Source organism: Amycolatopsis methanolica 239 (genome assembly GCF_000739085.1).
GTDB lineage: Bacteria > Actinomycetota > Actinomycetes > Mycobacteriales > Pseudonocardiaceae > Amycolatopsis_E > Amycolatopsis_E methanolica.
This window is the reverse complement of sequence record NZ_CP009110.1, coordinates 2308290-2531532: the sequence shown is the minus strand read 5'-3', so window position 1 is coordinate 2531532 and position 223243 is coordinate 2308290. Positions and strand designations below refer to the sequence as shown.

Below are 223243 nucleotides of genomic sequence, written 5' to 3'. Positions count from 1 at the left end.
CCGAGGGGTTGCTGCCCGCCACCGACAGCCGCTGGCTCGACATCGGGGTCAGCTACGGGTTCTTCGCCACCGCCGGCGCGCTCGTGCCGGTGCTGGCGCGCCGGTTCCGGCTGTGGACCGTCCCCGCGATCGAGGCCGGGATCGTCGTGATCTACCTCATAAACGGGCCCGGGACGCTGGGCGGGATCGTGACGTTCGCCGGGCACCTGATCGCCTTGCACATCGGGATGCTGGGCTGGTGGCGGTGGTTGCTGCGGCGCGGGGTCACCGGCACGCTCCCGGCGCCGGCCGGACCCGGCGACCGCGCGCGGCCCTTGGCGGGATCGGCGGCGCGGTGAACCATGGGGTCATGCACTGGCTCGAACTGGAGGGGGCGGTCAACGCCCGCGACGTCGGCGGCCTGCCCACCGAGGACGGCGGCGCGGTCGCGGAGCGGCGGCTGCTGCGGTCGGACAACCTGCAGGGGCTCACGCCACGCGACATCAAGGTCCTGGTCGACGACTTCGGCCTGACGACGGTGGTCGACCTGCGCGGCACCCCCGAGGTGACCAAGGAGGGCCCGGGGCCGCTGACCAGCGTCGAGTCGGTGCGGCACCACCACTACTCGGTCCTGCCGGAGAGCGGCGGCACCACCGACGCGACGGCCGACGACATCAGTGACGCCCTCTACCTGAAGCGGCGGCAGCGAACGATCGAGCGGTTCCCCGACGACGTGATGACCGCGCTGTACCTGGGTTACCTGGAGGACCGGCCGGAGAGCATCGTCGGCGCCCTGCGCACGATCGCCGGCGCGCCGGGCGCGGCGCTGGTGCACTGCGCGGCGGGCAAGGACCGGACCGGCGTGGTGACCGCGTTCGCGCTCACGGTCGCCGGGGTGCGGCGGGACGCGGTGATCGCCGACTACGCCGCCAGCGGCGAGCGGATCCACGAGATCCTGGACCGGCTGCGCGCCTCCCCCACCTACGCGCCGGACCTGGACAAGCGCCCGGACGACGACGACCACCGCCCCAAGCCGGAGACGATGTCGCTGTTCCTCGGAGAGGTCGGCCGGCGCTACGGGGGCGTCGTGACGTGGCTGGACGCGCACGGCTTCGACGCGGCCGACGTGGCCGAGCTGCGCGGCAAGCTGCTCGGCTGACGCCTAGGGCGTGTTTGACAAAGATCGCGGTTGGGGGCTGGGATGCTGCTGGTCGTGTCGCGGTTTCAGATGCTCTCGGATGAGCAGTGGGTGTTGATCAAGGATTTGTTGCCGGCGCGGGACGGGTAGGCCGGGGCGTCCGTTTTCGGATGCGCGGGCGATGGTGGAGGGGATCATCTACCGCTACCGCTGCGGGCTCGCGTGGCGGGATGTGCCGGCGGTGTTCGGGCCGTGGCAGACGATCTGGACCTGGCACCGCCGGCTGGCCCGGGAGGGCACCTGGGATGTGGTGCTGCAGCGACTCCAGGCCGCCGCGGACGCGACCGGGCTGATCGACTGGTCGGTGTCGGCCGACTCCACCATCGCGCGGGCGCATCAGCACGCCACGACCATCACCCGCCACACAGGGGGCTGGATCGAACTACACGAAACCCGGCATCGAGCCGCCTGATCACGCTATCGGCCGCTCGCGTGGCGGCTGGACCACCAAGATCCACCGTGTCGTCGACGGGAACGCACGCGCACTGGCCACCCTGCTGACACCGGGGCAGGCCGGGGACTCACCGATGTTCGAACCGCTGATGGCCCGCCTGCAGGTGCCCCGACAGGGCGGCGGGCGAGCACGGACCCGCCCCGACCGGGTGCGCGCAGACAAGGCCTACTCCTCCCGAGCCATCCGCACACACCTACGCAGGCGGGGGATCCGGGCGGTGATCCCCGAACCGGCCGACCAAGCAGAACACCGGAAACGCCGCGGTTCCCGCGGTGGACGACCACCTGCCTTCCACGCCCAGGACTACCGCGGCCGCAACGTCATCGAACGCAGCTTCAACCAGCTCAAACAATGGCGCGGCATCGCCACCCGATTCGACAAACTCGCCACCCTCTACCGCGCCGCCATCCTCATCCACGACGCCATCACCTGAACAAAGGCATTGTCAGACACGCCCTAGGTGGCCAGGCGCCGCCAGGACAGCAGGAACACCAGCGCCGCGACGATCGACCCGGCGGAGGCGAACGATCCGGCGCCCAGGTAGATCACCCACTCGTCCGCCCCGGCCAGGCCCTCGCGCGCCAGCGGGACACCCCACAGGATGGCGCCGAGGGTCAGGCCGGCCAGGGCGGCGAGCCCCGCGAAGGCGCCGATGACCACCCGGCCGATCCGGCGGTTTCCCTCGTACGGGTGCACCGCGCCGCGCCGCGCGAGCCACCACGACGCCAGCCCCGCCAGCGCGAGGGCGATCGCGTCGGCGGCGAGGGTGTCGGACAGGCGGTGCCACTTCGCGGTGAGCGTGTACTGGCCGATGCCCACCGCCCACGGCAGCACGACCAGCATCACCACGCCGCGCCAGCGGTACGGCGCGACGATCACGGCCGCGAACAAGACGGTCATGGCGATCGTGGTGTGGCCACTGGGCAGGCTGTTGTGGCCGAAGTCGCCCGTCACCGGCACCAGCGCGGGCCGGACCAGCACGAACCGCTTCAGCACCTGCACGACCACCTGGCCGAGCACGATCACCCCGACCGCCGCGACCGCGAGGTCCCAGCGGCGGCGGAGCGCGCCCGTCAGCGCGATGAGCAGCGTCGCCCCGGCCAGCGAGTAGACCGTGATCTCGTCGAGCGCCTGCCACGCCTGCCCCGACTCCGCCGCGTCCGCCTGGTCGGCGCCCCGCAGCGCGGCGTTCTCCAGCGCCTGTCCACTCGCCGTCCACACGGCCAGCAGGTAGACCGCCACCGTCAGCGCGGCCGCCACGGCGGCGATCACCAGCCACCGCCGCGATGAAACACCGGCGGTCCGCCGGACCACCTCGTCGTCCACCACCACCCCCCCAGGATGGATCAAGCCGGTCCTCCGCGCCTGTCGTGCGATGCTGGCCGGGTGACGGGCCTGTACCTGACCGGCGTGCGCCCATGGGGCGGCGAACTGTCCGATGTGGAGATCCGCGACGGCCGGATCGCGGCGGTGACCGCGGCCGGCGGCCCCGCACCGGAGGGCGTGCCGCTGCTGGCGGGCGAGGGGCGGTTGCTCGTCCCCTCGTTCTCCGACGTGCACGTCCACCTGGACTCCACGCGGCTGGGCCTGCCATGGCGGCCCAACGACTCCCCCGGCGGGGTGTGGGCGAACATGCTGCACGACCGCGCCCACTGGCGGGACGGCGGGCCGCCGATGGCCGAGCGGTCCACGCACATGCTCGGCCTGCTCATCGCGCACGGCGTCACCCGCGTCCGCGGCTACGCCCAGGTCGACGCGGACTGCGAGCTGGAACGCCTGGAAGCCGTCGTCGCCGCGCGGGAGGCGCACGCCGGCCGGGCCGACGTCGAGATCATCGCCTTCCCGCAGGCCGGGCTGCTGCGCGAACCCGGCGTGCCTTCGCTGATGGAAGCCGCGCTGCGGGCAGGCGCCGGCGTGATGGGCGGCATCGACCCGTGCGGCGTCGACGGCGACCCGGTGCGGCACCTCGACATCGTGTTCGACCTCGCCGACCGGTACGGGGTGCCGGTGGACGTCCACCTGCACGAGCCCGGCGAGCTGGGCCTGTTCAGCCTCGGGCTGATCATCGAGCGGACGCGGGCGCTGGACTTGCGCGGCCGGGTCACCATCTCGCATGCCTTCACCCTCGCCCACACCCCGCCGCCGCGGCTGGACGAGGTGCTCGCCGAGATGGCCGAGCTGGACATCTCGGTCGCGACCGTCGCGCCGCCCGGCCGCAACACGCTACCGCTCACCCGGCTGACCGAGGCCGGCCTGCGCGTCGGCCTCGGCGACGACGGGCAGCGCGACTACTGGTCCCCCTACGGCAACGCGGACCTGCTCGACCGCACCTGGCAACTGGCGTTCACCAACGGGTTCCGCAACGACCACCTCGTCGAGCACGCGCTGGCCGTGGGCACCTGGGGCGGCGCGACGGTGCTCGACCCGTCACTGCCGCGGCTGCGGGGCGTGGACGACCGCCCCGGGCTCGCGGTCGGCGACCCGGCGGAGCTGGTGCTGCTCGACGGCGAGGCGCCCGCGGCCGCCGTGCAGGACCGGTTGCCGCACCGCACGGTGGTCCACGCCGGCCGGGTGGTCGCTCACGACCTGGCGCTGGTGTGAAGGAGCGCGCCGACGGCGAGTTCGTAGATCCCGCGCAACCGCTCGAACAGCGCGGGGTCGCTGTCCGGGGTGATCTGCGCGGTGGCGCTGACGGCGACGGCCCGGCGGCCGTCCAGGGTGGCCGCGGCGAACTGCGTGTAGCCCGGGGTGTTGCCGGTGTGCCCGTAGACGCGGCCGTACCGCGTGTCGTAGCGGAAGATGCCGAGGCCGGCCGCGTTGACGCCCGGCCCGGGCGGTTCCGAACCGCCCGGCCGGAACGTGAGCTGCGCGGCGCGCACCGCCGGGTGCAGGAGGGCCCTATAACCGCCGATGAAGCGCGCCAGATCGGCCGGTGTGGACACCACTCCGCCGGAGGCCCAGCTCCAGCCCGCGGCGACGAGCGTGGTCACGTCCTCAGCGCCGTCGTAGCCGTGCAGGTGCGGTTCGGGCAGCGCGGAGCCGCGCGGCAGGCTGATGCGGCCGAGCCCCAGCGGCTGCGTGACGTGCTGCCGCAGCAGGTCTTCGTAGCGCGCACCGGTCGCGGCCTCGCACACCAGCGCGACGAGGATGTTGTCCGAGTTGGAGTAGGCGTACCTGGTGCCAGGCGCGAACAGCGGGCCGGGGTCGTCGAGGTAGCCGAGCAGGTCGCGCGGGGGCGGCGGGTCCTGCAGGGACGCCAGCAGCGCGTCGCGGAACCGCTGCGACCGGCTGAAGTCCGGGATCCCGCTGGTGTGGCCGAGCAACTGGCGGAGGGTCACCCCCGACCACTGCCGGGGGAAACCGTCCAGCCGCAGCCCGACCGTGTCATCGAGCCCCAGCCGGCGGCGGCTCACCAGGGACAGCGCGGTCGCGGCGCTGAACGCCTTCGCCACGCTCGCCACACGCATGTGGTCGTCGGGCCGCGGTTTCCGGCCGGTCGCCACATCGGACACGCCGACGCTGTGGAAGGCCGTGCCCTGGCTCCGTCTGAACGCGACGGTGATGGCGGGCGGACCGCCTGGCGCGCCTTGCAGTTCGCGCATCGCCTCCCGCAGGGCGCGCTCGACGGGTGGTGATTCACCGGCCACCGCGCGGCCCGTGAGGACCGTGCACCCGGCCGTGCCGAGTGCCCCCAGCTTCAGGACCGTCCTGCGCGACAGTGCCATCGAGCGAGGGTAACACCGCGACCGGTCACAGCTGAAGCACCGATTTCTCTTGCCGCAGAAGCGATTCGATCTTGCCGGGGTGCTCGTCGGCGACCACCACGGCGCCGCGGACCAGGTCGCGCGCCCCGTCGAGCAGCTCCGCGGCGAGCGCCAGCCCGACCTCGGCCTCCCGCTTCCCGGCAGCCTCCAGTTCGGACAGTGCCCGCGGCGGGATCGTCACGTCCGGGACCTCGTAGGCCAGGTACTCGGCTTCGGCGAAGCCGGACAGCGGCGCGATCGCCACCAGCACTGGGATGTCCACACCGGACAGTTCGGTGACCATGCGGGACAGGCCCTCCAGCTCGTACACCGGCCGCGTGATGAGGAACTGCGCGCCCGCGGCGATCTTCGCCTTGGTGCGGGACAGTTCGGCGTCCGGGTCCTCCGCGCCGGGGTTGACGCGCGCGCCGATGTGGAAGGCGGTGCGGGTGGCCAGGGTGAGGCCGGCGTGGTCGCGGCCGGAGTTGAGGCCCGCGAGCAGCCCGATCAGGCCGACCGAGTCGACCTCCCAGATGCCGTCGGCGCCCGGGTAGTCGCCCAGCGGGACCGGGGTTCCGGTTTCGCACACGACCGTGCGCAGGCCGAAGGCGTGGGCGCCGAGCAGGTCCGCCTGCAGCGCCGCCAGCGACCGGTCCCAGGCGGTGACCGTGGTGATCGTGTCGACGCCCGCCTCGCGTTCCAGGCGGAGCGCTTCGCCGAAGTTGCCGCGGACCAGCGCCAGGCCGGCGCCGCGGACCCGCTCCACGTCCTCCGGTTCGCCGTGCGGGGTGACCTGCGTGGCGAGCACGAAGCCGGGCCGGGCGAGGCGGCGGGCGAGCGGGCTCTGCGGCGGCGCCGGGCGCGGCTTGGGCACGGCCGTGACGGGGTTGGCCTGGCGGGGCCGCAGGTCGGACAGGCGCGCGACGACCTCGCGGATGTGACCGGGTGTGGTGCCGCAGCAGCCGCCGATCATGGCGGCGCCGTGCTCGGCGAAGCGCCGCGCGTACCGCCCGAAGTGCGCGCGGGCGGCCGGATAGGTGAAGCGCCGCCCGGTGCGCCGCGGCATGCCCGCGTTGGGGTGCACGCCCACCGGCAGGTCGCCGGCGTCGCGGAGTCCGTCGAGGATCGCGAGCATGCGCTGGGGGCCGACGGTGCAGTTGGCGCCGACCGCGGTGACCGGGAGGCCGGTGAGGGCCTTGACGACCTCGCGCGGTGTCTCGCCGGCCGGGGTGAGGCCATCGCTGGTGAAGGTGGCCTGGGCGACGATCGGCAGGTCGGTGACCTCCGCGGCGACCGTGATGGCTTCGACCAGCTCGTCGAGGTGGCCGAAGGTCTCCAGGACCAGCAGGTCGACGCCGCCGTCGACCAGGGCCTGGACCTGCTCGCGCACGACCTCGGCGCGCTCGTCGGCGCGGACGCCTGCCCGCGCGGACGAGGACACCGCCGGGGAGACTGATCCGGCGACGAAGATGGTCCGGTGCACCCCGCGGCGCGCCTGCCGGGCGAGCCGCACCGCGGCGAGGTTGATGTCGCGGGCGCTGACGGAGCACCCGTGCTCGGCCAGCCGCAGCCGGTTCGCGCCGAAGGTGTTGGTGAGGAGCACGTCCGCGCCCGCGGCCACGTAACTCTCGTGGATGGTGCTGACCAGCTCCGGATTCGAGAGGGTGAGTTCCGGCAACGCCCGGTCCAGCGAATTGCCCGCCACGTGCAGGACGGTGCCCATCGCCCCGTCGAACACCAGAACCCGCTCGGACAGCTGCTCCGCGAACCGACCTCTCACGTACCCTCCCGGCGCCGTTACCTCCGGGCGTGCACGTGCACGAGGATCCGGCCGGCGCCGCACCCCCACCAGAGCACCGCGCCGCCCGCCATGACACCCATCCTAGGCGCTGAGGCGGGCCGATCGACCGGTTCGACACCGCAGGTGCACCACCACTGGGCCGTCCGGGTGACCCGCCCACCACACCGGCGTCCGGTCGGCGTGCGATATGTTGTCGTTCACCCTTCGATGGGTGCGGGTGCTGCTGCGTGCGCCCGCCTGGGGCCGGTAGCTCAGCTGGTTAGAGCAGGGGACTCATAATCCCTTGGCCGCGGGTTCGAGCCCCGCCCGGCCCACCGGTTCTGACCAGCGAAAAGAACTTCAGTCGGATCAACGATGTTGATCATTGGCTGCGGCGGCCCTAGATGCGAGTCACCTAGGGTGATGGCTCGAACGGGCCTTGAAGCCCGCCGGCGTGACCACATCGAGCAGCGCGGCGCCTGCCGCCAAGCGGCAACGAGCCCGCAGAACCGTACCTTGCCCTCGACGACACCCACCTCGCCTGATGGCGCGGTCACGCTCTCGCGCAGGTGGGGGGAACCCGAAGCAATCCAGGTGCTCACCTCAGCGCTCGACAGACTGGACCCAACGTTCACCCGAGCCAAAATCGGCCTGCGCGTCGACCTCGGCATCGCTCTGCTGAAGCACGATGAACACGAAGAGGCCGCCAAGCACCTCGGAAAGGCCGCTTCCATGGCGGCGAGCATCGGCTCACAACGCCAAGTCGGCAGGATCCGGAAGACTCAGCTGGCCCCTTGACCCCAACTGGTCGACGAAACGAGCCGACCTGGGAAAACAGAAAACCCCCTGTACCGGTGGGCGCGGTTCGAGCGCATTGAGGGCTGTTCAAGGCAACACCGGAATGCACCCCGCTCCGGATTCGCTCCCGCTTTGCCTGTACCTCCGCTCGCACTCGAGCGGGGCCGCGACCACGACAGCCTGGTTTCTGCGGCGACGTCCGCCACCGACGGATGGACGTACGGGAATTCCTGCGTTCAGCGAGCTTTGACGGCAGGTCTCCAAATGTGCCAGGCGCGTACCACCTGCACAATCTCCAGAGAACAGGCGCCCTCCCCAACCCCTGGTCAGTTGTTCACGTCGACGACGATCCGGCCTCTGATCCGGCCGTCAAGCAGCTTCGATGCTGCCGGGATCACCTCGCTCAACCCGATCTCCTGGCTGATGTCCTCCAAGTGCGCCAGGTGAAGCTCGCGGCTCAGCCTCTCCCACGCGGTCTTGCGGCGGATGTAGGGCTGAGTGACGCTGTTGACGCCCAGCAGGCGCACTCCCCGCAGGATGAAGGGCGCGACCGACGCGGGAAAATCCAAACCCTGCGCCATTCCGCAAGCCGCCACGAGGCCCTCCGAGCGGGTCGCGGCACAGACGTTGGCGAGGGTGTGGCTGCCCACCGAATCGATCGCCGCGGCCCATCGCTCCTTGGCGAGCGGACGTCCGGGCTCGGACAGCTCGGCCCGGTCGATGATCGCGCCGGCTCCCAACCGCTGCAGGTAACCCGCCTCGGATGGCCGTCCGGTCGCAGCGATCACCGAATAGCCGCGTCGAGCCAGCAATGAAACCGCGAAGCTACCGACTCCGCCGCTGGACCCAGTGACGAGAACCTCGCCATCTTCCGGAGTCAGGCCATTACTCTCCAGCACCATGAGGCACAACATCGCCGTGTATCCCGCGGTCCCGACGGCCATGGCTTGCCTGTCGTCGAGTCCAGCAGGCAGCGGGATGAGCCACTCTCCTCGAACCCGGGCGCGCTGAGCGAGCCCACCCCAATGGGTCTCTCCGATGCCCCAGCCGTTCAGCAGGACTTGGTCACCTGGCGCATAGGCCGGGTCGCCGCTGGACTCGACGACGCCGACCAGATCGATGCCAGGCACCATCGGAAAGCTGCGGACGACGGGCCCCTTACCGGTGATGGCAAGTGCGTCCTTGTAGTTGAGGCTGCTGCGGACGATCCGCACGGTCACATCGCCGTCGGGCAACTCCTCTTCCCTGAGGTTCCGCACCTCGGCCTGGTAGTCGGTGTTGCTTCGGTCGATGAGGATCGCTTTGAACATGATGCTCCTCCGGTGACGATCGCTTCCAGATCGATCAGAGCAGGCTGCTCCCCGCGTCGATGGCGAGCGCCGCGCCAGTGATGTACCGGGCCTCGTCACTTGCCAGGAAGAGGAGTGCGTTGGAAATGTCGACCGGCTCCACCCACGGGACAGGCAACATCTGCAGCCGGCTCGACGCCGCCGCGAACTCCGCCTTCGTGGCCCCCTGCTTACCCGCGAACAGGTCGTAGATGGGCTGGTTGTGGATCATGTCCGTGTTCACTTGCGTCGGATGCAGGCTGTTGACCCTGATACTGTCGGCTGCCAATTCCATCGCGAGTGTCCTGGTCAACCCGACAACCGCGTGTTTGGCCGACACGTAGTGCGCCATGTTGGCGTATCCACGGAGGCCTGCGACCGAACTGGTAAGGATGATCGAGCCCCCGCGACCAGCGTTCTTGAGGCTGGGGATCGCTGCCTTCACGGTGTGCCACACGCCGGTCAGGTTGATGTCGATCATCGTGCGCCACTCGTCTTCGGGGAGCGACTCCGTGGTGGTCGGGGTGCCGACGACCCCAGCGTTCGCGCTGACGATGTCCAACCGCCCGAGATTACTGACGCCTTCCTCCACCGCGGCCTTCACGGCGTCGAAGTCGCGCACATCCGCCTGCTTCGCGACGATGCGCCGGCCCAGACCTTTCACCTGCCGCTCCGTCTCGGCAAGGTCCTCTTCGGTCGCCGCGGCGCTCACCTCGTACGGCACTCGCCGGCAGACGTCGATCGCAATGATGTCGGCGCCCTCCTGCGCCAATCGCAGCGCGTGTGACCGGCCCTGTCCACGCGCGGCGCCGGTGATGAAGGCGACTTTGCCGTCAACCCTTCCAGCCATAATGTCCTCCTACAGTTACATCGCTATTGGTGAACTCGACTTCGATTGCGTTCGTGGCAGCAGTCACCCTCTGCCGGAGCCGGCCAGCGGGTCCAACCGGTGGAAGGAAGAGGCGTGGAACACCAGGGGGTCGACGTCGCTCGCCATCGCCATTCGCTGTACACGGAGCAGCACGACATCGTGGTCTCCGCCCCGCAGCTCGGCCTCCACGGTGCAGTCGATCCAGGCGGCCGCGTCCGGCAGGAACAGTGCTCCGTCCTCGCTGCTCGCGACCTCCAGATCCGCGAAGCGGTCTCCATTCCGCGACGAGAGCCTGCGCGCCGTCTCCGCCTGCGAAACCCCGAGCACGCTCACCCCGAGTCGGGGAGCTCTGCGCAGCGATGGCCACGTTCGAGAGCTGTGGGCAGGGCAGATCGAAACCAGTGGCGGGTCGAGGGAGACCGAGGTGAAGGAGCTGAACGCCATCCCGACAGCGTTCCCGTCGACCAGCGCGCACACTGAGACGACGCCGCTGGGAAAGACTCCGTAGACACGACGGAGGTCGTCTGTTTCGGCGGGCAGGGTCAGCTCCGTCTGCATTGGAGTGCTCACGGCTTCCCCCACCTGGTAGCCAGCCAAGCGGCGGCATTGGCTACCGTGGCGTCCGCCTCAGGCGCACGTCCGACCATGAGAACGTACACGTGCTGCATGCCGGGCGAGAGTTCGGCGGTGACGTCGACACCGGCTGCCCGGGCACGTTCTACGAACCGCTCGCTGTCGCTCTGCAACGTTTCCTGGTCGCCGTAGGCCACGTAGATCGGCGGCAGTCCCCGGAGGTCGGCATAAATCGGGCTCGCCAAGGGGTCCGTCGGTGAGGTCCAGTTCAGGTACATGGTGGCCATGTTCTCCGCGACCGGCCGCTGCACGAACGCGTCGCTCGCCGCATTGGTCTCGAACGTCGCGCCCGTGCACCTGAGGTCGAGCCACGGTGAGAAGGCCACGATGGCAGGCGGAAGCGGCAGGCCCTGGTCACGAAGCCGGACCGCGAGGGCTGTGACCAGGTTGCCGCCTGCCGAGTCGCCGGCGAATGCGATGTCCTCCGGAGCGAATCCCTGGCCGACGAGCCACTCCACGGCAGCGGCCGCATCGTCGAGCGCCGCCGGGAAGGGAGCCTCGGGCGCCAGCCGGTAGTCAAGGACAAGAACCGGCGCACCGAGGAGGCGGGCCAGGTGTCCGCCCAGCTTCCGGTGCGTGTGCATCGAGCTGCCGACGAACCCACCACCATGCAGGTACAGCACGGCACCCCTGGCCGTGTGTTTCGTGGGTGTGCACACGATGCCGGCGCACTCGCCGACGTTCACCTCCGCGTAGGTGACATCCGTCGGCTCGGCGCTGCGAGCGTGCAGTTCCTCGAGCATTGCCCGGATGGTCGCGAGATCCGCGTCAGGGTTGGCGGCGAGACGCTCGGTGAAGGAATTGAAGTGGACGCGCAACGCGTCGGACTCGACACTGGGCATGTTTGTCCTCAAGAGTTGATCGGTGGTCCGCTGCGGCCTCACCGGCGCTCTGGGTGGCAGCGGCTTCGTGCGGCGCTGGGGCCGGTCGTCGAGGACTGAATCCGCGCGACCGGCCACGAGCCGCAGAACTGGTCAGAGATCCTTCAACACCGGGATGACCTTCTCAGCGAACAACCGCATGCTCGCCTCGGCCTTGTCGTGCGGCAGACCGGCGTAGGTGAACGCGCAGTTGAGGTGGTAGTCGCCGATCACGGCACGTCGCGCCTTCACCTTCTCGATGATCTGCTCGGGCGTACCCCACGTCTGCGCGTCGACATAGGCGGCGGCGGAGGCTTCCTGGCCGGCCTCGCGGATGACCTCGGCCACCGCGTTGTAGGACTCGTAGCCCGCCGTGCCGGCGAAGTGCGTACCGCCGAACTCGTAGTGGCGCATGACCTGGATGAAGTAGCGCGAGATGTACTCCGTCGCGGTCTGCTTGGCCTCCTCGGGGTCCTCCGCGCAGTAGACGAACTCGGTCAGCGTCGGGGCGGGTGCCTCACGGCCCTGCTTCTTGCGGAAGGATTCCCGGTAGGACTCGATCAGAGGGGCGTGCTTCTCGATCGGGAACTGGACGAAGGTCGCCATGGCGGCACCGAGATTCGCCGCGACATCCAAGGAGTCGGGCGACATGGCGATGCACACGGCCCGGTCGCGGAACCCCCTCGGCGGGGCGGGCGCGATCGGGGCTGACGGCTGTGGGAACAGCGGCCCGTCGCCCGAGATCACACCTGTCTCGAGGGCTCGGAGGACCATCTCGGCGCACTCGTCGAACCGCTCGCGCGCCTCGTTCATGTCCAACCCGAGCGAGGCATACTCCGCCCGCGAGAGTCCTCGCCCCAGCCCCAGGCGCACGCGTCCCTCGGCGAGGATGTCAAGCATCGCGATCTTCTCCGCGACCCGGAGGGGCTGGGTCCACCATGGCAGGATCACCGCCGCCGGGACGAGCTCGATCGAGTTCGTCTTCGCAGCCAAGTAGGACAGCAGCTGCATGTTGTCGGGACACATCGAGTACTGCGCATCAAAGTGGTGCTCGACGCACCAGATGGCTGAGAAGCCGAGCGGCTCAGCCAGCTCAGCCAGGTAGAGGTCTTTGCGGTAGAGCTCCGCATCGGACTGGTTCGGGTCCGAATTCTGAAAAAGAAGCTGGAAACTGGGGATCATGATTCGGCGTCCTCCTGGTGCGACGGGGAAATTTCCTTCCACGTTCTTGCCGCTGAGATGGATCGACGTATCCATCGGGTGTCGCGCTACTTTCGACGCCGTTAACTCTGTCACCGAAGACGCGGTTCAATGTGTCGCATTCTGCGACGATGTGACGCCCGGACCGCACCTGTGTCGAATTGCGACAACCAGGAGGCCGCCTCTGACTGTCTCGTTATGGGACACTGTGCGAGGCGTGACTGAGGTAACATCGACGACAAGGTGGGCGCCAGGCCGCAGCGTGACGGCCCCAAGCTCCTCGCAGCGCACGGGAGGAGGACCAGACGAGATGACAGCCTCGGATAGCCCTCGGCGGCCGGATGCGCTGGTAGCACCACCGGGCAACGATGCTCTCGTCAAGGACCCAAGAGATGAACGACTGGCTTCGAACAGCCGCCAAGGCACGGGACGACATCTTTTCGAGCTCGCTTGACGTATCGACCCATTCATCCTCGGTCGTTCGTCCCACCGTTTACGAGTCGTGGCGGCGCTCCCGCTTGCAAGGCCTGGCCCCCGAGGCCGTCTCGCCCGTGGAGTTTTCCGAGATCGAGCTCGACAACTACCTGTCCCGAACGGTGACATCAATTGTCGAGAAGCGAGCGGCAGCACTCGACCAGAGCGCATGCGCACTGGTACTGACTGACCGTGACGGGAACCTGCTGCGCCGATGGGTGCGCGACCACGAAATGGCCGCGGACCTTGACACGAAGGGCGTCGCCGCCGGTTTCACGATGGATGAGTCAACGGTCGGCACCACAGGGCTCGTCACCTTGCTGACCGGAAGGCCCGAGCTGATCCGGGGCCCCGAGCACTTCTCCGAGAAGTTCAAGCAGTACAGCTGCGCGAGCGCGCCGGTCGTCCACCCGGTCAGGCGAACGCTGCTCGGAAGCGTCTCGTTGATCTGCCGGGTGGCAGACACGACTCCGTTGATGCTGTCCTGGGTGACCGACCTGATCACGGCGGTCGAGGAGGCGCTGCGCGCCCGCGCCTGCCAGCGCGAACAACGCCTGTTCGAGGCCTACACGACCTACAATCGGGACGTACGTCACCCCATCGTGGCGCTCGACATGACGACCATCATCACCAACGCGGCCGCCGCTCGCCTGCTGGGCGGCGTGGATCAAACGCTACTGTGGGAACACGCGCGGCGCAGCCTCCGTGAGCGCAGGAGCGGGCCGACCAGCCTGACACTGCCGAACGGCGAGGTGCTCAGCGTCGACTGCTGTCCCCTGTCCGGGCAGGACACGGACGCCGGCGCGATCCTCTTCCTTCGAAAAGGATCCGCTCCCCGGCGAAAGACCGAAGCCGGCGTCCTTCCCAAGCCTTCGGTGTTGCTGCCTGGCCTCGTAGGCAGATCCGAGAAGTGGCGCTCACTGTGCTGCCAGGCGCACCGCTTACGGAACGGAACCAGCCCGGTGCTGGTCGTGGGCGAGCCAGGTTCGGGGCGGCTCGCGGTGGCGGAGGCGCTGCAGGACGCGCAGGCTATCCGCGTCGTGGATGCGATCGACGCGGCGGCACTGGGGGACGGCCGCTGGGTCCAGCACCTCCACGTGCAACTCGAGGAACCCACTTGTGTCCTGGTCATACGGCACGTTGACTCGTTGGAGCCGTCAACCGCTGTCGCCACACTAGCCGCGCTGCGCCGCACGCCGCCCGCACGGCTACTGGCCACCGCACAGCGCAGATCCGGCGAGCCTGCCGCGCACAACGCCCTGCTCGACCACTTCGAGTCGGTCCTCGAAGTTCCCCCGCTACGCGAGCGCCTCGACGACTTCCCCGACCTGCTCGCGCGGTTCTCCGAACAGGTGTCGGGAGCGAAGAACTCAATCGAGTGGACCCCGGAGGTCGTCCAGGCCCTGACTCGACTCGAGTGGCCGGGCAACCTCAACTCGCTCAAGACCTTGGTGCGCCGCACCGTCACTGGCAGCTGCGCTACGAAGATCGGTACCGACGACCTTCCGCCCGAGTACGTAGCCCGCGCCGCGCGGCGCCAGCTCGCCACCTTGGAACAGATCGAAGCGCAGACCATCCTCCAGGCCTTACGCGAGGCAGGAGGCAACAAACACCAAGCAGCGCTCGCCCTGGGCATCGCGAGATCGACCCTGTACCGAAAAATCAGAGCACTCGGCCTCGATCTCTCCGCCAGCATTTACTGACCGAAAGGAGGCCGGGCCACCCAAACGGCCCGCAGCTTGCGGTTGCCGGTCCGGGCTGGATGGTCGCTTTTGATGCTGGCGCCGGAGCTGCGGGTGACGCGGCCAAGTGGCCGGAGCTGGTGAAGTTCGAGGCAGCGCCGATCTCGAGCGAGATGCGGGCTGCGCTCCTGGCGCCGATGCCGGCATCGAGGTCAGGACCGGGGCAGCCCGGTGTCCGCGGTGGCAGTGCCGGGGGCCGTGACGGTCCGTTCGGCAGTGCGGCCGGTGCGGCCATGATCGCCTCGACCAGGTTTCGCCCATCCGGGGCATGTGGAGGTTCGCGACGCGGCGAGCAGCTGGTCCTCGTCCGTTCGAGGGTCGGATGGACGCCGGTCCGCAGACGTCGACCGGCCGTATCGTACGCGGCAGCGAGCGGGCGGCGTCGGCGATGACGAACGCATCCCGGGCACCGGCCTTGTCCTGGCCCCGGTAGACAACCCGGCTGCACGGGCAACCGCGACCGGCAGCGCACCGATCGTGGCTGGCTGGTCGACCACCACGAGCAGTGGCCCATCTGGTTGAGCTCGTGGAACAAGGCCCGAAGCTTATGGATCGCCGGCACCCACGCCTGCGACGAGACGTACCAAGCGGTGGCTGTGTCCCTATCAGCGGTCCTCGATGCCCTCAGGCCCGCCCTCCCGCGGATCATGACGTCGACCGGGGCATCGGTCATACCGAACCGGCGGCCACAGCTCCTTGATCAGCAACCACGAAAAAGCTAACGGGGGACTACCGAACATTGAACTGTCGCAAGTTGCGACAACTCACTTCAGCCCAATCCTGCGACAATCGGCTTGAGTCCGGCATCACCGTTCGCAGACCCCAGACGCAGCCGAACGTGGCCGGGCCGTCAGACCGCGGCCCGCACCTGCGAAACACGGTCCACAATCGCACCGGCTCACACAGCTGGGCAATCAGCGCAATGAGAGGACACGGTAAACGATGAGCGCGCTGACCACCATTATCTCTGGAATGTCATTTCTGGAATGCCCTCGCTGGCATGAAGGTCGCATATGGGTCTCCGACTTCTACACCAATCGCGTTTTTTCCGCGGACGCGGACGGTACCGGCCTCCGGACCGAACTCGAGGTCCCGAACCAACCAGGTGGTCTTGGTTGGCTTCCCGACGGCCGGTTGCTCGTGGTTTCCGCACGGGACTTCACGTTGCTGCGTCGAGAGCATGATGGCCGGGTCGTCGTCCATGCGGACCTGAGTGGACATGTCAACGGAAATCTCAACGACATGGTCGTCGATCGCCTCGGACACGCCTACGTCGGGAACTTCGGCTTCGACATCGGCGCTGGGTCTGATCCCATCCCGACGAACTTGGTCAGCGTGGACCCCGACGGAACTGTCGCCGAAGCCGCGGATGGCCTGCATTTTCCGAACGGGAGCGTCATCACCGACGACAACGTGCTGGTGGTCGGTGAGACCTTCGCGAACCGGATGACCGCATTCGATATCGAAGACAGCGGACAGCTCACGAATCAGCGGATTTGGGCGAAGTTCGGGGAGGTACCGGCCGGGGATTTCGCCACGGTCCTGAGTCAGGTGAAGGTCGCCCCCGACGGTTGCTGTCTCGACGCCGAGGGGGCGTTATGGGTAGCGGATGCCTTGAACGGCAGGGTGATCCGCGTGCAGGAGGGCGGGGACATCGTCGATGAAATACAGGTCGGTAGCGGTGTCTACGCATGCATGCTAGGTGGGGACGACGGTCGGACGCTGTTCCTGTGCACAGCTCCGGACTTCGACCCCGCTGCGCGGGCCAGTACACACGAGTCCGATCTGCTGACCGTTCGCGTCTCGGTACCGCACGGCGGCCGCCCGTAGCCCGGCTTCAGCCGCGGCGTACAGGTCAACTGAGCGCCGGGAGAACCGCCACAGCCAGGGCCGAGCACGTTTTTTTGATCGTCGCGAGGAGACACAGCAGATGTCCAAAAGTTCACAGAGCGCAATCGACAAGCGCGTTCGCTCCGCCCTGAGCGCGATTGCCGCCGGGCGACCGGTGGTAGTCGTCGACGATCAAAACCGTGAGAATGAGGGAGATCTCATCTTCGCGGCAGAACTCGCGACCCCGACACTGGTCTCCTTCACCGTCAGGCACACTTCCGGTTTCCTCTGTGTCGCCCTTGCCGGCGAAATGTGCGACCGGCTCAACCTGATCCCCATGACCCACGCCAACCAAGATCGATACCAAACCGCCTACCAGGTGACCGTCGACTTGGTCGGCACCTGTACGGGAATCTCCGCAAAGTCCCGTGCGGCCACAATCGCCGCCTTGGGATCCGACGACGCGAACCCGGAAGATTTTTCACGTCCGGGCCACGTCGTACCGTTGCGTGCACGCGCGGGCGGAGTTCTCGAACGGCCCGGTCACACCGAAGCAGCAGTCGATCTAGCCCGGCTCGCGGGCCGCACACCCGCCGGAGCGCTCTGCGAGATCGTGTCCGTGGACCGGCCTAACGAAATGGCCAAAGGTGAAGAACTAGCGCGTTTCGCTCTCGAGCACGGACTCGTGCACTTGTCTGTTGCTGACATCATCGATTACAGGCTCCGCCACGAAACCCAGTTCACGCGCGTCACTGAGGCGGCACTGCCCACGTCGTTCGGACAGTTTCTCGCTCTGGGCTACAGCGAGTACCTGTCCGGCAACGAGTACCTGGCCTTGGTCGCGGGAACGGGCGATGGCCGTGTTCCTGTCTACGTTCACGCCGAATGTCTTTGCGGCGACGTCTTCGGAGCCGTTTCGTGCACGTGCCGAGGAAACCTTGATCGCGCACTCACGGAGTTCGGCAGAACAGGTCGCGGGGTCGTGATCTACCTACGGCCGGACGGCAGAGCAAGGGCCTGCGGACTGCTGCAGGCGGACACGCCTCCTCAACCGGGCCCAGAGATCGTCGTACCCAACATTCTTGCCGATCTCGGTCTCGACGCCGTGTACGAGTTCGAGCAGCACCCCAGACCCGCGGGCGGGGTGACTACGGCCACACAGCCCCCGGGCTCGAACCGAGCCTGGGCTGTGTGGCCGTCACCAGGTGACATCGAGCCGTTCCAGGCCGCGGAAGAAGCTCGCGACGTAGGACGGCTCGTAACCGGGTGCCAGGGGAAGGTCCGGTAGCCGGTCGAGCAGGGTCTCGATGGCCGTGCGCACTTCGGTGCGCGCCAGCTGCGCGCCCGGGCACTGGTGAATGCCGGTGCCGAACGCCAGGTGCTCGTGGATGTTCGCCCGCGAGAGCCGGACTTCGTCCGGCGCGGCGAAACGGGTCTCGTCCCGGTTCGCCGAACCGAAAAGCAGCGGCAACGACGTCCCCGCCGGCAACGGCGTCCCACCGATCTCCACGTCCCGGGTGGTCACGCGCATGAGCCCGCGGTGCGGCGCGTCCCGCCGGAGCGTCTCCTCGATGACCTGCTGCAACGCCGGGTGGTCGGCGCGGACCATCTCCCACAACTGGCGGTCGTTGTCGAGCAGCAGCAGGAGCGCGCTGGTCATGAGATCGCGTGTGGTGTCGTGCCCGGCGAAGCGCAGGCCGCGGAACATGTAGTGCAGGTCGTCCCTGCTCACCGCGGGAACCATGTCGGTGCCGTGCTTCGTCCAGCCCTGCACCCGGTCGTTGTCCTCGGCGGGGATGCCGAAGACGTCGCTGACGATCAACTGCACGTAGGGGTCGGCATAGGCGCTGACGAGGTCCGCCCGGTGTGCCCCCGCGAACTGGTCGACGAGTTCGGCTGAACGTGTCCTCATGAGCGACATCCGCCGGCGGATGCGGCGGTCGGAGAACGCGCAATCGAGCACCTTGCGCAAGGGTGCGTGCTGTGGTTTGTCGGTGTTCACGACGGTGGCCGCCTCCGGGATGATCCCCTGGAGCGCTTCGACGACGGGTTCCGGATTCTGCCACAGGACCGGAATGGCGTTGCTGGACGAATAGGTGTCCGGGTCGTCGACGATCGACTTGATCTCGTCGTAGCGCGTCACGACGTACGCGTTGAGCGTCGGTGAAAAGCAAATCGGCGTGCGTGCGCGACCACTTGTTGAACAGATGCGGATTCTCCCGATGCGGCGATTCCACCGGGGTTGAAGTCCGTGAACGCCGCCTGCTGCGTCATCATTGACCTCCAGTCACCGTTGGCGCGATGAGGCGATTTTGTGCGGTTGGGCAATCGGCCGACAACCGCGAGTCCCACCGGTCGGGATCGGCCTTTCCCGCGCAGTGGGACTCCTGAGGCGGCTCTTCCGGTGTCGCCCGAGGCTCCTGCATGGGGTCACAGTCGTGCATCACCCAGCACCGGAGCCGGGAGGAGGCGTCATGACACGTGAGCTGGTCGTGACCTCGAAAGAAGAGGCCGCCGAGGACGTGATGGTCATTCACCTGACCGACCCCGGCGGGGACCCGCTGCCGGAATGGACACCGGGGGCGCAGGTGGGAGTCGACGGCGACGGCGACGTCCGTCAGTATTCGCTCTGCGGGCCGACGTCCGAGCGGTTCACGTGGCGGATCGGGGTCCGGCGGGAATCGAACGGAGTCGTCTCGAACAAGTTGCACGATTCCGTTTCCGTCGGCCGGCGGCTGCACGTTTCGGATCCCCAAAATCTGTTTCCGCTGGTTCCCGCGGAACGGTATGTCCTCATCGCGGGCGGTATCGGCATCACGCCTTTGCTTCCAATGGTGGAAGAGGTCAAGCGCGCGGGCCGCGAATGGAGCCTCTACTACCGCGGCCGGTCACGTGGGCACATGGCGTTCCGATCCGAAGTAGACGGTCCGGGTGTCACGCTGTGGCCGGAGGACGAGCATGGGCTGCTTCCGGTGAATTCGCTCCTCGGCGAGCCGCGGCCAGGCACAGCCGTGTATTGCTGCGGTCCGGCCCCGCTGATCGACGCCGTCACGGAGGCCTGCGCGGCCTGGCCGGCGGGCACGCTGCATGTCGAACGGTTCACCCCCGACCGGCCGGGCGACTCCGCCCGCCCGTTCGTCGCCGAACTGCGGCGGTCCAAACGCACGATCGACGTGCCCACCGATAAAAGCCTGCTCGAAGCCATCGAGGCCGCCGGCATCTCGGTGCTCTCGTCGTGCCGGACCGGGACGTGCGGCACGTGCGAGGCGACCGTGCTCGACGGCGAGCCGGAGCACCACGACGAAGTACTGACCGACGAGGAACGGCAAGAAGGAAAGCTGATCATGCTGTGTGTGTCGCGCTTCCGGTCCTCGGACTCGATCTTTGACACCCGGAACACAACGAAGGAGACGCCATGACGACGAAGCACTCAACGGCCGGTGACACCCAGGAATGGCTGGCCACCGTCACGGTCGAGCAGTTGGAGAACGACCCGTACCCGATCTTCGAGCGGCTGCGCCGCGAGGCCCCGGTGGCGTGGATTCCGGCCGCGCACGCCTGGGTCGCCTCGACCTGGGAAGCGTGCCGCACGATCGCCGACGACGCGACGAACTTTCGTGGCGGCACCAGCCCGATGCACGAGCGAGTCCTCGGCACCGACCATCTTCGGTACTCCTGACTCGGCACGGTCGGTGTGCCGAGCGCCCATCGTGAGCCTCGCGGCCGGGGAAGCCACCCCCGAGCAGGGTGCGCGCCACCGCGGCGCCGATACCGCCCGATCCGCCACCGGTGAATGCGATGTCGTGATCTTCGACAGGTGTCCCGACGTGGGCGGCGTGTGAAGTCGTACCCGCCGTTACCCCGGAGTGACGACGCAGAGTCCGGCGGCCCAGTACGCGTTCTCCGATTTCCCGATACCGAAGGGACGCCGGAATGGCCGACGGGACGCCAAGTGCAGGAATACCTCGCATCCTACGCGCGCAATTTCGGCATCGATTCCCTGCTGCGGCTGGAGACCAAAGTCGAGTCCGTTGTCCCGGACGCCGGGGGTTGGCTCGTCACCACCAAGGGCGACGGCGTTCCCGAAACCGAGCGGTTCGACCGTGTCGTCGTGGCAACTGGGGTGTTCTGCGAGCCCGCGGTGCCGAAGTTTCCTGGCGTGGACGAGTTCCGCGCCGCCGGCGGCGTGCTGATGGCTGGGACCGAGTTCCTGGACCTCGATGACGCGCGGGACCGGCACGCCGTGGTGGCCGGCTACGGGAAGTCGGCGTGTGATGTCACCGTGGCGATCGCGTCGGTCGCCACGAGCACCGACATCGTGGCGCGCCAGCTGCTGTGGAAGATCCCGCGGAAAGTCGCCGGGTTCTGAATTTCAAGGTGCTGCTGATGACCCGCCTCGGCGAGGCGCTGTTCCGCTACCGCATGCTGCGCGGGTTCGAGAAGTTCCTGCACGGTCCCGGCGACAAGATCCGGCGCTCGCTGATCAACTCGATCGGCTCCGTCTCGGTCAAGCAGTTCGGTCTGGACAAGCTCGGCCTGATCCCGCGGGGAACGATGGAAGGCATCGTCCGGGGCGCGATCGGCCTGGCCACCGAAGGATTCTTCGAAGGCGTCGAGGCCGGGACGATCCGGGTACGACGCGACCGGACGATCGCCCGGCTGTATGCCGACGGGAAACAGCGGTACGCCGAACTCGACGATGGAACCGTGATCCCGGCGGACATCATCGTCTGTGCGACCGGTTTTCAGCAGTCCGTTCCGTTCCTCGACGCGAACGTGCAGGCCAAACTGCACGACGACCGCGGAAACTTCGCACTTTACGGCAGATCCAGCCGCCGGACGTCCCCGGTCTCTATTTCAACGGCTACAACTCGTCGTTCTTCAGCCCGCTCAACGCGGAATTCGCGGCATTGCGGATCGCCGCGGGCATCGAGGGAGAACTCGAGCTCCCCAGCCTCGACGCCCGGCGCGAGCAGGTCACCGGGCAGCTTGAATTCATGGACGACGCGCTCGGTTCGCACCATTGCCGAGACGCGAAGATCATCCCGTTCTCGCTGCACCACGCCGACGAGGTGCTCACCGATCTCGATCTTCAGATCGGCATTCTGACCAGGGCGTTCCAGTGGCTCGCCCCCGTTGACCCGGCGACCTATCGCAAGGTGACACCGGCACTTGCTCGACCGGATCGCCGCTGCACGGGCGGCCCAGCCGAAGGCCGAACCCCTCTTGCCGGAGACGTCCGCGAACAAGTCCTAGATCACGTTGACGGAGAGGATTGAAAATGACCACCGAATCCACGGCGCCGAGCCGGGTGTTCCGGACCGAGGGCGGAACGAATCACGGCGCGATCGGGCTGGGCATCGACCCAAGGCTGACCGGCGCGGAAACAAAAGGTACCTATTCGCTCTTCGAATACGTCGTCCCGCCAGGACTCGGCGGCCCGCCCACCCACATCCACTCGCGGGAGGACGAACTCTTCACCTGTGTCGAGGGGCGGGTGACGGTCGAACTCGACGGTGTGGAGCACGTGCTCGCGCCGGGCGACTCCCCGCTCATGCCACGCGGCGTCCCACACGTCTTCTACAACTCGTTCGACGTCCAAACACGGGTGATCGCCGTCGTTTCCCCGCCGGGCCTGGAGAACTACTACCGGGAACTGAGCGAACTGGCACCGGGGCGCGACATGAAACTCGTCGCCGAGGTCATGACCCGCTACGGGCTGGCACTCCGGTGAGCGGCGACGTGACCGGCCGCGCGCAGATGGTGCGCTCGATGTGCGCGGCCGTCGATCGCGGCGACGCCGAGGACTTCGCGAAGGGGTTCCGCGACCATGCCACCTACACGTTCGGCAATGGCGAGACGATTTCGGGCCGTACGGCCATCGCCGCGGCCACGGCCGGCGCCGTGGCCGCGCTCCCCTGGGTACGGCACACGATCCGGGAGATAACCGACACCGGCGACCGCCTCTTCTGCCACTTCACCATCGAAACGGCCGCACCCGACGGGAAACACCTGGCGTTGCCGTGCATGACAGTCATAAGCCTGTTCGGGACGCAGGTCGCCGACTACACCGTCTACATGGACTTCTCTCCGGCGATGGCCGGAGACGGGTGAGCATTCCTGACATCAGGGGTGCCCGTTCCAGGGGCGATTCGGCGACGACCAGGTTGGGAAGCGCCTACCAGTCGGTAGGGCTTAGCCTCGATCTTGCATGGGGTTGTGGGGTTCGGTGGAAGTTCCTGTTGTGGTCGAGTTTTGACTGGAAGTCGTTGTGTGGGCAGGGTTGTGGGCCGGCTGTCGCGGCGGCGGGCGGGTTCCGAGGGTCCTTGGTCGAAGGGGCAGGGGGCCGGGTTTAGCCGGGCCAGGGGTCTGCGCGGAGCCGGGTGAAGGCGGTGGCGAGGTGCTGGGCCCAGGGCCAGTCCTGGTCCAGGTGCAGGGTGGTGGCCCGCGCGGTGCGGGTGAGTTTCCCGGCGATGGCGCAGATGCGGTAGCGGAAGGTGGCGGGTTCGGCGCGGGCGAGGTCGCCGGTGAAACACAGCGCTTGGGCCCAGGTGAGCAGGTCTGCGGCGGCGAGGGCGAGTTCGAGCCAGGCTTTGTTCTCCGGGTAGCCGCGGCAGGGGAAGTTGCGCAGCCCGGTGGTTTTGCCGCAGCGGATCCGGTCTTCAACCGGGGCGTGGGAGCGGTGCCGGGTTTCGAGGTCGGCGAGCTGCCCACCTTCGGTGTCGGTGATGAACGCGGTGAACCGGTGCCCGTCGGCGTCGGTGAACCGCAGCTGCGCACCGGGATGGGGGCGTTCCCGGCGGACGAACACCCGCGAACCTCCCGGCCACTTCGTCAGGTCGAGCATGCCGGTGATCTCCGCGACCCACGCTCCATCCCGGGCCCGCCGTCGATGTCGTAGGCCGGGACCCACGCGTTATCGGGAATGGCCAGGACCGCGGCCTGGACCTCGGTGCTGATCGGGAACCCCATCGAGAACCCGCATCCTGCGGCACGGACCGCCGCGGCGAAGGCGTGGGTCGCGCCGGCGGCGTCGGTCCGGATCATCACCCGTGGCGCGTCGGGATCATCGGGGTCGGGCCGTGCGCGGGCGGGGAGCGCGGCCAGCGCCATCGCCAGGACCTCGGCATGGTCGGCGGCGGTGTTGGGCCCGGCTTTGCCCGGTCGCAGAATCCCGGCCAGTGCTTCCCCGCCGGAGACGTCGGGCCGGTCGAGGTAGGCCGGCAGCGGATGAAACCCGAAGGTCTTTTTCCACGTTTTTCGCCGAGTTCTCCTTCTCGCTGTGCGCGATGCTGATCGTCGATGTCGATCGTCAACCCGGCCGTCAGGTCCGGCCCCGCTCCGGCGGCCCAGGCTCGTTCCCGGGCTGCCGCTCGGACCGTCCGCAGGCGGGTGAGGTGCTCGTCATCGACCCGGCCCAGCACCCGCCACGCGGTGGCGTCACTGGCCACCGCGCCGAAGAGCTTGTCCTGATCCCGCAGCGTCGCCAGATGCGCCAGCGCGTTACCACCGTCGGCGATCATCACCGCCAGATCAGCCAGAACCCGCCCCGGCAGGTGGACCGGCGTCCCGTCATAGGCGTCGAGAAGTTCCTGTGACCAGCCGGTTCCTAGGCCGGTGCTGATCGTCAGCTCCCGCAGCAACGCAACCCCCGCCCGCGACACCAGCCCCTCACCGTCCGCGCTGACCCGTACCGATGACGCCTTGCTACCCTGCACCAAGGAAGTGCCTTCCCGTGAAGTGAATCTTGGACCGTCGCAAGCCCAAGTTTCCCTTACAGAACAGGCACTTCCCCCATTTCCAGGCTCTGATCTACATCACATCTCGTGAAAGACGCAGGCTAGAACGCCGCGACAACCCACACCGGCAACGGCTTTTGTATCGATTTCTCCGCGGCGGCGATGGACCGGGGTTGCGAAGCGCGGGCTGAATGTCGGTGGGCTCGGCGGGTTTTTCCAGGGACTCACCGGTGGGCAGACGTGGCCGAAGTGGCTGGCCGGCTGGCGGGAGGCGTGTGTCCGCAACGGACGGCAGCCCAACTACGCGAAGGTCCACACGTTCGGGACCTGTTACATCACCGATGACCCTCCATCAGTAACGAGCTTTACGGGTGCACATCTCCCCGGCGGTAGTGGACGTACCGCCGACCAAACCCGAGGACATCCCGAACTGGGAGCGGATATTTCCAGACACCGGACCAGGCCATCACGGAGCTCCGCACCACATACGAGGAGGGCAGGCCTGACGAACTTCGTCTGATGGCCACCCGGCACGGGATGACCTGGGAGGAATCTGCCGGTTACCTCGCAACTTCGCCGAGAAGGTCCTTCCCGCCGTACCGGACTTGTGAGGCGGCTCGCGGATCGCTCGGGGCTGCGTACCCATGCGCAGACCCGAGCGTTCGCTACGACACGCCGCAGCTTGTGATCGTTATCCAGGTCCGTTCTCGAACCACGACGGTCGCGAAACGACAAATTCGAGTCCTCGGTTCCCGCGCCGCAGCGTGTGTGACGGTGGCTCCCCGTACCGCTCCTGATACGCGGCGCCGAACCGGCCGAGATGGCCGAAACCCCAGCGGAGCGCCACCGCGGACACGGTGAGGTCCTCAGGGTCCCCGTTGATCAGGTCATTCCGTGCCCGGGCGAGCCTGACCTGCCGAAGGTACGCCATCGGCGGTATGCCGAACTCCCGGACGAACGCCTTTTCGAGCGCGCGCAGGCTGACACAGGCGATCCTCGCGATGTCGGCCGCACTGCCGACCCGCATGGGGTCGTCTTCGATCACGTCGACGACCCTCTGTATGGCGGCGGGAAGGCGCGAGCCCCGGTCTTCGTCGAGCTTGTCCGAGTAGTTGTGCGGTTGCGACATGAGCAGCGCCGACCGCACCAGCTGTCCCAGGTGCGATGCCATGACCGGATGCTGCTGGGCAAGCTGGCTCGGCTGTCCCACGTCGTCTTGCAGGAGTCGCAGCACACGGGCGAAGTCGGCGCCTCGTCCCCTGGTGAGGTCCAGCTTGTCGCCGAACTCGATCGGCTCGACAACCCTTCTGCCGAGGATGGCGGACAGATCGTCCTCCAGATCGGCGCGGTCGATCCGCATCGCCATCAACGTACTGTCGTCGGTCCAGCGCTCGAACCGCCACGGCGCGCTGGGCGACAGGACAGCCGCGGTAGTACGGGAAACAGATGCGGACCGGCGGCCCGAAACGACGTCGACGGATCCCGATGGCGCGTAGCAGAACACGTAGAACGACGGCGGCGGAACGTCCAGCCGGACGTCGGACCTGAAGTTGCTGTATCCGATCCTGAGCCGCTCGGCGTTCAGCACCCGCATGCAGAATCCGAATCGGCCTCGTTCGACCGCCGTGATGTGGTGGGGTGCGTACACGCTGGTGAGGAAACCGCGGGCCTCATCGAGGTCGTCGGTGCGCAGGAGGCCTCGCGAAGTGGCTCGTTGCCCCTTCGCAATCTGTTTTGCGAGCGCGTAGCCCTCGGACGCGTGCCTCGACGTCATCGTCGAGTACCTCCCACTCGGCTTCGGGTGGCACAGCCAGGATGGCCGGTGATCAGCCTTCGGCAACATGGTAGTGCTCTGCGCTCCGGTCGACAGTCCGGAAATCGAACCGCATCAGCCGAAGTTCGACCAGGCCAGGCTCGCGGCTCGATTCTGCACCGCGAGGACGGTGAGGCCGGGCCGGGCAAGCTGCGGCGCCGCCGCCGGCCCGGTGAGCAGCCGGACGGATCGGAACCCGAGGTCGGCGACGATCGCGCCGGCAGCGCCGTCGTCGGCAGTCGTCCAAATGTGCCCGTCGAGCACCCGCGCTCCCGGCCTGCGCAGGTAGACCAGCACACCACCCGCATGGGCGATGATGGCCGCCGATTCAGCGAAACGGCGAGCGCAATCACAGATCGTAGTCTTGAAGGTGTCGCCGGTGATGCACTCGGCGTGCACCGCCACGAGCGGCACACCCGTCCACGGACGCCCGACCAGCGCGACGTGCTCGGCGCCGGTGACCTCGTCGCGGTATCCGACAGCGTCGAGCGGGCCGTGCTCGGTCGGCAGCCGAGCGTTGGTGACGCGGGTGACGCGTCCTCGCTCCCCATCGCCGAAGCGCAACCGGTGCTCGACGAGCTCCGGTATGTGCAGGACAGGGAGGTCGTGCCGAGCCGCAAGCAGGGCCGCGTCCTCGTCACCGGCCATCCCCACGCCGTCGCCGACCAGCCGGGCAGTCAACGCCACCGGCGGAAGCCCGGCGAGGCGGCACAGGTCCACCCCCGCCTCGGCGTGCCCGGGCCGCACGACGACACCGTTGGCACAAACCCTCAGCGGCAGCAGGTGACCGGGCCGGACGAGGTCGGCGGGGCCGCTGGCCGGATCGGCGAGCACCCGTGCGGTGCGCGCGCGGTCCGTCGCGCTGATACCGGTGGTGATGCCGTCTGCCGCGTCAACCGAGACGGTGAAAACAGGACTTCGTGGATCCTGGTTGTCCTGGACCATGGGAGGCAGGCCGAGCGCACCGGCGCGCTCGGCCGGAAGGGGCGCGCAGAGTATCCCCGACGTGTGGCGGACCATCCATGCGGTCCACCGCGGCTCAGCCAGTGCCGCGGGGAGGACGACCTCATACTTGCTCTCCCGGTCGGTGCCGCCGACGAGAACCGGGCGCGCCGCGCGCAATGCGGCCACCGCGTGGGCGACTCGGTCGTCAGCGAACATCAGGACGCCAACGCGGACAGCGCGTGCAGCCGGCTGCCGTGAAAGACCAACGGGGCGACCTCTTCGTGTGGCCGCATAGCCGCCACGCGAAGCAGCACCAGGTCGTGGTCCCCCGCACTGACGACCGTGTCGATCGAACAGTCCAGCCAGGCGGCCGCGCCGTGCAGGAGTACCGCACCCTCGCCGGTCGCGGTGTAGCCGATGCCAGCGAACCGGTCCCCCGTCTTCGACGCGATCTGCCGGCAGGCCCGGTCATGCGTCGTCCCGAGCACCGACAGCCCGACCCGGGGACAGTCAGCCAGAAACGGCCAGGTTGTGGAGGTGTGTTGCACGCAGACGGATACCAGCGGCGGGTTCATCGAGACCGCGACGAACGAACTCGCGACGATGCCGACCGGAGCGGCGTCGCGCAGCGCGCACACGGCTACCACCCCACTGGGAAAGGTGCCGTAGACCTGCCGCAGCGGGCCGGTCTCGTCTGGATCGGGAACGATCAACGCGGGCCTCCTGTCACGGCCGCGGGGTTTGGTCTCAAGGCTCGCGGCACGGCACGGTGCACCGACGGTCTCGACCGGTGCCATTGTTTCCTCCTCGTCAGTGGTTCAGCAGGTTCGGCGTTCCCCGGCCTACGCCGCTGCCAGGAACTCGCGGATCAGGGCACCGAGCCGGTCCGGCACCTCGAACTGGAGCAAGTGCCCGCAATCCGCGAACAGGTGCAGGTCCGCGTGCGGAAGGTGCTCGGCAAGGAAGAGCCCCGCGGCAGGTGAGATCGTGCCGTCGTCCTTCCCGTGAACCGCGAGGACCGGGTGCGGTATGCCGGCGAGCACCGGCTCGTCGTAGACCGGCGCGGGGTCGCCGGGCGCCATGGCGGCCTGGAACGACCGTCGCACCTCCGGCCGGACCGCGATCGCGAAACGCTCCTTCACGTAATCGTCGATGCCAGGAACATCGCCTCGAGACAGCTGGGCGCTCACGAGCGCGTGCATCGCCTCCTCACTCGGGCTCTCGTAGAACGCGGTGAGCGTCCCCAGCCTGGCCTTGACCGGTGTCCCGCCCGCGCCCATCAGGACGATCCGCCCGAGCCGCTCGGGTGCGTGCACGGCCAGTTCGAGCGCCACGCGCGCACCGTAGGAGTGCCCTGCCACGTGAACCCGGTCCAGTCCGAGGTCGTCCAGGAGCCGGAGTACCGCGTCGACGCGCCGCCTGAACCACGGTCCCGGGCCCGGGGGCAGGGTTTCCGGATGACTGCTGTGCCCGAATCCCACCAGATCGGGCATGATGCACCGGTATGTCGCAACGCCGGGCAGGAGCGGCCGGAAGCTCAGCGCTCCCGTCGCACCCGGTCCGGTCCCGTGCAGGAGCAACAGCGGTTCGCCACCGGGGTCTCCCGCCGTCGCGACGTGCGTCGTGTCCGCGCCGGTGGCCCGGTCCTCCGTCTGCACGGGAGCAAGCTTCGCAGATCGCATGATCGGCGCTACCTCTTCCCCAGGGTTCGGTGGAACAACTCGAGCGTGCGGTCCCACGAAACGGACGCCGCGTACTGCTGATAGGCCGGCAGCTGCGGGAACATGAAGCCATGATCGGCGCCGTCGAAGATCTCGACAGTCGCTTTCACCGAGGGCCCGCCCAGCTCGTCCCGCAGCGGCTTGTTCAGCTCGAGCGGGGAGAGCTTGTCGGCCGCGCCGAGTCCGACGAACAGCTCGGCGGAGATCTTCCCGACGCTCCGATGGGGCGAATCCGGGTCATCCGTGACGCAGTTCGACGGATGCAGAGCCGAGCCTGCCGCGAACCCCGCGGGGTCGGCGGCGAGCAACCGCAGGGTGAAGCGCGCGCCCATGCAGAACCCCATGGCGGCCTTGGCGTTCATGTCGGCGGCGGCGTCCTTCGCGGTGACCTCCAGCATCGCGGCCGTGTCGGCCAGCACCATGTCATCACCGAGCGAGGTGACCGCCGCCATCAGCCGATCGAATTCCGGTGATCCCGGCCCTTGACCGATACCGGCCAGGTCGAAGGAAATCTGATGACCGAGCCGGTGGTAGAGATCCGGCAGGACAGCGTAATAGCCGGCACGCGCCAATTTGCGGCTGACGTCGTGGATGTCCGCACGCAGCCCCGGTCCGTCGTGGTAAACGATGACCACGGGAAACGGGCCACCGCCGTCGGGATGGCGAACCGTGACGGTCATCGGTCCGTCGTCGGTCGGTACGACTTCTTCTTTCTCAACCATTTTGTCACCTGGTCGCTTCTCGTGGTCGCGCCGTGGTCACCGCGAAACCGATGATCCACTCGGGGACCGGTTGGTAGAACGAAGACTCGGTCCGGTAGGGCCCTGCGGTTTGCAGCGCGGCATGGGCCGCGATCCACGAACGCACTTCGTGGATCGAGCTGCCGCCCTGTTTGCCGAGCCACTCGACGCTGATCGGGTCGAACCAGGCCAGGTCGCCCTTCTCGAACTGCCGAAGGATCTGCTCGTCGAGATCAGGGTTCAGTGGCAGCAGCGAAGACTCACCGCGCGCGAAGGCTTGGCCGGCCTGGAACACCGCCTCCTCGCGCGCCGTCTGCTCCTCGGGCGTTCGGCGCTTGTCCACAATGTAGGCGACAGCTTCCGGTGGAGACTGCCGCAGCCGCGGGACCGGCACATCGTGTGACAAGCCGCCCGAGCCGACGAGCAGAACCTTCTGATCCAAGTCCCGGACGAACTCGCCCACCGCCGCGCCGAGGCGCCTGATCCGGCGCAGAGGTCCGAGCGGCTCGGCGACCGAGTTGATGAAGACAGGGATCACGGGTTTGGCCGCGCTCGAGCCGAACAGGTTTTCCAGCGGCTGGGCGATGCCGTGATCGACGACCATCTTCTCCGACATGGCCACGTCGAGATCCGCCGCCAGCAGATGGGCGACGAGATCATCGGCGAGTGCCTGTGGCACGTCGAGCTCACCGGGACTGGTGTTGTAGTCGCCGATGGCTGTAGCCGACAACCCGACGCAGAACGGTGGCATGAGCTCATACCGGAAGCCCTGGTAGTGGTCAGGGCCGAAGATGACGACGAGGTCCGGGTCGAAAGCTTCCACGAACCGCCTGGCGTCGCGGAGAGCGCCGTCGACCCGCTGCACGACCGACTCGCCCGGGTCGCCCGACCCCAGCAACGGCGTGTGCGACATGCAGCACAAGGCCAGCTCGGACGTCACGACTACACCTTCAGGGAGCGCAGAGCCGGCACCACGTGCTCGCCGAACAGCTGGTAGGAGCGCATCGTCTGCTCCTTGGTGAGGGTGCCGAACGACCCCCAGTTGAGGAAGTTCCCGCAGCCGATCTGCTCCATCTGGCTCACGATCTGGTCGCGGACGGTCTCCGGCCTCCCCACGCAGATCGCCCCGATGTCGATGAGAGCGTCGAACGACACGTCCTCTCCGGCGAACGGGCGGAAGAAGGACTGATAGTGCTCGTAGCCGGCGGGCACGTTCTCGAGATCGTGGAACACAGCGGCCTCCTTGAACGCCGCGAACAGCGCGTCGAAGGCAGGCTCGGCAAGATCGCGCGCCTCCTGTTCGGAGTCCGCGATGAACACGTTGCGGCACACACCCATGTCGGTGGGTTCAGCTTCACGACCGGCTTCCGCGGCCGCCTTCTTGTACTGCTCGAAAATCGTCCGCATGTTCTCGGTCGGCGAGAAGACCGAAGTGAACCGGAAACCCTGCCGGGCCGCCCAGCTCACCGTCTGCGGGCTCAGCGCCGTAACCCAGATCGGCAGCTCTGACCGCAAGGGCCGAGGCCAGAGACTCACGTTGTCGTATTTGTAGAACTCGCCCTTGAAGGTGAAGGTGGGTTCCGTCCAGGCAGACTGGATGAGCGCGACGGACTCCTCGAACCGGGCGCGCGTCTCCTCCATTTTGACGCCTTCGCGAATGAACTCGGGCTCGTCCACGCCACGTCCCAAGCCGACCTCGAGCCGGCCACCGGTGAGGTAGTCGAGCATCGCGCCCTCTTCAGCGAGCCGGCGCGGGTTGTGGAACGCGGTGATGTTCGCCATCACCCCGATGTTCATCCGGCTGGTCCGCTGGGCCAGGGTCGCCACGAGCAGGTTGGGCGAGGGGCTGATGCTGTACGGCGTGAAGTGGTGCTCGGAAAAGAAGACCCCGTCGAATCCCAGGTCCTCGGCAGCGACCCACGATTCCAGCTTCCAGTCGTAGAGATCCTTGCACAGCTGCGGGTCGAACTTCGCAGGGTCGGGATCGTACGGGTAGCTGAAAATCTCAAAGAGCCAAGACTTGACCACGTGATTCTCCGTCCACTTTGACATTCGGCCTGCATCCGCGTTCCGGCTCACGACCGGATCCGGTGCCGATCACGTTAGGGCGGAGCGCCACGGTCCGACGAGCCGTTCTTCGCTCAAGTCTGTCCACTTTTCGCACCGGTCGCGGACAGAATCGGTGTCCGGCCCAGGCCGCGGCAAACGGGGATCACACGATCGACCGGGGGCCGGCAATCCCGGCATTACCGAAGTCTGACGAGTGCGCCGCGGCTGATGGGTGGTGTGTAGGGCGCCCATAGGGTGGCCGCCATGCGGGTTCTACTCACCGGGGGCGCTGGGTTCATCGGCTCGTGCGTTGCTGATCTGCTGGCCGCCGACGGGCATGACGTTCTGGTACTCGATGATCTCCTTCCCCAGGCGCACGACAGCGACGCGGTGCCGGCGTACCTCGCGGGGCATCGGTTCGTTCGGGGCACTCTCACGGACGCCGGGCTGGTGCGTGATCTGCTCGACGGGGTGGACGCGGTGTGTCATCAAGCTGCCGTCGTGGGGCATGGGCTCGATCCGGCGGACGCTCCGCTCTACGCGTGGCACAACGACTACGGCACCGCGGTGCTGCTGGCCCAGATGTACTCAGCCGGGGTCGGGCGGCTGGTGCTGGCCTCCTCGATGGTCGTCTACGGGGAGGGGCGTTACCAGTGCCCGGCTCACGGCCTGGTCGAACCCACCGCTCGCACACCGGCAGCGCTGGACGCCGGCCGATTCGAGCCGCCTTGTCCGCGCTGCGGCGCCGACCTCGAACCGCTTCTCGTGCCGGAAGACGCGCCGCTGCGGCCGCGCAGCACCTACGCGGCCACGAAGCTCGCGCAGGAACACCTGGCCGCCGCCTGGACGCGACAGACCGGTGGCAGCGTGTGGGCGTTGCGCTACCACAACGTGTACGGGCCCCGGATGCCGCGCGACACCCCGTACGCGGGCGTCGCGGCGCTGTTCCGCTCTGCCCTGGAACGCGGTGAGGCTCCCACCGTCCTCGAGGACGGGCGGCAGCGCCGGGACTTCGTGCACGTCGAGGACGTCGCCGAAGCGAACCTCCGGGCGCTGACCACTCCGGGCGCGCCGGGCGAGTTGACTCCGGTCAACGTCTGCTCCGGGACCCCGCACACCGTCGGCGACCTGGCCACCGAACTGGCCCTGGCCTTCGGCGGCCCGGCCCCGGTGGTGGCCGGGGGTGCGCGGCCCGCCGATGTCCGGCACGTCGTGGCCGATCCGGCCCGCGCCCGGGAACTGCTGGGGTTCACCGCGAAAATCCCGTTCACCGAGGGGATCGCGGCGTTCGCCGCCGCGCCGCTACGCGCCTGAGCATCAGTGCGCGGCGAGCGGGAGGCGGACCTCGAACCGGCAGCCCGCGCCGTGGTTGCGCACCCCGATCCGGCCGTGGTGCGCCTCCACGAGTCCCTTCGTGATCGCCAGCCCCAGCCCCGCGCCTGCCGCGCCGGAGGGGTCCGGGGTGCGCGCTGCCGTGCCGCGGAAGGCGACGTCGAACACCTGGGCCAGCTCGTCGTCCGGGATGCCACCGCACCCGTCGTCCACGGCGAGCAGCGCGTCGCCGCCCTCGACGGCCACCCGCACGGACACCGTGCCGTCCGGTGGCGTGTGCCGGATCGCGTTGGAGACCAGGTTCTGCACGATCCGCGCCAGTTCCGGGTCGCTGCCGAACACGACCGGCCACGAATCGGACTCGGCACGCACGCAGACCTGCTTCCGCCGCGCGATCGGCGCCTGCGTGGCGACCGCGTCGCTCACGACGTCCCGCAGCGGCACCGCGGACATCGACAGCCGCAGCGCGCCCGCCGTGATGCGGGACAGCTCGAACAGGTCGGTCACCATGCCGGAGAGCCGTTCGCTCTCGCCGCTGATGCGCTGCGCGTAGCCGGCGATCTCGCGCTGGTCGGAGACGATGCCGTCGGCGAGTGCCTCGGCCATCGCCCGGATCCCGGCCAGCGGGCTGCGCAGGTCGTGGCTGATCCACGCGACCAGGTCGCGCCGCGCGGCCTCGGCCATCCGTTCACGTTCGTGCGCCTCGCGTTCCCACACCGTGCGCCGCGCGATGGTGCGGCCCAGCACGATCGCGGCCGGCACGGTGACCAGCCCGACGAGCAGGCACACCAGCACCATCGTGGTCATCGCCGGGGTGAACATGAAACCGCTGACGCCGAGCACGCCGGTCAGCGTCGACAGCACGGGGATCAGTACGAGCACCGTCAGCGTGGTCGCGAGCGAGCGGCGCCGCAGGACGTACAGGACCAGCCCGCCGGCGACCGCGACGGGCAGGGCGAACAGCAGCGCCACCGGCAGGATGTGCCAGGCGTGCAGGAGCATGTCCCGCCACGGTTCGCTCGGTTCGATCATGGCCGCACCGGTTCGTAGCGGTAGCCGACACCCCACACCGTCGCGATCCGCGTGGGCCTGGCCGGGTCGTCCTCGATCTTCTCGCGCAACCGGCGCACGTGGACGGTCACCGTGGACTGGTCGCCGAAGTTCCAGCCCCACACCTTCTCCAGCAGTTCCTCGCGGGAGAACGCGGTGCCGGGCTGGGCGAGGAAGAACGCGAGCAGGTCGAACTCGCGGGTGGTCAGGGACAGCGGCCGCCCGTCGAGGGTCGCCTGGTGCGCGCTCAGCCGCAGCCGCAGCCCGCCGTCGGTGAGCACGTCGGGCGCCGGTGCGCGCGCGGGCAGCCGCGCCCGCCGCAGCACCGACATCACCCGCAGCGCGAGTTCGCGCGGGCTGAACGGTTTGGTCACGTAGTCGTCGGCGCCCAGGCGCAGGCCGGCGATGCGGTCCTCCTCCTCGCCGAGCGCGGTGAGTAGGACGACCGGCACCGCGGTGCGTTCCCGCATGCGCCGGCACACCTCCAGGCCGCTCATCCCGGGCATCATCACGTCGAGCACGACGAGGTCGGGTTCGCGCCCGGCGAAGCGGCGCAGCGCCTCGTCGCCGTTCCCGGCGAGTTCGACGGTGAAGCCGCCCGCTTCGAGGTAGCGCCGCACGACGTCGCGCACCGTCTCGTCGTCGTCCACGACGAGAATGTGGCCTGTTCCAGTCACGTCCGCCCTACCAGTACGTCAGCACGAGGTGGTTCACCGCGAGCGCCGTGACGGCCTGGCCGGCCAGCCAGACCCGGCGCCGGCCCGGCAGCAGCGACACCGCGGGCACCAGCCACACCAGGAATGGTAGCCAGATCCGCTCCGTCTCGGCCTTGGACAACCCGGACAGGTCGGCCAGCGCGACGGCCAGCGCGGCCCCGGCGACCAGCAGCAGCACCGGATCACGCCACCGCCGGACGAGCACCGAGCGCCGCACCCCGGCAATGACGGCGGGCCCAGTCGCGATCACCAGGCACGCCAGGTTCGCCCACACCCAGTAGGTGCACGGCCGCTCGGCGGCGATGCCCTGGTAGTACCGCTCGACGACGAGGTGGTAGCCGTCGAGCCACCAGAACCCGGCGAGCGCGAACACCCCGGTGACGGCGAGGGCGCCGGCCACCGCCAGCGGCAGTGTGCGGGTGAGGCTCCGCCCGGCTATCGCCACCGCGAGCGCGACCGTCCCGAGCAGGACGAGCCCGTAGGACAGGAAGATCCCGAACCCCAGCACCGCGCCGCCGGACAGCGCCGCCGGGACCGCCGAGCGCCGGCCGGTCCGGAAGGCCAGCGCCGCGTGCGCGAGCAGGGCGATGCCCGCGGCGGTGACCCCGGCGAACAGCCCGTCCGCGGAGGCGCCGATCCACACCGCGCCCGGGAAGAGCACCAGGAACGGCAGGGTCGCGCGCGCCGCGGCTGCCCGGCCCAGCGCGGACAGCGTCACCGCGACCGCGGGCACCGCCAGGCACCCGGCGAGCACGCACACCACGGCGGCCCATCCCCCGCCGGACAGGCCGAGGCGGTCGAGCCACACGAACACCAGGGTCGCGCCCGGCGGGTGCCCGGACACGTGGGTGGTCCACGAATCCGGCCGGAAGTCGAGGATCCGGGCGGTGAACCCGCGCAGCATGGCCGGGATGTCGTGGATGCCGGGCACCTCGCGCAGGTACTCGTTGGGGTTGCTCAGGCGCCGGGCGAGGCCTCGTTGCCAGCCGTCGACGAGCGCGAGCGCGAACGTCCAGGCCAGCGCCGCGAGGTAGGACCCCGCCAGCAGCGGCCACCACGCCATCGTCCGCGCGAGCGACGGCCCCCAGCCAACCACCGCGAACGCCACCATGACGGCGACCGCCGTGCCCGGGCCGGCGTGCGGCAGCCAGACCCCGAACAGCGGCGCGGCCGGTGCGAGGAGGGTGACCCCGGAACCGGGCCGGTTGAGGTAGGCGCCGACCGCGACGGCCACCGCGACCAGCGCGCCCGCGCACACCACGGTCACCAGGTCCGCCCGGCGGCCGCTGCGCTCCGGCGCCCGCACCGCGTCCACCCGCACTCGTGTCCCCTTCCGCGCCGGCTTCGCCGCACCGTAACCCGCCGGCCGTGCCGACGGCGGCGCTCGCGCCGATCCGTCAGGAGTCGGTAAGGATTGTCAAGGCGTCATGAGTCGGTAAGGGCCGCAACGGTTCTCAACTCTCCACCGTGGACATACCGTCCGTGGTCGTGGATGTGATCCTGCCCTGTCTCGACGAGTCCGGTTCCCTGCCCGTCGTGTTGTCGGCGCTGCCGCCCGGCTGCCGGGCGATCGTGGTCGACAACGGGTCGACCGACGGTTCGGCCGAGGTCGCCGCTGCCGCGGGCGCCAAGGTGGTCAGCGAACCGCGCCGCGGTTACGGCGCGGCCGTGCACACCGGTCTGGCGCACGCGACCAGCGACCTCGTCGCCGTCCTGGACGCCGACGGCTCGCTCGACCCCGCCGCGCTGACCGTGCTCGCCGGGGTGGTCGAGCGCGGCGAGGCGGACCTGGCGGCCGGGCGGCGGCGGCCGGTTCCCGGCGCCTGGCCGTGGCACGCCCGCGCGGCCAACGCCGTGTTGTCGGCGCTGCTGCGGCTGCAGGGCGTGCCGGTGCACGACATCGCGCCGGTCCGCGTGGCCCGCCGGGAGGCCCTGCTCGGGCTCGGTGTGGCCGACCGCGCGTCCGGATATCCGCTGGAACTGCTGATCCGGGCGGGACGCGCCGGGTGGGTGGTGCGCGAGTGCGACGTGGTCTACCGGCCGCGGTCCGCGGGCCGGTCGAAGGTGTCGGGTTCGGTGCGCGGGACCGTGGGCGCGGTCCGCGACATGGCGCGGGTGCTGCTCGGATGACCGCCCGGTTCTGCCTGCTGGTGGTAGCCAAGGCGCCGGTGCCCGGGTTCGCGAAGACCCGGCTGTGCCCGCCCGCGTCGCCGGACCAGGCCGCCGAGATCGCCGCCGCCGCGTTGCTGGACACGCTCGATGCTGTCGCCGTGACGCCCGGGGCGGTGCCCGTGGTCGCGGTGACCGGGGATTTCGCCGCGGCAGCGCGGTCGGCGGAGATCCGGCGGGCGCTGACGCGGACGACGGTCCTGGGTCAGCGCGGCGTGCCCTTCGGGGAACGACTGGCGAACGTGCACGCCGACACCGCCGCCCGGCACCCGGGCCTGCCCGTGCTGCAGATCGGCATGGACACCCCGCAGGTCCGTCCGGAGCTGCTCGCGGCGGCGGCCGCGGACCTCGCCGCGCACCAGGCGGTGCTGGGCCGCGCGGCCGACGGCGGCTGGTGGGCCCTGGGCCTGCGGGACCCGGCGACGGCCCGCGTGCTCGAACACGTGCCCATGTCACGATCGGACACCGGCGACCGCACGCACGCGGCCCTGTCCCGGCGTGGCGTGGTGCCGCGCGACCTCGCCGAGTTGTCCGATGTGGACACGATGGCGGACGCGCGCGCGGTGGCTTCGGTGTGCCGCGGGCGGTTTCCAGCCGCGGTGGCGGCGGTGACGCGGTGAGCGGGCATTTCGACGGCGCTCTCCTGGGCGGGAACTGCCGCCTGGAACTGGCCGACGGCAGCCGGATCGAGCTGCCCGCCCGGCGCTGGATGCGCGATCCCGGTACCGCCGATGAACTGCTGCTCGGCCGCTGCTGGGGTCCGACTCTGGACATCGGGTGCGGTCCGGGTCGTCTGACGGCGGCGCTCGCGCGGCGGGGTGTCCCGTCACTGGGCATCGACGTGTCCGGCACCGCGGTCCGCCTGACCCGCCGCCGGGGCGGGGTGGCTTTGCGGCGGGACGTGTTCGGCCGCGTTCCCGGGGCCGGCCGGTGGCGGCACGCTCTCCTGGCGGACGGCAACATCGGCATCGGCGGCGACCCGGTGTCGTTGCTGCGGCGCGTGTTCGAGCTGCTCGGGCCTGGCGGCCGGGCGCTCGTCGAACTGGACCCGCCCGGCGCGGCGGCCCGGCGAGAACGCGTGCGGGTCGACGGGAGCCCGTGGTTCGCGTGGGCCTGGCTGGGCGCCGACGCGCTGGCCGGCGTCGCCGCGGCCGCCGCACTGGCGATGTCCTGGACGGCGGCGCACGGCGGGCGGCACTTCGCCGAACTCAGGCGCGGCGTCTGACGATCAGGCGCATCCCGTAGACGAGTCCGGAGACCGCGAACATCGCCAGGACCAGCCACAGCCAGCGGCCGAGGTAGGGCTGCTGGTCCAGCCCGGTGGCGGCGAGGTGGGTGGCCTCGCCCTGGCGGATGATGCCGGGCAGGAACAGCAGGAAGGTCAGCCCGGCGCCGAGCAGGGGAAGGCGGACGTGGTTGACGATCCGGACGGGCAGCCGCGCCAGTGCCCGTCCGGACAGTGCCCATCCGACGAGTGCACAGAGCGGGAACAGCACGAGGTCGTGCACGACGGCGGCGCCGGCGAACCAGGCCAGCATCGTCGGCAGATCCGGCTCGCCCAGCAGGAAGGATCCGGCGTAGGCGGCGAGTGCCAGGCCCGCGAGCAGGGCGATGAGCCGCTTCACCGGGCGCTCCCGAAGGCGATCGAGTGCACCCATTTCGTGCAGTGCACGCCGGGCAGGGCGGGGACGATGACGCGGGCCGGGAAGCCGTGGTCGGGGCTGAGGTCCTCGCCGTTGACCCGCAGCGCGAGCAGCGCGTCGGGATCGGTCACCTGACCGGAGTTGAGGGTCGCCCGGGCGAACGGTCCCCGTTCGAGCGAGGTCACCGATGCTGAGGCGGGGTGCGGGATCCCGGCGAGCGCGGCCAGGTCGCGCAGCCGCACCCCGGTCCAGGTCTGCACGGTCGACCACCCCTCGACGCAGGGGATGGGCACCCGCGCGGTGTGCTGGGGCAGGGCGAGCAGGTCGCCGCGCGTGAGGACGCGCTCGTGCACGCCGGTGACGGTGAGCCGCCAGCTCGCGCCGGTGCTGGCGGCGGTGATCCCCGGCCGCGGCGGCGGTTCTGTTGACCGGGAAACCCTCCCCCGGTTGCCTGCCGCGGGGCAGGAGCAGTGCCAGGTCCCGCGGTGAGGAGGCCGACGAGCAGGGCTCCGCCGCCGACGGTGCCGAGCAGCCCGCGCCGGCTCAGGGTCGGGGGCGCGGGGTCGGCGGCGACGAGCCCGGTGTCGTCGGGCGGCTCAGGCACGGTGTCTTCGCGCGAGGTGGCCAGTTCGCGGCGCAGGGAGCGGGACCGCAGCGCGCGCGCACCATGGTGGGGAGTTTGAGCGCGACGTGCGTGACGAACGAGGCGAGGAAGACCCACGCGCGCCGATGTAGTGCCCGGTGTAGAAGCTGAACCCGAAGACGTAGTCGTACTGGATGTTGAGGATCCCGGTGGCGAACTCGAACAGGGTGCTGCCCACCAGGAGGAGCAGCGAGATCCGTTCCAGCGCGTGGGTGAGCGAGCGGACCGGTGACCAGGCGAACAGCTTCGGGATGACCGACCACAGCTTGGCCAGCACGACCGGCGCGAGCACCAGCCCCCAGGCCGACGTGCAGGCCCTGCGTCAGCTGGAACAAGCCCGGTGACGATCACGAGCGGCAGGCAGGCCAGCAGCCACGCCGAGGACGGAGGTGAGCCAGGGGCCGCGCAGCGGACTGCGGAACCGGATGCGCCGCAACACGCGCGGCGGTGGCGTTGTCACGCAGGCGATGCTAGGTCCGCGCCCGCGCCGTCCGGCCGTTCCCAGGCGTTGCGTTGAGACTCTCGTAAGATCCGCGGCCGCCCGTAGCGGACCCGCACCGGAACCGCACACCGCGGGCTGCCGGACGGGGAAGCGGCGCGGTCCGTGTCAGCGGAACGTCGTCGCCACGCACGCGACGAATGCGAAGATCCTTCCGATTCAGGCCGCCTCCGGGTGGCCGCTGTTGCCAGCGAATACGAAGGTGCGATGAAACACTTACGCAAACTCGCCGGGCTCGCCACCGCAGGCGCCCTTGCCGTGTCCACGCTGCTGTTCGCCCCCGAAGCCGCCGCCATCGACCACGAGGTCTGGACCGCCGACGGCGACCCGGGCGGCGTCGCCTGGTTCACCGAGCACGGTGACTACGTCTACGCCTGCGACATGGAGGCGGACGGCTGGGCCGTCGGCCTCGACGTGTACTGGAACGGCGGCTCCTACACGCTCAGCGCGGGCGGCAGCGGCAACTGCGACCTCGCGGACGCCAGCGAGGCCGGGCACAACCTGCCGGAGAACGCCTACATCAACTTCCGCGTCTACCTTCACAAGGACGGCACGCCCTACGCCTACCAGCGCACCGCGCAGTGGTACAACGACAACTGACGCACGCGCCGGTTCTCCGGGGCCGCGAGCGGTAGCGCCGCTTGCGGTCCACCCCGTCACTCCTCGTGTCCGCTGGACCGTCGGCCGTTCGGTGGGACAATGCAGGGATCCGGAGGGGCGCATGGGCGAGGAAGTCGGGCAGCACACCTTCACGAGGGCCGACCGCACGAGGTACCGGGCCCGGTTGCGGCGGTGCCTGGGGGCGTTCGCGCGCATGCTGCGGGAGTCGCACTTCGAGTTCGAGCGGCCGATGACCGGGCTGGAGATCGAGCTCAACCTGGTCGACGAGCGCGGCGAGCCGACGATGTGCAACGCCAGGACGCTGGAGGCCATCGCCGACCCGGACTTCCAGACCGAGCTGGGCCAGTGGAACCTCGAGATCAACGTGTCGCCCCGACGGCTCAACGGCGACGGCGCCAAGACGTTCGAGGACGACGTGCGCGCCAGCCTCAACGCCGCGGAGGCGAACGCCAACCGCATCGGCGCGCACCTGATCATGGTCGGCATCCTGCCCACCCTGCGCCAGGACCACCTGACCGGCGCGTCGCTGTCGGTCAACCCGCGGTACGGGCTGCTCAACGACCAGATCCTCGCCGAGCGGGGCGAGGACCTGCACATCGCCATCGACGGCGTCGAACGCCTGCGGGCCACGTGCGACACGATCGTGCCCGAGGCGGCGTGCACGAGCACCCAGTTCCACCTGCAGGTGAGTCCCGCGCAGTTCCACGCCTACTGGAACGCCGCGCAGGCGATCGCCGGGGTGCAGGTCGCGGTCGGCGCGAACTCGCCGTTCCTGCTCGGCAAGCACCTGTGGGCCGAGACGCGCATCGCCCTGTTCGAGCAGGCCACCGACACCCGCCGCGAGGAGCTCAAGGCGCAGGGCGTGCGGCCGCGGGTGTGGTTCGGCGAGCGGTGGATCACCTCGATCTTCGACCTGTTCGAGGAGAACGCGCGGTACTTCTCCGCGTTGCTGCCGATCTGCTCCGAGGAGGACCCGTTCGAGGTGCTCGACCGGGGCGACACCCCGTCACTGCAGGAGCTGCGGCTGCACAACGGCACGATCTACCGCTGGAACCGGCCGATCTACGCGGTCACCCGCGACCGCGCCCACCTCCGGGTGGAGAACCGGGTCCTGCCCGCCGGGCCCACGGTCATCGACACCATGGCCAACGGCGCGTTCTACTTCGGACTCGTCCGCGCGCTCGCCGAGGACGATCGTCCAATTTGGACCCGGATGTCGTTCAGCGCGGCCGAGGAGAACTTCCACACCTGCGCCCGCAACGGCATCGACGCCGCGATCTACTGGCCGGGGCTGGGCACCGTCCCGGTCGCGGAACTGGTGCTGCGGCGGCTGCTGCCGATGGCCGACGAGGGGCTGCGCGAGTGGGACGTCGACGCCGGCGAACGCGACCGGCTGCTGGGCGTCATCGAGCACCGCTGCCTGACCGGCGCCACCGGCGCGAGCTGGCAGCAACAACGGTTCCACCGCCTGTTCGACACGACGGGCCTCGACAGGTTCGACACGCTGCGCACCCTGGTCGGCGAGTACCGGGAGCACATGCACACCAACGAACCGGTGCACAGCTGGCCGGATTAGGGTGCTTCGCGGTACCCCCCAGGAGGGAGTACCGCGCGCTCGTGATCAGCAAGGCCCCGTCCCAGTCGGGCACAGCGAGCAGGACCTCACCCCGCATGCCGAACGGGTGTTCGTCGACATCGAGCACCCGCGGGCGCCCATCACCGAGGGGAAAGACGAACACCGATGCCGCACCGACCGCACGCGCCGGCCCGGAACCCCTCCAGGATCCGGTCGTCGGCGCCGAACGGGGTGGCGAAGGGCACGATCGCCCTGGAGTGGAGCCAGTCCGCGCTGAACCACCGGCCATCCGGGGTGAGGAGCCGGCCCGCGTCCGGCGATCTGTCGTGGGCCACGGGCTCAGGTGCTCGCCCCGAACGTCCCCAGCGCGTGGCGGGCCTCCGCCTCGCAGTCGGTCAACGTTGCCGTTGCCAGGGTGGCTCCGACCGGGCGGATGGCCGCCGCGGTCATTGACAGGCTCGTCATCCCGAGACCGGTCAGCACGCGGGCCAAGCGCGGGTCCGCCGCCGCTTCCCCGCACACCCCGGCGGGCTTGCCGGCCTCCCGCGCCGCTTCGCCGATCAGGGCTATCAACCGGAGCAGCGCCGGCTGCCACGGGTCGTTCAACGCGGCCACCGCGCCGAGCTGGCGGTCGGCGGCGAACGTGTACTGCGCGAGGTCGTTGGTGCCCACGGACACGAAATCCACCACCTCCAGGATCTCCCGCGCCGCCAGCGCCGCCGCGGGCACCTCGATCATCACCCCCGCCCGGGCGATCCCGGCGGCCCGCGCCCGCTCCGCGAACCACGCCGCCTCCGCGGCGGTCGCCACCATCGGCGCCATCACCGACACCTCCGCACCCGACTCGGCGGCCGCGGCGGCGATCGCTTCGAGCTGGCGGTCCAGCACCGCCGGCCGGGCGAACGCGACCCGCACGCCCCGCACCCCCAGAGCGGGGTTCGGCTCCGGCTCCGGGGCCAGGAACGCCAGCGGTTTGTCCGCCCCCGCGTCCAGCGTCCGCACCACCACCGGCTTCCCGGCGAACGGTGCGAGCACGTCCGCATACGCCGCACGCTGCTCCGACACCGAAGGCTCGGACGGCGCGTCCAGGTAGCAGAACTCCGTGCGGAACAAGCCGATCCCCTCGGCGCCGGCCTCGGCGGCCGCCCGCGCGTCCGCCACTGAACCGACGTTGCCGAGGATCCGGACCCGGTGCCCGTCCGCGGTCGCGCCCACGCCGTTCCACTCCGCCGCCGCCTGCCGCTCCGCGACCACCACCGGCCCGCGCGGGTCGGCCGGTTCGACGACGCCGGTGTCGCCGTCCACGACGAGCGCCTCGGCACCGGAGGCCAGCAACCCCCGCACCGCGACGACGGCGGGGATTCCCAGCGCCCGCGCCAGGATCGCGGTGTGGCTGGTCGGCCCCTGCTCGGTCACCAGCGCCAGCACCTTCGCCGGATCGAGCCCCGCCGTGTCGGCAGGCGCGAGATCGCGGGCGACCAGCACACTCGGCGACGCCAGCTCCGGCACCCCGGGCGGCTCGACGCCGAGCAGTTCGGCGACGATGCGGTCCCGCACGTCCTGGATGTCCCGCACGCGCTCGGCGAGGTACCCGCCCGCGGCGGCCAGCGAGCGGGCGAACCCGTTCGCGGCCTCGTGCACCGCGCGCGGCGCGGGCACGCCTTCGACAGTGACCAGCCGCTCGGCCTCGGCGACCAGGCCGGGGTCGTTCGCTATGGCCGCGGTGGTGAACAGGATGTCCGCCGCTTCACCTTCCGCGGTGGCGGCGAGTTCCTCCAGCCGCCGCGCGACGGCCGCCGCGGCTGGCGCGATCCGGGCCGCGTCGGCGGCCGGGTCGGCGGGCGCCGGGGTGCGCGGGGGTTCGCCCAGCGGCTCGGCGACCCGCACCACGGGACCACTCGCGCGTCCCGGGCTCACCGCGACCCCGGACAACCTCGTTCCCAGCATGCGCAACACCTTTCAGTCGAGCAGGGCGCCGGCCAGCGACTGGTCGCAGATCAGGACGTCGAGGACCCCGGTGCGCAGCGCGCCCAGCGTGCCGCGCGCCTTCTCCGCCCCGGCCGCGACACCCGCCACCGTGGGGATGCCGGCCAGGTCGGCGAACGACGTGCTGATCACCCGGTCGTCGACCGGCCCCGGCACCGGGCGCCCGTCGGCGTCGAAGAACCGCGCGCAGAAGTCCCCCACCGGGTGGTGGCCCTCGAACTCCGCGCGCTCCTCCGGCGTCAGCTCCATCGCCGTGAGCAGGGCCGCCGAGGACCCGACCCCGACGCTGCCGATGCCGACGACCGCGACGTGCACCTTGCGCGCCCGGTCCAGAGCGTCCCGGATGGACGGTTCGGCGAGCAGGATGTCCCGTCCCGCCCGGGAAGTCAACAACGCGGGCGCGTGCAGCAGCTGGAACCGGCCGCCGAGTCGCGCGGCCAGGTCGCGGACCAGCTCCTCGCCGCTGATCGCCGATTCCACCGACGACAGGCCGCCGACGAGCGGCAGCACCTCGACGTCGAGCGCGCTTTCCTCGGGCACGTGCTGCACGACCGCCTGCAGGCTGCGCCCCCACGACACCCCGACCCGCTGTCCGGAGTGGACGTTCTCCAGCAGCCACCGCGCGCCGAGCTCACCGACGCGCGGCAACGGGCGCTCCCCCGCGGCGTTCTCCGCGACCCGGCAGTCGCGCAACCCGAACCGCGCCGCGAGCTCGCCTTCGAGGTCCAGGTCCCGCCCGGCCGGGTCGTTGATGCGGATCTGGACGATGCCGCGTTCCCGCGCCGCGGTCAGCATCCGGGACACGCTGGAGCGGCTCACGCCCAGCGTCTCGGCGATCTGGTGCTGCGACCGGCCTTCCTCGTAGTACAGGCGCGCCGCCTTGACGAGCAGCTGCTGTTCGCGGGGCGGTGGCATCAGGCGTCCGCGGTGGACACCAGCCGGGACAGCTCGGCGAGCGTCGCGTCGGCGTTGTCCCCTTCGGCGGTGATCACGACCTCCTCGCCGTGCCCGATCGCCAGGCTCAGCACCGAAAGCATGCTGCGGGCGTCGACGGGTTCGGCGCCCGGCCGCGCGATGGAGACCGGCCCGCCGTGCCGGGCCGCGGCCTTGACGAACTGGCTCGCGGGGCGGGCGTGCAGGCCGACCGGCGAGGCGATCCGGACTTTGATCTCAGGCATGTCGCTCCTTCGCGTTGGGGGTTGTGACCCGCTGGACCGGCATGTTACACACATCACTGTCAAACGTGAAGAAGCTTTGCACTTATGTGCAGACGCGTTTGTTCAGGGGGCCGACAAGGAGGAAAATATGGAGGAGCTTGCTGTAATGGCGCAGCAGGCGGACACCGGGTCCAGTTCCGGTCCCCTCGGTGTCCTCGAGTGGCTCGGCAGCCACTTCATCGGGCTGTTCAACGCCTCCGGCGAGCAGTTCGTGAGCCTGGTGACCGGCATTCTGCCCACCCTGATCGTCCTGCTGACCGCGATGTACGCGATCACCACGTTCATCGGTGAGCAGCGCGTCACCAGAGCCGTCCGGTGGTCGGCGCGGTGGTGGATCACCCGCTACACGATCATGCCGGTGCTGGCCGTGCTCATGCTGACCAACCCGATGGCCTACTCGTTCGGCCGGTTCCTGCCGGAGCGGCACAAGCCCGCGTTCTACGACTCCGCGGTGTCGTTCGTGCACCCGGTGACGACGTTCTTCCCCTACGCCAACGCCGGCGAGCTGTTCGTCTGGCTGGGCGTGGCCAACGGCGTGGCCCAGCTCGGGCAGTCGACGGTGCCGCTGGCTCTGCGGTACTTCCTGGTCGGCATCGTGGTGATCTTCATCCGCGGCGTGGTCACCGAGCGGATCACCGCGTTCATGATCAAGCGGACCGGGCGGACCGAAGTGTTCGCGGACTTCGACCGGCAGTTCGAGGCGGCCAAGGCGGGTGCGAAATGACCGAAACCCACACCACCCGCGCGGTATTCGTCCGCCCCGGCGAAGGCGGCTGGGGCAAGGGCCTGCTGCTGCGGGCCGACGGCAAGCGCGACAAGGTCCTGTCCGTGACCGGCGGCGGCATCCACCCGGTGGCCGCGCGGATCGCCGAGCTCACCGGCGCCGAGGCGGTGGACGGGTTCCACACGTCGGTGCCGGACGACGAGGTGGTCGCCGCGGTGATCAACTGCGGTGGCACCGCCCGGATCGGCGTGTACCCGCGCAAGGGACTGCCCACTGTGGACGTCTACCCCGGCGCGCCGGGCGGGCCGCTGGCGAAGTTCATCACCGAGGAGCTGTTCGTCTCCGCCGTCGGCGTCAAGGAGGTGACCGAGGCGGACAGCGAGACGGGCACCGTGCCACCGAAGGTGCCCCCGCGGGCCGAACGCCCGTCGGCCCGGGACGTCGCGGCGACGGTCACCGGCGGGCAGTCGACGGGGTTCGGGCGCGCGTTCGACTCGGTGTCCGGCGTGTTCGTGAAGTTCGGCTCGGGCGTCGGCTCGTTCGTGAACACGATGCTGGCCTCGGGCAGGCAGACCGTCGAGCTGACGCTCACCACGATCCTGCCGTTCATGGCCTACGTCAGCCTGCTGCTGGGCATCGTCAACTACACCGGGATCGCCCGCGGGATCGCGAACGTGCTGTCCCCGATCGCGAGCAACCCGCTCGGGCTGGTCGTGATCTCGCTCGTGGTGTCCCTGCCGTTCCTGTCCCCGATCCTCGGGCCGGGCGCGGCGATCGCGCAGGTGGTCGGCACGCTGATGGGCAGCCAGATCGCGATCGGTGCGCTGCCCGTGCAGTACGCGCTGCCGACGTTGTTCGCGATCAACGGGCAGGTGGGCTGCGACTTCATCCCGGTCGGCCTCGCGCTGGGCGAGGCGAAACCCGAGACCGTCGCGGTCGGCACCCCCGCGGTGCTGATCAGCCGGTTGATCACGGCGCCGCTGGCGGTCATCATCGCCTGGGGCGCGAGCTTCGGACTGTGAGGTGTCGACGATGACGGTGTACTACGAGAGCACGATCCTGCGGGCCGGCGAGGAGGCGCAGGACATGGTGGACGGCGGGGTGGTGATCCTCTACGCCGATCCGATCCCGGACGCGCTGGAAAGCGTCAGCGTCGTGCATTCCCCCGCCGCCAAGCCGGAACGCGAGGTGCGCGTCGGCGACATCTTCCGGCTCGGCGACGCGGAGATCGAACTGACCGCGGTCGGCGAGCGCGCCCACGAGAACCTGCAGACGCTGGGGCACATCGTGGTCTACCTCAACCCTGACGAGGGCACCACGCTGCTGCCCGGCGCGGTGCACGGCCGGGGAACGGTGTCGCTGCCTGCCGCCGGGGCGACGCTGACGCTCAGCGGCGGGAGCACGACGTGACCTGGCAGGCCGCCGCGATCCTGGTCGCCGGGTTCGTGGTGGCCGGCTACTTCAGTTACCGGCAGCACCTGCGGTACGCGGGCGTGGTCAACCAGGTAGCGGCGGAGGAGAACCGCGGCGGCGTGCTGCTGGTGACCGGGCGGGCCAAGGGCAAGCTGCGGGGCGCGGTGGTGCTGCTGGTGGTCGACCGGCGGCGGAACGCCGTCACCAGGGCACTGGCGATGGAGGGCGCGTCGGTGTTCGCCCGATTCCGGGAACGCCCGGAGCTGACCGGGCCACTCGGCACGCTCACCGAACGGGCGCCGTCGAAGGCCGTGGCCAAGGCCGCCGCCGACGCGCTGACGATGGTGTCCCGCCTGACCGCGGGACAACGCGCGGCCGCCTGAATTCCCGGCGCGGCACGGGGCCGGCTTCCTTGCGGGAGCCGGCCCCCTTTTTGTTCCACGTTGTGCACAAATGTGCAGACAACCTGAAGGGTTGTGCTGGTTATCGCGAGCGTGGTACCAAGAAATCACTGAAGTGCATATGACGTGCACATTTGTGCAGACGGGGAAGGTGTCGAGATGAGCTACGCCGATCGGCTGCGGGCCCGCGAACGCGAAGTGGGCCGCCCGGTCCGCATCGGACTGGTGGGCGCCGGCCAGATGGGGCTGGGTTTCGTCGTGCAGGCCGCCCGGATCGACGGCATGGAGGTCGCCGCGATCGCCGACATCGCCCCGGAGCGCGGGGTGCTGGCCTTCGAGCGGGCCGGGCGCGCGGACGTCCGGACCGAGGGTGACCTGGCGGCCGCGGTGGAACTGGGACAGGCGGTCGTGGTGGACGACGCGCTGGCGCTGACCCGCCTGCCGGTCGACGTGATCGTGGACGCCAGCGGCGTCCCCGAGGTCGGCGCCCGGGTCGCGTTCGCCGGATTGCTGGCGGGCAAGGACATCGCGCTGCTCAACGTGGAGTGCGACGTCACCGTCGGCCTGCTGCTGTCGAAGATGGCCGCCGGACTCGGCCGCGTCTACTCGGTGTGCCGCGGCGACGAACCCGTGGAGTGCAAGGCGCTCGTCAACTACGTCCGCGACATCGGTTTCACGGTCGTGTGCGCCGGGAAGGGCAAGAACAACCCGCTAGACCCGGCCGCCACGCCGGACTCGGTCGCGGCGGAGGCCGCCGCGAAGGGCATGAACCCGCACATGCTCGCCAGCTTCGTGGACGGCTCGAAGACCATGATCGAGATGGCCGCCCTCGCCAACGGCGCCGACCTGAAGGTGAGCCGCCGTGGCATGACCGGTCCGTACTCCACTGTGGACGATCTGAACCGGATCTTCCGTCCCGAGGCCGACGGCGGGCAGCTGCCGGAACCCGGCGTGGTCGACTACTGCACGGGGCCGGTCGCGCCGGGCGTGTTCGTCGTCGGCCACAGCGACGACCCGGTGGTCGTGGCGGAAATGGCCTACCTGGGCATGGGTCCCGGCCCGTACTACACCTTCTACCGGCCCTACCACCTGGCGAGCGTCGAAGCGCCGCTGTCCGTCGCTCAGGCCGTGCTCGACCGCACCCCCAGCCTCGCGCCCGTCGCGTGGAACGCCGAGGTGCTGGCGGTGGCGAAGCGGGACCTGGCGAAGGGCGAACTGGTCGACGGCATCGGCGGCGGGACCGTCTACGGCGTCACCGACTCCGCCCAGGCGGCCCGCGCGGGCGGCCACGTGCCGCTCGGCCTGGTCAGCGGCGCCCGCGTGCTGCGCGACGTGCCCGCCGGCACGGTGCTGACCGCCGCGGACGTCGCCGTCGACGAGACCACCACGATCGCGTCCCTGCGGCGCCTGCAGGACCGGCTCCTGCAGGGCGAGCCGGTGCGGGACCTGGTTCCGGCGTGAAGGGGACGACGATGGATCTGATCGGCGACGCCGGACCGGCCCGCGAGGCGCTGCTCACCATGTGGACGATCCGGCGATTCGAAGAAGCGGTGGACGACCTGTTCGCGCGCGGGCTCATGCACGGCACCATGCACCTGTCGATCGGGCAGGAAGCGGTGCCGGTGGGCGCCTGCCTGGCACTGTCCGAAGGGGACTACATCACCTCCACCCACCGCGGCCACGGACACTGCATCGCCAGGGGCGCGCGGCTGGACGAGATGATGGCCGAGCTGCTGGCGAAGGAGACCGGCTACTGCCGCGGCCGGGGCGGGTCGATGCACATCGCCGACGTGGCGACCGGCAACCTCGGCGCGAACGGCATCGTCGCCGGCGGGGTGCCGATCGCGGCGGGCGCGGGGCTGGCGGTGCGGATGCGCGGCGGGCAGGAGGTCGTGGTCAGCTTCTTCGGCGACGGCGCGGTCAACGAGGGCGCCTGGCACGAAGGGGTCAACCTGGCCGCGATCTGGGACCTGCCGGTGGTGTTCGTGTGCGAGAACAACCACTACGGCATGTCCATGTCGGTCAGCCGCGCGTTCCGGGTGAAGCAGCTGTCCGAACGCGCCACCGCCTACGGCATTCCGGGCGTGACGGTGGACGGCAACGACCCGCAGGCGGTGCACGACGCGGTGGCCGACGCGGTGGCGCGCGCCCGCGCGGGCGAGGGCCCCACGCTGGTCGAGGCGACCACCTACCGCTGGAAGGGTCACTCCAAGAGCGACAAGAACCTCTACCGCACCCGCGAAGAGATCGAGCAGTGGCGCGAACGCGACCCAATCGCCCGGTTCGAGCAACGGGTCGCGAACACGCTGGGAGAGCAGGAAATCCAGGCCTGCCGGAACGAAGCCCGCGAGCGGGTGCGGGCGGCGATCCGCGCCGCCAACGCCGCGCCGGACGCCTCGGCGGACTCGCTGACCGAGGCGGTGTACGCGAAATGACCGCGGCGGCGGAACAAACCCGAACCCTCACCTACGCCGAGGCCGTGCGCGAGGCGCTGGCCCAGGCGATGACGGCCGACGAGCGGGTGTTCCTGCTCGGTGAGGACGTCGGCACCTACGGCGGCGCCTTCGGCGTCACCGGCGACCTCGTGCACCGCTTCGGCGAGGAACGGATCCGGGACACCCCGATCAGCGAGCTGGGCATCGTGGGCGCGGCGGTGGGGGCCGCGCTCGCCGGGATGCGGCCGGTGGTGGAGATCCAGTTCTCCGACTTCACCGCGCAGGCCATGGACCAGATCGTCAACCAGGCCGCGAAGATCCACTTCATGCTGGGCGGCGCGGCGACCGTGCCGATGGTGCTGCGCGCGCCCACCGGCTCCGGCACCGGCGCCGCCGCGCAGCACTCGCAGAGCCTGGAGGCGTGGTTCGCGCACGTGCCCGGGCTGAAGGTGGTCATGCCGGCCACCCCGGCCGACGCGAAAACCCTGCTGCTGGCGGCGATCGACGATCCGAACCCGGTGATCGTGCTGGAGCACAAGCTGCTCTACAAGCAGAGCGGCCCCGTGCCCGAGGCGGCCACGCCAGCCCGGCTGGGCGAGGCGGCCGTGCGCCGGACCGGCGCGGACCTGACCATCGTGGCGACCGGGGTGATGGTGTCGCGTGCGCTGGAGGCGGCGGAACAGCTGGCCGCGGACGGCATCGACGTGTCGGTGATCGACCCGCGCACGCTCAAACCGCTCGACGCGCAGCCGATCGTGGACGACGTGATCCGCACCGGGCGCGCGTTGCTGGTGCAGGAAGCGCCGAAGACGGCCGGGTTCATGGCCGAGATCGCCGCGACCATCGGCGAATCCCCCGCGTTCGGCCACCTGCGCGCGCCGATCGCCCGGCTGTGCGGGCTCGACGTGCCGATCCCGTACGCGCCGCAACTGGAGCGGGCCGCGGTGCCGCAGGCCGGCGACATCGTGCGGGCGGCCACGGACCTGGTGCGGAGGTGGTGATGCAGGAAGCGCCGCTGGTCATGCCGAAGATGTCGATGACCATGACCGAGGGCACGCTGGTGACCTGGCACAAGTCCGAAGGGGACGAGGTCCGCGCGGGCGAGGTCGTGTGCGAGGTGGCCACCGACAAGGTCGACATGGAGGTCGAGGCGCCCGCCGACGGCACCCTCGCCCGGATCGTCGCGCAGCCGGACGACGTGGTGGCCGTCGGCGACCCGATCGCCTACCTCGCCACCGCGGCCGAGGACCTGCTGGCGGGCCTGTTCGACGCTCCCCCGCCGGAGGCTGTGCCGGCACCCGAGCCGGAGCCGCAACCGGGGCCCGCGGCACCAGCGCCGGTTGCGGCCGTGCCCGAGCCTGCGCCCACAGCACCGACGCGGATCGCGGCCGAACGCGAACCCGTGCCCGCGGCGCCGAGGCGAGTCGGGGCCGAACCCGCCCCCGCGGCGCCAGCGCCGGTTGCGGCCGAACCCGCGCCCGCGGCCCCGGTGCCGGTTGCGGCCGTGCCTGAGCCGGTGCCCGTGGCGCCAGTGCGGGTCGCCGCCGTGCCCGCCGCCCGGCGCGCCGCGGTCGAACGCGGCATCGACCTGGCCACCATCACCCCCACCGGTCCCGCCGCGACCATCCGGCTCGCCGACCTGCCGCCGCTGGAGGTGAAGCCGCGGCGCGGCCCGCGCGCGGTGATCGCCCGGCGGATGTCCGCCAGCGCGCAGGTCCCCCAGTTCGTCGTCTACCGCGACCTCGAAGTGCCGGCGGGCGGCGACTGGACCACGGTGTTCCTGCGCGCCCTCGCGGGAGCGTTGCGCCGGCACCCCGAGCTGAACGCCGAATGGGCCGACGGCGACGTGCGACGGCACGACCACGTCGGGGTCGCGCTCGCCGTGGACACCGGGCGCGGGCTGCTCGCCCCGGTGCTGCGCGACCCGGATCTGGACGACGGGCTGGCCGATCGCGTCCGCGATCTGGTCCGGCGCGCCCGCGCCGGGAAGCTCACGCTCGCCGAGATGTCCGGCGGCACCACCACGTTGTCCAACCTCGGCGGGTTCGGGGTGGACGCCTTCCACGCGCTGCTCAGCCCGCCGCAGGCGACGGCGCTGGCCGTCGGGCGGGTGCAGGAGAAAGTGGTCCCGGTGCCCGGCGGCATCGGCCTGTCCCTGCGGTGCACGGTCGGTCTCACGGTCGACCACCGGGTCGGCGACGGCGCCGACGCCGCCCGGTTGCTGGCCTCGGTGCAGGAGCTGCTGACGTTATGATCGACGGGATGGATCGACGTGCTCACGCCGCCGCGGTCGTGCTGGCCAGCGGGTCCGGGACCCGGGTCGGGGCCGACGTCAACAAGGTCTACCTGCCACTGGCCGGACGGCGGCTGGTGTCCTGGTCGCTCGGCGCGTTCGCGCGGGTGCCCGGGATCGGCGTGCTCGTCCTGGTCACCCGGCCGCAGGACCACGAGCTCGTCGAGTGGGTGCTGGAGCGCGAGGTCGACGGCGCCGAGGTCGAGGTGGTGCACGGCGGCCGGAGCAGGCAGGAGTCCGAGCTGCGCGCGTTGCGGCACCTCGCCGAACGCATCGACAGCGGCGCGGTCGACACGGTGCTCCTGCACGACGGCGCCCGCCCGCTGGCCAGCCCGGCGCTGATCGCGGGAGTGCTGCAGGCGGCGCGGCGGCACGGCGGCGCGGTGCCCGGCCTCGCGGCCGACGACATCATGGCCGTCGCGGACGGCGGGCTGGCGAACCTGCCGCGTGGCACCGCGATCCGGGCCCAGACCCCGCAGGCGTTCCACGCCCGCCCGCTGCTGGACGCCTACGAAGAGGCCGCGCGGCAGCGGTTCGAGGGCACCGACACCTCGTCGGTGATGGAGCGCTTCTCCGGCCTGCCCATCCACTGGGTGGCCGGGGAGCAGGAGAACATCAAGGTCACCTACGCACACGACCTGGTGATCGCCGAACAGGTCCTGGCCTCGGCGAACTACCGGAGATGAGGCAGCGATGAGCACTGTCCGGCACGCGGAACTGACCTGCTCCCGGTGCGGGACGGACACCGTGCACGAGGTCGTCTACGCCGGGCGCCTCCTCGCCGAGGTCACCTGCACCGCCTGCGGGCGGACCTACGGCCGCGACGTGCGCGCCGACTACCTGGCCGACCTCCGCCAGCGGCTGGTCACCAAGCCGAAGCGCATGCTGCGCCGCCTGCGCAAGGACCCGCTGCGGTTCGCGAGCTCACTGCCGAGGACCGTGCCGGCCAAACCACTGGAACTGCTCTCGGAGATCCGTGTGGTGTGGCACTCCGGGAAGAACCGGCGGACGCGGGGTGAGCACTGAACCTCGTCGCACGGGCATCTCACGCCGGGCCGGGCGCGACCGCCCGTAACCGGTGCAACCGCAACCCGAGCTGTAGCTCCAGGTTGTCCTCCTGGCGCCAGTCGACGCCGAGCAGTTCGCCGGCGCGGTCCAGCCGCTTCAGCAGGGTGTTGACGTGCAGGTGCAACGCCCGCGCGGTCGCCGCGACGTTGGCGCGGTTCGCGTAATACGCGTCGAGCGTGCCGACGAGGTCCGTGCCGCGCCGCTGGTCGTAGTCCAGCAGCGGGCCGATCGTGCCCGCGACGAACCGGTCGAGGTCGCGGACCCGTTCGGTGTCGAAAACCATGGCGTAGAGGGCGTAGCGCGCCGTGGTGGCGCCCAGGTCCGTGTGCCCCAGCGCGCGCACCACGGCGCTGCAGCGGCTCGCCAGTGAGAAGGCGCGAGCCCAGTCCTGGTTGACCGCCCGTTCCCCCACGACCGTCACCGGCGCGCCCGCCGCGCGGCGCAGGCGCCGGTGGACCTCCTCGACGGTCCGGTCGTCGTCGGCGCTGGGCAGGATCATCATGGCCCGGCCGAGGTGCTCACCTGCCAGTCCGGCGCGGTCCCTGGCGATGTCGTGCAGGTGCCGCGACAGCTCGGTGGACGACAGCGTCGCGGAGTCGGCGACGAGGACCAGGTCCAGCCGGTCGACGTCGATGTTGCGGGCACGGGCCCGGGTGCGCTGGGCCGCGGAGGCCCCGGGGCTGCCGACCATCAGCTCGGTCAGCAGCTCCCCGCTCAGCCGCTCGCTCGCCTCGGCGACGGCCCGTTCCTTGAGGATGAGCAGCCCCAGGATGTGGGTGGCCCGCTCCAGGGTCCGCACGTCCATGTCGTCCCGGACACCGCGGTCGCCGCCCGCCGCCCGGCTCCACGCCAGTGCGCCGAGGAAACTGTCGCCGGCCCGGATCGACGCCACGCTGTGGGCGACCCCCGCGTCGTCGACGGACGTGGTGCACCGGCCCGATCGTTGCGCGTTCCGGAAAGCCGCGGCGAGGTCGTCCCCGGCGGGAGCCCGGCAAGGGTCCGCCGCCGAGTCCCCGCGGACGACCGCGACGCCGGCCCGGTCGAGGAGCGTGACGCTGCCGCCCAGCTGATCGGCGAGGAGCTGCACCACATCGCCCGGCGTCCCGCCCTCCAGCACGACACCGGTGAGCGCTTCGTGGCTCGCCTGCGCCCGCTCCATGACGGCCACGTGCTCCTCGATCTTCCGGTACGCGATCCGCAGCTCCTGCAGGGCTGTCCGGCTGGCGTCGTAGAGCCGGGCGTTGTCCAGCGCGACCGCGGCGTGATCGGCGAACGCGCTCAGCAGGGCGATCTCCTCCGCCTGGAAGGACCGCACGGACCGGTCCGCGGCGAACAGGGCGCCCACCGCCTCGCCCCGGATGACCAGCGGCACGCCGAGCAGCGCGACGAGCCCCTCGAGGCCGACCACGCGGTCGAAGTCCGGATCGTGGGCGATGCTCGTGGCGGCGGCGTAGTCGCGCACCCAGTGCGGGCTCCGGGACGCCAGGACCTTGCCGCCGAGCCCCACGTCGGCGGGGATGGACGCGGCCAGGAACGACGCGGAGATCGTGCCCTCCGACGCCCTGGCCGACAACCTCCCGTCCGCGCCGACCAGCGACAGGTACGTGAAGTCCGTGCCGATCAGGTCGTGGGCGTGGCGGACGATCGAGCGCAGCACCTCGTCGAGCTCGCCCAGCGCGGTGAGGGACTTGGCGGTCGCGTACAGGGACGTGAGTTCGCGCTGACGGCGCATGAGCGGGTGCGACTCGCCCCCGGGGTCGCTGGCCACAGTGCCATCCCTCCTCCGCGCAGATGGAAGAAAGAACCACCAGAACGGCGTGAGGTGTGGATGATACACACCTCAACCACCCGGCAGTGGCGCCCCTAACCTGACCGCCATCACCCGTGCTCCCAACGAAGGCGGCATGTATGGCAACTCCGCTCGCGCAACCAGACGGACAGTCCGGCCGGCTGAGCACCGGCGGGCCCGCGGTCCCGCGCCGGTCCTTCCGCAAACTCCTGGCGGTGGGGCTCATCGGCAGCTCCATCGAGTGGTACGACTTCTTCCTCTACGGCACCGCGGCAGCGCTGGTGTTCCCCAAGGTGTTCTTCCCGCACTCCTCGGCGCTGACCGGCACCCTGCTCGCCTTCAGCACCTTCTGGGCCGGCTTCGTGGCCCGCCCCATCGGCGGGGTGCTCGCCGGGCACCTCGGCGACAAGTACGGGCGCAAGCCGGTGGTGGTCACCTGCCTGGCGCTGATGGGGGCGGCGACCTTCCTGATCGGCTGCCTGCCCAGCGCGGCGAGCATCGGCGCACTCGCCCCGACGCTGCTGGTCGTGCTGCGGTTCGTGCAGGGCCTGGCGGCAGGCGGCCAGTGGGGCGGCATCGTGCTGCTGCTCACCGAATCCGCCGGCGCGAAGCGGCGCGGCTTCGCGGGGACCTTCGGGCAGACCAGCGTGCCCGTCGCCGTAATCATCTCCAACCTGATCTTCGTGGCGGCCAGCAGCCTGATGCCGGACAGCGCTTTCCTCAGCTGGGGCTGGCGCATCCCCTTCCTGGTGAGCGTCGTGATGTTCGTGGTCGTCCTCTACATCCAGACCAAAGTGGAGGACACGCCGGAGTTCCGCGAGTTGCAGCGGCGGGCGTCGCGGCCGGAGAAGGCGGTGGTCCGGGCGCCGCTGGCGCAGGTGGTGCGCACCAAGTGGGGGACCATCCTGCTCGGCTGCGGGATCCTCTCGGCCACCAACAGCCTGTTCTACGTCAGCATTTCCGGCCTGCTGAGCTACGGCACCGGCTCGCTCGGGCTGGAGCGCAACCCGCTGCTCGCGGTCGTGCTGGGCAGTTCCGTGGCGATGCTGGTGACCATCCCGTGGTCCGGTCACCTCTCCGACAAGGTGGGGCGGCGGCCGCTGATCCTGATCGGCGGTCTGGGCGTCGCGGTCTGGGCGTTCCCGTACTTCTGGCTCGTCGACAGCGCGTCGCTGCCGCTGATCTTCGTCGCGGTGGTGGTGGGTTTCGTGTTCCAGTGCCTCACCTACGGCCCGATCGCGAGCTTCCTCGGCGAGCTGTTCGCGCCCAACGTCCGCTACTCCGGCGCGTCGCTGGCCTACCAGCTCTCCGCGATCATCGTCAGCGGTGGCACACCGTTCCTCATGACCGCGCTCATCGCGCAGACCGGGAGCACCCTGCCGGTCGCCGCCTACATCGCGCTGATGGGCCTGATCACCTTCGTCAGCGCGTGGTTCCTGCCCGAGACGAACCCCGCCCAGGTCCGCGAAGATCCGCACGCCGTGCCCGGCGCGCACCTCTACCGCTGAAACGAGGACGGCATGCGGACCTCGCGTTGGACCGCCGTGCCCGCGGCCCTCGTGCTGCTGGCGACCGGATTTCCCGTGGCAACCGCCGCCCCGTCGTCGACGCCGGTGTGCGCGCCGCTGGCGGGAATGCAGATTCCGGCCTCGGTGATGAGCCTGCCGACCTCCGGCGGGCACGTCACGTCCGCGGCGGACACGACCAGCGTGGTCAGCGGCGAGACGGTCGAGTACTGCCGGGTCGACGCCGACATCTTCCCCGTCGACCCCGCCGCACCCGCCATCAAGATGCGCGTGGCCCTGCCCGCCGGCTGGAACCGCAAGGCGATCATGTTCGGCGGTGGCGGCTACAACGGCACCATCCCGGACCTGACGGCGAACGTGCCGTTCGGCCCCGCCGACCAGCCCGCGCCACTGGCCCGGCGGTACGTCACGTTCGCCAGCGACTCCGGCCACCAGCAGGGCCCGGCCGCGCCGCCGTCGCTGGACGGGTCGTTCGGCGTGAACGACGAGGCGCTGCGCAACTTCGCCGCCGGTGACGCGCTCAAGAAGACCCACGACGCGACCCGGTACCTCATCCGGCAGGCCTACCGCACGAAGCCCGCCGAGGTCTACTTCGCCGGAGGTTCGACCGGCGGCCGCGAGGCGCTCATCGTCGCGCAACGGTGGCCGGAGGCCTTCGACGGCGTGATTTCGGCTTATCCCGCCTGGAACAACCTCGCCGAGGTCCTGTACCTGGGGCACCTGACGCAGATCCTGTCCCGGCCCGGCGCGTTCCCCGGGCCGGACAAGCAGACGCTCCTCTACACCAGCGTCATCGCGGAGTGCGACGGCCTCGACGGCGTCGCGGACGGGGTCGTGTCCAACCCGGGCGGCTGTCACTTCGACCCGCGCACGCTGCGCTGCCCGGACGGCGCCGACACCGGGGCGACGTGCCTGTCGGATGCGCAGATCGCCGCCGTGACCGCCATGTCCACCCGGCTCGAGTGGCCGTACCGGATCGCCAGCGGCGAGACCGGCTACCCCGGTTTCCCGTTCCTCTCCGGCGCGGACATGCGCACCCCGTTCCTCGGGTTCGGCACCGCCGCACCGGCCAACCCGATGCCGCTGACCAGCGGCTACGGCATGCAGTACTGGGACCAGTGGGTCAAGTACTTCCTGACCCGCGACCCCGGCCACGACCCGCTCGCCGTGGATCCCCGCGACCCCGGGCCGTGGCTGGACCGGATCAGCAGGCTGTCGGAGATCCAGGACCGCAACGACGTGGACCTGCGCCGGTTCGCCGCTCGCGGCGGCAAGCTGATCCTGCTGCACGGCGCCGCGGACGAGCTGGTCTCCGACCGGTCGACGAGCGACTACTACCGGCGGGTGCGCGCGGAACTCGGCCCGCGGACCACGGACGGGTTCCTGCGTTACTACGTCGTGCCCGGAGCAAACCACGCGAACGCGGGCGCTCCGGCCTTCGCCGCGGGCTGGGACTCGCTGTCCACGCTGGAGCGCTGGGTCGAAAAAGGACAGTCACCGGTGGACCCGGTCGTCACCGACACGCGCCACCAGCGCACCCGTCCCCTGTGCGAGTACCCGGAATGGCCCAGGTACCGCGCCGGCGACCCGGACCGCGCGTCGAGCTTCGCCTGCACCCCCTGACCCCGACACAGGAAGATCACCATGCTCGGCTTGATGCAAGACCATCCCCTGTCCCTGCCGCACGTGTTCCGGCGCGTCGAACGCCTCTTCGGGCACAAGACCGTGGTGTCCGGCCGGATCGGCGGCGAATCCACGACGACCTGGGCGCAGGTGTGCGCGCGGGCGCGGCGGCTGGCCGCCGCCCTCGACGAGCTCGGCGTCCCGGCCGGCGCCCGGGTGGGCACGTTCGCGTGGAACAGCCACCGGCACGTCGAGCTCTACCTGGCCGTGCCCTGCACCGGGCGGGTGCTGCACACGATCAACCACCGGCTGTTCGGCGAGCAGATCAGCTACATCGTCAGCGACGCCGCCGACGACGTGCTGTTCGTCGACCGCTCCATCCTGCCCGCCGTCTGGCCGCTCGTGGGCACGTTCACCACCGTGCGTGCGGTCGTGGTGATGGACGACGGGAGCGACGCGGAAATCCCCGACGACGATCGCGTCTTCGACTACGAGGAACTTCTGGCGCGGGCCGGCGACACCGGCCGCGAGTTCACTGTGGACGACGAGAACACCGCGGCCGCGTTGTGTTACACCTCGGGCACCACCGGCGATCCCAAGGGCGTGCTCTACAGCCACCGCTCGGTGGTGCTGCACGCCGCGTTGTTGCTGATGGTGGACACCTTCGGCATCTGCGAACGGGACGTGGTGATGCCGATCGTGCCGATGTTCCACGTCAACGCCTGGGGGCTGCCCTATGCGGCCATGCTGTGCGGGGCCGATCTGGTGCTGCCCGGGCCGGCGATGTCCCCACCGGAGCTGGCCGGGATGCTCGCTCGCCACCGGGTCACGTTCGGGGCCGCGGTCGCCACGATCTGGCGTGGCCTGGTGCCCCTGCTCGGCGAGCACGACTTCTCCGCGGTCCGCCAGATCGTGTCCGGCGGCGGCGCGGTGGACGAGGCGCTCACCCGCGCGTACCAGGACGCGATCGGGCTGCCCCTGACGAACGCGTGGGGGATGACGGAAACCAGCCCGGTGGTCACCACCTCGCGGATCGCCACCGTGCACGACGACTTCCCGGACGAACAACGGCGGGCGCTGCTCGCCACCCCGGGGCCGGCCGTGCCGCTGACCGAGGTCCGCATCATCGGCGACGACGGGCGGGAAGCCCCGTGGGACGGGCGGACGCCGGGTGAACTGCAGGCCGCCGGCCCCACGATCGCCGCGGCATACTTCGGGAAACGCGACGGGGCGGACGCCTTCACCGGGGACGGGTGGCTGCGCACCGGGGACGTGGCGACGATCGACCGCCACGGCTACGTGCGGATCGTCGACCGCACCAAGGACCTCGTGAAGTCCGGGGGCGAGTGGATCTCCTCGGTGGAGCTGGAGAACGCGATCATGGAGCACCCCGGGGTCGCCGAAGCCGCGGTGATCGGCGTGCCCGACGACAAGTGGGGCGAGCGGCCGCTGGCCTGCGTGGTGCCGGCTGCCGGGGCCACGCTCACCGCAGAGGAGGTCCGGGACCACCTGCGGGGCCGCGTGGCGTCCTGGTGGCTGCCGGACGAGGTGTTCTTCTGCGACGAGATCCCCAAGACGGCGACGGGGAAGTTCGCCAAGCAGCGGCTCCGGTCTCAGATCGAGACAGCTCGTGCCGGTTCCGGGTGCTACACCAACCGGGACACTGTGGCACGAAGGAGCAACGGATGATCTTCATCACGGCCAAGTTCCGCGTCAAGGACGAGCACGCCGACCGGTGGCCGGACATCGCGCGGGAGTTCACCGCGGCGACCCGCGCCGAGCCCGGGTGCCTGTGGTTCGAGTGGTCCCGCAGCCTGGACGACCCGGCCGAATACGTCCTGGTGGAGGCGTTCCGCGACGCCGACGCCGGGGCCCGGCACGTGCGGTCCGCGCACTTCCGGGCCGCGCAGGAGACGCTGCCCCGGCACCTCGCCGAGACGCCCCGGATCGTGAACACGGTGGTGGACCAGGACGGCTGGTCCCAGCTCGGCGAGCTGGCCGTGCGGGACTGACCTTGCCGGCGGGGGCGGCGCTCAGCTCGGTGTCGGCTCGATCCGGCCGACGAGACCAGGACGACCGCCCCCCAGCTCGGCGAGCCGGCCGCGCGGGACTGACCTCACCGGCTGGGGCGCTCGGCCCCCGCCCGCTCGATCCGCCAGCCGGATCGGGCCAGGGTGGCCAGCGCCCGCTCCAGGCACTCGCCGTGGGGGCGCTCAACGGAACCCTCTCCGGGCCGTTCCTCGACGGCCGGCTCGTTCACTGTCATCGCCACATCCCTCCTCACGAGCCCCAGAACACCAGAGCCCGGACTCCGCGGCGGTCTCATTGTGAGACAAGGGAAACCGCCTGCCGCCGGTAGCTTACGGAGATCCCCGAGCGCTCCGGAGGCGAACGATGCTGGACCTGCACTACGAGTCGGGCGCGGTGGTGGTCCGCCTCCGGGCGCCACGGCCGCTCAGCGCCGAACTGCTCGACGGGCTCGCGGCGGCCATCAGCTACATCGGGCCCGGGCACCCGATCGTCCTGACCGGGGTGGACGGTGTCTTCGCGGCGGACGTCGCGCCCGGCGGACGTGCGGCACTGGACCGGTTGCTGCCCGTGCTGGAGGCGCTGCGTGCACATCCGCTGCCCGTTGTGGCCGCCCTCAACGGCGACGCGATCGGCGCCGGGTACCGCCTCGCCGAGGCGGCCGACGCCCGCATCATCTCCGGCGGGATCGTGCAGCCCGCACCTCCGCACGGGATGTTCTACGACCCGCTCGCGGCAGTGGCGGCCGGGCTGGCGGAGGTCCACTGTGCACCGGAGGACCTGATCGGCACCGCCCTCCGGCACGCCCGCGCACAGGCGCCGGTCGCCGGATAGGTCGCACAGCACGGCGCTCACACAGCACCGGGCCCCACGCAGCACGCGTGGGGCCCGGTAGCCGTGCTCAGTAGATGTTCGACGGGCGCACCATTCCCTCGGCGAGGTCACCCGCACCCGGAGCGATGATCGCACCGGGGTTGACCAGCACCTCCTCCACGATCGCGGTCTCGGTGGTGATCAGCAGCGCCGCGATGGAGGCCGCGCTCTCCAGCGCCGAGCGGGTCACCTTGAGCGGGTCGACCACCCCGGCGGCGAACAGGTCGGTGTAGGCTCCGGTGAGCGCGTCGAACCCGCTGCCGTTGTCCATTGCGGACACCCGCGCCAGCACCTCTTCCCCGTCGTAGCCCGCGTTGGCCGCGATCCACCGCAGCGGCTCACCCAGCGCCCGGCGCACGATCTCCCGGCCCTGCGCCGCGTCGCCGTCGAGGCCGACCAGGTCCACGCACCGCGCCGCCTGCGCCAGCGACGCCCCGCCGCCGGCGACCACGCCCTCCTCCAGCGCCGCCCTGGCCGCCGCCAGCGAGTCCTCGACCCGAAGCATCCGCTCCTTCAGCTCGACACTGGTCGCGGCGCCCACCCGGACGACGGCGATGCGGCCGGACAGCCGGGCGATGCGCAACCGCAGGCTGTCCTGGTCGTGCTCGATGCGGGCCCGCTTGAGCTGCTTGTCCAGCTGGCCGATCCGTGCCCGCACGGCCTGCTCGTCACCGGCCCCGCCGATGATCGTCGTGGTGTCCTCGGTGATCGTGATGTGCTCGCAGCGGCCGAGGTCGGCCTCAGTGACCTCGGCCAGAGTCAGACCGGAGTCGTCACTGATCACCCGGCCGCCGAGCGCGGCGGCGAGGTCCTCCAGCTCCGCCACCCGCCGGTGCCCGAAGCCGGGCGCGCGGACCACGACCGCGGAGTAGGTGCCGTGCACGTTCCCGCTGAGGATCATCTGCAGCGCCGGGCCGTCGACGTTCTCCGCGAGGATCACCAGCGGCCGCCCGAGCCGCCGGGCGGCCTCGACGGTCGGCATCAGGTCCTGCACCTGGCTGATCTTCTTGTTGGTCAGCAGGATCGCGGGATCGTCGTAGGCGGCCTCCATCCGGTCCCGGTCGGTGACCATGTACGGCGAGGTGTAGCCGTGGTCGAACTCGATCCCGTCCACCAGCTCGACCCCCAGTCCGGGCTCGTCGGACTCCTCCACCTCGACCACGCCTTCCCGGCCCACCGCCGCCAGCGCCTGGGCGATCACGCCGCCGATGCGTTCGTCGTCGCTCGCCGCCAGCGTCGCGATCCGCTCCAGCTCGGCCTCACCCGACACCTGGGCCGCGGACTTGCGCAGGTACTCCACGACCGCCTCGACGGTCTCCTCGATACCGCGGCGCACCCGCATCGGGTTCGCCCCCTCGCCGAGGGCGGCCAGCCCCTCCCGCACCATCGCCTGGGCGAGCACCGTCGCGGTCGTGGTGCCGTCGCCGACGGCCCCGTTGGTCTTCATCGCGACTTCCTTGACCAGCTGGGCGCCCATGTTGGCGAACGGTTCGGCCAGCTGCACCTCCCTGGCGATGGTGACGCCGTCGTTGGTGATCGTCGGCGGACCGGTCAGCTTCTCCAGCACCGCGTTGCGCCCCTTGGGGCCCAGGGTGACCTTGACCGCGTCGGCCAGCGTGTTGACGCCGAGTTCGAGCCGGCGCCGCGCCTCTTCGCTGAACCGCAGCTGCTTCGCCATGATTGCCGTTTCCTTTCCGTGCCGGGAAGAACCCGCGATTCAGGGGATGAGGATCGCCCGGCCGCGGACCTTGCCCGCGTTCAGGTCGTCGATGGCCTGCTGGAACTCGTCCAGCCGGTAACGGGCGGTGTGCAGTTTCACCTTGCCCTGGGCGGCGAGCACCATCAGGTCCTGCAGGTCGGTGTAAGAACCGACGAGGTTGCCGATGAAGTTGATCTCCGTCGAGATGATGTCGATCGTCGGCACGTCGAGGTTCTCGCCGTACCCGACGACGTAGTAGTTGCCCGCGCGGCGCAGCATGCGCACGCCCTCCGCGGTCGAGCCGCCCTCGCCGACGAAGTCGAGCACCGCCTCGGCCCCGTGACCGCCGGTCAGGTCGAGCACCTCCCGCACGTGCGTGCCGTCGGCAACGACGGTGACGTCGGCGCCGACCTCCTCGGCCAGCCGCAGCGCCGCGGGGTTGCGGTCCACGACGACGAGCGTGGCCGCGCTCATCGCCTTCAGGCACTGGATGCCGATGTGGCCGAGGCCGCCGGCCCCGATGATCACGCACACGTCCCCCGGCCGCAGCACCTGCGCGGCCTTGGCGGCGGCGTGCTGCGCGGTCAGCCCGGCGTCCGCGAGCGCGGCCACGTCGGCCGGTTCGAGGCTGTCGTCGAGCTTGACGCACGACCGGGCCGAGGTGAGCAGGTACTCGGCGTACCCACCGTGGGTGTCGATGCCGGGGAAGCGCGAGTTCTCGCAGTGCACGTCGTCGCCGAGCCGGCAGGCCCGGCACAGACCGCAGGTGATCAGCGGGTGGAGGATCACCTTGTCCCCCACCGCCACGTTCGTCACCGCGTCGCCGACCGCGTGCACCCAGCCCGCGTTCTCGTGCCCGATCGTGTAGGGCAGGACGACGCCGGACTTCTCCGCCCACTGCCCTTCGAGGATGTGGAGATCGGTCCGGCACACGCCCGCGGCGCCCACCCGGACCACGACGTCCAGCGGCCCGGTGATCTTGGGCTCCTCGACGTCGCGCAGTTCCAGGTTCGAGTGGTAGCCGGTGACCTGTGCGGCTTTCATGGGTGGCTCCTGGTGTTGGTGACGACCGGGGCGGAGCCGGCGGGATCGACGCCGGCGTAGCGGGTGGCGAGCAGGCCCCGGCAGAAGTGGGCGTTGCCTTCGATGGACACGCGGGTGGTGGTGGCCAGCCGCAACCGCAGCGCGACGTCGGACCGGGCGACCGGAGTGCCGTCGTGGTCGACCATCACGCGGGCGTGGGAGTGGTTGGGCAGTCCGATGGCCTCCCGCCGCCGCATCAGGGCCGACTTCAGGCGGCCCTCCGGGAGGTCGAACAGTTCCAGCAGCGGCAGTTCCTCGACCGTCCAGGCGCCGCTGGCCAGCACCGACCGGCAGCACCGTTCCATCGCCGCCAGGTGGGCCTTGCGCTGGAAGGTCCGGCGCAGCTCGTCGAGGCTGTCCTCGGCCTCCACGCCGAAGGTCCCGACGTAACCGAGCCCGGCGGCGGTACCGGCGTTGATCTTGTCGGAGTCGTGGTGGTCGTCGAGCAGCACCCGCACCCGGCCGGCCCCGGGCACCGCGGCCAGGGCGTCGTAGGCGTCAGCCACCATGAGGTAGGCGAAGTTGGGGGCGCAGAACGAGGTGGGCAGCCGCAGGTGCACCTCCACGCCCTCGTCGTCGATCGCGACGGACCGGACGAAACCCAGCTCGGTGACCGGTTCGTCCAGTTCGGGGTCGAGCACGGTGGACAGCGCCGCGAGCACCTCCGCCTCGACGGACACGGCCATCCGGGTCATGGGGCACCAGCTCCCGCGGCGACCTCGGCGTCCGCGTCGCCGGCCTGCGTCGGCAGGCGGAGCTGCCGCGGCACGTCCAGGTCGTACAGCGCGGCCGCGTTGAGGCCGAGGATCTTCTTCTTCTGGTCCGTCGTGATCGGCGCGTACTCCGGCATGTCCGCCGGGATCTGGAAGTCGACGAACTTCTCCACGAGCCACTTCGGCGTCCACAACGCGTAGTCGCTGCCGAAGAGGATCTTGTCCTCGCCGATCCAGTACAGCAGCTCGCCGATGATCTGGGCGAAGTAGCGCGGGCGGGTGTGGATGAACGGCATCGCCACCGCCAGCCCGCCGTAGACGTTGGACTCCTGCGTGGCGATCCAGCAGAAGTCCTCCAGCCGGGGAAGACCGACGTGCTCGACGACGAAGTTCAGGTCGAGGTAGTCGGTGGCGACCTTGTCGATGTCGGCCACGTCGAAGGCGTCCCGGTCCAGCGGCCGGATCGTCGGTCCCTTGTGGACGTGGATGTTGCGGATGCCGAGCTCGATGCACTCCTCGAGGTACCGGCGCGACCACGGCTCGTCGAGCTTGTAGCCGCGCGAGTCGCCGTGCCATTCGGCGGTGTAGAGCTTGACGCCCTTGAGCCCGAAGCGTTCCGCGTCCCGGCGCAGCTGCGCCAGCCCGGCCTCGCCGTGGCGCGGGTCGTAGGCGTGGTTGTAGGTCAGCTTGTCCGGGTGCTGCCGGGTGAGCCCGAACGCCTCCTCGGTCTGCCCGAACCCGTTGTGGTAGAAGTCGCTGAGCAGCGTGGCCTGGAAGATGGCGTGGTCGACGTAACCCTCGCCGAAGAGGTCCTTCATGAACCGCTCGGCGCCGTAGTAGGTGTAGGTGTCGTAGTCCCAGACGACCTCTTCCGGGCTCAGGTTCTTGTGGTAGTCGTAGAAGCAGTCGATGAACTGCTTGCCGTGCACGTTCTTGTGGTTCGACGCCCGCCCGTCCCAGATGTGGACGTGCCCGTCGACCACGTAGTACTTTTCGCCGTCCTTTTCGTACATCGCTCGCCCTTCGCGGTGCTGGTGCTCGGTGGAACCGTGGTGGCGGGCCTGCCCGGCCCGCCACCACGAGTGCGGGGTTTCGTCAGCCGTGCGCGGACAGGTCGAAACCGATGTACTCGGCGGCGTCCTCCGGGTTGGCGAACAGCAGGGTGCGGTCGTCCAGGTGCACCATGCGGCCGTAGTGGGTGGAGCTGATCTCCTCGAAGATCGACCCGTCGAACGGCTCGCCGAGGGCCTCGGTCAGCTCGTCGTAGTCGAACTCCAGGAGCCGGGTGCCGTCCACGCGGATCATCGACGGGTACTCCACGAGCGAGACGCCGTCCTTGGCCCCCATCACGTCGGCGACCACGCGCCCGACCGGGGTGTTCATCAGCGTGACGCCGCACATGTTCGAGGATCCGGCCTGCGAACCGAACTGCATGGTGCTGCTCACTTGTCCAACTCCTTCGGGGTGTCCAGCCCGATCTCCTCGAGCAGCTGGGTGAACTTCTCCTTGGTCGCGCCGAGCGAGTCGGCGAAGGTGCGGGCCTTCTCCGCGGGCTGCGACCAGATCGGCTGCAGCGCGTAGGCGGCGTCCAGGCACGGCGGCACCCACTTCGCGAGCCACTGGCCGAACAGTTCCTTGTTGCTCTCCCCGTGCTGCTCGTCGCGGGTGAGCATCCGGAACAGCGCCCGCGTGTAGCCGAGGTCGCGGTTGTAGTCGTGCTCACCGGTGCCGACGATGGTCGGGGTGATGTAGTCGCCGTTGGTTGCGGAGATCTGCATGACCAGTTCCGACCGGAAGAGCTGGCCGACCAGCTGCTCGAACACGACGTTGGCCCCGAACAGCAGCTCCGCCCAGTCGCCGACCGCGGTCAGCTCCTCGACGGCTTTGCGGGTCGGCTGCCACTCCTCGGCCGAGGCCCACACCTCCTTGTGCACCGACCCGTCGAAGGTGTCCAGCGACTCCGACAGGTCCAGGTTGAACAGCGCGAGGTCCTGGGCGAACCGCATCTTGTGGGCGGCGTTGACCGCCACCGCGGTGTTGATCATGTTGGTCGGGCCGGAGCGCTGGATCGAGGTGAACACGTGCAGCGCCATCCCGTTCTCGGCGTGCATCCAGGCGCCGAGGTTGCGGGCGATGAACTTCTGCCAGGCGGTGTTCCAGTTGCCGTAGGCGCCCGCGCGCTTGGCGTTCTCCAGGCACAGGGAGACCTGGCGGACCACCGCGGAGTTGTTGCGGTAGATCGTCTGCTCCCACTCCTCGTTCGGGTCGAGGAAGGCGTGCCAGTTCGACGACTTCGCCGCCGTCCACTCCTGCGGGTAGCCGCCCGGACCGCCGCCGAAGCCGTAGATCCAGCCCTGGCTCAGGTGCCGCTCGGGGTCCGGCTGGACGTCGACGGTGACGTCCTCGTACACCGTGGCGCGCAGCTTCGCCGGCTTGAAGTAGTTGTAGCTGCGGCTCTTCGAGCTGGGGAACTCCAGGGCGCCCGCCTCGGAGTCGGTGAACTCCACCTTCGGGAAGCTGCGCGTCTTCGCACTGCTCGTCATGTGATGTCTCCTTGCGATGTCTGCTCGTCGCGAACCGACGTGGTGAATTTGTCGTAGAACACCTGGTCGTCCGGCACGCCCTGACCGGCCGCCAGCGCCAGCGCGGCGTCCACCATGGGCGGCGGGCCGCACAGGTACACCTCGCTGCGGCGCAGCTCGGGTTCCCTGGCCGCCACCACGTCGGTGACCATCCCCGGTTCGGCCGTGACCCCGAGCTCACCGGCGCCCTCGGTGGACTCCGAAAGCGCGACGACGAACCCGAAGTCGGGCAGCCGTTCGCCCAGCGCGCGGATCTCGTCCAGGTAGAACAGGTCCGCGGCGGTGCGCGCGCCGTAGTAGAAGCGGATCCGCCTGGTATCCCCGGTTTCGCTGAGGTGGCGCAGCAGGCTGAGCACCGGAGCCATGCCGGCGCCGCCCGCCATCAGCACCAGGGGCAGCACGTGCCCGTTCTTGAGCGTGAAGTTGCCGTACGGCCCGGTCAGCTCGATCGTGTCGCCGGCCGCGATCCCGTCGTCGAGCAACGCGGAGAACCGGCCGCCCGGGTACTTCTTGATGACGAACTCGATGTGGTCGGCGGTGGACGGGATCGTCGCCATCGAGAACGACCGGTGCTCGTCGGTGCCCGGGATGGTCAGATCGGCGTACTGGCCGGGTTTGAACTCATACGCCGGCGGGTCGACCGGCTTGAGCTTGAGCCCGACGATGTCGTGCGTGTGCTCCACGATCTCGACGACCTCGGTCCGGATCCGCTGCAGCGGGGCGGAGTTGAGCAGCTCCTCCTCGTCGAAGTTGAGCAGCTCGATGGTGCAGTCGCTGAAGGCGTGCGCCCGGCACAGCAGCACATAGCCTTCTTCGACCTCGGCGTCGTTGCAGGCGAACGTCGAGTAGCGCTCCATCTGGATCTCGCCGTCCAGCACGTACGACTTGCACGCCGAGCACTGGCCCTCGCGGCACCCGTGCATGAGGTGGATGCCCTGGCGGAACGCGGCGTCGAGGATCTTCTCGTCCTCGCCGACCTCCATCTCGATGTCGACCGGTTCGAAGGAGATGCGGTGCTTGTCGGCCATTTGGTCTCTCGATTCTCCGGGGAGCGGACGGCGGTGGGGGCACACCGCCGTCCGCGGGTCCTCAGGCCGTCAGGCGACCGTGACGTTCGGGTTGGCGCGGTAGGCCGCGGCCCACTCCTCGCGCTCCTGATCGGTCATCTGGTTGAGCGTGACGTTCGGGCTGGCGAACCGGATGCCGCGCAGGTCGTCGAGCGTCCACAGCTTCTTCGGGTCGTCCAGGTCCAGGTGCGGCTGCGGGATGAGCGTCTTGCCGTCGTCACGGACGTAGCCCAGGTCCTTGACGATGTCGGCGAGGTCGCGGTCGTGGTGCAGCGTCTCCCATTCGCGCTTGCCGGTGAGCCGGCCCATGTTGGGGGTCTCGCGGCCCTCGTACTCGGGGCGGAAGGCGACCTTGTCGGTCCAGGCGCAGGTTTCCGAGCAGTAGGTGCGCCACTGGTCGTCGACCTTGTCGACCACCAGGTCCTCGCGGACCAGGCAGGGCACCATGCAGGTCCAGCAGCGGTGCGGGTACTCGTAGCCGACCTCTTCGAACGCGATCGGCTTGTTCCGGCCGGGGTAGCGCAGCCGGTTGTAAGCCTCCCACCACTTGCCGAACTGGCTGTACCAGCCCGGGTACTTGTCCTCGAACCACTCGAAGTCGGCGTCGGTCATGCCGTCGATGCGCCAGTAGTTCACCGGCCAGCCGGTGGCGAAGAACTGCGCGACCCGGTGCACGTAGAACTTGTTCGTGATCCGGTTCCACGCCTCCTCGACCAGGTCGTGCGGGATGACCAGGCCGTATTTCTCCAGCGGGAGCAGGTAGCTGCGGTAGTAGTCGTCGTAGATCCAGCGGCGCCACATCTCGGCGTAGGACTCGCGGTCCTTGCGGCGGTCCTTGGTGCCGTACTCGATGAAGGTGCCGATCGCGGCGTCCACCACGCAGTGGTTGTTCCACCAGGCGTAGCGCAGGTCGCGCTCCAGCAGCGGCCGGTTGCGCTCGTCGGCCAGGGCCATCAGCAGGATGGAGTAGCCGTTGCTGATGTGCCGGGACTCGTCGGACTGCACCGAGTGGAAGACCGTCGGCAGCAGGTAGTCGCCGTTGGCGGCGGCCTCGTCGGGCATGGCGACGAACAGAGTGTTGGTGAACGCGGTCTCGGCCACCACCGTGAGGTAGATGTTGGCCGCGGTGATCGCGTCACCGGTGATGAACCCCTCGCCGAACTGGCGGCCGATGGTGCCCGCGTAGTTGTTCGCGAACGCCTTCTCGGTGATGTCGAACCCCGCCGGGTCGATGTAGTTGTTCATGTACAGCTTCTTGAGGTTCATCTGGATCGTGGAGTGCCGAACCTCGTCGATCATCTGCACCGCGAGTCCGTTGTGGATTTCCGGGTTCGGCACGGCGTCGATGGCCATCGGCATCGCCCTGGCCGCGGAGATCTCCGGGAACGGGATGATGGACAGGAACAGCTTCTGCCACTCCAGCCAACGCTGCTGCACCTGACGGAACATGTTGCCGCGGATCGCGCCGTCCATCGCGCCGAAGACGCGGTTGTCCTTCTCCTCCTCCATCGGGAAGTAGGACCGCATGATCTGCTTGAGCGGGTCCTTCTTGGGGGCCTTCTCGAACGTGTAGTCCGTGCCGAACCGCGTCGCCGGCGTGGCGAAGGTGGGCTCCCAGGACAGCTCGGTGATCTTGTTGTGCGCCTTGGTGAGACTCTGCCTGCTCAATTCAGCCTCCTCGGGCCGGGTCTCGCCGCCCGGCAGTCGTCACTGACGGGGGAGAGTGTGTTGCGCATCGCAGGTGAGTTCTGTCTCAATGTGAGACCGGGATACGGCACGATCTCCGCCACGATGGGTTTTCGTGGGTGGATCAGCCCAGTGACCACAGCACTCGACGTCAAGGGAGACGGTGGTGACGAGGCCAGGACACCGGTCGGAATCGCAGGTCAGCGCTCTGCGGGAGAAGTTTCTGTCGCGTCCAGTGCCCGAGCTGGCGGGCGTGCGGGAGATCATTTCCGCGTCGTGGCGGCGCGCGCTGGAGCACCGGATCGACGCCGACGAACCCGATCCGATCTTCGTCGCCGACCGTGACGAGGACAGCCTCCTGCTGCGCAGCGCCAAGCCGATCCTGGACAACCTGACGTCCGAACTGTCCGATCACCCGGTCGCCATCCTGCTCACCGACGCCGACGGGCTCGTGGTGAGCCGCTCCAGCCCGGACCGCGCGCTGCACTCCGGGTTGGACCGGATCTGCCTCGCCCCCGGGTTCAGTTACGCGGAGGAGTCGATCGGGACGAACGGGATCGGCACGACACTCGAATGCCAGCAACCCGTGCTCGTGTCCGGCTTCGAACACTTCAACAGCCGCCTGGCGGCCTTCGAATGCGCCGGCGCGCCGATCCACCACCCCATCCGCGGCCACCTGGTCGGAGTACTCGATCTCACCTCGTGGACCGGCACGCCCGGCCCGCTGCTGCTGACCCTCGCCCGCACGACCGCGAAGCGGATCGAGGAAGCGATGCTCGCCGGTGCCGGGGCCCGTGAGCTGGCGCTGTTCCGCGAATACCTGGCGTCCTGCCGACGCGGATCGGGCGCCATCCTGGCCGTCAACGAGGACGTGGTGATGGTCAACAACCACGCCCAGGACCTGTACGACGCGGCGGACCGGGCGGCGCTGATCACCCACACGGCCGATGTCGCGGGATCGCCCACGCCGGCCACGGTCCTGGCCGACCTGCCGTCCGGTGTAGTCGCCCGCCTGGAGTACCGGCCGGTGCACCACGGTTCGACCCTGGTGGGCGGCCTGTTCCGGGTGAAGAACCAGGCCGTGCCCCGGCGCGCCGCCGGTCCCGCCGACGTGCGGTTGCCCGGGCTGGCCGGGAGCAGCCCGGTGTGGCGGCAGGCGTGTGCCGCGGCGGAGGCGAGCATCACCGGCGGGAACTGGCTGGTGCTGACCGGCGAGAACGGAACGGGCAAGACGGCCCTCGCGCAGGCCGTGGCCCGCCGGCACGCGCCGGGCCGCCAGATCGTGCTGGACTGCGCTCCGGTGGGCAACCACGAGGCGTGGGCGCACGCCCTCGCCGACGAGGTGAGCGGCGGAAACTCACCCGCGGTGATCCTGCGCCACGCCGACACGCTGAGCGACGACGGGATGCGGCGGCTCACCGAGTTGTTCACCACCTGGCAGGGCGCTCCCCCGGACGACGCGCCGGCGTGGGTGGCGGTCACCGTGGGGGAGGACCCGCGCGGGACGGAGATCCACAACTGGCTCATGCCGTTCTTCGCGCACACGGTCGAGGTGCCGCCGCTGCGGCACCGGATCGAAGACGTGCGCCGCCTCGTGCCCGCCCTGCTGGCCCGTCACGCGGGCAACCGGGACATCGAGGTGTCGGACGCGTGCCTGCGGCAGCTGATGCGGCTGCCCTGGACCGGCAACGTCCGCCAGCTCGACGACGTCCTGGCCCAGGTCTCCCGGCGGCGCCGGACCGGCCTGATCGAGGTGGACGACCTGCCCGCGGAATGCCGGACCGTGACCCGGCGCCAGCTGACGCGTCTGGAGATCATGGAACGCGACGCGATCGTGCGCAGCCTCGCGGCCAACGACGGCAACAAGGAGCGCGCGGCCGCGGACCTCGGCATGTCCCGGGCGACGATCTACCGCAAGATCCGGGCGTTCAGCATCGTGCCCTGACCGGCGTGCCGGTGCTCACCCGCGCGGCGCAGCGTCCGGGTGCGCACGGGCGCCGAGAGCACGACGTCGCGGACGGGGAACCCGCCGAGGGCGGTCACGAGCTCGGCGACCCGGTCCGGCTCGGCGGCCAGGAACAACGTGCAGCGGCCGTGGCCCGCCTCGACGATCTCGGCCGACATCGCCTGGGCGACGGTGACGACCTCGGGCAGCCGGTGGGCAGGCGCGTCGATCACCACGAACGCGGCGCGCCGGGCGTGCGACTCCTCGTCGGGCAGGTGGACGACCTTGAGGACGTCGGGCGAGCGGTGCAGGTACTTCACCGCCCGGCGCACTTCGAGGTCGTCCCCGGCCGACAGCTCGACCGTCATGCGGCGGCGACCGCCGGCCGGGGCGCCGACGTCCAGGGTGAGCACGTCGAACCGCCGGGCGGTCAGGATCGAGGTGACGCGGGCGATCGCGTAGGGCGTCTCGATGACGTCGAGCCGCAGCACCGCCGAGCACGGGGCTACTGGTCGCACATCGCTCCCTCCGACAGGCCGGCCAGGAGGTCACGTGCGCGGGCCCGGAACTTCACCACGTTGGCGAGCTTGATGTCCTCGTAGCCGCGCACCAGGTCGGGCAGCGCGACGATCTCGCACACCGCGTCCAGCGTCGCCGGGGTCAGGTGGGTCAGCGCGTCCCGCACCAGGGCCTGGTACTCGCCGACGAGCTGCCGCTCGGTCTTGCGCACCGCGGCGTAGCCGAACACGTCGAACGGCGTGTGCCGCAGCTTCCTGGCCGCGCGGAGGCCGCGGAAGGTCAGCTCGGCGGTGCGGCCACGCAGGCGGATCTTCCGCTTCATCCCCAGCGCCCGCAGCACCGGCGGGTGCAGCATCACCGACACCTTCGCGTCCGGCTCGAACTCGGCCTCCCGCCGCGCTTTCTCCACCGGGTCGAGGTGGAGGCGGGCGACCTCGCACTCGTCCTTGTACGCCAGGAGCTTGTGCAGACCACGCGCGTAAGCGAGCCCGACTCGCTCGGCGGCGACGTCGCCGGCGCGGGCTTCCGCGATCTCCACGACGCGGTGCACCTCTTCGGCGTAGGCGCGGGCGAAGGCCTCGTTCTGGTAGCCGGTGAGGTCGGCGATCCGGGTGGCGAGCGCCGCTTCGAACCCGGCATCCGCCGGCTCCGGGCTGGCGCCCGCCGCGGCGAACACCGCCGCCGGGTCGAGGACGGCGGCGCGTCCCCAGCGGAACGCGGCCAGGGTCTTCTCCACCGCCGCGCCGTTGAGCCGGATGGCCTGCTCGATCGCCGCCGCGGCGACGGGGATGCAGCCGTGCTGGTAGGCGGCGCCGACGAGCAGCATGTTGGCGGGCATGTGGTCGGCGAACAGCGATTCGGCGAGACGCTGCGCGTCCAGGTGCAGGTTCGCCTCCGGCGTGGTGGCCTCGGCGATCCGCGCGAGCAGGTCGTCGACGCTCCCCGGCACGGCGACGCGATTGGTCACCATCGCCGCGGTCGGCACCACGGAGGTGTTCAGGACCGCGATGGTGCGGTCGCCGCGGGCTGTGGCCAAAGTGGACTCGTCGGCCGCGCCGAGCAGGTCGAAGCCGATCAGGACGTCCACTGTGGAGCGCGACGCGCGCAGCGAACCGCGCACCGGTTGCTTGCCGATCCGGACGTCGGAGGTGACCGGCCCGCCCTTCTGCGCGAGACCGGTCTGCTCGAGACCGGCGGCGAACTTGCCGTCCAGGTGCGCGGCCATCTGCAGGATCTGCGAGACGGTCACCACGCCGGAGCCGCCGATGCCGGGCATCCGCAGCAGTGTCTCGGTGCCGGTGACCTTCGGCTCCGGCTCGACGAGCGCCACGGGCGGTTGTCCCGGGAGCGGTTCGCGCTGGGCGCCCGGTTCGACGAGCAGGAACGACGGGCAGTCGCCCTTCAGGCAGGAGAAGTCGGAGTTGCAGGAGGCCTGGTGGATGCGGGTCTTGCGGCCGAACTCGGTGTCCACGGGCTGCACCGACAGGCAGGTGGACACGTCGCCGCAGTCACCGCAGCCCTCGCACACCCGCTCGTTGATCACGACTTTTTCGGCGGGCGTGGGCAGTTTGCCGCGCTTGCGCAGCCGCCGCTCTTCGGCTGCGCACTGGTCGTCGTGGATCAGCACGGTGACGCCGTCGACGGCGGCCAGTTCGGCTTCGGCCTCGGCGAAGTCGTCCCGGTGGCGGACGGACGCGATCGGGTCGAGCGCCACGCCCCGGTACTTGCCGGGGTCGTCGGTGGTGATCACGATGCGCCGCACGCCCTCGGTGGCGAGCAGCCGGGTGATCTCGGGGACCGACAGCCGCCCGATCAGCTGCTGGCCACCGGTCATCGCGACGGCGTCGTTGTAGAGCAGCTTGTAGGTCATGGTGACACCACCGGCGACCGCGGCGCGGATCGCCAGCGAACCCGAGTGGTGGAAGGTGCCGTCGCCGAGGTTCTGCACGAAGTGCCGGTCGCCGGTGAACGGCGCCAGCCCGATCCACTGGGCGCCCTCCCCGCCCATCTGGGTCAGGCCGATCTGCCTGCCGCGGCCCGCGCCGTCGAGGGTGATCATGACGTGGCACCCGATGCCGGCGCCCACGAGCGTGTCGTCGGCGGCGCGGGTGGAGGTGTTGTGCGGGCAGCCCGAGCAGAAGTACGGCGTGCGCTTGCCGGCGGCCAGCGGCACGCCGATGCGCGCGGGCCGCCGGGGCGCGATCGCGGCCAGGTGGGCGACCGCGGCGGGCGGCAGCCGGTCCGGCCCGATCACCGCGGTGATGCGGGCGGCCACGGCCTGGGCGACGTCCTCCGCGCCGAGCTGTCCCCGCGCGGTCAGCAACGGCCGCCCGGTCTCGTCGCGCCGGCCGACCACGTTCGGCGCGCCTGGCCGCCGGTACAGCGCCTCCTTCAGGTGGCCTTCCAGGAAGGGCACCTTGTCCTCCACGACGAGCACCTCCTCCAGCCCGTCGGTCAGCCGGACCAGCTCCGGGTCGTCGAGGGGGAAGGGCATGGCGAGCCGGATCAGCCGGAGCCCGAGCGCGTCCATCGCCGCTTCGTCGAACCCGAGGTCGTCGAGGGCGCGCTGCAGGACGGCGAACCCGGTGCCGGAGGCGAGAACGCCCAGGCGGGCGGAAGCGGCGGAGAACACGACCCGGTTGAGCCGGGCGTCGCGGGCATAGGCGCGGGCGAGGTCCAGCCGTCGCGTGAGCAGGTCGAATTCGGCGTCCAGCGCCGCCGGGCCGAGGAGCGTGGGCAGCGGGCCGCGCTCGCGGCGGGCTGGTTCAGGGATGCCGGCGCGCAGGTCGCCCACGTCCACGGTCGCGGAGGCGTCGGCGATGTCGGCCACGATCTTCAGCCCGGCCCACAACCCGCTCGCGCGGGACAACGCGACCGCGTGCAGCCCGAACTCGACGATCTCGGCCACCGAGCCGGGTGCGAGCAGCGGCATGGACAGGCTCTGCATCATCGGCTCGCACGAACTCGGCACCGTCGAGGACTTGCTCGCCGGGTCGTCGCCGATCCAGGCGACCGCCCCGCCGAGCGGCGCGGTGCCCGAGATGTTGCCGTGCCGGATCGCGTCCGCGGCCCGGTCCAGGCCGGGGTTCTTGCCGTACCAGAACCCGGTGACACCCTCGTGCCGCCGCCCCGGCAGCTGGTCGAGCAGCTGCGTGCCGGCGACGGCGGTCGCGGCGAGCTCTTCGTTGACACCCGGCCGGAACACCACCCCCGCCGGGTCGAGGAACCGTGCGGCCCGGCCCATCTCCAGGTCCACCCCGCCCAGCGGCGAGCCCTGGTAGCCGGAGACGAACACGCGGGTGGGCAGCCCGCGGGAGTTGTCCAGGCGGCGCTGTTCGAGCGTCAAGCGCACCAGGGCCTGGATCCCGGACAGCAGGACCCGCCCGCGGTCGGCGGTGTACTTGTCGTCGAGGGACACGGTGGTGGTCTGGGTGGTCACTGGGCTCTCCGTCAACCGGTCGGGGTGGCGAGGGGTCAGGCCGGTCGGCGCCGCCCGGGACCGCTCGTGGCAGTCGCGGGCCACGCCGACCGGTGGCAGGGGTTGGTCAGGTGTTCGCGGACGGTTCCGATGTCGCCGCGCGCCACCGGCCCGGTGGCGCCGGTGTCCCCGTGGGACAGGAATCCCGGCGAGGTGCGGCAGGGCGGCTCGCCTGGCCGGCGAGCGTGCCAGCCGGCCTTGCCCGAGCCGATCCTTGGTGGTTGGCGTCACCGCGTCCGCGATGCGGCGCATCGGCGACCGCCTTGCCCGCGCCGATCAGGCCGATGACAGTCCGGTCAGCCACCGGTCGTCTCCGCCGCCGGGGTGGCCGCGGCCACGCCCGAGCGCCTGCGGATCCGGCGCCCGACCCCCGCCATCGTCACAGCGGCGCCGGTCAGGAACACCGCGGTCACCAGCACCGCCGCGCTGCTGTTGCCCTGCCCAGGCCCGTCACCCTTGATCAGGGCGACCATGTACGGCGAGACGAATCCGGCGAGGTTGCCGACCGCGGTGATGAACGCGATGCCGGTGGCCGTCGCCGGGCCGCTGAGCAGGTAGGGCGCGTGCGCCCAGAACACCGGCAGGGTGGAGATGCAGCCGATCGCGGCGAGTGTGAACCCGGTCAGCGCCAGCAACGGGGACCCGGTGAGGCTCAGCGCGCCGAGCACGAGCCCGGCGACACCGGCCAGCGCGGGCACCACGTAGTGGCGAGTGCGTTCCCCGGTGCGGTCGGAATTGCGCGCCAGCAACCACATCGCGAGCGCGGCGAACGCGTACGGGATCGCGGTGAGCCAGCCGATCTGCGCGGTGCTGAACGATCCCATCTGCCGGACGATCGTCGGGAGGAAGAACGCCATCGCGTACAGCGGGATGATCATCGCGAAGAACGCGAACGACATGCCCAGCACACCCCGGTCGCGCACCGCGGCACGCAGCGAGCCGGCGCGGTGCCCGCCCGCGGAGTTGGCCTTCTCCTCCCGGTCCAGCTCCGCGATCAGCCACGCGCGCTGCCGCTCGCTGAGCCACGTCGCCTGCGCGGGCTTGTCCGTCAGGAACCGCACCACCACGAACGCCATGACCAGGCACGGGAAACCTTCGACCAGGAACATGAACTGCCAGCCGGTCAGGCCCCACGGCGGGAACCCCATGAGCCAGCTGGACAGCGGCGCGCCGATGACCGTCGACACCGGCACGGCGACGTAGAAAACGCTGATCAACCGTGCCCGCCGCACCGCGGGAACCCACTGGCTGAGGTAGAGGATCACGCCGGGCACCAGGCCGGCTTCGGCGACACCCAGGAGGAACCGCAGCGCGTAGAAGCTCCACTCGTCGCGGACCAGGAACATCGCCATCGACACCAGGCCCCAGGTGAACATGATGCGGGCGATCCAGTACCGGGCGCCGACGCGGTAGAGGATCATGTTGCTGGGCACTTCGAACAGCACGTAGCCGACGAAGAACAACCCCGCGCCAAGGCCGAAAGCCGTTTCGCTCAGGGCGATGTCCGGCTGCATCTTCAGCTTCGCGATGGAGATGTTGGTGCGGTCGAGGTAGTTGAGGACGTAGACGAAGAACAGCAGAACGCCGAGCCGCCACGTGACCTTGCGCAGGGTGGTCCGCGCGAGCTCGTCGTGGTCGGCAACGCCGGTGTTGCCGGACATGGGTTCTCCCGGGGGTCAGGGGTCAGGCCGGTGGGGTGAAACGTCCGTCGACGGCCGTCCAGCCACCGTCGACCATGACGGTCGATCCGGTGACGTAACCTGCCGCGTCGGAGGCCAGGAATACGACGGCTCCGGCCAGTTCGGTGGGCTTCGACCAGCGGCCCAGCGCGCCTTTGGTGGCGTAGGCCCGGTACCAGCCGGGGTCGTTCTTGATCTGGTCGGTCAGCGGGGTTTCCACCACGCCGGGGGCGATGGCGTTGACGCGGACGCCGGCTGCGCCGAACTCGGCGGCCGCGGTCTTGACCAGCTGGATCGCGCCGGCCTTGGTGGCGGCGTAAACCGACTGGCCGGGTTCGACGACGAACCCGCGCACCGAGGAGAAGACCACGATGCTGCCGGTGCCGCGCTCCACCATCCCGCGGCCGAACGCCTGCAGCACGGTGAAGGTCGCTTTCAGGTTGAGCGCGACCACGCGGTCGAACTCCTCCGGCGCGTAGTCGAGGATCCCCTTGCGCACGTTCGTCGCCGCGGTGAGGACCACGACGTCGAGGTCCCCGAGTTCGCGGGCGGCCCGGTGCACGGCCGCCGCGTCGGTGATGTCGAGTTCGAGGGCTTCGCCGCCGGTGTCGGCCGCGGTCGCCTTCGCGGTGAGCGGGTCCTTGTCGGCGCAGATCACCTCGGCGCCGTGGGCGGCGAGCGCGAGCGCGGCCTCGCGGCCGATACCGCCGGCGCCGATCAGCAGCGCGCGCTTGCCGTCGAGCCGGAACAACGTGGTGTAGTCGGTCATGGTCTCGCTCATTCCGGCCGGATCACGGCCATGCGGGTGACGGTCAGTTCTTCGATCGCGAAACGCGGTCCCTCCCGGCCGGTTCCCGAGTCCTTCACACCGCCGTAGGGCATGATGTCGGACCGGAAGCCGGGCACCTCGTTGACGACCACTCCGCCGACCTCGAGTTCCTCGATGGCGGCGAACGCGGCGGCGAGCGAGCGGGTGAACACGCTGGCGTGCAGGCCGTAGCGGGACCGGTTGACCAGGTCCAGCGCCGCCGCGAGGTCGGGCACGGACCGGATCGCCACGACAGGGGCGAAGATCTCCTCGCACCACGCGTCGGCGGTTTCCGGCACGTCGAGCAGGAGGGTCGGCTCGACGGTGCGGTCGATCACCCGGCCGCCGTGCAGGATCTTCGCCCCGGCCTGCTCGGCCTGCTCGATCCAGTCGAGGGTGCGCCGTGTCGCCGCCTCGTTGATCAGCGGCGCCACCCGGGTTCGCGGGTCGCGCGGGTCGCCGACCGTCAGCTCGCCCATGCGGGCGGTGAGCTTGCCGACGAACTCCTCGCGCACCGGCTCGCACACGATCACGCGTTGCACGGCGATGCAGGCCTGGCCGTTGAAGTAGTAGCCGCCGCGCACCACGGCGTCGGCGGCCTTGTCGAGGTCGGCGTCGGTGTCGACGACCAGTGCCGCGTTGGAGCCCAGTTCCAGCAGCACCTTCCGCGGCGCGGCGTCGCGTGCGATCCGGTGCCCGACGGCGGCGGAACCGGTGAACGACACCGCCGCCACGCGCGGGTCCGCCACCAGCGTGTGCCCGACTTCGGCGTCGCCGGTGATGACCTGCACGATCTCCGGCGGCGCCCCGTGCCGGGCGGCGGCCTGCCGGACCTGGTCCGCCAGCCACAGCGCCGTCAGGGGCGTGGCGGGGGCGGGCTTGCAGATCACCGGGCAGCCCGCGGCGATGGACGGCGCGATCTTGTGGCTGGCCAGCAGGAGCGGGCCGTTGAACCCGGCGATCCCGACGACGAGCCCGATCGGGCGGCGGGTCCAGAACCCGATCATCCCCGCGCCGGAAGGCTGCAGGTCCAGCGGCACGGTTTCGCCGTGGATGCGGGCGACTTCTTCGGCCGCGGCCGACCAGGTGAAGACCGTGCGGGCGAACTCCACCTCGCAGTCGCCGCGGGTCTTGCCGGTCTCGGCGATGAGCAGGTCGACGAGCTCCGCCTCGTGCGCCCGGAGCCCGGCCTCCACGTCGAGGAGGATCGCGCGACGGACCGCCGAGGTGAGCCTGCCGACCGGTTTCACCGCGGCCGCCCCCGCGTCGAGGGCGGCGCGGGCGTCGCCGACCGATCCGACCGGCGCGTGCGCGACCACCGATCCGTCGTAGGGGAACACCACCGGCGCGGTTCCGGCGCCGGCGACCCACCCCGGGCCGACCGGCAGTCCGGACGGGAACTCGGGCAGCGCGAAGCCCGCATGCGAACTCATCGGAAATTCTCCTCTGGACGTCGTCGTCCCAGGTCTTGCCAGCCAGGTCGGCAACACCGGCGATCGACTGCTGGTCGGACCAGCTTGTGATGTGACGAGCATGAACCAGCGCCGGTCGGCGAGTCAAGTTGTCGCACAAAAAGGGGCTACGAGCTGTGGTTTTCCGGGCGGACCGGGTGAAACTCGGGGGGTCGGGGTTGACGAGCCGGTGCGCGTGGGTCAGTCTGACGTCGCTGTATCCAGCCGTCGAGCAAGGAAGGTCGGCGAGCGTTGGCCAGACGAGAGGACCGGACGGGAGCGCCCTCGCGCATCCCGCTCGTGGACGAAACGGCCGCGATCATCCGGGAGCGGATCTACACCCACCGCTACCCGACCGGGTCGTGGCTGCGGCAGGAACACCTGTCCGCCGAACTGGGTGTCAGCCGCACCCCGCTGCGTGAGGCGCTGCGCGTCCTGGAGCAGGAGGGCCTGGTCAAGGTCACCGCCGGGCAGGGCGCCCAGGTCATCACCGGCGACCTGGACACGCTGCTGGACGCCTACCAGCTGCGCGCGGTGGTGGACGGTCTCGCCGCGCGGCTGGCGGCGGAGAACAACCGCGGCGGCGGCCTGATCCGCCACCTCCGCCGGGCCATCGAGGTGCAGCGCGCGGCCGTGGAACCGTGGACGCCGCGCGACTACACCGACTCCAATGTGGACTTCCACGAGCACGTGGTCCACCTGTCCGGCAACGACTTCGTGATCGGGCAGCTGCCGATCCTGCGGATGACCGCGCAGGTGTTCGCGCCGGTCGCGCTGGTACGGCCGGAGAGCGCGATCCGCGCGATCGCCGAGCACACCGCCATCGCCGACGCCATCGAGGCAGGCGACGGCCAGGCGGCCGAGCGGCTCGCGCGTGCCCACATCGAAGCCACGATCACCGAACTCAAGCAGAAGAAGACATCGGCGGCCGAGGACGCGTCCTGACCCCGACGGTCCCCGTCAGCGCACAAAGGAGTGAAACGCCGCGATGCCCAGCTACTACGTGGCCTCCGACATCGGAGGCACCTTCACCGACACCGTCGTGATCGACTCGGCAGGCGCCGTGGGCCGCTACAAGTCCTCGACGGTGCCCGACAACCCGGCGCAGGGTGTGCTGGACACCCTCGTACTCGCGGCCGACGAGCGCGGGGTCCCGCTGGAACGGCTGCTGGCCGACGTCGAGGTGTTCGCCCACGGCACCACGGTCGCCACCAACGCCATGCTGGAGGGCCGCAGCCGCAGGGTCGGGCTCATCCAGACCCGCGGGTTCGGCGACACGCTTACCATCATGCGCGGCTTCAAGGCCACCGGCCTGGAGGAAGACGACATCAAACGTTTCCGCACGCTGGTCAAGCAGCCTGCCGCGGTGCCGCGCCGCCTCATCGTCGAGGTCACCGAGCGCATCGACTACGCGGGCCGCGTCGTGTGCCCGCTGGACGAGGACGACGTCCGCGGCGCGGTGCGGCGCCTCCAGGAGGCGGGCGCCGAGGTCTTCGCGGTGTCGCTGCTGTGGTCGTTCGCCAACGACGTGCACGAGAAGCGCGTCGCGGAAATCATCGCCGAGGAAGCGCCGGGCGCGTCGGTCACCCTGTCCTCGGAGTTCCTGCCCCGCATCGGCGAGTACGAGCGCACGCTGACCACCGCCGTCAACGCGAGCCTGCGCCCGGTGCTGAAGACCTCGCTGGACTCGTTCGAGAACACCCTCGCCAAGGCGGGTCTCAAGACAGGGCCGCTGCTCATGCAGTCCAACGGCGGGCTGGCGACCTTCGCCGAGGTCGAGAAACGGGCCGCGGCCACCGTGATGTTGGCCCGGTCGGCGGGGTCGTCGCCTCGCAGTTCGCCGGCGCGCGCAACGGGTACCGCAACATCGTCACCACCGACATGGGCGGCACGAGTTTCGACGTCGGCCTGGTCCTCGACGGGCGGCCGGTCATGTCGAACACGACGCTCATCGGCCGCGACGAACTCGCCCTCCCGTCCGTGGCGGTGCGCGCGATCGGCGCGGGCGCGGGCTCGATCGCCTCCGTCCGCAACGGCGTCCTGCAGGTCGGCCCGGAGTCGGCAGGCGCGCGCCCCGGCCCGGCGTGTTACGGCCGGGGCGGCACCCGGCCCACGGTGGCCGACGCCGACCTCGTGCTGGGCTACCTGAACCCGGACAACTTCCTCGGGGGGCGGCTCACCCTGGACGTGGACAAGGCACGCGCCGCGATCGACGAGCACGTCGCCAAACCCGCAGGGCTGACGATCGAGCAGGCCGCGGAGGGCATCAAGACCATTGTGGACGCCCGGATGGCCGACCTGGTCCGCCAGGTCACCGTCGAGCAGGGCTACGACCCGGCCGACTTCGCCGTCTTCGCCTACGGCGGCGCCGGTCCCCTGCACGCCTTTTCCTACGGCGCCGAGCTCGGCTGCCCGCAGATCGTCGTGCCCCTCACCGCCTCGGTGCACTCCGCCTTCAGCATCGGCTGCTCCGACCTGACCATGGTCGAGGAGCTGTCCAAGCCGCTGCAGACCCCGCCGGGCACCACCGACCACGCCACCGCGCTGGCGCCGGACGAGCTCAACGCCACGTTCGACGAGCTGGCCGCCCGCGCCCGGCGCGACCTGATCGCCGCGGGCGCGGCCGAGGACTCGATCACGTTCGCGAAGTTCGTGGAGATCCGGTTCCGCGCGCAGATCCACGTGCTCACCGTGCCGGTCGACGCCGACCGGATCACCCCGGCCGACGTCAACGCGATGGTGGAGCGGTTCGTCGAGATCTACGAGGGCCGCTTCGGCAAGGGTGCCGCGTTCCTGGAAGGCGGGGTGGAGATCACTACGTTCCGCGTGGTCGCCACGAGTCCCGTGCCGCGCGCCGAGTTCGACACCGGCGCACTCGGCAAGGCGGGCGGCGCAGAACCGGGCACGCGCCGCGTGTTCTCCGGCGGCCAGTGGCGCGACGCCGCGGTCTACCGCGCCGAGCACCTGCACGACGGGCTGCGCATCGAGGGCCTCGCCATCGTCGAGCTCCGCGACACCACCGTCGTGATCGGGCCAGGACAGGACGCCGAGGTCGACCGCTTCGGCGACATCATCATCCAGAACCGCTGACCGGGAAGGAGAACAACGCATGACCACCACCGTCGACCCGGTCACCTACGAGGTCATCCGGCACAAACTCTGGTCCATCAACTCCGAGGGCGGGACCACCGTCGAGCACGTGTCCGGCTCCCCCGTCGTGCACGCCACCGACTACAACTTCGGCATCTACACCGCCGCCGGCGAGATGGCGATCATCGGCACCTACCTGCTCACCCCCATCTACACCGGGGCGATGGCCATCGAGGTGTTCCTGGACCGCTACGACGACATCGAGCCCGGGGACGTCTTCATCATCAACGACCCGTACCTGGCCGCGATGCACCAGAACGACGTGCAGTTCTGCAAGCCGGTGTTCCGCGACGGCGAGATCGTGGCGTGGCTGGGCTGCATGGCCCACCAGGTCGACCTCGGCGGCATGGACCCGGGCAGCTGGTGCACCACCGCCACCGACGTGTTCCAGGAAGGCATCCGCATCCCGCCGGGCCGGATCGTGCGCAAGGACGTGCTGAACCAGGAACTGTGGGACACCATCGTCCTCAACTCCCGCATGCACGACACCGTGGCCAACGACTTCCGCGCTTTCCTGGCCGGGTTGCGCGTGGCCGAGCAGCGCTTCCATGAGCTGTGCGACCGCTACGGCGCGGACGCGGTGCGCGCCACCATGGAGAAGACCCTCGACAGCTCCGAAGCCGACCTGCGGGCCCTGCTGCGTGCACTGCCGGACGGCGTGTACGAGCACACGTCCTATTTGGACCGGCCGGACGGGGACGAGGGCATCGAGCTGCTGCAGGTGCCGTGCCGCCTGGAGAAGACCGGTGACCGGCTGGTGTTCGACTTCTCCGCCGCGAGCCCGCAGTCGCCCGCCTACGGCATGACCACCCGAGGCGGTCTGCTCGGGGCGGTCGCGACCCTGATGCTGATCACCTTCGGGTCCGACATCCCGTGGAACCACGGCCTGATGCGGCCGGTCGAGGTCACCGCGCCGGACGGGTTGTGCGTCACCGCGGTCGAGCCGATGCCGGTCTCCGGCGGCGCGGCGGGCGCGAACTGGACCGCGACCTGCTCCGCCGGTGGCGCGATCGCGAAGATGCTGTCGTTCTCCGACAAGTACGAGGGCTACGCGTTCGGCCCCTCCGACGGGTCCTGGCAGCTCAACCAGTTCGGCGGCGTCGACCAGCACGGCGAGCCGTTCGCCTCGATGTACATGGACTCGCTGCTGTGGGGCGGCCCGGCGTTCTCCTTCCGCGACGGAGTGGACGCCGGTGGCGCGATGGTCATCCTCTCCGGCGGCGCCACCGACGTGGAGCAGCAGGAGATGCGTCACCCGCTGCTGTACCTGTGGCGCCGCATGGTGCCCGACTCCGGTGGCGCCGGGACCTTCCGCGGTGGCAACGGGATCCAGTTCGCGCTGACCCCGATCGACACGCAGGAGGTCACCGGCGTACTCGGCACGCACGGCGTCGCACTGCCGAACCGGACCGGCCTGTTCGGCGGCCTGCCCGGGTCCTGCGCGCGCTTCGAGCGGGTGACCGGCGCGAGCGCGCTGGAGCGCCTCGGCACCGGCGCGCCGGTGGTGGCGCTGACCGACCTCGACGGCGACCACCAGGTGCTGCCCGGGGTCGCACCGGCCGCCCGGATCGCGTTCGGCGACGTCTTCGAGTGCACCGTGCAGAACGGCGGCGGCTACGGCGATCCGCTGCTGCGCGACCCGGCGAAGGTCGCGGCCGACGTGGAATCCGGCGCGGTCACCGTTGAATCCGCGGCCCGCCTCTACGGCGTGGAGCTGCGGGACGGCGAGGTCGACCAGGCGGCCACCGACGCGCGGCGGGCCGAAATCCGGGATTCCCGGCGCAGCCGGATGACCGGACCGCGGACCGGGCCGGTGGCCGCGCCGGGCGAGCCAACCGGGATCTGGGGCGCGGCGCTCGTGACGCACCGGATCGCCGACGGGCTGGTCGGGTCGTGCCGCCACTGCGGACAGGCGCTCGGCGACCTCACCGGCGGGTGGGAGTCGATCGCGGGCCGGGTCGTGCTCGGCGCCGACGACCTGGGCGCCCGCGTCGAGGTCCACGGCGACCTCGCGGCCGTCGCCTACGTCTGCCCGCACTGCGTCACCGCGCTCTGGGTGGACGTGGAGCCGGCCGGCGGCAAGACCTGGCGCGACTTCGCCCTGCACGACTGATCCCCCACGTCAAGGAGAAACCGCAGCACATGCGCACCCACCACCTGGCCGTCATCGGCGGCGACGGCATCGGCCCCGACGTTACCGCGGCCGCGCTCGCCGGTGTCCGGGCCGCCGCCGACCGGTACGGCTTCGCGATCGAGACCACCGAATTCGACCTCGGCGCCGAGGCCTATCTGCGCACCGGCGTCGCGCTCGACGAGGCGTCGACCGAGGCGCTGCGCCGGCACGACGCCGTCCTGCTCGGCGCGGTCGGCGACCCGCGCGTCACACCGGGCGTCCTCGAACGCGGACTGATCGTCGGGTTGCGGGTCGCGTTCGCCCAGTCGGTCAACATCCGGCCGGTGCGCCTCTACCCGGGTGTCGAGAGCCCGGTCGCCGGTGTCTCGCCGGACAACTGCGATCTGGTGATCATCCGGGAGAACACCGAGGGGCTCTACACCGGCGGCGGCTCGATCTCCCACCCGGGCACGCCGAACGCGGTGGCGATCCAGAACTCGATCACCACGGTCCCGGCCACGACCGAGACGGTGGAGTTCGCGTTCCGGCTCGCCTCCGCGCGGCGCAAGCGGTTGACGTTGTGCCACAAGAAGAACATCCTGGTGCACGCCGGGCAGCTGTGGCAGGACGTAGTGGACGAGGTCGCCACCCGGTACCCGGACGTCGAGCACGACTACGTCCACGCCGACGCGATGTGCCTGCACCTGCCGCTGGATCCGGGCCGGTTCGACGTCGTCGTGACCGACAACCTGTTCGGCGACATCCTCAGCGACCTCGGCGCCACCGTCCAGGGCGGGCTGGGGCTCGCCGCGAGCGCCAACCACAACCCGCGCGGCACCGCGCCGAGCATGTACGAGCCGGTGCACGGCTCGGCGCCGGACATCGCGGGCAAGGGCTGGGCCAACCCGGCGGCGGCGGCGTTGTCCGCGGCGCTGTGCCTGGCCGGTCTCGGCGAGCGCGACGGCGCATTGGCACTGGAGGCCGCCGCGGCGTCCGTGCTGGCCGAACTGCCCGCGCTGGCCGGGCCCGGCATGGGCGGCGACACCGCCGAGATCGGCCGCCGCATCGCCGACCGGGTCACCGACGTGGACCCGGCGAAGATCGGCGACCCGGAGCGCTCCCTGATGACCGGCCTGGCCCGGCTCGCCCCCCCGGTGACGACCGGCCTGCTGCCCCGCTGAGCGGGCACGGTCCCACCTCCCGGCCGGTATCCTCGGGGAATCCGCAGCGCACCGGCCGGGAGGGGTGAGGGTGACCAGCCAGACGAGCGCGACCAACGGGCGGCTCTTCCAGCGCGTCGTCGACTACGTGCAGAACGCGATCGCCTCCGGTGAGCTCAAGCCGGGTGATCGCCTGCCGAGCGAGCGGGAGCTGGTCGAGCAGTTCGGGATCGGCCGCGCCTCGGTGCGGGAAGCGCTGCGTGTCCTGGAGAACATGGACCTGGTCAAGTCCCAGCCACGCGATCCGCGCGGGCCGTTGATCCTGCCGCTGTCGGTCGAGCCGGTACGCCGTTCGATCGCGATGCTCACCTCGGGCGGCGCGCTGGGGCTCGCCGAGCTCGTCCAGTTCCGGATGATCGCCGACGCCTCCGCGAACCTGCTCGCCGCCGCCCGCCGCACCGACGAGCAACTGCTCGCGCTGGAGCGGAACATGGCGCGGATGCGGGCGTGCATGAGCCGTGGTTACGCCGAGTTCAGCCAGGCCGACCTGGAGTTCCACGAGCTCATCGCCGAAGCGGGCGGCAACCGGCTGGTGCAGGTCTACGGGGATGTCACCCGCGAGGCGATCCTCAAGCTGATCCAGCAGTCGATCCTTGACGCCGACGACCAGACGGCGCTCATGCTGCAGTCCATCCGCCACCACCGGGCGGTGTTCGCGGCCATTTCCGACCGCGACGGCCTGCTGGCGTCCCGTCTCGCGCGGGAGACCCTGTACGCCTACTACGCCGACCACGTCTCCCCCGCGGACCGCGAGATCATGGCGACGCTGGTCCGCGAGTGCGGCGGCCGCCTGCCCGGCTGATCGCCGTGTCTCGTTGAACGGGACAGGTGCTCCCGGATGGCGCCACCGATGGGGCACGATGACCTCATGTGTCCGGCGCATCGGGATGAAGGCGAGATCACCGCTCTCGGCGGGCCTCGCTGATCCTCAAGCAGTTCCGTGGCGCGGAGCTGCCGGTGAGCGCGGCGGCGGTCGCGCGGTCGACCGGGCTGCCCAGGACCACGGCGCACCGGATGCTGTGCGAGCTGGCGCGGGTCGGGCTGCTGGAGCGGGTGGGCACGGCCTTCCGGCCGGGGCTGCTGAGGCGATGCTGCCCGGGCGGGGGCTGTGCGCGGAGACCGAACCGTTGTCGATGATCCGGCCGCCGCGCGGGTCCTGGCGCCGCATGACGCCGAAGGCCGCCCTGGCGCAGAGGAACGCGCCGGTCAGGTTGGTGTCCACGCACGAACGCCGCTCGCCGACGGGGATCTCGTCGGGCGCGCCCGCCGGGCCGAACACGCCCGCGTTGTTGACCAGCAGGTCGACCCTCCCCCACGTGGCCGCGCCCCGGTCGAACAACTCCGCGACGGAGTCCGGGTCGGACACGTCGGTGGGCACGGCGAGACCCTCCGGAGCGGTTCCGCCAGCGCGCGAGCCCGCCGTCCGGCAAGCGCGACCCGGTAACCGTCGGCGATCAGTGCCCTGGCGATCACCCGCCCCAGGCCGCTGCCCGCCCCGGTGACCACCGCGACCGGCGTGCTCATGCCGCCTCCGTCAGGCCGGGGAGCGCGCGGGCCTGCGCCGGGGTGGCGGGCTCGCACCCGTGGTCCCGGATGACCTCGACCACGCGCTCGACCTGCTCCAGGTTGGTCATCGGCCTGCCGTCGGCGTCGAACGGGCTGTCCTCGATACCGACGCGGGCGTGCCCGCCGAGTTCGAGCGCCCGCACCAGGCCGGGCAGCGGGTCCGGCCCGCACACGGTCGCGGAGAACACCGCGCCCGCGGGCAGCAGATCGACCAGGCCACGCAGGACCCCGGGCGTGTACGGCAGCGCGTTCTGGAACGTCTCGTGCTGGTTGAGCACGAAGTTCACCACGTACGGCACTCGGGTTTGGCCCCGGCCGCCCGGAACGCCGCCGCCAGCCGGCGGGCGAACCAGCGCGGCGTGCTCATCAGGGTCTCGCCGTCCGGGCCCCTCACGTACGCGGTGATGGTGTCCAGCGTGCACGTGTCCGCCCCGGCGCCGGCCCCGGCCAGCCGCTGCTCGTGGTCGACGACGGCGCCGTCGGCGGTCTCGCGCCCCATGTCGCCGTTGAGCCCGCCGCCGGTCGAGTTGTTGACCACGACGTCGCACCGGCGCCGCACCAGCTCGTTGATCTCCCGGTAGACGGCGGAGTCGCAGGTGGCCGCGTGGTCCGGCCGGCGCGCGTGCAGCGCCGCCACGCTCGCACCCGCCGCGGCACAGCGCGCGACGTCCTCGGCGATCTGCCCGGGCTGGGTGGGCACGTGCGGGTGCTGCGCGGGGGTCAACATCCCGCCGGTCGGGGTGACGATGACGCTCACCGGACGTCCGGGCATTCCGCCACCTCCTCGAGCAGGCGGGTGATCGCGGTCCGCATCGGCTCGCCGACGCGGAGACCCGCCCGGCGCCCGGCTTCGTTGACGTGCGTCAGCACCCCGTTGTCCCACATGTCCTTGCCGTCGCTGATGCGCGCGGTCAGGTGGCCGACCGCCGCGCCCGGCACGCCCGCCTCGTCCATGACCGCGAGACCCGCGATGCCGGCGTCGTCCTTGCCGCGCCCGGCGTCGTTGAGCACCGCGCACGCGCACCCGCTCAGCACGGCGATCCGCCCCGACTCGGCCCCGCCGTTGGACGCCGCCACGATGATCTGGCCCCGGTCGGCGTGCTCGGCCTGGGACATGCTGTCCAGCAGGACCACGCGGCGGTCCCCACGCCCGGCCACCGTCATCCTCAGCACGGCACACCCCCCGCCGCCAGCCTGGTGAGCGCCGCGGACAGCGGTTCCCCGACCCGGATGCCCGCCTCGCGCGCGGACTCGTTGACGTAGCTGATGATCCCGTTGGCGCAGGTGTCGTGGCCGTCGGCGACGCCGACGACGCCGTCCAGCGCCGCCAGGCCCGCCACCCGGCCTGGTCCTTGCCGATCCCGGCGTCGTTGCAGGCCACAGCGGCCACGCCGGCATCTTCGAGGGCAGCCCGCTGGTACCACAACCTGGTGGCCAACCCGAAGACCACGATCGAGCTCGGCGACGAGACCTTTCCGGTGCTCGCCCGCGTGCTGGAGGGCCCCGAGCGCGACGAGATCTACGCGAAGCAGTCCGCCGCGCAGCCGCAGTTCGCCGAGTACCAGCGCAAGACCAGCCGGGTCATCCCGGTGATCGAGCTGGTGCGGGTCTGACCCGTCAGGGGAGGTAGAGGTCCCTCGTCCCCGCGTCGAGTGCCTCGACCTCGCCGCCGGTCCGTTCGGCCAGCCAGGCGCCGAACGCGTCCCGGTCGGCCTCGGTGACGGCGACCGTCAGCGTGACGTCCGTGCCGTAGTCGATGTCCTGCAACCGGTACGGCGAGTTGCGCAGATCGTGTTCGAGGCGGCCGGCGAGGTCGTGCGGCACGGCGACCAGCAGCTCGCGGTGCCGCACCCGGCGCAGCGTCCCGACGGCGTCGAGGGTTTCCGCCAGCGCGCCGGAATAGGCGCGGACCAGCCCGCCCGCGCCGAGCTTGACCCCGCCGAACCACCGCGACACCACGGCGACGACGTCGGTCAGGTTGCGGCGCGCGAGCACCTCGAGCATGGGGACGCCCGCGGTGCCGGCGGGCTCCCCGTCGTCGTTGCTGCGAACGGTCATCTCACCGGTCTCCGGATCGCCGATCCGCAGCGCCGTGCAGTGGTGGTTCGCGCCGGGTCCGGCCTTGCGCACCCGGGCGATCAGCGCCGCGGCGGCCTCCACCTCATCGACCCGCGCGACGGTGCACACGAACCGGGACCGCTTGATCTCGACCTCGTGCTGCCCGTCGCGGGCGATCACCCAGACCTCACCGTTCACCAGCCGATGCTATGCGGCCGGCTCGTCGCGCCCGGGGACCGTTGCGCGGATGGCTAGTCTCGTTCCGAGCGCGGGCCGCGCACGACCGCCGGAGCGCCACGATCCGAGGAGGTTCCGATGCCCGTCCTGGCCGATCTGCTGTCCGCGCTGCGGAGCAGCCGCGTCGAGGTCGTCGACCTGACCGCGCCGCTGTCGGCGAGCACACCGGTGCTGCAGCTGCCGCCGCCGTTCGCCAACACCACCGGCTTCCGGCTGGAGGAGATCAGCCGCTACGACGACCGGGGCCCGCGCTGGTACTGGAACGACATCCACACCGGCGAGCACGTCGGCACGCACGTCGACGCGCCCAACCACTGGCTGTCCGGCAAGGACGGGCCCAGCGTCGACCAGATTCCGCTGCGCACGCTCATCGGACCGGCCGCCGTGCTGGACATGTCGGCGCGGGTCGCCGACGATCCAGACTTCCTGCTGGGCATCGACGACGTGCGCGAGTGGGAACGCGAGCACGGGCCGCTGCCCGAGGGCGGCTGGCTGCTCTACCGGACCGGCTGGGACGCGCGCTCCGGCGACCAGGACAGCTTCCTCAACGTCAGCGACGGCGCCTCGCACACCCCGGGCGTGTCGCCGGAGTGCGCGCAGTGGCTCGCCGAGGAAGCCCCGATCGCGGGGTTCGGCGTGGAGACCGTGGGCACCGACGCCGGCCGCGCCGCCGAGCTGGAGCCGATCTTCCCGTGCCACGACCGCCTGCTCGGCGCGGGCAAGTGCGGGCTCACCCAGCTGCGCAACCTCGCGCAGCTGCCGCCGACCGGCGCCCTGCTGGTGGTCTCGCCGCTGCCGATCGTCGGCGGGTCGGGCAGCCCGGCACGCGTGTACGCGTTCGTGGAGCGGGCGTGATCGTCGCCGAGGCGGTCGGGCGCGTCCTGGCGGAGCTGGGCGCCGGCCCGGTGTTCGGGGTGGTGGGCAGCGGCAACTTCCACGTCACCAACGCGTTGCGAGCGGCCGGGGTCGCCTTCCACGCCACCCGCCACGAGGGCGGCGCGGCCACCGCCGCCGACGCGTGCGCGCGGATGAGCGGCCGGGTCGCGCTCGTGTCGACCCACCAGGGCTGCGGGCTGACCAACGCGGTCACCGGCATTGGCGAGGCGGCCAAGAGCCGCACCCCGCTGATCGTCCTCACCGCCGAGTCGCCCGCCGCCGATCCGCTCAACAACTTCCGCATCGACCAGGACGCGCTCGCCCGCGCGGTCGGCGCGGTCGCCTTGCGCGTGCACAGCCCGGAGACCGCGGTGGCCGACACAGTCCGCGCGTACCGGACCGCGCTGCACGAGCGCCGCACGGTCGTGCTGAACCTGCCGCTGGACGTGCAGGCCGAGCCCGCGCCGCCGCTGGAAGCTGTCGAGCCGGTGCCCGCCCCTCCCGCACCGGAGCCCGACGCCGCGTCGGTGGTCGAACTGGCCGCGCTGCTCGCCGCCGCGGAGCGCCCTGTGTTCATCGCCGGCCGCGGTGGCCGGGGCGCGGGCGCGGAGATCCGGGCGCTCGCCGAGGCGTGCGGCGCGCTGCTCGCGACGTCCGCGGTGGCACACGGCCTGTTCCACGGCGACCCGTGGGCGCTGGGCATCTCCGGCGGGTTCGCCTCCCCGCTGGCGGCGGAACTCGTCCGCGACGCCGACCTCGTCGTCGGCTGGGGCTGCGCGCTCAACCGGTGGACCACCCGCCGCGGCAAGCTGATCGGCCCCAGCGCGCGTCTCGCGCAGGTCGACCTGGAGCCGAGCGCGCTCGGCGCGCACCGGCCGGTCGACGTCGGCGTGGTGGGCGACGCGGCGGCGACCGCCCGCGCCGCGCTCGCCGAGCTGGGTGACCAGAGGAAATCCGGCTACCGCTCCCCCGCGCTGCGCGACCGGATCGTCGCGCGGGCCCGCTGGTCGGCCGCCGACTACCGGGACGAGTCGACCGCGGACCTGATCGACCCGCGCACCCTGTCCGCGGAGCTGGACCGGATCCTGCCCGCCGAGCGCGTGGTGTCCGTGGACTCGGGCAACTTCATGGGCTACCCCAGCGCGTTCCTGGACGTGCCGGACGAGTTCGGGTTCTGCTTCACCCAGGCCTTCCAGTCGATCGGGCTGGGGCTGGCCACCGCGATCGGCGCGGCGATCGCCCAGCCCGGGCGGCTGCCCGTCGCCGCGCTCGGCGACGGCGGCTTCCACATGGCGGCCCAGGAACTCGACACGGCCGTGCGGCTGGGCCTGCCGCTACTGTTGGTCGTCTACAACGACGCCGCGTACGGCGCGGAGGTGCACCACTTCACCGGCGACCACACGACCGTCCGGTTCCCGCCGACCGACATCGCCGCGATCGGGCGCGGGTTCGGCTGCACCGGGGTGACCGTCCGCACCGTCGCCGACCTGCGGCAGGTGTCCGAGTGGCTCGCGGGTCCGCGCGAGAAGCCGCTGGTCGTGGACGCGAAGATCACCGACGACGGCGGGTCGTGGTGGCTGGCGGAGGCCTTCCACGGCCACTGACGTCCCGTGTCAGCGGCGGCGTCAGCGCGGTGGCGGTCCCGTGTCAGGAGAGCGGGCGATGGTGTTCTCATCAAGCCGCTCACCAAGGAGAGACCGATGCAGAACTTCGCCACCACCGCCCCGATCGCCACCGTCCTGACCGTCCCCGCCGGGCGCATCCACCTCACCGCTGCGGACCGCGCCGACACCGCCGTCGAGGTCGCCCCGGCCAACCCGGGCAAGAGCCGCGACGTGCAGCTGGCCGAACAGACCACCGTCACCTACGCCGACGGTGTGCTGCGGGTCGAGGCGCCGGAGTCCCGCAACCAGTTCTTCGGCCCGTCCGGTTCGGTCGCGGTCACCGTGCGGCTGCCCGCCGGCTCCCGCGTCGACGTCACCAGCTCCGCCGCCGAGCTCCGCGCCACCGGCCGCTTCGGCGACGTCACGGTGGAGGGCGCCTACCGCGACATCCACCTCGACGAGGCCGCGACGCTGCGGTTCACCGCGACCGACGGTGACGTGGCGGTCGGCCGGGCCGGCGGCGCCACGGAGATCACCACCGCCCGCGGGGACATCCGCCTCACCGAGGCCGTCAGCGGCACCGTCGTGCTGCGCACTCAGGTGGGCGACATCACCGTCGGCGCGGCGGCCGGTGTCTCGGCCACCCTGGACGCCGGCACCGACGACGGCCGGATCAGCAACGCGCTGAAGAACAACGGCAGCCCGGAGCTGACCATCCGCGCCACCACCTCCCAGGGCGACATCGCCGCCCACAGCCTGTGACACAGGGCTCGCCGGCCGGCACGCGCCGGCCGGCGAGTGGTCCGTTGTGGACGGTCGGAGCCACTGCCGGGTGACCACCCTTTACAACCTGTCCGATTTGTCCGATACTCGGTCGCGAGGGGAGTACTTCCCACGGTTCCAGACCGGTCAGTACGGACACCCGGCGTGTCCCCGGCAGGGCGCCCGTGACGGCGGGTGAAGGAGACCTCGAACGCTGACGGTGTTCGAGGAGGCCCCATGTCGCACCAGTCCGCGGTCGCCGCTGCCGCGCCCGCGTCGTCGATCGGCAGCCCGTGGTTGTGGGTGATCAGCATCGCGGTGCTGCTGGCCCTGCTGGCGGCCGATTTCCTCGTGACGCGGCGGCCGCACGAGGTGTCGCTGCGCGAGGCCGCCGGGTGGTCGGTGGTCTACCTGACCCTGCCGCTGGCGTTCGCCTTCTGGTTGTGGACCGCGTTCGGCGGCGCGCAGGCGCTGGAGTTCGCCACCGGGTTCGTCGTGGAGAAGTCGCTCTCCGTCGACAACCTGTTCGTGTTCATGCTGCTGCTGGCCGCGTTCGCGGTGCCGGCCGAGGTGCAGCAACGGGTGCTGCTCTACGGCATCGTCGGCGCGCTGGTGCTGCGCGGGATCTTCATCGCCGCCGGTGCCGCGCTGCTGCAGGCAGGCACCTGGGCGTTCCTGGTGTTCGGCCTGGTCCTGTTCGCCTCGGCGGTGAAGATCCTGCACGAGGCGGTCAGCGGCCCGGAACCGGACCGCGACGTGTCGCGGATGCGCTCGGTGCGGCTGCTGCGCAGGCTGATGCCGGTCACCGACGACTACCGCGGCACACGCATGGTGGTCCGCGAGCGCGGACGGCGCGCGCTGACCCCGCTGACGCTCGTGGTGGTGGCCGTCTTCGCCACCGACGTGGTGTTCGCCGTCGACTCGGTGCCCGCGGTCTACGGCATCACCGAGGACCCGTACCTGGTCTTCGCCACCAACGCCTTCGCGCTGCTCGGTTTGCGTGCGCTGTACTTCGTGCTGCACACCGCACTGGCCAAGCTCACCCACCTCAACCACGGGCTCGCCGTCATCCTGGCGTTCATCGGGATCAAGCTCGTGCTGCACTGGGCGCACGAGGTCTGGCCCGCGGTGCCGACCATCCCGACCCCGGTCTCGCTGCTGGTCATCGTGCTGGTCCTGGCGACCGTGACGGTGACAAGCCTGCGGTCCGGGAAGCGCGCCGCGGAGCGGAGCCCGTCATGACCGGCCTGCTGGTCGACGCGGCCCTGATCACGCTGCTCGTCCTCGCCGCGCTCGTCACGGTCGTGGTCCTGCTGGACGCGCGGCCGCCGCGCTGAGCCGCCGTTCACCGGCGAAGCGACCTACCAGCGGTCCCCGACCACGAACCGGTGCGGGGCCTGGTTCCGTGCCGCACCGGAGCTCGGACGCGCGGACCACGCCGATACGGTTGACCCGTTCGTGTCCGTCCCAGCCGCCTGGAGCACGTCCTGACCGCCATCCTGTTCGGCCTCGTCGTCCTCGCCGCGATGCTCGTGCTGCACGGCTACCTGTGGTTCCGGCTGGTCCGCGCCACCACCGTCGCCGGGCGGGCGCGGCGGCGGCTGACCGTGGTCACCGTCGTCCTCGCCGTGCTGCCCGCGGCCGCTCTCGCCGGGCGCCGCGTGCTGCCCTGGTCCGCGCAGGTGCCGCTGGACTGGGTGGCCTACAGCTGGCTCGGCCTGGCGTTCTACGCGTTCCTGGCGTTGCTGGCGCTCGAACCGGTGCGCTGGCTGCTGAACCGGCGACGACCGGAACCGCCGGCCGGGCCCGGCGCCGTGGAGGCTCCGCCCGCCCCGTCGCGGCGGCTGTTCCTGGCCCGCTCGCTGGCGCTCACCGCCGGGGCGGTCGCGATCGGCACCGCGGGCACCGGGGCCGTGCTGGCCAACTCCGCGCCCGTGGTGCGCCGGGTGCCCATCGCGATCGCCGGTCTCGACCCCGCGCTGGAGGGCTACCGCATCGTCACCTTCTCCGACGGGCACCTGTCCACCACCTACGGCGGCAGCCGGTTCGAGCGCCTGGCCGAGACGGTCAACGCCCAGCGGCCGGACGCCGTCGCGATCGTGGGCGACCTGGTCGACGGCGAGGTGCACGAGCTGCGCGAGGACGTCGCCCCGCTGGCCGACCTGGTCAGCGATCAGGGCGTCTACTTCGTCACGGGCAACCACGAGTACTTCGTGGACACCGAGGCCTGGCTGCGGCACCTGCCGACCCTCGGGGTGGACGTGCTGCGCAACGAACGGGTCCCGCTCGGCCGCGGGGGCGCGACCTTCGACCTGGCCGGCATCGACGACCGCACCGCCGCGCGCTCCGGAGTCCCCGGCCACGGCGCGAACCTCGACGCCGCGCTCGACGGCCGGGACGACAATGTCCCGCTCGTGCTGCTGGCCCACCAGCCGGTGCAGGTCGAACAGGCCCGCGCGGCCGGCGTGGACCTGCAGCTGTCCGGCCACACCCACGGCGGGCAGCTGTGGCCCTTCGACTACGCCATCCGGCTCGACCAGCCGGCTGTCGAGGGCCTGTCCCGCCACGGCGACACGCAGCTCTACGTGACGGCCGGTGCGGGCTACTGGGGCCCGCCCATGCGCGTCGGCGCGCGCCCGGAGGTCACGGTCATCGAACTGACCCGCGGTTGAGCTCCGCCTACGCACACTGCAGCACGAGCCGGCTCCGGTCTCACAGTTTCACCCGTCGAGCGTGCGCGCCTTGGCTACCTGCCGTCCCCGTTCGGAGTCCGGGAAACGGTCGAGGATCGCGCGGAGTTCGGCGGCGGTGACGTTGGCTCCGAAGGCTTCCGAGCCCGGTTCGAGTCGCACCCCCTCGGCCAGCGGCCCGGCGGTGACCGGGTCGAAGCCGAGCGCGTCGACGAGCTCCGCCACCGCCGCGACGTCCGCCGGGTCGTCCCCGGCGATGGCGATCGCCTTGCGGTCCGGGGCACCGGCGGGGCGGGCGCCGTCCTCGAGGTCGTGGTATCCCAGGTGGTTGAAGGCCTTCACGACGCTGGCACCGGCCACAAAGGACTGCACGGCCTCGCTCGACGAGGTGCGTGGGTCGTCGAAGTCCTGGCGGATGCCGTCGACCTCCCACCAGTAGTTCATCGCGTCCACGACCAGCTTGCCCGCCAGCGCCTCGGCGGGGATCTCGCGGTACTTGCCCAGCGGCAGCGCGAGGATCACCACGTCCGCCTGCCGAGCCGCATCGGCCGCGGTGGTCGCGATCGCGCCCGGGGTGAGGACGTCGACAGTGAGCGCGATCTTCTCCGGAGCCCCCGATCCGGCGATGAGCACGTGGTACCCGGCCGCGAGCGCGAGCCGCGCCAGCACCGTGCCCACCTTGCCTGCGCCGAGGATGCCGATGGTGGTCACTTCTCCTCCGACAGGATGTCGCGGACCATCGGGATCACCTTGGTGCCGTACAGCTCCACCACCCGCAGGCGGGCGCTCGCCGGCTGCGAACCGCTGCTGTAGATCATGTCGAACCGGCCGACGCCCAGGTCCGTCACCGCGCGGGCGATCTTGCGAGCGACCGTCTCCGGCGATCCGATGTAGAGCGAGCCGTGCTCGATTTCGGCGTCGTACTCCTCGCGGCGGATCGGCGGCCAGCCGCGCTGGCGCCCGATCCGGTCGCGGATCACCCGGTACCGCGGCCAGAACACCTTGCGGGCCTGCTCGTCGGTGTCGGCGACGAACCCCGGCGAGTGCATGCCGACCGGGTGCGCCGTCGTGCCGAACTCCGCCGCCGCCCCGCGGTACAGGTCCAGGTATGGCGCGAACCGCTTCGGCGGGCCGCCGATGATCGCCAGCATCAGCGGCAGGCCGTAGTGCGCGGTGCGGACCACCGACTGCGGCGAGCCGCCCACCCCGACCCACGTCGTCAGGCGCCCCGACTCCGTCTTCGGGTAGATGTCGGCGTCCTCCAGCGCCGGGCGCAGCGTGCCGCTCCAGGTCACCGGCTTCTCGTCGAGCAACCGCGCGAACAGCTCGATCTTCTCCTCGAACAGCTTGTCGTAGTCGGCCAGGTCATAACCGAACAGCGGGAACGACTCGGTGAACGAACCCCGGCCGAGGATCACCTCGGCGCGCCCGTTCGACAGCGCGTCGACCGTGGCGAACCGCTGGAACACGCGCACCGGGTCGTCGGAACTGAGCACGGTCACGCCGGAGGACAGGTGGATCCGCGACGTACGAGTGGCGATGCCCGCCAGCACGGTCTCCGGCGAGGAGATCGAATACTCGGGGCGGTGGTGCTCGCCGAGCGCGATCACGTCCACACCGATCTCGTCGGCCAGCACGGCCTCCTCGACGACCTGCCGGATCGCCTGCGCGTGCGACATCGGACGGCCGTCGTCGTCCTCGGGAACGTCGCCGAACGTGTCGAGCCCGAACACCAGATCAGACATGAGAAGGCTCCTCCGAGAGCACCGAGTAATTGACACGTCAATCTGTCGCTTCCCGTCATACGCCGGTATGATTGACGTGTCAACCAGGAGGGTTCATGAGTCCAGCACGACGGCACCGGGTCCTGCCCACCACCGACGAACTGCGGGTGTGGCGCGGGTTCATCGAAACCGCGGAGGCGCTGCGCGGCGAGCTCGGCTCGCGGCTGCAGAGCGAGGCGGGCCTGTCCTCCGGCGACTACACGGTCCTGCTCGCCCTGAGCGAGGCGGACGGGCAGCGGCTGCGGTCCTCGCAGCTGGCCGCGCGCGTCGGCTGGGAACGCAGCCGGCTGTCGCACCACCTGGGGAGGATGGATCGGCGCGGCCTGATCCGGCGGGAGAACTGCACCACCGACAGCCGCGGAGCCGAAGTCGTCCTGACCGAAGAGGGCGCGGCCGCCTTCCGCGCCGCCACGGTCCCGCACCTGACCGCGGTGCGCGAACTGTTCGTCGACGCGCTGAGCCCGGAGCAGCTCGCCGCCGCGGGCGAAATCGCCGCGGCGCTGGGCCAGCGGGTCGCGGCCCGGCGCAGGCGCCGCCCGTGATTACCTGGTAGTGCCGGTCCCAGGCAAGAACAGTCCTGCCACGGCGCGGGCCGCCGCCGTTGACTGGAGTCATGCGAACCACTGATCACGCAGCGGCCGTTGTCGTCGGCGGGTCGCGCCGGCCTGATGGCCGCCCTGGGTCTGGCCAAGTTCGGCATCGCGGTGACGGCCCTCGAACGCTACGGCCCGCAGCCCGCGGCGGCGCGGCCCTGGGCGGCGCCGAGAGCAACCTGCACCGCCTCGTCGGCCCGGACGGCCTCGCCGGCCCGAAGGCCACCGCCGCCGCGCTGAACGGCTCGCGCCCCCACCTGCAGAGCTGGGCACAGGCGCACGGCCTGCTGCACCGGGCCGCGGAGGCGGACCCGCACATCGACCTCGTCCACGGCGCCCGCGCCGTCGAGCCAGCCAGGACGAGACGTCGGCGTGGGCGCGGACCGCGGACGGCGCGATCCACCGCGGTGATCTCGTGGTGGGCGCCGACGGGCACCGCACCGTGGTCCGCCGCGTCGTCGCCCCCGAGCCCCCCGACGCGGCCTTCGCTGGGTACGTCATCTGGCTGGGCATCGCCGCGGAGCCGGAACTGGACGTCGAAGCCTGGCCGCCGGGCATGGACATCTTCGACGCCGGGGCCGACTGCCTCCTCGGCTCCCCGCTGGCCGAGTCCGCGCCGCCCGGCCACCGTCGCCCGGGCTGGGCCTGGTTCGACCGGCGCCGCAACGACCTGCTGCGCGCCACCGGGTGCGTCGACGGCGACGTGGTCCAGCACTCCCTGCGGTCGGCGGACCTGACGGCGAGCCTGATCGCCGAACTCGACGACGAGGCCGCGCAGTGGCCGGCGGCGTGGCGGGACGCGGTCCGGGCCTGCCTGCGCCGCCGCGGGGTCACCGGCACCCCGGTCGCCGAGTACGTCCCGGACCGGCTCGTGCGCGGCCGGATCGCGCTGGTCGGCGACGCCGCACACGTCTCCACCCCGATGACCGGCCGCGGGTTCGCCGTCGCGCTCACCGACGCCGAGGTGCTCGCCGACGAGGTGGCCAAGGCCGTGGCCGAAGCCCGCGACGACGCGATCTCCGCCGCCCTGCGCAGCTACCAGGACCGCTCGCTGGGACGGGCGCGGGAACTGGTCGAGTCCGGACAGCGGTTCAGCCGCTCGTTCGCCGGCTGAGCACGGCTCCTCAGGCGGGCGGGTCGAGGCGGATGCCGGCCAGCTGGGTGGCCTGGGCGACCAGGCGGCCGCGGCTGTCCCACACCAGGCACACCTCGTCCACGCGGTTGCCTTCGATGAGCTGCGCCTTGTGCAGCACCCTCACCGGCCCGGGAGCAGGCAGCGCGCGCACGTAGGCGGTCAGCTCCAGCGTCGGCACCCAGCCGGTCAGCGCAATGTCCAGCGTCGCGGGCGGGAAGGCGTCCACGGCGTAGAGCAGGGACAGCGGGTCGAAGTCCGCGCCGCCGGGCAGGCCCAGCCAGCCGCGCAGCACGCCCGCCCCGCTCGGGGCGCCCCGGCCGAAGCCCAGGTCCTCGGGCTGGATGCGCAGGTCGACCTGGTCCATGATGACCGGCCCAGGACCACCTCCGGCCGGGCCGGTGACCGGGACGCAGTCGGCGTACTCGCGCCCCTCCGGCTCGGGCATGCCCTCGCCCCAGTACGGCTTCGACTCCGCGTCGAGCGCGCCTAGCGTGAACATCGCCTCGACGCACGACGTGTCGTTCTGGGTCAGGCGGGCCCGCACCTGGCTCGCCGACCGGCCGGTCCGCAGCACCTCCACGCCCAGCTCCACCGGGCCCGGCTCCGGCGCGCGCAGGTAGTGCGCGCTGGCCGCGAGCACGTCCCGGTGGGACGCCGAGGAGGTCGCGGCGCGCCCGAGCATCGCCAGCAGGTAGCCGCCGTTGGGCTTGCCGCCGATGGTCCACTCGGGGTGGGCGGCGGCGGTGAAGCGCCCCGGGGCGACCTCCTCGACCCGGCTGACGTCGGCGAAGGTGGTGGTGGCTTGATCGGTCACGCTCGGTTCCTTCGGTGCTGGTGCGTTGGCTACCCGCAGCCTCGCACACACCACCCGCGTGCCGGCAACGTCACTCCCGTCACGCGGCCGGGCCGTGCCGGGTGGCCAGGCCGGCCTCGACGAGCTGCTCCATCACCCGCCACACCTCGTCCGCGTCGAGGCCGGTGAGGCTCGCCAGGTCGTCGAGGGGGTACGGCCCGGCCCCGTGGCGGGCGACGACCTCCAGGATCGCCTCGACGACCTCCAGGTCGTGGTCGCCGGCCGGGCTGGGGTGCGGTTCCGGTTCCTGCTTCACCCCACCAGCCTGACCGGCCCCCGGCGCGGCGACCACGGCCGTTGGACCCGGTACCTGACGGGACTTTGGTCGACGCCGCGTCGCCGGCCCGATAACGACCTTTGTGGACAGTCCTAAGTGCTCCCACGACCCGGCACTTCCAATAGGTCAGCCATCGCTGTACTGTTCTCCCCATGCTGACCTGTGAGACGCGCGGCGCGGCGCTCGCCCGGCTGGGCCGGGCACTAGCCGATCCCACCCGGTGCCGCATCCTGGTGGCCCTGCTGGACGGCGTCCACTACCCCGGTCAGCTGGCCGCCCAGCTGAACCTGTCCCGCTCCAACGTGTCCAACCACCTGGCCTGCCTCCGCGGCTGCGGCCTGGTCGTCGCCACCTACGAGGGGCGGCAGGTGCGCTACGAGCTGGCCGACCCGCACCTGAAGAAGGCCCTCGGCGAGCTGGTGCACGTCGTCCTGGCAGTGGATCCCGGCGAGCCCTGCCTCGACTCCGCGAGCGCGACCGGATGAGCGAGCACGCCGACGGCTGCCGAACGCCCGCGCTGACCGGGCGGCGGGCCGTGCTGTCCCGCCGGGTGCGGCTGCTCGTCGCGGCCACGATCACCTACAACGTCGTCGAAGCCGTGGTCGCGATCTCCGCGGGCACGGTCGCATCGTCGACGGCGCTGATCGGCTTCGGGCTGGACTCGGTGATCGAGGTCGCCTCGGCCGCCGCCGTGGCCTGGCAGTTCTCCGGCGCCGACCCCGAGGCCCGCGAGCGGACGGCGCTGAAGGTGATCGCGGCGTCGTTCTTCGCGCTCGCCGCCTACGTCACCGTCGAGTCGGTGCGCAGCCTGGTCGGCGCGGAACCGGCCGCGCACTCGACCGTCGGCATCGCGCTGGCCGCGGTGTCGCTCGTGGTCATGCCGTTCCTGTCCTACGCGCAGCGCCGCGCGGGCCGTGAACTCGGCTCCGCCAGCGCCGTCGCCGACTCCAGGCAGACCCTGCTGTGCACCTACCTGTCCGGCGTGCTGCTGGTGGGCCTGCTGCTCAACTCGCTGCTCGGCTGGTGGTGGGCCGATCCGGTCGTGGCCCTGGTGATCGCCGTGGTCGCGGTGAAGGAAGGCCGCGAAGCCTGGCGCGGCGAGCACTGCTGCTGAACTAATCGTGCACGGCCATGGCGATCAGCATCGCCAGGCGTTGCGCCGGATCGTCCAGGTCCAGGCCGGGCACCGCCGCCGTGACGCGGCGCAAACGGTTGCGCACCGTGTTCTGGTGGACGCCCAGCACCGCCGCGGCGCGGCCCAGGTCGCCCTGCGCCTCCAGCCAGGCGCGCAACGTCGGCAGCAACTCGGGCGCCTCGTGCCCGGCCAGCCGCGCCACCGGACCGCGCGCGGGGATCCGGCCGGTCGCCGCGGCGGACCGCAGGCGTTGCAGCAGCACCTGGTGCCAGGATTCGTCGTAGCAGACGGCCTCCCCGCGGCCGAGCCGGTCGTGCAGGGTCAGGCACTCGTCGGACTCGCGGCGCCCGGACGGCAGCTCCGCGACCTCGCACTCCCCGGACACGCCCGCCACGATCCGCAGGTGCGCGGGCAGGCCGGCGACCAGCTGCCGCACCCAGTGGAACGCCGGCGCGGGATCGGCGGCGGGCAGCACAGTGTAGACGGTGTTGCCGAACAACGTGCTGCGCCCGACCCGCGACCACCCGAACCCGGTCGTGGCCCGCTCGAACGCCAGCAGGAGCCCGGCGTTGCGTTCGGCCTCGGTGTGCGCCCGCACCGCGACGACCCGCAGCCCGGACGCGGGCAGGCCCAGTTTCCGGACAACCGCGTCCGCGTCCGGGTCGCCTTCGAGGAGCTGGATGACCAGCTCGGACTCCACCTGCCGTTCGAGGTCCGCGCTGACCCGCCACCGCAGCAGGTGCAGCGCCACCGTGCGCGCCCCGTCGACGAGGATGTTCGCGCGCGCCGCGTCCAGGGGCGCGGTGCACGACACCCACAGCGATCCCAGCAGCTCCCGGCCGGCGCGGACCGCGACGACCGAGCGCCCGTGCAGACCGTGCTCGGGCGCGGCAGGCACGAACAACGGCTCGTCGGACCGCGCGAGGTGGGTGAACACACCCTGCCGTTCGAACAGCGCCCGCACCCGGTCCGGCACGCGGCGGCCCAGGATCGTGTCCTGCCGCACCGGATCGGCCTCGCGCTGCTCGCTGGAGTAGGCCATCACCCTGGACAGCTGGTCCTCGATGGTGACCGGCCCGCCGACCGCGGCAGCGATCGTGTCGGCCAGCGCGGACAGGTCGGCCGGGCCGCGGCCGGACTCGGTCTCCCGCCCCTCCAGCACCAGCCCATAGACCACGCCGGCGACCTGGCTCCAGGACACGCTCGGCTCGACCACGAGCACGGCGATCCCGTCCGCGTCGCGCAGCAGGTCCGGCGCCGGGTCCTCGGTGGTCCGCACGACGAGCACGACCGCCCTGGCCTGCCGCGCGAGCCGGATCGCCTCGGCCACCGTGGCCACGCCGACGGCGAGGAAGATGTCGCCGGCCGGCGACTCCTGGCGCACCGGGTCGTGCAGGGCGACGCTGCGCAGCCCGGCCTCGCGGTCGGCGGATCCGCACAGGCGGGCGCCGTAGCTGCCCAGGATCGTGATCAGACGGTCGAGCTTGACCATGTGCCCACCCTACAAGCACAACCCGGCAAATTGTGCGATCCGGACACCCGGTGGCCTCCGTGGGCGGGCGATGCTCGGGGGGAGGCGAAAAGTCAGGGAGGTAGCCGGTGGATGAGACCGCTCAGGGCCCCCGCTCCGCCGTCATCGTCGGCGCGGGGATCGTCGGGCTGTCGACGGCCTGGTTCCTGCAGGAACACGGGGTGCGGGTGACCGTGCTGGACCGCACGGGCGTCGCGGCAGGCGCGTCCCGCGGCAACGCGGGCTGGCTCTCGCCCGGGCTGGCGATCCCGCTCAACGAACCGGAGGTGCGGCGCACCGGGTTTGCCTCGCTCGTCCGGCGAGACGCTCCGCTGCACGTGCCGCCGACCGCGGACCCGGCGCTGTGGTCGTTCCTGCTGCGGTTCGCCGCGCACTGCACCTGGCCGGCGTGGCGCCGGGTGGTGGCCGCGAACCTGGCGCTGAACGACGACTGCCTGGACGCCTTCGACACCCTCGTCCGCGGTGGCGTGGCGGCGGAGACCGTCGAGGCCCCGATCACCGCCGTGTTCGAATCCGCCGGTGCGGCCGCGTCGCTGCTGGCCGAGCTGCGGCGCTTCACCGCGGCCGGAGCCCGTGCCGACCACACGGGCCTGACCGCGACGCAGGTCCGCGCGCGACTGCCGCAACTGTCCGGTCACGCGGGCGCGGGGATCGAGTTGCCCGGCCAGCGCTACGTCGACCCCGGCCGGTTCGTCCGGGCGCTCGCGGACTCGGTGCGCCACCGCGGCGGCACCATCCGCGCCGGGTTCGACGTGCGGTCGATCCGCCCGCACCGGCACGCGGTGACGGTCATCTCCCGCGACAACGTGAGCTTCTCAGCGAACGTCGCCGTCCTCGCGACTGGGGCGTGGATCAGCCGTCTAGCCGGGAAACTCGGCGTGCGCGTGCCGGTGCGGGCCGGGCGCGGCTACTCCTTCACGGTGCCCACCGAGACGCCGCTGCGGCAACCCGTGTACCTGCCCACGGTGCGCGTCGCGTGCACGCCCTACCTCGGCGCGATGCGCGTGGCCGGGACGATGGAGTTCCGCGGCCCCGACGACCCGCCCGACGAGCGGCGCGTGCAGGCGATCGTGCGGTCCGCGGCGCCGTTCTTCGAGGGCGTGCGGTGGGCCGAGCGCAGCGACACGTGGGTGGGCCCGCGTCCGGTCAGCAGCGACGGGCTCCCCATCATCGGCGCCACCGCCGAGCCGGGGGTGTACATCGCAAGCGGGCACGGCATGTGGGGCCTCACGCAGGGGCCGGTCACCGGGAAGCTGCTCGCCGAACACGTCGTCACCGGCAAGCAGCCGGAGTCCCTGCGGCCCTTCGACCCGCTGCGGTGAGCCATGGGATCCACCGAGGACCTGGAGTTCCTGCGCGCGGAGAACGCGCTGCTGCGCGTGGAACGGGACATCCTGCTGCGCGTCGCGGCCGGCTTCGCCGACGACGCGAACGCCACCCTGCTCCGGCGGCGCACCGCCGCCCGGCCGAACGAAGGAGGTAACGCGATGGACACCGTGTGGCTGACCGAGGAGGCGTACGCGCGCCTGAGCGCGGAGCTGTCCGCGTTGCGCGCCCCGGAGGACGACGATCCGGAGGACCGGGAAATGGCTCTGCGGCAGCGAAAGGCGCGCACGCGTGAGCTGGAGGACCTGCTGCGCCGCGCCGTCGTCGGGCAGACGCCGCCCGACGACGGCGTCGCCGAACCGGGCATGGTGCTGACGGTCCGGTTCGACGACGACCCGGAGCCGGAGACGTTCCTGCTCGGCGTGCGCGACGGCGCGGGCGACGACCTGGAGGTGTACTCCCCCGGCTCGCCGCTGGGCCGCGCCCTGACCGGCGCCCGTCAGGGCGAGTCCCGGACCTACACCGTGCCGAGCGGCGCGACGGTGCGGGTGACGCTGCTCAGCGCGGTCCCCTACGGACGGCACGGCGTGTCCTGAGCAGACGTCACCGCGGGCCGAACCTGCCCACTCCGACCACGCCGCCGCGGGGACCTGTCCCGCCGTGGATCAGCGGACCACGTCGTAGACCAGCTTCTGGATGCCGTTCGAGTAGGACTCGCTCTCCAGCAGCTTCAGGCCCTGCTTGTCCTTGTCGGTGTCGCTGAACAGGCGCTTGCCCGCGCCGAGCAGGACCGGGAACACCAGCAGGTGGTAGCGGTCGATCAGGCCCGCGTCGGACAAGTTGCGGTTCAGCGTCGCGCTGCCGTGCACGATGATCGGCCCGCCCTCGGTCTCCTTCAGCGCCGCCACGTCGTCCAGTGACCGCAGGATGGTGATCTCGCCCCAGTTGGTGACGAGCTCCTCGTCCTTCAGTGTGGTCGACACGACGTACTTGGGCATGGCGTTGTAGCCGGGGAACTGCTCGGTCATGCCCGGCCACACCGGGGCGAAGGCCTGGTAGCTGACGCGGCCCAGCAGCATCGCGGTGGCCTCGCCCTGCTCGCGGGCCTTGATCTCGTAGGCCACCTCGTCGAACTCGATGCACTGGAAGGTCCAGCCGGCGTTGCGGTAGCCCGGCTCGCCGCCGGGAGCTTCGACGACGCCGTCGAGCGAGACGAAGGCGGTGGTGATCAGGGTGCGCATGGAGGACTCCTTCGGTTCATCCGACGATGCTTTCGTCAATGCATCGATCGAGCATCGCCGGATTCGACACCTCCCGCGAAGTTTTTCAGACGGCCGGACTGTGCGGTGCCCGTGCCGGGCACGAGCACCGCGCCGGGCTCACCGCTTCGCGACGACCTCCCACAGGCTGGTCCAGTTGTCGCCGCCGTGGCCCGCGGCGATCGCGCGGTCGTACTGCGACTTGACCGCCTCGGGCAGGGCGGGGTCCACGCCCGCGTCCCGGCACGCCTGCAGGATGTGCTCCGCGGTCGCGCCCATCATCGTGGCCGTGCTCAGGTCCCCCGGGTAGGTGCGCGCCCGGGTCTGGGTCACCGTCTCGTCCAGGTACGAGGCCGCCAGACCCGAGACCTCCTTGGCGAAGGGCACCAGCCGCGCCGGGTCGGCGCCTTCGGCCGCCAGCAGCGCGAAGGCCTGCAGGTACGCCGACAGCGAGGTGAGGAAGACCGTCAGCCGCGCCTGGTAGAGCAGCTGCGCCAGGCCGTGGTCCTCCCCCCGGTACTCGGGCCTGCCGATGTGCCGCAGCACCGCCTCGTGCTCGGCGAAGACGGCCCGGGGCCCGCTGTAGAACACGTACGAGGCCTCGGTTCCGACGAGCGGCGCGGGCACCACGATCCCGCCGCCCACCAGCGTCGTCCCCGTTCGGCGAGCCAGGCCGCGGCTTCGCGGGTGCGCTGCGGGGTGTCCGAGCTGAGGTTGACCACGACACGCCCGGCCAGCGCCTCGCCGGATGTTGCGCGCGGTGATCGGCTGGAGCTGGGAGTTGCTGTCCACTTCGGAGCGTGAGGTGCTGCGGCGGCTCGCGGTGCACGCCGAGGGATGCGGGCTGGAGGCGGCCGAGGAGGTGTGCGGGGGCGAGCCGGGCACGGTGGTGAACGTGCTGGGGCGGCTGGTCGACCGGTCGCTGCTGGTGTGCGAGCACGGCGAGCTGGGCCCGCGGTATCGGCTGCTGGAGTCGGTGCGCGCGTACAGCCTGGAGCGACTGGCCGAGGCGGGCGAGACCGAGCCGGTCCGGTCCCGGCACGCGCGGCGCTCGCGGAGCGTGCGGACCCGTTGCTGCGCCGCACCGGTCAGTGCCAGTGGCTGGAGACGCTGGACGCGGAGTCGGCGAACCTGCGGGCGGCGCTCGACACGCTGGTCCGCCAGGGCGCGGCGGACGAGGCGCTGCGGTTGGTGACGAGCCTGTCGTGGTACTGGTTCCTGCGCGGGCGGCTGGGCGAGGCGCTGCGCTCGTTACGGGCGGCGCTGGCGGTGCCGGGCGAGGTGGCGCCCGGCCGCCGGGCCGCGGCGCGGACCTGACCGGGGCGTCGAAACTGACCGGCGCGGCCCTGGACGGGTTCGCGTCGCTGGGTGACCGGTGGGGCACGGCGGCGGGGCTCGCCGATTCGGCCAGTCAGCTGATCGCGCGTGGTGAGCTGGCGAAGGCCCACGCGGCCGCGGAGGAGAGCGCTGCGATCTTCGCGGAGGTCGGTGACCGGTGGGGCTAGGTGCAGGCGTCGTTCGCGCTGGGCACGCTGGCCGAGTTCGAGGGCCGCTACGCCGACGCCGAGCGGTTGCACACCGAGAGCCTGCGGCGGGCCGAACAGCTGGGGTTGTGGCCGGAGGTGTCCTACCAGCTGTCGTGGCTGGGCCGGACCGCGTTGCTCGCGGGGGATTTCGCCGAGGCGCGGCGCCTGCACGAGCGGGCGGAGCGGGTGGCGGTGGAAAGCGGTTTCATGCCGGGCGAGATGTACGCGCGGACGGACCTCGCGCTGGGCGCCCGCCGGGAGGGCGCGCTGGACGAGGCGGAGCGGCAGTTGCGGGTGCTGCTGGACTGGCACGGGCTGGTGGAGCACGAGCCGGGCAACACCCTGGTGTGCGCCGAGGTGGGTTTCGTGGCCGAACTCCGCGGCGACGCCGAAGGGGCGTTCACCTGGCACCGGCGAGCGCTGGACATCGCCCGGCGGGCCAGGGACCCGCAGGCGGTCGCGCTGGCGCTCGAGGGCCTGGCCGGCGCCCACGCCCTGACCGGAGCCCACACGCCGGCGGCCCGCCTGCTGGGCGCCGCCGACCACGCCCGCCGCTCCGTCGGACCCCCACTCCCCCAGCCGAACGCGGCGACGTCGACCGCATCGAGACCAAGGCGCGCACAGCCCTCAGCGAGGAAACCTACGCATCCGAACACGCCCTCGGCGCCGGCCTGACGCTGGACGACCTGATCGCGGAAGGCCAGCCCGCGTGACCACCTCCGGCGTCGATCACAGGTGCCTGCCGACCCGCGGACGGCATTAGCTCGCGTGCGCCCGGCGCTTCACCGCCAGCCCCGCTCCGAACCCGCCGCGGACGCCCAACTCGCACAACCCGGCACCCGCGTGGCATTCCCAGGACCGTTCACCGCACCCGCCCGAACCCACCGCCCGCACCCGCGCCGCCACCGGCACAGCATCCCCAGCCCCATCTACCCACCTGCCGGGCCACCGGCAGCGACGCCCAACCCACCACCACCCGGCCCTGCACCCGCACCCGCACCCGCACCCGCACCCGCACCCGCGGAGCATCCCCACCCCGCCATCAGCGCTCCCCCGAGGGAGGCTCCTGCTGATCCAGCACCGAATCCGCCGCCAGCCTCGCCCCCCAATGCCTGCCCGGGCAGGCGTTGCCTCGCCACCCGACTCGCCCTCGCCACCCGCCTGTGCCGGACCGTCCACTTCGGCCGGTCGAGAACCTTGACCTCGGGCGCGACCAGCACCGGGCTCAGCCAGCGGCCCTGATCACCCCACCGATCGGCTCGCGCGAGGACCGTCGAGTCCCCACGCGATGATCCGCCCCGCCGTGATCCGGATGATCTCCCGCGAGAAGTACGGCACCGGCGGCTCCTGGTCGGTCAGCGCCACCGCGCTGCCACGGATCTCCACCCCGCGCGGCACCCACGGATCCACCGTCGCCAGGTCGTCCACCACCAACGACACCGTGCTGCCCCGCTGGACGTTGCGAAACTTCTTCGACGCCCCGAGCGCGTGCCCGCCGATGACGATCCCGCCGTCGGTGACGAAGAAGTTGACCGGGTTGTTCTGCACCTGCCCGCCCGGCGACACCGTGGCGAGCCGGCCGAGCGGCTGGGACTTCAGGTAATCCGGTTCTGCTTCCGTGAACACGGGCGCGATTCTGCGGGTTGACGCGAACGTCAACGCATGTCCGGCGGCGCCAGCAACGACCGGACCGTCGCGCTCACCACGGCGGGCGCCTCCTTCGCGCTCAGCCGTCCGGCGCGGTTCTCCTCGGCGGCCCCATTGAGGACGTAGTGCACGACGTTGACCAGCCACGTGATCGGCAGATCCGTCCGGAACACGCCCTGCCGCCGGCCCCGCCGCACGAGGTCCTCGACCCGGTTCGCCGCGTCGCCGTGCAGTTCACGGATGCGCGCCGCCGGCAGGAGACCTTCGGCGGCCTGCAGCAATCTCGTCGACTCGGCCACGAGCGACCAGCTGGGCGCGATCAGCCGGGCCAGCGCGTCCCGCGCGTCGCCGTCGAGGTCGACCTCGGACAGGACCTCCTCGCCTGCCCGGATGGCGTCGGCGAGCGCGGCCTCGACCAGCGCAGCGCGATTGGGGAAGTGCCCGTACAACGTCATCCGGCCCACCCCGGCGGCCTTCACGATGTCGTCGATGCTCGCGTCCGGATCCCGGCTGAGCACCTCCCTGGCGGCGGTGACGATGCGGGCGATGCTGCGCTCGGCGTCGGCGCGCCGGCGCGGTCGTGCGGAAGTGCTCACCACCGCAGTCTAGCTCGTACGGGAATGTACGAGTTAGCATGACGCTAGTAAGTCGTACTTCGTCATACGAGTTAACCGGAGATGATCATGTCGGATTCGTTCGCAAGACCTGGTGCGCACCCGCTGCGGTGGCGCCTCCTCGGTTTCCTCGGGGTCGCCCAGCTGATGCTGATCCTCGACGTCACGGTGGTGGCGATCGCGCTGCCGCACATCGAGACCGACCTCGGCATGAGCCGCGAGGCGATGACCTGGGTGGTCAGCGCCTACACGCTCGCCTTCGGCGGGCTGCTGCTGCTCGGCGGCAGGCTCGCCGACCTCGCCGGCGCCAAGCGGATCGCGCTCGCCGGCCTGCTGATCTTCACGCTGGCTTCGCTGGTGACCGGGCTGGCCGGGTCGTCCGCCGTGCTGCTGGGCGGCCGGATCGCGCAGGGCGTCGGCGCGGCACTGCTGTCGCCGTCGGCGTTGTCGCTGGTCGTGGGGCTCTTCGACGGCGACGAGCGGAACAAGGCACTGGGCGTGTGGTCGGCGCTGGGCGGCGGCGGCGCGGCTCTCGGCGTGCTGCTGGGCGGGCTGCTCACCGCCGGGCCGGGCTGGCCGTGGGTGTTCTGGATCAACGTGCCGATCGGGCTCGTCATCCTCGCCGCGCTGGCGCGGATGCTGCCGGGCACCGCGCCGGTGGTCCCGGGCGCGCGGCTGGACGTGCTGGGCGCGCTGCTCGTCACCGCCTCGTCCGGGGCGCTGGTGTACGCCCTGATCAACGCCGGGGACCAGGGCTGGCTGACCGCGACGACCGGGTGGCTGGTGCTGGCGGCCGCGGTCGGGTACGTGGCGTTCGTGGCGTGGCAGCGCCGGACGAAGGCGCCGCTGATGGACGTGCGGCTGCTGGTCCGCCGCCCGGTGGCGACGGGCACGTTCCTCATCCTGATGGCGACGGCGCTGACGGTCGCGGTGTTCTTCCTCGGGACGTTCTACTTCCAGCAGGAGCGCGGGTTCAACGCGCTGGTGACCGGGTTGCTGTTCCTGCCGGTGGCGTTGCTGACGATCGCCGCGGCGAACCTCACCGGGCGGGTCATCGGGCGGTTCGGCGCGCGCCCGCTCGCGGTGGCCGGGCTGCTGGTCGCCGCGATCGGCCTGACGGTGCCCGCGCTCGTCATGAACGCCGTGGTGGTCGCGATCAGCATCGCGGTCGCGGGCGCCGGCACCGGGGTGCTGTTCGTGGTGGCGTCGGCGACGGCTCTGGGGCAGGTCGCGCCGCACGAGGCCGGGATCGCGTCGGGGATCGTGAGCACGTTCCACGAGTTCGGGGCTTCGCTGGGGGCCGCGGTGGTGTCGAGCGTCGCGGCGGCGAGCCTGGTCGCGGAGACGCTCGCCGGGTTCCGCGGCGGGTTCCTGGTGTTCGCCGTGACGGCCGCGGTGGCCGCCGTCGCCGCCGGCGCGCTGTCCCCGGGCCGCCCGTCGGTCAAGGTCTGAGCGAGCAAGACCTCCGGCCCCGGCGCGGACTGGCGCGCGGCGGACGGCTGCGAGGACAATCTGGAGCGCCTGCCAGCCGCGCGGCGCACGACCGAAGGAGGTCCGCCATGACCGACCGTCAAGCCACCACGACCTGGACCGGCGACCTGCCGAGCGGGTCCGGGGAGACCAGCCTCGACACGTCGAAGCTGACCACGTTCGCGGTTTCGTGGCCCGCCCGTGCCGAGGAAGCCGGCGGCAAGACCAGCCCCGAGGAGCTGATCGCGGCCGCGCACTCCTCGTGCTACTGCATGCAGCTGTCCGCTCTGCTCGGACGCGCGGGCACCCCGCCGGAGCGGATCCGGACCACGGCGACGGTGTCGTTCGGCCCGAAGTCCGGTGGCGGGTACGAGATCAAGGGCATCGCGCTCGCGGTCCGCGCGACGGTGCCGGGCGCGAGCCCGGACGACTTCCGGAAGATCGCCGAGGACGCCAAGGAGACGTGCCCGGTCTCGGCCGCACTGACGGGCACCACCATCACCCTCGACGCCGAGCTCGAGTGACGGCGGTTCACGATCTGAAAAACCCGTGCTGTGACACGGTTCGCGATCATTGGAGGCGCGCGCCGGGCCGTTGCCAACTTCGCGGACGTGACAACGATGACGGCGGTGGTGCACGGGAACGCGACGGGACTCACGGGGGTGCGGGTGGCGGAGGTGCCCGCACCGCGGCCGGGACCGGGCGAGGTCGTGGTCGCTTTCCGCGCGGCCGGTCTCAACCACCGCGACCTGTTCCTCGTCGACGCGTGCGGTGCCGGTGACGCGCCGGTCGTGCTGGGTTCCGACGGCGCGGGCGTGGTCGCCGCGGCCGGTCCCGGCGCGAATGTGGACCCCGGGACCGAGGTCGTCGTCAACCCTTCGCTGGACTGGGACGAGCCCGGTGACGTACCGGAGGCGCCCGCCATTCTGGGCGTGCCCACCGACGGCACGTTCCGATGGCACTGACCCGGCTGTACATGGCCATGTCGCTGGACGGCTACATCGCAGGCCCGACGATCGCCCCGGCCAGGAGCTGGGGCGCGGCGGCGGGCGGTTGTTCAACTGGCTGGACCACCGGAACGAACCCGGGCCGGATGGCCAGGTGTTCGCCGAGCCGATGGCCACCAGCGCGGTGATCTCCGGGCGTCGGACGTTCGAGCTGGCCGGCCGGTGGCAGGGCGATCACCACGACGGCGTGCCGATCCACGTCCTGACCCACCACCCCGACGAGCCCCCCGGGAAGCGCCCGCTACTACACCGAGGTGGCCGCCTGCGTCGCCGACGCCCGTGCCGCGGCGGGCGACCAGGCGATCCTGGTGCACGGCGCGGGCGCGGCACAGGCGCTGCTGACCGCCGGGCAGCTCGACGAGCTGGAGATCCACCTGATGCCGGTCCTGCTCGGCGAGGGCCGCCGCCTGTTCGACGGCCATGCCGCCGAACTACGGTTGGTCCGCCGACTCGACGGTCACGACGCGACCCACCTGCGCTACCAGGTGGTGCGCTGACCAGGCGGGACTGGTGAGTGGGCGCGCGGCTTGGCGCGTGGCCCGGTCCTGGGTGGCTGCCGGTGGCTGACCAGGACCAGCTGCCCCACACGGCGTTCACGATCAAGGGTCTCGTCGATCCGCGAGGTGTCGTGTTAGCCTGTCGCCGTGCAGCGCCTGACGTCCCCGCGACTCGTAGCCCGGCGCGCCGGCTGAACCCAGGTCGCCGGCGCGCAGTTTCGGCGATCGCTCTGTTCGGGACCTGGCCCGGATCCGTCCGGTTTCTCGATCTTCCTGGAGATCCGCCATGTCCGTCAGCACGTTCCACACCCCGGCCCCGCGTTCGACGATGCTCGTCCGGCGCCGCATCGCCACCTACTTCACCGGCGGCGCCGCGCAGGTCCCCGCCCTGATCAGCGCCCTGTCCCAGCAGGGCCGCCCGGTGCACGAACTGTCGGTCGACATCCGCGAGGGCGTCCGGGAGAGCAGCATGGTCTGCGCGGTCCTGCTGCCGGGCGAGGAGATCGACCAGCTGCTGGCCCGCCTGCGCGACCTGCCCGCGGTCGTTTCCGCCGAGCTGGCCTGACCCGGCCCGGGCACGTGGCTCGACGGCGCGGAGAGACGGCCGCCGCGGCGGGAACGGTGGTCCTGGTCGTCTGCGTCGTCCTCGGGTTCCGCAACTACCCGAGCGCCCCGTGGTTCCTGCCTGTCGCGAGCAGCGCGGCGTTCGGCTTCGTGCTCGGCATACTCCTGCGCATCCGCCGCGAGCGCGGCCGCCCAGGGCGCTAGCCGAGCCCCGCCGCCTGGTGGAGCAGCGGCTTGATCCGGTAGTCGACCAGCTGGCGCATCACCAGGGCCGTGTTGGTGCGCTCCACCCCGGGGATGGCGAGGATCAGCCCGGCGATCCGGTAGAGGTCGTCGGCGTCCCGCGCCACCACGTGCACCATCAGGTCGACCGGCCCGGAGATCCCCTGCACCTCCAGCACTTCGGGCACCCCGGCGAGCGCGGCGGCGACCTCGTCCAGCAGCCGTTGCGTCACCTGGGCCGTGATGAACGCGGTCAGCGGGTACCCGAGCGCGGCAGGCGAGATCCGCCGCTCGAACGAGTCCAGCGAGCCGGCCTCCAGCCGCGCGATCCGGGTCTGCGCGGTGTTGCGGGAGATCCCGGCCCGGTCGGCGATCGCGAGCGTGGTCGCGCGCGGGTGCTCGGCCAGTTCCAGCAGGATCCGGGCGTCCACCGCGTCGACGAAGCCGTCCTGGGGCATTGTGCTCGTCTCTCCCTCGCACACCACCTCCGGCATTGGGCAGATTGCTCAATTTCCAGCCGAGGTGTTGAGCATCAGTTCAGCAGCTTGTTTCACTGTGAGCAACCTGCACCCCGAACCTAGGACGAACCGATGAGCGAGCCCGCCGTCTCCCCGCCCGCCACCGACGTGCTGCGCGCGGTCGAGGACCGGGTGCTGTGGCTGTCCAGCGCGATCATCAACCACGCCAACCGCGTGCGGCCGAACCCGTCGGGGCTCAAGGTCGGCGGCCACCAGGCGTCCTCGGCGTCGATGGTCTCGATCATGACCGCGCTGTGGTTCAACCACCTCCGCCCGGCGGACCGCGTCTCGGTCAAGCCGCACGCCTCGCCCGTGCTGCACGCGATCAACCACCTGCTCGGCGAGCTGGACGCGTCCTACCTGCCGCGGCTGCGCGAGTTCGGCGGGCTGCAGAGCTACCCCAGCCGCACCAAGGATCCCGACCCGGCCGACTACTCGACCGGCTCGGTCGGCATCGGCGCCACCGCACCGATCTGGGGCGCGATCTCCCGGCGCTATGTCGACACCAAGTTCGGCGGCGCGGGCACCGGCCGCCAGTACTCGCTGGTCGGCGACGCCGAACTGGACGAGGGCGCGGTGTGGGAGGCCGTCCTCGACCCCGGCGTGGCCGAGCTCGGCGAGATCGTCTGGATCGTCGACCTCAACCGCCAGTCCCTGGACCGCGTCGTGCCGAACATCGCCGCCGACAAGCTGCAGGGCATGTTCGCGGCCGCGGGCTGGCAGGTCATCGTCCTCAAGTACGGCCGCCTGCTGGAAGAACTGTTCACCCGCCCCGGCGGCGCGCAACTGCGGCAGCGCATCGACGCCATGACCAACCCGGAATACCAGCGGCTGCTGCGCTGCGACGCCGCCGAACTGCGCCGCCGCCTCCCCGGTGACAGCCCCGCCATCGGGGCCCTGCTCGACGACCTCGACGACACCACCCTCACCGACGCGATCGCCAACCTCGGCGGCCACGACCTCGCCGCACTCGACCAGGCCTTCGCGGCGATCGACGACACCCGCCCGACGGTCGTCTTCGCCTACACGGTCAAGGGCCACGGCCTGGCCACCAAGGGCCACCCGCAGAACCACTCCGCCCTGCTCACCGACGCCCAGATGAGGGAACTCGCCGAGCGGCTGGGCGCCGACCTCGACGACCCCTGGCGCGCCTTCGCCGACGGCAGCCCCGAACAGGAGCTGTGCCGGGCGACCGCGAAACGCCTGCGCCGCCGGGAAATCCCGGCGACCACTCCCCCGCCGGTGCCGTCGGATTTCGGCCGCACCCCGACCGGCACCGCCACCACCCAGGCCGCGCTGGGCCGCGCCCTGCTCGACCTCACCCGCGAAGCGCCGGACACCGCCCGCCGCGTCGTCACGGTCAGCCCCGACGTCAGCTCCACCACCAACCTGGGCGGCTGGGTCAACAAGGTCGGCGTCTGGTCCGTGCAGGAACGGCCGGACTGGTTCGCCGACGACAGCGAAACCATCTTGCACTGGCGGGAACGCCCGACCGGTCAGCACATCGAACTGGGCATCGCCGAGACCAACCTCGTCGGCCTGCTCGGCGAACTCGGCGCCACCTGGAGCCGCTGGGGCCAGCCGCTGCTGCCCATCGGCGTGCTCTACGACCCCTTCGTGGAGCGCGCGCTCGAACCGTGGTCCTATGGCATCTACGCCGGCGGCCAGTCCATCCTCATCGGCACCCCGTCCGGCGTGACCCTGGCGCCCGAGGGGGGTGCGCACCAGTCCATCAAAACCCCGTCGATCGGACTGGAACAGCCCGGCTGCCTCACCTACGAACCCGCGTTCGCGATCGACGCCGAGTGGACGCTGCTCGCGGCGATGGCCCAGCTCGGCAAGCCGGGCGGCAGCTCGGCCTACCTGCGGCTGTCCACCCGCCCGGTCGACCAGACCCTCGCCGACGTGCCCGCGGACCCGGCCGCCCGCGAACGCCGCCGCCGCCAGGTCGTCGCCGGCGCGTATCCGCTGCGCCGCCCGGACGGCGCGGCCGTCACCATCGCCGTGATGGGCGCGCTCGTCCCCGAAGCCCTCGACGCCGCGGCCCGGCTGGACCAGATCGGCGTGCCCGCCGACGTCGTGTGTGTGACCAGCCCCGACCTGCTCCACCGCGCGGTCCGCGCCCGGCAGGGCCACGAACGGGCCGACACCTGGATCCTGGACGCCGCCTTCCCCGCCGACCGCGCCGCTCCCCTGGTGACCGTCCTCGACGGGCACCCGCACACGCTGGCGTTCCTCGCCACGATCAACCGCGTCCGGACGACGGCGCTCGGCGTGACGGGCTTCGGCCAGTCCGGCTCGCTCGAAGACGTCTACCGGCACCACGGCCTGGACAGCGACAGCATCGTCCGCGCCGCGCTCGACGTCACCGGCTGACTAGCGCAGGCCGGTGAGGTGCGCCCGCGCGGCCGGGCGCCCGGCGAACAACAGCATGATCGCCCACGCCGGGCCGCTCACCTCGGGGCCGTCGCCGGCCAACCAGCCGGTGTCGGTGGCCCGGTAGTGGTGGCCGCCGAAGTGCCGTCGCGCGTGGAACATGCGCGGCCGGTCCCACAACCGCTGCGCGACGTGCGCGGCGGCGTCCGGCGGCACGGCGAGGGGACGGCCCAGCGGCAGCGCGATGTCCAGGCCGTGGACGAGGATGTCGATCAGCACCTCCTCCACGCCGATGCCGGGCGGGACGCGGCGGACACCGGCCAGGTCCCGGATCTCCGCCACCAGCTCCGGCGCGGGCTTGCGGTAGGCGCAGGCGGCGTCGTGGATCGCGCGGTCGATGTCGCCGCGCGCCCGGATCGCCCCGGCGAGCGCGTCGCGCAACCGGATCCGGTACTGGCTCGCCAGGTGCGCCGCGACGTCCCGCACCGTCCACCCCTCGCAGAGCGACGGGTGGGCCCATTCGTCGTCGGTCAGGTCGTCCAGCAGGTCCGCGATCGCCACGCGCTGGGTGTCGACGGCCCGCCACCGGTCGGCGTCGTCCATGCTCCTACGTCGCGGCGAGCGGGCCCGCCGTTAGGACGGGACTCAGTGGCCAGACATGCCGCCGTCCACGGCGAGCGTCGCGCCGGTGATGTAGGACGACGCGTCGCCGGCCAGGAACACCACCGCGGCGTCCAGTTCGTGCTGGCGGCCGAGGCGACCGAGCGGGCTGTGGGCGCGGATGAATGGCAGCAGCTCGTCCTCCGGGATGTCGGCGGTCATCTCGCTCGCGAAGTAGCCGGGCGCGATCGCGTTGACGCGGATTCCCTTGCGGCCGCTCCACTGCTGCGCGAGGTCGCGCGTCAGCCCGAGCACCCCGGCCTTGCTCGCCGCGTAGGCCGCTTGCGGCAGGTAGGACTTGATCAGCCCGAGCACGCTGCTGATGTTGACGATGCTCGACCCTGGCCCCATCACCCGCCCGCACGCCTGCGCGGCCCAGTAGGCGCCGTTGAGGTTGACGTCGACGACCTGGCGGAACTGCTCCGGCGTTTCACGCGTGGCCGGGACGGCGGTGCCCACCCCGGCGTTGTTGATCAGCACGTCCAGGCGCCCGAACGAGTCGATCGCGGCTTCGGCCATCGCCGCGCAGCTGTCCGGGTCGGCCACGTCGGCCTGCACGACCGCCGCGCGCCGCCCGGTTTCCCGGACCCGCTCGGCGACCTCGGCCAGCCGGTCCGCCCGGCGCGCGGCGAGCACCACGTCGGCGCCGGCCTCGGCGAGCGCGCGGGCGAACCCGGCGCCGAGCCCCGAGCTCGCGCCGGTGACGACGGCGACCTTGCCGTCGAGACGGAACAGGTCGAGAACTCCCACCACTACTCTCCTCCGATGCGGGCCGCGGCACGCAATCCCGCGGCGGCCAACGGGGCGACGGCCGCGCCGACCGAGTCGAACCCGGACCCGCGCGTGTGCCCCTGCCGGTGCCGGGCGTGGATGCCTTCGGCGATGACGGCGATCTTGAAGTACCCCAGCGCCAGGTAGAACTCGAGCCGCGCCAGGTCGCGCCCGCTGACCGAGGCGTAGCGCTGCGCGAGGTCGGCCACGCGCGGCAGCCGGTCGCTGGTGGACGCCGCCGCGCCGTCGAGCACCGGCGCGAACACCGGGTCGGAGTACACCAGGTGCAGGCCGAGGTCGGCGAGCGGATCGCCAAGGGTGGCCATCTCCCAGTCCACGACCGCCCGCACCGACGCCGGGTCGCCGGCGTCGAGGATGGCGTTGTCGATGCGGTAGTCGCCGTGCACGATCGACGCGGCGCTCTCGGCCGGGCAGGCCTCGGCGAGCTTGGCGTGCAGCACGTCGATGTCCGGCAGCGGGCGCGTGCGCACCCGCAGCCACTGGTCGTGCCAGCGGCGGACCTGCCGGGCCAGGTATCCCTCGGGCCGTCCGAAGTCGCCGAGTCCCAGGGCTTCCGGGTCGACGGCGTGCAGCCGGGCCAGCACGTCGACCAGCGCGAAGGCGCAGCGCTGGATGTCGTTGTCCGGCAATGCGTGCAGCTGCTCGGTGGTGCGGATGACGACCCCGTCGACGTGCTCGACCACCGAGAACGGCACCCCGAGCACGTCCGCGTCGGCGAGTGCGACGGCGCGCGCCACCGGCACACCGGAGTCCCGCAGTGCGGCGACCACCCGGTACTCGCGGCCCATGTCGTGCGCCGAGGGCGTGAGCCCGCCCAGCGGCGGACGGCGCAGCACCCACCGCGTGCGGCCATCGGTGAGCAGGTAGGTCAGGTTCGACCGGCCGCCCTGCAGCATCTCGGCGGACAGGTTCCCGGCGAAGCCAGGAACGTGGCGGGCGAAGAACTCTTCGAGCGCGGGCAGGTCAAGACCGTCCACTCTGGACCCTCTCGTGATGGCGCAGCACCCGCCGGGCGATGGCCCAGCGGTGGGTCTCCGACGGCCCGTCGTAGATGCGGAACGGCCGGACCTCGCGCAGGAACCGGCCGAGCAGCAGGTCGCCGGAGATGCCGAGCGAACCGCAGATCTGGACGGACCGGTCGACGACGCGCCAGATCGCCTCCGCGCAGAAGGTCTTGGCGATCGAGGTGGACTGTGACGCGTGCTCGCCCTGGTCCAGCTCCCAGCAGGCACGCAGCAGCAGCCCGCGCGAGGCCGCGATGTCGATCTCGTTGTCGGCGATCATCTGCTGCACCATGCCCAGGTCGCCGAGGCGCGAGCCGAACAGCCGCCGCTCCGCCGCCCGCGCCACCGCGATGTCCTGCGCCCGCCGGGCGATGCCGAGCCAGCGCATGCAGTGCGTCATCCGCGCCGGGCCGAGCCGCACCTGCGCGTAGCGGAAGCCCTGGTCCACCTCGCCGAGCACGGCCTCGCCGGGCACCACGCAGTCGTCGAACTCCAGCTCGATGTGCCCGCCGTAGAGGCTCTCGTCGAGGGTCTCGATGTGCCGGAGGACCTTCAGGCCGGGGTTGTCCCCGTCGACCAGGAACATGGTCGCGCCACCCGCGTCCCCGGGCTCACCGGAGGTGCGGGCCATGCAGATCGTGAACCCGGCGCCCTCGGCCCCGGTGATGAACCACTTGCGGCCGTTGATGCGCCAGCCGCCGTCGACGCGTTCCGCCCGGGTGGTCAGCGCCGCCGGATCGGACCCCGCACCGGGCGCGGGCTCGGTCATCGCGAAGCAGGACCGGACCTCCCCGCTCGCCAGTGGTCGCAGGTAACGCTCCTTCTGCGCCGGGGTCGCGATGGCCTCCAGCATGTGCATGTTGCCCTCGTCCGGCGCGGCGATGTTCAGGGCGAGCGGTCCCAGCAGCGAGTAACCCGCCTCCTCGAACACCGCGGCCCGCCCGCGCATGTCCAGCCCGTGCCCGCCGAACTCGGCGCTCACGTGCGGGGCGAACACCCCCGCCTCCTTCGCGGCTCGCTGCAGCCGCTCGCGCACGTCGTCGGAGGACACGACGCCGCCATGCTCCTCCTCGACCGGAATCACGTGATCGCGCACGAACTCCGCGGTGCGCCGCGCCAGTTCGGCGACGTCCGGACCGTGCGAGAGGTCGACAGCCATGGCACCTCCACTCGGCTAATGACCATTAGCCGAAACTATAGGCTCTGTCTGGATGGCGGTCATGTGTGCTGCCTCACTGAGCTATGATCCGTTAGCCGGCCGGAGGGAGGTGCTCGTGGATCGGCTCGGTGACATCCGGGACGCCGCGCTCGAGCTGTTCACCCGCAAGGGCTTCGAGGCCACGACGATGAGCGACATCGGCGCGGCGGTAGGCATGCGCGCCCCCAGCCTGTACAAGCACGTCGCGTCCAAACAGGACCTGCTCGCGCAGATCATGGTCGCGACGATGGAGAACCTGCTCGCCGCGCACCGGACGGCGGTGGCGAACGTGTCCGACCCGGTAGAGCGGCTGCGGCGGGCGACCGAGGCGCACGTCCGCTACCACGCGCGGCACCGGCTCGAGGCGTTCGTCGGCACCCGGGAGATCCGCGGCCTGACCGAACCGCACCGCAGCCTCGTGCTCGACCTGCGCGCCGAGTACGAGGCGTGTTTCCGCGCGGTCGTGCAGGCCGGTGTCGACGCCGGGGTCTTCCACGTGGACTCGGTGCGCCTGGCCTCCTACGCGATCCTCGACCTCGGCATGGGCGTCGCGGTCTGGTACCGCGCCGACGGCGAGCACCCCGAGGACGCGGTGGTGTGGCAGTACAGCGAGTTCGCGCTCCGCCTGGTCGGGGCCTCGCGGGCGTGAGAACGTGGGACCCCGTGTCGGCGGGTCACGACCATCGCGGGCGGGCTGCGCGGCTGGCGGGACCCGTGATGTCACATCGGGGCGGCGGCCGGTGTCTGCATGGGCAACGACCAGAGGAGGAACGTTGACCGACCCGTTCGTCACCCACCGCAGCCTGCTGTTCACCGTGGCCTACGAGATGCTCGGCTCCGCGGCCGACGCCGAGGACGTCGTGCAGGAGACCTGGCTGCGCTGGGCCGACGTGGACCAGGCGGAAGTCCGGGACCCGCGGGCCTACCTGGTCCGGGTGGTGACGCGGCAGGCGCTGAACCGGCTCCGCTCGGTGTCCCGGCGGCGCGAGGACTACATCGGCGAGTGGCTGCCCGAACCGCTGCTGACCACCCCCGACGTGGCCGAGGACGTGGAGCTCGCGGAGAACGTGTCGATCGCGATGCTCACCGTCCTGGAGACGCTGGGGCCGGCCGAGCGGGCCGTGTTCGTGTTGCACGACGTGTTCGACGTGCCCTACGGCGAGATCGCCGAGGCGCTCGGCAAGAGCACCGCCGCGGTGCGGCAGATCGCGCACCGCGCCCGGGAGCACGTCGCCGCGCGCCGGCCGCGCATGCAGGTCGACCGGGCGCAGCAGGAGGCGGCCGTGGAGCGCTTCCTGGCCGCCGTGTCGAACGGTGACGTGCAGGGCCTGGTCGACGTGCTCGCCCCGGACGTGGTCGTGATCTCCGACGGCGGCGGCGTGGTGCCCGCCGCGCGCAAGCCGGTCGTCGGCGCCGAGCGGGTCGCGGCGCTGCTCGCGCGCGCTGCCGAGCTCACCGGCTTCACCGCGAGCGCGACCTGGGTCAACGGCATGCCGGGCGTCCGGCTCGACGTGTCGGGCTCCGCCGCCGCGCTGAGCCTGGTCGTCGAGGACGGCCAGATCACCCGCATCTACGGGATCAACAACCCGCACAAGCTGGGCTGGCTGGACCGGGTGGCCGAGCTGCGGCGGTGACCCTACGGGAGCCGGACGACGATGCCCGTCAGGTGGTTGAGGACGCGGGCGTGAACGACGCCGCGTCGTATGAGGAGGACAGTCCAGGCCTTCGCCGCGGAAGGAGGCGCCGGGCCAGTTCGCCGCCGTCACGTTATCCGTCGGCTCGGCCAGTTCGGCGCCGAGCACCAGGAACTGCTGGTCCAGGTGGTTGGCGGTGACCAGCGCGAGCGGGTCGACGAGCCCCTTGCCCGCCGCGATGATCAGGTCCGGCTTCAGGTCCACCGCCCGGCTGATGCCCGGCACGTAGTCGTCCGGCCCGGTGGCCGTGACCGTCTTCAGGCTGACGTCTTCGGCCTCCGCCCACGCGGTCACGGCGTCCGCGAGCGTCTTCGTCGGCGCGTCGTCCCCCCGCGGTGAGCAGGACGACGCGGTGGCCGGGCGCCGGGTGCACGCCGTCCCACGAGCCGGGGCTCGGGGTGATCGTCGCCTCCGGGGTGGGCGGCGCGGTCACGAAGCCGGGCGCGAGCGTCCCGACCGGACCGGGCACCGCGTGTGGCCCGGACCAGTCGTCGGACGGGCCGCATCCGCTCAGCAGCACGGCGATCGGGGCGAGCGCACCGGCAGCGGGAACGCGCACGGGAATCTTCCTCCACGGGGACAGGGGATGCCTCATTCCTACCCGATCACCGGCGGCGCGGCGGCTGTCGTCGGGATCCGTCCGCCGCCTGTTCGCCCGGCAGCTGTCGGCCGCTCACCTCCGGCGAGCAGTGTGCGTGCATGTCCCGTCCCCTCCGAGGTGCCGCTTTCGCTTTCGCCGCCGCGGCCGTGGCTCCCGTCCTGACCGCCGCGCCCGCCGCCGCGCACGGTTTCACCTCGACCGTCTACGCCGGACTCACCTCGCCCGGCCCCGGGCACGTCCGCGTCGAGCTCGGACTTGAGTACGACCTGCTGGTCGTCTCCGCCGCCGACTACGAGGACGACGATCCGCTGTTCCGCCAGGGCACCGCGGCGTTCGAGGCCGGCGATCCCGTCGCGCAGGCCGCCGCGCTGGACGCGCATGCCGGCACTGTGCTGAAGTACGTGGCGGAGCGCTTCGCCGTGACCGCGCAGGGCAGCGCGTGCAACGGCCACCGTCACCGCGCTGAGTTGAGTTGCCCGCCGGGCGGGCGATTGACCGAGCGCCCGCTCACTCCGGTTACGCGAGCGGATGCGCGCCGCTCCGCCGCGCTCGGCCACCGCGCGCCGCAAGAAGTCCTGAGCGGTCAGGCCCCGGTCCAGCCCGCCGGGAGGTGGGCCAGCCGCACCCGCTGCGGGTGGTCGCCGACCGGCACGGACGTGATCTTCCGCCCGGTCGCGAAGTCGATCGCGGTCACCTGGTCGGTCCCGCTCTCGGAGATGACGCACGCGGCGCCGTCGCCGCTGACCGTGGCCCAGTACGGCTTGCTCGCCGTCACCAGCGGATCCTCCCGCAGGGTGGCGCGGTCGACCACCGTCGCGTAGTCGTCCATCGTGCCCGCCACGCACAGCTTCGTGCCCGCGGGGTTCATCGACAGGCCGTGGTGGCGCGAGTCGTTGACGAACGTGGTGCGGTCGTCGCTGGTCGCCGGGTTCTCCGGCAGCGTCTTCACGCGCGTGATCCGGTCGCCGGGCACGTCGTACTCGAAGAAGCCGTTGAAGAACGACACCTGGAAGTAGAGCACCGACTCGTCCGGGCTGAACACGACCGGGCGCACCGCGTCGGAGTGGTCGGCCCCGAACTCGTCCAGCCGCGGCCGCATGTCGACGATCCGCACCTGCTGGAACGTCGTGGCGTCGACCACGGTGATGCGGCGATCGCCCTTCAGCGGGTCCAGGAACGGGGCGTCGAGGTCGTTGTTGACCTCGCCGATCGACATGTTCCACAGGTACCGGCCGTCGGCGGAGAAGACGTTTTCGTGCGGCTTGTCCCCGGTGGCGAAAGAGCCGAGTTCCGCGCCGGTGCGAATGTCCAGCACGTGCACCCGGTTGCCGGTGGACGCCGACACCGCGACTCGCAGCCCGTCCGGCGAGACGGCCATGTGGTCGGCGCGGAAACCGGAGACCGGGAAGCGCCAGTTGACCGCGCCGGTGCCGGTGTCGATCGAGACCACGTCGGCGAAACTGGGGCGGGACACCACGATCGCCGAGCCGTCGGGGGTCGAGTACATGTCGTCGACCAACTGGTCGTGCCCCTCCCCCACGGTCTCGCGGATGCCGAGGAAGAACGCGAGCCGGACCGGGTTGAGGTAGATCTCGCGCAGCCGATCGTCCTTGTCGGGGACGACGTCGATCCGCCCGATGCGGTGGAAGTCCCCGGTCGAGGCGAGGACGTCGGCCGTGCCCTCCCAGTTGTTGCCGACGAGCAGGACCTCCTGCAGGCCCGGCTCGGCGGTGGCGGCCGTCGGCGCGGCGGCGAGCATGAGGGCACCGAGCAGGAACGCGCGAGCACGCATGGTCTTCCTCCGTTGGAAGCGGCTACCTACTGGAGAGTAGCGCACGTCGGGAGCGGCCCGTAAGCACTTGTTCACGCACGCGACCCCCGGCTGTGGATCAATTCCCGGTACTTTCCCACGAGATCGCCGAGGGAAAGGTCAGCCATGCGCGCGAGAAGAGCCGCCGTCGTCACCGTGATCGCGACCCTGTTCACCGTCCTGCTGCCGGCCGCCGCGTGGGCCGAGCCGCCGACAGCGCTTCCCGCGAGCTACGCCGCCGAGGACGGCAAGTGGCAGCCCGCGTTCGACTACGACGGCGACGGCTGCTACCCGACGCCTGCCATCGGTCCGGACGGCACGCTCAACCCGGGGCTCAACAACTCCGGTGCCCTGAACGGGAACTGCCACGACCAGTCCGATTTGGACAACACCAATTCGTACTCGCGGTCGAAGTGCGACAACGGCTGGTGCGCCTACGTCTACGACCTGTACTTCGAGAAGGACCAGGCGGTGCCGGGCATCGACTGCTGCGGGCACCGGCACGACATCGAGCACGTGGTGGTCTGGGTGAGCAACGGCCAGGCGCAGTACGTGTCGGTGTCCGCGCACGGCGAGTACTCCACCTACCCGCGCGCGCAGGTCGGCTGGGAGGGCACGCACGCGAAGGTCGTCTACCACAAGGACGGCGCGAGCACGCACTGCTTCCGGCTCGCGGGGATGACCGAGACGCCGGAGAACCACTACGGCACGTGGCAGTACCCGGACCTGGTGAGCTGGGACAACTACCCGGCGGGCATCCGGGACCGCCTGATGTCGGCCGACTTCGGATCGGCGAGCTTCGCGATCAAGGACAGCGCTTTCGCGAGCAATCTGGCCAAGGCCAAGCCCGCGGGGATTCCCTTCGACCCGGCGGCGTAGTTCCGGGCGGTTGGTGGGGGGTGGCTCGCGCCACCCTCACCAACCGGACCTAGCCGCGTTGCGCTCGGCCGGGTCGCAGTGGGCGGTGAGGTTCCCGAGACGAAACCGCCGCCCGCACTCAGCTATCCCGACGGTGAAACAGCTCAGATCAAGCCGCGGCGCGTTCGGCTGCGTCGTTCACCAGCAGGAACTCCCGCAGCCCGGCCAGGTCGTCGGTGTTGATGTGGTCCACCGCGGCCGCCAGCAGCTCCCGCCAGACCGCCTCCCGCGCGGCGCCCGGCGTGTCGGGCGTCGCCCAGAAGCGGATCCGGTAGCCGGCCTCGTGCGCCTGCGCGACGATCCCATGCAGCTTCGCGCGCTCGGCCGCCGGCATCGGGCCCACGCCCTGCCACATGAAGACGTTGGACCAGTTGTCGCTCACCAGCGGCATGAAACCCGCCGGCGTGCCGGTGCCCAGGTCGGCCAGCCGCCCGTCGTAGCCCGCCAGCCGGCTGCGCTGCGCCAGCATGTCCGCACGCGGCCGGTTGCCGCTGATGACCACCTCAACCGCGCCGCTCCGCTCGTGCCCGTTGGTCCACTGCGTGAGCATGAACCGGAATTCGCGCAGCGCCGCGTCCACCGCCCGGTACGTCGACGGGCCGTCGCTCTTGATGTCGATCAGCAGCTGGAACGACTCACGCCACCGCGGGTAGACCCGGCCGCCGCCTGCGTGCACCCGCTCGGCGAGCGGCTTCAGGTACAGGCTGGTCAGGGTGCGGCCAGGCCGCGCGTCGACCAGGTCGTGCGCCACCCGCAGCTCGCCGTCCACCAGCCACACGTCGGCCTCGACCGAGGTGAAGCCGTGATCGAGGGCGTCCGCCAGCGGGCGGTCGTGCTCGTAGTCGTTGTGGGCGTGGGCGTGCTCGAGCGGCTGCACCCATGGCGCCGCGGCGGCCGGCAGCGCGCCCCCGGCCACCACGACGGCGAAGAACAGCAACAGCAGTCGTCTCATCGGTTTTCCCTTCTCTGGCACGGACACTGTCTAGCCACCGCCGGTAGATGGAGCCGGTCGCCAGGGTGAACGGGGCGCGAAGCGGATGTTTCGGACCGCGCGGCGGTCAGGACAGGCGGTTCAGGAAGGCCGCGGACAGTGCGACGGCGGGCTTCGACGAGTTGCTCGCGAGCGTCAGCACCGAGAACGCGACATCCCCCTGGTAGCCCACGAACCAGCCGTTCGCCTGGCTGCCGTCGCCGTACTGCGCCGTGCCGGTCTTGCCGTGCACGGTTCCGCTCGCCCGCAGACCGCTTGCGGTTCCGCCGGTGACGACCTCCCGCATCATCGTCCGCAACTCGCCGATCACCTCCCGGGGCGGAGCGGTGTAACCCTCGTTGACCGTCGTAGGGCGGTCGCGAACCAGTTGCGGCGTCACGGATTCGCCTGAGGCGACAGTCGCCGCCATCAACGCGAGCCCGAACGGGCTGGCCTGCACCGAGCCCTGGCCGATCGCCGACTGGACCTGATCGGCCGATCCGGTCGCGGGAACCACCTTGCCCGCCTCGGTGGTGATGCCCGGGATGGTGAAGTCGGCGTTCAGGCCCGGCCGTCCGGCCGCCTCGGCCAGCCCGTCCGCGGGCAGCCGCGAAGCCAGCTGCGCGAAGGTCGTGTTGCACGAGTGCGCGAACGCCGAGTGCAACGGCAGCGAGGGGAAGGAGAGCAGGTCCTGCGCCACGGCCAGGATGTCCCCGGTGGACGGCTGGATCGCGACCAGCATCGCGGGCCCCGCCGCACCGTCCACCGCCGCCTGCGCCGCCTGCTGCACGGCGCTGCTCAACGTGGTTCTCATCGGCGCGGCGGGCGCCTGCCCAGCGTGGTGTAGCACTTCTTCCCGGCCCTGCCGGTTGATCCGCGACACGGTCCACGCGGTGCCGCCGTCCGCGAGCAGGCCGGGCAGGATCAACGGCGCGAGCGACGGTTCGACGGCCTCCGGGCCACCGGCGCCCCACCGCAGCAACGGCTTGCCGTCCCGGTCGACCAGGGCGGCCCCGGTGGCCGCGGCGCGGACGGTCACCCTCGCCGAGCTTCGGGTGGATCGCCGCCGGGGTGAAGTGCACGCGTGGCGCGCCGTCGCCCGCGACGACGGTCAGCACGTTGTCGTAGGTCCACACCCGGCCCTGCCCCCAGTGTCCACTTGACACGGACGCGCGCGGAATCGCCGCTGACGCCCTGGAGCGTCGCCGTCACCGCGGAGGCCCCGAGACCCGACCGGGAGGCGGCGAGCGCCGCGCCGGCGCCACGGGGATCATCGGTCAGCGCACCGGCCTGCCGGTCGTCGCCGTCGGACCACGTGCGCAGGTACTGCCCCACGGCAGCCGCGACATCGTCCCCAGCGGGTGTGCTGTCCGGGCGACCACACAGGACCACGATCGCTGCCGTGACGATCGCGATCACCGCGAGCACGCCGCAGGTCAGCAGCCACTTCTTCGTTCTCATGGCGCCACCCCAGCACCAGAGTGGTACGCCTGTCCAAGAAGACCACGCCACACCGGCGGCGATACGTGAACCGATATCGCCGCAGCGTGCGCCCACTGCCCGGGTGCGTCAGCTCGTCGCGGGCGCGGAGAAACTCACGGCTCACGTCTCGGTGACCTTGCCGTCCACGACCTCCAGCCGCCGGGTCACGTGGACCGCCTCCAGCATGCGCCGGTCGTGGGTCACCAGCAGCAGCGTGCCCCGGTAGCTGTCCAAAGCGGACTCCAGCTGCTCGATGGCAGGCAGGTCGAGGTGGTTGGTCGGCTCGTCCAGGACCAGAAGGTTCACCCCGCGCGCCTGCAGCAGTGCGAGCGCCGCGCGGGTCCGTTCGCCCGGGGACAGCGTCGCCGCGGGGCGGAGCACGTGCGCGGCCGCCAGGCCGAACTTCGCGAGCAGCGTCCGGACGTCGGCGTCGGCGAGGGACGGAACCTCCCGCGCGAACGCCTCGGCCAGCGGCAGGTCGCCGAGGAACAGCCGGCGCGCCTGGTCGACCTCGCCGACCTCCACCCCGGCCCCCAGCGCCGCCGACCCGGCGTCGAGCGGCACCCGCCCGAGCAGCGCGGCCAGCAGCGTCGACTTCCCGGCCCCGTTCGCGCCGGTGATCGCCACCCGGTCAGCCCAGTCGATCTGCAGGTCCACCGGCCCGAGGGTGAACGCGTCGCGCCGGACCACGGCACCCCGCAGCGTCGCCACGACCGCACCGGCTCGCGGGGCCGCGGCGATCTCCATCCGCAGCTCCCACTCCTTGCGCGGCTCCTCGACGACGTCCAGCCGTTCGATCATCCGGTCGGTCTGGCGGGCCTTCGCGGCCTGCTTCTCGGTGGCCTCCGCGCGGAACTTACGGCCCGCCTTGTCGTTGTCCGCCGCCTTGCGGCGGGCGTTGCGGACGCCCTTCTCCATCCAGGCCCGCTGCGTGCGCGCCCGCTCCTCCAGCGAAGCGCGCGTCGCCGCGTACTCCTCGTAGTTCTCGCGCGCGTGCCGCCGCGCCACGGCGCGCTCCTCCAGGTACGACTCGTACCCGCCGCCGTAGAGCCGCACCTGCTGCTGCGGCAGGTCCAGCTCCAGCACCTGGTCGACGGTGCGGGCGAGGAACTCCCGATCGTGGCTGACCAGCACGGTCGCCGCGCGCAGCCCGGTGACGAACCGCTCGAGCCGCGCCAGGCCGTCCAGGTCGAGGTCGTTCGTCGGCTCGTCCAGCAGGAACACGTCGTAGCGGCTGAGCAGCAGCGACGCGAGCCCGGCACGAGCGGCCTGCCCGCCGGACAGCGACGTCATGGGCTGGTCGAGGTCCACCGACAGCCCCAGCTCGACCGCGACCTCCTCGGCGCGGTGGTCGAGGTCCGCACCGCCCAGCGCCAGCCACCGGTCGAGGGCGACGGCGTAGCGGTCGTCGGCTCCGTCGGCGCCCGCGGTCAGCGCTTCGGTGGCCGCGTCCAGCTCGGCCTGCGCCGCCGCGACCGACGTGCGCCGGGCGAGGAACTCGCGCACCGACTCGCCCGGCCTGCGTTCCGGTTCCTGCGGCAGGTACCCGACGGTCGCCGTCGGCGGGGTGAGCCGGACCTCGCCCGCCTCGGGCTTGTCCACCCCGGCGAGGATCCGCAGCAGTGTGGACTTGCCCGCGCCGTTCACGCCGACCAGCCCGACGACGTCACCCGGCGCGACCACCAGGTCGAGACCGGAGAAGAGGGTGCGGTGCCCGTGCCCCGCGATCAGGTCCTTGGCCTGGAGGGTCGCACTCACCGGCCAACCCTAACTTCAGCGCCAGGGCAGGTACCCCGGCAGGTCGGTGCTGACGCGCCCGGGGAAGTCCGGTTCGCGACACTGGACGAACGATGTGACGCCCTCGATCGCGTCCGGGCTGGTGAGGATCTCCGCGATGAGCCCGGAGTGCAGGCCTTCGTCGCGGGCGCGCAGTGCGACGAAGATCGCCGGCCCGCCGCCTGGGGAGTCATCCGCGAAGAGGCGACCGCGGCCTGTCAGGCGGCGAGTTGCCGGGTGAACCAGCTCGTCAGCACCTCATCAACCGCCTTCGCTGTCGGCAGCTGAGGCGCGGGCTCCAGCCCCGGTTCCTCCGCCAGCGGGTGCGCCAGCTCCAGCACATCGACCAGCTCCGCGTGCGCCAGCCGGGCGACCAGCGCAGCGGCATCGACACGCAGGTCCGGGTGGCCCGCTCGCCGCTCACCAGCAGCAGCGGCACCGGAGCCAGCTCGCCGGCCCGCGCGACATAGTCGAACGAGTCCGCCACTCGGTGCGCCTCCTCCGTCCACCGGTACGGGCGTCCGGCGAGGCCTTCGGTCAGCGGGAGCGCGCGAAGTTCCTTCAGGGCGGCCGGGAATTCCCCGGCCGCCTGGCGGACGAAGGGCGCCAGGAAAGCCAGCAGAGCGTCCCGGCGGGCGAGCTCGATCGCCGCGTCCAGGCGGCCGTCCACCCATCCGCGCGCCACACATCGGCATGGCCAGGTGGACCCACCACGCCGGCACCCCGCGCATCGGCAACGCGGCCGCGAACGCCGCGTCGGTCCACGGCGCGTCCAGCATGTGCCAGGTCACGATCACCGGCGCGCGGCCACCCCCGGCCGGTGGCAGCGCCGTGCACGGGACACCAGCGGCCGTGCCGCTCAAGTTTCCATGTCCGTCCACGGTAGACGTCACAGCGTCGGCGGTGCACTCCCTTTCGCCGCGGGCGAAAGCGCACGCACCAGCTCGATCGCCTTGGCGAGCGTCGCCAGCCGGGCGTCCAGCGTGTCGCCCGCCGGGTAGAGGCGCACGGTGTCCACACCGGCGTCCCGCCACACACGCAGCCGCTCCCGCACCATCGGCTCGGTGCCGATCAGCGTCGTGCCCAGCACCATCTCGTCGGTCACCAGCGCGGCCGCGCCGTCGCGATCCCCGGCCTGCCAACGATTCCGCACCTCGGCCGCGACGTCGGCCCATCCCTGCCTGCTGTAGGCCCGGTTGTAGAAGTTCGTCGACGCCGAGCCCATCCCGCCGAGGCTGAACGCCAGCTCCTTCTTCCGCCCGGCCACCATGTCCCGCAGCGCGTCCTCGTCCGGCGCGAACGCCACCTCCGCGCCCTGGCACACGTCCAGATCGGCCCGGGTGCGCCCGCTGCGAGCGAGCCCCTCGTCCAGGTGCGCGAAGTACGCCTCCGCCGCGCCTTCCGGCACGAAACTCGTGCCGAGCCAGCCGTCCGCGATCTCGCCGGTCAGCCGCAGCATCGCCGGCGACAACGTCGCCAGGTAGACCGGGATGTCGTGCTCGGCGCGCATCGACAGCCGCATCGGCTTTGCCTCCCCGCCGGGCAACGGGATCGTGAACTCGTTGCCGGAGTAGGAGATCTTGCCGCCCTCGATCACGTGGCGCACGATCTCGACGGTCTCCCGCATCCGCGCCAGCGGCCGCGCGAACGGCACCCCGTGCAGGCCCTCGATCACCTGCGGACCGGACGCGCCCAGCCCGAGCAGAAACCGCCCACCGGACAGATTGGACAGTGTGATCGCGGTCTGCGCCACCGCGACCGGCGTGCGGGTGCCGACCTGCATGATCCCCGAGCCCAGCAGCATCCGCTCGGTGCGCGCCGCGAACCAGCCCAGCGCCGACGGCCCGTCGGAGCCCCACGCCTCGGCCACCCAGCAGACGTCGAGCCCCAGCTTCTCGGCCTCCACCACGAAGTCCGTCACCTCGCCGAACCCGCTGGATGCCTCGACGGTCGTCGCCGTGCGCATCAGGCTTCCGCGCGCTTCTTGAGACACTCCAGCGTCGCGGTCATGTTGCGCTCGAACTCGCGCATCCGCACGAACACGATCTTCTGTTCCTTCTCCGGCATCCGGTCGATCGCCAGCGACAGCCCGGAGCGCCCCGGGCCGAGCCGCATCCACTGCGACAGCTCGGTGCCGCCGTCGCGGGGCTCGACCCGGAACCGCCACGTCGCGCTGGGTTCGGCGGGATCCCCGACTGCCCAGGCGAACACCCGCCCCGGCTCGAACTCGACGATCTCCGACGTGGTGGCCCACTCCCCGAGCGCCTCGTGCTTGCTGCGGCCGACGAACCGGGCGCCCACGGCCGGACCGGTGGCGCCGTCGACCCATTCGACCGACTGCAGCTCGTCGCTCATCGCGGGCATCAGGCCGATGTCGGAGACCAGCGCCCACACCCGCTCCGGCGGAGCGTCCACCCAGGTCCGCACCTCCACCGTCGGGGTGTCCGCGTAGCGCGCGCCCGTCCACTCCATCGCCGGCCGTCCTCCTCGTCGTCGCGGCGCTTCTACAGTTGCGTAATGAGACTCAGCTTGTCAAGAACCTGTCGCGGACGTCCGGCCTGCTCTTGAGCCGCTCCGGGAAGCCGGGCCCGAGCCGCATCCGGGTGTCGTCCGCCCGCAGCGGCTCGCCGCACCGCGCGCAGACGACCTCGGCGTGGGTGTCGTGGCCGCACGAGGAGTGGTGGAAGGTGATCGGCGCGCCCTCCTCCCCGGCCAGCCAGCGGTCGCCCCACCGGGACAGCGCGCCGAGCACCCCGAAGAAGTCGCGCCCCTTCTCGGTGAGCAGGTACTCGTGGCGGCGGGGCTCGTCCTGGTAGGGCCGCCGCTCCAGCAGCCCCTCCTCGACGAGCCGCCGCAGCCGGTCGGTGAGCGTGTTGCGCGCGATGCCCAGCGAGTGCTGGAAGTCGTCGAACCGGCGGACGCCGTAGAAGGCCTCGCGCAGCACCAGGGACGTCCACGCGTCGCCCAGCAGGTCCAGGGACCGGGCGATGGAGCACGGCCAGTTCGCGAACGACGTCCTCTTCATGCGGCCAGGGTAGCCCGCCGCGCCGGTCAGCTCTCCCGGTAGAGGACGAGGTGCTCGTGGTAGAGCACGCCGTCGCGGACGTCGCCGGTCGCGGTGAAGCCGGTGTCGTCCAAGTAGTCGATGTGGTTGCCGGTCACGGTGTAGCTGCCGGTGTAGGCGCTCTTCCGGTTGCCGCGGGCCTCGTCGTAGCGGCCGTCGGGCAGCAGTTCCTGACGGATGTGGCCGTCGGCGGTGACCCACATGCCGACGAAGTCGTGGTTCTCCATGCCCCCAGGGTGCTCCCCGCGCAGGCGGGCAACCAGGGAGCACCGCACCCACCCACGATCAGGCCACCCTCCCGCTGTGCAGCACGATCTCGGCGCCCTCGTCCGTCCATACCGGACACCGCAGCTCGTGCGGGCCCTCGGTGATCTCACCGGTCTTCAGGCCCGCCGCCGCGGCTGCGGCGGCACTTCGGCGACCAGCTGCTGGTCCGCAAGGGCAACGCCTATGAGCTGACGCCGCTGGCCGCACAGCTGCGGCCGCGCGCGGAGGCGGCGCTGACCGGGGTCCGGCAGGCGTTCAGCCGCCACCCGGGTTGCGACCCGGCGACCTCGGGCCGGGAGTTCCGGATCCTCGGGCCGGACTACGTGATGGCCGTGCTGGGCGGCGCGGTCGGCGCGATCCTCGACGCGCGCGCCCGGGATGCGGCTGCGGTTCGAGCCCGCCTCACCGCCGGTCGTCGACCAGGCGCCGGAGAGCCTGCGCGGGGCGGACGCGGTGCTGCTGCCGCACGGGTTCCTGCACGGCGCCCCGCACGTGGACCTGTTCTCCGACACCTGGTGCCGCGTCGTGGCGACAGCGAACGAGCAGGTCGGCGACGCGCTGACGATGGACGACCTGCGAAAGCTGCCGTGGGTGTGCACCTACCTGTCCGCGACCGCGTTCACCACCGTGGCGCGGCAGCTGCAGGAGCTCGGGATCGAACCGCGGGTGACCGCGGTCGTGGAGAGCTTCCTCGCGCTCCCCCACCTGGTTGCGGGCACCGACCGGATCGGGCTGATCCAGGGGCACCTCGCGGCACGACTATCCGGTTTGGACGGTGTGCGGGTCCTGCCGTGCCCGTTCGAACCCGTGCCGCTCGTAGAGGCGCTGTGGTGGCATCCGGCGCACGAGGACGACCCGGAGCACCGCTGGATGCGGGAGGTCTTCGGCGAGGCCGGGCGCACCCTGCCTAGCGCAGCACGCCGGCCAGCCGGCCGGCGATGAGCTCGCGCGCCTCGGTGACGATGCGCTCGATCAGCTCGGCGACGGTGGGCACGTCGGTGATGATGCCCTGCACCATCCCGGCCGACCAGATGCCCAGGTCCAGGTCGCCCTCTTCGAACACCTTGCGGCCACGGGCGCCGGCGACCAGGTCGCGTACGTCCTCGAACTTCCCGCCCCGGTCCAGGATCCCGACCACCTCGCGGGAGACCGAGTTGCTCGCCACGCGGGCGGTGTTGCGCAGCGGGCGGAAGATCAGCTCCGTGTCCCGCTCGGTGTTGGCGACCAACTGCCGCTTGACGTTGTCGTGCACCGGGGCTTCGGCGGTGGCGAGGAAGCGGGTGCCCATGTTGATGCCGTCCGCGCCCAGAGCCAGCGCCGCCACCAGACCACGCGCGTCACCGAACCCGCCCGAGGCGATCATCGGGATGGTGATCTTCTCCGCGGCGGCCGGGATCAGCACCAGGCCGGGGATGTCGTCCTCACCCGGGTGCCCGGCGCACTCGAACCCGTCGATCGAGATGCCGTCCACGCCCAGCTCCTGGGCCTTCACCGCGTGGCGGACGCTGGTGCACTTGTGCAGCACCTTGACCCCGCCCGCCCGGAAAGCCGGCAGGTGCTCGGCCGGGTTGAACCCCGCGGTCTCCACCACCGGCACCCCGGACTCCACGATCACGTCGCGGTACTCGGCGTACGGCGGCGGGTTGATCGAGGGCAGAATGGTCAGGTTGACACCGAACGGCCTGTCGGTCATCTCCCGGCAGCGCGCGATCTCCTTCGCCAGATCCTCGGGAGTCGGCTGGGTGAGCGCGGTGAGGAACCCGAGCCCGCCCGCGTTCGCGACGGCCGAGGTCAGCTCCGCGCGGCCCACCCACTGCATCCCACCCTGCACGATCGGGTACGCCACCCCGAACACGTCGCAGAACCGCGTGCGCACCATTGCGTCAGCCCCTTCCGATGTCCTGAGAGAGCCGACGATAACGCGACTGAACGAGCGCTAGGTATACTGCGTGAAGTTCATCTCCTCGCGCCGGAAGGCTTGACAGGCTCCCAGCGGCTGAAGGCGAACGGCGGCCAGTCGAGGTCCACCGTGATCCACCGGAAGGGCGGGCTGGTGTTGATCCGCAGCTCCTCGTGGAACGGAACCCGGCGGAAACGGTAGCCCGCGGTCAGGACGGCGATGGCGTGGTCGACGAGTTCCACCTCCGACAGCCAGGACCGCTGCCGGGGGTCGCGCGCCCACCGCACCGGCAGCTCGTCCGGCTCGCCGTCGAATTCGTAAAGCACGCTGACGCCGCGAACCCGGTCCACCGATAGGAAGCCCTGGCCCTCCTCGCACATCACGACCAGGACGGGGCTCGACGGGCCGGGCGGCGCGAACCGGATCTCCTGCTGCGCGTCGGTTTCGGAGCTCGCCCGCCTCCCTGGGACGCCGGTGCGCTCCACGACGAGCGCCGCGATCGCCTCGGTCCAGCCGCGTGCCCGCCCGGCCGGCTCGCCGCTACCGGAGGTCATCAGTCAACCGCCGGAGCACGTGGTCCGCCACCTCGCCGAGCGGGATCACCTCTTCGAAGCGGCCCCGCGCGTCCTCGAAGGCCAGTGCCTCCGGCTGGGGCGCCGCGATCGCGTCCAGTTCCGCGTCGCCCGTGCGGAAGGTGATCCACCAGTGCCACAGCGCGGTCGGGAGTGGCTCGACCGCCGGTTCGACCTCGATCACCACGCGGTGGCCACGCGCCGCGAACGCGGCGGACCACACGTCTTCCCAACTGCGCAGCGCCTCGCGTCGCCGGTTCATCCGGCAATCTTGCCCGGCGAGCCCGCCGGATCTGTAGTGACATTGAGGGATGACGACGTTCCGCTCACTCCTGGACAAGGTGGACGAACGGCTCGGCGACGCGCTGGAGCACGCGCTCTGCGCCCACCACGAACGCCGCCTGCGCAGGCTCGGCTGGGGCGAGGTGCTCGAACCCACCGGGACCGAGGACCGGTTCGGCGGGCGGGCCGCCACCCGGCACGGCAACCGGCTGGAGGTGCTCGTCGACGGCGAAGAAGCGCTGCCCGCCATCGCGGCCGCCATCCGCGGCGCCAAGTCCCACGTGCACATCGCCAACTGGCACGCCAGCCCGGGCTTCCGGCTGACCCGCGAACCGGACGCGCCGACCCTGCGCGACCTCCTCGCCGCGACCGCCCAGCGCGGCGTGGACGTGCGCCTGCTCCTGTGGGCCGGCCCGCCGGTGCCCGCGTTCCAGCCCACCAGCGGGCTGGTCCGGGCGGAGCAACGGAAGTTCACCGAGAACACCGCCGTCCGGTGCGTCCTGGACGCCCGCGAACGGACGATGCACTGCCACCACGAGAAACTGGTCGTCGTCGACGACGAGGTCGCCTTCGTGGGCGGGGTGGACTTCACGGCGCTGGAAGGCGACCGCCACGACAGCCGCGAGCATCCGCCGGACCGGCCGATCGGCTGGCACGATCTGATGACCCGGCTGACAGGACCGGTCGTCGCGGACGTGGCGGAGCACTTCCGGCAGCGCTGGACCGAGGTGGCCGGCGAAGACCTGCCCAAACCCGCGGCACCGCCACCGGCAGGCACCAGCAACGTGCAACTGCTGCGCACGATCCCGGACAACACCTACGCCTTCGCGCCGACGGGCGAGTTCACGATCCTCGACGCCTACCTGCGCGCACTCCGCTCGGCGCGGCGGCTGGTGTACCTGGAGAACCAGTTCCTGTGGTCGCCGGAGATCACCGAAGTCCTGATCGACAAGCTGTGCGACCCGCCGGACGAGAAGTTCCGCGTCGTGCTGCTGCTGCCGCGCAAACCGAGCAACGGCTCGGACACCAGCCGTGGCCAGCTCGGCCGGCTCCTGGACGCCGACGACGGCAACCACCGCCTGCTGGCCACCACGATCAGCAGCCACGACGGCGAGTCCTCGGCGCCGGTGTACGTGCACGCGAAGCTCGGCATCGTGGACGACGAGTGGATGACGATCGGCTCGGCGAACCTCAACGAGCACTCGCTGTTCAACGACACCGAGGTCAACGTCGCGACCGACGACCGCGACCTGATCCGCGCCACCCGGCTGCGCCTGTGGGCCGAGCACCTGAGACGGCCGGCGGCGGACCTGGACGCCGACCCCACCGACGTCGTCGACAACCTGTGGCGCCCGATCGCCGAGGACCAGGCCGACCGCGAACGCCGCGGGGAGCCTCGAACGCACCGGCTGGTGCTGCTGCCCGGGGTGTCCCGTCGCGCGGAACGGCTGCAGGGTCCGCTGCGCGGCCTGCTCGTCGACGGCTGAACCGGGCGGCGCCGCAGGCGTATCCGCACTAGCGTGGGCAGCGTGCGTGTGGCGACCTGGAACGTGAACTCCGTGAAGCAGCGGGTGCCGAGGCTGCTGCCGTGGCTGGACCAGCGGCAGCCGGACGTGGTGTGCCTGCAGGAGACGAAACTGTCCGACGACGCCTTCCGCGACCTGCTCGGCGACGAGCTCGCGAACCGCGGCTACGAGACCGCCCTGGCCGGTGAGCCGCGCTGGAACGGCGTCGCGATCCTGTCCCGCGTGGGCCTCGACGACGTCGTCACCGGTTTGGCGGGCGCGCCGGGCTTCCCGCACCCCGAGGCGCGCGCGGTGGCCGCGACCTGCGGCGGCGTGTGGATCCACTCGCTGTACGTGCCCAACGGCCGCACCCCCGGCTCCGGCCACTACCAGTACAAGCTGGCGTGGCTGGCGGCGTTGCGGGAGGTCGTCGCGGACGGCCCGGAAGCCGCCATGCTGTGCGGCGACATGAACATCGCGCCCGCCGACGCCGACGTCTTCGACCCCGCCGCCTACGAGGGCCACACCCACGTCACGGAACCCGAGCGCGCCGCCCTCGCCGCGCTCACCGACCTGGGCCTGCGGGACGTGGTCCGCGACCGCTGGCCGGCCGAACGCGTCTTCACCTACTGGGACTACCGGGCCGGCATGTTCCACCAGGACCTCGGCATGCGCATCGACCTGGTGCTGGCCTCGGCCCCGGTGGCCGGCCGGGTGGCGGCGGCGTGGGTCGACCGGCACGCCCGCAAGGGCACCGGGCCGAGCGACCACGCGCCGGTGATCGTCGACCTGGACGAAGCCCCCGACGGCGACATCGGCCCGGTCGTGCCGCCGCCGTCCGCGCCGCGGGGCCGCAAGGGCAAGGTCACGCTGCCGCAGTCGATGTGAGTCAGGCCGCGCTGCGCCACGCCCGGCGCAGCGCCACCTTGCCGCCCATCTGCAGCAGCGCTCCCGAGTACAGCCGCGAGGCCAGCAGCACGACCAGCACCACCGACGCGCACAGCACGCCCAGCGAGAGCAATCACCAGGCCCATGCTGGATCTGAGGTCCTCCTGCCTGCTCACCACCGACCCGGCGACCGCCCACATCGCCGCCAGCAACACGAAACCCGCGCACACGAACGGCACGAACCAGCCCAGCGCGGGCGCGACGACGCCGAGGAGCGCCGTCTGGCCGCCGAGGGACAACGCGATCGGCGCGGCGACGGCGAGCACGATCAGCTGCCCCACGGCCAGGGCGGTGTGCCCCAGCACCTTCCCCGCCAGCAACGCCCGCACCGGCGCGGTCACCACGAGGATCTCCACGATGCGCGTCTGCTTCTCGGTGACGGTGCTCTGCGCGATGGCGACGCCGCTCATGCCGATCAGGAAGAACACCAGCGCAACACCATGATCACCAACTGCTGCGCGCCGTGCCCGACGGCACCGGGTTCGAGCAGCTCGACCGGCGCGGCGGTGCTCAGCGCCTGCACCACCTCGGTGGGTGTGCTGGACATCCCGAGCACGCGGATCCCACCGGCGTCCGGCAGTATCGCGGCGTCGACGTCCCCGGAGCGCACCAGTTCGCGGGCGGTGGCGAGGTCGGCGACCTCGCGGACGTCGAGGTCCACACCGGACACCGTCTGCGCCGCGGCGGGTCCCACGGCCGCGACGGACGCGCGGGCCACCGGCGAACACCGACGGCAGCACCGCGACCGCGAAGAGGCCGGCCACGATCAGCACGAGCCCGATCCAGAACCCCTTGGAGCGCAGGAAAGTTCCGATCTCGCGCTCGGCCACCAGCCGGGTCTGCGCCCAGAACGAGGCGTCCTCGCCCAGGTCGGTCACTGACGTCATCACACGGCCTCCTTGAAGATCTCCTCGAGCGAGGGCACCACCGGCACGAAACTGCGCACTTCCCCGCGCCGCAGCGCGGACGCGAGCACCCACTGCTCGCCGCCCCCGTCACCGGTCAGGTCGAACACCGCCCGCGGGCCGTCGACCTCGACGATGTCGACGCCCGGCTCGTCCCGCACCCACCCCGCGTCACCGCCGACGACGATCTCAAACCGCGCCGTCCCGTACCGGGCGTGCAGCTCCTCGCGAGTCCCGCTGGCCTTGATGACGCCGCCGGAGATGATCACCACGTCGTCGCACAGCCGCTCGACCAGCGGGAGCTGGTGGCTGGAGAACAGCACCGGCACCCCGGCCGCGGCCCGTTCCCGCAGCACCCCTAGCACGATGTCGACGGCGAGCGGGTCCAGCCCGGAGAACGGCTCGTCCAGGATGAGCATGTCCGGGTGGTGCACGAGGGCGGCGGCGACCTGCGCCCGCTGCTGGTTGCCCAGCGACAGCTCCTCCAGCCGGTCGCCCGCGCGGTCGGCCAGTTCCAACTGCTCCAGGAGCCTGGCGGTGGCGGTGCGGGCCGCGGCGTCGCCGAGCCCGTGCATGCGGCCGAGCCAGGTGATCTGCTCGCCGACCTTCATCTTCGGGTACAGCCCGCGTTCCTCGGGCATGTAGCCGAACCGCCTGCGCTGCGCGGGCGTCATCGGGCGGCCGCGCCAGGTGACGGTGCCGCCGTGCGCGGCGAGGACGCCCAGCACGATCCGCATCGTCGTGGTCTTGCCCGACCCGGTCGCGGTGTGCGTGCTCGGCGGCGGGCTCGGCCTCACCGCCCCCGCGGCCACCAGCGCGATCCTGGACAACGTGCCGCCGGACAAGTACGGCGTGGCGTCGGCGGTCAACGACGCCACGCTGGAAATCGGTGCGGCGCTGGGGATCGCGCTCGCCGGGAGCGTGCTGTCGGCGACCTACACCCCGGCGATGCACCCGGGGACGGCGGCCCTTCCGGCGGTGGCACGGGAGGCCGCGGACGGGTCGCTCGCCGGGGCACTCGCGGTCGCCGAACGGCTGGGCCCGGCGGGCCGGCTCTCCGACGGGATGTGGTTCAGCCTGCTGGCGCTGGCGGCCATCGTCGCGGCCGGGGTCGTCGCCGCCGCGTGCCTGCGCCCGCCGCGCTGATCAGCTCTCGTGCAGGATGACGCCCCGGATGTTGCGCCCGGCGTGCATGTCGGCATAGGCCTGGTTGACCTCGTCCAGGCGGTAGGTCGTGGTGATCAGCTCGTCGAGCTTGAGCGTGCCCGCCTGGTACATGCGCGCCAGCCGGGTGATCTCGTAGCTCGGGGTGCCCATGCCGAAGATGACGCCCTGGATGCGTTTCTGCATCATCGACAGCGCCCACAGGTTGATCGGCAGGCCCTCGTCCTTGACGTCGCCAATGCCGGTGACCACGACGGTGCCGAACTTGCCGATCGCGTTGACCGCCTGCGCGACGTGGTCGCCGGTGGTGATGCCGACGGTGACGACGGCGGAGTGCGCGCCCTGCCCGTTGGTGACCGACCGGGCGAAGTCGGCGGCCTCGTCGATGTCGGCGAACGCGTGGGTGGCGCCGAACTCCAGTGCCTTGTCGCGCTTGAAGGCGACCGGGTCGACCGCGAGGACGTACGCGGCGCCACGGGCGCGGGCGCCCTGGACCGCGTTCGTGCCGACGCCGCCGACGCCCATGACGATCACCGTGTCCCCGGCCTTGACCTCGGCGCCGTACTCGGCCGAGCCCCAGCCGGTCGGCACCCCGCAGGAAAGCAGGGCGGCGACGTGGAACGGGATCTCCGGGTCGATCTTGGTGAGGGAGAACTCGGGCACGATCGCGTGCTGGGCAAAGGTGCCGACCATGGTCATCTGGGCGACGTCCGCGCCGTCCAGATGGGCACGGTAGGTGCCGTCGGCCATGCAGCCGCTCAGGGCGTACATGCCGAGGTCGCAGAGGTTGCCGCGGCCGGACGAGCAGGCCTCGCAGCGCCCGCAGGAGGGCACGAACTGCGCGACGACGTGGTCCCCGACAGCGAGGTTGCGCACGCCCGGCCCGACCGCCTCCACCACGCCGGCGCCCTCGTGCCCGCCGATGAGCGGCAGGTGCGGCGTCGGCATGTCCCCGGTGGTCGCGTGGTCGTCGGAGTGGCACAGGCCGGCCGCCGCGAAGCGGACCCGGACCTCGTGCTCCTTCGGCTCGTCCAGGTCGATGTCCACGATCTGCCACTTGCCCGGCTGTTCGAGCAGCGCGGCCGCACGGGTTCGCATCATTGCCCACCTTCCACCAATACAACGCCGACTGGCCGAAGGTAGAACAGGTTCTAATTTGCGTCAAGGAGCCCGGTCGCGGCAGCGGCGTCCGGCCGGGTGCTCCCGGCGCCACCGGCCGTCCCGGCAGTCCACTGTCCGGTGTAGACGGCGCAGGTCAGCGGCGCTGCCGCCGGCTCCCGCCGTGCCAGTCCTCCTGGAGCCCGGCCTCGCCGGGCGGCACGCCGAACGCGGGCAGTTGCGGCCGCTCCCGCAGGCTGCGCTTGAGCTCGGCGAACCCGGGGAACCGGGACAACGCCACGACGTGCTCCCACAGTTCCAGGGCCTCACGCTCGCCGGGCAGCCTGCTGATCACCGGGCCGAACAGCGCGGTGCCCCCGGGCGGGTCGAAGTGCAGGATCGGCGTGCCGACGTCCTTGCCGGTCAGCGTCAGCGCCTCGTCCGTCTCCGCCTGGATGACGGCGTCCCACGACGGGTCGTCGAGCGCGTCCGCGTAGTCCGCCGGCAATCCCGTGCGGCTCAGCGCCCCGGCCGCCAGGTCGTGGACGCCGTGGTGGGTGGCCGCGGCGACGCCGCCGGGCACGGGCTCACGCTCGAAGGTCTGCTCCCCCAGCGCCTGGTAGAAGGCCCCGATCGGCTCGCGCCCGCGCTCGTGCCGGATGCGGGCGGCGACCCGCAGCAGCCGCAGCCCCGCAGTATGCCCGGCCTCGTACTCCGGCGGGAACTGGGCGTCGTAGTCGATGTGGGCGTTGAGCAGCCGCAGGGAGATCAACCGCCAGTCCACGTCGTAGTCGCGCTGCCGCTGGACGATCCGCACCCACTTGCTCGTCATCCAGGCGAACGGGCAGACGGGATCGAAGTAGAAGCGCAGGTCGGTGCCGGCCATGACGGCCACGGTACCCGCCCACCACCGGCCCTACGAGAACGCGCCCGTCAAGGTGTCCATCTTCGTGCCCGGCGGCGGCAGCTTCGGCAGGAAGTTCTTCTCCTTCGCGAACCCGATGTACTGCTGCACCTCGGGTGTGAGGCCCTTGTACTCGGCGTTGAGCACCAGATATTGGCGGATCGAGCGCTCGAACGGGTTGGACGAGTCGGGAAACTTCACGTCCGGGCTGACGTCGACCCGGTACTCGACAGTCAGGTTCTGGATGTCCTTGCGGACCTTGTCGAACTGGCTCGGGTCGAACCCGGCCCGTCCCAGCTGCGCGTCCGTCGGGATCTGGCTCTTGAGCTGGTCGAGCCGGATGTTGGCGTTCTTCAGCGGACCCTCGAACGTGCCCGACATGTTCTTGTTCGCCGTGGACGTCAGCGGCGTCATGTTGCTCGAGATGCCCGGGCCACCGAGGTTGTCGTTCTGCAGGTGACCGCGGATCCAGCGGTTGTCGCCGTTGGGGTTGTACCCGTTGACCTTCGACAGCTCGTCCTGCAGCTCCTTGCTGTAGTTCGAGTGCTTGGTCTTGTTGAGGTCGATGACGTCGGTGAGCTCGCCCGGCTGCGGCTTGGAGCCGCCGGGACGCGGGCTGCCGTCGAGCACCTGCAGACCGGACGTGGTGCCGCCGCCCTGCGAGGTGAACCGGCCGCTGACCGGGTCCCTCGTGCCCCTCGGCGGAGCCGGCGTCGACGGTCCGGCCGAGGACGTGCTGCCGGAGGTGCTGCCCTTCTTCGGCTTCGTCTTCGGGTACGGCGTGAACGACGGCGCGGGCGTCTTCTGCGTACTGCATTTGCCCGCGGTGGAGCGGCCGGAGAACCGCCGGAAGTCACCGGCGTCGAACCCGCCGCCGGTGAGGCCGAGCGGGTCGGACTGCATCAGCGGGTCGGCCACGTACGCCAGCGGGTTCGGCGCCGGGTTGAGGCCCAGCGGGTCGGGCGAGACGAACCGGCCGGTGGCCGGGTCGTAGTAGCGGAACACGTTGAAGTGCAGCCCGGTCTCCGCGTCGTGGTACTGCCCTGGGAACCGCAGCGGCGTCGCGTCGCCGTCACCGCTGCGGGTCAGGCCCCACAGCGTCGTGCGCAGCGGCCGGACCGTGCCGTCGCCGAGGTCGACCGCCTCGACCGGCGTGCCGACGTCGTCGGTGACCAGGACGGACAACCGGGTGATCCCGTCCGGGCCGGTGACCGCCTGCGCCACCGGCCTGCCGTCGTCCGGGTGGTGCACCCAGGTCAGCACCGACACGAGCGCACCGCGCACGGTGTGCAGGGCCTCGACGAGGGTGTTGCCGTCCCAGACGAACTCGACCCGCTCGGCTACCGTGCCGTCCGGCTGCAGGCGCTGCTTGGCGACCCGGCGGTCCATCGGGTCGTAGAGGTAGTGCCACACCGCGCCGTCCGGGGTGCGGACGCCGGTCAGGTGGTCGTGGGCGTCCCAGGTGAACGACCAGGTGAGCTCACCGGCCGGGCCGGGCGCCATGCGCCGGACCAGCCGTCCCTGCGCGTCGTGGTCGTACCGCACCGCGCCGGCGGCTTCGACGAGACCACCGCGGTACTGCCGCGGGCCGGCCTCCGCCCCGCCGCCGGGCTGGGACAGCACGACGTTACCGAGCACGTCGTAGGCGTAGCGTTCGGTGTGGCCGGGCGTGTGCACGGCGGTGACGCGGCCGAGCCGGTCGAACTCGTAGCGGGCGCCGCCTGACGGGTCCTCCCGCGTCTCGATGCTGCCGTCTGGCCGCCGGCGGTAGCGCCACGTGCCGGCCGGGGTCTGCTGCGCGAGCAGCCTGCCGCGCGCGTCGAAGTCCCTGCGCACCACGGGTGTGGCGCCCGCGTTGGCCGCGACCGTGCGGCCGTTCTCGTCGCGGTGCAGGGTCAGCGTCGTACCGCCGACGGTGACGGTGTCCACCCCGCTCTCGGAGCGTCCCCAGTGGACGTCCACTTCGGACGGTGTGCGCCGGTTGGTGGAGAACGCGTCCGGGTAGCCGAACGTGGTGGTGCGGCCGGCGGTGGTCTGGCGCACCACCCGGCCCTCGTCGTCGCGCTCCAGGGTGATCTCCGCGCCCGGGCCCGCGAGGTGCACCAGCCTGCCCACCGGGTCGTGGCGGTAGGTCTCGGTCACACCGCCCGCGGTGCGCTCGGTCAGGTTGCCGAGCGCGTCGTAGCGGTAGTCCACGACTTCGCCCGCGGCGTTGACCAGCCGGACCAGCTGCCCCGCCGCGTCGTAGGAGCACTGCGTGGTGCGCCCGTCGAAGTCGGTCTGACCGGTCAGTCTCCCCTCGGCGTCGTAGGTGAACGTCCAGGTCTGGCCCGCCGGGTTGGTCACGGCCGTCAGACGCAGCTCGGTGTCGTAGTGACGGAGCGTGCGTGCGCCGGTGGCATCCACCGTGCCCGTGACGATGGCGAACGGACCGCGCTCGGTGACGGTCACGCGGTCCAGGGCGTCGGTGTGCGACGTCTCGCCGCCTTCACCGTCGTAGGTCCACTGCCGCCGCGCGCCGTCGGCGGTCGTGACCGCCCGCAGGTCGCCCTCCACCGTCCAGGCCAGGGTGACCGGGCCGCCGGGTTCGCGCAGCACGCGCGGGCGGCCGAACAGGTCCTCCTCGATCACGGGCCCGGCCTGTGCCGGGGGCCGCCCCGCCTCGTCCTCGTCCTCTTCGGACACGCCCAGCGGGGTGGTGTACGGGTCGGGCACCGGGTCGGTGTAGCGGCGCCGGAACGTGCGGTCGCCCTCGGTGACCGCGATCTCCAGCGCGGTGGCCGTGTGCTCGACGATGACGACGCGGCTGCCGTCCGGCCGCACCACCGCGCGCAGGATCCCCGCCGCGTCGTGCTCGAACTCGGTCCGCCTGCCGAGCGGGTCGGTCCGGGCACGCAGGAGGCGGTTCGGGCCCCACTCGCTGCGGGTGACCGCGCCCAGCTTGTCGGTCTCGGCGACGAGGTTGCCCTCGGCGTCGAACTCGAAGGTCTTGCGGTGCCCCAGCGAGTCTGTGGTCGTGGTGCGGCCCGGGGCGAACTCCAGCGCGCCGTCGAGGAAACCGCGGTCGCCGACCGTGCGCACGCAGCGCCCGGCGTCGTCGTAGACGTAGCGGTACCACGAGCCGTTGTGGTCGGTCCAGCCGGTGATCCGGCCCGCGGCGTCGTGCTCGTAAAGCGCCGGCCGGGGGGTGGAGTTCCACCGGCGGGCGAGGTGGCCGTGCTCGTCGTAGTCGTAGCGGGCGACCGGGACCTCCCCCGCCGGGGAGAGCGCGCGGGCGGAGCGGACGCGGCCGTCCGCGGTGTCGAAGGCGATCCGCGCGCCCGCGGAGTGGGTCAGCAGGACCGGCGTGCCGTCGGCGTCGCGGTCCAGGACGACGAACTCGCCGTCCTCGGTGCGCACCTCACGCAGCAGCAGCTCGTCCCGGGCGCCCGGGGCGAACGCGAACCGCCGGGTGAGGCCGCGGCCGGGATCGGTGACCACGTAGTCGCCGCCGTCGGTGTGCAGCAGCCGCACCGGGCCCTGCTGGACACCGGCGGACCGGCCGGGCGCCGGGACCGGGAAGCTCAGCACCATGGCGTCGGCGGAGTGGTAGCGCACCGTGCCCGCCGCGACGGTCAGTCGTTCGTCCAGGAGGGACGTCCACGACGGACCGAACCAGCGCCCGCCCCGGTAGGACGAAACGTGGTTGCGCGTGATGAGTTCGCCCAGCGCTCCGGGGACCACCAGGTCCACCTCGGTGAGCAGGACGTCGCCGGTCGCGACGTCGATGGGGTCGAACTCGCAGTCCTTCTTGCCCGGCTCCTTCGTCGTGGCCGGGTTGCCCTTCGTGGTGCCGCCTGCTGACGACGGGGTGGTGGAGTCGCCGAGGTTCGGTGGGTCCTGAACCTTCGGCGGCGCGCTCTTCGAGGTGCCACCGGCCGAGGACGGCGTGGTCCCGCCGTCGAGCTTCGGCGGCGCCGACACGGGGACCGGGGCCGGCTCGGGCGCGGACTTGGGCGTGCCGCCCGGCGGCGGGCCGTCCAGCTTGGGCGGGGCCGAGACCGGCGGGGCGTCCGGTGTGGACGATGCCTTGGTCGTGTCGCCAGGGGTGTCGTTGAGCTTGGGCGGCGGGGCGACCTTGGCCGCGTCCGGCGGCGGCGTCTTCGCCGTGCTGTTCGGGATGGTGCCGCCGCCCTTGCCCGCCATGGGGTCGACGTTCTTCGGGCCCGCGGGGAGACCGCCCGGCCCGGCCGAGGTCGGCGGCTTGTCGGTCTTGATCTTCTTCAGCTTGCCCGCGGTGTCGGTGAAGAGGCCGCCGGCCTTCTTCAGCAGTTCCGCGAGCGCCTTGAGCGCGTGGGTCAGCTTCCCGGTGATGTCGGCGATCTTGGCGGCGGTCTTGGCGACCTCGCTGATCACCTGCGGCACGACCCACGCCAGCGCGATGCCAAGGGTGGCGATCACCTGCAGCGCCCACGAGATCATGTGCCCGACGACCTCGGCGATGATGTCGCGCACCAGGGTCCGCACGGCGGCGACGACGGTGCCCGCGGTCTCGATGCCGCTGGCGGTGCCTTCACCGGCTTCCTTCGCCGCGGCGAGCAGGTCGCCGACGCCCTTGGCCTGCTGCCGGTAGGTGTCCGCGGACGGGCCGGTCCAGCCGGTCAGGTCGGCGTTGACCTGGTTGGCCAGGTCTGTGCCGATCTCGCCCAGCTCGGCGGCGATGTTCTTCCACGTCTCCGAGTGGGCCTTGACCGCGTCCGGGTTGCCCGCCAGCGCGTCGAGGGCGTCCTTGAGCGGGCCGACGTGCTCGATGAGCCAGCCCACGCCGGCGGCGAGGATCGAGCCGAACGGGTCGAGCACGAACCCGAGCGCGTCGAGCCCGGCCGCGGCGGCCCCCAGCGCGCCGGAGGCCCAGTCGCCGCTTTCGATGGCCTTCTTGAGGTCCTGCGCGCCCTCCAGGAGGGAGATCCCCGAGATCGCGGTCGTCGAGCTCTGCTCTTGCGCGACCAGGGGGTTCACCACGGGTTGTTCTCCTCGTCGTCGTCCGTGCGGGCCCGCGGCCGCTCCTCGGCGGGTTCGGCGGCCGCCTGCTCGTCGTCCTCGCCGGCGTCCGGATCGGGGAACCGGCTGCGCAGGTTGTCGACCAGCAATGAGCGCGTCTGCGGGTCCTCGTCGCCGACCTCCTCCTGCATCACCTCGGCGACCTGCGCGGCGATGCCCGCCTGCGCGCGGCGCATGGTGGCCAGGATCTGCGCGGACAGCTCGTCCAGCGGCATGGTGCGGGCCCGTCCGGACAGGTCCAGATCGGTGACGCTGCCATCGGCGCGGACCGTGACGCGCACCGAGCCGTCGGTGTTGGCCGAGGTCAGCCGGATCTCCTCGGTGCGCGCCTGCGCCGCGCGGTAGCGCTCGGCCTTCTCCGCCAGCCCCTGCGCCCACGCGTTCATCCGCGCGGCCGCCTCGTCGGGGTCGCGCATGAGGTCGCCCAGTCCGTTCGCCGAAGTCACCGGACCACCGTGCCGATCCGTGGACTCACCGGGGTGGCCTCGCGCAGCTGCCGCTGGAACGGCTCGGCGTTGGTCGCGTCCTGATCCTCGTAGCTGGTGGCCGCGGTGCGGATGTTCTCCGCGGTGGTCCGCACGCCCTCGGCCGCGGCCTTGAGCGCCTCGACCGCGTCGCCCTGCGTCGTCGCGTTCACGATCGGCGGCAGGAAGGCGCAGAGCAGGCCGTAGGCGGAGTCGTCCATGACGACCGTGTTGGCGGCGTCCACCGCGGTGTTCAGCCGGTCGGACAGGGCGTCGAGGTGACTGCCGTGCGTGCGCAGCTCGTCGGGGTCGACTTCGTAGGACACGAGGGCTACTTCTTCTCTTCCTTCTTGTTCTTCTTCCAGTCACCGATGACCGGCGGGGCGACCACGTCACCGCCTTCGAAGAGGTCGGGGTCGCCTTCGAGGTAGTCCGCGACACGGTGTTCCTTGTCCTCCGCGCCCTGGCCCTTGCCGCCGTGCGGGGCCATGCCGCCCGCGGCCGGGGTGCCTGCCCGGCCCGCCGCGCCGGTCGCGCCCGCCGCGCCACGCGCCGCCGCGGCTTCTTCGGCGGCCGCCGCCGCACCCGAGGCGCCGGCGACACCACCCGCGCCGAGCCGGGCACCGCTCGCGCCGGACGCACCACCGACGCCACCGAGGCCGCTGCCGCCACCACCGAAGCCCTTGAGCGCCGCCGCGCCGGCCCCGCCCGCGCCGCCGAGGCCCTTGGCCCCGGTGCTGGTGCTCGTGCCGCCGCCGAGCGGGGTGCCCGCCGGGCCACTGACGGAACTGACGGAGTCGAGCCCGGCCAGCGGGTTGCCGCTCACGGTGGGGCCGCCGAGACGGCTGGCGATGCTGTCGCCGTTGATACCGCCGGAGTAGCCGATGGTCGGCATGCGGGCCGACGAGCTGCCGGACGTGCCGGTGTCGACCGCCGAGGAGGCCACCGTCGAGTCCGGGATGTCGAGGTCGGGCACCGACGCGTGGTTCTCCAGCGTGCCGCCGCTGTAGGTACCGGTGGTCCCGGCCGGGTAGTCCGGAGTGGACAGTTGCGGCACGGCACCGGTTCCGGCGCCGTAGCCGGACGAACCGCTGTAGGTGTTCAGCGTCGGCGCGTCGACTCCGGTGCCGGCACCGGAAGTGTCCAGGCCTGGCATGGGTGAACCGGCCGGCGGAGACGAGGGGTTCAGGTTCGCCGCGGCCACCGCCGCGTTCACGTCCCCGGCGCCCGCGCCGGCCGCCGCGGGCACGCCCGCTGTGGTGGCCGAGCGCAGGTTCGCGGCCTGCGCGGCACCGGCTTCGGTGGCCGGGATCCGCGCCGAAGCCGGCCCGGTCGCGCCGGTGCGCAGCGACGCGATCTGCGCGTTCGGCCCGCCGAGCTTCGGCGGCGCGACGAACGCGGGGGTGATGGTGGCGCCGGCGACGGTGTCGTCGTACTGGGTCATGATCCGCGCGGCCTGCTGGCGTGCGGCCTCCTGCTGCTGCAGCGCCTGCTGGTCGAGCTGCGCCTGCTGTGCGTACACGACCGGGTCGGTGATCGTCTGCAGGTGCGCGTTGGCGGCCTGCACGTCGAAGTTCACCGGCGGGTTCGCCGCCATCTGCTTCTGTGTCTCGTTCAGCGCCTGCGAGTGGATCTCCTGCTGGCGGCCGGTGAGCGTGGCGCCCTTGGCGGTGTTGCCGAGCCACAGGCCGACGTCGGCGAGGTGTTTGCGGGCCGCGTCGCCGCCCTCCCCCTGCCAGTCGGCGAGACTGTCGTTGATGGCGTCGGCAAGGTTCTTCTGGTGCTCGGTGAGTTCCTTGCCCAGCCGCACCCACTCCTCCGAGGTGACCGCGACCGCGGCGGAGTCGGCGTTGGTGGTGATGGCGTCGAGCATCTGCTGGTGGGTCGCGTTGTCCCACAACGAACTGGGCGCCGCGCCGTGGTCGCGGATCTCGACCCCGTCGTCGACGCTGTCCCGGACCGCGACGATGCGCTGCTCGTAGCGCCGCTGAATGGTCTCGTCGCGCAGCAGCGGGGTGACGACGTCACCGAGCCAGCCCTTCGCGATCTCCTCGTCGACCTGCTGGGTGACCTCCTCGCGGATCTCGTCACCCGAGGTGTGGTCGTGGCCGATGGGACCGATGTAGTACGGCGAGCTCGGGTCCGCGGTGACGTCCTGCACCCCGCCGCCGACGTCGGACAGCTCCACGATCTTCTCCCCTTCGAGGTTGCTCGTTCAGGCCTGCTCGGCGCGGTATCGCCGCAACGTGGTCCCGGTTTCGCCGTCCTGCGACCGGTAGTTCCTCTGGGCGAGCTTGATCGCCTCGATGTAGGTGGGCAGTTCGGCCTTGGCCTGCGTGAGCTGGGTGAGCAGGCCGCGCTCGTCGCTCGCGGTCTTCACCATCACGTCCGATACCCACTTCGCGGTGGCGGTGTCGCTCATCGGCGGCGCCTGCCCGAACGCCTGCAGCGCCGACCAGCGCGCCTCGAGCGCGTCGACGATGCCCTGCAGCGCCTGGATCATCTTGTCGCCGGTCCGCTCGTCCACGGCGAACCCGCCCTCGGTGGCCAGCCGCTTGAGCGCGACGGCCTGCACCATCCGGACCGCGGTCTCCGCCTTCGGCGCTTCCTCGCTCATCCCCGGTTCCTCCCCGATCTCAGTAGACGGCAGCGATCATGTCGCGGACGGCTTCGGCGACCGCCGGGAACCCCGCGGGCGCGTAGGTCGCGGTGATCGTCCCGGTCGCGTCGGTCCGGGTGCTCACCAGGTACCGCCCGTCCTCGGTGTCCAGCCACGTGACGGGGATGGCCGAGCGGCGTTCGCCGTGGCGTCCGCGGCCGTGCGCGGTGAAGTAGCCGCCGCCGCGCCGCGGCGCTGCGAGGACCTCGTCGAGCCGGTCCTCTTCAGACACCGCGCGGGCACGCGCGGGCCGCCGCGACCGCACGACCGTGGTGACCTGGAGGCTGCCGAAGGCCTCGGTCTCCTCCTCGTCGAACTCCTCCTCGGCCTGGCGCAACGCGGCCAGCGCCGAGCGCGGACGCTCGTCCTCGCGGCGCGACACCGACAGCGGCGTACCGGGCGCGGGGTCGGCCGGGGTGAGCGAGCCGGCCACGCGGGGCACCAGCTCCTCGTCCGGGAAGAGGGAGAACCACAGCCTGTCCTCGCCGGGGGCCTGGCGGATCACGAGCGCCTGGGCGCCGTCGGTGGCGGCGTGCAGAGCGAGGTCACCGGCGCGCGAGTCGGTCCCGCTCGCGGTGACCGTGACGCGGTGGTCGCCGAGCAGCTCGAACGCGGTGCGCACGCCCGGGTCGAGCTCGCCGCGGGTGGACAGGCCGCGATCCTGCAGGTCCTCGTGGACGCGGAGCGCGAGTCTGGCGAAGCGGAGCGGGTCCACAGTGGTGTGGCTGATGCGCAGGGGGAACACGCGGACGTCGACGCCCAGCGCCCGCCCGACGACGACGGCCTCCACGCTGCCGAGCGTGAAGTCGAACCGAGACACCATCGACGCTTGTGTCACCTTTCGGGTTCCGGCCTCGGACGCGGGGCCGTGAGGCGTGGACGGCCAGTGTGGCTTGTTCGTTGATCAGTGTCGACGCCGGGGCGCCCGCTGTCGAGCGACCCACCCCCACACGGTGGAGATCACAACGCACCGAAGGGGTGGCGGAACGCGGTTTTCCTCCGGCGTTGCCCGAAAGAACCGGGAATCAGAGGCACGCGGGCACCGCGGCGCGCGCTCATTTGAGCACCGGTGTCATGGGGCGAGTGGAATACCGAGCGCCTCGCTGACGGCATCGTCCAGCGTGCGGACGCTGTTGAGCAGGAACCGCCCCACGGGTTCGACGGGCCCCGGCATGGGCGCGCGGTTCTCGTCGACGTACCGGTCGCGGATCACCTCGTGGAAACAATGCACCGGCAGCACCTCGCCGGGCAACAGCGGCCGGTGCTCGACGGTTGCGAAGTAGCCCTGGGACCAGGGGTACCGGTTGACGAACTGCGGCGGGAGCAGAAGCCGATCCGGCACCAGCTCCGCTCGCGGAGGCGGCGCCAGGGTCGCGGACCGGGCTCGGAAGACGTAGACCACGATGCCCTTGCCCATCGGGCCGGCCGCGTTCGTCGCGACGATCCGGCCGAAGAGGTACAGATCGTCCGGCATCAGCATCGCGAAGACGTCACCCGGGTGCAGCCGCCTGCGCGACGGTGCCAGCTTGCGGGTGTTGAGCCGCGGCTCGGTCGCTCCGATGATCGTCCTGCTCCGCCCTCTTCCCGGAACGCATGCCTGCCTCACAGACTAGGCAAACCCGGCGCACAGCACGAGACCCGACGATGGTGCCCATGCGAGACGAAAAGCCCGCCTACCGGGGCCGCCCCCTCCCCCGCCCGCACGACGAGGTCGTCGACCAGGGGCTGGGCTTCGACATCGGCACCCTGTTCGACCGCCGCCGGGCGTTGCGGTTCCTCGGCATCGGCGCGGCCGGTGTCGCGCTCACCGCGTGCGGCGCGGGGCCGACCGGCTCCACGACGACGACCACCACCACTTCGGCCGCGTCCGCGACCGGCGAGATCCCGGACGAGACCGCGGGCCCCTACCCCGGCGACGGCTCCAACGGGCCGGACGTGCTGGAGCAGAGCGGCATCGTGCGCAGCGACATCCGCTCCAGCTTCGGCGAATCCACCGGCACCGCCGAGGGCGTGCCGACGACGCTCCAGCTGACCGTGTCCGACCTGGCCAACGGCGGCGCCGCGTTCGCCGGGGTCGCGGTGTACGTGTGGCACTGCACACGCGAGGGCGGCTACTCGATGTACTCCGACGGCGTCGAGGACCAGAACTTCCTACGCGGCGTGCAGGTCGCCGGCGCCGACGGGCGCGTACGGTTCACCAGCATCTTCCCGGCCTGCTACGACGGCCGCTGGCCGCACATCCACTTCGAGGTCTACCCCGATCAGGCGAGCATCACCGACTCGTCGAACGCGATCGCCACCTCGCAGGTCGCGCTGCCGCAGGACGTGTGCCAGACCGTCTACCAGCAGCCCGGCTACGAAGACTCCGTCACGAACCTGCAGAAGGTGAGCCTGTCGAGCGACAACGTCTTCGGCGACGACGGCGGCGCGTCCCAGCTGGCGACCGTCACCGGAGACGTCACCAACGGCTACACCGTGAGCCTCGCGGTGCGCGTGGACACCCGGACCACCCCCTCCGCCGGCTCCGCCCCTGACGGCGGTCCGGGTGGGACACCGCCGTCGCGCTAGCCGGTAACGAAGATCCTCCTGCTCACGACAAGCCGTGCGCACCGATCAGGAGGATCTTCGTGACCAGTCAGCCGCCCGGCCACCCCTACCCGCAGTGGCCGCAGCCGCAGCCGCCGCGGCGCAACATGGGCGCCATCGTCGCCCTCGCGATCGCCGGGGCGCTCGTCGTCGCCGGAGTTTCGGTCGGGGTCACGCTCGCCGTCACGGCAGACGACGGCACCACGAAAGCCGCGCCCGCCACCACCTCCCGGACCCGCCCCACGACTTCGAAGTCGCCAACGCCGGTGATCCCGGTCAACCCCCGGCAGAACGTCGAGGTGAAGATCGGCGAGACCATCGGCTCCGGCAGCCACCCCGGCCAGCCGGAGGTCGCCTTCACCCTCACCATGGTCACCGTCGGCCGCCGCTGCACCGAGCCGTACGCGCAGAAGCCGGAGAACGGGCGCTTCATCTTCCTGGACCTGACGGTGACGACTTCGTCGATGAGCGGCGATTTCGCGCCGGGCCTGCTGAACCCGAACAACTTCTCGATCATCGGCCCGGACGGTGTCACCGAAACCGGCGGCAGCCTCAGCAGCGCACCGGCGATCGGCTGCCTGTCCCGCAGCAAGCTCTTCCCGCTCGCGCTCTCGCCCGGCCAGAACTACGTCGGCACGGTCGTCCTGGATTCCCGCAACACCACCGGCAGGCTCGTGCTCGCCCCGTACGGCCTGGACGGCTTCAACGGCTGGGAGTGGAACCTCGGCGAGCACGCCTGACCGTCCACAGTAGCCACTACCGTACCCGGGTCACCAGCGCGTCGAACTCGCGGTCCGGCAGGGTTCTGTTGAGCTCCAGCAGCTTCTCCGCCATCCAGCCGACGGCGTAGCGGGTCTCCGGGCGGCCGGACTCCACGGCCCGCCGGACGACGTCGGCGACGACGGCGGGGGCGGACCCCTCGCTGAGGCCGGCCTCGGCACGCTCCGCCATGGACTCGGCCATCTCCCGGTACGCGCCGGCGCCGGAGAACTCCCGCAGCTGCGCGGCCGTCCCGTCCTCGAAACCGGTAGTGATGATGCCGGGCTGGACGACCACGACGTCGATCCCGAACGGCGCGACCTCCATGCGCAGCGTGTCGGAGAAGGCTTCGAGCGCGTGTTTCGCCGCGTAGTACCAGGCGCCGAGCGGCAACGCGATCTCACCGCCGATCGAGGAGACGTTGACGATCGTCCCCGCGCGCCGCTCCCGCATGCGCGGCAGGACGAGCTGGACCAGCCGCGCCGGCGCGAGCAGGTTGACCTCCAGCTGGTCCCGCGCCAGGGCGAGCGGCACGTCCTCCACCGCGCCGTGCAGGACCGTCCCGGCGTTGTTGACCAGCACGTCGATCCGCCCCTGCTCCTCGACGACGGTGGCGACGGCGCGTTCGAGGTCCTCGCCCTCGCGGGCGTCCATCGCCAGCGCGTGGCCACCGGCGTCCCGTAACGGCGCCATCCGCGCCACCCGCCGCGCCGCGCCGTACACGACGTGACCGCCGCGCAGCGGCTCCAGCGCCGTCGCCAGCCCGATCCCGCACGACGCCCCGGTCACCAAGCACACCTTCATCGCTCAGTCCTCCCAGGTCACCAGCAGTTCGTCCACCCCGCGCACCAGGCTTCCCGCGCGCATCGTGACATCCGCGGCCGGCACCGCGAGCCGCAGCGACGGGAACCTCGTCACCAGCGCCGGCAACGCGACCTGCAGCTCCACCCTGGCGAGCTGCTGGCCGAGGCACTGGTGCACGCCGTGGCCGAACGCGACGTGCCCGGCGGACGGCCGGAGCAGGTCGAGCACGTCCGGATCGGGGAAGCGCGCCGGGTCGCGGTTGGCCTCGGGCAGGCACACGGTGACGCACTCGCCTGCGGCGATCCGCTCGCCGTCCAGCTCGACGTCCGCCAGCGCCGCGCGGACCGTGAACGGGATGACGCTGTGGTAGCGCAGCAGCTCCTCGATCGCCCACCCGGGCTCGGCGCGCAGGACGTCCGCCGCGCCGGGGTGGGTGAGCAGGGTGAACGCGCCCAGCGCGAGCATGTTCGCCGTGGTGTCCAGGCCTGCGCCGAGCAGCACGAAGCCGATGTTGACCAGCTCCTCGTCGGTGAGGTCGCTCGCGGTGAGCCCGCTCAGCAGGTCGTCCGCAGGCGCGACTCGCTTGGCCGCCACCAGGTCGCGCACGAACTCGTGCACCGCCGAGTACGCCGCCGCGGCCTGCTCCGGCGTCCGGTCCAGGCGGAACAGGTCCAGCGCGTGCCCTTGGAACCGCGCGCGGTTCGCGTAGGGCACCCCGAGCAGCTCGCAGATCACCTGTGCGGGGACCGGCTGCGCCCAGGTGCGCACCAGGTCCACCGGCCTGCTCTCCCCGGCGACGGCGTCGAGGTGCTCGTCCACGATCTCGCGCACGCGTCCCGTCAGCTGCCGCATGCGCCGGACGGGAACTGGCCGGCGAGCAGGCGCTCGGGCGGGTCCATCGAGTTGAACATCCCGGGCGCCGCGGGAACGCCGTTGCCGGGCGCGCCGGGGACCGGCATGTGCCGCAGGTCCGACCGGGCGCTGAACCGCGGGTCGGCCAGGACCTGGCGGACGGTCTCGTGGCTCGTCGTCAGCCAGCCGAGGTACCCGTCCGGGTAGGTCAGTCGCTTCCTGGGACGTCCTTGTTCACCGGTTGATCCGGGCGCGCGGGTGTTCCTAGCGTTCGCGGAATGCTCATCGCCGCCGGGCTGGCGATGGGGCTGAGCTACGCGGAGATCGGCCGCAGGCTGGGACGGCCCAGGTCGACGATCATCCGCGAGGTCGCCCGCAACGGCGGCGCCCGCGGCTACCGCGCCGATCGCGCCCAGCAGGCAACCGCCTGGCGCGCCCACCGTCGCCGGCCGGTGCCCGCGCCGGAACCACCCGCGGCGAGCGGGGGCGATCCGCGGCGGTCGAGCAGGACTTCGCGGCGATGATGGTCCAGACCGGTGTGCCGCCGATGATGGCGAAATTTCTCGTCCGCCTGTTCACCAGCGACACCGGCAGCCTCACCGCGGCCGAGCTCACCGCGGGGCTGCGGGTCAGCCCGGCGTCGGTCTCCAAGGCGGTCCGCTGGCTCGAGGAGCGCGGCCTGGCGCGGCGCGAACGCGACGGCCGCCGTGAGCGGTACGTCATCGACGAGCGCGTCTGGTACCAGGCGTGGCTGGTCAGCGTCCGGTCGATGACGCTGTGGGCGGACTGCGCGCGGCAGGGCGCCGAGGTGTTCGGCGACACCTCCGCCGGGGCCCGGTTGCGCGACACCGGCCGGTTCTTCGAGCACCTGCGCCGTGACATGGCGCAGGCGGCCGAGCATTGGCGAAACCTTCCGTATGACCGGAGTGCGCCCTAAGGTGTGATCATCGCAAAGGAGCGGTGATGACCAAGCCCGGGAAGGGCGACGAGGTCAGCGACATCGTCGCCGAGCACGACGAAGAACGGCCAGCGCGGCGGTTGTCGCGGGGGCCCGACCTGCTGGTGTACCTGGCCGCGCTCGCGGTCGCCCTGCTCGTGCTGAAGCAGGTCTTCTTCCCCTACAGCAAGGGAAACCAGTTCTACCTGGTGATCTTCCTCGGCTGCACCCTGCCGCTGGTGTTCCTCTGCTACCGGCCGCTGGCGCGGTCACGGCGCTCCCCGGACAATCCGTGGCTGCTGGACTGGACGCTGGCCCTGGTGGCTCTGGTCGTGGGCCTGTACCCGGTGCTGTCCGGCTACGACGACTTCCTCGACCGGCAGGGGCAGCTGTCCACCCTCGACATCGTCGCGGGCGCGTTGCTGCTCCTGCTCATCCTGGAGGCGACCCGCCGGACCACGGGCTGGGTGCTGCCGGTGGTCTGCCTGCTCTTCCTCGCCTACGCCTACTACGGCGGCTACCTGCCGCCGGACTGGGGCATCGCGCACGCCGGCGTGGACTTCAGCCAGATCATCAACGCCCTCTACAACGACGCCAGCGGCTTCTTCGGCACCCCCCTGGACGTGGCCGCCAGCTACATCGTGCTGTTCACGATCTACGGCGCGGTGCTGGAGGCCTCCGGCGCCGGACGGTTCTTCGTCGACATCTCCTTCGCCGCGTTCCGCCGGTCCCGCACGGCGCCGGGCCGCACGACGGTGCTGTCCGGGTTCCTGCTGGGCACGGTGTCCGGCTCGGGCACCGCCACCGCGGTCAGCCTCGGCTCGATCACCTGGCCGATCCTCAACCGGGCCGGCTACCCGCGGGAGCACGCCGGCGGCCTGCTCGCCGCGTCGGGGATCGGCGCGATCCTGTCGCCGCCGACGCTGGGCGCGGCCGCGTTCATCATCGCCGAGTACCTGCAGACCTCCTACCTGACCGTGCTGATCTGGGCGTCGGTGCCGACGTTGCTCTACTACCTCGGCATCGTGTTCGCGATGGAGGCCGACGCGCGACGCTTCCAGGCCAAGCCGGTGGACGTCGAGCGCGGCGACCCGTGGCGGCTGCTGTTGCGCGGCGGCTACCACTTCCTGTCGCTGGCGATCATCGTGGTGTTCCTGGCGCTGGACATCCCGCCGTTCGCGGCCGTGGTGTACGCGACCGGGGTGGCGGCCCTGTTCGCGTTGATCGCCCGGCAGCGGGACGTGCGCGGCTGGGCGGTGGACATGGTCGGCGCGCTGTCGCGGGGTGTGCGGAGCGCGCTGCCGGTGATCGCGGTGTGCGCGGCGGCCGGTGTGATCACGTCCACGATCACCAAGACCGGGCTGGGCCTGGAACTCGCCGACGCGCTGGTCGACGTGGCGCGGGCGGTCACCGACAACGCGACGGTCGTGCTGGTGCTGACGGTGCTGCTGTCCGCGGTCGCGGTCGGGGTACTCGGGCTGGCGGTGCCGGTGACGGCGTCGTTCATCATCGCGTGGGTGGTGATCGCGCCGGCACTGGAGACGCTGGGCGTGGCGCCGGCCGAACGCGCCATGTTCATCTTCTACTACGCGGTGCTGTCGGAGGTCACGCCGCCGACGGCGCTGGCGGCGGTCGCGGCGGCGGCGATCACCGGTGGCCGGGTCATGAAGACCATGTGGCAGTGCTGGAAGTACACGCTGCCGGCGTTCCTGGTGCCGATCGCGTTCGTGCTCACCGACAACGGGGCGGCGCTGCTGCTGCAGTCCGGTGCGGTGACGGTGGTGTGGGTGCTGGCGGTGTCCGCGCTCGCCGTCGCCGCGCTCGGCGTGGTGACCGGCGGGTGGCTGTTCGGGCCGGTCCACCCGGCGGTCCGCGTGCTCTTCGTGCCCGCCGCGGTGTGCCTGCTCTACCTGGAGCCGGGGCCGATCGTGGCGGGCCTGGCCTTCGGCGTGGTCGCGACGGCCGCGCACCTCGTGATCAGAAGGAGGCGGCATGAAACGACTGCTGACGGTGCTGGTGACGGTGGCCCTGGTCGCGACGGGCTGCGGCGGGAAGCAACCGAACCAGCAGGCGGCGGGCGGGAGCCAGGGGTGTGAGGCGGGCAGCGGCAGGCTCACCATCGCCACCGGCAACAGTGGCGGCGTGTACTACGTGCTCGGCGGCGGGCTCGCGCAGCTGATCAGCAACAACACCGGCCTGAAGGCGACCGCGGCGGAGACCGGCGCGTCGGTGCAGAACATCCAGCAGCTCGTCGACGGCACCTACGACATCGCGTTCTCGCTGGCCGACACGGCGGCGGACGCGGTGCAGGGCAAGGGGAGTTTCGACGGCAAGCCGCAAAAGGTGCAGGCGCTGACCCGGATCTACCCGAACTCGACGCAGGTGCTGGTGCGCACCGACTCGGGGATCAACAGCGTCGCCGACATGCGCGGCAAGCGGATCTCGACGGGTTCGCCGAAGTCCGGCACCGAGGTGATCGCGAACCGCCTGCTGCAGGCGGCGGGGCTCAACCCGGACACCGACGTGCAGGCGCAACGGCTGGACCTGGCGAAGACCGCGGACGGCATCAAGTCCGGCACGATCGACGGGCTGGTGTGGTCCGGCGGCCTGCCCACGGCGCAGATCACCGACATCACGACGACGATGAAGGGGCAGGTGAAGTTCATCGACATCACACCGCAGCTGGCGGCGCTGAAGCAGATCAACCCGGTGTACGACACGGGCACGATCCCCGCGGCGACGTACGGACAGCCCGCGGACGTGCCGACGATCGTGGTGCCGAACCTGCTGCTGGTGCGGGAGGACTTCCCGGCGGGCGACGCGTGCGCGATCACCAAGCTGATCTTCGACAAGAAGCCCGGGCTGGAGAGCGTGCACCCGGCGGCGAAGGAGATCACGCGGGAGAACGCCACACGCACCGAGCCGGTGCCGATGCACCCCGGATCGCAGCAGGCGCTGGCGACTCCGTGACCGGGGGTGGTGTTCGGAGGAGGCCACGTCGTGTAGGTGACCTTCGGGAGGGGCGGTGGGTTCCGGAGGAAGCCTGGCTTGGTGGCCCACGCAGCGGGCACGGCCGGGTTCCGCCGGCGCCTTCTGGGGCATGTTTGGCTTCCGGCGGAAGCCCGGATCGGTGGCCCACGCCCTCCCCCGAACCAGGCGCCACCTGCTCGGACCGGCCGCCTCGCCGCAACCCCGGCCGCCCAGCCGCCCGGTTCCGGCCGCCCCCGCGCGGGCCGGCCGCCGCCCGGGTCGTGGCCCCGCCCGGGAGGCGCCGTTACCCGCGACCTCCGCCCCCGCATTACCTCCCGGGTAATCGACGCCCCGCGCCGGCGGCCACCGGATGGGGTGATCAGCCTCCGGAAAGGACGGACCCCATGACCGCCTACGCCATCGCCCACCTGATGCCCGCCGAGCCGCACCCCGACGTCGCCGAGTACCTGGAGCGCACCCAGTCCACGCTGGATCCCTTCGGCGGCCGGTTCCTCGTCCACGGCGCGCCCGTCGAGTTCCGCGAGGGCGACTGGCCCGGCCACCTGGTGATGATCGGCTGCCCCACCGCCGCCGACGCCCGCGCCTGGTACGACTCCCCCGCCTACCAGGAGATTTTGCCGTTGCGCGCGGACCACATCGCGGGCAGCGTCGTGATCGTCGACGGCGTCGAGCCCGGCCACGACTCCGCGGCGATGGGCGAGGCGATGCGCGCCGCGATGACCTAGAGCCGCAGGTGGTCCCGCAGCCGCCGGGCGACCCGCGCCATCACGGCCTCCGCGCCGGGCTGCTGCGCCGCCGCCACGCGCGACTCGGTCAGTGCCGCCACCGCGAACGCCTGCCCGTCGGCGTGCTCGACCACCCCGATCTCGTGCCGCAACGTCAGCAAGGTCCCCGTTTTGGACGACCAGATCGACGCGTCGGAGACGAAGTCCGGCGCGAGCCGGTGCCGGACCACGTTGTGCCGCATGAGTTCCCGCACCCGGGCGGCGACCTCGGCGGGGATCGCCGACGGTGTCCACAGCGCCTGCAGCAGGTCCGCGAACGCCCGGGCCGAACCGGAACTCGCGCGCGTCACGTCGAGCTGCGGGATGCGGTGCCCGCGCCCGGCGGTGCCCGCGTCGACAGCGAGCGCGTAGGCCAGGTGCACCTCGCCGCGCTCGAAGCGTTCCGCGGGCGTGTCGGCCAGTTCCTGCACCGGGTGCCGGACGGTGATGCCCTCGATGCCGAACCCCTTGAGGATCCGGGCGACCTCCGGCGGCGGGGTGAGGCCGAACAACGCGTCGGCCGCGACGCCGTCGCTGATCGCCGTGCTGAGGTAGAGGAGGTCGTCGACGGCGACGCGTGCCGGGTGGCGGAACCGGCTCAGCCCGGTCGGGCCGGGGGTGGTGATGCGGCCGGGTTCGATGTCCAGCTGGGTCGCGCCGTCGAGCTCGCCGAGCCGGATCCGTTCCAGCGTGGCGACCGCGAGCGGCACCTTGACCAGCGACGCGGACGGCCACTGCGCGTCCGCCTCGATCGCGATCTCCTCGCCACTGCGCAGGTCCCGCACCAGGAACGAGCCCCGCAGGCCGGCGTCGTCGAGCTGGTCCCGCAGCTCGCGCAGCAGCGCTTCGGTGTTCACGTCTCCCCCAGGCATCGGCCGATCGACCGCGACAGCGGCCGCAGGCGCTCCCTGTCGTCACTGTACGTGGTGGCCAGCGCGTAGCCGCGGACCAGGCGAACCTCGCCGAGCGGCCGCCAGTGCAGGTCCAGTTCGTCGGCCTGCGCCTCCGAACAGAGCAGGAGGTCGGCGGTGCCCAACACGTCGGCGACCGCGGTGACCAGGGACTCCGCGGTGACGACCTGTGAGGGCCGCAGACCGAGGGCGTCGCGCAGGTGGGTGAGCCGGTCGCGGATGTGCGGCACGTCGTCCTCGGGTTGCAGCCACACGCGCCGCGCCGGGCCGTCGTCGCCACGGCCGACGCGCAGGGTTTCGAGGTAGACGGTGTGCGCGCCGGGCGGCACCGCGGCGGCCACGCCGAGCGGCACCCGCCAGCGGGCTTCGTCCTCCGGGACCGCGGTGAGGGCGGCGCGGACCTCCTGGGCGCGGACGAGGCCGGCGCGTTCGGCGGGCGGCGCGGGGCGGAAGTCGAGGACGAGGTCGTAGTCGCGGGCTTCGGCATCGAGGTGGGCGAGGTCGCGGGCGGAGCACCAGTCCGGCACGGCGAGCCGCAACGGGCGGCGGCGCGCGCGGCGGGCGTCGTGTTCGAAGGCGTCGGCGAGGCGGACCAGCCGGGCGGCCGCGGGGAGGACGTCACGGCCGAACGGCGTCAGCACCGCCCGCCGGGTCGAGCGGTCGAAAAGCCGGTCGCCGAGGTGCTGTTCGAGCGCGGCGATGCGGCGGCTGGCGACCGGCTGGGGGATGCCGGCCGCGGCCGCGCCGAGGGTGAAGCTGCCGCGCTCGCTGACGCTGACGAAGGCCCGGCAGGCGCCGACGAGATCCACGCCGCGCATCTTATGCCGGATCCGCATGGAAACTGTCTTTTTCGTCTTCGACGGCATCGATCGGGCGCGGGAGGCTGGGGCCATGCTTGTTCGAACTCTTCGCGCCGTGGTGGTCCTGCTCGTGTTCGGGCTGGTCGGGGCGTGTGCCACGGAGCCTCCCCCGCCGCCGCCCGCCGCTTCGACTGCCGCGCCGGCGCCGCGGGTGGACTTCGCCGATCTGGAAGCGCGGTTCGACGCGCGCCTCGGGGTGTACGCGATCGACACCGGGACCGGGCGGGAGATCGCGCACCGGGCCGACGAGCGGTTCAACTACGCGTCGGCGATCAAGTCGCTGCTGGCGGGCGCGGTGCTGCGGCGGAACGTCGACCTGGACAAGGTGGTCGCCTACACCGACGCGGACGTCCAGCCGAACTCGCCGGTCACGAAGGACCGCCGCAGCGTGACGGTTCGCGAGGCGGCCGAGGCGGCGCTGCTGCAGAGCGACAACACGGCGGCGAACCTGCTGTTCGCCGAGGTGGGCGGCCCGGCCGGGCTGGCGGCCGTGTTGCGCGACATCGGCGACACGACGACCCACCCGGACCGGCTCGAGGTCGAGCTGAACTCCGCCATCCCCGGCGACGTCCGGGACACGAGCACACCGCGGGCGATGGCGGGCAGCCTGCGGGCGTTCCTCCTGGGCGAGGCGTTGCCTGCCGACAAGCGGGACCTGTTGGTGGGGATCATGCGCCGCAACAAAACCGGGACGGAGCTGATTCGAGCCGGCGTGCCGTCGGAGTGGCCGGTGGCGGACAAGACGGGCACCGGCGACTACGGAACCCGCAACGACATCGGGGTGATCTGGCCTCCCGGGCACGCGCCGATCGTGCTGGCGCTGATGTCGAGCCGGGCCACCGCCGACGCTTCGTACGACAACAAACTGCTCGCCGAGGCGACCTCACGGGTGATGGACGCGCTGCGGTAGGTGGGGTTGCCGCTCCGGCGTGGTGGCTGGGGCGCGGTTGGGTCAGTCGTGCCTGCACGACTGACCCAACCATTTACCGACGACCATCGTGGCCGCGAGAGGCCCAACTATCGGCGACGAAGGGCTCAACCACACGCATGCGAGATGACCAGTCACCACAGCGCGGACGGGCCAGCCACCGGGCCACGAAAGACCCACCACCCACACGCGAAACGACCAACCACCACAACGCGACAGACCCAGCCACAAGCGCACGAGATTCCCACCCACCACGCGAAGACCCACTCACGCCGCACAACGGGCCCAACCGCTGCCACACGAGGGACCCACTCGCCAGGCCGCGACTTGGGGGGTGGTCCAAGCTTCCGTGAGCCGCGGTCGAGCCCTCAGCCGCCGATGATTGGGCATTTCGTCGGCGGGCGACTGGGCCTCTCGCGCCCAGTCACCCGGCAACACCTCAGCCCAGCAACTCCTCCACCAGCCGCCGCGCGTAGGTGGCCGACAGGCCGTCCGGGCGGAACAGGATCCGGTACATCATCGGCGCCACCACGTGGTCCAGCACCGTCTCCACCTCCGGCGCCGGCTCGCCCCGCTGAGCCGCTCGCGCCAGGATCACCGCAACCTGTTCCGCGGCATACGCCGAGCAGCGGCCCGCATTGGTGTCGTCGCCGAGCAGCGCGTCGCGGATGTAGGCGCGTCCGGGCTGCGCGGACATCTCCTCCAGGAACTGCTCCGCCCACGCCGCCAGATCAGCCCCCAGCGAGCCGTGGTCCTCGGGCGGCGAGTCGGGCCGGAGGCGTTCCACCGCGACGTCCGACAGCAGCTCGTGCAGGTCGCCCCAGCGGCGGTAGATCGTCGACGGCGTCACGCCGGCCCGCGCGGCGATCAGCGGCACCGTCAGCGCCTCCCGCCCGGCTTCGGCCTCCAGGGCGCGAACCGCGGCGTGCACGGACTCCTGCACCCGCGCACTGCGGCCGCCGGGGCGCACCATCGGCTTGCGGCTCACACCTCCAGCTTAACGCAACGAATGTGCGTCAAGCGTGGCCCGCGCCCAGGCCCGGACCCGCTCCTCGAACCCCGCCGCCGGGAAAGTCCCGTCCTGCGCGACATCGGTGATCGTGACCTCGAACGCTCCCGCACCGCCCGGCGGCGCATCGAACTCCGGAAGCGCGCCGCGGGCCCGGTGCGAGTTGGCCCGGCGGACGGCCGCGGTGAGACCGGCCACCGCGGGGCGGCCACCGTCCACGAAGGCTCGCACGATCGCCCAGTTCCGCCCCCGGTCCCGCTCCGGCACACGGCTCGGGTGCTGCAGCAGGAAGCACGCCACGGTCACCCCGTGCAACGGCCCCCACGGCTCCCGCCGCGAGTGGTCCAGCGCCAGCACGACGTGGAACAGCTCCGCGCAGGGACCGGTCCCACCACACTCCGCACACGCCATGCGCCCGAACCTAGGCTCTCCACCGGCTGGAGGGTCAACTCTCGAACGCCCCGCCCAGCCCCAGCACCACGCCGTCGCCGCCGGCGCGGCTGATCAGCTGCATCCCGGTCGGCAGCCCCGCCCGGTCCTCCCCGACGGGCACGATGAGCGACGGCAGCCCGGTGATGTTGGCGGGCGCCGACAGCCGCACGTACGCGCCCCCGACGCTCTCCGTCGTCCCGTCCGGCCACGTGACGCCCTCCTGCCCCACCGGCACCGCGGTGACCGGCACGGCCGGGGCGGCGATCACGTCGACCGTCTCCATCAGACGCGACCACTCGCGCCGTATGAGCGTCCGTGCCCGTTGTGCCCGCAGGTAGTCCACAGCGGACATCCGGCGCCCGGCTTCGAGCAGCACCCGCACGTCCGCGGCGTAGATCTCGGACACGGCCTGCACGGTCGGCTCGTGGTAAGCGCTTGCTTCCGGCACCGTCAGTCCCCATTGGACGCCCTGGACAAACCGCGTCATGGGGATTTCGACGTCCACCAGCCGCACGCCGAGCGCCTCCAGCCGGCCGATCCCGGACCGCACCGCCGACTCGACCTCGGGGTCGACGTGATCGAAGTAGTAGTTTCTCGGCACTCCGACCCGCAACCCGGACGGCTCCACCGTAGACACTCCACACAGGACGCCCATCACCAGCGCGGCGTCCTCGGCGGTGCGTCGGCACCACCCCCTCCCGCGGCACCAGGTCGTAGCTCGGTTTGAGACCGACGACCCCGTTCAGCGCCGCGGGCACCCGGATCGAGCCACCGGTGTCGGCGCCCAGCGAGAAGGTCGCCATCCCGGCCGCGACCGCCACCGCGAACCCGCCGCTCGCCCCGCCTGCGATCCGCCCGCCGTCGCGGGCGCTGACCGTCTGTGGCGTGATCAAGCCGTAGGCGAACTCGTGCGTGTGGGTCTTGCCGACCAGGATCGCGCCGGCCCCTGCGAGCCGTGCCGCGACCGCGCTGTCCGACTCGGCCCGATGCGCGGCGCGCACGCGGGAACTCGCGGTGGTGGGCAGCCCGGCGACGTCGATCAGATCCTTGAGCCCCATCGGTATCCCGTGCAGCGGCCCGCGCACCCCGCCCGCCGCGATCTCGCGTTCGGCCTCGCGGGCGGCGTCCCGAGCACGGTCGGCGGTGACGGCGACGTACGCGCCGAGACGGGCATCGGCCTCCTCGATGCGGGTCAGCACGTCGTCGACCAGTTCGACCGGGGACAGTTCGCGGTTCCGCACGGCCGCCGACCGGTGGCCGTGCGGAACCGCGAACGGAGGGCTGGAATTCCGTCCGGCCTGATGTCGAGTCCGGCCGTCGCCGTTCGTCCTTGGGTCAAGACCGAGGAAAGGAGTCGGCGATGGAACCGATGGAGCAGTACCGGCGGGCGCAGGACGGGCTGGACGCGGTGCTGGCGGCGGTGCCGGACGACCGGTGGGACGTGCCGTCGATGTGCGCGGAGTGGACCGTGCGGGACGTGGCCGGGCACGTGATCTGGGGGCAGTGGCAGCTGCGGGCGTGGGCGGCGGGCGAGCCGGATCCGGACCCGTCGGGCGCGCCCGGGTCGCCGCGGCCGGGCACGTGGACCGGCGACGACCCGGTGGAGACGTGGCGCAAGGCGCGGGCGGCGTCGGTGCCCGCGCTGACCGGGGAGGCGCTGGCCCGGACCACGACGATCACGGGCATCGGCGAGGTGCCGCTGGCCGCGATGGTGCCGCTGATGATCACCGACACGGTCGTGCACAGCTGGGACATCGGGCACGCGCTGGGGATGGACCTCCGGCTGGACGCGGACCTGGTGGCGCTGGCGGCGGACTGGGCACGGCAGCACGTCGTGCGGCGGCCGGGGTTCTTCGGCCCGGAGGTGACGCCACCGCCGGACGCCGATGAGCAGACGCGGATGCTGGCGTTCGTGGGACGCCGCGGGTGAGGGGCGCCTGATAGCGGACACGGCTGGGCCGGATGCTGCCCGCTTCGGCTCACTACCCGCGGGGCGCCCGGCCCACTCGTCCGCGGAGCACCGCCTCAGCTTCGGCGGCTCGTCTGGAACCGCTGCTGGTAGGCCCTCGGCGAGACGGCACGAAAACGCGCCGCAGGGATTCGGCGCTGCCGAAGCCGCTGGCATACGCCGTGGCGGTCACCGGGTGGCCTGCGTCCAGCAGGGACTTCGCCGTGTCGAAGCGGATCAGTTCCACGTACTTGGCCGGCGTGGTGCCCAGTTCCTCCTGGAAGAGCCGCGTCAGGTGGCGCGTGCTCAGGCCCGCCCGCGCGGCCAGGCTCGGCAGCGAGTGGTCCCCCGCCGGGTCCGCCGCGACCGCGTCGCACACCGCGCGCAGTGGCGGGGTTTTCGGGGCGGGGCCGCGCGGCGACGGCGAGAACTGCGACTGCCCGCCAGGCCGCTGCAGGAACACCACGAGCGACCGCGCGACGCGGCGGGCCAGCTCGGGCCCGTGGTCGCGCTCCACCAGCGCCAGGTCGATGCCGGCGGTGACCCCGGCCGAGGTGAACACCGGCCCGTCCTCGACGAAGATCGCGTCCGGCTCGACCTGGATCGCCGGGTGCGCGCGGGCCAGTGTGGCGGCGTACTGCCAGTGCGTCGTGGCCCGGCGGCCGTCCAGCAGTCCCGCCGCGGCGAGCACGAACGATCCCGTGCAGATCGACGCGACCCGCTTCGCCCGCCCCGCGATCGTCCGCGCCGCCTCGGCCAGCTCCGGCGGGACGGCGTGCGCGGGGAACACGTCGCCGCCCATCAGCAGAGCCGTGTCCAGCGGCCCCGTGTCCGCCACGTCGGCGTCGACGGAGATCCGCATGCCGGTCGACGATGACACGTCCCGCCCGCCGATCGGGCACAGCACCAGCCGGTAGTCCGCGCCGAACCGGTTGGCCTCGGCGAACACCTCGCTCGGCCCGGCCACGTCGAGCAGTTTCACCTCGTCGAACACCAGTAGCGCCAGCCGCCGCACGCGCACCTCCGCAAGTCCCGATCTGTGGAGAGTACGTAGCGAATCGAGGAGCGCCGGCCATCCCGCCGCTGCGACGCTCGAGGCGACCAGAAAGGACACCACCGATGACCACCGTGATCGCCGGCATCACCATCCCCGACTCCGCGCTCGCCGCCGAAGCCACCGAACTGGTCCGCGACGCGACCGACAACCTGCTGTTCCACCACTCGCGCCGGGTGTTCCTGTTCGGCTCGTTGCAGGGCCGCCGCCTCGGCCTGAGCGCCGACCCGGAACTGCTCTACGTCGGCGCGATGTTCCACGACCTCGGCCTCACCGAGGCGCACCGGGGCGCGACGCAGCGGTTCGAACTCGACGGCGCCGACGAGGCCCGCCGCTTCCTCGAATCCCACGGCGTGCCCGAAGAGTCCGTGCGCAAGGTGTGGGAGGGCATCGCCCTGCACACCACCCCCGAGGTGCCGTGGCGGCTGGAACCCGAGGTCGCCTTCGTCACCGCCGGGGTCGAGACCGACGTGCTCGGCATCGGCCGGGACAAGCTGGCCGAGTCAGACCTCGCGGCCGTCGTCGCGGCGCACCCCCGCCCGGACTTCAAGCGCCGCATCATCCAGACCTTCGCCGACGGCTTCCGGCACCGCCCGGACTCCACCTTCGGCACCGTCAACGCCGACGTCCTCGAACACGTCGACCCCGCCTTCCGGCACATCGACTTCGTGGAGGTGATCCTCGGCAACGGCTGGCCGGAATGAGCCGGTCGACCTCCTCCCACAACCACCGGTGGCCCGGCGACGCGTGTCGTTTGTTGGACCGCAGGACCGCGCGTCGGGTCCAATGCTCGCCGCCGGAACCGACCAGTTCTGCCAGCAGGCGAGGAAAGCCGAGCTCAAACCCATTATCGGGATCGAGGCCTACATCGCACCCGAATCGCGCTTCACGAAGCGGCCCGTGTTCTGGGGCCAGGACCAGGGCGGCGACGTCTCCGGTGGTGGTGCGTACACGCACATGACGATGCTGGCGGAGAACGCGACGGGGTTGCGCAACCTGTTCAAGCTGTCGTCGCTGGCCTCGATCCAGGGCTATTACCGCAAGCCGCGGATGGACCGGGAGCTGATCGCGGAGAACGCCGCCGGCATCATCGCCACCACCGGCTGCCCCTCTGGTGAGGTGCAGACCCGGTCGCGGCCGTCCGGCCGTTCCCCGGAGAGCCGCGAGGACCTTGCGCACCTGCCCAGCGTCCTGGAATCGATTCCACGCGTCACGCTGCCACGTCCGGCCGCCCCCGAGCGAGCCGCGATGACCGTGCGGACGTGCCCCAGCATCCTGGCATCGATTCCATCAAGCTGTGACGTCCGGCCGCTCGCCGGCGAGCGCGAGGACCGTACGGGCCTGCTCCAGCATCGCCACGTCCAGGAAGGTGCCGTCCGTCAGGGCGATCGCGCCGACCCCGGCCGCGGTGGCGTCGTCCAGCCGGGACAGCACCTCGCGGGCCCGCGAGACTTCCTGTTCACTGGGCAGGAACGCCGCGCGGATGGTGTCCAGCTGCGCGGGGTGGATCGCGGTGCGGCCGCGGAACCCGAGCGCCCGCCCGGCCCGGCAGGACGCGGCGAGCCCGTCGAGGTCGCGGACGTTGGTGTAGGCCGACATCACGGGCGGCACCAGGCGGGCGGCGCGCGCGGCGACGACGACCCGGCTGCGGGCCCAGGCCAGCCCGGCCTCGTCGGTCACGCCGAGGTCGGAGCGCAGGTCCGCCTCGCCGAGGCCGATCGAGGCGACCTGCGGGGACGCGGTCGCGATCTCCAGCGCCCGCTCGACGCCGAGCGCGGATTCGATGAGCGGGTGCAGGTCCCGGCCGGGCAACGCCGCGGCCAGTTCGTGGATCTCCGCCGGCGACTCGACCTTCGGGATCCGCGCGCCCACCTCCACCGGCAAACCAGCCAGGGTCGCCAGGTCCGCCGCGTGCCACGGTGTGCTCGCGTGGTTGATCCGCACCTGCACCCGGCGGGCGAGCGGCCCCGACAACAGCCGCACCGCGTTCGCCCGTGCCTCGTCCTTGCGAGCCGGCGCGACGGCGTCCTCCAGGTCGACGAGCACGACGTCGGCGGCCGAATCCAGCGCCTTCGCCACACGCTCCGGCCGATCCGCCGGCACGTACAGCAGCGTCAACACGGGCGCACTCACACCGCACCCTCCTCACGCAACCGCGCCACCGCCGACGGCGCGAAACCCAGCTCCCCCAGCACTTCGTCGGTGTCCGCGCCGTGCGCGCGGCCCGTGTGGGCGATGACCCCGTCGTGGCCGGACAGCCGGAAGATCGGCCCCTGCATGAGCGTCGGCCCCAGCTCCGGGTCCTCGATCTCGTGGATCGTGCCCAGGGCACGGAACTGCGGGTCCTCCACGATGTCCGCGGCGTCGTAGATCGGCGCCACCGCGGCCTGCGCGGCCTCGAACTCGGCGACCACCTCGTCCCGGGTGTGCCGCGCGATCCACGCGCCCACGGCCTCGTCGAGTTCGTCGGCGTGCTTCGCGCGTTCGGCACCGCTGGCGAACCACGGCTCGTCGATCAGATCCGGCCTGCCGACCAGCCGCATCACGCGCTCGGCGATCGACTGCGCCGAGGTGGACACCGCCACCCACTGCCCGTCGCCGGTGCGGTAGGTGTTGCGTGGCGCGTTGTTCACCGACCGGTTGCCGGTCCGCGGCTGCACCGAGCGCAACTGGTCCCACCGCGTGATCTGCGGCCCGAGCATCGCCAGGATCGGCTCGACGATCGCGGTGTCCACGACCTGTCCGCGCCCGGTCCGCTCACGCGCCGACAGCGCAACCATGATCGCGTACGCGGTGGCGAGCGAGGCGATGCCGTCGGCGAGCCCGAACGGCGGCAGCGTCGGCGGCCCGTCCGGTTCCCCAGTGGCGGCCGCGAACCCGCTCATCGCCTCGGCGAGCGTGCCGAACCCGGGCCGCCGCCGGTACGGGCCGATCTGCCCGAACCCGGTGATGCGGGCGAGCACGAGCCGCGGGTTGCGCGCGGACAGCTCGTCGTAGCCCAGGTCCCAGCGCTCCAGCGTGCCCGTCCGGAAGTTCTCGATGATCACGTCCGACCGTTCGGCCAGCTTCAGGAACACCTCGCGGCCGCCCGGCTTGCCCAGGTCGGCGGTGATCGTGCGCTTGTTGCGGCCGAGCGTCTTCCACCACAGGTTCACGCCGTCCTTGGCGACGCCGTGGTTGCGGGCCGGATCGGGACGGCCCGGGTGCTCGACCTTGATCACCTCGGCGCCCATGTCGCCCAGGTGCATCGCGGCCATCGGGCCGGCGAAGAGCGTGGCGGCGTCGACGACGCGCAGCCCGGCCAGCGCCCCGGCGGCGGGGTCGCGGGAGACGGTCACGCGGTCACCTCCGGCAGGTCCCAGGCGCAGCGGAACCCGACGGTCGCGCCGCGCGCCAGCCCCAGCCCGGGCAGGAGCAGCTTCACGCTGTAGTCCGGGTCGCGGCGGCCGCCTTCCACGTACCAGTCGGAGCCTTCGGCGCGATAGTCGCTGCCGCCCTTGAGCATCACGAACCGGGTGCGCCCGTCGGAGTGCTCGCTCTCGGTCCAGTTCCACACCGCGGGCTCGCCGCGGCGCAGCAGACCGGTCTCGCCCGCGAGCTGCCATTCGTCCTCGGTGGGCAGCCGCCCGCCGCGCCACGCGCAGTACGCGCGAGCGTCGTCGAGGTCCACGTAGGTCACCGGCGCGTCGGCGTCGGTGTTCCAGGCGAGGAACCGGTGCGGTTGCGCGGGCCGGTAGCCGGTCCGCTCCAGGAACTCGGTGAACTGCGCGTTCGTCACCTCGGTCGCGGCGACCGCCACCGGGTTAGCGAGCACGCCGTCGCGCTGGAGGGTGCGCGCGTCGTGTAGTCGCGGCGGCAGGGGCTTCCACTCGTCGACGTACGGCGCGCCCTGGTACATCCCGGTTTCCCGGGCCCGGTAGCGCACGGTCAGCACGTACGGTCCGGCCGGCACGACCACCGCGTCCGGGTCGGGCGTGCCGGTGCTGCGGGCCGGCTGCTTGCGCACCGCGAGGCGGTGCGGGAAGCGGGCGTCGGGATCGTGCGGCAGCTCCGGAAGTTCCTTCACCCACTCGGGTTCCGTCCCGGCCCGCAGGAACGCGGCGATCCCCCGCGCGGGCACGCCCGGACCCAGCAACGGGATTCCGGGCGCGACCGGGCCGGTGTAGTCCTGGTCGCTCCGGTTGACGACCGTCCACAGTGTCTGGTCACCGAGGTCCCAGCGGGAGCCGTACACCCCGGCCTCCTCCGCGCCGGGCGCGAGTTCGGCCAGCGGGGTCCATTCGCCGTGCAGCAGCAGGTCTTCGGCCGCGCGCTGGACGGTCACCATGCGCCGCACGGTCGCGGCGTCCCGGCGGGACCAGCCGACCCACACGCCGAAGACGACCTCCCACACCATCACGCCGACGCCGTTGAGCCACGCCGACTGGAGTTCCTCGGTGTGGTCGCGGTGCCAGCGGCGGACGTGGTGCTGCATGTGCCGCCGCTCATACCAGTGCGCGCGCAGCACGCCGGGCACGGGCGAGTCGGCGAAGAACTGCGCCCACGACGACGCGTGGTCCTCGATCCGCTCGACCGGCAGCTTCGACTCGCCCTCCAGCACGATCCCCGGCTTCGCCCGCTCCAGGGCCTCGACGAACTCCGGTTCGGCCTTCTTGAGGGTGTCCAGGAAGACTCCGTCCGCGCCGACGTCGGCGACCAGCGACGCCAGCTCCTCGAGGTCGTCCCCGGCGCGGCGGGTGCCGACGTCCCACGGGTTGTAGTCGACGAACACGCCCAGGCCCGCATCGTGGAACTGCCGCACCAGGTCGGTCAGCCCGGGCACGTCGCGGTAGAAGTCCCACTGGTTGCGGTCGTCCAGGCCGATCACCGGGTAGGCGTGCCACAGCACGACCGCGTCCAGGCCGGCGAACCGCTCCCGGGCGTCGGCGAGGAACCGCTCGGGCGTGAAGCGGCCCTGCTCGAAGTCGTAGAGCAGCTCGTCCCACAGCCACACCTGCGCGACCGTGCGGCACCGCGCCGCCCACGCCGCGCCGGGCCGCTCGTAGGCCGCTCCGGTGTAGCCGTGCCGCCTGCGGGCGTCCGCGCGCCACTCGCGCAGCCGCTCGCGCCACGCCGGGCGGTCGGCCGGGTCCGCCGGGCCGGCGAAGATCTTCGCCTCGTCCAGCGCGACCAGCTGGTCCTCGGTGAGCGGGCCGGGCGGGACCTCGGTGGGCCGGTCGATCGGGCGCGGCACGAGCGGGTCGAACGTGTAGGTCATTTCGCGCTCTCCTCGACCTCCGCGACGGTGGGCACGGCGTCCTGCGCGCCAGGCCGGGTGACCGCGAGGGCGGCCGCGGCACCGGCGAGCCGGGCGGCGCCGGCCAGGTCCAGCCCGCGGGCGAGCCCGGCCGCGAGCACGCCGCAGAAGGTGTCCCCGGCGCCGGTCGTGTCGACCGCGTCCACCTTGACGCCCGGAACCCGCACGGACGCGCGGTCCCGTTGCGCCACCAGGGATCCCTCGGCGCCGAGGGTGATCACCACGGCGGGCACCCGCTCCAGCAGCGCCGCCGCCAGCTCCTCCGGCGCGGCGTGGGTGTGCGCGAGGTCGGCGGCCTCGTACTCGTTGACGATCAGCAGGTCCAGCGCGGCCCACACGTCGCCGGGCAGGTCCTGCGACGGCGCCGCGTTGAGCACCATCCGGGCGCCCGGCCGTCGCGCGGCGGCGGCCGCGCGGACCATGTCGAGCGGGATCTCCAGCTGCGCCAGCACGACGTCGGCGCGCGCGATCCGCTCGACCTGGGCGGCGGTCAGCTCGAGGCGCGCGTTGGCGCCGGGCGAGACCACGATGGCGTTCTCGCCGTCCGGGGAGACGGTGATGAGCGCGGTGCCGGTCGGAGCGTCCACACGGGACACCAGGTCGGTGCGGACCCCGGCTCCGCCTAGGGAAGCCAGCAGCAGCTCGGCGGACTCGTCGCGGCCCAGCGCGCCGACGAACGTGGTCTCCGCTCCCCCGGCCCGCGCGGCGGCGACGGCCGAGTTCGCGCCCTTGCCACCGGGCGTGCGGCGCAGGTCGCCGCCGAGGATCGTCTCCCCGCCACCCGGATGGCGCGGCACGTCGACGACGAGGTCGACGTTGGCCGAGCCCACGACCACGACCTGCCCGGTCATGCGGCACCTCGTTCCACGGTCAGGGCGGCCGCGCGGGCCGCGAGATCGGTGATGCGCTGCTCCCCGCCCGGCAGCGAGGTCGCGATGCGGTCGTCCAGCGGTTTCGCCCACTGGTCCGGCACCCCGTGCAGGGCTCCGACGACGCCGCCGACAGTAGCGGCCGCCGAGTCGGTGTCCCAGCCCGCGGTGACCGCGATGGAAATGCTCGGGCCGAACTCGCCGCCGCCCCTGGCCAGCGCGAAGGCGATGACGGCCGCGTTGTTGAGGACGTGGACCCAGTGCAGGTGCCCGTATTCGGCGTGCAGGCGGTCCAAGCCGGCGTCGACGCCAAGACCGGCCAGCGACCGTCCGAACCGGACCGCCCGCGCGAGCCCGCTGTCCGGCGGGATCACGGTTTCCGCCGCGTCCAGCACCTCGTCCACGGTGCCGCACACCATCGCCGCCGAAGCGAGCGCGGCGGCCCACATCGCGCCGTAGATGCCGTTGCGGGTGTGGCTCAGGCGGGCGTCGGTCCACGCCATCCGGGCCGCCGCGCGCACGTCGCCTGGCGAGACCCAGCCGAACACGTCGGTCCGGATGAGCGCGCCGATCCACTCGCGGAACGGGTTGTGGTGCGTGGCGGTCACCGGCACCGGGCGGGCGTCCAGGATGTTGCGGTAGGCGGCGCGCTCGGCGGTGAACACGCGGCCGGCGGGCAGGTTGTCCAGCCACAGCTGCGCGACGTCGTCGGTGGTGAAGCCGCGGCCGCGCTGCTCCAGGAGCGTGAGCGCGAGCATCGGGTAGTTGAGGTCGTCGTCCTCCGGCATCCCGTCGATGTTCTCGGCCAGCGAGGTCGGGGCGGAGCGGCGGTTCCACGGCCACCGCGCGGCGACCTCGTCCGGCAGTCCGACGGCGGTGAACCACCGGTCGAGCGGCCAGCGGCCGGTGGCGCGCAGGATCTCTTCGATGCCCTCGCGGGGGATCTTCTCGACCGGCTTGCCGAGCAGGCACCCGGCGGCGCGGCCGGTCCACGCGTCCAGCACGCGCCCGCCGCCGCCGGGCAGTTCCGGCGCGGGCGGCAGCAGCTCGGTGATCGCGTCCCAGTCGTCCGGTTCATGGGGCACCGGCGTGCCAGGCAGCGCGGCCAGCTCGTCGAGCAGGTCGCGGGCCAGCGCCCGCAGCTCCGGGGTGGCCGGCCGCGGCCCGGCGCCGCTCACCGCGGGCGCCGGGTCGCCCCCGGCCGCGACCCAGCGGTCCCGGACTTCGGTGACGTCCCGGCCCTCGGCGGCGGACTGCACCAGCTCGTGCGCCAGCAGGTCCTCGGGCTGCGCCCAGGTCAGCCTCACGATCGCTCCCCCGTCCGCCGCGGCGGCGTCCCGGCCTGCCGCGTGCCCGCCTGCGGATTCACCGGCCCGGCAGGCCGCGCGATGACCACCGGGTCCCGCCACTGCAGCCGCACGGTCATGCCACCCTCCTCGCACAGCCCCCAGCTGATGTCGTCCCGCACCGTCACGCCTGGTCCAGCGCGTCCAGCGTCCGCAGCCGCGCCAGTGCGCGTTCCCGGTCCGCCTTTAGGATGTCCGCGGCGGCCGCGGCCATCAGCCGCCCGGTCTCGCGGAGGTCCATCCTGCTCGCCTCGCCGATCGCGTCGATCCAGTCGGCTGGCACAGCCGCCGTGCCACGGAGACCGGCGCACAAGGCGCCCGCCATCACTGCGATCGAGTCGGCGTCCCGGCCGTAGTTCACCGCGCCCAGGACCGCGCCGCGGTAGTCGCCGCGGTGGCCGAGCACGAACCCGAGCGCGGCGGGCAGCTCCTCGATGGACTTGGTGCGCGACGGGCGCCGCGCGTCCATCGACATCTGCCGGTACTGCGGCCCCACCGAGTCGTACGGCGCGACCGTGTCCCGGATCAGCCGGGCCAGCTCCCGCTCCTCGTCGTCGTTCGACGGCGCGGAAGTCCAGCCGTGGAAGGCGTCCACCACGGCGCGGAGGGCGGCGGCGGTGCCGTCGTGCGCGACGTCCAGCGCCGCCGCGACCACGTCGTCCAGCGTCGCGCCGGGGGCGACCGACGCCGCGACCATCGCCGCGAACACGCCGGCCGCCTCACGGCCGTAGCTGGACTGGTGGGCGCCGGTCAGGTCGATCGCCTCGGCGTAGGCGCCACGCGGGTCCCCGGCGTTGGCGATCCCGACCGGCGCCACGTACATCGCGGCGCCGCAGTTGACGACGTTGCCGACGCCGGCCTCCCGCGGGTCGACGTGCCCGTAGTGGAGCCGGGCGACGATCCACTTCTCCGCCAGGAACACCCGCTGCAGCAGCAGCGCGGTCGACTCCAGTTCGGGCACCCACCTCGGTTCGCCGATCATCAGCGGCACCAGGTCCTCGGCCATCGCGTACGCGTCGAGGTGCGCGCGGCGCTTCGCGTACACCTCGACGAGCGCGCGGGTCATCAGGGTGTCGTCGGTGACGTGCCCGTCCCCCTTGTGGTACGGCGCGATCGGGCGCGCCTCCCGCCAGTTCGGGAACCACGGCCCGACGATGCCGGTCACCCGGCCGCCGTGGCGCTCCTCGATCTGTTCCGGGGTCCACCCCTCGGTGGCGCCACCCAGCGCGTCCCCAACGGCCGCCCCAGTGATCACCGCCACCGCTCGGTCTTCCAGCCAGGTCACCGGCTTCACGTTTCCCTTCTAGATGGTCCGGTCGCTACCGGTTGATGCTGTTCCAGCCGTCCGTCAATTCCTTCGACAGACCGGCCGCGTCGATCTGCTTCGCCAGGAACTTCTGGTAGGCCGGGGTCGCGACGGTGTCCTTCCACTGCGCGTACTTGTCGACGAACAGGTACGGCGCGGAGGTGAGGTACTGACCCGAGGACAGGATCTCCTTCCAGCCGTTCTGCGCGCCGAGCTTCGTGGTCAGCGCCTCGCGGGCCGAGGTGGTCGCCGGGATCAGCGCGTCGGCCTCGTTGAGCGCGGCCAGGTTCTCGGTGTTGGTGAAGAACTCGATGAACTGCGCGGCCTGCTCGACGTGCGCGGAGTCCTTGTTCACCGACAGCGTCTGCGGGTTGGCGGCCTGCGCGGGACCGGCGGGACCGGCCAGCGGCGGCAGCACGACCCAGTCGAAGCCGGCGGGCGCGTCCTTGGCGATGTTCGCGGCCTGGAACGAACCCTGGATCGTCATCGCGGTCTGCCCAGCGTAGAACGGCGCCAGCGCCTTGGAACCGGACTGGGTCAGCGTGACCGGCAGGATCGAGTTGTCCTGGTGCGCCATCGCGTCCACCAGCTGCGGCAGGGCCATCTCACCCTGGCCGACGCTGATCTTCGCGTCGGTGCCGGTGCCGTCGAAGTACTTGCCGCCGAAGCCGGGCGCGAGCGCGACCATCGCGGCGGTCGGGCTGGACAGGCCCCAGCCGAGGCCGTAGGCGCCGTCGCGGGTGGTCGCCTTGGCGATCTCCCGCAGCTGGTCCCAGGTCATCGTGTCACCGGCAGGGATGGTGACCCCGGCCTTCTGCAGCAGCGCCCGGTTGGCGAAGACCACATAGGACTGCAGCTCGGTCGGGTAGGCGATCACCTGGTTGTCCACGGTGACCGAGTCCAGCACGCCCTTGGGGATGTCGGTCTTCTTCTGCTCCGACAGGTACGGCGTGAGGTCGGCGAGGTAGCCGTCCTTGGCGAACGGGACGACACCGGCGGCCTCGTAGTGGATGATGTCCGGCGCGCTGCCCGCGTTGAACTGCGTGATCAGCTTGTCATAGACACCGTCCCAGCCTGCCTGCACCACCTCGACCTTGACGTCGGGGTGCGCCTTGTTCCAGTCGTCGACGATCTTGTTCGTCGCCGCGATCGCCGCGGGCTGGTCGGACAGGGACTGGAACTTGAGCGTCACCGGGCCGTCGGCGCTGTCACCGCCACTGGAGCACGCGGTGAACAGCAGGCTCGCGGCCGCCGCGAGCGCGGCCGCCACCAAACGTCGAGACTTCATTGACCGACCTTTCGTTTTCCGGGGGTTCATCCCTTCACCGCCCCGGCCATCAGCCCACTGGTGAGCCTCCGGCGCAGGATGGTGAAGAAGACGATGCTGGGGATCGCGGCGAGCACGGCGCCCGCGGCGAGCGGGCCGAGGGACACCTTGCCCTCACCGCCGATGAACATGTTCAGCGTGATGGGCAGGGTGTAGTTCTCCGTCGACTGGAGCAGCACCAGCGCGAAGAAGAACTCGTTCCAGGAGGAGACGAAGCTGAACATCGCGGTGGCGACGATGCCGGGCATCAGGAGCGGGAAGACGATCCGGCGCAGCACGGTCCACCGGCCCGCGCCGTCCATCGCGCCGGCCTCTTCCAGGTCGACCGGGATCGCGCTGACGTAGCCCTGCAGCATCCACAGCGCGAACGGCAGCGTGTAGGTGGTGTGCACGAGCGTCAGCCCGGCCAGGCTGTCCGCCAGCCCGATGGTGCGCAGGATCAGGAACAGCGGCAGGATCACCAGGACCACCGGGAACACCTGGGACACCAGGATCCAGCCGACGCCCGCGGCGCGGATCTTGCCCTTGAGCCGGGCGAGCACGTAGGACGCCGGCAGCGCGATCACGATGACCAGCGCGGTGGACACCAGGGCCACGACCAGGCTGTTGCCCGCCGAGTGCACCAGGCCCTGCCGGTCGAGCGCGTCGGAGTAGTTGTCCCAGTGCCACTGCTGCGGCAGCAGGCTGACGGTGAGCGAGTTGAGCTCGCCGGAGGACTTCACCGACGCCGAGATCAGCCACAGCAGCGGGAAGCCGAGGAACAGGATGTAGGCCGCCAGTGCCAGGTACTGGGCGGGACGCAGGAGGACGCGCATCCGCTCACCGCCCCCGCTCGGCGCGGTCGTCGCGGAACTGCGACCGCAGGTAGACCGCCAGCAGCAGCACGACGATGATCACGAGGACGAGCCCCATCGCCGCCGCGTAGCCGATGTTGCGGTTCTTGAACGCTTCGAGGTAGATGAAGAGCACCGGCACCATCGTCTTTCCGCCCGGCCCGCCTTCGGTGAGGACGTAGACCAGCGAGAACGAGTTGAAGTTCCAGATGAAGTTCAGCGACGTGATCGAGGTGACGATCGGCCGCAGACTGGGCCAGGTGACCGCGGTGAACCGCCGCCACGCGCCCGCGCCGTCCACCGCCGCGGCCTCGTGCAGGTCCTGCGGGATCTGCTGCAGGCCGGCCAGCAGGGTGACGGTGGTCTGCGGCATGCCAACCCACACGCCCACGACGATCACCGCGGGCAGGGCGGTGGAGAAGTCGCCGAGCCAGTTGGTGTCGTCGGGCAGGCCGACGCTGCCGAGGAAGGCGTTGAGCGGGCCGCCGTTGGCCGAGTAGATCATCTGCCACATGATCGCCACGACGACCGGCGGCATCGCCCACGGGATGAGGGCGAGCACGCGGGTCAGGCCCTGGAGCTTGAGCCCCGAGTTGAGCAGCAGCGCCAGGCCCATCGACGCGGCCAGCTGCAGCACCGTGACGCCGACCGTCCAAATCAGACCGATGCGGAGGCTGTCCCAGAAGAACGAGTTGCCAGCCAGCTTGGTGAAGTTGTCGATGCCGGTGAAGTCGTAGTCGGGGTTGCGGACCAGGCGGGCGTCGGTGAACGCCAGCGCCAGGCCCATCACCAGCGGCGCGACGCTGAGCACCAGGATCGGGATCAGCGACGGCATCACCAGCGCGATCGCCTCGCGGCGGCGCGAGCGGGCCATCGTGCCCTTGCGGCGCTTGCGGGGCGCCGGTGCGGGCGCGGGGGCGCGGGTGTCCGTGGCCAGGGTCATCGCCGGCCTCCCTCGGTGAGCCCGCCCGCGGCGGGGACGGTGGAACCGCGCACGATCAGCTCCGGTCCGACGGTGACCTGCTGCGCGTCCTGGTCGGCGTCGTCGGCGAGGCGGAGCATGAGCTGCGCGGCGGCGCGCCCGCGCTCGGTGCTGCCGAGGGAGACGCTGGTCAGGGTCGGGTGGAAGACGCGGCCGATCTCGGTGTCGTCCATGCCGGTGACCGCGATGTCGTCCGGCACGGACAGCCCGAGTTCGCGGATGGCGTGGATGGCGCCGATGGCGAGCAGGTCGTTGGCCGCGACGATGGCGTCGAGACGTTCCGGGGCCGCGGCGAGCAGGCGGCGAGCGGCGGTGAGGCCGGCGGCGACGGTGAAGTCCTTGGCGATCTCGGTGGCGTGGCCCGTGCCCGCGGCGGCTTCGAAGCCGCGCTGGCGGGCCTGACCGGGAGTGGTGTCGAGGGGGCCGTTGAGGAAACCGATCCGGCGGCGGCCGAGTTCCTGCAGGTGGCGGACCGCCTGGCCGATGCCGCCCGCGGAGTCGGTGGAGACCGAGCTGATGCCGTGGGCGTCCAGGGCGCGGCCGATGACCACGACCGGGACGGCGGCCTGCTGGATCTCCTCGATCAGGCGGTCGTCGGTGCGCAGCGGGCTGATGACCATGCCGTCGACGAAGCCGCTGTTGAGACTGCGCACCAGGTCGGCCGTCGAGGTGGAGGTGTCGCCGGTGGTCATGACCACGACGCGGTACCCGTGCGGGGCGAGGACCTCGTGGATCGCCCGCATCATCTCGACGTAGACGGGGTTGCCGATGTCGGCGACCGCGAACGCGATCTGGAAAGTCTTCTTCATCCGCAGCGAGCGGCCGATGGCGTCCGGGCTGTAGCCCAGCTCCTCCGCGGCGGCCCGGACGCGCTCGATCATGGCCGGGCTCGCGCCGGTGCCGTGCAGGGCGCGCGAGGTCGAGGCCAGTGACACCCCGGCTCGTTCGGCCACCTGCAGCAGCGTGGCCCGTGTAGACGTCATTGTCGCTCCGTCATCGTACGTAGCCTTGGAAACGTTTCCAACCCTCGACTGTCTGTGGCTGGAAACGATTCCAAGGGACTGCGGGGAATAGTGACATCCGGTTCGAGGGGTGTCAACACCGGGGCGCCGATAGGTGCGTCGGCGCTGCTTAGCGGCCGGTTCAGCACCCGCCGTTGCTCGCCCCGGCCGCCGACGCGGGATTCTCACGCTGCGCTACAGCACTCCCACACTCCGTCAAGCGCGAGTCCCACGCTCCCAGGCGCGAGTTCCACACTCGCGTGTGCGCATCCACGTTCGTCGACGGAAAGCCCCACCCCGAGATCCCCGTCCGGAACGTCCACTTCGGACTCCACTGGAATCCCAGCCGCGGTCAGCGGAAAGCGTCCGCGTTCTCCCTCGCCCACTGCTCGAACGTGCGCGGCGGCCGCCCGGTCACCTCGGCGACGTCGGGGTGCACCGTGGCCTCGTCCAGCCGGCCCTCTGCGTAGAACCGCGCGAACGCCTCCACATAGTCGGCCGGCATCGCCGCTGCCATCTCGGCCCGGGTCTCCTCGTCGGACAGGCCCACCGCGTGCAGGTCCCGGCCCAGCACGCGCCCGAGCACCGAAACCTGCTGGGCAGGCAACAGCGCCTCGGGACCGGGCAGTCATAAATCCGGCCCTCGTGCCCGCCCCGCAGCGCCCGCACCGCCACCGCCGCGATGTCGCCCGGGTCGACGCACGCCGCGGGCACGTCCGGGTACTGCACGCGCACCTCGCCCCCCCCCCCCCCCCGCCGCAGCTGCGGCAGCCACCGCAGCGCGTTCGACATGAACGCCCGCGGCCGCAGGGACGTCCACGCCAGACCGGACTCCCGCACGGCCGTTCGGACAACGTCATGTACCGGGACACCGCGTTGTCCAGATCCGCCAGCGCGGCCGAGCCGCCGGACAGCAGCACCACCCGCTCGACACCGGCCGCCCGGGCCCGCGCCAGCAGACCCGGCATGTCCGCGTAACCGGACAGCAGGAACACCCCGGTGACGCCCTCGAAGGGGACGCCCGCCGGGTCGTTGAGATCGCCGACGACCGGCTCCGCGCCGGGCACGACTGCGTCCGGCTTGCGCACCAACGCCCCCACCGGCTCGCCAATCCGGGCGAGCTCGCGCACCACCGCCCCGCCCGCCGTGCCGGTCGCACCAGTGACGAGAAACAGCGTGCCCCCGCAGATGCCGGTCGAGTCCTGGACAATACCCGGTGTGAAGAACATCGGGTTCCTTTCGTTCGGCCACCACCAGCCGGGCACGCCGGCACCGACGGCCGGCGACGCGCTGCGGCAAATGGTCGAGCTCGCCGTGGCCGCCGAGGAACTGGGCATCGACGGCGCGTTCCTGCGCGTACACCACTTCGCGCCGCAGTTCTCCACACCGTTCCCGCTGCTGGCGGCGATGGCCGCGCGCACCGAGCGCATCGAGCTCGGCACCGGCGTGATCGACATGCGCTACGAGAACCCGCTCTACATGGCTGAGCAGGCCGCGGCCACCGACCTGCTCAGCGGCGAACGCCTGCAGCTCGGCATCAGCCGCGGCTCCCCCGAACCCGCGCTGCAGGGGGCGTCCGCGTTCGGCCACGTCCCGGCCGACGGCGAGACCGACGCGGACATGGCACGCAGGCACACGGAGATCTTCCGGACCGCGATCGGCGGCAGCGGCGTCGTCCGGGCCGATCCGCGGATGACCGGCCGCGGCGGGATGCTGGCCGTGCAACCGCAGTCCCCCACGCTGTTCGAGCGGATCTGGTGGGGCAGCGGCACCCGCGCCACCGCGAAGTGGGCTGCCGAGCAAGGGATGAACCTGATGAGCTCGACACTGCTGACCGAGGACACCGGGGTGCCGTTCGACGAGCTGCAGGCCGAGCAGATCGAGATCTTCCGCGCGGAATGGGCGCGCCAGGGGCACATCCGCGAGCCGCGGGTGTCGGTGAGCCGCAGCGTCATCCCGATCACCACCGACCTCGACCGCAGGTTCTTCGGGCGCGAACGGGACAGCCAGGACCAGGTCGGCTGGCTCGACGGCGGGGTGGCGCGGTTCGGGAAGACCTACGCGGGCGAGCCGGACGTGATCGCCAAACAGCTCGCCGAGGACGCGGCCGTGCAGGCGGCGGACACGGTCCTGGTGACGGTCCCGAACCAGCTCGGCGTGGACTACAACGCGCACCTGCTGGAGTCGATCGTCCGCGACGTCGCACCCGACGCCGGCTGGCGCTGAAACGTTCGCCGCTCGTTCACCGGGCCCTCATGTGCGCGGCCGAAGATCGCCGGGTGCGCAGAACACTGGCGATCGTGCTGATGCTGAGCGGAATCCTGCTGACCTCGGTGGCGCCCGCGAACGCGAGCGAGCCGCGGCAGCGGGTGTTGTCCGTGCTGAGTTTCAACATCCACCACGCGCAGGGCACCGACGACGTGCTCGACCTCGCGCGCGTGGCCGGGGTGATCCGGGACAGCGGCGCCGACGTGGTCGGGCTGCAGGAGGTGGACCGGCACTACTCGGCGCGCAGCGAGTGGGCCGACCAGGCCACCGAGCTCGCCCGGATGCTCGGCTACCACGTGGTGTTCGGCGCGAACATCGACCGGGACCCGCCCGCCGCGGGCAGCCCGCGGATCCAGTACGGCACCGCGATCCTGTCCCGCTACCCGATCACCGCGTGGGACAACACGCACCTGTTCCGGTCGCCGAACCAGGAGCAGCGCGGGCTGCTGCACGCGGTGCTGGACGTGCGCGGGGTGGCGGTGCACGTGTACGACACGCACCTGGCGGCCAGCTCCCAGGTGGACCGGCTGGAGCAGACCCGGCAGATCACGGAGTTGATCGGCGGCGCCACGCCGGCGGTGCTCGTGGGCGACCTGAACGCGCTCCCAGAGGCCCCGGAGATCGCGACGCTGAACACGGCCTTCACCGACGTGTGGCCGGCGTCCGGGAAGGGCGCGGGCGCGACGTACCCGGCGGAGGCGCCGGACCGGAGGATCGACTACATCTACGCGTCACGTTCGGTGTCACCGCTGGTTTCGCGGGTGCTGGACGGGGATCCCGTCGCGTCGGACCACCTGCCGCTGATGAGCCGCCTGCTCGTGCGGCACTGAGACACGCGCCTGCTTCAGCAGCGGATCGCCGATTTCAGCGGTGTCTCGGTTTTGAACGGCGCGGCCGGCACATGCCGGTCCCGAGGCGAACGGTCAGCGGACGGCCGGCGCCCGCCAGCCGGCCCACGGTCGCGCCTTGGCCGGGCAACCGCATCGAAACGGACGCCCCCGACATCTCCGACAGCGGCCGGCAGTTGCGCACTAGCCGGCGAAGCCCGCCCGGTGGACTTCCCAGCGCCTCCCGCTGTGCCGGCACCCCTCACCGCCGGGAGACCGGCCCGACGGTCAGCGGGACTCCAGCACCTCCGCCAGCCGGCCCCCGTGGTGCGCCGTCACCAGCGCCGCGGCCACGTCGCGCAGCTTCACGTTCCGCTGCTGCGACATCCGCTTCAGCGCGGCGAGCGCCTCGTGCGCGGTCTCGTGGTCGTGGTGCATCAGCAGGCCCTGCGCCTGCGCGATGACCGTCCGCGTGCGCAGCGCCGTCTGCACGTGCCCCAGCAGGCGGATGTTGTCGTGGTAGAGCGCGCTGTTGTCGAACGCCACGCCCGCGTGGAGGGTGAACAACAGCGCCAAGTCGTGCGAATCGTCGCCGAAGCGGCCGCGCTCCGCGGACAGCACGCTGAACGCCGCGCCGGACTCGGCGCCGGGCAGTGGCAGCGTCAGCGCGCTGCCGAACCCGTGCCGGCGCAGGTGCGCGCTGTAGGCGGGCCACCGCTCGTCCGTCGCCGTGTCGTCCACCCGCCGCGGTTCGCGGTAGGTCACCGCCTCAATGACCGGGTCCGGGCCGGACCCGTCGCTCGGCGGCTCCGGCAACGGCTTGCCGGCTGCCGCGAGCACTTCGGCCGTCCCCGCCGCCGTGCGGACCGTGATGGCCGCGCGGTCGCAGCCCGGCAGCAGCGCGCAGGCCCGCGCCACGTAGCGGGACAGGGTCGAGGTGACGTCGTCGTCGTCCACCAGCCTGCCGATCTCGGCGAGCTCCTGCGCGATCGTGAGCACCGCGGGAGCGGACAGGAGCGATTCGCTCATGACACCTCGTCTCTTCCCCCGAGCTTGCCGGTCCTCGTCACGCAAGCCTAGCCGCGTCATGGGGTAGGGTCGGTTGCGTCACGGTTATACAAGCAGCTGTGGCTCGCCAGTTCCCGTCGGCAGCGCGGTTGTCCGTGTCCTGCCCTGTTTCGCGAGCCCACGAGCTTGCCCCAGGAGATCCAGTGACGAACCTGAAAGTGGAGTGGACGTACCGGCCGGACGCGCTCGTCGTGACTGTGACGGGTGAAATCGACGCCGGAACCGTCGTCCGCCTGCGGGAGGGGCTGGGGGCGGCCCGTGCGGGCGCGCCGGTGCCCCCGCCGCCCACGCTGGTGCTCGACCTCCTGCGCGTCGGGTTCCTCGACTCGGGCGGCCTCGCGCTGCTGGTCGAGGTTTCGCGGGAGTGCGAGGCCGCCGGTCAGGAGCTGGTCCTGGTCTGCACGAGCCGCCCGGTGCTGCACCCGCTCGAGCTGACCGGGCTGGACCGGGTCTTCACGATCGCCCCTGCTGTGCCGCCGGCGGCCTGACACCTCAGTTGGGCAGGCTGTCGTCCGGGTCCACCACGTGCCCGGAGTGCTCGGCGACGAACCGCGCCGAAATGGTGTGCAGCTTGACGTTCTCCCGCTGGGACTGCCCCACCAGGAGCTTGAACGCCTCGTCGGCGCTGATCCGTCTCGCCGCCATCAAAATGCCCTTGGCCTGCTCGATGACCCCGCGCGTGCGCATCGCCGCGCGCAGCTGGCGCACCTGTTCCTGGGTGCGCAGCGCGCGTCTGGACAGGTGCAGCACCGTGTCCACGACCGTCGCGTACAGCTCCAGGTACTTCTGGTCGACGTCGCGGAATCCGTGCTCGCCGAACCCGAACAGGTTGATCGCGCCCATCGCCTGGTCGCGCACCTGCAGCGGCGAAGCCAGGTAGCTGGCCACCCCGTGCTCGGCCGCGACGGCGGAGAACCCGGGCCACAACTCCCGCGCCGTGCCGACCTCGACCCGGACCACCTGCCCGCTGCGCGCCGCGCGCAGGCACGGGCCGTCGTCCTCGTCGTACTGCGCCGCGTCGATCCGCGTGGCGCGGTCGTCGGTCGAAGCCGCCGACCGCGCGCCGGAATCGTCGAGCACCGTGATCGACGCCATGTCGGCCCCGGGCACCACGCGCACGACCTGCTCGCAGACCACCCGCAGCAGCACGTCGAAGTCGTCGGTGTTCCCGACCGTGCCGGCCAGTTCCTCGAGTGCACGGGTCACCTCGTCGAGGTGTGCGAGCTGGCCTGCCGCACCGTCACTCATCCTGGTCGTGTCCCTTCCTGGCAACCATCGATATCACCCGGCCGCACGGCGGGCGGATCGCAGGTCAGGAGCGGGTGCGGCGCGACGCTGAATCCGGGCTGCGCCAGGCGGAACCGCGGCTCGCCAAGGGCTGGGTGCGAAGATCCCGGCCGGAGCTCCTAGGCGTAGTGCGTCGGGGGTTGTTGACACGGGTGATGGGTGGTTGGGCGGTGTGGGCGCGGTGGTGGTTGTGACTTCCACCTGCTGCGGCGCCACCGGCCGCCCCGCCGCGACACGCTCAACCAGCAACCGCCGCCATGGCGTCGGCCGTCAGCTCCACCGACCGGACCCGGTCCGCGATGTCGTGCGCGTGGTGCGCCAGGATCAGCTCGTCGGCCTGGGCTTCGGTCGCGAAGTCGGCCAGGTAGGCGCGCACCTCGTCGGGAGTGCCGACCGCGGTGTAGCGCGTCATCGACGCCAGGCCGCGGCCCCGCGGCGAGGCCAGGAACGCGTCGATTTCCGCGTCGGTGAAATTCGCACCCGAGCGGCCCTGCGACAGCATCGCCCGGGTGCGCGCCCGGTACGCCACCGACCGCTGGGCCTCGGCCTCGTCGTGGTCCTCCGCCGCGAACACGTTCGCCCCGGCGATCACGTACGGCTCGGCCAGCTGCTCGGACGGCTGGAACCGTTCGCGGTACAGCGAGACGGCCTGGTGCAGCGAGTCCGGCGCGAAGTGCGACGCGAACGCGTACGGCAGCCCGAGCTGCGCGGCCAGCTGCGCCCCGAACAGCGACGAGCCCAGGATGTAGAGCGGCACCACGCCCTCGGCCCGGGGCACCGACCGCACGCCCTGCACCGCCTTGCCGCTCAGGTACGCCTGCAGCTCCAGCACGTCCTGCGGGAACGAATCCGCCGACATCGGGTCGCGCCGCAGCGCCACCATCGTCTGCTGGTCGCTGCCGGGCGCCCGGCCGAGCCCCAGGTCGATGCGCCCGGGGAACAGGGTCTCCAGCGTGCCGAACTGCTCGGCGATCACCAGCGGCGAGTGGTTGGGCAGCATGATCCCGCCCGCGCCGAGCCGGATGGTCGACGTGTGCTCGGCGACGTGCCCGATCACCACGCTCGTCGCGCTGGAGGCGATGGAGGCCATGTTGTGGTGCTCGGCGTACCAGACCCGCCGGTAACCGGCGCGCTCGGCGGCCTGCGCGAGCGCCACGCTGGCCGCGAAGCTCTCGCGCGCGGTCTGGCCGGGCGCGATCGGCGCGAGGTCCAGTACGGACAGGACTGGGGACATGACGGCTCACCTTTTCCGGGTCACAGGTCGCGGTGCAGTCGCTCGGTGAAGGCGCGGATGCGGTCCTCGTCGCGCCGGTAGTAGGTCCACTGGCCCTGCCGCGTGGCCAGCAGGAACCCGGCGCGCTGCAGGATGGCCAGGTGCGCCGAGACCGTCGACGCGGACGTGCCTGCCTTCTGCTGGATCAGGCCCACGCACACCCCCAGCCCGGCCGTGTCCGCCGCCGGGAAGCTCGTCGCCGGGTCCTTGAGCCACTCCAGAATGCGCAGCCGCGTCTCGTTCGCCAGGGCCTTGCACTCAGGGAGCACCCACACCGTCCTTCGACATTTCGCTAATTCCCGAAATTACTCCCGCCGACGAGGGGCCCGCACCATGACGCCGCTCACGGACACGCGGTCCGTGAGCGGCGCGCGGGTTCAGCCCAGTGCGCGCAGCCGCGGCAGGACGTCCTCGGCGAACTGCGTCAGGAACCGCTCCTGGTCGTGGCCGGGGCCGTGGAACACGAGGTGGTTCAGGCCCGCGTCCAGGTACGGCTTGATCTGCGCGACGGCCTCGTCCGGGTCCGACGCCACGATCCACCGCTTGGCGATCTGCTCGATCGGCAGCTCGTCGGCCAGCCGCTCCATCTCCTCGGCCGAGGACACGCTGTGCTTCTGCTCCGGGGTCAGCGACAGCGGCGCCCAGAACCGGGTGTTCTCCAGAGCCTTGGCGTGGTCCCGGTCGTAGGACATCTTGATCTCGATCATCTTGTCGATGCCGGCGACGTCCCGCTCCGCCGCGGCCGCGCCCTCGGCGACCGCCGGCATCAGCTTGTCGTTGTAGAGCTCCATGCCCTTGCCCGAGGTGCAGATGAAGCCGTCCCCGGCCCGGCCCGCGTACTTCGCCACCACCGGGCCACCGGCGGCCACGTACACCGGCACCGGCTGCTCCGGCCGGTCGTAGATCTTGGCGTTGACCAGCGTGTAGTACTCGCCCTCGAACGACACGTTGTCGCTGGTCCACAGCTCGCGCATCAGCTTGATCGCCTCACGCAACCGCGCGAACCGCTCCTTGAACTCCGGCCACTCCCGGCCGGACACCGCGATCTCGTTGAGCGCCTCACCCGTGCCCACACCGAGGATGACCCGCCCGCCCGACAGCAGCGACATCGTCGCGAACGCCTGCGCGATCACCGCCGGGTTGTACCGGAACGTCGGGGTCAGCACGCTCGTCCCGATCTGCACCCGGTTCGTCCGCTCCGCCACCGCCGACATCCACGACAACGCGAACGGCGCATGCCCGCCCTCGTGCCGCCACGGCAGGAAGTGGTCGGACACCATCACCGAGTCCAGGCCCAGCTCCTCGGCCCGCACGGCATACTCGACCAGATCCCGCGGACCGAACTGCTCCGCCGAGGCCTTGTAGCCGACTTTCAGACCCACGTTCGTCCTCCCTCACACTGGTTGCTCACCTCCAACCTACTGCGCTCGGGAGGGTCCGCTCAGCCGCGCAGGTCCGGGAACTGGTCGTCGCGCCACTCCGCGGGGCTGCCGGTGCCCAGCTCGTCCTCGCGGGACCGCAGCTCGACGCGCCGGATCTTGCCGGAGATCGTCTTGGGCAGCTCGAAGAATTCGAGCCGCCGCACCCGCTGCCACGGCGCGAGGTTCTCGCGAGCGTGCCGCAGGATCGACAGCGCGGTCTCCTTGGTCGGCTCGTGGCCGGGCGCGAGCGCGACGTAGGCCTTGGGCACCGCCAGCCGCACCGGGTCCGGCGCGGGCACGACCGCCGCCTCGGCCACCGCCGGGTGCTCGATCAGGACCGACTCCAGTTCGAACGGGCTGATCTTGTAGTCGCTGGCCTTGAACACGTCGTCGGTGCGGCCGATGTAGGTGATGTAGCCCTCGGCGTCGATCGTCGCCACGTCGCCGGTGTGGTAGTAGCCGCCCGCCATCGCCTCGGTGTTGCGCTCGGGGTCGCCGCGGTAGCCGGTCATCAGGTTCACCGGCGAGCGGGACAGGTCCAGGCAGATCTCGCCCTCGCCGGGGCCGGTCAGCGGCTGCCCGCTCGCCGGGTCGACCAGCACGACCGGCACCCCGGGCAGGGCGCGGCCCATCGACCCGGCCTTGACCGCCGAGCCCGGCGTGTTGCCGACCTGCGCGGTCGTCTCGGTCTGCCCGAAGCCGTCCCGGATCGTCAGCCCCCACGCTCGCCGGACTTGCTCGATCACCTCCGGGTTGAGTGGTTCGCCCGCTCCGATGACCTCGCGCAGCGCGGACGGCCGCTCACCGAGGTCGGCGTTGATCAGCATGCGCCACACCGTGGGCGGGGCGCAGAATGAGGAGACCTCGCGCTTGCGCAGCTGCTCCAGCAGGGCGGCGGCGTCGAAGCGGCGGTAGTTGTAGACGAAGATCGTCGCCTCCGCGATCCACGGCGCGAAGAAGCACGACCACGCGTGCTTGGCCCAGCCCGGCGAGGAGATGTTGAGGTGCACGTCGCCCGGCCGCAGCCCGAGGAAGTACATCGTGGACAGATGCCCGACCGGGTAGGACACCTGGGTGTGCTCGACCAGCTTCGGCCGGGACGTGGTGCCCGAGGTGAAGTACAGCAGCAGCGGGTCGCCGGGCGCGGTGCCCGGGTGCCCGACCGGGACGTGCGGCGCGTCCGCGGCCTCGCGCAGGTCGGCCCACCCGTCCGCGGCGCCCACGCTGATTCGGGTGTAGCCGCCGGGCACGTCGGCGAACTTGCCGGTGTCGGCGGCGTTGCAGATGACGAACTCGGCGCCGCTGCGGGTGATCCGGTCGGTCAGGTCGGCCGGTCCGACGGCGCTGGTGGTCGGCAGGATCACCGCGCCCAGCTTCATGATCGCCAGCATCGACTCCCACAGCTCGACCTGGTTGCCGAGCATCAGCAGCACCGGAACGCCGCGGCGCACGCCCCGCTCGCGCAGCCACCCGGCCAGCCGGTCCGAGGCTCGGGACATCTCCGCGAAGGACCGCTGCGTGGTGGTGCCGTCCTCCTCGGCGATCACCAGCGCGGGCCGGTCGTTGTCGCGTGCGATCGCGTCGAACCAGTCCACCGCCCAGTTGAACCGCTCCCCCAGCTCGGGCCAGTGGAACTCGGCCACGGCGCGGGCGTGGTCCTCCCGCAGCGCCACCAGCTGGTCCCTGCTCGCACGGTAGGCATCGGTCGCGTTCACCGCTTCGTGTCCTTTCGCTCGGGCTGCCCGACATCATGCATTCGGCCGCCGCCGGGGCGATACCCACGGATGGGGGTAGCGCCCGTTTTGTCCATACCGGACGATTCCTGGCCAGTGATCCCTCAACGACGAGGAGAACCCGTGTCGAGCCAGACCCCGGCGGTCCCGATGCGCAAGGTGGCCGTGGCCAGCTGCGCCGGGACGACCATCGAGTACTACGACTTCTTCATCTACGGCACCGCGGCCGCGCTGGTGTTCCCGAAGGTGTTCTTCCCCGCGCTGGGCGCGACGGCCGGGACCGTGGCCGCGTTCGCCACGTTCGCCGTCGCGTTCGTCGCCCGGCCGGTCGGCGCGATCCTCTTCGGACACTTCGGCGACCGGATCGGCCGCAAGCGCACCCTGATCTCCACGCTGCTGCTGATGGGCATCGCCACCGTCCTCATCGGACTGCTGCCCGGCGCGGCGACGATCGGGGTGGCCGCGCCGATCATCCTGGTCGTGCTGCGGTTCGCGCAGGGGCTCGCGGTCGGCGGCGAGTGGGCCGGGGCGACGCTGCTGACCGCGGAGTACGCGCCACCGGCCAAGCGCGGCCTGTACGCGGTGTTCCCGCAGCTGGGCCCCGCGATCGCGTTCGCGTTGTCCAGCGGCACGTTCCTGGTGACGAACCTTGTGATGGGTGACGCTGACGCCGCGTTCCTGGACTACGGCTGGCGGGTGCCGTTCCTGGTGAGCATCCTGCTCGTGGCCGTCGGTTTCTACGTGCGGATGAGCATCGCCGAGACCCCGGCGTTCGTCGCCGCGGGCGGCACCGCCGGCCTGGACCGCCCGAAGCGGCTGCCGTTCTTCGAGGCGCTGCGCAAGCAGCCGCGGGAGATCCTGCTGTCGGCCGGTTCCCTGACGATGCTGTTCGCGTTCTTCTACATGGGGACCACGTACCTGACCAGCTACGGCACGAGCAAGACCGGGGCGGGGCTGACACGGCCGGTGGTGCTGGGCATCGGCATCGCGGCCGCGGTCGCGTTCGGGATCGTCATCGTGGTCGCCGGGGTGCTGTCGGACCGGCTCGGACGGCGGCGGGTCATCGTCTACTCGTCCGCGCTCGGCGTGGTGTGGTCGCTGGCGCTGTTCCCGTTGCTGGACACCGGCAGCCCGGTCGCGTTCGCGGTCGGCGTCCTGGTCACGCTGATGATCTTCGCGGTGGCGTACGGGCCGGCCGGCTCGTACCTGCCGGAGCTGTTCCAGACCCGCTTCCGCTACACCGGCGCGGGCCTGAGCTACAACCTGGCGGGTGTCCTGGGCGGCGCGATCCCGCCGCTGGTGGCGCCCGGTCTGACCGCGAGCTTCGGCAGCATCGCGGTCGGCGTGATGCTCGCGGTGACGGGGCTGATCTCGCTGGTGTCCACGCTGGCGCTGAAGGAGACCCGCGGCACCGCGATGACGGCCGGGCAGGCCAGCGAAGCGACCGTGGCCTGAGCCGGGGGCCGGTGGCGCCGCGCGGCGCCACCGGCCTCAGGGCAGCAGCATCAGCCGGCGCGCCTTGACGACGGCTTCGTGGCGGGTGTGGGCGTCCAGCTTGCGCATGACCGAACCGAGGTAGGCCTTCACGGTCTCCCGCGACAGGGACAGCCGTTGCGCGACCTCGCCGTTGGTGAAGCCGAGGGCGACCTGGGCGAGCACGTCGGTCTCCCGGGCGGACAGACGCACCCGCGGGCACTGCACGGGTTTGCCCTCGCCGAGGTCGACGAGCCGTTGCGCGGCCGCGTAGAGCCGGCGGCGCGCCTCGGGATCCGGCAGCGCACCGGCGATGGCCCGCAGCTCGGAGTGCACCGAGCGCAGCTCCTCGCGGGTGGCCCCGGGGGACAGCGAGTCGAGGCGGGCGGTCAGCTCGTCGCGCTCGCTCAGCTCACGCGCCAGGCGCTTGCCGGACTCCATCAAGGCGTCGCGGACGCGGTCGCCGAACGTCACCGGCCGCCGCACCGCGCCGTACAGCACGGCGCGGCAGCGACCGCCGGCCCGGACGGGCACGGCGATGATCGACGCCAGGCCCTCGGCGAGCACCGGGCGGTCGTAGTCGTGGGTGATGGTGCGGGCGCTGCCGTAGTCGCTGACGGCAATCGGCCGGCCCTGCATCAGCACGCGGCCGCCGAGGCCGGCGCCGGGCAGGACGTCCAGGTTGTGCAGCGAGGTCGTGCGTGTCCCGACGAAGCCGGACAGCCGCAGCCGGCCGTCGACCACCTCGCCGCCGAACACGACGGGCAGACCCGCCACGCGGGCGGCGCCCTCCAATTCGACATGCAGCACCGAGCGGGCGTCAGACATCGGCGTCCGTCCTCCTCGCACCACACCATCGTCGGTCGCCCCACGGTACCCGCGTGACCTGGGCACGTCGACTCCCGCGCGGTGGCGCTACCCCCGTCCGGGGGTAGCGCACGGCGTTCAACGGAGGTGGCCTCAGCCCAGCTCGGCGAGCACCCGCTCCACCACGCGGTCCGTGGCCAGCCCGTACCGGTCGTGCAGCGTGGGCAGCGCTCCGGCGGCCAGGAACTCGTCCGGCAGTGCGACCGGCACGATGCGGCCGGACACCCCGGCCCGCGCCGCGGCGGAGGCCACCGTTTCGAACAGTCCGCCGACCACCGTGTGGTTCTCCAGCGTCACCGCGAGCCGGTCGCCGGCGATCTCCCGCAGCACGGTCGCCGAGTCGAACGGCTTGATCGTCGGCGTGTGCACGACGGCCACGTCGACCTTGTGCGCGGCCAGCTTCTCCGCCGCCTGCAGCGCGCGCATCGTCATCAGTCCACTGGAGACGAACACGACGTCGTTGCCGCCGCGCAGCACCTTCGCCTTGCCGAGCTGGAAGGAGTAGTCGTACTCGTCCAGCACCGTCGGCACCTTGCCGCGCAGCAGCCGCAGGTACGTCGGGCCCTCGCACGCGGCCAGCTGCGGCACGGCCTGCTCGATGTCGACCGAGTCGCACGGGTCCACGATCGTCAGGTTCGGCATGCCGCGGAAGATCGCGATGTCCTCGGTGGCCTGGTGGCTCGGCCCGTATCCGGTGGTCAGACCGGGCAGGCCGCCGACCACGTTGACGTTGAGGTTCGGCTCGGCGATGTCCAGGCACAGGAAGTCGTACGCACGCCGCGCCGCGAACACCGAGTAGGTGGACGCGAACGGCACCAGCCCGACCTCGGCCATGCCCGCCGCGGCGCCGAGCAGCAGCTGCTCGGCCATGCCCATCTGGAAGAACCGGTCCGGGTGGGCCTGCGCGAAGACGTGCATGTCGGTGTATTTGCCGAGGTCGGCGGTCAGCCCGACGACCCGGGTGTCCTGCTCGGCGAGCGCGGCCAGCGCGTGCCCGAACGGCGCGCTCGTCGTCTTCTGGGCGGGGTCGGCGAACGACGCGATCATCGCCGACGTGGTCAGCCGCTTGGTGGTGGTCACGCCCGCGCTCCTTCGTCCAGCTGCCCGCGGCAGATGTCCCACTCGTGCTCGTCGATGCGCATGAAGTGCGCCTTCTCCCTGGTCTCCAGCAGCGGCACGCTCCGGCCGATGCGGGTGTCGCACAGCAGCACCGACGGCTGCCCGTCCGGCCGCGCCCGCTCGGCGATCTCGTCGAACGCGGCGAGCAGGGCGGGGATGTCGTTGCCGTCCACGCGGCGGACGAACCAGCCCGCGGCCGCCCACTTGTCCACGACCGGCTCGGTGCGCAGCACGCCGGCGGTGGAGCCGTCGGCCTGCAGCGCGTTGATGTCGACCATCGCGGTGAGCAGCCCGAGCCAGTGGTGCGCGGCGCCCATCGCGGCCTCCCACGTGGAGCCCTCGTCGAGCTCGCCGTCGGAGAGGAAGTTGAACACCCGCGACGCGGAGCCCCGCAGCCGCAGGCCGAGCGCCATGCCGACGGCGACGGTCAGCCCGTGGCCCAGCGAACCGCCGGAGATCTCCATGCCCGGCGTGTAGGTCGCCATGCCCGACATCGGTAGGCGCGAGTCGTCCGAGCCGTAGGTCTCCAGCTCCTCGACCGGCACGACCCCGGCCTCGGCCAGCGCCGCGTACAGCCCGATGGCGTAGTGCCCGGTGGACAGCAGGAACCGGTCACGCTCCGGCCACTCCGGGTCCGCCGGCCGCAGCCGCAGCTGGTCGGTGTAGACGGTGGCGAGCAGGTCGGCGGCGCCGAGCGCCTGCCCGACGTAGCCCTGGCCCTGGGCCTCGCCCATGTTCAGGATGTGGTGCCGCATGCGGTGGGCCGCCGCGGCGACGCGGTCGGCACGGGTGGCCGACGGCGCGATCGATGCAGTCATGGATTGCGTCGCTTTCGTGATCCGGGCGGGAACACGCCCGGGAGGAAGAGTCAGTTCTCGCCGGTGATCTCGATGCGCGGGCGGGTGCGCACGGTGCCGAACAGCAGGGCCTGCGCGGTGGCGACCATGTGCTCGGAGATCACGCTCTGCGTCTTGACCGGGTCACCGGACTCGATCGCCGTGACGATCTCCAGGTGGCGGCCCGGGCTCATGTTGGACAGGGCGCGTTCCAGGCCGCGGTACATGATGCACATGCGGATCGGGCCTTCGAGGAGCTTCCACGAGCGCACCAGCGCGTCGTTGTCGGTCAGCTCGACCAGCAGCTCGTGGAAGGCGAGGTCGGCCTCGATCTGGGCCTCCAGCGACACCCGGGTGGCGCGCGCCATCCGGTCGACCGCGGCCCGCAGGCGGCGGCAGTGCTCCTCGCGGTAGTAGCTCGCCGCCAGCGTCTCGCCGGCCAGCGCCTCCAGCGCCGCCCGGACGGTGAAGGTGTTGATGATGTCCTTCTCGCTGATCAGCCGGACCGTGACGCGGCCGCGCTCGCCGTATTCGACGAGCCCCTCCTGCTGGAGCTGCCGGAGGGCCTCGCGGAGGGTGCCGCGGCTGATGCCGAGCTGCTCGGAGACCTGCACCTCGCCGAGGTGGCTGCCCGGCGGGAACTCGCCGGTCGTGATGGCCTGGCGCAGCGTGTCGACAGCCATCTGCCGCAGGTTGCGGTTCGGCTCCTTCACCACGCGCGCCCTCCCCGGGCTGGTCGTCAGCACCGCTCGTACTCGCTGATCAACGATACCTTCGCCGCGCTGGCGGACCGCTCGTCGAAGGTGTATCCCAGCCACTCTGCCACGAGCCGCCGTGCCAGCTCCAGCCCGACCACCCGCTGCCCGAGCGTGAGCACCTGGCAGTTGTTGGACAGGATCGAGCGTTCGACCGAGAACGAGTCGTGCGCGGTGGTGGCCCGCACGCCGGGCACCTTGTTCGCCGACAGCGCCATCCCGATGCCGGTGCCGCACACCAGCACCGCCCGGTCGGCCTTGCCGTCGCGGATCGCCTCGCCCGCGGCGAGCCCGATCTCCGGGTAGGGCCGGTGCACGTCGTCGGCGCCGCGGTGCACGCCGAGGTCGACCACCTCGGCCACCCGCGGGTCGGCCCGCAGGTCGGCGGCGAGTTGTTCCTTGTAGTCCAGGCCGGCGTCGTCGCAGCCGACCACGATGCGGTAGTTCATCGCGTCCCTTCTCGCAGGTACTCGGAGACGGCGCGGGCGATCAGGGCCAGCGACACGGCTCCCGGGTCCGGGGTGCCGACGCTGCGCTCGGCGAGCGGGCGGGCCCGCCCCTTGCGCGGCACCAGATCAGCGGTGACGCGGGCGGCGTCTTCGGCGGCGGCCGCGGCCTGCGCCCAGGTGCCGGACGCCAGCCGCTCGCGGAACGGCACCAGCGCGTCGACCAGGGTCTTGTCGCCGGGCTCGGCGCCGCCGAGGGACATCACGCGCTCGGCGAACGCGTCCACGGCGGCGACCGCGTCGATCACGCCGTCCCCGATGACCTCGCCCGCCGCGCGCAGCCCGGCGCCCCACAGGACCCCGGACGTGCCACCGGCGCGCGCGGCCCACTCGTCACCGGCGGCGGCGAGCACGTCGCCCGCCCCCGCGCCCTGGTGCCAGGCCGCTTCCGCGGCGGTGACGGCGGCGTCGATGCCGCGGACCATGCCGCGGCCGTGGTCGCCGTCACCGGCCACCGCGTCGATCGCGCCCAGCTCGGATTCGGCTTCCCGCAACGCTTTCCGCACCGCACGCAGCCCGTCGAGCACCGCCCCGGCCACCTGCCGGGACTCCGCGGAGGCCTCGGCGAACCGCGGGGCGTCATCGGTCACCTCCGCGACGGCCTCCTCGCCGGAGTCCGCCGCGATGGCGCCGCGGCGGAACGCGGGGGTCCACGCGGGTGCGGTCCACAGCCGTTCCAGCTCGTCGTCCAGCCAGGTCACGGTCAGGGACACCCCGGCCATGTCGAGGCTGGTCACGAGCTCGCCGACCTCGGGCAGCACCAGCGTGTGGCCGGATTCGCGCAGCAGACGGCTCACGTCGGCCCACAGCACGAACAGCTCCTCGTGCTTGACCGAGCCGAGCCCGTTGAGCAGGACCGCGATCCGGTCCCCCGCCCCGGCCGGCTTCTCCGCCAGGACGCGCCGCACGAAGTCCGCGGCGAGTTCCCGCGCGGCCGTCCGCGGCACATCGCGCAGGCCGGGTTCGCCGTGGATGCCGAGCCCCAGGCCCATGTGCCCGTCCGGCACGGTGAACAGCGGGGCGTCCGCGCCGGGGAACGTGCAGCCGGCGAAGGCGGCGCCGATCGTGCGGGTCGCGTCGTTGGCCTTGCGGCCGACGCGCACGACCTCGTCGAGGTCCATGCCTTCCTCGGCGGCCGCGCCCATCACCTTGAAGACGGTGAAGTCCCCGGCGATGCCGCGGCGCTCGGCGGGCCGCTCCGCGCTGGCGATGTCGTCGGTGACCACGACGTTCTCCGCCCGGATCCCCTGCGCCCGCAGGCGTTCGGTGGCCAGGCCGAAGTTCATCACGTCACCGGCGTAGTTGCCGTAGCTGAACACGACGCCCGCGCCGGAGTGCGCCGCCCGCGCCACCGACACCGCGTCCTGCGCGGACGGCGAGGTGAACAGGTTGCCGCTCACCGCGCCGTCGGCCAGGCCGGGCCCGATGACGCCGTAGAAGGCCGGGTAGTGGCCGGATCCGCCGCCGGGCAGCACGGCCACCTTGGGCCGCGACGGCCGGCTGCGGCGGACCGCCCCGCCGGGGACGCGCCGCACGGTGTCCGCGTGCAGCTCGCAGAACCCGGCGAGCGCGTCCTCGGCGAAGGTCGCCGGATCGTTGCTGAGGTAGGTCATCGCGCTTCCCGTCCTCAGTGGAGGAACGAGCCACCGTTGATGTCGATGGTCGTGCCCTGCAGGTAACCGGCGTCCTCACTGGTGAGCCACGCGATCACCCCGGCCACGTCGGCGACGGTGGCCTGGCGGCCGATGGGGATGCTCTTGACGATCGCGGCCTCGAGCTCCTCGGTGGTGCCGACGCGGATGTCGGTGTCCACCGCGCCCGGGGCGACCGCGTTGACGGTGACCCCGGCGTCGCCCAGCTCGCGGGCCAGCGCCTTGGTGAAGCCGAGGATCGCGGCCTTCGCCGAGCTGTACGGGGTGCGGCCGAACACGCCGCCGCCCTGCTGCGCCGACACCGAGGACATGTTCACGATCCGGCCCCAGCCTGCCTTGATCAGGTCCGGCAGGAACGCCTTGGTGACCAGGTAGGTGCCGGTCGCGTTGACCGCCATCACCTTGTTCCACAGTTCGAGCGTGGTCTCCAGGAACGGCACCGGGGAGGTGATGCCGGCGATGTTGACGACCACGCCGACCGTCGGCAGCCGCCCGGCGTCGACCTCGGCGCGCACGGCCCGGTAGGCGGCGAGCACGGACGGCTCGTCGGCCACGTCGACGCCGTGCGCGAACACCGGCGCGCCGGTACCGGCGGCGATCTCGTCGGCGGCCTCCTTGGCGGCGGGCTCGTTCAGGTCGAGCACGGCCACGGCCCAGCCGTCGCGGGCGAGTCGGGCGGCGGTGGCCTTGCCGATCCCGCGGGGCGCGCCCGCCCCGGTGATCACGGCGGTGCGCTGCGTGTCAGGCATTTCGGTGTTCTCCTTCCGTGGGTTCACAGGCCGGCGATGTAGGCCGCGGCCTTCACCGCGGCGGCCGGCCGTTCGTCGTCGGTGACATCCCGGGTCTCCAGTTCCAGCGAGCTGGCGCCCTGGTAGCCGGTGGCACGCAACGCGACGAAGGTGGCCGCGAAGTCGACCACCCCGTTGCCGATGCTGTGGTTGATGTGGCCCGGGGTGGCGTCGCGCAGGTGCACGTGGGCGACGCGCCCGGCGAACCTCTCGGCGTAGGCCGCGGGGTCGCCGCCGGAGGCGACGATGTGACTGGTGTCGAGCACCAGGCCCACCGCGGGGTCGAGCCGGTCGGCCAGCCGGGCGGCCAGCTCGGTGTTCCAGCACAGGCGGTGGTAGTGCGGGGCCTCGACCCAGATGGCGACGCCGTGCCGCGCGGCGGCCTCGGCGGCTCGGTGCAGCTGCACAGCGACCAGGTCGAGGTCTTCGTCCAGCGTCGCCACTGGCTCGTGGGACTGGGCGCCGCAGGGCAGCACGAGCGCGTCGGCCCCGCAGGCCGCGGTGAGGTCGAGCAGGCGGCGCAGGTGGGCCGCCCGCTCGTCCTCGTCGTGCGGACGGTTCAGGTCACCGATGTCGCCGTTGACCGAACGGACCCGCAGACCGGAGGCCGCCACCTCGGCGGCGACGGCGCGCACCGCGTCGTCGGTGAGGTCGTACGGCACGTGGTCGCACACCCCCGGCAACGCGCCGAGGTCGGTTTCGCCGAAGCCGCACTCCGCGATGACCGCCAGCGCCACCGCCAGTGGCAGGTGCCGGAAGCTGATCGTCGAACAGCCCGGCCATCCGGTTCGTTCCATGGTCGGCAATGTTAACAGAGAAGTGTCAACAGACAAGGTTTCCGCAGAATTTGCCATAGACAGCCAGGTAGAGCGCGAAACATACTGTTGACATCACCTGAAGAGCAACGCACGATGTCCTGCATTGTTAACAGGAGGGCACTGCGGCGTACGGTCGTGGTGGCCCCTGACAGGAAGGCAATCGACAATGCGCAGCGAAGCGCTCACCATGCGCGGCCCGGTGCACGGCACGCCCGATGCGCGCCGCGTCGCGTGGGGCTCCACCGCGGGGGCCGTGATCGAGAGCTACGACTTCATCGGCTTCGGCACCGCCGCGGCGCTCTACTTCGGACACGCGTTCTTCCCCAACGCCTCACCCGTCATCGGCACGCTGTCGGCGTTCGCCACGCTCGGTGTCGGGTTCGGCGCGCGACCGATCGGCGGCATCATCGGCGGCCACCTCGGCGACAAGATCGGCCGCAAGCCGGTGCTGGTCGCGTCGCTGATCGTGATGGGACTGGCCACGTTCGCGATCGGCCTGCTACCGACGTACGAGACGGCCGGCGTGCTGGCCCCGGCGCTGCTGGTGACCGTGCGGATCATCCAGGGCGTCGCCTACGGCGCCGAGTGGGGCGGCGCGATCCTGATGACCTACGAGCACGCGCCGTGGCGCCGCAAGGGCGCGTTCACCGGCATCGTGCAGGCCGGCTTCCCGATCGGGCTGCTCCTGGCGAACCTGGTGTTCCTGGTGTCGGTGAACCTGTCCGGCGACTGGGCGTGGCGGGTGCCGTTCCTGGCCAGCCTGATCCTGGTCATCGTCGGGCTCGTCGTGCGCGCCAAGGTGCCGGAGTCGCCGGTGTTCGAGGACGTGCGCGACAGCGGCGACATCGTGAAGGCGCCGATCGTGCAGGTGCTGCGCGAGGACTGGCGCAACGTGCTGCGCGGCATCGGCCTGCGGATCGCCGAGACCGCGGGCTACGCGGTGGCCATCACCTACATGATCTCGTACCTGAAGTCCGAGGAGCTGGCGACCAGCGGCGAGACGATCATGGCGCTGTGCATCGCGTCGGCGGTCGGCATCGGCGCGACGATCGCGTGGGGCGGGCTGACCGACCGCATCGGACGGCGCCCGGTCTACCTGTGGGTGACGCTGTTCGGCGCGCTGTGGGCGATCCCGATGTTCCTGCTGGTCAACACGGCGTCGCTGATCGCGATCGTGGTCACCGTTCTCGTGTCGTACGCGGTGTGCCAGAACGCGCTCGCCGGCGCGCAGGGCGCCTGGTTCCCCGAGCTGTTCCAGGCCAAGACGCGCTCCTCGGGGGCGTCGCTGGCGTACCAGATCTCGGCGATGATCTCGGGGGGCACACCGTTCGTGACGACGCTGCTGTTCCTGTGGCTGAGCTGGCTCGGCCCGGCGCTGCTGTTCCTCGCCTACTCCGCGCTGGGCCTGGTGTCGGCGCTGCTGACGCGCGAGACGTGGGGCCGGGCCGAGCGGGAAACCGCGGCCCGCGCGACGGCGGAAACGCCGGCCGAACCGGTACGGCTCTCCTGACCTCCCGCGCCGGGGTCCGCGATGATGGAGCCCGGACCCCGGCACCCGAGGAGGCTGTGATGCCGTTGATCCAGGTCAGCGTGCGCGAAGGCCGTGACCCGGCGCGGATCCGCGCGCTGATCACCGCCCTGACCGAGGCGACGGTGTCGGCGCTGGACGCGCCGAAGGAGTCGGTGCGCGTGATCGTCACGGAGGTGCCCGGCAGCCACTGGGCCGCGGGCGACGTCACCCTGGACGAGAAGGACGCTTGACTCCCGCCGCCGGCGAAGGGCCCGTGGTTCACCTGTGGCCGGCCGTGGCGTACGCCGTGCTCACGCTCGGGATCATCCTGCTCTGCCGGCCAGTCACAGCCCGGCGAACAAGCGCGCCGCCGCCGCTTGCCACTCCGCCACCAGGTCCGTGCCCTCCGGGTCGCGGAGCCACTGGATCTGCAGCCCGTCCATCGCCGCCACCACCTGGCGCGCCAGCGACGCCGGGTCGGGCACGCGGCCGGACACCATGGCCGTGAACTCCGCCAGCACCCGCTCCTGCCGCGCCGCGAAGCAGGCCGCCGCGGGGTGGCCCGGCGCCAGCGATTCCGCCTGCAGCACCGAGAACAGCCGCACGATCTCCGGTTGCGTGGCGTTGCGCCGCACCAGCGCCTCGCACGCCTCGGCCAGCGAGATGTCCCGCGGCCAGCCCGTCGCGTCCGCGCCCAGCCCCAGCTGCTCCGCCAGCGACCGGAAGTCTTCGGCGTCCCGGTGGTCGAGCACGGCCAGCACCAACCCGTCCTTGGACCCGACGTGGTGCAGCAGCCCGGGCACAGTCAGCCCGCAGGCGTCGGCCACGTCTTGCATGGACAGCGCCCAGAACCCGCCCTCCCCGATCAGGCGCGTCGCCACGTCGAGGATCTGCCGTCGCCGAGCAGGCGGCCCTCACCAGCGGCAAGGACTTCTGGCACACCACCCCGGCGGCCGGGCTCCCCGGACCTGCTGCGCCGCATGGGCGAGGCACTGGGCGACGAGTGCCGCGCGATGGACGTCGCCGTGTTGCTCGGACCCGGCATCAACCTCAAGCGCACCCCGCTGGGCGGCCGTAACTTCCAGTACTTCTCCGAGGACCCGCTGCTGACCGGCGTGCTGGCGACCGAGTGGGCGCGCGGCCCGGCAGAGCCGCGGGGTCGGCGCGTCGCTGAAGCACTTCGCGGTCAACAGCCAGGAAACCGACCGCATGCGGATCAGCGCCGACATCGACGAGCGCACGCTGCGGGAGATGTACCTGCGCGCGTTCCAGCGCGTGGTGACCCAGGCGCGGCCGTGGACCGTGATGTGCTCGTACAACCGGCTCAACGGCGTCTACGCGAGCCAGAACCGCTGGCTGCTCACCGAAGTCCTGCGTGAGGAGTGGGGGTTCGAGGGCCTGGTGTCGGACTGGGGCGCGGTCGCGGACCGGGTCGCCGCCGTCGCCGCGGGACTGGACCTGACCATGCCCGGCCCCGACGACACCGGAGACCGGGCGCTGGCCGAGGCGGTCGCGGACGGGCGGCTCGATCCCGCCGCGCTGCGGGCGGCCGCCGACCGGGTCCGGGCGCTGGTCGAGCGCGCCACGGAGCGCGCCACGGAGCGCGAGCCTGGCAAGTTCGACGCGGACGCCCACCACGCCCGCGCCCGCGAGATCGCCGCGCGGGCCGTCGTGCTGCTCAAGAACGAGGGCGGCCTGCTGCCGCTGTCGGAGAGCCAGTCGCTGGCGGTGATCGGCGAGTTCGCCCGCACCCCGCGCTACCAGGGCGGCGGCAGCTCGCACATCACCCCGACGCGGCTGGACGACGCCCGCACCGCGCTCTCCGAATCAGCCGAGGTGCGTTTCGGGTCCGGTTACGACGACATCGACGAGGCGGTGGCGCTCGCCGCGGAGAGCGAGGTCGCGCTGGTCTTCGTCGGCAGCGAGCACGAGACCGAGGGCGCCGACCGGGACAGCGTCGAACTGCCGCCCGCGCACCGCGAACTGGTCGAGCGGGTCGCGGCGGCGAACCCGCGCACCGTCGTGGTGCTGTCCAACGGCGCTGTCGTGCTGACGCGCCCGTGGGAGGCGGCGGTGCCTGCCATCGTGGAGGGCTGGCTGCTCGAGCAGGCCGGGGGCAGCGCGCTCGCCGACGTCCTCTTCGGACGGACCAACCCGTCGGGACAGCTGCCCGAGACGATCCGGCGCGGCTCGCCGACCACCCGTCCTACCTGGACTTCCCCGGCGAGGACGGGCGCGCGCGCTACGGGGAGGGCCTGCACGTCGGCTACCGCGGCTTCGACGCGCGCGAGCAGGATGTGGCCTACCCGTTCGGGTTCGGGTTGTCGTACACGACGTTCGAGTACGGCGCCGCGGAGGCGACCGTCACGGACTCCGGCATCGAGATCCGGGTCCCGGTGACCAACACCGGGCGGCGGGACGGGCGTGAGGTCGTGCAGGTGTATTTGAGCGTGCCCGGTTCGGCGGTGCGGCGGGCTCCGCGCGAGCTGAAAGCGTTTGCGAACGTCGCGATCGCGGCGGGCGAGACGGCCGAGGTGGTGCTGCGCATCGCCCGCGAGGACCTGGCCTACTGGGACACCCGCGTGAACCGGTGGATCGTGGAGGGCGGCGAGTACCACTGCGCGGTGGGCTCGTCCTCACGCCACCTGCACACGACCGCGGTGGCCGAGGTGGCCGGCGACGACGTGCGGGGTGCCGCTGACCGGGGAGTCCACAGTGGCCGAATGGTTCGCCGACCCGCGCGGCGCGGAACTGCTGGGACAGGCCTTCGCCGCGGCCGCGGGCGGCGGGCCGATCGGGCGGCTGGCAGCCGACCCGTCGACGATGTCGTTCGTGGGCAGCCTGCCGCTGAGCCGGATGTCCGCCTTCCCGGGCAGCCCGCTGACGGCGGACACCCTGGCGAAGCTGATCGCCGAGGTCAACGGCTGACCGGCGCCGCCGTCGTCCATGACGCGGAAGACGCGATCTCCACCCGGTCCTCGGCCCGCCGCGAATGCCGCTGAACACGGACGGCCCGGCGCCCCCGTCGGGCGCCGGGCCGTCCGCCCGTCTCAGTCGAACACCACCAGGCCGCGGATGTTGCGGCCCGCGTGCATGTCGTCGTACGCCTGGGCGACCTCGTCGAGTGTGTACTCGCGCGTGATCAGCTCCTCGAGCTTGAGCTGGCCCGCCTGGTACATGCGCAGCAGGTTGGGGATGTCGCGGCGCGGGTTGGACTCGCCGAACAGCGAGCCCTGCAGCCGCTTCTGCATGAGCGTCAGGTCGCCCAGCGCGATCGGCGCACCGGCCTCGGTGATGTTGCCGAGGCCGGTCAGCACGACCGTCCCGGCCTTGCGGATCGACGCCAGCGCCTGGCCGACGTGATCGCCCCGCACGACACCGATCGTCACGATCGTGGCGTCCGCGCCCTGCCCGTTGGTCAGCGACCGCGCGAAGTCGGCCGCCTCCTCGATCGTGGCGAACGCGTGGGTCGCGCCGAACACCTTCGCCTTGTCCCGTTTGAACTGCACCGGGTCCACGGCGATGATCGTCTTCGCGCCGGCGTGCGCCGCGCCCTGCAGCGCGTTCGCGCCGATGCCGCCGATGCCCATGACGATCACGACCGCGCCGGGCTTGATGTTCGCCGAGTTGACCGCCGAACCCCAGCCGGTCGGCACGCCGCACCCGACGAGCGCGGCCGCCTTCAGCGGGATGTCCTTGCCGATCTTGACCACGGAGTCCACCGACGCGGTGGTGTACTCGGCGAACGTCGAGATGCCGCACTGCTGCCCGACCGGGTTGCCGTTCTCGGTCATCCGGAAGCTCGTGGGGTCGTCCGCGCGCGCCCCGGTGAGCAGCGACGCGCCCAGGTCGCACAGGTTGGACAGCCCCTGCGCGCAGAACTCGCATTTTCCGCACGCGGGCAGGAACGAGAACACGACGTGGTCGCCGACCTCGTAGCCGGGCGTGTTCGGGCCGACCGCGGTGACGACACCGGCGCCCTCGTGGCCGCCGACGTACGGGTACACCGCGACGGGCACGTCACCGGTGGCCACGTGGTCGTCGGAGTGGCACAGGCCGGACGCGGCCAGCTTGACCGTGACCTCACCCTGGCGCGGGTCGTCCAGCTCCACGGTGGCGGTTTCGTAGGTGCCGGGGGCCTGGCGGACCAGGGACACCTTGGTGGTGATGGGCATGCTGCTCCTCCTCAAGCGAGCGTCCTTACAGGACGACGGTGACGACCTTTTCCTCGGTGTTGGCGAGGATCCCGCTCCAGCCGAGCTCGCGGCCGACGCCGCTGGCCTTCATCCCGCCCCACGGCAGGGCCGCGTCGATCGGGGCCCAGCCGTTCACGCCGACCGCGCCGGCGCGGACCTGCGCGGCGAGGGTGTGCGCGACGGTGACGTCCCGGGTCCAGATGGTGGCGGCGAGGCCGTAGGTGGTGTCGTTGGCGATCCGGACGGCGTCGGCCGGGTCGTCGAACGGGATCACCGAGCCGACCGGGCCGAAGATCTCCTCGCGCGCGATCGTCATGTCGTTGTCCACGTCGGCGAAGATGGTCGGCTGCACGAAGTAGCCGGGCCGCTCGGGGCGGGCGCCGCCGGCGACGAGCCGGGCGCCCTCGGCGCGGCCCTTCTCGATGTAGCCGAGCACGCGGTCCTGCTGCTTCTTGTTGACCAGCGCGCCCATGGTGGTGGCCGGGTCGAGCGGGTCGCCGAGGACCTGCTGCCGCGCGGCGCCGGCGAGGGCGTCCACCACGTCGGAGTACAGCGAGCGGTGCACGAGCACGCGGGTGCCCGCGGCGCAGACCTGGCCCTGGTTGAAGAACAGGCCCATCGCGGTGCCGCCGATGGCCGCCTCGAGGTCGGCGTCGGCGAGGATGATCTGCGGCGACTTGCCGCCCAGTTCCAGGGTGATGCGCTTGAACGACTGGGCCGCGGCGACGCCGACGTGGCGGCCGACCTCGGGGCTGCCGGTGAAGCTGATCTTGTCGACGTCCGGGTGGTCGACGAGCGCCTGGCCGGTGACCTCGCCGAGGCCGGGCAGCACGCTGACCACCCCGTCGGGCAGGCCGGCCTCCTTGAGGAGCTTCGCCAGGTGCAGGATCGACAGCGGCGCGTCCTCCGGCGGCTTGACCACGACGGTGTTGCCCGCGGCCAGGGCGGGGGCGAGCTTCCACGCGGTGATCATCAGCGGCGTGTTCCACGGGATGATGGCGGCGATGACGCCGACCGGCTCGCGGCGCGTGTAGGAGTGGGTGGGGCGGCCGAGGTAGCCGTCGGTGGGGATGACCTGGCCGGTGATCTTGTCGGTCCAGCCGGCGAAGTGCCGGAACGTGCGGGCGGCGTTGGGCATGTCGAGGACGGTCGGCTGGCCGACCGGCTTGCCGATGTCGAGCGCTTCGAGGCGGGCGAGCAGGTCGGCGTCGCGGTCGATCAGGTCGGCGACGCGGTTGAGGATGAGGCCGCGCTGGGAGCCGGGCAGGGCGGCCCACTCGCCGGACAGCTGGGCGCGGGCGGCCTTGACCGCGGCGTCCACGTCCTGCGCGGAGGCGGCGGCGACGTCGACCAGCTTCTCCTCGGTGGCCGGGTTGAGGTCGGCGAACGTGCCCCCGGTGCCGTCGCGCCACTGGCCGGCTAGGAAGAGCTGGCTGGGGAAGGTCTCGGTGGTGGTCACGGGCGGTGCTCCTCGGCGATCGGCGTCGACCACGACCCGGGCGGGCCGTCTGCCCCGAGGATGCTCCGCCACGTGGCGCCGGTCTTGCGTCTGCGCGCACGGCTCTTGTGCGTACGCGCACCGGATCAGGTGCCGGGAGCAGGTGCCGCTGCGGCGCGGGCCGAGCTCACCGAGCGGGCGGGCGGGCGGCTAGGAGGCACCGCTGTGCGAGCCCGCCAACCGCGCTGGCACTGCACTCCCTAACCCCTGACCGCCGCGGCGCGGCGAGGAAGGCGTCCAAACCTCACCCCTCGGCGAGCAAGTGCCGCAGGTACCGCTGCGGCGCGGCGAGGAAGTCGCGCGTCAGGCGCACCGGCAGCGCGTCGTCGTATTCGACGTGCGCGATTTCGCCGCTGTCGTCGATCTCGTAGATCGTGGCGCCGGGCAGTGCGAGCAGGATCGGCGAGTGCGTGGCCACCACGATCTGGCTTCCCTGCCGGGCGAGTTCGTCCAGCCGCGCCAGCACGGCCATGCACCCGCGCACCGACAGCGCCGCCTCCGGCTCGTCCAGCAGGTACAGCCCGTTGGGTCCGAACCGGTGCGTCACCAGGTCCAGGAAGGACTCCCCGTGCGAGCGTTCGTGCGGCGAGACGCCCCCGTACGCGGGCAGCAGGGGCGGTGATCCCTCGTCGCGGTCGAGACGCTCGATCTCGGAGGCCACGTTGTAGTAGGACTCCGCCCGCAGGAAGAACCCGGTGCGCGGCTTGGCCGGGCCCCAGGTCAGGACGAGGTGATCGCCCAGGACCGACTCGCTGGCGCGCGTCGCGAAGTTGAAGTTCCGGCTGCCGCCCTCGGGGTTGAAACCCGCGGCGACGGCCAGCGCCTCCACCAGGGTCGATTTGCCGCTACCGTTCTCGCCGACCAGGAAGGTCACCCCGGGCGCCAGCGGCAGACCGCCGGATCGGGCCAGGTGCGCCACCGCGGGCAGGGTGAACGGGTAGCGGCCCAGATCCCTGTCCGGTGCTAGCCGGACCCGCTGCACGAACACCGGCGCGCGCTAGCCCGCCACCAGCTGTGCCCGGTGCTCGCGTGGGGTGCGGCCGTACCGGGCCCGGAAGGTGCGGCTGAACTGCGCCGCGTCGACCAGGCCCCACGACGCCGCGATCGCCGCGACCGGGCGGGTCGCCAGTGCTGGGTCGGCCAGGTCGTGCCAGCACCGGTCCAGCCTGCGGTCCCTGATCCAGCCGGTGATCGTCGCGCCGCGGCGTTCGAACAGTTTCTGCAGCTGGCGCAGCGAAACGTGCACCGCGGCGGCCACCTCGGACGGGGACAGCGCCGGGTCGGACAGGTGCTCGTCGATGTACCTCTGCGCCGCCGTGACCACCGTGTCCGCGGGCGGCTCGGCCTGCGCGGCGAAACACGCGGCCAGCATGTCGACCGCCGCGTCGGACAGGAAACCCGCCTCCGGGCCGGGCCGCGCCACCCGCGGGTCGAGCCCGCGCAGCAACGCCGACGTCAGCGCGCCACTGCCGGCCGAACCCGGGATCGTCACCGCCGTCAGGTCGTCCACCCGCGGCGCCCGCGGCTTCAGCCGTCGCCGCGGCACGAGCAGCACCAGCATCTCGAAGTCGTCGTCGAAAACCAGCTCGTACGGCCGGTTCGTGTCGTACACGGTCAGATCGCCGGGCGCCAGCCGCGCGGTGCGGCCGTCCTGCTGGACGACGCCGTGCCCGCGCAGCTGCAACCCCACCTTGTACAGGTCGCCCGCCCGGCGCCGGATCAGGCCGCGCGTGCGCCGCGTGACCTGGCGGGTCGAGCTGACGACGGAGACCTGCAGGTCGGCCATCGGCCGGGCGTGCACCCGCCCGTGGAACCGGTTGCCGACCGAGACGACGTCCAGCGGCACGAACGCGCTGGCCAGCACGTCGCGCCAGGACTCCAGGCTCGTCGCGGCGCCGGCGTCCAACGTCATCGGGAACGCGCCCACCTCGGCCTCCTCGCCTCGAATAACCGAACGTCCGGTCGGGTTGGCGCCATGGTACGTGGCCGCGTGCCGGGCGTCACCCTCCCGCCGGGGCCGCCACCCGCGCGCCGTCGCGGCGGCGCAGGTGCTCCGGCTCGGCGATGAACCGCGCGCCCAGCACCGACAGCAGGCACAACAACCCGCACACCAGCGCGATCGGCCAGGTCTGCCCGCCGGACGCGGACGTCAGCGCGGCCGCCACGAACGGGATGCACCCGCCGACGACGGCGCCCGCGATCTCGCGGGTGAACGTGACGCCGGTGTAGCGGTAGCCGACCGGGAACAGCTCGAACATCATCGTCGCCTGCGAGGCCAGCGTGAGGTCGTTGCACAGCGTGTAGAGCAGGACCAGCGCCGCCCAGATCACCACCGGCGTGCCGGTGTCGAGCAGGAAGAAGAACGGGTAGAACAGCAGCGCCGCCGCGGTCGCGCCGGTCATCATCACCGGCCGCCGCCCGAAGCGGTCGCACAGCCAGCCGGCGGTGGGCACGGTGACCACCTTGAGCGCGTTGGCGATGACGATGCCGAGCAGCCCGACCCACGCCGCGGCGCCGACCTCCTTGGTCAGGTAGCTCAGCGCGTAGACCGAGGGCAGGTAGCTGATCACGTTGGGCGCGACGGAGATCAGCATGCCGGGCAGGATCTTGCGGCCGGAGGTGGCGAACAGCGTCCGCAGCGGCGCCCGCGTGGCGCGCCCTTCTTCCTTGGCGCGTTCGAACTCCGGGCTGTCCGGGACCTTGAGCCGCACGATCACCCCGGCGACGCCGACCAGGCAGCTGAGCAGGAACGGGATGCGCCAGCCCCAGCCGGTGAAGGCCGCATCGGACATCACCGCTGAGGTCAGGAAGAACACGCCGGTCGCGACCAGCGAGCCGACCGCGTTGCCCAGCGTCGGCGCGCTGGCGTTGATGCCGCGCGCCCTGGTTTCGGCGTGCTCGGCGGACAGCAGCATCGCGCCCGCGTATTCACCGCCGGCGCCGAGCCCCTGCACGACCCGCAGCAGCACCAGCGCCACCGGCGCGAACACGCCGGCGGTGGCGTAGCTGGGCAGCACGCCGATCAGCGTGGACGCCACGGCCATCACCATCAGGGTCACGAACAGCATCGTGCGGCGTCCGACGCGGTCACCGAGGATGCCGATGATCACGCCGCCGACCGGGCGGGCGAAGAACCCGACGGCGAACGTGGCCAGCGACGACAGGGTCGCGACGACCGGATCACCGGAGGGGAAGAACACCTGCGGCAGCACGAGTGCGGCGGCCGTGCCGTAGAGGGAGAAGTCGTACCACTCGAGTGCCGTGCCCACGGTCGAGCCAACCGTGGCCCGGCTGATCCGGAGTCTCATCGCAGACCCTTCGTTGCGTCTGACGAACGTCTACATTAACGTTCATGGTGGCGACAGGCTACGAGTTCGCTTTCCCTGCGGTCAAGAGACAAGGAACCGCTTTGACTTACATGAACGTTAATGAGACGGCCCTGTCGAAGTACAACCCGCTGTCCCGCGTGCTGTGCTTCGACCGGTTCGACTCCACCACGCACGGCTGGACCGAGCTGCTCGGCAACTACGACGGCCGCGGCGACCTGGACACCGTGGACGACCACATGCGCGACTTCCGCCCGCCGCAGCTGTCCTCGTGCACGTTCTTCGACGTCGGCACGCACGGCACGCTGAGCGGCAACTACGCGCTCAAGCTCGCGACCCGCCCCTACCCCGGCCACACCGCGACCGGCATCCGCCGTCTGACGATGGCGGGCCGCGGCCGGGTCCGCATCGAGACCCACTTCGCGTTCAAGGCGGAGGCGACCGTCGGGCACGAGGCGCCCGCGTCGGTGCCGTGGGACGGCAACCGGCACCCGTCGGAGTCGCAGTTCGGCGCGTTCACCGTGGCCACCGACATCTGCTCGGACGGCGGCTTGCGCTACCACAACGTCATCCGCTACCAGAACACCAACCTCGACGGCGAGATGACCAACCGCTGGATGTACCCGGTGGTGCCGGAGCCGACGCCGCGCGACCACCAGGAGGGCAAGTTCGCCCTCCCCTACGCCGCCGACTTCACCGCGCCGGACCCCGACGACTGGCGCACCTTCGGCGAGCCGCTGGAGATGTGCGTCAACGAGGTGCCCACCAAGATCAACTGGCACTACCTGCGCTGGGACATCGACACCAGCACCCGGTCCAATGTGGAGCTCCAGCTCAACGACCGCGTGATGGACATGCGGGACGTGCCCGTGCCGCCGTACCCGGACCGCTACGGCACGCTGGACAACCTGCTCAACTTCTACTTCTCGGTCCGCACCCACTGCGGCGTCCGCAACTTCCTGTTCCTGGACTCGGTCCTGATCTCGGTGGATTGGTGAGGCACGACATGCGCTCGACGACGACGGCTGTCCTGGAACGCAACACCGTGGTGCGCGAGGACTTCGCGACCGAACCCTACGAGCTGCCGTGGGCCGCCGAGGCCCGGTTCTTCGTGCAGGCCCTCGACCTGGACGGCCCGCTGGACTTCCGCACCGAGATCTCCCCCGACGGCCTGCACTGGTGCCCGCTGGACGACGTCGAGCACCGCATCGACGCCCCCGGCCTGATCACCTGGGCGGTGAGCGGGTTCGGCCAGTGGCTGCGGGTGCGCTGCGCCGTGGGTCCCGGCACGACCGGGAAGCTGCGCATCTATCTTGTTGGCAAGGGTTGATCCGGAGGTCAGGCTGGTGGTGCGCGCTCGGCGGGTCACGTTGCGTGACGTCGCGGACAGGGTCGGCCTGTCCGCGAACACGGTGTCGCGCGCGCTGTCGGGCAAGGACCAGGTCAGCGAGGCCACCCGCGAGATGATCGTCGCCGAGGCCCGGCGGCTGGGGTACGTGCCGAACAGCCACGCCCGGTCGCTGGTCTCGGGCACCACGATGGTGCTCGCACTGGTGATCACCAACCCGTCCAACCCGTTCTACGCCGCGCTGATCTCCGCGGTGGAGCGGCAGTGCCGGGTCGCCGGGTACTCGGTCCTGCTGCTGGTCACCGAGGAGAACGAGGACAACGAGGAACGCGCGGTGCAGCAGCTGCTGCGCTTCGGCGTCGACGGGGTGCTGGCGGTGCCGATCCAGCACCGGCCCGGGGTGTGGGCGGAGCTGTCCGCGGCCGGGCTGCCGGTCGTGCTGCTCAGCCGCGACATCCCGGAGCTGGGTTTCGACTTCGTCGGCATCGACGTCGAGCAGGCGGTCGCGGACGCGGTGTCGCGCGTGGCCGGGCCGGGGCGGGCGTGGCTGTTCGAGGAGGACCTGGAGATCAGCACGGTCGCCCAGCGCATCGCGGGTTTCCGGCGCGCGCTCGGCGGCGATTCGCTGGTGCTGAAGGTGCCCGGGCACCGGACGCGGGACGCGGCGCTGCCGTGGCGGCCGGACGACGCCCACCGGCTCGCGGCCGGGCTGATCAGCCGCGAGCACCACCCGGAGCTGGTGGTCACCGGCAACGACTACTTCGCGCTCGGGGTCTACAAGGCGGTCCGGGAGTGCGGGCTGACCGTCGGCGAGGACGTGCGTGTGCTCGGCTACGGCGACCACCCGTTCGCCGCCTACCTGGAGCCGGGCCTGAGCACGATCCGGCTGCCCGCCGACGAGGTCGGCTCGGCCGGGGTGGAGTTGTTGCTGCGGCGGGTCGCGGACCCGGACCGGCCGCGGGAAACCGTGGCTTTGAGCGCGGAACTCGTCGAGCGCGGCTCGGCGCGCGTCGTGCGCTGATCGTCGCCGGACGTCCAGGAAAGATCAACCTTCCCGCCACAATCCGGACATAGCGTGCGCCGCATGAGACGCACTCCCCACCGGTGGACGGCGGCCGCGCTCGCGCTCGGCCTCGCCGCCGCACTCGTCCCCACCCTCGCCGCCGCCGCCGCGCCCGGCGACGTCGTCGTCCGCGAGTCCTTCGCCGGCTCCGCACTGCCCGCCGGGTGGACGCCGGTCGCCGGCACTTGGCAGGTCAGCGGCGGCAAGCTGACCAACACCGCGCCCGGCACGCTGTCCCGGATCACGTTCGGCACCTACCTGGAGGACTTCCGCGCCGAGGCGACCATCCGGTTCGACGCGGTGACCAACTCCAGCCGCTGGGCCGGCATCGTGCTCGACACCGCGCCGGGTGGGGCCGTGCCGTGGAGCCAGGCGATCATGCGGTCGGCCTCCACGGTCCGCGCCTTGTCCGTGCGGATCACCGGCACCTCGGCCTCGCCGGGAGCCTCGCGCACCGGCACGCCCAGCAATTCCGCGATCTGCGCGAAGCTCATCGCCGGTCCGCTGCTGACGAGGAACCGCTCGCCGGCCGCCGACGGCGCGGTCATCGCGCGCACGTGCGCGTCGGCCACGTCGCGGACGTCGACCACGCCGGAGTACGACCGCGGCACCACCGGCATCGTCCCCTCCAGCATCGCCTTGATCAGGCCGGTCGAGGTGGACAGCCGGGGGCTCAGCACGGGTCCGAAGATGCCCGTCGGGTTGATCACCGCCAGCTCCGGTCCGCCCTCGCGCGCGAAGTCCCACGCCGCCCGCTCCGCGACGGCCTTCGAATCACCTCGTCCTCGTCGGCCGGGTCGTCGGCCGGGAACGGGGAGGCGCCGTGCAGCACGTACGCGCAACCGTCCACGGCCTCGGCCCAGCCCACGTCGCTGTCCAGGGTGGCGACGGCGAACTCGGGGTCCCCGCCGACCGCCTCGCGCACCTCCCCGGCCCGATCAGGCGACCGGACCGTCGTCCGCACGGCCCACCCGTCACGCAGCAGGCGGGCGATGACGTGCGTGCCGACGAACCCCGTCCCGCCCGTGACCAGGACGGGGCCGCGCGCGGTCACTTCAGCCGGGGCAGCAAGCCCCGGATTTCGTCGACGGCCCGCTCCTCAGCGGCCGCGTCACCGCGGTCCCGCGCGTCCCACAGCCCGGCCTTGAGGCGGCGCAGGTAGTCGCGGCGCACCCGCAGCCGCGCGATCTCGGCGTCCAGCCGTTCGACGTTGCGGGCGAACAGGTCGCGTTGCTCGGCCGGGTCACCGCCGTCGAGGTGGCGCAGGTAGACCCGCATGTCGGCCAGGCTCATGCCGGTCGAGCGGAGGCAGCCGAGCGCCTCGATGGTCTCGAGCAACTCGGGCGGGTACCGGCGGTGCCCGCTGGACTCGTCGCGGTCGACCGGCCCGATCAGGCCGATCTTCTCGTACTAACGCAGGGTGGGTTCCGGCAGTCCGCTGCGACGGGAGACCTCCTGGATCGTGCTCATGCCGGCCAGTGTCGGATAGTTGAAGCGCTTGAAGTCAAGGGAAGGGCTGACATGACGCAGGACACGTACCGCCTCGGGGTGATGGACGGGGACGGCATCGGGCCGGAGATCGTGCCGGCGGCGGTCCGCGTGGTGGACGCGGCGGCGCAGGAGCTCGACATCGAATGGGTGCCGCTGCCCGTGGGCCGGACGGCGATCGACGAGTTCGGCACTCCCCTGCCGGAATCCACGGTCGAGGCGTTGTCCGGTGTGGACGGCTGGCTGCTCGGCCCGCACGACAACGCCTCCTACCCGGAGCCGCACCGCTCGCGGCTCAACCCGAGCGGCTTCCTGCGCAAGCACTTCGACCTGTTCGCCAACATCCGCCCGGCCAGGGCGTTCGACGGGGCGCGGGCGCTGGTGCCCGGCACCGACCTGGTGATCGTGCGGGAGAACACGCAGGGTTTCTACGCCGACCGCAACACCTTCGCCGGGGCGGGCGAGTTCATGCCGACGCCGGACGTGGCGATCGCGCACGCGATCTTCACGCGCGAGTCGGTGGAGCGGATCGCGCACGAGGCGTTCCGGCTGGCGCGGCAGCGGCGACGCCGGGTGACGGTGGTGCACAAGGCGAACGTGCTGCGGCTGACCAGCGGGCTGTTCCTGGACGTGTGCCGCGACGTGGCGCGGCAGTACCCGGACGTCGAGGTCGGCGACGCGCACATCGACGCGATGGCCGCCGCCCTGGTGCGGCGTGCGCCGGAGTTCGACGTGATCGTCACGGAGAACATGTTCGGCGACATCCTGTCCGACCTGACCGCGGAGATCGCGGGCTCGCTCGGCATCGCGCCGTCGGTGAACGTGTCGGCCACGCGCGGGATGGCGCAGGCCACGCACGGCTCCGCGCCGGACATCGCGGGCCGGGATGTCGCGAACCCCGTGGCGATGATCCTGTCGGCCGCGATGCTGCTGGAGTGGCTGGGCGAGCGCCACGACGACCCGGCGCCGGCCCGGGTCGCGGGCACCATCCGGGACGCGGTCGCCGACACGATCCGCGGCGGGGTGACGACTCCGGACCTCGGCGGCTCGGCAGGCACCCGCGCGTTCACCGACGCCGTGGTGGTGTCGATCAAGCACATGACGCGCTGACCGACGCTGTGGTCCGCCGACATGGTGGACGGTCCCAGGCGCTGCCTACCCTGGCGATCTCGCAACGGTGCGCAGGGAGGACCGTCCATGAGATGGTCTGTTGCCGTGCTCGTCCCGGCGCTGGCGGCCGCGGCACTCGCGGCGCCGGCGCAGGCGGATCCGGCGGCGTCGTGCGCCTGGCTGGCGGGGCTGGCGATCCCGGCCGCCGCGATCGGCCTGCCGACCAGCGGTGGCACGGTGACGTCGGCCCAGGACGCGGGCACGTACTGCCAGATGGACGCGGCGCTGCACCCGGTCGACCCGGCGGCGCCGGACATCCGGATGCGGGTTGCGTTGCCGGCGAAGTGGAACGGCAAGGCGTTGATGTTCGGGGGCGGCGGCTACAACGGCACGATCCCGAACGTGGCGGGCAACGTCCCGTTCGGACCGGTCGGCGGGCCCACTCCCCTGGCGCGCGGTTATGCGACGTTCGCGAGCGATTCCGGTCACCAGGCCTCCCCGACGCACGGCCCGGCGACCTCGCTCGACGGCTCGTTCGGGGTGAACGACGAGGCGGTGCGCAACTTCTCGGGCGACGCGCTGAGAAAGACCCGTGACGCGGCGATGTTCCTGATCGCCGAGAGGTATTCGGCGCGCCCGTCGCACAGCTATTTCGCGGGCGGCTCGACCGGTGGCCGCGAGGCACTGGCCGTGGCGCAACGGTGGCCCGCGGATTTCGACGGCGTGATCTCGGCGTACCCGGCGTGGAACGCGGCGAGCCTGGACCTGTTCTTCGGGTACGAGGCGCAGGTGCTGTCGCAGCCGGGCGCGTTCCCGAACCCGGCGAAGCAGACCCTGTTGTACCGCAGTGTCGTTCAGGCCTGCGACGGCCTCGACGGCCTGCGGGACGGGGTGATCTCGAACGAGCCCGGTTGCCGGTTCGACCCTCGGTCGTTGCGCTGCCCCGATGGCGCCGACACCGGCGACACGTGCCTGTCGGACGCGCAGATCCGCGCGGTGAAGGCGATTTCCGCTCCGCTGCGGTGGAACTACCACCTGAACAGCGGCGAACGCGGCTACCCGGGTTTCCCGTTCCTGTCCGGCGCGGCGATGACCACCCCGCTGCTCGGCATGGGCACGGTGGCGCCCGCCAACCCGATGCCGACCACCGCTGGTTACGGTGTCCAGTTCTGGGACCAGTGGGTGCGGTACTTCGTGACGCGCGACCCCGGTTTCGACGCCCTGACCGTGGATCCGCGGAACCCAGGCCGGTGGCGGGAGCGGATCGCCGAGCTGGCCGGACCGCAGGACGTGAACAACCCGGATCTGAGCCGTTTCGCCCGGGGCGGCGGCAAACTCCTGCTGCTGCACGGAACAGCCGACGAGCTGGTCAGCCACCGGTCTACAGTGGACTACTTCGAGCGGGTGGAGCGCTCACTGGGCAAGCGGGCAACGGCCTCCTTCGCACGGTTTTATCTGATCCCCGGCGCGAACCACGCGAACGTGAGCGCAGCCTTCCCAGCCGCGTGGGACTCGCTGACCGCACTGGAGAACTGGGCTGAGCACGGAGAGCCGCCGCTCGACCCGGCGGTCACCGACGCGACTACCGGCCGGGCCCGCCCGCTGTGCGAATACCCGGCCTGGCCCCGCTACCGCAGCGGCGACCCAGCCGCAGCAACAAGCTTCACCTGCACCGGATGATCTGTGAACACAAGGTAGCTGGGTGGTCATCCACCCGAGGTGAGACGAGGCACCCCTTGGTCATCCCGGAGCCTGCCCGTCCGGCGACGACTCTTTTGATCTTTAAAGCCGCGCCTTCGCGCGGAAACAGCGGGCGGGGGAGGTCTGGTTGGGGTAGTCGGCCTCCTTGCGTTGCCGGTCGGCGGTGGCGTTGATGACTCCACCCGGCGCTATTGGGGACGAGACGGTATCGTCCCGACTATCTGAGGAGCGTTGTCGTGAACCTCTCCCCCGAGGATCGGCGTCGTCGCGCGCATGAGGCTTTGGATCGCCTTCACGAGCGCGTGCTGGCGCATGACATGGACGGCTTCGCGCCCGGCGGGGTCATGGAGTTTCCCTTCGCGCCGCCCGGGTGGCCCGTCCTCCGGGACCGGGAGGCGGTGCGCGAAGTACGTGCGTGACTACACCGACAACGTCGACATCACGGCGATCACGTCCCGGCCCCGCCATGAAACCGCCGACCCGGACGTGCTGATCGTGGAGTGGGAGGTCGACGGCACGGCGCTACGCACTGGGCGGCCGTACCGGATGCGGTACGTCAACGTGGTCCGGGCGGGCGCCGAGGATACCGAGTCGCTGCGGGACTACTGGAGTCCGCTCGCCGCCGGGCATGCGCTCGGGCGGCTCGGCGAGCTCGTCGCCATGCAGGAGGGTGCTCAGTGAAAGTCCTGGTCACGGGCGCGTCCGGGAACACCGGGCGTCCCCTCGTGCGGTTGCTCACCGAGGCGGGTGCGACGGTCCGCGCGGCGAGCAGGCGCACCGGGTTCGACTGGTCCGACCCGGCCACCCACGACGCCGCACTGGACGGGGTGGAGCGGATGTACCTGGTCGCACCGGTCGGGGTCGCCGAACCGGAGCCGCTCGTGCGCCCGTTCCTGGAGCGCGCCCGGGAAGCGGGGGTGCGCCGGGTCGTGCTGCTCAGCTCGTCGGCGGTCGCGACCGGCGATCCGGGGCTGGGCCGGGTGGACAACTCGGTCCGGCAAACCATGCCGGAGTTCGCCGTGCTGCGGCCGTCGTGGTTCGTGCAGAACTTCACCGGCGACCACCCGGCGGCCGAGAGCATCCGGACCCGCGGCGAGATCGTGACCGCGACCGGCGAGGGGCGGGTCACGTGATCACCGGCCCGGAGGCGATCAGCTACGCCGAGGCGGCCGCGATCTACAGCGAGGTGACCGGCGTCCAGGTGCGGCACACCAGCGTCGCGACGGCAGACCTGGCCGACCGGTTCGTGGCCGCGGGCTATCCGGCCGACTTCGCGGCCGCGCTCGCCGCTCTGGACGAGGGCATCCGGCACGGCAACGAGGACCGGGTGACCGGGGCCGTGCACACCCTGACCGGCCGCCCGCCGAAACCGCTGCGCCGCTTCCTGGCCGAACAGCTCAGGAACTGACGCGGCCCAACTAGGCTGGGCACATGGATTCTCCCGCCGCCGGCCTGACCGAACTCAGCCGCGGACTCGCCGGATACCTGCGGGCAGTCGCCGAAGCCGTCGGCGTGCCGGCGGAAGCGACCTCCTTCGAGCTCAGCGACACGGCCACCGCGTACCTGGGCCTGACCCGCCGGTGGCCGACGCGGCCGGGCGAGGACCTGATGCTGGTGTGGAGCGAAGGCAGCGGCTGGGCAGTGGCCGTGGAGACCGGGCCGGGCGAGACGCCGATGGTGCTCGCCTGGTTCGCCGGGGACGACGTGGTCCCGGAACCGGCGGACGTGGCACGGTTCGTCACCGGGGTCATCGCCGCGGACCGCTCCGACGCGCCCCGCCCGGTCTTCGCGGTGGACGTCGGCCGCAACGAACTCGCCGCGCGGCTGGCGCGGTACGTCGAGCCCTAGGCGGGCGGCACCACCACCAGCACGAGGCGGTCACCCGCCGAGGTCGTCACATCCACCGTGTCCGAATCCTGCCTGCGGTAGCCGACGACCGGGACGAGCGAGCCGCGCCGGTCGAAGTGGCGCACCGAGGGGTCCCAGGCGGTCGCGTGGTAGGCGATCCGGTCGATCGGCCCCAGGCGGGCTGCCAGCACCGCACGCAGTGCCGGCAGCTCCGCGGACAGGTCTCGCGACCGTGGCCACCAGGCCCCGTCGACGTACCCCGGGGTGGGCACCGACGGGTTCTGACTCGCTCGGAGTTTCAGCCGCGGCGGCCCGGCGGCCATACCGGCCTTCGGGGTGGTGGTGCGAACGTGCGGGCCCGACGACATGCCGGTGCTCCTGCCCCCGGCCCGTGACCGGGTCGGCGTCAGCTGCCGAGAACGGCGCCGGCTTGACCGCCCGCGCGCGGGTTGCTCTCGACCCCCCTGACGCTACACCCTCCAGCGCCCGATGGCGGTGTCCGCGCACGGATTTCCGTGCACGGACACCGAAAAGGGGGACGGCCAACCCCAGGGCACTCCGGAGTCCACAATGTACTCGAGACGACCTCAGGAACCGGCGTGCTCGGCCAGAACCGCCGCCAGCGAACCCATCCCCGCGCGCCGCGCCAGCGCACTGACCTCGGCCACGGTCCCAAGGGCAAGGCCCAGCCGGCGCGCGAGGCGCACCACCCAGTCGCCGACGTCCGTCCGGCTGGCGGTGACATAGGCGTCGATCCGCCGCAGGAACGCGTCCTCCCGGATCCGCTCGTCCTCGCACCACACGCCCAGCACGCCGGTGCCCAGCGGCACGAACGAGCCGATCCGGCTCAGCGGCACCCGGCCGGACGGCCGGAACGCCGTCGCGGGGAGCGTGACCTGCCAGAACCCGCGCTCGGTCTGAACCGCCCTGACTCCATGGACGCCCTTGTCCGCCAGCCAGTCGGAGATGCGCTGATCGTGCCGTCCCGGCTGGACGGCGAGCGTTTCCGACTCCACCAGCCCGGTGATCTCGGGCAGCGACCCGCACAGGTCGCTCAGTTCCGGGTCCGCGGTGTCGGTGATCTGGCTGTAGACCAGGTAGCGCGGCGCGCGCCGGGCATCGGCCGCGCGAACCAGGTACACCGGCAGGTACACGCATTCCTCGCCGAGGCTCTCCGGCTGCTCGACGCGGAACGGCAGATTATAGTGGTCCCGGTCCGACCGGCCCTCGAGATCGCGCAGCGCGTCCCGGCGGAAGCCGTGCGTGCTGGTCAGTTTCAGGAACCGCGGGTACGGGTGGGCGGCCGTGGCCGCGGCGGCCTTGTCCGCGGTCAGGAACGTGACGGTGCCTGCGTCGTAGTAGCCGCGGCTGAACGGCCGTGAGGAGAACGCGTCGAAGTACATCTTGCGCCGGTCCTCCCGCGTGGTCACGTAGCAGATCTGGTCCCGCTGCGACCGCAGGGCCAGCTCCGTGAGGGCGAGACGGCCGTCCCGGACGGCGACGTGCCCGATGGCCGACAGCACCCGGACGGCGCGGTCGACCAGGGGCTCGTCCAGGGCGAAGAACCGCGACAGCTCGGCCACCGAGGTCAGCCCGCCCTCGAGGATCCCGCGCTCCAGGAAGCGGTCGATGAGCTCGTAGGGCCTGCCCTCGGTGACGGTGGCGCGCACCTCGACCTGCCACACCGGCAGCAGGATCGCGAAGATCCGCGACGGGGTGAGCCCCTGTTCCCACGCCGCGTCGTCGAGCGCCCGCTCTTCGGGGTACAGCAAGGGTTTTCCGCTGCCGGTCATGCCAGTTCCGCTCCCGCTTCCCGCTGCTCCAGCACGGTCATGAGCTCCCGGTGGTGCCGCACCTCGCCGTGGGCGAGCACATGCGCACGCAGGAGGTGGGCCAGGTCGCGGAACCCGCGGTCCCGTGCCCGGCACAACATGTCCATGTCGCCGACGAGCACCAGCTGCCGCCGGGCGCGGGTGAACGCGACGTTGGCCCGCCGGAGCTCGTCCAGGAACCCCACTTCGCCGGCGCGGTTGCTGCGGGTGAACCCGTAGAGGACCACGTCACGCTCGCCGCCCTGGAAGGCGTCGACGGTGCCCACGTGGTGATCCACCGCATCCAGGTCCGGGATGTCCTCGGTGAGGAGCTGGGCGATCAGCCGTCGCTGCGCCCGGTAGGGCACGATCAGCGCCCAGTCCGCGCCGAGCCGGTGGTAGAAGGCGGCGAGCCGGGCCAGCAGCCGGGCCTCCGCGTGGTTGACCGTCCCGCGCGTCGCACCGCGCCGCACGGGCGTTTCCGACCGGTCGCGCACCGGCAGCTGCGAGGTGTCGGCGAAGACCAGCGAGCCGGTGAACAGCGGGTCGTTGTGCACGCGCTCGACGTGCGTGGTCAGCCGCCCGCCATAGAAGGCCGCGGAGGCGAAGTCGGCGATCACCTTCGGCATCCGCCGCTGCTGGGTCAGCGCCACCAGGTGGCTCGGCGGCAGCGCGTGCCGCTCCACCAGGATCTCCAGTGCGCTCTTGGTCACGAGATCCCGGACCGCGGGGTCGCCGGTCTCCTCCGCCCACGCCAGCACGTCGCTGCCGACGATCGGGGGAAGCTGGCGGTGATCGCCGACCAGGACCGCGCGGTCGGCCCGGACCAGGGGGACCAGCACGTCCGCCGTGCCGATCTGACCGGCCTCGTCGATGATCGCCAGATCGAAGGTCTCCCCGGCGATCTCCGGACGGGACGCGGCTCCGGTGCAGGTGGCGCCGACCACGTCGGCGTACCGGACCAGCTCCGGGTACAGCTGCTCGGTCGCCCCGGACACCGCGGTCCGCCACTCGTCGAGCAGCCGGGCGCGGGTGGTGAGGCACGCCAGCCAGGGCCCGAGCCCGACGTGGACGTCGGTCAGCGCGGCCAGCAAGGCAGCGGGATCGCCGGTGTCCGGCGGAACCGGCACGGCGTGGACGGGCCCGAGCGCCGCCCGGATCGCGTCGAGCGCCTGACCGGCCTCGGCCGCCCGCCGGCGGCGTGCCGACACCGCCTGGTCGAGTACACCGGCCGCCGCGATCACCTGGGGCGCGTCCCGGGTGGCCAGGTCGAGCGCGGCGGCGGCCTCGTGCAGGCGGCCGCGCAGCACGGCGGCTTCCTGGCCGCGGGCCGCCAAGTCCGCCCGCAGCCGGTCGGCGCGGTCGCTCCGCCGCCGCGCCATCCACGCGGCCCAGCGCCCGCTCCACGACCCGCGTCGCCGCGCACGCTCCTGGCGTTCGAGCAGGCTCCGGAGCCGGTCGGCGCGTTGCGCGGCCGCGCGTTCCCGGTCGCCGAGAGCGCGGGCGAGGTCGTCCACCCGCTGTTGAGCCGGCCCGCCCACAGACCGGCGAGCCGCATCCAGTGCCTGCCCGGCGCGGGCCTCCGCCGCCAGGTCCTCCCGCAAGGCGGCGATTCGCCGGCCGAACTCGCCGGCCCACTCCTGCGCCGCAGGCACACCTTCGTAACCCTGCCGCGCGACCGCCGTGGTGGCGATGATCTCGGCACGCAGCTCGGCGGCCAGGTGTTCCAGCAGGAACGCGCGGCCCTCCGCGTCGACCTTGCCCTCGCTGCCGACGCGGACCACGACCACGTCCCGGGGCAGCTTGGCCAGGACGTTGTCCACCGCCCGGTTCGTGAACGACGCGATGAGCGTGCGGCCGCGGTCCGGCGACAGGGCACGAGCCCTGGCGATCTCGCTGATCGTGCGCGTCTTGCCGGTGCCGGGCGGGCCCAGCACGGCCAGCACGTCGCGGACCCCGAGCGCGGCCCGGAACGCGGCGAGCTGGTCGGCGTCGAGGGTCTCCGCCGGCTCGGCGGACACCGCCGTCAACGGCCGCGCGTCGTGGTCGACGAAGACGGACATCAGGTTGCGGTTGTGTGCCTTCCGCGACCGCAGGAGGGCGACGGCTTCGCGCTGCTTGGCGTAGACGACCTCGTTGGGCCGGTCCTGGAGCTCGCCCTGCGGCGCCAGCCGGTTCCAGTCGAGCGGCTGGTCGAACCGCACGGTCACCAGGTCGTCCTGGACCCGGACCACTTCCCCGCGTTGTTCCGGCTCGCCACGGAGCCGGACGAGCCGTCCGCGCTCCGGCATCCGGTCCCCGGCGATCCGGAACACGTAGACCGGCGCGCCGCTGAAGCGCCGCTCCCCCACCGGATCGGCCGAGCGGTACGGGTACCTCGCCAGCGAGTCGTCGTCGCGCGCGGCGAACCGGCGCGTGGTTTCGACGAGCTCGTCGAGCGTGTCGAGGAACCGTTCGTGGGCCGGAGAGATGTCCGGGGCCTGTCGCCGGTCTCCACGCGCCCGCACCAGCGCATCCCATTCCCCGTTGAGCCGGGGCCAGTAGGCGCTGCTGCCGGGCGGGATCTGCGGCAGCTCGAACACCGCCCGCCATTTGGTGCGGACCAGGAGGTGCCCGTCCGCGAGGCGGTCGTGGTCGCGCATCCGGAGCGGATCGATCCCCACGACCAGGTAACCGTCCCTGTTGCGGGTGGGGAACAGGGTGACCACGTAGCCGTAGGTGTGCAGCCGCAGGCTCCGGTCACTACCAGGGCGGCTCGGTTCGGCGACGGTCACGGGCACGCCCTCCTGGCGGACGGCCAGGTCCCGCAGCACCTGATCGAGTCCGCTCGGCAGACCGGGGTGGTCACGGCCGGTCCTGGCCAGCTTGGTGTGCAGCTCCCTGGCGGGCACGAGGACGGCGGGCGTGGGGAGTTCGACTGTGCGGAACAACGGGCGGGTCCTCAGGCGGGGATGGCGGGGAGGTTCGAGAGAGCCGGGATCAGTGCGCTCAGCGCGGGGCGGGCGGCCGGGTCGGCCGCCAGCGCGGCGTCCAGGACCTCGGCCACACCGTCCGGCAGCGCGGGCACCCGGACCCGGATCGGCAACGCCACCGCCGGGCTGGGCGGGGTTCCGGTGAGCAGGTGGTGGGTCACGGCCGCCACCTGGTAGACGTCGGTGGCGGCGCCGGTGCGCCGGGAGCTCCCGCGGCGCTGCTCGGGCGCCCGGTACCGGCCGGGTCCTTCCCCCGGCGCCGGCGCGGAGGCGGCGAGGCCGAGGTCGACGAGCGCCAGACGGCCGTCGTCGAGCCGCACGATTCGCTCCGGCGTCAGGTTCCGGTGCGCGGCACCGGCAGCGTGCA

The 223243-nt window shown here is 71.8% G+C and carries 229 protein-coding genes, 1 tRNA gene and 12 pseudogenes (2 of these 242 only partly in view); 104 read left to right on the top strand and 138 right to left on the bottom strand.

From position 1 onward, the window contains the following. The 4 genes from AMETH_RS12135 to AMETH_RS42890 all read left to right on the top strand — a co-directional run. On the top strand, window positions 1-338 hold the 3' portion of the coding sequence (locus tag AMETH_RS12135; RefSeq protein ID WP_017981745.1) for a rhomboid-like protein. 325 nt of this gene lie to the left of the window's left edge; 338 of the gene's 663 nt are visible here — the last part of the coding sequence; the start codon falls outside the window, past its left edge; its stop codon occupies window positions 336-338. Window positions 339-349: 11 nt separating this feature from the next. Then, on the top strand, window positions 350-1138 hold the full coding sequence (locus tag AMETH_RS12130) for a tyrosine-protein phosphatase (protein WP_017981744.1): 789 nt from the start codon (window positions 350-352) through the stop codon (window positions 1136-1138). A gap of 160 nt (window positions 1139-1298) precedes the next feature. Continuing rightward, window positions 1299-1589 (top strand): transposase, encoded by a 291-nt coding sequence (locus AMETH_RS42895; RefSeq protein ID WP_017981743.1) that lies wholly within the window; start codon window positions 1299-1301, stop codon window positions 1587-1589. Next, window positions 1513-2064: an IS5 family transposase gene (locus tag AMETH_RS42890; RefSeq protein WP_081617543.1), complete on the top strand. Its 552-nt coding sequence runs from the start codon at window positions 1513-1515 to the stop codon at window positions 2062-2064. Before AMETH_RS42895 ends, AMETH_RS42890 begins: the two co-directional genes overlap by 77 nt. 23 nt (window positions 2065-2087) lie before the next feature. Here the strand turns inward: AMETH_RS42890 and AMETH_RS12115 are convergent, their stop codons facing one another. Then, entirely contained in the window at window positions 2088-2963 is an 876-nt protein-coding gene (locus AMETH_RS12115; protein WP_017981741.1) for a phosphatase PAP2 family protein, read from the bottom strand. A gap of 54 nt (window positions 2964-3017) precedes the next feature. Between AMETH_RS12115 and AMETH_RS12110 the strand changes: the two genes are divergently transcribed. Then, the gene (locus AMETH_RS12110; RefSeq protein ID WP_017981740.1) at window positions 3018-4232 is read left to right on the top strand and encodes an amidohydrolase family protein; all 1215 of its coding nucleotides are present in this window, start codon (window positions 3018-3020) and stop codon (window positions 4230-4232) included. On the opposite strand, the gene AMETH_RS12105 is transcribed toward AMETH_RS12110, so the two are convergent. Beyond that, window positions 4211-5356: a serine hydrolase domain-containing protein gene (locus AMETH_RS12105; protein WP_017981739.1), complete on the bottom strand. Its 1146-nt coding sequence runs from the start codon at window positions 5354-5356 to the stop codon at window positions 4211-4213. The genes AMETH_RS12110 and AMETH_RS12105 overlap by 22 nt on opposite strands. A gap of 25 nt (window positions 5357-5381) precedes the next feature. Then, complete coding sequence (locus tag AMETH_RS12100) at window positions 5382-7154, bottom strand: homocysteine S-methyltransferase family protein (RefSeq protein ID WP_017981738.1); 1773 nt, start codon at window positions 7152-7154, stop codon at window positions 5382-5384. Window positions 7155-7415: 261 nt separating this feature from the next. On the opposite strand from AMETH_RS12100, the gene AMETH_RS12095 reads away from it, so the two are divergent. Together AMETH_RS12095 and AMETH_RS37915 are read left to right on the top strand one after the other, a co-directional pair. Continuing rightward, window positions 7416-7489, top strand: a tRNA-Ile gene (locus tag AMETH_RS12095). An 88-nt stretch (window positions 7490-7577) separates the two neighbouring features. After that, a complete protein-coding gene (locus AMETH_RS37915; protein WP_156131655.1) occupies window positions 7578-7952 on the top strand; it encodes a hypothetical protein in 375 nt (124 codons plus the stop codon). 326 nt (window positions 7953-8278) lie between these two features. Here the strand turns inward: AMETH_RS37915 and acuI are convergent, their stop codons facing one another. The 5 genes from acuI to AMETH_RS12070 all read right to left on the bottom strand — a co-directional run bounded on the left by acuI (window position 8279) and on the right by AMETH_RS12070 (window position 12901). Then, window positions 8279-9262, bottom strand: coding sequence for an acrylyl-CoA reductase (NADPH) (gene acuI, locus AMETH_RS12090; protein ID WP_017981736.1), 984 nt, complete (start codon window positions 9260-9262; stop codon window positions 8279-8281). Between the two features lie 34 nt (window positions 9263-9296). Continuing rightward, the gene (locus AMETH_RS12085; protein WP_017981735.1) at window positions 9297-10130 is read right to left on the bottom strand and encodes a mycofactocin-coupled SDR family oxidoreductase; all 834 of its coding nucleotides are present in this window, start codon (window positions 10128-10130) and stop codon (window positions 9297-9299) included. Between the two features lie 63 nt (window positions 10131-10193). Next, the gene (locus AMETH_RS12080) at window positions 10194-10721 is read right to left on the bottom strand and encodes a flavin reductase family protein (RefSeq protein WP_223843131.1); all 528 of its coding nucleotides are present in this window, start codon (window positions 10719-10721) and stop codon (window positions 10194-10196) included. After that, window positions 10718-11626 carry an alpha/beta hydrolase gene (locus AMETH_RS12075; RefSeq protein WP_038532974.1) on the bottom strand — a complete coding sequence of 303 codons (909 nt, stop codon included), beginning with the start codon at window positions 11624-11626 and terminating at the stop codon, window positions 10718-10720. Before AMETH_RS12075 ends, AMETH_RS12080 begins: the two co-directional genes overlap by 4 nt. A gap of 132 nt (window positions 11627-11758) precedes the next feature. After that, complete coding sequence (locus tag AMETH_RS12070; protein WP_223843130.1) at window positions 11759-12901, bottom strand: LLM class flavin-dependent oxidoreductase; 1143 nt, start codon at window positions 12899-12901, stop codon at window positions 11759-11761. A 335-nt stretch (window positions 12902-13236) separates the two neighbouring features. Between AMETH_RS12070 and AMETH_RS12065 the strand changes: the two genes are divergently transcribed. Continuing rightward, the gene (locus AMETH_RS12065; protein ID WP_051079393.1) at window positions 13237-15021 is read left to right on the top strand and encodes a sigma-54-dependent Fis family transcriptional regulator; all 1785 of its coding nucleotides are present in this window, start codon (window positions 13237-13239) and stop codon (window positions 15019-15021) included. Between the two features lie 381 nt (window positions 15022-15402). Here AMETH_RS12065 and AMETH_RS40035 read toward each other — a convergent pair. Continuing rightward, window positions 15403-15572, bottom strand: a pseudogene (locus AMETH_RS40035) (IS110 family transposase); the annotation flags it as partial. Between the two features lie 430 nt (window positions 15573-16002). On the opposite strand from AMETH_RS40035, the gene AMETH_RS12060 reads away from it, so the two are divergent. Then, a complete protein-coding gene (locus tag AMETH_RS12060; RefSeq protein WP_026153038.1) occupies window positions 16003-16890 on the top strand; it encodes an SMP-30/gluconolactonase/LRE family protein in 888 nt (295 codons plus the stop codon). 100 nt (window positions 16891-16990) lie between these two features. After that, window positions 16991-18178: a 3,4-dihydroxy-2-butanone-4-phosphate synthase gene (gene ribB, locus AMETH_RS36655; protein WP_081617542.1), complete on the top strand. Its 1188-nt coding sequence runs from the start codon at window positions 16991-16993 to the stop codon at window positions 18176-18178. Here ribB and AMETH_RS12055 read toward each other — a convergent pair. Continuing rightward, the gene (locus AMETH_RS12055) at window positions 18089-19033 is read right to left on the bottom strand and encodes a cytochrome P450 (protein ID WP_017981728.1); all 945 of its coding nucleotides are present in this window, start codon (window positions 19031-19033) and stop codon (window positions 18089-18091) included. The two genes, ribB and AMETH_RS12055, sit on opposite strands and share 90 nt — an antisense overlap. A gap of 331 nt (window positions 19034-19364) precedes the next feature. Here AMETH_RS12055 and AMETH_RS12050 point away from each other — a divergent pair, with 331 nt between their 5' ends. The 6 genes from AMETH_RS12050 (at window position 19365) to AMETH_RS12030 (ending at window position 23004) form a co-directional block, all read left to right on the top strand. Continuing rightward, window positions 19365-20309 (top strand): PDR/VanB family oxidoreductase, encoded by a 945-nt coding sequence (locus AMETH_RS12050; protein ID WP_017981727.1) that lies wholly within the window; start codon window positions 19365-19367, stop codon window positions 20307-20309. Continuing rightward, window positions 20306-20569: a hypothetical protein gene (locus AMETH_RS12045; RefSeq protein ID WP_017981726.1), complete on the top strand. Its 264-nt coding sequence runs from the start codon at window positions 20306-20308 to the stop codon at window positions 20567-20569. Before AMETH_RS12050 ends, AMETH_RS12045 begins: the two co-directional genes overlap by 4 nt. 273 nt (window positions 20570-20842) lie before the next feature. Continuing rightward, a complete protein-coding gene (locus AMETH_RS40030; protein WP_026153037.1) occupies window positions 20843-21259 on the top strand; it encodes an NAD(P)-binding domain-containing protein in 417 nt (138 codons plus the stop codon). A gap of 17 nt (window positions 21260-21276) precedes the next feature. Next, on the top strand, window positions 21277-21999 hold the full coding sequence (locus tag AMETH_RS40025; RefSeq protein ID WP_223843128.1) for an NAD(P)/FAD-dependent oxidoreductase: 723 nt from the start codon (window positions 21277-21279) through the stop codon (window positions 21997-21999). Window positions 22000-22171: 172 nt separating this feature from the next. Next, the gene (locus AMETH_RS12035) at window positions 22172-22624 is read left to right on the top strand and encodes a cupin domain-containing protein (protein WP_017981725.1); all 453 of its coding nucleotides are present in this window, start codon (window positions 22172-22174) and stop codon (window positions 22622-22624) included. Further along, complete coding sequence (locus AMETH_RS12030) at window positions 22621-23004, top strand: nuclear transport factor 2 family protein (protein WP_017981724.1); 384 nt, start codon at window positions 22621-22623, stop codon at window positions 23002-23004. Before AMETH_RS12035 ends, AMETH_RS12030 begins: the two co-directional genes overlap by 4 nt. A 238-nt stretch (window positions 23005-23242) precedes the next feature. Here AMETH_RS12030 and AMETH_RS12025 read toward each other — a convergent pair. The 8 genes and pseudogenes from AMETH_RS12025 to AMETH_RS11990 all read right to left on the bottom strand — a co-directional run bounded on the left by AMETH_RS12025 (window position 23243) and on the right by AMETH_RS11990 (window position 31876). Then, window positions 23243-24611 (bottom strand): annotated as a pseudogene (locus AMETH_RS12025) (IS1380 family transposase). A gap of 709 nt (window positions 24612-25320) precedes the next feature. Further along, the gene (locus tag AMETH_RS12020) at window positions 25321-26403 is read right to left on the bottom strand and encodes an AraC family transcriptional regulator (RefSeq protein WP_017981722.1); all 1083 of its coding nucleotides are present in this window, start codon (window positions 26401-26403) and stop codon (window positions 25321-25323) included. Window positions 26404-26517: 114 nt separating this feature from the next. Continuing rightward, entirely contained in the window at window positions 26518-27603 is a 1086-nt protein-coding gene (locus tag AMETH_RS12015) for a 3,4-dihydroxy-2-butanone-4-phosphate synthase (protein WP_017981721.1), read from the bottom strand. Continuing rightward, window positions 27603-28100, bottom strand: a complete 498-nt coding sequence (locus AMETH_RS12010) for a flavin reductase family protein (RefSeq protein WP_017981720.1) — start codon at window positions 28098-28100, stop codon at window positions 27603-27605. Before AMETH_RS12010 ends, AMETH_RS12015 begins: the two co-directional genes overlap by 1 nt. A gap of 129 nt (window positions 28101-28229) precedes the next feature. Continuing rightward, complete coding sequence (locus tag AMETH_RS12005; protein ID WP_223843127.1) at window positions 28230-29069, bottom strand: alpha/beta fold hydrolase; 840 nt, start codon at window positions 29067-29069, stop codon at window positions 28230-28232. Window positions 29070-29077: 8 nt separating this feature from the next. Beyond that, complete coding sequence (locus tag AMETH_RS12000; RefSeq protein WP_026153034.1) at window positions 29078-29830, bottom strand: dienelactone hydrolase family protein; 753 nt, start codon at window positions 29828-29830, stop codon at window positions 29078-29080. 4 nt (window positions 29831-29834) lie between these two features. After that, window positions 29835-30788: a 3-carboxyethylcatechol 2,3-dioxygenase gene (locus AMETH_RS11995; protein ID WP_017981717.1), complete on the bottom strand. Its 954-nt coding sequence runs from the start codon at window positions 30786-30788 to the stop codon at window positions 29835-29837. Between the two features lie 2 nt (window positions 30789-30790). After that, window positions 30791-31876, bottom strand: a complete 1086-nt coding sequence (locus AMETH_RS11990; RefSeq protein ID WP_017981716.1) for an LLM class flavin-dependent oxidoreductase — start codon at window positions 31874-31876, stop codon at window positions 30791-30793. A 285-nt stretch (window positions 31877-32161) separates the two neighbouring features. On the opposite strand from AMETH_RS11990, the gene AMETH_RS11985 reads away from it, so the two are divergent. Continuing rightward, window positions 32162-33211, top strand: a complete 1050-nt coding sequence (locus AMETH_RS11985; RefSeq protein ID WP_026153033.1) for an NAD-dependent epimerase/dehydratase family protein — start codon at window positions 32162-32164, stop codon at window positions 33209-33211. A gap of 3 nt (window positions 33212-33214) precedes the next feature. Here AMETH_RS11985 and AMETH_RS11980 read toward each other — a convergent pair whose 3' ends face one another. From AMETH_RS11980 to AMETH_RS11970, 3 genes are read right to left on the bottom strand one after another with little or no spacing between them, the layout of a single operon-like run. After that, entirely contained in the window at window positions 33215-34261 is a 1047-nt protein-coding gene (locus tag AMETH_RS11980) for a sensor histidine kinase (RefSeq protein WP_017981713.1), read from the bottom strand. Then, a complete protein-coding gene (locus tag AMETH_RS11975; RefSeq protein WP_017981712.1) occupies window positions 34258-34929 on the bottom strand; it encodes a response regulator transcription factor in 672 nt (223 codons plus the stop codon). Before AMETH_RS11975 ends, AMETH_RS11980 begins: the two co-directional genes overlap by 4 nt. Before the next feature lie 34 nt (window positions 34930-34963). Further along, a complete protein-coding gene (locus tag AMETH_RS11970) occupies window positions 34964-36316 on the bottom strand; it encodes a hypothetical protein (RefSeq protein WP_017981711.1) in 1353 nt (450 codons plus the stop codon). A 167-nt stretch (window positions 36317-36483) separates the two neighbouring features. Between AMETH_RS11970 and AMETH_RS11965 the strand changes: the two genes are divergently transcribed. From AMETH_RS11965 to AMETH_RS11955, 3 genes are read left to right on the top strand one after another with little or no spacing between them, the layout of a single operon-like run. Further along, entirely contained in the window at window positions 36484-37125 is a 642-nt protein-coding gene (locus AMETH_RS11965) for a glycosyltransferase family 2 protein (protein ID WP_209436905.1), read from the top strand. Beyond that, window positions 37122-37784 (top strand): TIGR04282 family arsenosugar biosynthesis glycosyltransferase, encoded by a 663-nt coding sequence (locus AMETH_RS11960; RefSeq protein ID WP_017981709.1) that lies wholly within the window; start codon window positions 37122-37124, stop codon window positions 37782-37784. The genes AMETH_RS11965 and AMETH_RS11960 overlap by 4 nt, the downstream gene beginning before the upstream one ends. Continuing rightward, window positions 37781-38389: a methyltransferase domain-containing protein gene (locus tag AMETH_RS11955; protein WP_026153031.1), complete on the top strand. Its 609-nt coding sequence runs from the start codon at window positions 37781-37783 to the stop codon at window positions 38387-38389. The genes AMETH_RS11960 and AMETH_RS11955 overlap by 4 nt, the downstream gene beginning before the upstream one ends. Here the strand turns inward: AMETH_RS11955 and AMETH_RS11950 are convergent. Then, complete coding sequence (locus AMETH_RS11950; protein WP_017981707.1) at window positions 38373-38789, bottom strand: hypothetical protein; 417 nt, start codon at window positions 38787-38789, stop codon at window positions 38373-38375. The two genes, AMETH_RS11955 and AMETH_RS11950, sit on opposite strands and share 17 nt — an antisense overlap. After that, window positions 38786-39160, bottom strand: coding sequence for a molybdopterin-dependent oxidoreductase (locus tag AMETH_RS40020; RefSeq protein ID WP_017981706.1), 375 nt, complete (start codon window positions 39158-39160; stop codon window positions 38786-38788). Before AMETH_RS40020 ends, AMETH_RS11950 begins: the two co-directional genes overlap by 4 nt. A gap of 10 nt (window positions 39161-39170) precedes the next feature. Between AMETH_RS40020 and AMETH_RS41425 the strand changes: the two genes are divergently transcribed. Beyond that, window positions 39171-39296, top strand: coding sequence for a hypothetical protein (locus AMETH_RS41425; protein WP_267283428.1), 126 nt, complete (start codon window positions 39171-39173; stop codon window positions 39294-39296). 107 nt (window positions 39297-39403) lie between these two features. On the opposite strand, the gene AMETH_RS40015 is transcribed toward AMETH_RS41425, so the two are convergent. Further along, window positions 39404-39742 carry a hypothetical protein gene (locus tag AMETH_RS40015; protein ID WP_026153029.1) on the bottom strand — a complete coding sequence of 113 codons (339 nt, stop codon included), beginning with the start codon at window positions 39740-39742 and terminating at the stop codon, window positions 39404-39406. A 414-nt stretch (window positions 39743-40156) separates the two neighbouring features. On the opposite strand from AMETH_RS40015, the gene AMETH_RS11940 reads away from it, so the two are divergent. Next, window positions 40157-40549: a hypothetical protein gene (locus tag AMETH_RS11940; RefSeq protein WP_017981704.1), complete on the top strand. Its 393-nt coding sequence runs from the start codon at window positions 40157-40159 to the stop codon at window positions 40547-40549. Window positions 40550-40670: 121 nt separating this feature from the next. Continuing rightward, window positions 40671-42146 carry a glutamate-cysteine ligase family protein gene (locus AMETH_RS11935; RefSeq protein WP_017981703.1) on the top strand — a complete coding sequence of 492 codons (1476 nt, stop codon included), beginning with the start codon at window positions 40671-40673 and terminating at the stop codon, window positions 42144-42146. Window positions 42147-42485: 339 nt separating this feature from the next. Here the strand turns inward: AMETH_RS11935 and AMETH_RS11925 are convergent, their stop codons facing one another. From AMETH_RS11925 to AMETH_RS11915, 3 genes are read right to left on the bottom strand one after another with little or no spacing between them, the layout of a single operon-like run. Next, on the bottom strand, window positions 42486-44093 hold the full coding sequence (locus AMETH_RS11925) for a putative PEP-binding protein (RefSeq protein WP_026153028.1): 1608 nt from the start codon (window positions 44091-44093) through the stop codon (window positions 42486-42488). 12 nt (window positions 44094-44105) lie between these two features. Continuing rightward, a complete protein-coding gene (locus AMETH_RS11920) occupies window positions 44106-45047 on the bottom strand; it encodes a sugar-binding transcriptional regulator (protein ID WP_017981700.1) in 942 nt (313 codons plus the stop codon). Further along, window positions 45047-45310, bottom strand: coding sequence for an HPr family phosphocarrier protein (locus AMETH_RS11915; protein WP_017981699.1), 264 nt, complete (start codon window positions 45308-45310; stop codon window positions 45047-45049). Before AMETH_RS11915 ends, AMETH_RS11920 begins: the two co-directional genes overlap by 1 nt. Before the next feature lie 127 nt (window positions 45311-45437). Between AMETH_RS11915 and srlA the strand changes: the two genes are divergently transcribed. The 10 genes from srlA (at window position 45438) to AMETH_RS11865 (ending at window position 53641) form a co-directional block, all read left to right on the top strand. Beyond that, window positions 45438-46073 (top strand): PTS glucitol/sorbitol transporter subunit IIC, encoded by a 636-nt coding sequence (gene srlA, locus AMETH_RS11910; RefSeq protein ID WP_223843126.1) that lies wholly within the window; start codon window positions 45438-45440, stop codon window positions 46071-46073. Then, the gene (gene srlE, locus AMETH_RS11905) at window positions 46070-47095 is read left to right on the top strand and encodes a PTS glucitol/sorbitol transporter subunit IIB (protein WP_017981697.1); all 1026 of its coding nucleotides are present in this window, start codon (window positions 46070-46072) and stop codon (window positions 47093-47095) included. Before srlA ends, srlE begins: the two co-directional genes overlap by 4 nt. Window positions 47096-47105: 10 nt before the next feature. Next, complete coding sequence (locus AMETH_RS11900; RefSeq protein ID WP_017981696.1) at window positions 47106-47483, top strand: PTS glucitol/sorbitol transporter subunit IIA; 378 nt, start codon at window positions 47106-47108, stop codon at window positions 47481-47483. Then, complete coding sequence (locus tag AMETH_RS11895; protein WP_017981695.1) at window positions 47480-47869, top strand: transcriptional regulator GutM; 390 nt, start codon at window positions 47480-47482, stop codon at window positions 47867-47869. Before AMETH_RS11900 ends, AMETH_RS11895 begins: the two co-directional genes overlap by 4 nt. Window positions 47870-48046: 177 nt before the next feature. Then, a complete protein-coding gene (locus AMETH_RS11890) occupies window positions 48047-49348 on the top strand; it encodes an NAD(P)H-dependent oxidoreductase (RefSeq protein ID WP_017981694.1) in 1302 nt (433 codons plus the stop codon). Between the two features lie 11 nt (window positions 49349-49359). Then, entirely contained in the window at window positions 49360-50322 is a 963-nt protein-coding gene (locus AMETH_RS11885) for a thiamine pyrophosphate-dependent dehydrogenase E1 component subunit alpha (RefSeq protein WP_017981693.1), read from the top strand. Then, on the top strand, window positions 50319-51323 hold the full coding sequence (locus AMETH_RS11880) for an alpha-ketoacid dehydrogenase subunit beta (protein ID WP_017981692.1): 1005 nt from the start codon (window positions 50319-50321) through the stop codon (window positions 51321-51323). The genes AMETH_RS11885 and AMETH_RS11880 overlap by 4 nt, the downstream gene beginning before the upstream one ends. Then, the gene (locus AMETH_RS11875) at window positions 51323-52576 is read left to right on the top strand and encodes a dihydrolipoamide acetyltransferase family protein (protein WP_017981691.1); all 1254 of its coding nucleotides are present in this window, start codon (window positions 51323-51325) and stop codon (window positions 52574-52576) included. The genes AMETH_RS11880 and AMETH_RS11875 overlap by 1 nt, the downstream gene beginning before the upstream one ends. Next, window positions 52573-53301, top strand: a complete 729-nt coding sequence (locus tag AMETH_RS11870) for an IspD/TarI family cytidylyltransferase (protein ID WP_017981690.1) — start codon at window positions 52573-52575, stop codon at window positions 53299-53301. The genes AMETH_RS11875 and AMETH_RS11870 overlap by 4 nt, the downstream gene beginning before the upstream one ends. Window positions 53302-53308: 7 nt before the next feature. After that, window positions 53309-53641 carry a hypothetical protein gene (locus AMETH_RS11865; protein ID WP_017981689.1) on the top strand — a complete coding sequence of 111 codons (333 nt, stop codon included), beginning with the start codon at window positions 53309-53311 and terminating at the stop codon, window positions 53639-53641. A gap of 19 nt (window positions 53642-53660) precedes the next feature. On the opposite strand, the gene AMETH_RS11860 is transcribed toward AMETH_RS11865, so the two are convergent. Beyond that, complete coding sequence (locus AMETH_RS11860) at window positions 53661-55451, bottom strand: helix-turn-helix domain-containing protein (RefSeq protein WP_017981688.1); 1791 nt, start codon at window positions 55449-55451, stop codon at window positions 53661-53663. Between the two features lie 140 nt (window positions 55452-55591). Between AMETH_RS11860 and AMETH_RS11855 the strand changes: the two genes are divergently transcribed. The 4 genes from AMETH_RS11855 to AMETH_RS11840 are packed head-to-tail and all read left to right on the top strand — an operon-like array spanning window position 55592 to window position 60633. Then, window positions 55592-56980, top strand: coding sequence for an MFS transporter (locus tag AMETH_RS11855; RefSeq protein ID WP_017981687.1), 1389 nt, complete (start codon window positions 55592-55594; stop codon window positions 56978-56980). A 12-nt stretch (window positions 56981-56992) separates the two neighbouring features. Then, window positions 56993-58621, top strand: a complete 1629-nt coding sequence (locus tag AMETH_RS11850) for a tannase/feruloyl esterase family alpha/beta hydrolase (protein ID WP_017981686.1) — start codon at window positions 56993-56995, stop codon at window positions 58619-58621. Between the two features lie 33 nt (window positions 58622-58654). Then, on the top strand, window positions 58655-60310 hold the full coding sequence (locus tag AMETH_RS11845) for a long-chain fatty acid--CoA ligase (RefSeq protein WP_223843125.1): 1656 nt from the start codon (window positions 58655-58657) through the stop codon (window positions 60308-60310). Then, window positions 60307-60633, top strand: coding sequence for a putative quinol monooxygenase (locus AMETH_RS11840; RefSeq protein WP_017981684.1), 327 nt, complete (start codon window positions 60307-60309; stop codon window positions 60631-60633). Before AMETH_RS11845 ends, AMETH_RS11840 begins: the two co-directional genes overlap by 4 nt. 104 nt (window positions 60634-60737) lie before the next feature. On the opposite strand, the gene AMETH_RS38685 is transcribed toward AMETH_RS11840, so the two are convergent. Further along, entirely contained in the window at window positions 60738-60887 is a 150-nt protein-coding gene (locus AMETH_RS38685; protein ID WP_167345517.1) for a hypothetical protein, read from the bottom strand. A gap of 128 nt (window positions 60888-61015) precedes the next feature. On the opposite strand from AMETH_RS38685, the gene AMETH_RS11835 reads away from it, so the two are divergent. Beyond that, entirely contained in the window at window positions 61016-61483 is a 468-nt protein-coding gene (locus AMETH_RS11835) for an enoyl-CoA hydratase-related protein (protein ID WP_017981682.1), read from the top strand. A gap of 67 nt (window positions 61484-61550) precedes the next feature. Here the strand turns inward: AMETH_RS11835 and groL are convergent, their stop codons facing one another. The 8 genes from groL to AMETH_RS11795 form a co-directional block, all read right to left on the bottom strand. After that, the gene (groL, locus tag AMETH_RS11830) at window positions 61551-63200 is read right to left on the bottom strand and encodes a chaperonin GroEL (RefSeq protein ID WP_017981681.1); all 1650 of its coding nucleotides are present in this window, start codon (window positions 63198-63200) and stop codon (window positions 61551-61553) included. A gap of 39 nt (window positions 63201-63239) precedes the next feature. Then, the gene (locus AMETH_RS11825) at window positions 63240-64265 is read right to left on the bottom strand and encodes an NAD(P)-dependent alcohol dehydrogenase (protein ID WP_017981680.1); all 1026 of its coding nucleotides are present in this window, start codon (window positions 64263-64265) and stop codon (window positions 63240-63242) included. Continuing rightward, on the bottom strand, window positions 64262-64999 hold the full coding sequence (locus tag AMETH_RS11820) for an iron-sulfur cluster assembly protein (RefSeq protein ID WP_017981679.1): 738 nt from the start codon (window positions 64997-64999) through the stop codon (window positions 64262-64264). Before AMETH_RS11820 ends, AMETH_RS11825 begins: the two co-directional genes overlap by 4 nt. Continuing rightward, window positions 64996-66030 (bottom strand): amidohydrolase family protein, encoded by a 1035-nt coding sequence (locus AMETH_RS11815; RefSeq protein WP_017981678.1) that lies wholly within the window; start codon window positions 66028-66030, stop codon window positions 64996-64998. The genes AMETH_RS11820 and AMETH_RS11815 overlap by 4 nt, the downstream gene beginning before the upstream one ends. An 82-nt stretch (window positions 66031-66112) precedes the next feature. Beyond that, on the bottom strand, window positions 66113-66463 hold the full coding sequence (mimD, locus tag AMETH_RS11810; RefSeq protein ID WP_017981677.1) for a propane 2-monooxygenase effector subunit MimD: 351 nt from the start codon (window positions 66461-66463) through the stop codon (window positions 66113-66115). Beyond that, complete coding sequence (locus tag AMETH_RS11805) at window positions 66460-67560, bottom strand: aromatic/alkene monooxygenase hydroxylase subunit beta (protein WP_017981676.1); 1101 nt, start codon at window positions 67558-67560, stop codon at window positions 66460-66462. The genes mimD and AMETH_RS11805 overlap by 4 nt, the downstream gene beginning before the upstream one ends. Next, the gene (locus AMETH_RS11800; protein WP_017981675.1) at window positions 67557-68627 is read right to left on the bottom strand and encodes a 2Fe-2S iron-sulfur cluster-binding protein; all 1071 of its coding nucleotides are present in this window, start codon (window positions 68625-68627) and stop codon (window positions 67557-67559) included. Before AMETH_RS11800 ends, AMETH_RS11805 begins: the two co-directional genes overlap by 4 nt. A gap of 69 nt (window positions 68628-68696) precedes the next feature. After that, the gene (locus tag AMETH_RS11795; RefSeq protein WP_017981674.1) at window positions 68697-70334 is read right to left on the bottom strand and encodes a ferritin family protein; all 1638 of its coding nucleotides are present in this window, start codon (window positions 70332-70334) and stop codon (window positions 68697-68699) included. A 184-nt stretch (window positions 70335-70518) separates the two neighbouring features. Here AMETH_RS11795 and AMETH_RS11790 point away from each other — a divergent pair, with 184 nt between their 5' ends. After that, entirely contained in the window at window positions 70519-72297 is a 1779-nt protein-coding gene (locus AMETH_RS11790; protein WP_026153026.1) for a sigma-54-dependent Fis family transcriptional regulator, read from the top strand. Here the strand turns inward: AMETH_RS11790 and AMETH_RS11785 are convergent. The 5 genes from AMETH_RS11785 to AMETH_RS11765 form a co-directional block, all read right to left on the bottom strand. After that, window positions 72261-72815 (bottom strand): hypothetical protein, encoded by a 555-nt coding sequence (locus tag AMETH_RS11785; RefSeq protein WP_223843124.1) that lies wholly within the window; start codon window positions 72813-72815, stop codon window positions 72261-72263. The two genes, AMETH_RS11790 and AMETH_RS11785, sit on opposite strands and share 37 nt — an antisense overlap. Then, window positions 72803-76255 carry an indolepyruvate ferredoxin oxidoreductase family protein gene (locus AMETH_RS11780; RefSeq protein WP_017981671.1) on the bottom strand — a complete coding sequence of 1151 codons (3453 nt, stop codon included), beginning with the start codon at window positions 76253-76255 and terminating at the stop codon, window positions 72803-72805. Before AMETH_RS11780 ends, AMETH_RS11785 begins: the two co-directional genes overlap by 13 nt. A gap of 335 nt (window positions 76256-76590) precedes the next feature. Next, entirely contained in the window at window positions 76591-77955 is a 1365-nt protein-coding gene (locus tag AMETH_RS11775; protein ID WP_017981670.1) for an MFS transporter, read from the bottom strand. A gap of 22 nt (window positions 77956-77977) precedes the next feature. Then, window positions 77978-78754: an SDR family NAD(P)-dependent oxidoreductase gene (locus AMETH_RS11770; RefSeq protein ID WP_017981669.1), complete on the bottom strand. Its 777-nt coding sequence runs from the start codon at window positions 78752-78754 to the stop codon at window positions 77978-77980. Beyond that, on the bottom strand, window positions 78751-80214 hold the full coding sequence (locus AMETH_RS11765) for an aldehyde dehydrogenase family protein (protein ID WP_017981668.1): 1464 nt from the start codon (window positions 80212-80214) through the stop codon (window positions 78751-78753). The genes AMETH_RS11770 and AMETH_RS11765 overlap by 4 nt, the downstream gene beginning before the upstream one ends. A 318-nt stretch (window positions 80215-80532) precedes the next feature. On the opposite strand from AMETH_RS11765, the gene AMETH_RS11760 reads away from it, so the two are divergent. The 7 genes and pseudogenes from AMETH_RS11760 to AMETH_RS42520 all read left to right on the top strand — a co-directional run bounded on the left by AMETH_RS11760 (window position 80533) and on the right by AMETH_RS42520 (window position 87852). Continuing rightward, window positions 80533-81177, top strand: a complete 645-nt coding sequence (locus AMETH_RS11760) for a GntR family transcriptional regulator (RefSeq protein ID WP_017981667.1) — start codon at window positions 80533-80535, stop codon at window positions 81175-81177. A gap of 43 nt (window positions 81178-81220) precedes the next feature. Continuing rightward, window positions 81221-81973, top strand: a pseudogene (locus AMETH_RS41420) (hydantoinase/oxoprolinase N-terminal domain-containing protein); the annotation flags it as partial. A 125-nt stretch (window positions 81974-82098) separates the two neighbouring features. After that, window positions 82099-83322 (top strand): hydantoinase/oxoprolinase family protein, encoded by a 1224-nt coding sequence (locus AMETH_RS41415; RefSeq protein WP_267283479.1) that lies wholly within the window; start codon window positions 82099-82101, stop codon window positions 83320-83322. Between the two features lie 19 nt (window positions 83323-83341). Next, a complete protein-coding gene (locus AMETH_RS11750; protein WP_017981666.1) occupies window positions 83342-85495 on the top strand; it encodes a hydantoinase B/oxoprolinase family protein in 2154 nt (717 codons plus the stop codon). 29 nt (window positions 85496-85524) lie between these two features. Then, entirely contained in the window at window positions 85525-86676 is a 1152-nt protein-coding gene (locus AMETH_RS11745; RefSeq protein ID WP_017981665.1) for a 3-isopropylmalate dehydrogenase, read from the top strand. Window positions 86677-86746: 70 nt separating this feature from the next. Beyond that, window positions 86747-87517, top strand: a complete 771-nt coding sequence (locus tag AMETH_RS11740) for a FadR/GntR family transcriptional regulator (protein ID WP_017981664.1) — start codon at window positions 86747-86749, stop codon at window positions 87515-87517. Between the two features lie 155 nt (window positions 87518-87672). Next, window positions 87673-87852 carry a helix-turn-helix domain-containing protein gene (locus tag AMETH_RS42520; protein WP_364148029.1) on the top strand — a complete coding sequence of 60 codons (180 nt, stop codon included), beginning with the start codon at window positions 87673-87675 and terminating at the stop codon, window positions 87850-87852. Here the strand turns inward: AMETH_RS42520 and AMETH_RS36640 are convergent. From AMETH_RS36640 to AMETH_RS37905, 4 genes and pseudogenes are all read right to left on the bottom strand, one after another. Continuing rightward, window positions 87791-88239 (bottom strand): annotated as a pseudogene (locus AMETH_RS36640) (SDR family oxidoreductase); the annotation flags it as partial. The gene AMETH_RS42520 and the pseudogene AMETH_RS36640 sit on opposite strands and share 62 nt — an antisense overlap. Then, window positions 88236-89008: pseudogene (locus AMETH_RS39995) on the bottom strand (beta-keto acid cleavage family enzyme). The pseudogenes AMETH_RS39995 and AMETH_RS36640, both read right to left, overlap by 4 nt. 26 nt (window positions 89009-89034) lie before the next feature. Continuing rightward, window positions 89035-89445 carry a hypothetical protein gene (locus AMETH_RS11725; protein ID WP_026153024.1) on the bottom strand — a complete coding sequence of 137 codons (411 nt, stop codon included), beginning with the start codon at window positions 89443-89445 and terminating at the stop codon, window positions 89035-89037. Between the two features lie 2 nt (window positions 89446-89447). After that, window positions 89448-89621, bottom strand: a complete 174-nt coding sequence (locus AMETH_RS37905; RefSeq protein WP_017981661.1) for a hypothetical protein — start codon at window positions 89619-89621, stop codon at window positions 89448-89450. On the opposite strand from AMETH_RS37905, the gene AMETH_RS39990 reads away from it, so the two are divergent. Beyond that, the gene (locus tag AMETH_RS39990; protein WP_017981660.1) at window positions 89571-89894 is read left to right on the top strand and encodes a nitroreductase family deazaflavin-dependent oxidoreductase; all 324 of its coding nucleotides are present in this window, start codon (window positions 89571-89573) and stop codon (window positions 89892-89894) included. The genes AMETH_RS37905 and AMETH_RS39990 overlap by 51 nt on opposite strands. A 4-nt stretch (window positions 89895-89898) precedes the next feature. Here AMETH_RS39990 and AMETH_RS11715 read toward each other — a convergent pair whose 3' ends face one another. Beyond that, window positions 89899-90537, bottom strand: coding sequence for an IMPACT family protein (locus AMETH_RS11715; protein WP_017981659.1), 639 nt, complete (start codon window positions 90535-90537; stop codon window positions 89899-89901). A gap of 117 nt (window positions 90538-90654) precedes the next feature. Here AMETH_RS11715 and AMETH_RS11710 point away from each other — a divergent pair, with 117 nt between their 5' ends. The 5 genes from AMETH_RS11710 to AMETH_RS11685 all read left to right on the top strand — a co-directional run bounded on the left by AMETH_RS11710 (window position 90655) and on the right by AMETH_RS11685 (window position 96490). Further along, on the top strand, window positions 90655-91431 hold the full coding sequence (locus AMETH_RS11710; protein ID WP_017981658.1) for a cyclase family protein: 777 nt from the start codon (window positions 90655-90657) through the stop codon (window positions 91429-91431). After that, window positions 91428-93056 carry a thiamine pyrophosphate-binding protein gene (locus AMETH_RS11705; protein WP_038532058.1) on the top strand — a complete coding sequence of 543 codons (1629 nt, stop codon included), beginning with the start codon at window positions 91428-91430 and terminating at the stop codon, window positions 93054-93056. Before AMETH_RS11710 ends, AMETH_RS11705 begins: the two co-directional genes overlap by 4 nt. Window positions 93057-93152: 96 nt before the next feature. Next, window positions 93153-93818, top strand: coding sequence for a DUF4097 family beta strand repeat-containing protein (locus AMETH_RS11700; protein WP_017981656.1), 666 nt, complete (start codon window positions 93153-93155; stop codon window positions 93816-93818). Window positions 93819-94055: 237 nt separating this feature from the next. Beyond that, entirely contained in the window at window positions 94056-95060 is a 1005-nt protein-coding gene (locus tag AMETH_RS11695) for a TerC/Alx family metal homeostasis membrane protein (protein WP_017981655.1), read from the top strand. 284 nt (window positions 95061-95344) lie between these two features. Beyond that, window positions 95345-96490, top strand: a complete 1146-nt coding sequence (locus AMETH_RS11685; protein WP_026153023.1) for a metallophosphoesterase — start codon at window positions 95345-95347, stop codon at window positions 96488-96490. 48 nt (window positions 96491-96538) lie between these two features. Here the strand turns inward: AMETH_RS11685 and AMETH_RS11680 are convergent, their stop codons facing one another. Both AMETH_RS11680 and AMETH_RS11675 read right to left on the bottom strand, forming a co-directional pair. Continuing rightward, entirely contained in the window at window positions 96539-97219 is a 681-nt protein-coding gene (locus AMETH_RS11680; protein ID WP_017981651.1) for an NADPH-dependent F420 reductase, read from the bottom strand. Further along, complete coding sequence (locus AMETH_RS11675) at window positions 97216-98253, bottom strand: LLM class flavin-dependent oxidoreductase (RefSeq protein ID WP_017981650.1); 1038 nt, start codon at window positions 98251-98253, stop codon at window positions 97216-97218. Before AMETH_RS11675 ends, AMETH_RS11680 begins: the two co-directional genes overlap by 4 nt. Window positions 98254-98348: 95 nt before the next feature. On the opposite strand from AMETH_RS11675, the gene AMETH_RS11670 reads away from it, so the two are divergent. After that, window positions 98349-98834, top strand: coding sequence for a MarR family winged helix-turn-helix transcriptional regulator (locus AMETH_RS11670; protein ID WP_017981649.1), 486 nt, complete (start codon window positions 98349-98351; stop codon window positions 98832-98834). A 179-nt stretch (window positions 98835-99013) separates the two neighbouring features. On the opposite strand, the gene AMETH_RS39140 is transcribed toward AMETH_RS11670, so the two are convergent. Further along, window positions 99014-99217 carry a hypothetical protein gene (locus AMETH_RS39140; protein ID WP_017981648.1) on the bottom strand — a complete coding sequence of 68 codons (204 nt, stop codon included), beginning with the start codon at window positions 99215-99217 and terminating at the stop codon, window positions 99014-99016. An 83-nt stretch (window positions 99218-99300) separates the two neighbouring features. Between AMETH_RS39140 and AMETH_RS39135 the strand changes: the two genes are divergently transcribed. Further along, window positions 99301-99999 (top strand): FAD-dependent monooxygenase, encoded by a 699-nt coding sequence (locus AMETH_RS39135; RefSeq protein WP_017981647.1) that lies wholly within the window; start codon window positions 99301-99303, stop codon window positions 99997-99999. A 10-nt stretch (window positions 100000-100009) separates the two neighbouring features. On the opposite strand, the gene AMETH_RS11660 is transcribed toward AMETH_RS39135, so the two are convergent. Next, complete coding sequence (locus AMETH_RS11660; protein ID WP_017981646.1) at window positions 100010-100834, bottom strand: thioesterase family protein; 825 nt, start codon at window positions 100832-100834, stop codon at window positions 100010-100012. A gap of 79 nt (window positions 100835-100913) precedes the next feature. Then, complete coding sequence (locus tag AMETH_RS11655) at window positions 100914-101129, bottom strand: hypothetical protein (protein WP_017981645.1); 216 nt, start codon at window positions 101127-101129, stop codon at window positions 100914-100916. Between the two features lie 173 nt (window positions 101130-101302). On the opposite strand from AMETH_RS11655, the gene cmtR reads away from it, so the two are divergent. Beyond that, window positions 101303-101635, top strand: a complete 333-nt coding sequence (gene cmtR, locus AMETH_RS11650; protein ID WP_017981644.1) for a Cd(II)/Pb(II)-sensing metalloregulatory transcriptional regulator CmtR — start codon at window positions 101303-101305, stop codon at window positions 101633-101635. Beyond that, window positions 101632-102264: a cation efflux transmembrane domain-containing protein gene (locus AMETH_RS11645; RefSeq protein WP_017981643.1), complete on the top strand. Its 633-nt coding sequence runs from the start codon at window positions 101632-101634 to the stop codon at window positions 102262-102264. Before cmtR ends, AMETH_RS11645 begins: the two co-directional genes overlap by 4 nt. Before the next feature lies 1 nt (window position 102265). On the opposite strand, the gene AMETH_RS11640 is transcribed toward AMETH_RS11645, so the two are convergent. Beyond that, the gene (locus AMETH_RS11640) at window positions 102266-103777 is read right to left on the bottom strand and encodes a PucR family transcriptional regulator (RefSeq protein WP_017981642.1); all 1512 of its coding nucleotides are present in this window, start codon (window positions 103775-103777) and stop codon (window positions 102266-102268) included. A 107-nt stretch (window positions 103778-103884) separates the two neighbouring features. On the opposite strand from AMETH_RS11640, the gene AMETH_RS11635 reads away from it, so the two are divergent. Next, a complete protein-coding gene (locus AMETH_RS11635; protein ID WP_017981641.1) occupies window positions 103885-105138 on the top strand; it encodes an NAD(P)/FAD-dependent oxidoreductase in 1254 nt (417 codons plus the stop codon). A gap of 3 nt (window positions 105139-105141) precedes the next feature. Continuing rightward, window positions 105142-105738 (top strand): GreA/GreB family elongation factor, encoded by a 597-nt coding sequence (locus tag AMETH_RS11630; protein ID WP_017981640.1) that lies wholly within the window; start codon window positions 105142-105144, stop codon window positions 105736-105738. A 69-nt stretch (window positions 105739-105807) separates the two neighbouring features. On the opposite strand, the gene AMETH_RS11625 is transcribed toward AMETH_RS11630, so the two are convergent. Both AMETH_RS11625 and AMETH_RS11620 read right to left on the bottom strand, forming a co-directional pair. After that, the gene (locus tag AMETH_RS11625) at window positions 105808-106383 is read right to left on the bottom strand and encodes a dihydrofolate reductase family protein (protein WP_017981639.1); all 576 of its coding nucleotides are present in this window, start codon (window positions 106381-106383) and stop codon (window positions 105808-105810) included. Window positions 106384-106521: 138 nt separating this feature from the next. Further along, window positions 106522-107046: an imine reductase family protein gene (locus tag AMETH_RS11620; protein ID WP_017981638.1), complete on the bottom strand. Its 525-nt coding sequence runs from the start codon at window positions 107044-107046 to the stop codon at window positions 106522-106524. A gap of 103 nt (window positions 107047-107149) precedes the next feature. Between AMETH_RS11620 and AMETH_RS42885 the strand changes: the two are divergent. The 3 genes and pseudogenes from AMETH_RS42885 to AMETH_RS39125 all read left to right on the top strand — a co-directional run. Next, a pseudogene (locus AMETH_RS42885) lies at window positions 107150-107347 on the top strand (winged helix-turn-helix domain-containing protein); the annotation flags it as partial. A 125-nt stretch (window positions 107348-107472) separates the two neighbouring features. Further along, window positions 107473-107718: a hypothetical protein gene (locus AMETH_RS39130; RefSeq protein ID WP_017981637.1), complete on the top strand. Its 246-nt coding sequence runs from the start codon at window positions 107473-107475 to the stop codon at window positions 107716-107718. Window positions 107719-107906: 188 nt separating this feature from the next. Further along, a complete protein-coding gene (locus AMETH_RS39125; protein WP_026153021.1) occupies window positions 107907-108602 on the top strand; it encodes a tetratricopeptide repeat protein in 696 nt (231 codons plus the stop codon). 567 nt (window positions 108603-109169) lie between these two features. On the opposite strand, the gene AMETH_RS11610 is transcribed toward AMETH_RS39125, so the two are convergent. Together AMETH_RS11610 and AMETH_RS11605 are read right to left on the bottom strand one after the other, a co-directional pair. Beyond that, window positions 109170-109553: a PPOX class F420-dependent oxidoreductase gene (locus tag AMETH_RS11610; RefSeq protein WP_017981636.1), complete on the bottom strand. Its 384-nt coding sequence runs from the start codon at window positions 109551-109553 to the stop codon at window positions 109170-109172. A gap of 29 nt (window positions 109554-109582) precedes the next feature. Next, window positions 109583-110170: a TetR/AcrR family transcriptional regulator gene (locus AMETH_RS11605; RefSeq protein ID WP_223843123.1), complete on the bottom strand. Its 588-nt coding sequence runs from the start codon at window positions 110168-110170 to the stop codon at window positions 109583-109585. Between the two features lie 87 nt (window positions 110171-110257). On the opposite strand from AMETH_RS11605, the gene AMETH_RS11600 reads away from it, so the two are divergent. The 6 genes from AMETH_RS11600 (at window position 110258) to AMETH_RS38680 (ending at window position 113930) form a co-directional block, all read left to right on the top strand. Next, the gene (locus AMETH_RS11600) at window positions 110258-111640 is read left to right on the top strand and encodes an MFS transporter (RefSeq protein WP_223843122.1); all 1383 of its coding nucleotides are present in this window, start codon (window positions 110258-110260) and stop codon (window positions 111638-111640) included. Between the two features lie 107 nt (window positions 111641-111747). Next, window positions 111748-112182 carry an OsmC family peroxiredoxin gene (locus AMETH_RS11595; RefSeq protein WP_017981633.1) on the top strand — a complete coding sequence of 145 codons (435 nt, stop codon included), beginning with the start codon at window positions 111748-111750 and terminating at the stop codon, window positions 112180-112182. Between the two features lie 96 nt (window positions 112183-112278). Next, entirely contained in the window at window positions 112279-112623 is a 345-nt protein-coding gene (locus AMETH_RS11590; protein ID WP_017981632.1) for an alcohol dehydrogenase catalytic domain-containing protein, read from the top strand. Window positions 112624-112919: 296 nt separating this feature from the next. Further along, window positions 112920-113162, top strand: coding sequence for a dihydrofolate reductase family protein (locus AMETH_RS39985; protein WP_017981631.1), 243 nt, complete (start codon window positions 112920-112922; stop codon window positions 113160-113162). Window positions 113163-113448: 286 nt separating this feature from the next. Next, window positions 113449-113727, top strand: coding sequence for a hypothetical protein (locus AMETH_RS11580; protein ID WP_017981630.1), 279 nt, complete (start codon window positions 113449-113451; stop codon window positions 113725-113727). 56 nt (window positions 113728-113783) lie between these two features. Continuing rightward, on the top strand, window positions 113784-113930 hold the full coding sequence (locus AMETH_RS38680; protein WP_017981629.1) for a hypothetical protein: 147 nt from the start codon (window positions 113784-113786) through the stop codon (window positions 113928-113930). Here the strand turns inward: AMETH_RS38680 and AMETH_RS11575 are convergent. Then, window positions 113927-114406: an Lrp/AsnC family transcriptional regulator gene (locus AMETH_RS11575; protein WP_020486691.1), complete on the bottom strand. Its 480-nt coding sequence runs from the start codon at window positions 114404-114406 to the stop codon at window positions 113927-113929. The two genes, AMETH_RS38680 and AMETH_RS11575, sit on opposite strands and share 4 nt — an antisense overlap. 132 nt (window positions 114407-114538) lie before the next feature. Here AMETH_RS11575 and AMETH_RS11570 point away from each other — a divergent pair, with 132 nt between their 5' ends. Continuing rightward, the gene (locus tag AMETH_RS11570; protein ID WP_017981627.1) at window positions 114539-116842 is read left to right on the top strand and encodes a transketolase-like TK C-terminal-containing protein; all 2304 of its coding nucleotides are present in this window, start codon (window positions 114539-114541) and stop codon (window positions 116840-116842) included. Here the strand turns inward: AMETH_RS11570 and AMETH_RS11565 are convergent, their stop codons facing one another. The 4 genes from AMETH_RS11565 to AMETH_RS11550 are packed head-to-tail and all read right to left on the bottom strand — an operon-like array spanning window position 116843 to window position 120457. Further along, the gene (locus AMETH_RS11565) at window positions 116843-117445 is read right to left on the bottom strand and encodes a maleylpyruvate isomerase family mycothiol-dependent enzyme (RefSeq protein WP_017981626.1); all 603 of its coding nucleotides are present in this window, start codon (window positions 117443-117445) and stop codon (window positions 116843-116845) included. Between the two features lie 42 nt (window positions 117446-117487). Next, window positions 117488-118252: an SDR family NAD(P)-dependent oxidoreductase gene (locus AMETH_RS11560; protein WP_209436862.1), complete on the bottom strand. Its 765-nt coding sequence runs from the start codon at window positions 118250-118252 to the stop codon at window positions 117488-117490. A gap of 2 nt (window positions 118253-118254) precedes the next feature. Next, window positions 118255-119271 (bottom strand): phosphotransferase family protein, encoded by a 1017-nt coding sequence (locus AMETH_RS11555; protein ID WP_017981624.1) that lies wholly within the window; start codon window positions 119269-119271, stop codon window positions 118255-118257. Beyond that, on the bottom strand, window positions 119258-120457 hold the full coding sequence (locus tag AMETH_RS11550) for an acyl-CoA dehydrogenase family protein (RefSeq protein WP_017981623.1): 1200 nt from the start codon (window positions 120455-120457) through the stop codon (window positions 119258-119260). Before AMETH_RS11550 ends, AMETH_RS11555 begins: the two co-directional genes overlap by 14 nt. 115 nt (window positions 120458-120572) lie before the next feature. Between AMETH_RS11550 and AMETH_RS11545 the strand changes: the two genes are divergently transcribed. Together AMETH_RS11545 and AMETH_RS11540 are read left to right on the top strand one after the other, a co-directional pair. Next, window positions 120573-121145 carry a TetR/AcrR family transcriptional regulator gene (locus AMETH_RS11545; protein ID WP_038532956.1) on the top strand — a complete coding sequence of 191 codons (573 nt, stop codon included), beginning with the start codon at window positions 120573-120575 and terminating at the stop codon, window positions 121143-121145. A 124-nt stretch (window positions 121146-121269) separates the two neighbouring features. Continuing rightward, a complete protein-coding gene (locus AMETH_RS11540; RefSeq protein ID WP_017981621.1) occupies window positions 121270-122130 on the top strand; it encodes an RNA polymerase sigma-70 factor in 861 nt (286 codons plus the stop codon). Window positions 122131-122787: 657 nt separating this feature from the next. On the opposite strand, the gene AMETH_RS37900 is transcribed toward AMETH_RS11540, so the two are convergent. After that, window positions 122788-123171: a hypothetical protein gene (locus AMETH_RS37900; RefSeq protein ID WP_017981619.1), complete on the bottom strand. Its 384-nt coding sequence runs from the start codon at window positions 123169-123171 to the stop codon at window positions 122788-122790. 203 nt (window positions 123172-123374) lie between these two features. Continuing rightward, window positions 123375-124583, bottom strand: a complete 1209-nt coding sequence (locus AMETH_RS11530) for a YncE family protein (RefSeq protein WP_017981618.1) — start codon at window positions 124581-124583, stop codon at window positions 123375-123377. A gap of 144 nt (window positions 124584-124727) precedes the next feature. Here AMETH_RS11530 and AMETH_RS11525 point away from each other — a divergent pair, with 144 nt between their 5' ends. Beyond that, window positions 124728-125480, top strand: coding sequence for an NPP1 family protein (locus tag AMETH_RS11525; protein WP_017981617.1), 753 nt, complete (start codon window positions 124728-124730; stop codon window positions 125478-125480). A 148-nt stretch (window positions 125481-125628) separates the two neighbouring features. Here AMETH_RS11525 and AMETH_RS11520 read toward each other — a convergent pair whose 3' ends face one another. The 9 genes from AMETH_RS11520 to AMETH_RS11485 form a co-directional block, all read right to left on the bottom strand. Beyond that, a complete protein-coding gene (locus AMETH_RS11520) occupies window positions 125629-126471 on the bottom strand; it encodes a phosphatidylinositol-specific phospholipase C/glycerophosphodiester phosphodiesterase family protein (RefSeq protein WP_017981616.1) in 843 nt (280 codons plus the stop codon). A gap of 106 nt (window positions 126472-126577) precedes the next feature. After that, entirely contained in the window at window positions 126578-127528 is a 951-nt protein-coding gene (locus tag AMETH_RS11515; protein WP_017981615.1) for a penicillin-binding transpeptidase domain-containing protein, read from the bottom strand. After that, the gene (locus AMETH_RS39980; protein ID WP_223843121.1) at window positions 127525-127950 is read right to left on the bottom strand and encodes a hypothetical protein; all 426 of its coding nucleotides are present in this window, start codon (window positions 127948-127950) and stop codon (window positions 127525-127527) included. Before AMETH_RS39980 ends, AMETH_RS11515 begins: the two co-directional genes overlap by 4 nt. A gap of 141 nt (window positions 127951-128091) precedes the next feature. Beyond that, the gene (locus AMETH_RS11510; protein WP_017981614.1) at window positions 128092-129729 is read right to left on the bottom strand and encodes an ABC-F family ATP-binding cassette domain-containing protein; all 1638 of its coding nucleotides are present in this window, start codon (window positions 129727-129729) and stop codon (window positions 128092-128094) included. 268 nt (window positions 129730-129997) lie between these two features. Then, entirely contained in the window at window positions 129998-130417 is a 420-nt protein-coding gene (locus AMETH_RS11505; protein WP_026153020.1) for a hypothetical protein, read from the bottom strand. A gap of 219 nt (window positions 130418-130636) precedes the next feature. Next, the gene (locus AMETH_RS11500) at window positions 130637-131713 is read right to left on the bottom strand and encodes an LLM class flavin-dependent oxidoreductase (protein WP_017981613.1); all 1077 of its coding nucleotides are present in this window, start codon (window positions 131711-131713) and stop codon (window positions 130637-130639) included. Next, window positions 131713-132219, bottom strand: coding sequence for an SRPBCC family protein (locus AMETH_RS11495; RefSeq protein ID WP_017981612.1), 507 nt, complete (start codon window positions 132217-132219; stop codon window positions 131713-131715). The genes AMETH_RS11500 and AMETH_RS11495 overlap by 1 nt, the downstream gene beginning before the upstream one ends. 52 nt (window positions 132220-132271) lie before the next feature. Next, window positions 132272-132772, bottom strand: a complete 501-nt coding sequence (locus AMETH_RS11490) for a winged helix-turn-helix transcriptional regulator (protein WP_017981611.1) — start codon at window positions 132770-132772, stop codon at window positions 132272-132274. Between the two features lie 26 nt (window positions 132773-132798). Next, a complete protein-coding gene (locus AMETH_RS11485) occupies window positions 132799-133038 on the bottom strand; it encodes an Atu4866 domain-containing protein (protein ID WP_017981610.1) in 240 nt (79 codons plus the stop codon). Between the two features lie 418 nt (window positions 133039-133456). On the opposite strand from AMETH_RS11485, the gene AMETH_RS11480 reads away from it, so the two are divergent. Next, the gene (locus tag AMETH_RS11480) at window positions 133457-134020 is read left to right on the top strand and encodes a LysR substrate-binding domain-containing protein (RefSeq protein WP_017981609.1); all 564 of its coding nucleotides are present in this window, start codon (window positions 133457-133459) and stop codon (window positions 134018-134020) included. On the opposite strand, the gene AMETH_RS11475 is transcribed toward AMETH_RS11480, so the two are convergent. The 3 genes from AMETH_RS11475 to AMETH_RS11465 all read right to left on the bottom strand — a co-directional run bounded on the left by AMETH_RS11475 (window position 133986) and on the right by AMETH_RS11465 (window position 135812). After that, window positions 133986-134957, bottom strand: a complete 972-nt coding sequence (locus AMETH_RS11475; RefSeq protein ID WP_038532052.1) for an NAD(P)H-dependent flavin oxidoreductase — start codon at window positions 134955-134957, stop codon at window positions 133986-133988. The two genes, AMETH_RS11480 and AMETH_RS11475, sit on opposite strands and share 35 nt — an antisense overlap. Before the next feature lie 77 nt (window positions 134958-135034). Further along, on the bottom strand, window positions 135035-135532 hold the full coding sequence (locus tag AMETH_RS11470) for a hypothetical protein (protein WP_017981607.1): 498 nt from the start codon (window positions 135530-135532) through the stop codon (window positions 135035-135037). Continuing rightward, the gene (locus tag AMETH_RS11465) at window positions 135519-135812 is read right to left on the bottom strand and encodes a hypothetical protein (RefSeq protein WP_051079392.1); all 294 of its coding nucleotides are present in this window, start codon (window positions 135810-135812) and stop codon (window positions 135519-135521) included. The genes AMETH_RS11470 and AMETH_RS11465 overlap by 14 nt, the downstream gene beginning before the upstream one ends. A gap of 49 nt (window positions 135813-135861) precedes the next feature. Here AMETH_RS11465 and AMETH_RS11460 point away from each other — a divergent pair, with 49 nt between their 5' ends. Next, the gene (locus AMETH_RS11460; RefSeq protein WP_017981605.1) at window positions 135862-137319 is read left to right on the top strand and encodes a phospholipase D-like domain-containing protein; all 1458 of its coding nucleotides are present in this window, start codon (window positions 135862-135864) and stop codon (window positions 137317-137319) included. Between the two features lie 33 nt (window positions 137320-137352). After that, window positions 137353-138225: an exodeoxyribonuclease III gene (locus AMETH_RS11455; protein ID WP_017981604.1), complete on the top strand. Its 873-nt coding sequence runs from the start codon at window positions 137353-137355 to the stop codon at window positions 138223-138225. 1 nt (window position 138226) lies between these two features. On the opposite strand, the gene AMETH_RS41410 is transcribed toward AMETH_RS11455, so the two are convergent. From AMETH_RS41410 to AMETH_RS11445, 4 genes and pseudogenes are all read right to left on the bottom strand, one after another. Next, window positions 138227-138358, bottom strand: coding sequence for a hypothetical protein (locus tag AMETH_RS41410; RefSeq protein ID WP_267283512.1), 132 nt, complete (start codon window positions 138356-138358; stop codon window positions 138227-138229). A 49-nt stretch (window positions 138359-138407) separates the two neighbouring features. Continuing rightward, window positions 138408-138695, bottom strand: a pseudogene (locus AMETH_RS39975) (ABC transporter permease); the annotation flags it as partial. 5 nt (window positions 138696-138700) lie between these two features. After that, window positions 138701-139003, bottom strand: a complete 303-nt coding sequence (locus AMETH_RS39970; protein ID WP_026153018.1) for a hypothetical protein — start codon at window positions 139001-139003, stop codon at window positions 138701-138703. Window positions 139004-139171: 168 nt separating this feature from the next. Continuing rightward, on the bottom strand, window positions 139172-140002 hold the full coding sequence (locus tag AMETH_RS11445) for an ABC transporter ATP-binding protein (RefSeq protein WP_017981602.1): 831 nt from the start codon (window positions 140000-140002) through the stop codon (window positions 139172-139174). On the opposite strand from AMETH_RS11445, the gene AMETH_RS11440 reads away from it, so the two are divergent. After that, complete coding sequence (locus AMETH_RS11440; protein ID WP_209436861.1) at window positions 139938-140336, top strand: MFS transporter; 399 nt, start codon at window positions 139938-139940, stop codon at window positions 140334-140336. The genes AMETH_RS11445 and AMETH_RS11440 overlap by 65 nt on opposite strands. Here the strand turns inward: AMETH_RS11440 and AMETH_RS11435 are convergent, their stop codons facing one another. From AMETH_RS11435 to AMETH_RS11395, 9 genes are all read right to left on the bottom strand, one after another. Beyond that, window positions 140337-141455 carry an NDMA-dependent alcohol dehydrogenase gene (locus tag AMETH_RS11435; RefSeq protein ID WP_017981600.1) on the bottom strand — a complete coding sequence of 373 codons (1119 nt, stop codon included), beginning with the start codon at window positions 141453-141455 and terminating at the stop codon, window positions 140337-140339. 154 nt (window positions 141456-141609) lie between these two features. Further along, window positions 141610-142338, bottom strand: coding sequence for a mycothiol-dependent nitroreductase Rv2466c family protein (locus AMETH_RS11430; protein WP_017981599.1), 729 nt, complete (start codon window positions 142336-142338; stop codon window positions 141610-141612). Between the two features lie 30 nt (window positions 142339-142368). Continuing rightward, the gene (locus AMETH_RS11425; protein ID WP_017981598.1) at window positions 142369-147357 is read right to left on the bottom strand and encodes an RHS repeat-associated core domain-containing protein; all 4989 of its coding nucleotides are present in this window, start codon (window positions 147355-147357) and stop codon (window positions 142369-142371) included. Continuing rightward, entirely contained in the window at window positions 147351-147842 is a 492-nt protein-coding gene (locus tag AMETH_RS11420; RefSeq protein WP_017981597.1) for a YbaB/EbfC family nucleoid-associated protein, read from the bottom strand. Before AMETH_RS11420 ends, AMETH_RS11425 begins: the two co-directional genes overlap by 7 nt. After that, on the bottom strand, window positions 147839-148186 hold the full coding sequence (locus AMETH_RS11415) for a type VII secretion target (RefSeq protein WP_017981596.1): 348 nt from the start codon (window positions 148184-148186) through the stop codon (window positions 147839-147841). Before AMETH_RS11415 ends, AMETH_RS11420 begins: the two co-directional genes overlap by 4 nt. 5 nt (window positions 148187-148191) lie before the next feature. Beyond that, window positions 148192-150048, bottom strand: a complete 1857-nt coding sequence (locus tag AMETH_RS11410; RefSeq protein WP_017981595.1) for a hypothetical protein — start codon at window positions 150046-150048, stop codon at window positions 148192-148194. A gap of 27 nt (window positions 150049-150075) precedes the next feature. Next, window positions 150076-150477, bottom strand: coding sequence for a hypothetical protein (locus AMETH_RS11405; protein ID WP_017981594.1), 402 nt, complete (start codon window positions 150475-150477; stop codon window positions 150076-150078). 19 nt (window positions 150478-150496) lie between these two features. Then, the gene (locus tag AMETH_RS11400; protein ID WP_017981593.1) at window positions 150497-151342 is read right to left on the bottom strand and encodes an ESX secretion-associated protein EspG; all 846 of its coding nucleotides are present in this window, start codon (window positions 151340-151342) and stop codon (window positions 150497-150499) included. A gap of 249 nt (window positions 151343-151591) precedes the next feature. Next, window positions 151592-152023, bottom strand: a complete 432-nt coding sequence (locus tag AMETH_RS11395) for an Imm26 family immunity protein (protein ID WP_223843197.1) — start codon at window positions 152021-152023, stop codon at window positions 151592-151594. 149 nt (window positions 152024-152172) lie between these two features. Here AMETH_RS11395 and AMETH_RS11390 point away from each other — a divergent pair, with 149 nt between their 5' ends. After that, window positions 152173-153087, top strand: a complete 915-nt coding sequence (locus AMETH_RS11390) for an intradiol ring-cleavage dioxygenase (RefSeq protein WP_026153014.1) — start codon at window positions 152173-152175, stop codon at window positions 153085-153087. A gap of 59 nt (window positions 153088-153146) precedes the next feature. Further along, window positions 153147-153845, top strand: a complete 699-nt coding sequence (locus AMETH_RS11385) for a hypothetical protein (protein ID WP_017981590.1) — start codon at window positions 153147-153149, stop codon at window positions 153843-153845. 16 nt (window positions 153846-153861) lie between these two features. Here the strand turns inward: AMETH_RS11385 and AMETH_RS11380 are convergent, their stop codons facing one another. Beyond that, on the bottom strand, window positions 153862-154668 hold the full coding sequence (locus AMETH_RS11380) for an oxidoreductase (protein ID WP_017981589.1): 807 nt from the start codon (window positions 154666-154668) through the stop codon (window positions 153862-153864). A gap of 3 nt (window positions 154669-154671) precedes the next feature. Then, on the bottom strand, window positions 154672-155520 hold the full coding sequence (locus tag AMETH_RS11375; protein ID WP_017981588.1) for a cytochrome P450: 849 nt from the start codon (window positions 155518-155520) through the stop codon (window positions 154672-154674). 278 nt (window positions 155521-155798) lie between these two features. Between AMETH_RS11375 and AMETH_RS42025 the strand changes: the two are divergent. The 4 genes and pseudogenes from AMETH_RS42025 to AMETH_RS11355 all read left to right on the top strand — a co-directional run bounded on the left by AMETH_RS42025 (window position 155799) and on the right by AMETH_RS11355 (window position 160173). Continuing rightward, a pseudogene (locus tag AMETH_RS42025) lies at window positions 155799-156457 on the top strand (helix-turn-helix domain-containing protein). Window positions 156458-156483: 26 nt separating this feature from the next. Beyond that, entirely contained in the window at window positions 156484-158553 is a 2070-nt protein-coding gene (locus tag AMETH_RS11365; protein WP_017981586.1) for a TRAP transporter permease, read from the top strand. Further along, window positions 158450-159427, top strand: coding sequence for a TAXI family TRAP transporter solute-binding subunit (locus tag AMETH_RS11360; protein ID WP_026153013.1), 978 nt, complete (start codon window positions 158450-158452; stop codon window positions 159425-159427). The genes AMETH_RS11365 and AMETH_RS11360 overlap by 104 nt, the downstream gene beginning before the upstream one ends. Before the next feature lie 404 nt (window positions 159428-159831). Beyond that, entirely contained in the window at window positions 159832-160173 is a 342-nt protein-coding gene (locus AMETH_RS11355) for a DUF1330 domain-containing protein (RefSeq protein WP_017981584.1), read from the top strand. Here AMETH_RS11355 and AMETH_RS11350 read toward each other — a convergent pair. Beyond that, window positions 160170-161069 carry a serine hydrolase gene (locus AMETH_RS11350; RefSeq protein ID WP_017981583.1) on the bottom strand — a complete coding sequence of 300 codons (900 nt, stop codon included), beginning with the start codon at window positions 161067-161069 and terminating at the stop codon, window positions 160170-160172. The two genes, AMETH_RS11355 and AMETH_RS11350, sit on opposite strands and share 4 nt — an antisense overlap. Then, window positions 161066-161941 (bottom strand): LysR family transcriptional regulator, encoded by an 876-nt coding sequence (locus tag AMETH_RS11345; protein ID WP_017981582.1) that lies wholly within the window; start codon window positions 161939-161941, stop codon window positions 161066-161068. Before AMETH_RS11345 ends, AMETH_RS11350 begins: the two co-directional genes overlap by 4 nt. A gap of 73 nt (window positions 161942-162014) precedes the next feature. On the opposite strand from AMETH_RS11345, the gene bla reads away from it, so the two are divergent. After that, window positions 162015-162893, top strand: coding sequence for a class A beta-lactamase (bla, locus tag AMETH_RS11340; RefSeq protein ID WP_038532948.1), 879 nt, complete (start codon window positions 162015-162017; stop codon window positions 162891-162893). A gap of 457 nt (window positions 162894-163350) precedes the next feature. Here the strand turns inward: bla and AMETH_RS11335 are convergent, their stop codons facing one another. From AMETH_RS11335 to AMETH_RS39950, 4 genes and pseudogenes are all read right to left on the bottom strand, one after another. Beyond that, window positions 163351-163899, bottom strand: coding sequence for a TetR/AcrR family transcriptional regulator (locus AMETH_RS11335; RefSeq protein WP_017981580.1), 549 nt, complete (start codon window positions 163897-163899; stop codon window positions 163351-163353). A gap of 9 nt (window positions 163900-163908) precedes the next feature. Continuing rightward, window positions 163909-164331 carry a DUF5946 family protein gene (locus tag AMETH_RS11330; RefSeq protein WP_017981579.1) on the bottom strand — a complete coding sequence of 141 codons (423 nt, stop codon included), beginning with the start codon at window positions 164329-164331 and terminating at the stop codon, window positions 163909-163911. A 34-nt stretch (window positions 164332-164365) separates the two neighbouring features. After that, window positions 164366-164989 (bottom strand): amidase family protein, encoded by a 624-nt coding sequence (locus AMETH_RS39955; RefSeq protein WP_223843119.1) that lies wholly within the window; start codon window positions 164987-164989, stop codon window positions 164366-164368. A 103-nt stretch (window positions 164990-165092) separates the two neighbouring features. After that, window positions 165093-165551, bottom strand: a pseudogene (locus tag AMETH_RS39950) (amidase family protein); the annotation flags it as partial. A gap of 161 nt (window positions 165552-165712) precedes the next feature. On the opposite strand from AMETH_RS39950, the gene AMETH_RS11320 reads away from it, so the two are divergent. Continuing rightward, the gene (locus tag AMETH_RS11320) at window positions 165713-166282 is read left to right on the top strand and encodes a TIGR03086 family metal-binding protein (RefSeq protein WP_017981576.1); all 570 of its coding nucleotides are present in this window, start codon (window positions 165713-165715) and stop codon (window positions 166280-166282) included. 52 nt (window positions 166283-166334) lie between these two features. Here AMETH_RS11320 and AMETH_RS11315 read toward each other — a convergent pair whose 3' ends face one another. Next, on the bottom strand, window positions 166335-167315 hold the full coding sequence (locus AMETH_RS11315) for a GlxA family transcriptional regulator (protein WP_156131653.1): 981 nt from the start codon (window positions 167313-167315) through the stop codon (window positions 166335-166337). 104 nt (window positions 167316-167419) lie between these two features. Between AMETH_RS11315 and AMETH_RS11310 the strand changes: the two genes are divergently transcribed. Further along, a complete protein-coding gene (locus tag AMETH_RS11310; protein WP_017981575.1) occupies window positions 167420-168058 on the top strand; it encodes an HD domain-containing protein in 639 nt (212 codons plus the stop codon). A gap of 94 nt (window positions 168059-168152) precedes the next feature. Continuing rightward, window positions 168153-168491, top strand: a pseudogene (locus AMETH_RS36615) (PHP domain-containing protein); the annotation flags it as partial. 153 nt (window positions 168492-168644) lie between these two features. On the opposite strand, the gene AMETH_RS11300 reads toward AMETH_RS36615, so the two are convergent. From AMETH_RS11300 to AMETH_RS39940, 13 genes and pseudogenes are all read right to left on the bottom strand, one after another. Then, the gene (locus AMETH_RS11300) at window positions 168645-169487 is read right to left on the bottom strand and encodes an HpcH/HpaI aldolase/citrate lyase family protein (RefSeq protein ID WP_017981573.1); all 843 of its coding nucleotides are present in this window, start codon (window positions 169485-169487) and stop codon (window positions 168645-168647) included. Then, complete coding sequence (locus AMETH_RS11295) at window positions 169484-170692, bottom strand: CaiB/BaiF CoA transferase family protein (protein ID WP_017981572.1); 1209 nt, start codon at window positions 170690-170692, stop codon at window positions 169484-169486. Before AMETH_RS11295 ends, AMETH_RS11300 begins: the two co-directional genes overlap by 4 nt. Further along, on the bottom strand, window positions 170689-172611 hold the full coding sequence (locus AMETH_RS11290; protein ID WP_017981571.1) for an SUMF1/EgtB/PvdO family nonheme iron enzyme: 1923 nt from the start codon (window positions 172609-172611) through the stop codon (window positions 170689-170691). The genes AMETH_RS11295 and AMETH_RS11290 overlap by 4 nt, the downstream gene beginning before the upstream one ends. Next, window positions 172608-173501, bottom strand: a complete 894-nt coding sequence (locus tag AMETH_RS11285) for a ribokinase (protein ID WP_017981570.1) — start codon at window positions 173499-173501, stop codon at window positions 172608-172610. Before AMETH_RS11285 ends, AMETH_RS11290 begins: the two co-directional genes overlap by 4 nt. Next, window positions 173498-174826 carry an ADP-ribosylglycohydrolase family protein gene (locus AMETH_RS11280; RefSeq protein ID WP_017981569.1) on the bottom strand — a complete coding sequence of 443 codons (1329 nt, stop codon included), beginning with the start codon at window positions 174824-174826 and terminating at the stop codon, window positions 173498-173500. The genes AMETH_RS11285 and AMETH_RS11280 overlap by 4 nt, the downstream gene beginning before the upstream one ends. Beyond that, a complete protein-coding gene (locus AMETH_RS38675; protein ID WP_017981568.1) occupies window positions 174823-174993 on the bottom strand; it encodes a hypothetical protein in 171 nt (56 codons plus the stop codon). Before AMETH_RS38675 ends, AMETH_RS11280 begins: the two co-directional genes overlap by 4 nt. Beyond that, window positions 174990-176150, bottom strand: a complete 1161-nt coding sequence (locus AMETH_RS11275) for an ADP-ribosylglycohydrolase family protein (protein ID WP_223843118.1) — start codon at window positions 176148-176150, stop codon at window positions 174990-174992. Before AMETH_RS11275 ends, AMETH_RS38675 begins: the two co-directional genes overlap by 4 nt. A 34-nt stretch (window positions 176151-176184) precedes the next feature. Continuing rightward, a complete protein-coding gene (locus tag AMETH_RS11270; RefSeq protein WP_026153011.1) occupies window positions 176185-177459 on the bottom strand; it encodes an ABC transporter substrate-binding protein in 1275 nt (424 codons plus the stop codon). Between the two features lie 26 nt (window positions 177460-177485). Next, window positions 177486-178313 (bottom strand): carbohydrate ABC transporter permease, encoded by an 828-nt coding sequence (locus AMETH_RS11265; RefSeq protein ID WP_017981565.1) that lies wholly within the window; start codon window positions 178311-178313, stop codon window positions 177486-177488. A 4-nt stretch (window positions 178314-178317) separates the two neighbouring features. Further along, window positions 178318-179274 carry a carbohydrate ABC transporter permease gene (locus tag AMETH_RS11260; RefSeq protein WP_017981564.1) on the bottom strand — a complete coding sequence of 319 codons (957 nt, stop codon included), beginning with the start codon at window positions 179272-179274 and terminating at the stop codon, window positions 178318-178320. Next, window positions 179271-180296: a LacI family DNA-binding transcriptional regulator gene (locus tag AMETH_RS11255; protein ID WP_017981563.1), complete on the bottom strand. Its 1026-nt coding sequence runs from the start codon at window positions 180294-180296 to the stop codon at window positions 179271-179273. Before AMETH_RS11255 ends, AMETH_RS11260 begins: the two co-directional genes overlap by 4 nt. Before the next feature lie 370 nt (window positions 180297-180666). After that, window positions 180667-180921 (bottom strand): Rossmann-fold NAD(P)-binding domain-containing protein, encoded by a 255-nt coding sequence (locus tag AMETH_RS39945; protein WP_223843306.1) that lies wholly within the window; start codon window positions 180919-180921, stop codon window positions 180667-180669. A 349-nt stretch (window positions 180922-181270) separates the two neighbouring features. Next, window positions 181271-181543 (bottom strand): annotated as a pseudogene (locus AMETH_RS39940) (hypothetical protein); the annotation flags it as partial. Between AMETH_RS39940 and AMETH_RS11245 the strand changes: the two are divergent. Both AMETH_RS11245 and AMETH_RS11240 read left to right on the top strand, forming a co-directional pair. After that, window positions 181533-182540 (top strand): LLM class flavin-dependent oxidoreductase, encoded by a 1008-nt coding sequence (locus AMETH_RS11245; protein ID WP_017981561.1) that lies wholly within the window; start codon window positions 181533-181535, stop codon window positions 182538-182540. The pseudogene AMETH_RS39940 and the gene AMETH_RS11245 sit on opposite strands and share 11 nt — an antisense overlap. Window positions 182541-182593: 53 nt before the next feature. Beyond that, entirely contained in the window at window positions 182594-183412 is an 819-nt protein-coding gene (locus AMETH_RS11240; protein ID WP_017981560.1) for an endonuclease/exonuclease/phosphatase family protein, read from the top strand. Window positions 183413-183697: 285 nt separating this feature from the next. On the opposite strand, the gene AMETH_RS11235 is transcribed toward AMETH_RS11240, so the two are convergent. Continuing rightward, window positions 183698-184438 carry a GAF and ANTAR domain-containing protein gene (locus tag AMETH_RS11235; protein WP_017981559.1) on the bottom strand — a complete coding sequence of 247 codons (741 nt, stop codon included), beginning with the start codon at window positions 184436-184438 and terminating at the stop codon, window positions 183698-183700. Window positions 184439-184620: 182 nt separating this feature from the next. Here AMETH_RS11235 and AMETH_RS11230 point away from each other — a divergent pair, with 182 nt between their 5' ends. Continuing rightward, window positions 184621-184965: an STAS domain-containing protein gene (locus tag AMETH_RS11230; protein ID WP_017981558.1), complete on the top strand. Its 345-nt coding sequence runs from the start codon at window positions 184621-184623 to the stop codon at window positions 184963-184965. Between the two features lie 4 nt (window positions 184966-184969). Here AMETH_RS11230 and AMETH_RS11225 read toward each other — a convergent pair whose 3' ends face one another. The 5 genes from AMETH_RS11225 to AMETH_RS11205 all read right to left on the bottom strand — a co-directional run bounded on the left by AMETH_RS11225 (window position 184970) and on the right by AMETH_RS11205 (window position 190173). Continuing rightward, window positions 184970-185725, bottom strand: coding sequence for a GAF and ANTAR domain-containing protein (locus AMETH_RS11225; RefSeq protein ID WP_017981557.1), 756 nt, complete (start codon window positions 185723-185725; stop codon window positions 184970-184972). Window positions 185726-186002: 277 nt separating this feature from the next. Next, window positions 186003-186998, bottom strand: coding sequence for an LLM class flavin-dependent oxidoreductase (locus tag AMETH_RS11220; RefSeq protein WP_017981556.1), 996 nt, complete (start codon window positions 186996-186998; stop codon window positions 186003-186005). A gap of 20 nt (window positions 186999-187018) precedes the next feature. After that, on the bottom strand, window positions 187019-187306 hold the full coding sequence (locus AMETH_RS11215; protein ID WP_156131652.1) for an ArsR/SmtB family transcription factor: 288 nt from the start codon (window positions 187304-187306) through the stop codon (window positions 187019-187021). A 108-nt stretch (window positions 187307-187414) separates the two neighbouring features. Continuing rightward, window positions 187415-188419: a glucose-6-phosphate dehydrogenase (coenzyme-F420) gene (fgd, locus tag AMETH_RS11210; protein WP_017981554.1), complete on the bottom strand. Its 1005-nt coding sequence runs from the start codon at window positions 188417-188419 to the stop codon at window positions 187415-187417. Between the two features lie 59 nt (window positions 188420-188478). Beyond that, window positions 188479-190173, bottom strand: a complete 1695-nt coding sequence (locus AMETH_RS11205; RefSeq protein ID WP_017981553.1) for an AMP-binding protein — start codon at window positions 190171-190173, stop codon at window positions 188479-188481. 141 nt (window positions 190174-190314) lie between these two features. On the opposite strand from AMETH_RS11205, the gene AMETH_RS11200 reads away from it, so the two are divergent. Continuing rightward, window positions 190315-191646 carry an MFS transporter gene (locus AMETH_RS11200; protein ID WP_017981552.1) on the top strand — a complete coding sequence of 444 codons (1332 nt, stop codon included), beginning with the start codon at window positions 190315-190317 and terminating at the stop codon, window positions 191644-191646. Between the two features lie 36 nt (window positions 191647-191682). On the opposite strand, the gene AMETH_RS11195 is transcribed toward AMETH_RS11200, so the two are convergent. The 8 genes from AMETH_RS11195 to AMETH_RS11160 form a co-directional block, all read right to left on the bottom strand. Next, entirely contained in the window at window positions 191683-192492 is an 810-nt protein-coding gene (locus AMETH_RS11195) for a LuxR C-terminal-related transcriptional regulator (protein WP_017981551.1), read from the bottom strand. A 132-nt stretch (window positions 192493-192624) separates the two neighbouring features. Next, window positions 192625-193611, bottom strand: a complete 987-nt coding sequence (locus AMETH_RS11190; protein ID WP_017981550.1) for a transketolase family protein — start codon at window positions 193609-193611, stop codon at window positions 192625-192627. Further along, window positions 193608-194468: a transketolase gene (locus AMETH_RS11185; RefSeq protein ID WP_017981549.1), complete on the bottom strand. Its 861-nt coding sequence runs from the start codon at window positions 194466-194468 to the stop codon at window positions 193608-193610. The genes AMETH_RS11190 and AMETH_RS11185 overlap by 4 nt, the downstream gene beginning before the upstream one ends. A 50-nt stretch (window positions 194469-194518) precedes the next feature. Continuing rightward, window positions 194519-195202, bottom strand: a complete 684-nt coding sequence (locus AMETH_RS11180) for a GntR family transcriptional regulator (RefSeq protein WP_017981548.1) — start codon at window positions 195200-195202, stop codon at window positions 194519-194521. Between the two features lie 23 nt (window positions 195203-195225). Continuing rightward, window positions 195226-195690, bottom strand: a complete 465-nt coding sequence (locus tag AMETH_RS11175; protein WP_017981547.1) for a ribose-5-phosphate isomerase — start codon at window positions 195688-195690, stop codon at window positions 195226-195228. Then, window positions 195687-197360, bottom strand: a complete 1674-nt coding sequence (locus AMETH_RS11170) for a dihydroxyacetone kinase family protein (RefSeq protein WP_017981546.1) — start codon at window positions 197358-197360, stop codon at window positions 195687-195689. Before AMETH_RS11170 ends, AMETH_RS11175 begins: the two co-directional genes overlap by 4 nt. 14 nt (window positions 197361-197374) lie before the next feature. Further along, entirely contained in the window at window positions 197375-198148 is a 774-nt protein-coding gene (locus AMETH_RS11165) for an SDR family NAD(P)-dependent oxidoreductase (RefSeq protein ID WP_017981545.1), read from the bottom strand. 23 nt (window positions 198149-198171) lie between these two features. Further along, on the bottom strand, window positions 198172-198984 hold the full coding sequence (locus AMETH_RS11160; protein ID WP_026153010.1) for a sugar phosphate isomerase/epimerase family protein: 813 nt from the start codon (window positions 198982-198984) through the stop codon (window positions 198172-198174). Window positions 198985-199171: 187 nt separating this feature from the next. On the opposite strand from AMETH_RS11160, the gene AMETH_RS11155 reads away from it, so the two are divergent. Next, window positions 199172-200515, top strand: coding sequence for an MFS transporter (locus AMETH_RS11155; RefSeq protein ID WP_017981543.1), 1344 nt, complete (start codon window positions 199172-199174; stop codon window positions 200513-200515). A 59-nt stretch (window positions 200516-200574) separates the two neighbouring features. Then, entirely contained in the window at window positions 200575-200766 is a 192-nt protein-coding gene (locus AMETH_RS11150) for a tautomerase family protein (protein ID WP_017981542.1), read from the top strand. 93 nt (window positions 200767-200859) lie between these two features. Here AMETH_RS11150 and AMETH_RS41405 read toward each other — a convergent pair whose 3' ends face one another. Beyond that, entirely contained in the window at window positions 200860-201396 is a 537-nt protein-coding gene (locus tag AMETH_RS41405) for a TetR/AcrR family transcriptional regulator (protein WP_017981541.1), read from the bottom strand. Between the two features lie 289 nt (window positions 201397-201685). Between AMETH_RS41405 and AMETH_RS39925 the strand changes: the two genes are divergently transcribed. The 3 genes and pseudogenes from AMETH_RS39925 to AMETH_RS39915 all read left to right on the top strand — a co-directional run bounded on the left by AMETH_RS39925 (window position 201686) and on the right by AMETH_RS39915 (window position 203443). Beyond that, the gene (locus tag AMETH_RS39925; protein WP_223843196.1) at window positions 201686-202915 is read left to right on the top strand and encodes a glycoside hydrolase family 3 protein; all 1230 of its coding nucleotides are present in this window, start codon (window positions 201686-201688) and stop codon (window positions 202913-202915) included. Further along, window positions 202813-203094: pseudogene (locus AMETH_RS42020) on the top strand (fibronectin type III-like domain-contianing protein); the annotation flags it as partial. The gene AMETH_RS39925 and the pseudogene AMETH_RS42020, both read left to right, overlap by 103 nt. 112 nt (window positions 203095-203206) lie before the next feature. Then, window positions 203207-203443: a hypothetical protein gene (locus AMETH_RS39915; RefSeq protein ID WP_223843305.1), complete on the top strand. Its 237-nt coding sequence runs from the start codon at window positions 203207-203209 to the stop codon at window positions 203441-203443. A gap of 122 nt (window positions 203444-203565) precedes the next feature. On the opposite strand, the gene AMETH_RS11135 is transcribed toward AMETH_RS39915, so the two are convergent. The 5 genes from AMETH_RS11135 to AMETH_RS11115 form a co-directional block, all read right to left on the bottom strand. Further along, window positions 203566-204690 (bottom strand): NDMA-dependent alcohol dehydrogenase, encoded by a 1125-nt coding sequence (locus tag AMETH_RS11135; RefSeq protein ID WP_017981540.1) that lies wholly within the window; start codon window positions 204688-204690, stop codon window positions 203566-203568. 25 nt (window positions 204691-204715) lie between these two features. Further along, window positions 204716-206170, bottom strand: a complete 1455-nt coding sequence (gene styD / locus AMETH_RS11130) for a phenylacetaldehyde dehydrogenase StyD (protein WP_017981539.1) — start codon at window positions 206168-206170, stop codon at window positions 204716-204718. 283 nt (window positions 206171-206453) lie between these two features. After that, window positions 206454-207197 carry an AAA family ATPase gene (locus tag AMETH_RS11125; protein WP_017981538.1) on the bottom strand — a complete coding sequence of 248 codons (744 nt, stop codon included), beginning with the start codon at window positions 207195-207197 and terminating at the stop codon, window positions 206454-206456. Between the two features lie 9 nt (window positions 207198-207206). Then, window positions 207207-208121, bottom strand: a complete 915-nt coding sequence (locus AMETH_RS11120) for an AraC-like ligand-binding domain-containing protein (protein ID WP_026153009.1) — start codon at window positions 208119-208121, stop codon at window positions 207207-207209. 88 nt (window positions 208122-208209) lie between these two features. Beyond that, window positions 208210-209478 (bottom strand): MFS transporter, encoded by a 1269-nt coding sequence (locus AMETH_RS11115; protein ID WP_267283426.1) that lies wholly within the window; start codon window positions 209476-209478, stop codon window positions 208210-208212. A 149-nt stretch (window positions 209479-209627) separates the two neighbouring features. Between AMETH_RS11115 and AMETH_RS11110 the strand changes: the two genes are divergently transcribed. The 3 genes from AMETH_RS11110 to AMETH_RS11100 are packed head-to-tail and all read left to right on the top strand — an operon-like array spanning window position 209628 to window position 211904. Further along, window positions 209628-210533, top strand: coding sequence for a DUF6772 family protein (locus AMETH_RS11110; RefSeq protein WP_017981535.1), 906 nt, complete (start codon window positions 209628-209630; stop codon window positions 210531-210533). Next, complete coding sequence (locus tag AMETH_RS11105) at window positions 210530-210865, top strand: hypothetical protein (RefSeq protein WP_223843117.1); 336 nt, start codon at window positions 210530-210532, stop codon at window positions 210863-210865. The genes AMETH_RS11110 and AMETH_RS11105 overlap by 4 nt, the downstream gene beginning before the upstream one ends. 16 nt (window positions 210866-210881) lie before the next feature. Further along, window positions 210882-211904 carry a LacI family DNA-binding transcriptional regulator gene (locus AMETH_RS11100; RefSeq protein ID WP_017981533.1) on the top strand — a complete coding sequence of 341 codons (1023 nt, stop codon included), beginning with the start codon at window positions 210882-210884 and terminating at the stop codon, window positions 211902-211904. Between the two features lie 296 nt (window positions 211905-212200). On the opposite strand, the gene AMETH_RS39120 is transcribed toward AMETH_RS11100, so the two are convergent. Genes AMETH_RS39120 through AMETH_RS11090 form a run of 3 tightly spaced genes read right to left on the bottom strand, consistent with a single transcriptional unit; the run spans window position 212201 to window position 213347 of the window. Then, window positions 212201-212656, bottom strand: coding sequence for a Rossmann-fold NAD(P)-binding domain-containing protein (locus AMETH_RS39120; protein ID WP_017981532.1), 456 nt, complete (start codon window positions 212654-212656; stop codon window positions 212201-212203). Beyond that, entirely contained in the window at window positions 212653-213000 is a 348-nt protein-coding gene (locus AMETH_RS39115; protein WP_017981531.1) for an NAD-dependent epimerase/dehydratase family protein, read from the bottom strand. Before AMETH_RS39115 ends, AMETH_RS39120 begins: the two co-directional genes overlap by 4 nt. Further along, window positions 212997-213347 carry a MerR family DNA-binding protein gene (locus AMETH_RS11090; protein WP_323806986.1) on the bottom strand — a complete coding sequence of 117 codons (351 nt, stop codon included), beginning with the start codon at window positions 213345-213347 and terminating at the stop codon, window positions 212997-212999. The genes AMETH_RS39115 and AMETH_RS11090 overlap by 4 nt, the downstream gene beginning before the upstream one ends. 120 nt (window positions 213348-213467) lie before the next feature. Between AMETH_RS11090 and AMETH_RS11085 the strand changes: the two genes are divergently transcribed. From AMETH_RS11085 to AMETH_RS11065, 7 genes are all read left to right on the top strand, one after another. After that, window positions 213468-214544 (top strand): isocitrate/isopropylmalate dehydrogenase family protein, encoded by a 1077-nt coding sequence (locus AMETH_RS11085; RefSeq protein WP_017981528.1) that lies wholly within the window; start codon window positions 213468-213470, stop codon window positions 214542-214544. 87 nt (window positions 214545-214631) lie between these two features. Beyond that, window positions 214632-216224, top strand: coding sequence for a tannase/feruloyl esterase family alpha/beta hydrolase (locus AMETH_RS11080; protein ID WP_026153008.1), 1593 nt, complete (start codon window positions 214632-214634; stop codon window positions 216222-216224). 257 nt (window positions 216225-216481) lie between these two features. Beyond that, entirely contained in the window at window positions 216482-216664 is a 183-nt protein-coding gene (locus AMETH_RS39910; RefSeq protein ID WP_223843116.1) for a hypothetical protein, read from the top strand. After that, on the top strand, window positions 216657-216926 hold the full coding sequence (locus AMETH_RS11075; RefSeq protein ID WP_223843115.1) for a nuclear transport factor 2 family protein: 270 nt from the start codon (window positions 216657-216659) through the stop codon (window positions 216924-216926). Before AMETH_RS39910 ends, AMETH_RS11075 begins: the two co-directional genes overlap by 8 nt. Beyond that, window positions 216923-217378: an SDR family oxidoreductase gene (locus AMETH_RS39905; RefSeq protein WP_223843114.1), complete on the top strand. Its 456-nt coding sequence runs from the start codon at window positions 216923-216925 to the stop codon at window positions 217376-217378. Before AMETH_RS11075 ends, AMETH_RS39905 begins: the two co-directional genes overlap by 4 nt. After that, complete coding sequence (locus tag AMETH_RS39900; protein WP_223843113.1) at window positions 217375-217653, top strand: Rossmann-fold NAD(P)-binding domain-containing protein; 279 nt, start codon at window positions 217375-217377, stop codon at window positions 217651-217653. The genes AMETH_RS39905 and AMETH_RS39900 overlap by 4 nt, the downstream gene beginning before the upstream one ends. Window positions 217654-217676: 23 nt before the next feature. Continuing rightward, on the top strand, window positions 217677-218093 hold the full coding sequence (locus AMETH_RS11065) for a DUF6292 family protein (RefSeq protein ID WP_017981526.1): 417 nt from the start codon (window positions 217677-217679) through the stop codon (window positions 218091-218093). Here AMETH_RS11065 and AMETH_RS11060 read toward each other — a convergent pair. From AMETH_RS11060 to AMETH_RS11045, 4 genes are all read right to left on the bottom strand, one after another. Continuing rightward, complete coding sequence (locus AMETH_RS11060; protein WP_017981525.1) at window positions 218090-218461, bottom strand: DUF5994 family protein; 372 nt, start codon at window positions 218459-218461, stop codon at window positions 218090-218092. The two genes, AMETH_RS11065 and AMETH_RS11060, sit on opposite strands and share 4 nt — an antisense overlap. A gap of 219 nt (window positions 218462-218680) precedes the next feature. Continuing rightward, a complete protein-coding gene (locus tag AMETH_RS11055) occupies window positions 218681-219886 on the bottom strand; it encodes a hypothetical protein (RefSeq protein ID WP_026153007.1) in 1206 nt (401 codons plus the stop codon). Then, entirely contained in the window at window positions 219883-222834 is a 2952-nt protein-coding gene (locus AMETH_RS11050) for a DEAD/DEAH box helicase (RefSeq protein ID WP_017981523.1), read from the bottom strand. The genes AMETH_RS11055 and AMETH_RS11050 overlap by 4 nt, the downstream gene beginning before the upstream one ends. 11 nt (window positions 222835-222845) lie before the next feature. Beyond that, on the bottom strand, window positions 222846-223243 hold the 3' end of the coding sequence (locus AMETH_RS11045; RefSeq protein ID WP_167345516.1) for an SEFIR domain-containing protein. It continues 1039 nt past the right edge of the window; 398 of the gene's 1437 nt are visible here — the last part of the coding sequence; its start codon lies beyond the right edge, outside the window; the stop codon is at window positions 222846-222848.

Excerpts from the sequence above, each read along its gene's own strand:
- AMETH_RS12130 (WP_017981744.1), top strand. The coding sequence starts at position 350 with ATGCACTGGCTCGAACTGGAGGGGGCGGTCAACGCCCGCGACGTCGGC.
- AMETH_RS42895 (WP_017981743.1), top strand. The coding sequence starts at position 1,299 with ATGGTGGAGGGGATCATCTACCGCTACCGCTGCGGGCTCGCGTGGCGG.
- AMETH_RS12105 (WP_017981739.1), bottom strand. The coding sequence starts at position 5,356 with ATGGCACTGTCGCGCAGGACGGTCCTGAAGCTGGGGGCACTCGGCACG.
- AMETH_RS37915 (WP_156131655.1), top strand. The coding sequence starts at position 7,578 with ATGGCTCGAACGGGCCTTGAAGCCCGCCGGCGTGACCACATCGAGCAG.
- acuI (WP_017981736.1), bottom strand. The coding sequence starts at position 9,262 with ATGTTCAAAGCGATCCTCATCGACCGAAGCAACACCGACTACCAGGCC.
- AMETH_RS12085 (WP_017981735.1), bottom strand. The coding sequence starts at position 10,130 with ATGGCTGGAAGGGTTGACGGCAAAGTCGCCTTCATCACCGGCGCCGCG.
- AMETH_RS12075 (WP_038532974.1), bottom strand. The coding sequence starts at position 11,626 with ATGCCCAGTGTCGAGTCCGACGCGTTGCGCGTCCACTTCAATTCCTTC.
- AMETH_RS12070 (WP_223843130.1), bottom strand. The coding sequence starts at position 12,901 with ATGGATACGTCGATCCATCTCAGCGGCAAGAACGTGGAAGGAAATTTC.
- AMETH_RS12065 (WP_051079393.1), top strand. The coding sequence starts at position 13,237 with ATGAACGACTGGCTTCGAACAGCCGCCAAGGCACGGGACGACATCTTT.
- AMETH_RS12060 (WP_026153038.1), top strand. The coding sequence starts at position 16,003 with ATGAGCGCGCTGACCACCATTATCTCTGGAATGTCATTTCTGGAATGC.
- ribB (WP_081617542.1), top strand. The coding sequence starts at position 16,991 with ATGTCCAAAAGTTCACAGAGCGCAATCGACAAGCGCGTTCGCTCCGCC.
- AMETH_RS12050 (WP_017981727.1), top strand. The coding sequence starts at position 19,365 with ATGACACGTGAGCTGGTCGTGACCTCGAAAGAAGAGGCCGCCGAGGAC.
- AMETH_RS12045 (WP_017981726.1), top strand. The coding sequence starts at position 20,306 with ATGACGACGAAGCACTCAACGGCCGGTGACACCCAGGAATGGCTGGCC.
- AMETH_RS40025 (WP_223843128.1), top strand. The coding sequence starts at position 21,277 with ATGACCCGCCTCGGCGAGGCGCTGTTCCGCTACCGCATGCTGCGCGGG.
- AMETH_RS12035 (WP_017981725.1), top strand. The coding sequence starts at position 22,172 with ATGACCACCGAATCCACGGCGCCGAGCCGGGTGTTCCGGACCGAGGGC.
- AMETH_RS12020 (WP_017981722.1), bottom strand. The coding sequence starts at position 26,403 with ATGACGTCGAGGCACGCGTCCGAGGGCTACGCGCTCGCAAAACAGATT.
- AMETH_RS12015 (WP_017981721.1), bottom strand. The coding sequence starts at position 27,603 with ATGTTCGCTGACGACCGAGTCGCCCACGCGGTGGCCGCATTGCGCGCG.
- AMETH_RS12005 (WP_223843127.1), bottom strand. The coding sequence starts at position 29,069 with ATGCGATCTGCGAAGCTTGCTCCCGTGCAGACGGAGGACCGGGCCACC.
- AMETH_RS12000 (WP_026153034.1), bottom strand. The coding sequence starts at position 29,830 with ATGGTTGAGAAAGAAGAAGTCGTACCGACCGACGACGGACCGATGACC.
- AMETH_RS11985 (WP_026153033.1), top strand. The coding sequence starts at position 32,162 with ATGCGGGTTCTACTCACCGGGGGCGCTGGGTTCATCGGCTCGTGCGTT.
- AMETH_RS11980 (WP_017981713.1), bottom strand. The coding sequence starts at position 34,261 with ATGATCGAACCGAGCGAACCGTGGCGGGACATGCTCCTGCACGCCTGG.
- AMETH_RS11960 (WP_017981709.1), top strand. The coding sequence starts at position 37,122 with ATGACCGCCCGGTTCTGCCTGCTGGTGGTAGCCAAGGCGCCGGTGCCC.
- AMETH_RS11940 (WP_017981704.1), top strand. The coding sequence starts at position 40,157 with ATGAAACACTTACGCAAACTCGCCGGGCTCGCCACCGCAGGCGCCCTT.
- AMETH_RS11935 (WP_017981703.1), top strand. The coding sequence starts at position 40,671 with ATGGGCGAGGAAGTCGGGCAGCACACCTTCACGAGGGCCGACCGCACG.
- AMETH_RS11925 (WP_026153028.1), bottom strand. The coding sequence starts at position 44,093 with ATGCTGGGAACGAGGTTGTCCGGGGTCGCGGTGAGCCCGGGACGCGCG.
- AMETH_RS11920 (WP_017981700.1), bottom strand. The coding sequence starts at position 45,047 with ATGCCACCGCCCCGCGAACAGCAGCTGCTCGTCAAGGCGGCGCGCCTG.
- AMETH_RS11915 (WP_017981699.1), bottom strand. The coding sequence starts at position 45,310 with ATGCCTGAGATCAAAGTCCGGATCGCCTCGCCGGTCGGCCTGCACGCC.
- srlA (WP_223843126.1), top strand. The coding sequence starts at position 45,438 with ATGGAGGAGCTTGCTGTAATGGCGCAGCAGGCGGACACCGGGTCCAGT.
- srlE (WP_017981697.1), top strand. The coding sequence starts at position 46,070 with ATGACCGAAACCCACACCACCCGCGCGGTATTCGTCCGCCCCGGCGAA.
- AMETH_RS11900 (WP_017981696.1), top strand. The coding sequence starts at position 47,106 with ATGACGGTGTACTACGAGAGCACGATCCTGCGGGCCGGCGAGGAGGCG.
- AMETH_RS11890 (WP_017981694.1), top strand. The coding sequence starts at position 48,047 with ATGAGCTACGCCGATCGGCTGCGGGCCCGCGAACGCGAAGTGGGCCGC.
- AMETH_RS11885 (WP_017981693.1), top strand. The coding sequence starts at position 49,360 with ATGGATCTGATCGGCGACGCCGGACCGGCCCGCGAGGCGCTGCTCACC.
- AMETH_RS11880 (WP_017981692.1), top strand. The coding sequence starts at position 50,319 with ATGACCGCGGCGGCGGAACAAACCCGAACCCTCACCTACGCCGAGGCC.
- AMETH_RS11875 (WP_017981691.1), top strand. The coding sequence starts at position 51,323 with ATGCAGGAAGCGCCGCTGGTCATGCCGAAGATGTCGATGACCATGACC.
- AMETH_RS11870 (WP_017981690.1), top strand. The coding sequence starts at position 52,573 with ATGATCGACGGGATGGATCGACGTGCTCACGCCGCCGCGGTCGTGCTG.
- AMETH_RS11865 (WP_017981689.1), top strand. The coding sequence starts at position 53,309 with ATGAGCACTGTCCGGCACGCGGAACTGACCTGCTCCCGGTGCGGGACG.
- AMETH_RS11855 (WP_017981687.1), top strand. The coding sequence starts at position 55,592 with ATGGCAACTCCGCTCGCGCAACCAGACGGACAGTCCGGCCGGCTGAGC.
- AMETH_RS11850 (WP_017981686.1), top strand. The coding sequence starts at position 56,993 with ATGCGGACCTCGCGTTGGACCGCCGTGCCCGCGGCCCTCGTGCTGCTG.
- AMETH_RS11845 (WP_223843125.1), top strand. The coding sequence starts at position 58,655 with ATGCAAGACCATCCCCTGTCCCTGCCGCACGTGTTCCGGCGCGTCGAA.
- AMETH_RS11840 (WP_017981684.1), top strand. The coding sequence starts at position 60,307 with ATGATCTTCATCACGGCCAAGTTCCGCGTCAAGGACGAGCACGCCGAC.
- AMETH_RS38685 (WP_167345517.1), bottom strand. The coding sequence starts at position 60,887 with ATGACAGTGAACGAGCCGGCCGTCGAGGAACGGCCCGGAGAGGGTTCC.
- AMETH_RS11835 (WP_017981682.1), top strand. The coding sequence starts at position 61,016 with ATGCTGGACCTGCACTACGAGTCGGGCGCGGTGGTGGTCCGCCTCCGG.
- groL (WP_017981681.1), bottom strand. The coding sequence starts at position 63,200 with ATGGCGAAGCAGCTGCGGTTCAGCGAAGAGGCGCGGCGCCGGCTCGAA.
- AMETH_RS11825 (WP_017981680.1), bottom strand. The coding sequence starts at position 64,265 with ATGAAAGCCGCACAGGTCACCGGCTACCACTCGAACCTGGAACTGCGC.
- AMETH_RS11820 (WP_017981679.1), bottom strand. The coding sequence starts at position 64,999 with ATGACCCGGATGGCCGTGTCCGTCGAGGCGGAGGTGCTCGCGGCGCTG.
- AMETH_RS11815 (WP_017981678.1), bottom strand. The coding sequence starts at position 66,030 with ATGTACGAAAAGGACGGCGAAAAGTACTACGTGGTCGACGGGCACGTC.
- AMETH_RS11805 (WP_017981676.1), bottom strand. The coding sequence starts at position 67,560 with ATGACGAGCAGTGCGAAGACGCGCAGCTTCCCGAAGGTGGAGTTCACC.
- AMETH_RS11800 (WP_017981675.1), bottom strand. The coding sequence starts at position 68,627 with ATGGCCGACAAGCACCGCATCTCCTTCGAACCGGTCGACATCGAGATG.
- AMETH_RS11775 (WP_017981670.1), bottom strand. The coding sequence starts at position 77,955 with ATGTCCGGCAACACCGGCGTTGCCGACCACGACGAGCTCGCGCGGACC.
- AMETH_RS11770 (WP_017981669.1), bottom strand. The coding sequence starts at position 78,754 with ATGAGCGAGACCATGACCGACTACACCACGTTGTTCCGGCTCGACGGC.
- AMETH_RS11765 (WP_017981668.1), bottom strand. The coding sequence starts at position 80,214 with ATGAGTTCGCATGCGGGCTTCGCGCTGCCCGAGTTCCCGTCCGGACTG.
- AMETH_RS11750 (WP_017981666.1), top strand. The coding sequence starts at position 83,342 with ATGACCACCACCGTCGACCCGGTCACCTACGAGGTCATCCGGCACAAA.
- AMETH_RS11745 (WP_017981665.1), top strand. The coding sequence starts at position 85,525 with ATGCGCACCCACCACCTGGCCGTCATCGGCGGCGACGGCATCGGCCCC.
- AMETH_RS11725 (WP_026153024.1), bottom strand. The coding sequence starts at position 89,445 with ATGACGGTGGCCGGGCGTGGGGACCGCCGCGTGGTCCTGCTGGACAGC.
- AMETH_RS11710 (WP_017981658.1), top strand. The coding sequence starts at position 90,655 with ATGCCCGTCCTGGCCGATCTGCTGTCCGCGCTGCGGAGCAGCCGCGTC.
- AMETH_RS11700 (WP_017981656.1), top strand. The coding sequence starts at position 93,153 with ATGCAGAACTTCGCCACCACCGCCCCGATCGCCACCGTCCTGACCGTC.
- AMETH_RS11695 (WP_017981655.1), top strand. The coding sequence starts at position 94,056 with ATGTCGCACCAGTCCGCGGTCGCCGCTGCCGCGCCCGCGTCGTCGATC.
- AMETH_RS11685 (WP_026153023.1), top strand. The coding sequence starts at position 95,345 with ATGCTCGTGCTGCACGGCTACCTGTGGTTCCGGCTGGTCCGCGCCACC.
- AMETH_RS11675 (WP_017981650.1), bottom strand. The coding sequence starts at position 98,253 with ATGTCTGATCTGGTGTTCGGGCTCGACACGTTCGGCGACGTTCCCGAG.
- AMETH_RS11670 (WP_017981649.1), top strand. The coding sequence starts at position 98,349 with ATGAGTCCAGCACGACGGCACCGGGTCCTGCCCACCACCGACGAACTG.
- cmtR (WP_017981644.1), top strand. The coding sequence starts at position 101,303 with ATGCTGACCTGTGAGACGCGCGGCGCGGCGCTCGCCCGGCTGGGCCGG.
- AMETH_RS11645 (WP_017981643.1), top strand. The coding sequence starts at position 101,632 with ATGAGCGAGCACGCCGACGGCTGCCGAACGCCCGCGCTGACCGGGCGG.
- AMETH_RS11640 (WP_017981642.1), bottom strand. The coding sequence starts at position 103,777 with ATGGTCAAGCTCGACCGTCTGATCACGATCCTGGGCAGCTACGGCGCC.
- AMETH_RS11630 (WP_017981640.1), top strand. The coding sequence starts at position 105,142 with ATGGGATCCACCGAGGACCTGGAGTTCCTGCGCGCGGAGAACGCGCTG.
- AMETH_RS11625 (WP_017981639.1), bottom strand. The coding sequence starts at position 106,383 with ATGCGCACCCTGATCACCACCGCCTTCGTCTCGCTCGACGGCGTCGTC.
- AMETH_RS11600 (WP_223843122.1), top strand. The coding sequence starts at position 110,258 with ATGTCGGATTCGTTCGCAAGACCTGGTGCGCACCCGCTGCGGTGGCGC.
- AMETH_RS11595 (WP_017981633.1), top strand. The coding sequence starts at position 111,748 with ATGACCGACCGTCAAGCCACCACGACCTGGACCGGCGACCTGCCGAGC.
- AMETH_RS11590 (WP_017981632.1), top strand. The coding sequence starts at position 112,279 with ATGACGGCGGTGGTGCACGGGAACGCGACGGGACTCACGGGGGTGCGG.
- AMETH_RS11580 (WP_017981630.1), top strand. The coding sequence starts at position 113,449 with ATGTCCGTCAGCACGTTCCACACCCCGGCCCCGCGTTCGACGATGCTC.
- AMETH_RS11575 (WP_020486691.1), bottom strand. The coding sequence starts at position 114,406 with ATGCCCCAGGACGGCTTCGTCGACGCGGTGGACGCCCGGATCCTGCTG.
- AMETH_RS11570 (WP_017981627.1), top strand. The coding sequence starts at position 114,539 with ATGAGCGAGCCCGCCGTCTCCCCGCCCGCCACCGACGTGCTGCGCGCG.
- AMETH_RS11565 (WP_017981626.1), bottom strand. The coding sequence starts at position 117,445 with ATGGACGACGCCGACCGGTGGCGGGCCGTCGACACCCAGCGCGTGGCG.
- AMETH_RS11550 (WP_017981623.1), bottom strand. The coding sequence starts at position 120,457 with ATGGCTGTCGACCTCTCGCACGGTCCGGACGTCGCCGAACTGGCGCGG.
- AMETH_RS37900 (WP_017981619.1), bottom strand. The coding sequence starts at position 123,171 with ATGCGCGTCCAGCGCGGCGGCCTGCGCGACGGGATCGCCGGCCTCGAA.
- AMETH_RS11530 (WP_017981618.1), bottom strand. The coding sequence starts at position 124,583 with ATGCGTGCTCGCGCGTTCCTGCTCGGTGCCCTCATGCTCGCCGCCGCG.
- AMETH_RS11525 (WP_017981617.1), top strand. The coding sequence starts at position 124,728 with ATGCGCGCGAGAAGAGCCGCCGTCGTCACCGTGATCGCGACCCTGTTC.
- AMETH_RS11520 (WP_017981616.1), bottom strand. The coding sequence starts at position 126,471 with ATGAGACGACTGCTGTTGCTGTTCTTCGCCGTCGTGGTGGCCGGGGGC.
- AMETH_RS39980 (WP_223843121.1), bottom strand. The coding sequence starts at position 127,950 with ATGAGAACGAAGAAGTGGCTGCTGACCTGCGGCGTGCTCGCGGTGATC.
- AMETH_RS11500 (WP_017981613.1), bottom strand. The coding sequence starts at position 131,713 with ATGCGCACGGCGACGACCGTCGAGGCATCCAGCGGGTTCGGCGAGGTG.
- AMETH_RS11495 (WP_017981612.1), bottom strand. The coding sequence starts at position 132,219 with ATGGAGTGGACGGGCGCGCGCTACGCGGACACCCCGACGGTGGAGGTG.
- AMETH_RS11490 (WP_017981611.1), bottom strand. The coding sequence starts at position 132,772 with ATGAAGAGGACGTCGTTCGCGAACTGGCCGTGCTCCATCGCCCGGTCC.
- AMETH_RS11485 (WP_017981610.1), bottom strand. The coding sequence starts at position 133,038 with ATGGAGAACCACGACTTCGTCGGCATGTGGGTCACCGCCGACGGCCAC.
- AMETH_RS11480 (WP_017981609.1), top strand. The coding sequence starts at position 133,457 with ATGCGGCTGCGGTTCGAGCCCGCCTCACCGCCGGTCGTCGACCAGGCG.
- AMETH_RS11475 (WP_038532052.1), bottom strand. The coding sequence starts at position 134,957 with ATGGTGCGCACGCGGTTCTGCGACGTGTTCGGGGTGGCGTACCCGATC.
- AMETH_RS11470 (WP_017981607.1), bottom strand. The coding sequence starts at position 135,532 with ATGACCTCCGGTAGCGGCGAGCCGGCCGGGCGGGCACGCGGCTGGACC.
- AMETH_RS11465 (WP_051079392.1), bottom strand. The coding sequence starts at position 135,812 with ATGAACCGGCGACGCGAGGCGCTGCGCAGTTGGGAAGACGTGTGGTCC.
- AMETH_RS11460 (WP_017981605.1), top strand. The coding sequence starts at position 135,862 with ATGACGACGTTCCGCTCACTCCTGGACAAGGTGGACGAACGGCTCGGC.
- AMETH_RS11435 (WP_017981600.1), bottom strand. The coding sequence starts at position 141,455 with ATGATGCGAACCCGTGCGGCCGCGCTGCTCGAACAGCCGGGCAAGTGG.
- AMETH_RS11430 (WP_017981599.1), bottom strand. The coding sequence starts at position 142,338 with ATGGCCGGCACCGACCTGCGCTTCTACTTCGATCCCGTCTGCCCGTTC.
- AMETH_RS11405 (WP_017981594.1), bottom strand. The coding sequence starts at position 150,477 with ATGAGCGAGGAAGCGCCGAAGGCGGAGACCGCGGTCCGGATGGTGCAG.
- AMETH_RS11400 (WP_017981593.1), bottom strand. The coding sequence starts at position 151,342 with ATGGTGTCTCGGTTCGACTTCACGCTCGGCAGCGTGGAGGCCGTCGTC.
- AMETH_RS11390 (WP_026153014.1), top strand. The coding sequence starts at position 152,173 with ATGCGAGACGAAAAGCCCGCCTACCGGGGCCGCCCCCTCCCCCGCCCG.
- AMETH_RS11380 (WP_017981589.1), bottom strand. The coding sequence starts at position 154,668 with ATGAAGGTGTGCTTGGTGACCGGGGCGTCGTGCGGGATCGGGCTGGCG.
- AMETH_RS11375 (WP_017981588.1), bottom strand. The coding sequence starts at position 155,520 with ATGCGGCAGCTGACGGGACGCGTGCGCGAGATCGTGGACGAGCACCTC.
- AMETH_RS11365 (WP_017981586.1), top strand. The coding sequence starts at position 156,484 with ATGACCAAGCCCGGGAAGGGCGACGAGGTCAGCGACATCGTCGCCGAG.
- AMETH_RS11360 (WP_026153013.1), top strand. The coding sequence starts at position 158,450 with ATGAAACGACTGCTGACGGTGCTGGTGACGGTGGCCCTGGTCGCGACG.
- AMETH_RS11355 (WP_017981584.1), top strand. The coding sequence starts at position 159,832 with ATGACCGCCTACGCCATCGCCCACCTGATGCCCGCCGAGCCGCACCCC.
- AMETH_RS11345 (WP_017981582.1), bottom strand. The coding sequence starts at position 161,941 with ATGCGCGGCGTGGATCTCGTCGGCGCCTGCCGGGCCTTCGTCAGCGTC.
- bla (WP_038532948.1), top strand. The coding sequence starts at position 162,015 with ATGCTTGTTCGAACTCTTCGCGCCGTGGTGGTCCTGCTCGTGTTCGGG.
- AMETH_RS11330 (WP_017981579.1), bottom strand. The coding sequence starts at position 164,331 with ATGGCGTGTGCGGAGTGTGGTGGGACCGGTCCCTGCGCGGAGCTGTTC.
- AMETH_RS11320 (WP_017981576.1), top strand. The coding sequence starts at position 165,713 with ATGGAACCGATGGAGCAGTACCGGCGGGCGCAGGACGGGCTGGACGCG.
- AMETH_RS11310 (WP_017981575.1), top strand. The coding sequence starts at position 167,420 with ATGACCACCGTGATCGCCGGCATCACCATCCCCGACTCCGCGCTCGCC.
- AMETH_RS11290 (WP_017981571.1), bottom strand. The coding sequence starts at position 172,611 with ATGACCTACACGTTCGACCCGCTCGTGCCGCGCCCGATCGACCGGCCC.
- AMETH_RS11285 (WP_017981570.1), bottom strand. The coding sequence starts at position 173,501 with ATGACCGGGCAGGTCGTGGTCGTGGGCTCGGCCAACGTCGACCTCGTC.
- AMETH_RS11270 (WP_026153011.1), bottom strand. The coding sequence starts at position 177,459 with ATGAAGTCTCGACGTTTGGTGGCGGCCGCGCTCGCGGCGGCCGCGAGC.
- AMETH_RS11265 (WP_017981565.1), bottom strand. The coding sequence starts at position 178,313 with ATGCGCGTCCTCCTGCGTCCCGCCCAGTACCTGGCACTGGCGGCCTAC.
- AMETH_RS11260 (WP_017981564.1), bottom strand. The coding sequence starts at position 179,274 with ATGACCCTGGCCACGGACACCCGCGCCCCCGCGCCCGCACCGGCGCCC.
- AMETH_RS11255 (WP_017981563.1), bottom strand. The coding sequence starts at position 180,296 with ATGACGTCTACACGGGCCACGCTGCTGCAGGTGGCCGAACGAGCCGGG.
- AMETH_RS11235 (WP_017981559.1), bottom strand. The coding sequence starts at position 184,438 with ATGAGCGAATCGCTCCTGTCCGCTCCCGCGGTGCTCACGATCGCGCAG.
- AMETH_RS11225 (WP_017981557.1), bottom strand. The coding sequence starts at position 185,725 with ATGAGTGACGGTGCGGCAGGCCAGCTCGCACACCTCGACGAGGTGACC.
- AMETH_RS11220 (WP_017981556.1), bottom strand. The coding sequence starts at position 186,998 with ATGTCCCCAGTCCTGTCCGTACTGGACCTCGCGCCGATCGCGCCCGGC.
- AMETH_RS11195 (WP_017981551.1), bottom strand. The coding sequence starts at position 192,492 with ATGTCTGACGCCCGCTCGGTGCTGCATGTCGAATTGGAGGGCGCCGCC.
- AMETH_RS11185 (WP_017981549.1), bottom strand. The coding sequence starts at position 194,468 with ATGACTGCATCGATCGCGCCGTCGGCCACCCGTGCCGACCGCGTCGCC.
- AMETH_RS11175 (WP_017981547.1), bottom strand. The coding sequence starts at position 195,690 with ATGAACTACCGCATCGTGGTCGGCTGCGACGACGCCGGCCTGGACTAC.
- AMETH_RS11170 (WP_017981546.1), bottom strand. The coding sequence starts at position 197,360 with ATGACCTACCTCAGCAACGATCCGGCGACCTTCGCCGAGGACGCGCTC.
- AMETH_RS11165 (WP_017981545.1), bottom strand. The coding sequence starts at position 198,148 with ATGCCTGACACGCAGCGCACCGCCGTGATCACCGGGGCGGGCGCGCCC.
- AMETH_RS11160 (WP_026153010.1), bottom strand. The coding sequence starts at position 198,984 with ATGGAACGAACCGGATGGCCGGGCTGTTCGACGATCAGCTTCCGGCAC.
- AMETH_RS11155 (WP_017981543.1), top strand. The coding sequence starts at position 199,172 with ATGCGCAGCGAAGCGCTCACCATGCGCGGCCCGGTGCACGGCACGCCC.
- AMETH_RS11150 (WP_017981542.1), top strand. The coding sequence starts at position 200,575 with ATGCCGTTGATCCAGGTCAGCGTGCGCGAAGGCCGTGACCCGGCGCGG.
- AMETH_RS11135 (WP_017981540.1), bottom strand. The coding sequence starts at position 204,690 with ATGCCCATCACCACCAAGGTGTCCCTGGTCCGCCAGGCCCCCGGCACC.
- AMETH_RS11120 (WP_026153009.1), bottom strand. The coding sequence starts at position 208,121 with ATGACGTTGGACGCCGGCGCCGCGACGAGCCTGGAGTCCTGGCGCGAC.
- AMETH_RS11110 (WP_017981535.1), top strand. The coding sequence starts at position 209,628 with ATGAACGTTAATGAGACGGCCCTGTCGAAGTACAACCCGCTGTCCCGC.
- AMETH_RS11085 (WP_017981528.1), top strand. The coding sequence starts at position 213,468 with ATGACGCAGGACACGTACCGCCTCGGGGTGATGGACGGGGACGGCATC.
- AMETH_RS11080 (WP_026153008.1), top strand. The coding sequence starts at position 214,632 with ATGAGATGGTCTGTTGCCGTGCTCGTCCCGGCGCTGGCGGCCGCGGCA.
- AMETH_RS11065 (WP_017981526.1), top strand. The coding sequence starts at position 217,677 with ATGGATTCTCCCGCCGCCGGCCTGACCGAACTCAGCCGCGGACTCGCC.
- AMETH_RS11060 (WP_017981525.1), bottom strand. The coding sequence starts at position 218,461 with ATGTCGTCGGGCCCGCACGTTCGCACCACCACCCCGAAGGCCGGTATG.
- AMETH_RS11055 (WP_026153007.1), bottom strand. The coding sequence starts at position 219,886 with ATGACCGGCAGCGGAAAACCCTTGCTGTACCCCGAAGAGCGGGCGCTC.